223 protein-coding genes, 1 other RNA gene and 1 pseudogene (2 of these 225 running past the window's edge) are annotated in these 228,882 nt (G+C 52.3%); 161 read left to right on the top strand and 64 right to left on the bottom strand.

The window, feature by feature from the left end:
- Both CPA45_RS00250 and tldD read left to right on the top strand, forming a co-directional pair.
- Positions 1-2,502, top strand: the 3' portion of a protein-coding gene (locus CPA45_RS00250) for a YhdP family phospholipid transporter (protein ID WP_096650193.1). Its footprint begins 1,374 nt before the window's first position; only the last 2,502 of its 3,876 coding nucleotides appear in the window; the start codon falls outside the window, past its left edge; its stop codon occupies positions 2,500-2,502.
- On the top strand, positions 2,499-3,953 hold the full coding sequence (gene tldD, locus CPA45_RS00255; protein WP_096649261.1) for a metalloprotease TldD: 1,455 nt from the start codon (positions 2,499-2,501) through the stop codon (positions 3,951-3,953). The genes CPA45_RS00250 and tldD overlap by 4 nt, the downstream gene beginning before the upstream one ends.
- Before the next feature lie 57 nt (positions 3,954-4,010).
- On the opposite strand, the gene yjgA is transcribed toward tldD, so the two are convergent.
- Positions 4,011-4,532, bottom strand: a complete 522-nt coding sequence (gene yjgA, locus CPA45_RS00260) for a ribosome biogenesis factor YjgA (protein WP_096649264.1) — start codon at positions 4,530-4,532, stop codon at positions 4,011-4,013.
- A 94-nt stretch (positions 4,533-4,626) separates the two neighbouring features.
- On the opposite strand from yjgA, the gene pmbA reads away from it, so the two are divergent.
- Positions 4,627-5,967 carry a metalloprotease PmbA gene (pmbA, locus tag CPA45_RS00265; RefSeq protein ID WP_096649267.1) on the top strand — a complete coding sequence of 447 codons (1,341 nt, stop codon included), beginning with the start codon at positions 4,627-4,629 and terminating at the stop codon, positions 5,965-5,967.
- Between the two features lie 100 nt (positions 5,968-6,067).
- On the opposite strand, the gene CPA45_RS00270 is transcribed toward pmbA, so the two are convergent.
- The 10 genes from CPA45_RS00270 to CPA45_RS00315 form a co-directional block, all read right to left on the bottom strand.
- The gene (locus tag CPA45_RS00270) at positions 6,068-6,337 is read right to left on the bottom strand and encodes an HPr family phosphocarrier protein (protein ID WP_078087179.1); all 270 of its coding nucleotides are present in this window, start codon (positions 6,335-6,337) and stop codon (positions 6,068-6,070) included.
- 62 nt (positions 6,338-6,399) lie between these two features.
- Positions 6,400-7,317 (bottom strand): RNase adapter RapZ, encoded by a 918-nt coding sequence (rapZ, locus tag CPA45_RS00275; RefSeq protein WP_096649270.1) that lies wholly within the window; start codon positions 7,315-7,317, stop codon positions 6,400-6,402.
- A gap of 76 nt (positions 7,318-7,393) precedes the next feature.
- On the bottom strand, positions 7,394-7,864 hold the full coding sequence (gene ptsN / locus CPA45_RS00280; protein WP_096649273.1) for a PTS IIA-like nitrogen regulatory protein PtsN: 471 nt from the start codon (positions 7,862-7,864) through the stop codon (positions 7,394-7,396).
- 4 nt (positions 7,865-7,868) lie between these two features.
- Positions 7,869-8,177, bottom strand: coding sequence for a ribosome hibernation-promoting factor, HPF/YfiA family (gene hpf / locus CPA45_RS00285; protein WP_027335376.1), 309 nt, complete (start codon positions 8,175-8,177; stop codon positions 7,869-7,871).
- An 87-nt stretch (positions 8,178-8,264) separates the two neighbouring features.
- Complete coding sequence (locus CPA45_RS00290) at positions 8,265-9,680, bottom strand: RNA polymerase factor sigma-54 (protein WP_096649276.1); 1,416 nt, start codon at positions 9,678-9,680, stop codon at positions 8,265-8,267.
- Positions 9,681-9,785: 105 nt separating this feature from the next.
- Positions 9,786-10,553: an LPS export ABC transporter ATP-binding protein gene (gene lptB, locus CPA45_RS00295; protein WP_096649279.1), complete on the bottom strand. Its 768-nt coding sequence runs from the start codon at positions 10,551-10,553 to the stop codon at positions 9,786-9,788.
- A gap of 10 nt (positions 10,554-10,563) precedes the next feature.
- On the bottom strand, positions 10,564-11,052 hold the full coding sequence (gene lptA, locus CPA45_RS00300) for a lipopolysaccharide transport periplasmic protein LptA (protein WP_096649282.1): 489 nt from the start codon (positions 11,050-11,052) through the stop codon (positions 10,564-10,566).
- Positions 11,053-11,060: 8 nt separating this feature from the next.
- Positions 11,061-11,633, bottom strand: coding sequence for an LPS export ABC transporter periplasmic protein LptC (gene lptC / locus CPA45_RS00305; RefSeq protein WP_096649285.1), 573 nt, complete (start codon positions 11,631-11,633; stop codon positions 11,061-11,063).
- Positions 11,633-12,175, bottom strand: a complete 543-nt coding sequence (locus tag CPA45_RS00310; protein ID WP_096649288.1) for a KdsC family phosphatase — start codon at positions 12,173-12,175, stop codon at positions 11,633-11,635. The genes lptC and CPA45_RS00310 overlap by 1 nt, the downstream gene beginning before the upstream one ends.
- Positions 12,176-12,205: 30 nt before the next feature.
- Positions 12,206-13,192, bottom strand: coding sequence for a KpsF/GutQ family sugar-phosphate isomerase (locus CPA45_RS00315; protein WP_078087187.1), 987 nt, complete (start codon positions 13,190-13,192; stop codon positions 12,206-12,208).
- A gap of 322 nt (positions 13,193-13,514) precedes the next feature.
- Between CPA45_RS00315 and CPA45_RS00320 the strand changes: the two genes are divergently transcribed.
- From CPA45_RS00320 to hisD, 10 genes are all read left to right on the top strand, one after another.
- On the top strand, positions 13,515-14,336 hold the full coding sequence (locus tag CPA45_RS00320) for an ATP-binding cassette domain-containing protein (RefSeq protein WP_096650194.1): 822 nt from the start codon (positions 13,515-13,517) through the stop codon (positions 14,334-14,336).
- Positions 14,337-15,140, top strand: a complete 804-nt coding sequence (gene mlaE / locus CPA45_RS00325; RefSeq protein ID WP_096649291.1) for a lipid asymmetry maintenance ABC transporter permease subunit MlaE — start codon at positions 14,337-14,339, stop codon at positions 15,138-15,140. It begins immediately after the preceding gene.
- A gap of 13 nt (positions 15,141-15,153) precedes the next feature.
- Entirely contained in the window at positions 15,154-15,618 is a 465-nt protein-coding gene (mlaD, locus tag CPA45_RS00330; protein WP_096649294.1) for an outer membrane lipid asymmetry maintenance protein MlaD, read from the top strand.
- Between the two features lie 14 nt (positions 15,619-15,632).
- A complete protein-coding gene (locus CPA45_RS23120) occupies positions 15,633-15,755 on the top strand; it encodes a hypothetical protein (protein WP_279628782.1) in 123 nt (40 codons plus the stop codon).
- A 44-nt stretch (positions 15,756-15,799) separates the two neighbouring features.
- Positions 15,800-16,444 (top strand): MlaC/ttg2D family ABC transporter substrate-binding protein, encoded by a 645-nt coding sequence (locus CPA45_RS00335; protein ID WP_422821997.1) that lies wholly within the window; start codon positions 15,800-15,802, stop codon positions 16,442-16,444.
- Entirely contained in the window at positions 16,441-16,773 is a 333-nt protein-coding gene (locus CPA45_RS00340; RefSeq protein WP_096649298.1) for an STAS domain-containing protein, read from the top strand. Before CPA45_RS00335 ends, CPA45_RS00340 begins: the two co-directional genes overlap by 4 nt.
- Before the next feature lie 94 nt (positions 16,774-16,867).
- The gene (locus CPA45_RS00345; protein ID WP_078087192.1) at positions 16,868-17,119 is read left to right on the top strand and encodes a BolA family protein; all 252 of its coding nucleotides are present in this window, start codon (positions 16,868-16,870) and stop codon (positions 17,117-17,119) included.
- An 11-nt stretch (positions 17,120-17,130) separates the two neighbouring features.
- Positions 17,131-18,393: a UDP-N-acetylglucosamine 1-carboxyvinyltransferase gene (murA, locus tag CPA45_RS00350; protein WP_096649300.1), complete on the top strand. Its 1,263-nt coding sequence runs from the start codon at positions 17,131-17,133 to the stop codon at positions 18,391-18,393.
- Positions 18,394-18,421: 28 nt separating this feature from the next.
- Complete coding sequence (gene hisG / locus CPA45_RS00355; RefSeq protein ID WP_096649302.1) at positions 18,422-19,075, top strand: ATP phosphoribosyltransferase; 654 nt, start codon at positions 18,422-18,424, stop codon at positions 19,073-19,075.
- Positions 19,076-19,088: 13 nt separating this feature from the next.
- A complete protein-coding gene (gene hisD / locus CPA45_RS00360) occupies positions 19,089-20,408 on the top strand; it encodes a histidinol dehydrogenase (protein WP_096649304.1) in 1,320 nt (439 codons plus the stop codon).
- A gap of 61 nt (positions 20,409-20,469) precedes the next feature.
- On the opposite strand, the gene CPA45_RS00365 is transcribed toward hisD, so the two are convergent.
- On the bottom strand, positions 20,470-21,714 hold the full coding sequence (locus CPA45_RS00365; RefSeq protein ID WP_096649307.1) for a S1C family serine protease: 1,245 nt from the start codon (positions 21,712-21,714) through the stop codon (positions 20,470-20,472).
- Positions 21,715-21,852: 138 nt separating this feature from the next.
- On the opposite strand from CPA45_RS00365, the gene CPA45_RS00370 reads away from it, so the two are divergent.
- Positions 21,853-22,614, top strand: a complete 762-nt coding sequence (locus tag CPA45_RS00370; protein ID WP_096649309.1) for a Nif3-like dinuclear metal center hexameric protein — start codon at positions 21,853-21,855, stop codon at positions 22,612-22,614.
- Positions 22,615-22,755: 141 nt separating this feature from the next.
- Here the strand turns inward: CPA45_RS00370 and CPA45_RS00375 are convergent, their stop codons facing one another.
- Complete coding sequence (locus CPA45_RS00375) at positions 22,756-23,199, bottom strand: ZapG family protein (protein WP_096649311.1); 444 nt, start codon at positions 23,197-23,199, stop codon at positions 22,756-22,758.
- 215 nt (positions 23,200-23,414) lie between these two features.
- Here CPA45_RS00375 and zapE point away from each other — a divergent pair, with 215 nt between their 5' ends.
- The 8 genes from zapE to CPA45_RS00415 all read left to right on the top strand — a co-directional run bounded on the left by zapE (position 23,415) and on the right by CPA45_RS00415 (position 29,825).
- Positions 23,415-24,596, top strand: coding sequence for a cell division protein ZapE (gene zapE / locus CPA45_RS00380; RefSeq protein ID WP_096649313.1), 1,182 nt, complete (start codon positions 23,415-23,417; stop codon positions 24,594-24,596).
- A 231-nt stretch (positions 24,597-24,827) separates the two neighbouring features.
- Positions 24,828-25,256, top strand: coding sequence for a 50S ribosomal protein L13 (gene rplM / locus CPA45_RS00385; protein WP_078087200.1), 429 nt, complete (start codon positions 24,828-24,830; stop codon positions 25,254-25,256).
- A 13-nt stretch (positions 25,257-25,269) separates the two neighbouring features.
- Entirely contained in the window at positions 25,270-25,659 is a 390-nt protein-coding gene (gene rpsI, locus CPA45_RS00390) for a 30S ribosomal protein S9 (protein WP_078087201.1), read from the top strand.
- 207 nt (positions 25,660-25,866) lie between these two features.
- Positions 25,867-26,457, top strand: a complete 591-nt coding sequence (gene petA, locus CPA45_RS00395; protein ID WP_096649315.1) for a ubiquinol-cytochrome c reductase iron-sulfur subunit — start codon at positions 25,867-25,869, stop codon at positions 26,455-26,457.
- Entirely contained in the window at positions 26,457-27,716 is a 1,260-nt protein-coding gene (locus CPA45_RS00400; RefSeq protein WP_096649316.1) for a cytochrome b, read from the top strand. The genes petA and CPA45_RS00400 overlap by 1 nt, the downstream gene beginning before the upstream one ends.
- On the top strand, positions 27,716-28,483 hold the full coding sequence (locus CPA45_RS00405; RefSeq protein ID WP_096649318.1) for a cytochrome c1: 768 nt from the start codon (positions 27,716-27,718) through the stop codon (positions 28,481-28,483). The genes CPA45_RS00400 and CPA45_RS00405 overlap by 1 nt, the downstream gene beginning before the upstream one ends.
- 150 nt (positions 28,484-28,633) lie before the next feature.
- Entirely contained in the window at positions 28,634-29,260 is a 627-nt protein-coding gene (sspA, locus tag CPA45_RS00410; protein WP_096649320.1) for a stringent starvation protein SspA, read from the top strand.
- A gap of 61 nt (positions 29,261-29,321) precedes the next feature.
- Positions 29,322-29,825, top strand: coding sequence for a ClpXP protease specificity-enhancing factor (locus CPA45_RS00415; RefSeq protein WP_096649322.1), 504 nt, complete (start codon positions 29,322-29,324; stop codon positions 29,823-29,825).
- Positions 29,826-29,900: 75 nt separating this feature from the next.
- On the opposite strand, the gene CPA45_RS00420 is transcribed toward CPA45_RS00415, so the two are convergent.
- The 4 genes from CPA45_RS00420 to CPA45_RS00435 are packed head-to-tail and all read right to left on the bottom strand — an operon-like array spanning position 29,901 to position 33,011.
- Positions 29,901-30,473 (bottom strand): BON domain-containing protein, encoded by a 573-nt coding sequence (locus CPA45_RS00420; RefSeq protein WP_096649324.1) that lies wholly within the window; start codon positions 30,471-30,473, stop codon positions 29,901-29,903.
- 55 nt (positions 30,474-30,528) lie between these two features.
- Positions 30,529-31,122 carry a phosphoheptose isomerase gene (locus CPA45_RS00425; protein ID WP_096649326.1) on the bottom strand — a complete coding sequence of 198 codons (594 nt, stop codon included), beginning with the start codon at positions 31,120-31,122 and terminating at the stop codon, positions 30,529-30,531.
- A gap of 22 nt (positions 31,123-31,144) precedes the next feature.
- Positions 31,145-31,516 (bottom strand): YraN family protein, encoded by a 372-nt coding sequence (locus CPA45_RS00430; protein WP_096649328.1) that lies wholly within the window; start codon positions 31,514-31,516, stop codon positions 31,145-31,147.
- Complete coding sequence (locus CPA45_RS00435; protein ID WP_096649330.1) at positions 31,506-33,011, bottom strand: penicillin-binding protein activator; 1,506 nt, start codon at positions 33,009-33,011, stop codon at positions 31,506-31,508. Before CPA45_RS00435 ends, CPA45_RS00430 begins: the two co-directional genes overlap by 11 nt.
- Positions 33,012-33,124: 113 nt before the next feature.
- On the opposite strand from CPA45_RS00435, the gene rsmI reads away from it, so the two are divergent.
- From rsmI to lpxC, 17 genes are all read left to right on the top strand, one after another.
- The gene (gene rsmI / locus CPA45_RS00440) at positions 33,125-33,982 is read left to right on the top strand and encodes a 16S rRNA (cytidine(1402)-2'-O)-methyltransferase (RefSeq protein WP_096649332.1); all 858 of its coding nucleotides are present in this window, start codon (positions 33,125-33,127) and stop codon (positions 33,980-33,982) included.
- Between the two features lie 32 nt (positions 33,983-34,014).
- Positions 34,015-34,375, top strand: an RNA gene (rnpB, locus tag CPA45_RS00445) — RNase P RNA component class A.
- A gap of 52 nt (positions 34,376-34,427) precedes the next feature.
- On the top strand, positions 34,428-35,384 hold the full coding sequence (gene rsmH / locus CPA45_RS00450) for a 16S rRNA (cytosine(1402)-N(4))-methyltransferase RsmH (protein WP_165771495.1): 957 nt from the start codon (positions 34,428-34,430) through the stop codon (positions 35,382-35,384).
- A 14-nt stretch (positions 35,385-35,398) separates the two neighbouring features.
- The gene (ftsL, locus tag CPA45_RS00455; RefSeq protein ID WP_096649336.1) at positions 35,399-35,734 is read left to right on the top strand and encodes a cell division protein FtsL; all 336 of its coding nucleotides are present in this window, start codon (positions 35,399-35,401) and stop codon (positions 35,732-35,734) included.
- Positions 35,731-37,437, top strand: a complete 1,707-nt coding sequence (locus CPA45_RS00460) for a peptidoglycan D,D-transpeptidase FtsI family protein (protein WP_096649338.1) — start codon at positions 35,731-35,733, stop codon at positions 37,435-37,437. The genes ftsL and CPA45_RS00460 overlap by 4 nt, the downstream gene beginning before the upstream one ends.
- Before the next feature lie 15 nt (positions 37,438-37,452).
- On the top strand, positions 37,453-38,952 hold the full coding sequence (locus CPA45_RS00465; RefSeq protein WP_096649340.1) for a UDP-N-acetylmuramoyl-L-alanyl-D-glutamate--2,6-diaminopimelate ligase: 1,500 nt from the start codon (positions 37,453-37,455) through the stop codon (positions 38,950-38,952).
- Entirely contained in the window at positions 38,949-40,304 is a 1,356-nt protein-coding gene (locus CPA45_RS00470; protein WP_096649342.1) for a UDP-N-acetylmuramoyl-tripeptide--D-alanyl-D-alanine ligase, read from the top strand. The genes CPA45_RS00465 and CPA45_RS00470 overlap by 4 nt, the downstream gene beginning before the upstream one ends.
- A 9-nt stretch (positions 40,305-40,313) precedes the next feature.
- Positions 40,314-41,396 (top strand): phospho-N-acetylmuramoyl-pentapeptide-transferase, encoded by a 1,083-nt coding sequence (mraY, locus tag CPA45_RS00475; RefSeq protein ID WP_078087217.1) that lies wholly within the window; start codon positions 40,314-40,316, stop codon positions 41,394-41,396.
- 60 nt (positions 41,397-41,456) lie between these two features.
- Positions 41,457-42,836, top strand: coding sequence for a UDP-N-acetylmuramoyl-L-alanine--D-glutamate ligase (murD, locus tag CPA45_RS00480; RefSeq protein ID WP_096649344.1), 1,380 nt, complete (start codon positions 41,457-41,459; stop codon positions 42,834-42,836).
- Positions 42,833-44,014 (top strand): putative lipid II flippase FtsW, encoded by a 1,182-nt coding sequence (ftsW, locus tag CPA45_RS00485; protein WP_096649346.1) that lies wholly within the window; start codon positions 42,833-42,835, stop codon positions 44,012-44,014. Before murD ends, ftsW begins: the two co-directional genes overlap by 4 nt.
- Before the next feature lie 18 nt (positions 44,015-44,032).
- Complete coding sequence (gene murG, locus CPA45_RS00490) at positions 44,033-45,130, top strand: undecaprenyldiphospho-muramoylpentapeptide beta-N-acetylglucosaminyltransferase (RefSeq protein ID WP_244287503.1); 1,098 nt, start codon at positions 44,033-44,035, stop codon at positions 45,128-45,130.
- Between the two features lie 53 nt (positions 45,131-45,183).
- On the top strand, positions 45,184-46,596 hold the full coding sequence (gene murC / locus CPA45_RS00495; protein ID WP_244287513.1) for a UDP-N-acetylmuramate--L-alanine ligase: 1,413 nt from the start codon (positions 45,184-45,186) through the stop codon (positions 46,594-46,596).
- Positions 46,593-47,534, top strand: coding sequence for a D-alanine--D-alanine ligase (locus tag CPA45_RS00500; protein ID WP_096649350.1), 942 nt, complete (start codon positions 46,593-46,595; stop codon positions 47,532-47,534). Before murC ends, CPA45_RS00500 begins: the two co-directional genes overlap by 4 nt.
- A gap of 10 nt (positions 47,535-47,544) precedes the next feature.
- Positions 47,545-48,258: a cell division protein FtsQ/DivIB gene (locus CPA45_RS00505; RefSeq protein ID WP_096649352.1), complete on the top strand. Its 714-nt coding sequence runs from the start codon at positions 47,545-47,547 to the stop codon at positions 48,256-48,258.
- A gap of 314 nt (positions 48,259-48,572) precedes the next feature.
- Positions 48,573-49,862: a cell division protein FtsA gene (ftsA, locus tag CPA45_RS00510; RefSeq protein WP_078087222.1), complete on the top strand. Its 1,290-nt coding sequence runs from the start codon at positions 48,573-48,575 to the stop codon at positions 49,860-49,862.
- Positions 49,863-49,896: 34 nt separating this feature from the next.
- A complete protein-coding gene (gene ftsZ, locus CPA45_RS00515; protein WP_096649354.1) occupies positions 49,897-51,075 on the top strand; it encodes a cell division protein FtsZ in 1,179 nt (392 codons plus the stop codon).
- 157 nt (positions 51,076-51,232) lie between these two features.
- Positions 51,233-52,144 carry a UDP-3-O-acyl-N-acetylglucosamine deacetylase gene (gene lpxC / locus CPA45_RS00520; RefSeq protein ID WP_096649356.1) on the top strand — a complete coding sequence of 304 codons (912 nt, stop codon included), beginning with the start codon at positions 51,233-51,235 and terminating at the stop codon, positions 52,142-52,144.
- 126 nt (positions 52,145-52,270) lie between these two features.
- Here the strand turns inward: lpxC and CPA45_RS00525 are convergent, their stop codons facing one another.
- The gene (locus tag CPA45_RS00525) at positions 52,271-52,744 is read right to left on the bottom strand and encodes a DUF721 domain-containing protein (protein ID WP_096649358.1); all 474 of its coding nucleotides are present in this window, start codon (positions 52,742-52,744) and stop codon (positions 52,271-52,273) included.
- A 123-nt stretch (positions 52,745-52,867) separates the two neighbouring features.
- Between CPA45_RS00525 and CPA45_RS00530 the strand changes: the two genes are divergently transcribed.
- From CPA45_RS00530 to CPA45_RS00545, 4 genes are all read left to right on the top strand, one after another.
- On the top strand, positions 52,868-53,236 hold the full coding sequence (locus CPA45_RS00530; RefSeq protein WP_096649360.1) for a hypothetical protein: 369 nt from the start codon (positions 52,868-52,870) through the stop codon (positions 53,234-53,236).
- A gap of 70 nt (positions 53,237-53,306) precedes the next feature.
- Positions 53,307-56,039, top strand: coding sequence for a preprotein translocase subunit SecA (gene secA / locus CPA45_RS00535; RefSeq protein ID WP_096649362.1), 2,733 nt, complete (start codon positions 53,307-53,309; stop codon positions 56,037-56,039).
- 38 nt (positions 56,040-56,077) lie between these two features.
- Positions 56,078-57,307 (top strand): bifunctional glutamate N-acetyltransferase/amino-acid acetyltransferase ArgJ, encoded by a 1,230-nt coding sequence (gene argJ, locus CPA45_RS00540; RefSeq protein ID WP_096649364.1) that lies wholly within the window; start codon positions 56,078-56,080, stop codon positions 57,305-57,307.
- 79 nt (positions 57,308-57,386) lie between these two features.
- Positions 57,387-58,343: a Nudix family hydrolase gene (locus tag CPA45_RS00545; protein ID WP_244287504.1), complete on the top strand. Its 957-nt coding sequence runs from the start codon at positions 57,387-57,389 to the stop codon at positions 58,341-58,343.
- Positions 58,344-58,432: 89 nt separating this feature from the next.
- Here CPA45_RS00545 and CPA45_RS00550 read toward each other — a convergent pair whose 3' ends face one another.
- Both CPA45_RS00550 and CPA45_RS00555 read right to left on the bottom strand, forming a co-directional pair.
- Positions 58,433-59,335, bottom strand: coding sequence for a carbon-nitrogen hydrolase (locus CPA45_RS00550; protein ID WP_096649368.1), 903 nt, complete (start codon positions 59,333-59,335; stop codon positions 58,433-58,435).
- 9 nt (positions 59,336-59,344) lie between these two features.
- Positions 59,345-60,409 (bottom strand): agmatine deiminase family protein, encoded by a 1,065-nt coding sequence (locus CPA45_RS00555; RefSeq protein ID WP_096649370.1) that lies wholly within the window; start codon positions 60,407-60,409, stop codon positions 59,345-59,347.
- A 205-nt stretch (positions 60,410-60,614) separates the two neighbouring features.
- On the opposite strand from CPA45_RS00555, the gene CPA45_RS00560 reads away from it, so the two are divergent.
- The gene (locus tag CPA45_RS00560; protein WP_096649372.1) at positions 60,615-61,856 is read left to right on the top strand and encodes a lipoprotein-releasing ABC transporter permease subunit; all 1,242 of its coding nucleotides are present in this window, start codon (positions 60,615-60,617) and stop codon (positions 61,854-61,856) included.
- A gap of 10 nt (positions 61,857-61,866) precedes the next feature.
- The gene (locus CPA45_RS00565) at positions 61,867-62,577 is read left to right on the top strand and encodes an ABC transporter ATP-binding protein (protein ID WP_078087233.1); all 711 of its coding nucleotides are present in this window, start codon (positions 61,867-61,869) and stop codon (positions 62,575-62,577) included.
- 58 nt (positions 62,578-62,635) lie between these two features.
- Here the strand turns inward: CPA45_RS00565 and CPA45_RS00570 are convergent, their stop codons facing one another.
- Complete coding sequence (locus CPA45_RS00570) at positions 62,636-63,187, bottom strand: DUF2062 domain-containing protein (RefSeq protein ID WP_096649374.1); 552 nt, start codon at positions 63,185-63,187, stop codon at positions 62,636-62,638.
- A 95-nt stretch (positions 63,188-63,282) separates the two neighbouring features.
- Here CPA45_RS00570 and CPA45_RS00575 point away from each other — a divergent pair, with 95 nt between their 5' ends.
- From CPA45_RS00575 to murB, 7 genes are read left to right on the top strand one after another with little or no spacing between them, the layout of a single operon-like run.
- Positions 63,283-65,550 carry a DNA internalization-related competence protein ComEC/Rec2 gene (locus CPA45_RS00575; protein WP_096649376.1) on the top strand — a complete coding sequence of 756 codons (2,268 nt, stop codon included), beginning with the start codon at positions 63,283-63,285 and terminating at the stop codon, positions 65,548-65,550.
- 56 nt (positions 65,551-65,606) lie between these two features.
- Positions 65,607-67,343 (top strand): lipid A export permease/ATP-binding protein MsbA, encoded by a 1,737-nt coding sequence (msbA, locus tag CPA45_RS00580; protein WP_096649378.1) that lies wholly within the window; start codon positions 65,607-65,609, stop codon positions 67,341-67,343.
- Complete coding sequence (gene lpxK / locus CPA45_RS00585; RefSeq protein ID WP_096649380.1) at positions 67,340-68,401, top strand: tetraacyldisaccharide 4'-kinase; 1,062 nt, start codon at positions 67,340-67,342, stop codon at positions 68,399-68,401. The genes msbA and lpxK overlap by 4 nt, the downstream gene beginning before the upstream one ends.
- Positions 68,394-68,603, top strand: coding sequence for a Trm112 family protein (locus CPA45_RS00590; RefSeq protein WP_078087238.1), 210 nt, complete (start codon positions 68,394-68,396; stop codon positions 68,601-68,603). Before lpxK ends, CPA45_RS00590 begins: the two co-directional genes overlap by 8 nt.
- The gene (kdsB, locus tag CPA45_RS00595) at positions 68,603-69,391 is read left to right on the top strand and encodes a 3-deoxy-manno-octulosonate cytidylyltransferase (protein WP_096649382.1); all 789 of its coding nucleotides are present in this window, start codon (positions 68,603-68,605) and stop codon (positions 69,389-69,391) included. The genes CPA45_RS00590 and kdsB overlap by 1 nt, the downstream gene beginning before the upstream one ends.
- On the top strand, positions 69,388-69,855 hold the full coding sequence (locus tag CPA45_RS00600) for a low molecular weight protein-tyrosine-phosphatase (protein ID WP_096649384.1): 468 nt from the start codon (positions 69,388-69,390) through the stop codon (positions 69,853-69,855). Before kdsB ends, CPA45_RS00600 begins: the two co-directional genes overlap by 4 nt.
- A 4-nt stretch (positions 69,856-69,859) precedes the next feature.
- The gene (gene murB, locus CPA45_RS00605; RefSeq protein WP_096649386.1) at positions 69,860-70,864 is read left to right on the top strand and encodes a UDP-N-acetylmuramate dehydrogenase; all 1,005 of its coding nucleotides are present in this window, start codon (positions 69,860-69,862) and stop codon (positions 70,862-70,864) included.
- A gap of 75 nt (positions 70,865-70,939) precedes the next feature.
- On the opposite strand, the gene rne is transcribed toward murB, so the two are convergent.
- The gene (gene rne / locus CPA45_RS00610) at positions 70,940-74,362 is read right to left on the bottom strand and encodes a ribonuclease E (RefSeq protein ID WP_096649388.1); all 3,423 of its coding nucleotides are present in this window, start codon (positions 74,360-74,362) and stop codon (positions 70,940-70,942) included.
- Between the two features lie 695 nt (positions 74,363-75,057).
- On the opposite strand from rne, the gene CPA45_RS00615 reads away from it, so the two are divergent.
- The 3 genes from CPA45_RS00615 to sppA all read left to right on the top strand — a co-directional run bounded on the left by CPA45_RS00615 (position 75,058) and on the right by sppA (position 77,854).
- Entirely contained in the window at positions 75,058-75,999 is a 942-nt protein-coding gene (locus CPA45_RS00615; protein WP_096649390.1) for an RluA family pseudouridine synthase, read from the top strand.
- A gap of 9 nt (positions 76,000-76,008) precedes the next feature.
- Entirely contained in the window at positions 76,009-76,659 is a 651-nt protein-coding gene (locus CPA45_RS00620; protein WP_096649391.1) for an HAD family hydrolase, read from the top strand.
- A gap of 67 nt (positions 76,660-76,726) precedes the next feature.
- The gene (gene sppA, locus CPA45_RS00625) at positions 76,727-77,854 is read left to right on the top strand and encodes a signal peptide peptidase SppA (RefSeq protein WP_096649392.1); all 1,128 of its coding nucleotides are present in this window, start codon (positions 76,727-76,729) and stop codon (positions 77,852-77,854) included.
- Positions 77,855-77,882: 28 nt separating this feature from the next.
- Here the strand turns inward: sppA and CPA45_RS00630 are convergent, their stop codons facing one another.
- Positions 77,883-78,476 (bottom strand): Maf family protein, encoded by a 594-nt coding sequence (locus tag CPA45_RS00630; protein WP_096650196.1) that lies wholly within the window; start codon positions 78,474-78,476, stop codon positions 77,883-77,885.
- Between the two features lie 181 nt (positions 78,477-78,657).
- Between CPA45_RS00630 and CPA45_RS00635 the strand changes: the two genes are divergently transcribed.
- The 15 genes from CPA45_RS00635 to CPA45_RS00705 all read left to right on the top strand — a co-directional run bounded on the left by CPA45_RS00635 (position 78,658) and on the right by CPA45_RS00705 (position 91,817).
- The gene (locus CPA45_RS00635; RefSeq protein ID WP_096649393.1) at positions 78,658-79,206 is read left to right on the top strand and encodes a YceD family protein; all 549 of its coding nucleotides are present in this window, start codon (positions 78,658-78,660) and stop codon (positions 79,204-79,206) included.
- A gap of 36 nt (positions 79,207-79,242) precedes the next feature.
- Positions 79,243-79,413, top strand: a complete 171-nt coding sequence (gene rpmF, locus CPA45_RS00640) for a 50S ribosomal protein L32 (protein WP_078087247.1) — start codon at positions 79,243-79,245, stop codon at positions 79,411-79,413.
- A gap of 42 nt (positions 79,414-79,455) precedes the next feature.
- On the top strand, positions 79,456-80,475 hold the full coding sequence (plsX, locus tag CPA45_RS00645; protein WP_096649394.1) for a phosphate acyltransferase PlsX: 1,020 nt from the start codon (positions 79,456-79,458) through the stop codon (positions 80,473-80,475).
- Between the two features lie 148 nt (positions 80,476-80,623).
- On the top strand, positions 80,624-81,583 hold the full coding sequence (gene fabD / locus CPA45_RS00650) for an ACP S-malonyltransferase (protein ID WP_096649395.1): 960 nt from the start codon (positions 80,624-80,626) through the stop codon (positions 81,581-81,583).
- Positions 81,584-81,638: 55 nt separating this feature from the next.
- Positions 81,639-82,382: a 3-oxoacyl-ACP reductase FabG gene (fabG, locus tag CPA45_RS00655; protein WP_096649396.1), complete on the top strand. Its 744-nt coding sequence runs from the start codon at positions 81,639-81,641 to the stop codon at positions 82,380-82,382.
- Between the two features lie 124 nt (positions 82,383-82,506).
- Positions 82,507-82,740, top strand: a complete 234-nt coding sequence (gene acpP, locus CPA45_RS00660) for an acyl carrier protein (protein WP_008956801.1) — start codon at positions 82,507-82,509, stop codon at positions 82,738-82,740.
- 194 nt (positions 82,741-82,934) lie between these two features.
- Positions 82,935-84,173 carry a beta-ketoacyl-ACP synthase II gene (gene fabF / locus CPA45_RS00665; RefSeq protein ID WP_096649397.1) on the top strand — a complete coding sequence of 413 codons (1,239 nt, stop codon included), beginning with the start codon at positions 82,935-82,937 and terminating at the stop codon, positions 84,171-84,173.
- Positions 84,174-84,179: 6 nt separating this feature from the next.
- Positions 84,180-84,998, top strand: coding sequence for an aminodeoxychorismate lyase (gene pabC / locus CPA45_RS00670; RefSeq protein ID WP_165771496.1), 819 nt, complete (start codon positions 84,180-84,182; stop codon positions 84,996-84,998).
- 18 nt (positions 84,999-85,016) lie between these two features.
- On the top strand, positions 85,017-86,024 hold the full coding sequence (gene mltG / locus CPA45_RS00675) for an endolytic transglycosylase MltG (RefSeq protein WP_096649398.1): 1,008 nt from the start codon (positions 85,017-85,019) through the stop codon (positions 86,022-86,024).
- 53 nt (positions 86,025-86,077) lie between these two features.
- Positions 86,078-86,731 carry a dTMP kinase gene (tmk, locus tag CPA45_RS00680; protein WP_096649399.1) on the top strand — a complete coding sequence of 218 codons (654 nt, stop codon included), beginning with the start codon at positions 86,078-86,080 and terminating at the stop codon, positions 86,729-86,731.
- Positions 86,722-87,705 carry a DNA polymerase III subunit delta' gene (locus CPA45_RS00685; RefSeq protein WP_096649400.1) on the top strand — a complete coding sequence of 328 codons (984 nt, stop codon included), beginning with the start codon at positions 86,722-86,724 and terminating at the stop codon, positions 87,703-87,705. Before tmk ends, CPA45_RS00685 begins: the two co-directional genes overlap by 10 nt.
- A 26-nt stretch (positions 87,706-87,731) precedes the next feature.
- A complete protein-coding gene (locus CPA45_RS00690) occupies positions 87,732-88,067 on the top strand; it encodes a PilZ domain-containing protein (protein ID WP_096649401.1) in 336 nt (111 codons plus the stop codon).
- A 38-nt stretch (positions 88,068-88,105) separates the two neighbouring features.
- Positions 88,106-88,939 carry a TatD family hydrolase gene (locus CPA45_RS00695; protein WP_096649402.1) on the top strand — a complete coding sequence of 278 codons (834 nt, stop codon included), beginning with the start codon at positions 88,106-88,108 and terminating at the stop codon, positions 88,937-88,939.
- Positions 88,940-88,965: 26 nt separating this feature from the next.
- On the top strand, positions 88,966-89,613 hold the full coding sequence (locus CPA45_RS00700; RefSeq protein WP_096649403.1) for a DUF1285 domain-containing protein: 648 nt from the start codon (positions 88,966-88,968) through the stop codon (positions 89,611-89,613).
- On the top strand, positions 89,610-91,817 hold the full coding sequence (locus CPA45_RS00705; RefSeq protein ID WP_096649404.1) for an ATP-dependent helicase: 2,208 nt from the start codon (positions 89,610-89,612) through the stop codon (positions 91,815-91,817). The genes CPA45_RS00700 and CPA45_RS00705 overlap by 4 nt, the downstream gene beginning before the upstream one ends.
- Positions 91,818-91,904: 87 nt before the next feature.
- Here the strand turns inward: CPA45_RS00705 and CPA45_RS00710 are convergent, their stop codons facing one another.
- Positions 91,905-93,569 (bottom strand): electron transfer flavoprotein-ubiquinone oxidoreductase, encoded by a 1,665-nt coding sequence (locus CPA45_RS00710; protein ID WP_096649405.1) that lies wholly within the window; start codon positions 93,567-93,569, stop codon positions 91,905-91,907.
- Positions 93,570-93,968: 399 nt separating this feature from the next.
- On the opposite strand from CPA45_RS00710, the gene CPA45_RS00715 reads away from it, so the two are divergent.
- From CPA45_RS00715 to CPA45_RS00780, 14 genes are all read left to right on the top strand, one after another.
- Entirely contained in the window at positions 93,969-94,718 is a 750-nt protein-coding gene (locus tag CPA45_RS00715; protein ID WP_096649406.1) for an electron transfer flavoprotein subunit beta/FixA family protein, read from the top strand.
- A gap of 14 nt (positions 94,719-94,732) precedes the next feature.
- Entirely contained in the window at positions 94,733-95,659 is a 927-nt protein-coding gene (locus CPA45_RS00720; RefSeq protein ID WP_096649407.1) for an electron transfer flavoprotein subunit alpha/FixB family protein, read from the top strand.
- A 216-nt stretch (positions 95,660-95,875) separates the two neighbouring features.
- Positions 95,876-96,487 carry a superoxide dismutase gene (locus CPA45_RS00725; RefSeq protein ID WP_096649408.1) on the top strand — a complete coding sequence of 204 codons (612 nt, stop codon included), beginning with the start codon at positions 95,876-95,878 and terminating at the stop codon, positions 96,485-96,487.
- Positions 96,488-96,739: 252 nt separating this feature from the next.
- Complete coding sequence (gene nrdH, locus CPA45_RS00730) at positions 96,740-96,961, top strand: glutaredoxin-like protein NrdH (RefSeq protein ID WP_078087264.1); 222 nt, start codon at positions 96,740-96,742, stop codon at positions 96,959-96,961.
- Positions 96,962-96,970: 9 nt separating this feature from the next.
- On the top strand, positions 96,971-97,405 hold the full coding sequence (gene nrdI / locus CPA45_RS00735) for a class Ib ribonucleoside-diphosphate reductase assembly flavoprotein NrdI (RefSeq protein WP_096649409.1): 435 nt from the start codon (positions 96,971-96,973) through the stop codon (positions 97,403-97,405).
- Positions 97,387-99,570 (top strand): class 1b ribonucleoside-diphosphate reductase subunit alpha, encoded by a 2,184-nt coding sequence (gene nrdE, locus CPA45_RS00740; RefSeq protein WP_096649410.1) that lies wholly within the window; start codon positions 97,387-97,389, stop codon positions 99,568-99,570. The genes nrdI and nrdE overlap by 19 nt, the downstream gene beginning before the upstream one ends.
- Before the next feature lie 30 nt (positions 99,571-99,600).
- Positions 99,601-100,572 (top strand): class 1b ribonucleoside-diphosphate reductase subunit beta, encoded by a 972-nt coding sequence (gene nrdF, locus CPA45_RS00745; protein WP_096649411.1) that lies wholly within the window; start codon positions 99,601-99,603, stop codon positions 100,570-100,572.
- A 94-nt stretch (positions 100,573-100,666) separates the two neighbouring features.
- Positions 100,667-101,074 carry an NUDIX hydrolase gene (locus CPA45_RS00750; RefSeq protein ID WP_096649412.1) on the top strand — a complete coding sequence of 136 codons (408 nt, stop codon included), beginning with the start codon at positions 100,667-100,669 and terminating at the stop codon, positions 101,072-101,074.
- Positions 101,075-101,296: 222 nt separating this feature from the next.
- Complete coding sequence (locus CPA45_RS00755; RefSeq protein ID WP_096649414.1) at positions 101,297-102,079, top strand: DUF3450 family protein; 783 nt, start codon at positions 101,297-101,299, stop codon at positions 102,077-102,079.
- A complete protein-coding gene (locus CPA45_RS00760) occupies positions 102,079-103,461 on the top strand; it encodes a MotA/TolQ/ExbB proton channel family protein (protein ID WP_096649416.1) in 1,383 nt (460 codons plus the stop codon). Before CPA45_RS00755 ends, CPA45_RS00760 begins: the two co-directional genes overlap by 1 nt.
- Position 103,462: 1 nt before the next feature.
- A complete protein-coding gene (locus CPA45_RS00765; protein ID WP_078087271.1) occupies positions 103,463-104,005 on the top strand; it encodes a MotA/TolQ/ExbB proton channel family protein in 543 nt (180 codons plus the stop codon).
- Positions 103,998-104,405, top strand: coding sequence for an ExbD/TolR family protein (locus tag CPA45_RS00770; RefSeq protein ID WP_096649418.1), 408 nt, complete (start codon positions 103,998-104,000; stop codon positions 104,403-104,405). The genes CPA45_RS00765 and CPA45_RS00770 overlap by 8 nt, the downstream gene beginning before the upstream one ends.
- Positions 104,402-105,178, top strand: coding sequence for an energy transducer TonB (locus CPA45_RS00775; RefSeq protein WP_096649420.1), 777 nt, complete (start codon positions 104,402-104,404; stop codon positions 105,176-105,178). The genes CPA45_RS00770 and CPA45_RS00775 overlap by 4 nt, the downstream gene beginning before the upstream one ends.
- Positions 105,179-105,182: 4 nt before the next feature.
- Positions 105,183-106,274 (top strand): hypothetical protein, encoded by a 1,092-nt coding sequence (locus CPA45_RS00780; protein ID WP_096649422.1) that lies wholly within the window; start codon positions 105,183-105,185, stop codon positions 106,272-106,274.
- Positions 106,275-106,342: 68 nt separating this feature from the next.
- On the opposite strand, the gene xthA is transcribed toward CPA45_RS00780, so the two are convergent.
- Together xthA and CPA45_RS00790 are read right to left on the bottom strand one after the other, a co-directional pair.
- On the bottom strand, positions 106,343-107,179 hold the full coding sequence (gene xthA, locus CPA45_RS00785) for an exodeoxyribonuclease III (RefSeq protein ID WP_096649424.1): 837 nt from the start codon (positions 107,177-107,179) through the stop codon (positions 106,343-106,345).
- Positions 107,179-107,427: a hypothetical protein gene (locus CPA45_RS00790; protein WP_096649426.1), complete on the bottom strand. Its 249-nt coding sequence runs from the start codon at positions 107,425-107,427 to the stop codon at positions 107,179-107,181. Before CPA45_RS00790 ends, xthA begins: the two co-directional genes overlap by 1 nt.
- 145 nt (positions 107,428-107,572) lie before the next feature.
- Between CPA45_RS00790 and rhlB the strand changes: the two genes are divergently transcribed.
- The gene (rhlB, locus tag CPA45_RS00795) at positions 107,573-108,847 is read left to right on the top strand and encodes an ATP-dependent RNA helicase RhlB (RefSeq protein ID WP_096649428.1); all 1,275 of its coding nucleotides are present in this window, start codon (positions 107,573-107,575) and stop codon (positions 108,845-108,847) included.
- 5 nt (positions 108,848-108,852) lie between these two features.
- Positions 108,853-110,979 (top strand): ATP-dependent DNA helicase DinG, encoded by a 2,127-nt coding sequence (gene dinG, locus CPA45_RS00800; protein WP_096649430.1) that lies wholly within the window; start codon positions 108,853-108,855, stop codon positions 110,977-110,979.
- A gap of 44 nt (positions 110,980-111,023) precedes the next feature.
- Here the strand turns inward: dinG and CPA45_RS00805 are convergent, their stop codons facing one another.
- Positions 111,024-112,097 carry a 3-deoxy-7-phosphoheptulonate synthase gene (locus CPA45_RS00805; RefSeq protein WP_096649432.1) on the bottom strand — a complete coding sequence of 358 codons (1,074 nt, stop codon included), beginning with the start codon at positions 112,095-112,097 and terminating at the stop codon, positions 111,024-111,026.
- 347 nt (positions 112,098-112,444) lie between these two features.
- Here CPA45_RS00805 and rpoE point away from each other — a divergent pair, with 347 nt between their 5' ends.
- The 12 genes from rpoE to acpS all read left to right on the top strand — a co-directional run bounded on the left by rpoE (position 112,445) and on the right by acpS (position 123,585).
- Positions 112,445-113,044: an RNA polymerase sigma factor RpoE gene (rpoE, locus tag CPA45_RS00810; RefSeq protein ID WP_078087280.1), complete on the top strand. Its 600-nt coding sequence runs from the start codon at positions 112,445-112,447 to the stop codon at positions 113,042-113,044.
- A 298-nt stretch (positions 113,045-113,342) separates the two neighbouring features.
- Positions 113,343-114,074 carry a sigma-E factor negative regulatory protein gene (locus CPA45_RS00815; RefSeq protein WP_096649434.1) on the top strand — a complete coding sequence of 244 codons (732 nt, stop codon included), beginning with the start codon at positions 113,343-113,345 and terminating at the stop codon, positions 114,072-114,074.
- Positions 114,075-114,107: 33 nt separating this feature from the next.
- Entirely contained in the window at positions 114,108-115,082 is a 975-nt protein-coding gene (locus tag CPA45_RS00820; RefSeq protein WP_096649436.1) for a MucB/RseB C-terminal domain-containing protein, read from the top strand.
- A 21-nt stretch (positions 115,083-115,103) separates the two neighbouring features.
- On the top strand, positions 115,104-115,556 hold the full coding sequence (locus CPA45_RS00825; protein ID WP_096649438.1) for a SoxR reducing system RseC family protein: 453 nt from the start codon (positions 115,104-115,106) through the stop codon (positions 115,554-115,556).
- A 66-nt stretch (positions 115,557-115,622) separates the two neighbouring features.
- On the top strand, positions 115,623-117,035 hold the full coding sequence (locus CPA45_RS00830; protein WP_096649440.1) for a DegQ family serine endoprotease: 1,413 nt from the start codon (positions 115,623-115,625) through the stop codon (positions 117,033-117,035).
- Positions 117,036-117,218: 183 nt separating this feature from the next.
- Positions 117,219-119,036: a translation elongation factor 4 gene (gene lepA, locus CPA45_RS00835; protein ID WP_096649442.1), complete on the top strand. Its 1,818-nt coding sequence runs from the start codon at positions 117,219-117,221 to the stop codon at positions 119,034-119,036.
- Between the two features lie 15 nt (positions 119,037-119,051).
- Positions 119,052-119,855: a signal peptidase I gene (gene lepB, locus CPA45_RS00840; protein ID WP_096649444.1), complete on the top strand. Its 804-nt coding sequence runs from the start codon at positions 119,052-119,054 to the stop codon at positions 119,853-119,855.
- A gap of 158 nt (positions 119,856-120,013) precedes the next feature.
- Positions 120,014-120,706, top strand: coding sequence for a ribonuclease III (gene rnc, locus CPA45_RS00845; RefSeq protein WP_078087287.1), 693 nt, complete (start codon positions 120,014-120,016; stop codon positions 120,704-120,706).
- Entirely contained in the window at positions 120,703-121,602 is a 900-nt protein-coding gene (gene era, locus CPA45_RS00850; protein WP_096649446.1) for a GTPase Era, read from the top strand. The genes rnc and era overlap by 4 nt, the downstream gene beginning before the upstream one ends.
- Before the next feature lie 8 nt (positions 121,603-121,610).
- A complete protein-coding gene (gene recO, locus CPA45_RS00855) occupies positions 121,611-122,303 on the top strand; it encodes a DNA repair protein RecO (RefSeq protein WP_096649448.1) in 693 nt (230 codons plus the stop codon).
- 62 nt (positions 122,304-122,365) lie between these two features.
- Positions 122,366-123,184, top strand: coding sequence for a pyridoxine 5'-phosphate synthase (gene pdxJ / locus CPA45_RS00860; RefSeq protein WP_096649450.1), 819 nt, complete (start codon positions 122,366-122,368; stop codon positions 123,182-123,184).
- A 23-nt stretch (positions 123,185-123,207) separates the two neighbouring features.
- Positions 123,208-123,585: a holo-ACP synthase gene (acpS, locus tag CPA45_RS00865; protein ID WP_096649452.1), complete on the top strand. Its 378-nt coding sequence runs from the start codon at positions 123,208-123,210 to the stop codon at positions 123,583-123,585.
- Between the two features lie 3 nt (positions 123,586-123,588).
- Here the strand turns inward: acpS and CPA45_RS00870 are convergent, their stop codons facing one another.
- A complete protein-coding gene (locus CPA45_RS00870; RefSeq protein WP_096649454.1) occupies positions 123,589-126,276 on the bottom strand; it encodes an ATP-binding protein in 2,688 nt (895 codons plus the stop codon).
- Positions 126,277-126,367: 91 nt separating this feature from the next.
- Here CPA45_RS00870 and cysM point away from each other — a divergent pair, with 91 nt between their 5' ends.
- The 8 genes from cysM to CPA45_RS00910 all read left to right on the top strand — a co-directional run bounded on the left by cysM (position 126,368) and on the right by CPA45_RS00910 (position 136,736).
- Positions 126,368-127,264, top strand: coding sequence for a cysteine synthase CysM (cysM, locus tag CPA45_RS00875; RefSeq protein ID WP_096649456.1), 897 nt, complete (start codon positions 126,368-126,370; stop codon positions 127,262-127,264).
- Positions 127,265-128,785: a TRAM domain-containing protein gene (locus tag CPA45_RS00880; RefSeq protein WP_096649458.1), complete on the top strand. Its 1,521-nt coding sequence runs from the start codon at positions 127,265-127,267 to the stop codon at positions 128,783-128,785.
- 70 nt (positions 128,786-128,855) lie between these two features.
- On the top strand, positions 128,856-131,132 hold the full coding sequence (relA, locus tag CPA45_RS00885) for a GTP diphosphokinase (protein ID WP_096649460.1): 2,277 nt from the start codon (positions 128,856-128,858) through the stop codon (positions 131,130-131,132).
- Positions 131,132-131,968, top strand: coding sequence for a nucleoside triphosphate pyrophosphohydrolase (gene mazG, locus CPA45_RS00890; protein WP_096649462.1), 837 nt, complete (start codon positions 131,132-131,134; stop codon positions 131,966-131,968). The genes relA and mazG overlap by 1 nt, the downstream gene beginning before the upstream one ends.
- Positions 131,969-132,004: 36 nt before the next feature.
- Entirely contained in the window at positions 132,005-134,653 is a 2,649-nt protein-coding gene (gene ppc / locus CPA45_RS00895; RefSeq protein WP_096649464.1) for a phosphoenolpyruvate carboxylase, read from the top strand.
- A 74-nt stretch (positions 134,654-134,727) separates the two neighbouring features.
- Positions 134,728-135,273, top strand: coding sequence for a DUF924 family protein (locus tag CPA45_RS00900; RefSeq protein ID WP_096649466.1), 546 nt, complete (start codon positions 134,728-134,730; stop codon positions 135,271-135,273).
- A 36-nt stretch (positions 135,274-135,309) separates the two neighbouring features.
- Positions 135,310-136,371 carry a 23S rRNA pseudouridine(2604) synthase RluF gene (gene rluF / locus CPA45_RS00905; RefSeq protein WP_096649468.1) on the top strand — a complete coding sequence of 354 codons (1,062 nt, stop codon included), beginning with the start codon at positions 135,310-135,312 and terminating at the stop codon, positions 136,369-136,371.
- Positions 136,372-136,451: 80 nt separating this feature from the next.
- The gene (locus tag CPA45_RS00910) at positions 136,452-136,736 is read left to right on the top strand and encodes a DUF1294 domain-containing protein (RefSeq protein ID WP_096649470.1); all 285 of its coding nucleotides are present in this window, start codon (positions 136,452-136,454) and stop codon (positions 136,734-136,736) included.
- A gap of 48 nt (positions 136,737-136,784) precedes the next feature.
- On the opposite strand, the gene CPA45_RS00915 is transcribed toward CPA45_RS00910, so the two are convergent.
- The 3 genes from CPA45_RS00915 to CPA45_RS00925 are packed head-to-tail and all read right to left on the bottom strand — an operon-like array spanning position 136,785 to position 139,152.
- Positions 136,785-137,453, bottom strand: a complete 669-nt coding sequence (locus CPA45_RS00915; RefSeq protein ID WP_096649472.1) for an anthranilate synthase component II — start codon at positions 137,451-137,453, stop codon at positions 136,785-136,787.
- Positions 137,450-138,871 carry an anthranilate synthase component I family protein gene (locus tag CPA45_RS00920; RefSeq protein WP_096649474.1) on the bottom strand — a complete coding sequence of 474 codons (1,422 nt, stop codon included), beginning with the start codon at positions 138,869-138,871 and terminating at the stop codon, positions 137,450-137,452. The genes CPA45_RS00915 and CPA45_RS00920 overlap by 4 nt, the downstream gene beginning before the upstream one ends.
- 2 nt (positions 138,872-138,873) lie before the next feature.
- Positions 138,874-139,152 carry a Trp family transcriptional regulator gene (locus CPA45_RS00925; protein ID WP_078087303.1) on the bottom strand — a complete coding sequence of 93 codons (279 nt, stop codon included), beginning with the start codon at positions 139,150-139,152 and terminating at the stop codon, positions 138,874-138,876.
- Positions 139,153-139,271: 119 nt separating this feature from the next.
- Between CPA45_RS00925 and CPA45_RS00930 the strand changes: the two genes are divergently transcribed.
- Entirely contained in the window at positions 139,272-141,119 is a 1,848-nt protein-coding gene (locus CPA45_RS00930) for a monovalent cation:proton antiporter-2 (CPA2) family protein (protein WP_096649476.1), read from the top strand.
- Between the two features lie 146 nt (positions 141,120-141,265).
- On the opposite strand, the gene CPA45_RS00935 is transcribed toward CPA45_RS00930, so the two are convergent.
- The 9 genes from CPA45_RS00935 to CPA45_RS00975 form a co-directional block, all read right to left on the bottom strand.
- Positions 141,266-141,829 carry a hypothetical protein gene (locus tag CPA45_RS00935; protein ID WP_096649478.1) on the bottom strand — a complete coding sequence of 188 codons (564 nt, stop codon included), beginning with the start codon at positions 141,827-141,829 and terminating at the stop codon, positions 141,266-141,268.
- A 43-nt stretch (positions 141,830-141,872) separates the two neighbouring features.
- Complete coding sequence (locus CPA45_RS00940) at positions 141,873-142,712, bottom strand: class I SAM-dependent methyltransferase (protein WP_096649480.1); 840 nt, start codon at positions 142,710-142,712, stop codon at positions 141,873-141,875.
- Positions 142,713-142,791: 79 nt separating this feature from the next.
- On the bottom strand, positions 142,792-144,489 hold the full coding sequence (locus CPA45_RS00945) for an AMP-binding protein (RefSeq protein ID WP_096649482.1): 1,698 nt from the start codon (positions 144,487-144,489) through the stop codon (positions 142,792-142,794).
- Positions 144,490-144,546: 57 nt separating this feature from the next.
- Entirely contained in the window at positions 144,547-145,455 is a 909-nt protein-coding gene (locus tag CPA45_RS00950) for a hydroxymethylglutaryl-CoA lyase (protein ID WP_096649484.1), read from the bottom strand.
- 12 nt (positions 145,456-145,467) lie between these two features.
- A complete protein-coding gene (locus tag CPA45_RS00955) occupies positions 145,468-147,534 on the bottom strand; it encodes an acetyl/propionyl/methylcrotonyl-CoA carboxylase subunit alpha (RefSeq protein ID WP_096649486.1) in 2,067 nt (688 codons plus the stop codon).
- Entirely contained in the window at positions 147,531-148,364 is an 834-nt protein-coding gene (locus tag CPA45_RS00960; protein ID WP_096649488.1) for an enoyl-CoA hydratase/isomerase family protein, read from the bottom strand. The genes CPA45_RS00955 and CPA45_RS00960 overlap by 4 nt, the downstream gene beginning before the upstream one ends.
- Before the next feature lie 12 nt (positions 148,365-148,376).
- Positions 148,377-149,984, bottom strand: coding sequence for a carboxyl transferase domain-containing protein (locus CPA45_RS00965; RefSeq protein ID WP_096649490.1), 1,608 nt, complete (start codon positions 149,982-149,984; stop codon positions 148,377-148,379).
- A 22-nt stretch (positions 149,985-150,006) separates the two neighbouring features.
- Entirely contained in the window at positions 150,007-151,176 is a 1,170-nt protein-coding gene (locus tag CPA45_RS00970; protein ID WP_096649492.1) for an isovaleryl-CoA dehydrogenase, read from the bottom strand.
- 59 nt (positions 151,177-151,235) lie between these two features.
- On the bottom strand, positions 151,236-151,649 hold the full coding sequence (locus CPA45_RS00975) for a MerR family transcriptional regulator (protein ID WP_078087312.1): 414 nt from the start codon (positions 151,647-151,649) through the stop codon (positions 151,236-151,238).
- Between the two features lie 333 nt (positions 151,650-151,982).
- On the opposite strand from CPA45_RS00975, the gene CPA45_RS00980 reads away from it, so the two are divergent.
- The 9 genes from CPA45_RS00980 to CPA45_RS01025 all read left to right on the top strand — a co-directional run bounded on the left by CPA45_RS00980 (position 151,983) and on the right by CPA45_RS01025 (position 161,327).
- A complete protein-coding gene (locus tag CPA45_RS00980) occupies positions 151,983-152,771 on the top strand; it encodes an ABC transporter ATP-binding protein (protein ID WP_078087313.1) in 789 nt (262 codons plus the stop codon).
- On the top strand, positions 152,768-153,517 hold the full coding sequence (locus tag CPA45_RS00985) for an ABC transporter ATP-binding protein (RefSeq protein WP_096649494.1): 750 nt from the start codon (positions 152,768-152,770) through the stop codon (positions 153,515-153,517). Before CPA45_RS00980 ends, CPA45_RS00985 begins: the two co-directional genes overlap by 4 nt.
- A gap of 183 nt (positions 153,518-153,700) precedes the next feature.
- The gene (locus tag CPA45_RS00990; RefSeq protein ID WP_096649496.1) at positions 153,701-154,924 is read left to right on the top strand and encodes an ABC transporter substrate-binding protein; all 1,224 of its coding nucleotides are present in this window, start codon (positions 153,701-153,703) and stop codon (positions 154,922-154,924) included.
- Positions 154,925-155,109: 185 nt separating this feature from the next.
- A complete protein-coding gene (locus CPA45_RS00995; RefSeq protein WP_078087316.1) occupies positions 155,110-155,997 on the top strand; it encodes a branched-chain amino acid ABC transporter permease in 888 nt (295 codons plus the stop codon).
- Positions 155,998-155,999: 2 nt separating this feature from the next.
- Positions 156,000-156,992, top strand: a complete 993-nt coding sequence (locus CPA45_RS01000; RefSeq protein ID WP_078087317.1) for a branched-chain amino acid ABC transporter permease — start codon at positions 156,000-156,002, stop codon at positions 156,990-156,992.
- 268 nt (positions 156,993-157,260) lie between these two features.
- A complete protein-coding gene (locus tag CPA45_RS01010) occupies positions 157,261-158,415 on the top strand; it encodes an acyl-CoA dehydrogenase family protein (RefSeq protein WP_096649500.1) in 1,155 nt (384 codons plus the stop codon).
- A gap of 44 nt (positions 158,416-158,459) precedes the next feature.
- Complete coding sequence (locus tag CPA45_RS01015; RefSeq protein ID WP_096649502.1) at positions 158,460-159,575, top strand: enoyl-CoA hydratase/isomerase family protein; 1,116 nt, start codon at positions 158,460-158,462, stop codon at positions 159,573-159,575.
- A gap of 53 nt (positions 159,576-159,628) precedes the next feature.
- Positions 159,629-160,537: a 3-hydroxyisobutyrate dehydrogenase gene (gene mmsB, locus CPA45_RS01020; RefSeq protein WP_279628790.1), complete on the top strand. Its 909-nt coding sequence runs from the start codon at positions 159,629-159,631 to the stop codon at positions 160,535-160,537.
- Positions 160,538-160,700: 163 nt separating this feature from the next.
- Positions 160,701-161,327, top strand: a complete 627-nt coding sequence (locus tag CPA45_RS01025; RefSeq protein ID WP_096649506.1) for a glutathione S-transferase family protein — start codon at positions 160,701-160,703, stop codon at positions 161,325-161,327.
- A gap of 235 nt (positions 161,328-161,562) precedes the next feature.
- Here the strand turns inward: CPA45_RS01025 and CPA45_RS01030 are convergent, their stop codons facing one another.
- On the bottom strand, positions 161,563-162,483 hold the full coding sequence (locus CPA45_RS01030) for a ketopantoate reductase family protein (protein WP_096649508.1): 921 nt from the start codon (positions 162,481-162,483) through the stop codon (positions 161,563-161,565).
- Between the two features lie 431 nt (positions 162,484-162,914).
- On the opposite strand from CPA45_RS01030, the gene CPA45_RS01035 reads away from it, so the two are divergent.
- The 6 genes from CPA45_RS01035 to CPA45_RS01065 all read left to right on the top strand — a co-directional run bounded on the left by CPA45_RS01035 (position 162,915) and on the right by CPA45_RS01065 (position 167,864).
- Positions 162,915-163,553 carry a hypothetical protein gene (locus CPA45_RS01035; protein ID WP_096649510.1) on the top strand — a complete coding sequence of 213 codons (639 nt, stop codon included), beginning with the start codon at positions 162,915-162,917 and terminating at the stop codon, positions 163,551-163,553.
- Positions 163,543-164,250, top strand: a complete 708-nt coding sequence (locus CPA45_RS01040; RefSeq protein WP_096649512.1) for a class I SAM-dependent methyltransferase — start codon at positions 163,543-163,545, stop codon at positions 164,248-164,250. The genes CPA45_RS01035 and CPA45_RS01040 overlap by 11 nt, the downstream gene beginning before the upstream one ends.
- Positions 164,251-164,746: 496 nt before the next feature.
- A complete protein-coding gene (locus tag CPA45_RS01050; RefSeq protein ID WP_096649516.1) occupies positions 164,747-164,983 on the top strand; it encodes a transposase in 237 nt (78 codons plus the stop codon).
- 89 nt (positions 164,984-165,072) lie between these two features.
- Entirely contained in the window at positions 165,073-165,285 is a 213-nt protein-coding gene (locus tag CPA45_RS01055) for a hypothetical protein (protein WP_096649519.1), read from the top strand.
- Between the two features lie 180 nt (positions 165,286-165,465).
- The gene (locus CPA45_RS01060) at positions 165,466-166,113 is read left to right on the top strand and encodes a DUF5701 family protein (protein ID WP_096649521.1); all 648 of its coding nucleotides are present in this window, start codon (positions 165,466-165,468) and stop codon (positions 166,111-166,113) included.
- 389 nt (positions 166,114-166,502) lie between these two features.
- Positions 166,503-167,864, top strand: a complete 1,362-nt coding sequence (locus CPA45_RS01065; RefSeq protein ID WP_096649523.1) for a CHAD domain-containing protein — start codon at positions 166,503-166,505, stop codon at positions 167,862-167,864.
- A 133-nt stretch (positions 167,865-167,997) separates the two neighbouring features.
- Here the strand turns inward: CPA45_RS01065 and CPA45_RS01070 are convergent, their stop codons facing one another.
- Entirely contained in the window at positions 167,998-168,519 is a 522-nt protein-coding gene (locus tag CPA45_RS01070) for an NADPH-dependent FMN reductase (RefSeq protein WP_096650198.1), read from the bottom strand.
- A 312-nt stretch (positions 168,520-168,831) separates the two neighbouring features.
- Here CPA45_RS01070 and CPA45_RS01075 point away from each other — a divergent pair, with 312 nt between their 5' ends.
- The 7 genes from CPA45_RS01075 to CPA45_RS01105 all read left to right on the top strand — a co-directional run bounded on the left by CPA45_RS01075 (position 168,832) and on the right by CPA45_RS01105 (position 173,737).
- Positions 168,832-169,221 carry a VOC family protein gene (locus tag CPA45_RS01075; RefSeq protein WP_096649525.1) on the top strand — a complete coding sequence of 130 codons (390 nt, stop codon included), beginning with the start codon at positions 168,832-168,834 and terminating at the stop codon, positions 169,219-169,221.
- 148 nt (positions 169,222-169,369) lie between these two features.
- Complete coding sequence (locus tag CPA45_RS01080) at positions 169,370-170,059, top strand: helix-turn-helix transcriptional regulator (protein ID WP_096649527.1); 690 nt, start codon at positions 169,370-169,372, stop codon at positions 170,057-170,059.
- Positions 170,060-170,120: 61 nt separating this feature from the next.
- The gene (locus CPA45_RS01085; protein ID WP_096649529.1) at positions 170,121-170,441 is read left to right on the top strand and encodes a hypothetical protein; all 321 of its coding nucleotides are present in this window, start codon (positions 170,121-170,123) and stop codon (positions 170,439-170,441) included.
- Positions 170,442-170,531: 90 nt separating this feature from the next.
- A complete protein-coding gene (locus CPA45_RS01090) occupies positions 170,532-171,341 on the top strand; it encodes a helix-turn-helix transcriptional regulator (protein WP_096649531.1) in 810 nt (269 codons plus the stop codon).
- Positions 171,338-172,090 (top strand): SDR family oxidoreductase, encoded by a 753-nt coding sequence (locus CPA45_RS01095; RefSeq protein WP_096649533.1) that lies wholly within the window; start codon positions 171,338-171,340, stop codon positions 172,088-172,090. Before CPA45_RS01090 ends, CPA45_RS01095 begins: the two co-directional genes overlap by 4 nt.
- Before the next feature lie 460 nt (positions 172,091-172,550).
- On the top strand, positions 172,551-173,183 hold the full coding sequence (locus tag CPA45_RS01100) for a hypothetical protein (protein WP_096649535.1): 633 nt from the start codon (positions 172,551-172,553) through the stop codon (positions 173,181-173,183).
- Between the two features lie 38 nt (positions 173,184-173,221).
- Positions 173,222-173,737 carry a GNAT family N-acetyltransferase gene (locus tag CPA45_RS01105; protein WP_096649537.1) on the top strand — a complete coding sequence of 172 codons (516 nt, stop codon included), beginning with the start codon at positions 173,222-173,224 and terminating at the stop codon, positions 173,735-173,737.
- Positions 173,738-174,073: 336 nt separating this feature from the next.
- Here the strand turns inward: CPA45_RS01105 and lhgO are convergent, their stop codons facing one another.
- The gene (gene lhgO, locus CPA45_RS01110) at positions 174,074-175,288 is read right to left on the bottom strand and encodes an L-2-hydroxyglutarate oxidase (RefSeq protein ID WP_096649539.1); all 1,215 of its coding nucleotides are present in this window, start codon (positions 175,286-175,288) and stop codon (positions 174,074-174,076) included.
- An 88-nt stretch (positions 175,289-175,376) separates the two neighbouring features.
- Positions 175,377-176,339, bottom strand: a complete 963-nt coding sequence (gene glaH / locus CPA45_RS01115) for a glutarate dioxygenase GlaH (protein ID WP_096649541.1) — start codon at positions 176,337-176,339, stop codon at positions 175,377-175,379.
- 280 nt (positions 176,340-176,619) lie between these two features.
- Here glaH and CPA45_RS01120 point away from each other — a divergent pair, with 280 nt between their 5' ends.
- The 4 genes from CPA45_RS01120 (at position 176,620) to CPA45_RS23125 (ending at position 179,990) form a co-directional block, all read left to right on the top strand.
- Positions 176,620-177,246, top strand: a complete 627-nt coding sequence (locus CPA45_RS01120; RefSeq protein ID WP_096649543.1) for a LysE family translocator — start codon at positions 176,620-176,622, stop codon at positions 177,244-177,246.
- 611 nt (positions 177,247-177,857) lie between these two features.
- Positions 177,858-178,361: a hypothetical protein gene (locus tag CPA45_RS01125; RefSeq protein WP_096649545.1), complete on the top strand. Its 504-nt coding sequence runs from the start codon at positions 177,858-177,860 to the stop codon at positions 178,359-178,361.
- A 341-nt stretch (positions 178,362-178,702) separates the two neighbouring features.
- Complete coding sequence (locus CPA45_RS01130) at positions 178,703-179,551, top strand: sulfurtransferase (RefSeq protein ID WP_096649547.1); 849 nt, start codon at positions 178,703-178,705, stop codon at positions 179,549-179,551.
- A 304-nt stretch (positions 179,552-179,855) separates the two neighbouring features.
- A complete protein-coding gene (locus tag CPA45_RS23125; protein WP_279628784.1) occupies positions 179,856-179,990 on the top strand; it encodes a hypothetical protein in 135 nt (44 codons plus the stop codon).
- Positions 179,991-180,125: 135 nt separating this feature from the next.
- Here the strand turns inward: CPA45_RS23125 and CPA45_RS01140 are convergent, their stop codons facing one another.
- Positions 180,126-181,007: a helix-turn-helix domain-containing protein gene (locus tag CPA45_RS01140; RefSeq protein WP_096649549.1), complete on the bottom strand. Its 882-nt coding sequence runs from the start codon at positions 181,005-181,007 to the stop codon at positions 180,126-180,128.
- Between the two features lie 168 nt (positions 181,008-181,175).
- On the opposite strand from CPA45_RS01140, the gene CPA45_RS01145 reads away from it, so the two are divergent.
- Positions 181,176-182,081 carry a DMT family transporter gene (locus CPA45_RS01145; protein ID WP_096649551.1) on the top strand — a complete coding sequence of 302 codons (906 nt, stop codon included), beginning with the start codon at positions 181,176-181,178 and terminating at the stop codon, positions 182,079-182,081.
- Between the two features lie 190 nt (positions 182,082-182,271).
- On the opposite strand, the gene CPA45_RS01155 is transcribed toward CPA45_RS01145, so the two are convergent.
- The gene (locus CPA45_RS01155; RefSeq protein WP_096649553.1) at positions 182,272-183,093 is read right to left on the bottom strand and encodes an aldo/keto reductase; all 822 of its coding nucleotides are present in this window, start codon (positions 183,091-183,093) and stop codon (positions 182,272-182,274) included.
- An 89-nt stretch (positions 183,094-183,182) separates the two neighbouring features.
- Here CPA45_RS01155 and CPA45_RS01160 point away from each other — a divergent pair.
- From CPA45_RS01160 to CPA45_RS01225, 14 genes and pseudogenes are all read left to right on the top strand, one after another.
- A pseudogene (locus tag CPA45_RS01160) lies at positions 183,183-183,269 on the top strand (Txe/YoeB family addiction module toxin); the annotation flags it as partial.
- 178 nt (positions 183,270-183,447) lie between these two features.
- Positions 183,448-183,705, top strand: a complete 258-nt coding sequence (locus tag CPA45_RS01165; protein WP_095603088.1) for a type II toxin-antitoxin system Phd/YefM family antitoxin — start codon at positions 183,448-183,450, stop codon at positions 183,703-183,705.
- A complete protein-coding gene (locus tag CPA45_RS01170) occupies positions 183,693-183,995 on the top strand; it encodes a type II toxin-antitoxin system RelE/ParE family toxin (protein ID WP_096649555.1) in 303 nt (100 codons plus the stop codon). Before CPA45_RS01165 ends, CPA45_RS01170 begins: the two co-directional genes overlap by 13 nt.
- A gap of 203 nt (positions 183,996-184,198) precedes the next feature.
- Positions 184,199-184,789: an O-methyltransferase gene (locus CPA45_RS01175; RefSeq protein WP_096649557.1), complete on the top strand. Its 591-nt coding sequence runs from the start codon at positions 184,199-184,201 to the stop codon at positions 184,787-184,789.
- 52 nt (positions 184,790-184,841) lie between these two features.
- The gene (locus CPA45_RS01180; RefSeq protein WP_096649559.1) at positions 184,842-185,231 is read left to right on the top strand and encodes an NUDIX hydrolase; all 390 of its coding nucleotides are present in this window, start codon (positions 184,842-184,844) and stop codon (positions 185,229-185,231) included.
- Between the two features lie 19 nt (positions 185,232-185,250).
- A complete protein-coding gene (locus CPA45_RS01185) occupies positions 185,251-185,748 on the top strand; it encodes an arsinothricin resistance N-acetyltransferase ArsN1 family B (RefSeq protein ID WP_096649561.1) in 498 nt (165 codons plus the stop codon).
- Between the two features lie 330 nt (positions 185,749-186,078).
- Complete coding sequence (locus CPA45_RS01190; RefSeq protein WP_096650199.1) at positions 186,079-186,285, top strand: ParD-like family protein; 207 nt, start codon at positions 186,079-186,081, stop codon at positions 186,283-186,285.
- Positions 186,278-187,066, top strand: a complete 789-nt coding sequence (map, locus tag CPA45_RS01195; RefSeq protein WP_096649563.1) for a type I methionyl aminopeptidase — start codon at positions 186,278-186,280, stop codon at positions 187,064-187,066. The genes CPA45_RS01190 and map overlap by 8 nt, the downstream gene beginning before the upstream one ends.
- Before the next feature lie 299 nt (positions 187,067-187,365).
- Positions 187,366-188,679, top strand: coding sequence for a S8 family serine peptidase (locus tag CPA45_RS01200; protein ID WP_096649565.1), 1,314 nt, complete (start codon positions 187,366-187,368; stop codon positions 188,677-188,679).
- Positions 188,680-188,751: 72 nt separating this feature from the next.
- The gene (locus CPA45_RS01205) at positions 188,752-188,991 is read left to right on the top strand and encodes a hypothetical protein (protein ID WP_096649567.1); all 240 of its coding nucleotides are present in this window, start codon (positions 188,752-188,754) and stop codon (positions 188,989-188,991) included.
- 64 nt (positions 188,992-189,055) lie between these two features.
- Entirely contained in the window at positions 189,056-190,276 is a 1,221-nt protein-coding gene (locus CPA45_RS01210; RefSeq protein WP_244287506.1) for a winged helix-turn-helix domain-containing protein, read from the top strand.
- Between the two features lie 93 nt (positions 190,277-190,369).
- Positions 190,370-190,774, top strand: coding sequence for a DUF2784 domain-containing protein (locus tag CPA45_RS01215; protein ID WP_096649569.1), 405 nt, complete (start codon positions 190,370-190,372; stop codon positions 190,772-190,774).
- A gap of 122 nt (positions 190,775-190,896) precedes the next feature.
- The gene (locus CPA45_RS01220; RefSeq protein WP_096649571.1) at positions 190,897-191,490 is read left to right on the top strand and encodes a LemA family protein; all 594 of its coding nucleotides are present in this window, start codon (positions 190,897-190,899) and stop codon (positions 191,488-191,490) included.
- 24 nt (positions 191,491-191,514) lie between these two features.
- Positions 191,515-193,506, top strand: a complete 1,992-nt coding sequence (locus CPA45_RS01225; protein ID WP_096649573.1) for a M48 family metallopeptidase — start codon at positions 191,515-191,517, stop codon at positions 193,504-193,506.
- Positions 193,507-193,515: 9 nt separating this feature from the next.
- On the opposite strand, the gene CPA45_RS01230 is transcribed toward CPA45_RS01225, so the two are convergent.
- The 4 genes from CPA45_RS01230 to CPA45_RS01245 all read right to left on the bottom strand — a co-directional run bounded on the left by CPA45_RS01230 (position 193,516) and on the right by CPA45_RS01245 (position 197,882).
- On the bottom strand, positions 193,516-194,283 hold the full coding sequence (locus CPA45_RS01230) for an alpha/beta hydrolase (RefSeq protein ID WP_096649575.1): 768 nt from the start codon (positions 194,281-194,283) through the stop codon (positions 193,516-193,518).
- A gap of 15 nt (positions 194,284-194,298) precedes the next feature.
- Positions 194,299-195,528: a kynureninase gene (kynU, locus tag CPA45_RS01235; RefSeq protein ID WP_096649577.1), complete on the bottom strand. Its 1,230-nt coding sequence runs from the start codon at positions 195,526-195,528 to the stop codon at positions 194,299-194,301.
- A 61-nt stretch (positions 195,529-195,589) separates the two neighbouring features.
- Positions 195,590-196,426: a tryptophan 2,3-dioxygenase gene (gene kynA / locus CPA45_RS01240; RefSeq protein WP_096649579.1), complete on the bottom strand. Its 837-nt coding sequence runs from the start codon at positions 196,424-196,426 to the stop codon at positions 195,590-195,592.
- 4 nt (positions 196,427-196,430) lie between these two features.
- Positions 196,431-197,882, bottom strand: coding sequence for a M20 family metallopeptidase (locus tag CPA45_RS01245; RefSeq protein ID WP_096649581.1), 1,452 nt, complete (start codon positions 197,880-197,882; stop codon positions 196,431-196,433).
- Positions 197,883-198,089: 207 nt separating this feature from the next.
- Here CPA45_RS01245 and CPA45_RS01250 point away from each other — a divergent pair, with 207 nt between their 5' ends.
- Complete coding sequence (locus CPA45_RS01250) at positions 198,090-198,992, top strand: LysR family transcriptional regulator (RefSeq protein ID WP_096649583.1); 903 nt, start codon at positions 198,090-198,092, stop codon at positions 198,990-198,992.
- Between the two features lie 116 nt (positions 198,993-199,108).
- Here CPA45_RS01250 and CPA45_RS01255 read toward each other — a convergent pair whose 3' ends face one another.
- Positions 199,109-200,542: a YfcC family protein gene (locus tag CPA45_RS01255; protein ID WP_096649585.1), complete on the bottom strand. Its 1,434-nt coding sequence runs from the start codon at positions 200,540-200,542 to the stop codon at positions 199,109-199,111.
- 484 nt (positions 200,543-201,026) lie between these two features.
- Between CPA45_RS01255 and CPA45_RS01260 the strand changes: the two genes are divergently transcribed.
- Complete coding sequence (locus CPA45_RS01260) at positions 201,027-201,575, top strand: GrpB family protein (protein ID WP_096649587.1); 549 nt, start codon at positions 201,027-201,029, stop codon at positions 201,573-201,575.
- A gap of 33 nt (positions 201,576-201,608) precedes the next feature.
- Here the strand turns inward: CPA45_RS01260 and CPA45_RS01265 are convergent, their stop codons facing one another.
- On the bottom strand, positions 201,609-202,310 hold the full coding sequence (locus CPA45_RS01265) for an FMN-dependent NADH-azoreductase (protein ID WP_096649589.1): 702 nt from the start codon (positions 202,308-202,310) through the stop codon (positions 201,609-201,611).
- Between the two features lie 118 nt (positions 202,311-202,428).
- Between CPA45_RS01265 and CPA45_RS01270 the strand changes: the two genes are divergently transcribed.
- On the top strand, positions 202,429-203,334 hold the full coding sequence (locus CPA45_RS01270; protein ID WP_096649591.1) for a LysR substrate-binding domain-containing protein: 906 nt from the start codon (positions 202,429-202,431) through the stop codon (positions 203,332-203,334).
- Between the two features lie 118 nt (positions 203,335-203,452).
- Here the strand turns inward: CPA45_RS01270 and CPA45_RS01275 are convergent, their stop codons facing one another.
- The 9 genes from CPA45_RS01275 to CPA45_RS01315 form a co-directional block, all read right to left on the bottom strand.
- Positions 203,453-205,369 carry a DNA topoisomerase III gene (locus tag CPA45_RS01275; RefSeq protein WP_096650201.1) on the bottom strand — a complete coding sequence of 639 codons (1,917 nt, stop codon included), beginning with the start codon at positions 205,367-205,369 and terminating at the stop codon, positions 203,453-203,455.
- 128 nt (positions 205,370-205,497) lie between these two features.
- The gene (locus CPA45_RS01280) at positions 205,498-206,538 is read right to left on the bottom strand and encodes a porin (RefSeq protein WP_096649593.1); all 1,041 of its coding nucleotides are present in this window, start codon (positions 206,536-206,538) and stop codon (positions 205,498-205,500) included.
- A gap of 112 nt (positions 206,539-206,650) precedes the next feature.
- A complete protein-coding gene (locus tag CPA45_RS01285) occupies positions 206,651-208,060 on the bottom strand; it encodes a histidine-type phosphatase (RefSeq protein ID WP_096649595.1) in 1,410 nt (469 codons plus the stop codon).
- Between the two features lie 135 nt (positions 208,061-208,195).
- Entirely contained in the window at positions 208,196-209,197 is a 1,002-nt protein-coding gene (locus CPA45_RS01290) for a LacI family DNA-binding transcriptional regulator (RefSeq protein ID WP_096649597.1), read from the bottom strand.
- Entirely contained in the window at positions 209,172-209,792 is a 621-nt protein-coding gene (locus CPA45_RS01295) for a dual specificity protein phosphatase family protein (protein WP_096649599.1), read from the bottom strand. The genes CPA45_RS01290 and CPA45_RS01295 overlap by 26 nt, the downstream gene beginning before the upstream one ends.
- Positions 209,789-210,598, bottom strand: coding sequence for an inositol monophosphatase family protein (locus CPA45_RS01300; RefSeq protein ID WP_096649601.1), 810 nt, complete (start codon positions 210,596-210,598; stop codon positions 209,789-209,791). The genes CPA45_RS01295 and CPA45_RS01300 overlap by 4 nt, the downstream gene beginning before the upstream one ends.
- A 44-nt stretch (positions 210,599-210,642) precedes the next feature.
- Positions 210,643-211,746, bottom strand: a complete 1,104-nt coding sequence (locus CPA45_RS01305) for an ABC transporter substrate-binding protein (RefSeq protein ID WP_096649603.1) — start codon at positions 211,744-211,746, stop codon at positions 210,643-210,645.
- 10 nt (positions 211,747-211,756) lie between these two features.
- Entirely contained in the window at positions 211,757-212,869 is a 1,113-nt protein-coding gene (locus CPA45_RS01310; protein WP_096649605.1) for an ABC transporter ATP-binding protein, read from the bottom strand.
- A 2-nt stretch (positions 212,870-212,871) separates the two neighbouring features.
- Complete coding sequence (locus CPA45_RS01315; protein ID WP_096649607.1) at positions 212,872-214,677, bottom strand: ABC transporter permease; 1,806 nt, start codon at positions 214,675-214,677, stop codon at positions 212,872-212,874.
- 374 nt (positions 214,678-215,051) lie between these two features.
- On the opposite strand from CPA45_RS01315, the gene CPA45_RS01320 reads away from it, so the two are divergent.
- On the top strand, positions 215,052-216,299 hold the full coding sequence (locus CPA45_RS01320) for an ABC1 kinase family protein (protein ID WP_096649609.1): 1,248 nt from the start codon (positions 215,052-215,054) through the stop codon (positions 216,297-216,299).
- A 97-nt stretch (positions 216,300-216,396) separates the two neighbouring features.
- The gene (locus CPA45_RS01325; RefSeq protein ID WP_096649611.1) at positions 216,397-218,217 is read left to right on the top strand and encodes an SEC-C domain-containing protein; all 1,821 of its coding nucleotides are present in this window, start codon (positions 216,397-216,399) and stop codon (positions 218,215-218,217) included.
- Positions 218,218-218,224: 7 nt separating this feature from the next.
- On the opposite strand, the gene CPA45_RS01330 is transcribed toward CPA45_RS01325, so the two are convergent.
- Positions 218,225-219,592, bottom strand: coding sequence for an AmpG family muropeptide MFS transporter (locus CPA45_RS01330; RefSeq protein WP_096649613.1), 1,368 nt, complete (start codon positions 219,590-219,592; stop codon positions 218,225-218,227).
- A 112-nt stretch (positions 219,593-219,704) separates the two neighbouring features.
- Between CPA45_RS01330 and CPA45_RS01335 the strand changes: the two genes are divergently transcribed.
- From CPA45_RS01335 to CPA45_RS01355, 6 genes are all read left to right on the top strand, one after another.
- Complete coding sequence (locus CPA45_RS01335; protein ID WP_096649615.1) at positions 219,705-220,223, top strand: FKBP-type peptidyl-prolyl cis-trans isomerase; 519 nt, start codon at positions 219,705-219,707, stop codon at positions 220,221-220,223.
- A 331-nt stretch (positions 220,224-220,554) separates the two neighbouring features.
- Positions 220,555-220,680, top strand: coding sequence for a cytochrome c oxidase subunit CcoM (ccoM, locus tag CPA45_RS23130; RefSeq protein WP_264177205.1), 126 nt, complete (start codon positions 220,555-220,557; stop codon positions 220,678-220,680).
- A gap of 235 nt (positions 220,681-220,915) precedes the next feature.
- Positions 220,916-221,386: a hypothetical protein gene (locus CPA45_RS23055; protein ID WP_244287507.1), complete on the top strand. Its 471-nt coding sequence runs from the start codon at positions 220,916-220,918 to the stop codon at positions 221,384-221,386.
- Positions 221,387-221,490: 104 nt separating this feature from the next.
- Positions 221,491-222,516, top strand: a complete 1,026-nt coding sequence (locus CPA45_RS01345) for a GGDEF domain-containing protein (RefSeq protein WP_096650203.1) — start codon at positions 221,491-221,493, stop codon at positions 222,514-222,516.
- Between the two features lie 177 nt (positions 222,517-222,693).
- Positions 222,694-223,044, top strand: coding sequence for a hypothetical protein (locus tag CPA45_RS01350; RefSeq protein ID WP_096649617.1), 351 nt, complete (start codon positions 222,694-222,696; stop codon positions 223,042-223,044).
- A 9-nt stretch (positions 223,045-223,053) separates the two neighbouring features.
- Positions 223,054-224,328, top strand: a complete 1,275-nt coding sequence (locus tag CPA45_RS01355) for a PqqD family protein (RefSeq protein WP_244287508.1) — start codon at positions 223,054-223,056, stop codon at positions 224,326-224,328.
- Between the two features lie 124 nt (positions 224,329-224,452).
- On the opposite strand, the gene CPA45_RS01360 is transcribed toward CPA45_RS01355, so the two are convergent.
- Positions 224,453-226,183, bottom strand: coding sequence for a proline--tRNA ligase (locus tag CPA45_RS01360; RefSeq protein ID WP_096649619.1), 1,731 nt, complete (start codon positions 226,181-226,183; stop codon positions 224,453-224,455).
- 267 nt (positions 226,184-226,450) lie between these two features.
- On the opposite strand from CPA45_RS01360, the gene CPA45_RS01365 reads away from it, so the two are divergent.
- A complete protein-coding gene (locus CPA45_RS01365; RefSeq protein ID WP_096649621.1) occupies positions 226,451-226,885 on the top strand; it encodes a hypothetical protein in 435 nt (144 codons plus the stop codon).
- A gap of 82 nt (positions 226,886-226,967) precedes the next feature.
- Here CPA45_RS01365 and CPA45_RS01370 read toward each other — a convergent pair whose 3' ends face one another.
- Positions 226,968-228,188, bottom strand: a complete 1,221-nt coding sequence (locus CPA45_RS01370; RefSeq protein ID WP_096649623.1) for a benzoate/H(+) symporter BenE family transporter — start codon at positions 228,186-228,188, stop codon at positions 226,968-226,970.
- 242 nt (positions 228,189-228,430) lie between these two features.
- Here CPA45_RS01370 and CPA45_RS01375 point away from each other — a divergent pair, with 242 nt between their 5' ends.
- Positions 228,431-228,882, top strand: the 5' portion of a protein-coding gene (locus CPA45_RS01375; RefSeq protein WP_096649625.1) for a helix-turn-helix domain-containing protein. The gene runs 136 nt beyond the window's last position; the window shows 452 of its 588 coding nt (coding positions 1-452); the start codon lies at positions 228,431-228,433; the stop codon falls past the right edge of the window.

Consider the following 228,882-nt stretch of genomic DNA (forward strand, 5'->3'; position numbering starts at 1 on the left):
TTTATTGCCCCTATGCAGCTTCGCCATGCGCAAGGCATGGTGGAGTGGGTCTATGATGGCCCTAATACGATGATTAGTGGTCGTGACCTGACGGTGGAGTGGGATGGCGCAGAGATTAGTGGTGGATTTGGGTTAATAGCGGGTAACCAGCGTGGCCAATTTGGCTTGGATATCGACTTTGCAAATGTGAATGCCTTGGAATACCCGTTATCCCACTGGCTCCCCGTCTACGCGTTTGAACCTGAGCTACGCGAGTGGCTGCTGAATGATGTTGGTGGCTATGTGCCCAGTGGATCACTCCAGCTTAGCTTGCCGCTTACTGCCGAGCAATCAGCCGATCAGTTGTCTGCAACACTTGCTCTATCGGTAACCCAGGGCCACCTCCCCATAGCGCCAGATTGGCCGCATTTGGAGCAAGTAGAAGGGCGGCTAACCTGGAAAGGGCAAGTATTGGAAGCGCAGATTGATCATGCCCAGAGCCTGGGAGTCGAAGTGGCTGAAGGCGAGCTGGTGATGGTCGACGAAAACCTAACACTTTCTGGGCATTTGAATAGTGATGCTGAATCGCTTATTGCTTTTCTTCAGGCTATTCCGGATATGGACATGCCGTTGCTTGATGATGTGCGTGCTGAAGGTGGAATTGAGGGTGATATTGCTTTATCGCTACCGCTAAGCGCTCCGGATGCCTTGCAGCTAGAAATAAATGCCAGTCCGCGATTCTCCAGCGTCGTCTATCAACCATTGGCGCTACCCTTAACTAATGTAAACGGTGCGCTTGTTTGGCGGCAGCATGGAGAAAACTATGCTTTGTCGGGTAATACCAGTGGTCAGTTGCTGGGTGGTCGTATAGCGGCGGATATTAATAGCCAAGAGGATCGGATAGATTTACGCGGGAATGTTGATACCGCAGCGTTGTTTGATTTGGCAGGCATTCCAGCTGAGCAGGCTCGCCAAGTGTTAGAAGGCAGTACTGAGTGGCGGGGGAAGGTGCGCCTTGAGCCAACACCCAGCGTAACCCTTGAAAGCCGTTTGTTAGGGGTGGTCAGTCACTTACCTGCGCCCTTTGCTAAAACTGCCGAGCAGCCCTGGTCATGGCGTTTCGCTGCAGATCTAGAGAGCGGCCGCCTGGAAACCCAGTTAGCTGAACTTATTCATGGGCGTGTACAGCCGTTAGCCGGTGGTGAGCTAGCCGGTGAACTGGCGCTGGGAGGGGCATCGCTGTCGCAGGCCTGGCCACGCCAACTTGGTTTTAGCGTAGCTGCGGAGCTACCCGAAATAGACCCGGTGGTCTGGAAAGACGCGCTTGCGCCGCTAATGCAACGTCAATCATCTTTAGGGGGCGCCTATGATGGGGTTGATACGCCTGTCTCCCTAATGGTAAACACCTCTTGTTTGCGTTACCGTGGCGAGTGCTTTGGTGGGCTCAGCGCTTCAGGAAACATTATTGCTTCAGAAAACGCGGGTGGACAGCAGATAGGCCTCTTGTTAAGTGGTGATTTAGTATCAGGGCGTATTGATTACCGCCCCGGTGACCCCCGGCCCCTGGATATTATGATTACCTCCCTGGCGGTAGACCGGCTGTTGGATATGCCCTCCAAAGAGCATAGTAGTGATGACCCTGCACCTACTTCCTGGGTCGAAGCTGTGGAAACGCGGCACTCGGTGCCTGTGCCTATTCCTTCATGGTTGACCGAGTTACCTAGTGGGCGGCTACGGCTTGCAGAAATTAGCATTGGTGAAGGGCGGTTTGGCCCGCTAACGGCCTATTGGCAAACCGATGACCAGCGTTTTGTGCTTTCACCCGTTGGGTTGACCCTGGGACAGCTATCTGCCCGAGGTGAGCTATTTTGGGAAGGAAATGCGATCAATAGCCAAACCCGTGCCGACATTTCGATCTTGGGGGGCGATGTGGGCACAGCACTGGAGCGGCTTGGACAGCCTATTGCTATGCGCAGTCGCTCAACTGACATAAGTGCTGAACTAGCGTGGCCGGGTGCTCCTTGGCAGTTTGACTTGAGTCGAGCAGGCGGAGAAATTGCTGTTGATATCCGCGATGGCCGCTTTGTGACACTGGAGTCGACGCCGGCACGGTTAGTCGGCCTGCTTAATTTTGACAACATCCTGCGCCGATTACGCTTAGACTTTTCTGATGTGACTGGGCAAGGAACAGCCTTTGATAAGGTATACGGTACCGCAGATGTAGCGGGTGGGCAGTTAATGCTCCGTGGACCATTGCATATTGAAGCGCCGGCCACTTCTCTAACCCTTACGGGTAGTGTCAATCTTGTGCAGCGTGAGCTCGATCAGCGTTTAGGCGTCACACTGCCGGTGAGTCAAAGTTTACCCATCGCGGCCATTGCCGTTGGCGCCCCTATCGTGGGGGGCGCCTTATTCATCGCTGACCGACTGTTTGGCGATGCACTAGATAGAGCGACGACAATTCATTATCGTGTGCGAGGTCCCTGGACTTCGCCGCAGGTTACCTTAGAAGGCCCTCAATGACCGCACATAAAAGCGATTTAGATACCGCTGTTTCCATTCTGTTAACGCCAAGTGGTCTTGACCTGGATGCGCTGGACACGGGGCTTGGTTATGCCATGGGGGTAGGCATTGACTATGCCGATCTTTACTTCCAGCGTACTTGGCAAGAGGGCTGGGTACTTGAAGATGGCGAAGTAAAAGAAGCCAGTTACAACATCGACGGTGGAGTTGGTGTTCGTTCTTTGGCAGGCGAAAAAACCGGCTTTGCCTACTCAAACCAGATCACTGCTGATGCATTGGTTGATACTGGCCGTACAGCGGCTGGTATTGTACGTAGCGGTAAGCAACTGACGGGGCAAGCGGTAAGGCCCATTTCTGTAGCACCCTTTTACGCAGGCCTTGACCCTTTAGCGGGGCTCACCGCAGAAGATAAAGTAGCTCTACTAAAAGAGGCTGATCGCGTGGCGCGCGCGGCTGACCCATGCATTAGCCAGGTGAGCGTCTCTTTGTCTGGTACCTACGAGGTAGTGCTCGTGCGTGCCAGCGATGGCACCTTAGCCGCCGATATTCGCCCTTTAGTACGTTTTAACGTGAGCGTTATTGCACTTAAAAATGGTCGACGTGAGCGTGGTAGCGCAGGCGGTGGTGGGCGTTACTCCATGGCAAGGTTAAGGGACGAGGGCGTTGCCGTACGTTACGCCAAAGAGGCAGTCCGTCAGGCGCTGGTAAATCTAGATGCGGTGGATGCACCTGCCGGACAAATGCCGGTAGTGTTGGGTGCAGGTTGGCCAGGTATTTTGCTGCACGAAGCTGTTGGCCATGGACTGGAAGGCGATTTTAACCGTAAGGGTAGCTCTGCCTTTGCTGGGCGGATGGGCCAGCGTGTAGCGGCAAAAGGCGTGACCATTGTGGATGATGCCACGTTGTTAGATGGTCGTGGCTCGCTCAGCGTTGATGATGAAGGAACGCTAGGACAAAATACGCCGCTCATCGAAGACGGCATTTTAACCGGCTATATGCAAGACAAGCTCAATGCTCGGCTAATGAATATGGCCCCCACGGGTAACGCGCGACGAGAATCGTTTGCGCACTTGCCTATGCCGAGAATGACTAATACCGTCATGCTTGCCGGCCAAGACGAGCCTAGCGACATCATTAAAAGTGTTAAGCGCGGTCTCTATGCAGTGAGCTTTGGCGGTGGGCAGGTGGATATTACTTCTGGCAAGTTTGTCTTTTCAGCCAGTGAAGCGTATCTCATCGAAGATGGCAAGATCACTGCGCCTGTCAAAGGGGCCACCTTGATTGGCAATGGGCCAGAGGCAATGGGCCGCGTGTCTATGATTGGTCACGATATGGAAATGGACACAGGTATTGGGGTATGTGGTAAAGAGGGGCAGGGCGTGCCTGTAGGAGTGGGTCAGCCCACTTTGAAGCTAGATGAGCTGACCGTGGGAGGCACCCAGTCGTCTTAGCCTGAACTTACTTAGACTTGAACTTAGAAGGTTCAGGAGCTTAGAGGATCTAGAGGCTTAGAGAGCCAATGTCTCGCGCAGGTGCTTAAACAGTTTGCGCGAGCTGGTTGGAGGCTTTCCTTGCTCGCGCTCTTTTCGTGCATTACGCACTAGCTGGCGCAGTGTTTGGCGGTCGCCATTGGGGTATTCCGCCAGAAACAGGTCAACACCATCATCGCCTTCGTCAATTAAGCGGTCACGCCACTTCTCTAGGCGATGAAAAGCATGGTCACGTTGCTCTTTTTCCTGCTCAATGCCATCAAATACCCCTTGAATGGCGACGAGGTCCTCTTTGCGAATTAGTTTCCCTACGTACTGCATGTGGCGGCGGCGCCCTTCATGGGAGCGGATGCGGGAGGTCTCCTCAATGGCACGCAGCATGTCATCAGAAAGAGGAAAGCGAGCCAGTTCCGCAGGCTTCATGGCAATAAGGGTCTCACCAAGCGCCTGTAGTGCATGCATTTCTCGCTTGAGCTGAGATTTGCTTGGACGCTCTTCCTGTTCATCAATATCGAAGGGTTCGGGGCGTTGCTTAGGCATACTAGAGCTCACTGATCAGATTCGTTTGCAGCATTATATCAGCTGTGACAACAACATTGATTCGCCAATGCAATTCTGGCGAAAAGGAGGCCATATGGCACAGGCATTTGACGCAACCTCACAGCAGGCACTGTTAACCACCCGCGCTGAAGAAGCGCTGGCACTTGCTAAGCAGCTCGGTGCAGATGCAGCTGAGGTTGGCGCCAGCGTTGACCAGGGGATTGGTATCAGCGTGCGCTTGGGGGAAGTGGAAACGGTCGAGCTGTCTAGAGACCAGGGAATTGCCGTTACGCTGTATGTAGGCCAGCGCAAAGGGAGTGCTTCTTCCTCTGATGCGAGTAGCGCCTCTATCAAAGCGACGGTGGAAAAAGCCCTGGCGATTGCCCGCTATACGGGAGAAGACCCAGCCGCTGGCTTGGCGGACGCCGCTCTAATGGCAACCCATTTGCCAGACTTGCAAGTGCACTATCCCTGGCCGCTGAACACCGATGAGGCGATTGCGCTTGCGCTTAGCTGCGAACAGGCTGGTCGTGACGTGGTGGGTATTCATCAATCTGAAGGGGCGTCACTGTCAAGTGGCGAGGGTGTGCGTGTATATGCCAACAGCCATGGTTTTCTGGGCACCCAAAAGGGCAGTAGCCACTCACTCTCCTGCATGCTAATCGCACAAGATGAAAATGGTATGCAGCGGGACTACGATTATACGTCGGCGCGAAACCCGATCGAGCTGCGCGATCCTGGAAGTGTCGGACGAGAGGCGGCTGCCCGAACGCTAAGGCGTTTAGGTGCGAAGCGCCCCCCAACAGGGACTTTTCCGGTACTCTTTGACCCGACGCTCGCCAGTGGATTAATCGGCCACCTAATGAGCGCGTTAGCAGGTGGTGCTCTTTATCGTCAGGCCTCTTTTTTGTGCGACCGATTAGGTACGCCACTGTTTCCCAGCTGGTTTAGTTTAGAAGAGCGGCCCATGGAAGTGGGAGCTACTGCGAGTTCACCCTTTGATGGTGAGGGCGTGCAAACACGGGATAATCGTTTTGTCGATCAAGGCAGTATCGCAAGCTATATGCTCTCTTCCTATAGCGCTCGCCGCCTAGGTATGCAAACTACCGGTAATGCTGGTGGCGCGCGTAACATTCGGCTAATAAGCCCTCAGACTTCCCGAAATGCGCTATTGAAAGAGATGGGTACTGGCATCTGGGTCACAGAACTAATGGGGCAGGGTGTCAATGGTGTTACAGGTGACTACTCAAGGGGAGCTGCGGGGTTCTGGGTCGAAAATGGTGAAGTGCAATACCCCATTGAAGAGTTCACCATTGCTGGGAATTTAACCACGATGTTCGCGGGTTTGGTCGGCATTGCTGATGACATTGACACCCGCGGTAGCATTCATACCGGCAGTTGGCTCATCGATGCCATGACTGTGGCCGGCAGTTAAGAGCTAGTCGCAGGTCTAGGTGTCTGTCGCCGGTCTAAGTAATAAAGCAGCTCATAGCAGAAGGTTAATCGTCACTGTTAAAGAAGAGCAATGCTAGCAGCTATTGCTCTTCATCAAACCGTGCATCGAACAGGTTTTGAATCGCTTCTAGGGCTTGTTCGGCATCATCGCCTTCTGCAACAACCTTTAATACAGTACCGCAGGGCGCCGCTAGCATCAGCAGAGACATGATATTGGCAGCGTCGGCTATTTGCTGCTGCTTATGAACATAGATGTTGGCCGAAAATTGTTGCCCGCATTTGACTAACTTTGTAGCCGCACGCGCGTGTAAGCCACGCTGATTGGTGAGAGTTAAGGTTCTTTCTGGCACCCTGGTTCCTTTTTGCCGAGTGGTGTCGTCTATGATGGGTAGGTACGTTTTAGGCGTTATGCCTACTCAGGTTTGACTGATGTTGAGGATAGTGGTTGTGTTTGTCGTTCACTGAGGGAGTATTGAAGCCCTAGCTCACGGTGGCGTAGCTGCACTTCCCCGGTATGTTTTATAAGCTGCTGCGCCAGCTGTTCAGCCATGTAAACAGAACGGTGCTGGCCGCCGGTGCAGCCAATGGCGATTGTCATATAGCTTCTTTGGCTGTTTTGGTAAGCAGGTAACCATTTCTCCAGCCAGCCGTAGATGTCGCTGCGCATGGTGTCTACGATCGGGTAGCTGCTGAGAAAAGCCACAATATTGGCATCTCTTCCGTTATACGGACGCAACGTTGGATCCCAGTAAGGATTCGGTAAGCAGCGCACATCAAATACAATGTCGGCATCCATCGGTACGCCGCGCTTATAGCCAAATGACTCCAGCGTGAGGGTCAATTGATCGCTACGTTGGTGAGCAACTTGATCGGTAATGCGTCGGCGCAAGTCGTGTACGGAAAGCCGTGATGTATCAATCATTAAATCGGCAAGTTCACGTATCGCAAGCAGCGTTTCTTCTTCTTTATCAATTGCTTCTTCTAAGGTCATATCACTATCACGAGTTAACGGGTGTCGGCGCCGTGTAGCAGAGTAGCGTTCTAACAGAATCCGCGCATCGGTGGTCAGGTAAATTACCTGAAAGAGGATATGACGCTGTTTGAGCTCTTCAAGCAGTGTGGGTAGCTGTTCAAGAGCCGCTGGTAAATTGCGGGCATCGATGCTTACTGCAAGGTGGGTGCGCCCACCTTGCTCACGTAGTTCATCCACCAGGGAGCCAAGCAGCATGGCGGGTAAGTTGTCGATGGCGTAGTAGCCAAGATCTTCTAACGCTTGTAAGGCGATAGATTTACCGGACCCTGAACGGCCGCTAATGATCACCAGTTGCATAGAGTTTCTCTTGGCCTGCCAAGGCATAAGTAAAAGCTAAAGAAGAATTGCAGTGAGATATGTTGCGACAGATAACTTAAGGTGCTGATTTTTCGCGAATCTTAGAGGTTATTAGCTCTAGTAATTCACGCTGACTAGCGCTTTTACGCAGTTGCTGTCGTGTCTCTGCCTCACTCATAATGGTGGCAACCTGTCCAAGTAGTGCTAAGTGAGTGTCGTCAGCCTCTTCTGGTACCAACAAAACAAACACAAGATCTACCGGGTCGCCATCTATGGCATCAAAATCAACCGGCTCGGCAAGCTTTAAAAAACCTGCGATAGGTGCACTACAGTGAGGGCTGCGCGCATGAGGAATAGCAACACCATTGCCGATTCCTGTGCTTCCCAAGCGTTCGCGACCAATCAGACGGCTAAAAACTTCCTGGCTATCCAGGCTGGGCGTGTTTTGAGCAATAAAGGTGCTGAAAAACTCCAGCACCCTTTTTTTGCTGCCCCCGGGAACGTCGTATAACACGCGTTCCGGGGGGAGTATGGTTTCCAACGTCATTGAATTAACGCACGCCAGCGCCTTGGGCGCGAGCTTGTGCTTTTTCCTTGTGCTTAACGAGTTGACGGTCGATTTTGTCTGCTAATGCATCAATGGCAGCATACATATCGTTATCTAGTGCTTCGGCATGAAGGTCAGCCCCTGCCGCATGCAGAGTGCAGGCGGCTTGTTGGCGCTCTTTTTCAACAGATAAGGTCACTTGGACTGTCGTAATGTTGTCGTAGTGACGCTCAACGCGTTCTAGCTTCTCATTAACATAGTCACGCAAGGCGTCAGTCAGTTCTACATGATGACCAGTGATGTTTACTTGCATTGACGTGCTCCTTATCCATGGGACTGTACTTCGATTGTAACCCTTTTTACGCTGTTGCAAAGCCCTGTGGCGGTGTTTCCTTTGTAACTAGCGTAAACGACGCCGCTCACTAGAGGAGGGAATGCCCATTGACTCCCGGTATTTGGCTACTGTGCGCCTTGCAACGTTGATCCCGCCTTCCTCCAAGAGAGTGACTAATCGGCTGTCGGACAAGGGTTTGCCGGGAGGTTCTTCTTGAATTAGTTTTTTCAGTCGGGCGCGGATAGCCGTGCTTGAGTGGCTGTCACCGCCATCTTGGCCGCTTACCTGGCTGGAGAAAAAATATTTAAGTTCAAAGACACCGCGGGGTGTATGAATGTACTTCTGGGTGGTGACGCGTGAAATAGTTGACTCATGCATTTCAACGGCTTCGGCGATATCGGCCAAAATCAACGGCTTCATGGCTTCTTCGCCGTGTTCTAGAAAGCCTATTTGACGGGCAATAATTTCACGGCCAACGCGCAGTAAGGTGTCATTGCGACTTGAAAGGCTCTTAATCAACCAGCGGGCTTCCTGAAGATGCTCTTTCAAAAATTGATTATCCTGGCTCTTATCCGCACGCTTTATGAGGCTTGCATAGTCAGGTTGAATCCGCAGCCGCGGCAGTGCCTCTGGATTGAGTTCAAGGTGCCAACCTTCATTGTCATGTCGGACAACTAGGTCAGGGGTAATGTAGCTATCGTCGGTAACCCCATAAGCGCTGCCGGGGCGTGGGTCTAAGCTGCGTATTAAGCGAATGACATCATCGAGCTGCTCTTCATTAAGGCTTAGCCGCCGCTTTAGAAGGCGCATGTCGTCTTTGCCAAGTGCTTCAAGAAATTGGCGCACTAGCCGCTTTGCAGGCATCAGGAGCGGGGTGTCTTCAGGGAGTGTGGCGAGCTGGAGCATTAGACACTCTCGCAAATCCCGGGCGAAGACACCGGTTGGTTCAAACTGTTGCAGGCGTAAAAGGGTGTTCTCCACTTCACGCTGGCTCAGGCCATCCAGGCCTTGGGCCTTTAAACCCTCACGGATATCGTTAAGCGGTTGGGTAAGGTAACCATTGGCATCGAGGGCGTCGATCAGGCTTTCGGCAATGGCGTGTTCACGCAGGGAAAAGTCGGTCATTGCAAGTTGCCAAAGCAGGTGTCCATGTAGGCTCTGTCCTGCTGCTTGGCGCTCAAAATCCGGACCTTCACTGCTGCCAGCTGAACTGCCCATATCCTGGTAGGTGTCTGACCAATCGCAATCAACAGAAAGCTCGTTGGGGATGCTTTCAGACCATTCCGCTTCCGGTGTCTCGCTGACCGCCTGTTCACCGAACTCATCTTCCTGTTCCAGCATCGGGTTAGCATCGAGTGCTTGCTGAATTTCTTGACGCAGGTCGAGTGTGGAGAGCTGTAGCAGTGCAATCGCCTGCTGCAGCTGAGGTGTCATGGTCAGCTGGGTGCCGATACGCAGTTGAAGAGAAGCTTTCATGACCATCTGAGAACCACTCGTTAATCAGAAAGCTCCACCCTAGTGCGAGTTATGTCTGGGTGCAAGTGCAATAAGCATGCCACCAGAAGTAAATAGCGTGTGAGTGCTTGTTTATAAGCGGAAATCAGCCCCAAGATAAACTTCTCGGACCCGCTGGTTATCGAGAATCGACTGTGGGTCGCCGCTAGCAATGATTTGTCCATCGCCAACGATATAAGCGATATCGCAGATGTCCAATGTGTCGCGCACATTATGATCGGTGATGAGCACACCGATATGGCGCTGTTTGAGCGCGCGGATGATTGTTTTAATATCGCCAACCGAGATAGGGTCTACACCTGCAAATGGCTCATCTAGCAAGATAAACGCTGGCTCTGTTGCCAGTGAGCGAGCAATTTCCACACGTCTGCGCTCTCCACCGGAGAGGCTCATGCCTAAGTTGTCACGGATATGGGTAATATGAAAGTCTTCAAGTAGCGACTCAAGGTGCTGCTCACGCGCACTCCGATCAAGCTCTTTACGTGTTTCCAGTATTGCCATTATGTTATCGGCTACTGAAAGTTTACGAAAAATAGAGGCTTCTTGAGGCAGATAGCCAATGCCCGCAATAGCTCTCTCGTGCATGGGTGCGCGGGTTAAGTCCCGGTCATCAATGGATACTTTGCCAGCATCAGATTTAACAAGCCCAACGATCATATAAAAAGAGGTGGTTTTACCTGCACCATTAGGGCCGAGTAATCCTACAACGCTACCTTGGGTAATTTCTAAGCTAATATCTTTGACCACCCGGCGCCGCTTGTAGCTTTTGGCCAAGTGGTTAGCGTATAGCGTTTTAAGTGGAGCGGCATCATTTGTTGCTGTGCTGTGAGGGGTTGTCACAAAGAGCTCCCTATTGCGCGGGCTGTAGGGTCATGCGAATACGCTGTGGCTCGCTTCCACTGACGTCAGAGCGCGCTTGCACGATCTCTCGGTCAATGAAGTACTCTAAGCGTCCTCCCTGGAAGCGGTCGCCACGCTGGGAGAGCTCTGCTTGGTCAATGAGCTCAATCCGCCGTTCAGATACGTGATAGATGATTCGTCGTGCCCAGCCTTCCATCATATCCTCGCCTTCTAGCTGGTTGCGCAGGTAGGCGCGCTCCCCTGTTGCGGTAGCTCGTGAAAGCTCTCCGGCATCATTGCGCTGGATTTCAATGCGTTCACCACGCAACTGCATGTTGCCCTGACGAATATTTACATTGCCGGTATACACGGCTGTACCTGCGCGCTGATCAAGGTCTAAACGATCAGCTTCAACTTCTACAGGGGCTTGCGTCGTTTGGGCAGCCGCTGAGAGAGGCACTGCTAGAGCCAACAGCGCGGTGCAGAGAAATGCTTTCATGGCGACTCCTAAGGCGTTTGAGTGGCGGGTGGGTGTATGCCGCGCACATTATCGGTTAAGCGCACCTGGCTATCATCAAGCCATACATCCATACGGGAAGCGCTCATCTGTTGTGGTGGCTGCTGAAACAGTGCTGGTGCCTCACTCCAGGCGTGGCGCACTAAGCCGTCATAGTGTAATAGCTCTGTATCTAACTGCCAGCCTTCGTCTGGTGCAAGCAATCTTGCTGAGCCGCTGAGTGTCAGTGCCTGAGTCTCGGTGTTTAGCATTCCTTGGTTGGCGGTTGCTAGCCACTGTCGCTGTTCACTATCAAATAGCGTTGCTCGAGGCGAAGTAACTTCTGTCATCGCCCTCTGAGGGGTATGCACCAAATAGGGGGCGGTTAGAGATTGTTTGATAGCGCCGGTTTCACCAAATAAAGTTATTTCGGCATTCTCTAGCACATGTCCTGGCTCTTGGGCTTGAGCTACAGGGTCTGGGGCGATCTCCTTGGGGCCGCGTGGGTCTATCCACACCAGCAGAGCGCCCAGGCTAACAACAAGCCCTATAAGCCAGATACGTTGCCTTACCCACCTAAACATCACGAGTGCCTGTGTAGGTACGTATCTAAGACGGCGTCCCAATGGCCCTGAGACATGAGCAGTGTGTCGCAAATTTCACGCACCGCGCCGTGACCACCAAGGCGGTCTGTGATCCAGTCTGCATGGGTATGCATGTAATCAGGCGCGTTGGGTACGGTAATGCCTACCCCTGAGCGTTTGATAGGGGCTAAGTCAGGAAGATCGTCACCGCAGTAGGCGACTTGCTCTAACGTAATGCCGAGGCGCTGGCAAAGTGCTTTCAGCGTGGCGAGTTTGTCCTCACAACCTTGATAGACATGAGTAATGCCTAGTGAGGCTGCACGCTGGCTCACCATGGTCGAGTCTCTGCCAGTAATTAATGCAACATGGATGCCGACTCGTTTTAATAGTTTTAGGCCATGCCCGTCCTGGGTATGAAATGCCTTAATCTCTATGCCGTCGGCTTGGAAGTAGAGGCGCCCATCGGTCAGGATACCATCTACATCAAGGGCTAAGAGGCGTACACGGCGAATACGGTCGAGTAGAGCATCAGGTAGGGCCATAAAGCCTCCAGTGTGTTAGGGGAGTACTATTCAGATAACGCCGCTGACTAAAAGGTCATGCATGTGCAAGGCGCCAATTGGACGTTGCTGCTCATCAACAACGGCGAGAGCGGTAATGCGACTATCTTCCATGATGCGAACAGCTTCTGCGGCCAATACCTCTGGCCCAATACGTTTGCCGGGCCGAGTCATTACATCATCTACACGCACTTCGCGTAGATCATGAAACTGGTCTAAGGTGCGGCGTAGATCGCCATCGGTATACACGCCTGCTAAACGCCCCTCACTATCGACGACACAGGTGAAACCCAGCCCTTGCCGAGTAATTTCCAATAGTGCATCCCTCAGCGGGCTGCCCAGTGCTACTTGGGGTAGGCGAGTGCCTTCATGCATCAAGTCTTTAACTCGTAGCAGTAAGCGTTTTCCTAAGCTGCCACCAGGATGAGATAGCGCAAAATCTTCCGCTGTAAAGCCTCGTGCTTCTAGTAACGCGACAGCGAGCGCATCGCCTAGTGCCAGGGCAGCAGTGGTTGAACTGGTCGGGGCAAGGTCAAGGGGGCAAGCTTCTCGCTCGACGCCGCTGTCAAGGTGGGCGTCTGCATGCTTCGCTAGTGTTGAACCGGGGCGGCCAGTCATGCTTACCAAGGGGGTGCCGAGCCTTTTAAGTAGCGGAAGAAGCGCTGTGACTTCTGCGGTTTCACCGGAGTTGGATAGTGCTAATACCACATCCGCACGGGTGATCATGCCAAGGTCACCATGGCTGGCTTCTCCAGGGTGAACAAAGAAGGCCGGCGTTCCTGTGCTGGCAAGTGTGGCAGCCAGCTTACCAGCAATATGGCCGGATTTTCCCATGCCGGTAACAACTACCCGGCCCTGGCAGGCAAGAATTAATTGACAGGCATGATCAAAACTCTCGTCAAGTTTTCCCTGCAAGCCTCCGATAGCAGCTTGCTCTATTTGCAGGGTGCGCAGCGCACTTTCACGCAGCTGGCTGGGTGTAGAAGTTGGCTGACGCATGATTTTCTCGTTCTCATTAGCGGACAAAGTGAATAAGTAAGAATAACATCTCGTTGCGCTTTGTTGGTAAAGGTTGGTAAAGCGTTTGCTGGTAAATCGCCTCAAAATCCGAGAGTGCTAGTGTTGCGCATAGTGGCGACCATCATTGATGCTGCTGTTACTACATAGCTGTTACTACAAGTAGTGTTAGGATACGATGTTCGATAATATTTATAAAACACTGTTTTTTTAACGATGAATTCCAATTGATTTCAACTGCGTAGTGAGCGTTGGTGGTGTGTACGCGTGCTTCTGCGAGATGACGATGAAGGTCAACCAGCCTATGACAGATGTTCCCTTCATAGAAATTGAAGACTTGCACTTCTCTAGGGGAGAGCACGATATTTTTCGCGGTGTCAACATGACGATCCCTCGCGGAAAAGTGACGGCTATTATGGGGCCCAGTGGCACCGGCAAGACAACACTGCTTAAGCTAATAGGCGGCCAGTTGACGCCAGACCGAGGCAGGGTGCTGATTGATGGGCTGGATGTGCACCGCTTGTCGCGTAAGGCGCTGTTTGCGCTACGTAAGCGGATGGGCATGCTGTTTCAGAGTGGCGCGCTGTTTTCTGATCTGGATGTGTTTGAAAATGTCGCATTTCCGTTGCGAGTTCACACGGACTTGCCGGACGCCATGATTCGAGACTTGGTGTTGTTAAAACTACAGGCTGTGGGGTTGCGCGGTGCCCGTACCCTAACGCCAGCTGAGCTTTCCGGGGGGATGGCACGGCGAGTGGCGCTGGCGCGGGCGGTGGCGCTGGATCCTGAGCTAATTCTCTATGATGAGCCGTTTGTAGGGCAGGATCCCATCTCCATGGGGGTATTGGTACAGCTAATTAAGCGGCTAAATCAGGCGTTATCACTAACCTCTGTGGTGGTCTCCCATGATATTAAAGAGACGCTGAGCATTGCAGACCACCTGTATCTGATTGCCGATGGGCAGGTGGTTGCCCACGGTACGCCACAGACGCTTGACGCTAACCAAGACCCTCGGGTGAGTCAGTTTATTCATGGTGAGCCAGACGGTCCGGTGCCATTTCATTATCCCGCTGAAAGTTTCTACCGCGATATTCTCGGGCACGCTTCGGTAACGAGGGCAGGATAAATGCAGTCAAAACTCAAGCAAGGCGCCGCTTATATCACTCGCCTAGGTCGCCAGGGGTGCGAGGCTATGGAGGCGCTAGGGCGGGCAGGCGTTTTTTTAGCACAGTCCGCTGTTGGTATTCCCTCTAAAGAGGGATGGGCCCTGTGGTTAAAACAGCTGCATTTTGTGGGTGTGCTTTCCCTCGCTATCGTATTGGTATCTGGCTTATTCATTGGCATGGTGCTGGCGTTACAGGGTTATACCATCTTGGTCGATTTTGGTGCTGAACAGGCCTTAGGCCAGATGGTAGCGCTCTCTTTGTTACGTGAGTTGGCGCCGGTGGTAGCAGCGTTGCTTTTTGCGGGGCGTGCAGGGTCTGCATTAACAGCTGAAATAGGGCTAATGAAGGCGACAGAGCAGCTGACCAGTATGGAAATGATTGGCGTTGACCCGTTACGTCGAGTGGTGGCGCCGCGCCTATGGGCGGGGTTTGTAGCGCTGCCTATCCTTACGGTTGGGTTTAGCGTTGTGGGCATCTGGGGTGGCTATTTAGTCGGGGTTGAGTGGCTTGGGGTTTTTGAGGGCTCTTACTGGGGCAATATGCAGTCCAGTGTGTCATTTATAAACGACGTTGGTAACGGCATGATTAAAAGCTTGGTATTTGCCGTGGTTGTTACCTGGATCGCGGTATTCCAAGGCTATGACCTTGTGCCTACCTCTGAAGGCATTTCACGTGCCACCACACGCACCGTTGTGTATTCCTCGCTAGCCGTTCTGGGGCTTGATTTTGTACTAACCGCCGTCATGTTTGGCGGCCTTTCATAGGTGGAGCAGTTTCATGAAACGCACTAAAACTATGGAGTTTGGCGTTGGCCTATTTATGCTGGCGGGTATCTTGGGACTCGTGTTCCTTGGTATGCGGGTTAGTGGTCTCACACTTTCAACACCGTCTGATACATTTCGGCTTGAGGCTAATTTTTCCAATATAGGTGGTTTAAAACCACGTGCACGAGTCACGATGGCCGGGGTTACTGTGGGGCGTGTAGAGGCGATAGAGCTGGACACCGAGTGGTATGATGCTCGCGTTATATTAAGCCTAAATAGTGAATTGGAAGGGCAACTATCTCGAGATACAACAGCTGCTATTCTGACAGCAGGTCTGCTTGGGGAGCAGTATATAGGGCTAAGCGTAGGGGGGGATCCTGATGTGCTGCACGACGGAGACATTATACGTGATACCCAGTCTGCCTTGGTATTAGAAGAACTAATCCAGCAATTTGTATCCAATATGGTGAGTAGCTAGCTAGGCGAGCTAACGTGGTGATGAGCACAGTGCTGGCGAGAATGGTAGTGGCCAGCGCCTCAAGCATGGCTCGGGATATAGCTCTGATTGATACGGCTCTGATTGATACGGCTCTGATTGATACGGCTCTGATTTAAGTACTCAGAACGATGAGGTAAAGATTATGCAGAAGTTACATAAAATGCCGGCCCGCTGGCTGTATGCGTTAGTGATGGCAGTCACCATGGGAGTGATGTCACTCACTGCTCAGGCTCAGAGTCAGACTCCTGAGGCGCTAGTGCGTGAAAATGTCAGCTCTTTCATGGCACAGCTTAAAGGGAGAGAGGATTACTATGCTCAAAACCTTGATGAGCTGAAAGTATTGGTTAACGAGAATCTTGAGGAAGTGGCGGACTTTCGTTATATAGGCGCCAGCGTAATGGGCAGCTATTTCCGTAATGCGACGCCTGAGCAGCGTAGCCGATTTGCCAATGTGTTTCGGCAAACGCTCATTGATACCTACACCCGTGGGCTAGTGACCTTCGATTATGATGAGCTGCGTGTGTTGGATAACCAGCGCGGACAGCGTCACGAGGATCAGGCCAGTGTCGATATGGAAGTTGTCGCGAATAACGGCCAGGTTTACCCTGTGAGCTACAGCCTTAGGCTCTCCGATGGTGAGTGGCGCGTGGTGAATGTGATTGTTAATGGCATTAACCTGGGTTTAACGTTCCGCAACCAGTTTGATCAGGCCATGAGGGAAAATAACCGCGACTACGATGCGGTGATCCGTGGTTGGTCCCCTGAGATTGGCGTTGAAGAATTGGAGCAGGGGGGCGATGCGTGACGCTGCTGTTGTCACGTCCCAGTGTTTCGCTTGATGCGCAGGGGCATACGCTAAAAGTAAGTGGAGATGTAGATGTAAACGCAGCGGCCGAGTTGGCCGCTGTGGGCATGAAATGGCTAAAAGGCAGTGGCTTGAATGAAGCGGCATTCGATTTTTCAGGCGTTGCCGTGGCTAGTAGTGTTGCTATAAGCGTCCTCTTTGAGTGGATGCGTACCTGTAATAGCCAGCAAATCGCCATAGAATCCATTCTGCTATCGGCACCGCTAAATCGGCTCGCTTCCTTGGCTGAGCTGGATGAGCTAATTGCGCACCCAGGTGAGGTGTTCTAAGCGTGTAGACCAACATCGCCAAGCGTGCTGCTTTTCTTTATCATGTTCGCCTATTTTCAATTATCCAAATGGCCCCCAAGGAGTTTCCTGTCTCATGCAACCCAATGAAGTAAAAGCACTGCTTGTATCCCGCATCGAAGGATGTGACTTTCATATCCAGGGGGAAGGCTGTAATTTTCAGGTGATTGCGGTTGGCGAAGCCTTTGATGGTCTCTCTCCTGTTAAGCGTCAGCAGCTTGTTTATGCAGCGTTGAGCGATGAGATCGCTTCCGGCGCGCTTCACGCTATTAGCATCAAAACGTTTACTCCGGCGCAGTGGCAAACTGCTCCGGAGAACGCCCAGTAACGGGCGGACTTATGGATAAATTAATTATTACCGGAAACGGATCGGTTGATGGTGAAGTGTGGGCCAGTGGCGCTAAAAATGCAGCGCTACCCATTTTATGCGCTAGTTTGCTAGCTGATGGCCCTGTGGTCATTGGTAATTTGCCCCATTTGCAGGATATTACGACGACCCTTGAGCTACTTGGCCGAATGGGTGTTGAGCCGGTGATGGGAGAGAAGTTAAGTATTCAGCTAGATGGCTCTCAAGTGACCCAGTGTCATGCGCCGTATGAGCTGGTCAAGAAGATGCGGGCATCTATTTTGGTGCTTGGCCCTTTGCTTGCGCATTTCGGCAAGGCTGATGTGTCGCTGCCAGGTGGCTGTGCCATTGGTTCTCGCCCGGTTGATTTGCATATCCGAGGCTTGGAAGCGATGGGTGCGGATATTCATGTCGAAAGCGGTTACATTCGAGCTAGGGTAGATGGGCGCTTAAAGGGTGCCACTATCTATTTCGATACGGTGACGGTGACGGGTACTGAAAACCTGCTAATGGCAGCAACCCTTGCTGATGGTACAACCATTCTTGAAAATGCGGCTCGCGAACCAGAAGTGGTTGACCTTGCTGAATGCTTGATCAAGATGGGGGCAAACATCCGTGGGCATGGTACTGACACAATCATTATCGAAGGTGTTGAATCGTTGCACGGTTGCGAGCATGACGTTATGCCCGATCGTATCGAGACCGGCACGTTTTTAGTGGCGGCCGCTATGACGGGTGGCCGAGTCAAAGTAAAGCGTACCCGGGCTGATATCTTAGAGGCTGTACTCGCTAAGTTGGAAGAGGCTGGTGCTGAGATTACCACTGGAGATGACTGGATTGCCTTGGATATGCACGGCAAACGGCCTACAGCGGTTAATATTCGTACGGCACCTTACCCAGCTTTCCCAACTGATATGCAGGCTCAGTTTGTTGCCATGAACGCGGTAGCTGAAGGCGACTCGCGGGTAGTGGAAACAATCTTCGAAAACCGCTTTATGCACGTGCAAGAGCTTAATCGCATGGGAGCCAATATTGTCCTTGAAGGCAATGCGGCTCTAATTAAGGGTGTCGACAAGCTTTCGGGTGCTCCGGTCATGGCGACGGACCTTCGGGCCTCTGCATCGTTAGTGATTGCGGCGATGATGGCGGAAGGTGAGACGCTTGTTGACCGTATCTATCACATTGACCGTGGTTACGAGTGCATCGAAGAGAAACTGCAGCTGCTGGGTGCAAAAATTCGCCGTATTCCTGGCTAAGCCATGCTATTAACCATTGGCCGATACAATGAGTAAGCAACTGATTTTAGCCCTCTCCAAAGGGCGTATTTTGGATGAAACATTACCGCTTTTGGCGGATGCAGGTATTACCCCCGTAGAGGATTTGAGCAAAAGCCGTAAGTTGTTGTTCGATACTAACCTGCCTGATGTAAAGCTAGTGATAATCCGCGCGACCGATGTGCCTACCTATGTTCAATTAGGTGCAGCGGACTTGGGGGTTGCGGGTAAGGATGTGCTGCTTGAGCATGGCGCAGAAGGGCTGTATGAGCCTTTAGACCTTGAAATTGCTCGCTGTAAGCTGATGACCGCAGGTGTGACAGGGCTGCTTCCTGCTCATGCTCGCCGTCGGGTTGCTACCAAGTTCGTTAACGTGGCGCGTCGCTATTACGCGGAACAGGGCATACAGGCGGAAGTCATCAAGCTTTACGGTGCGATGGAATTGGCCCCGCTAATGAATCTGGCTGATGAAATTGTTGATATCGTTGATACGGGGAATACCCTGCGTGCTAACGGCATGGAACCCCGTGAGCTGATCGCTCATATCAGCACGCGTCTAGTGGTGAATAAAGCGGCCATGACCATGAAACATGACCGTATTAAGCCATTGCTGGCCCGTTTGGATAGTGCCGTTAAGCAGCGTCAGACACAGCCGACTGAATGATACGAGGTTTGCCATGAGCGATAAGTCCATAGCCACGATAGCTAGACTCTCAACGGCGGATGCGGCGTTTCATCAGCGCCTTGATGCGTTGTTGGACTGGGAAGGCGTGTCTGATAAATCAGTGCAGGCGCGGGTCGATGACATACTTGCCGATGTCAAACAGCGTGGTGATGCTGCTGTTATTGAGGCGACGAATCGCTTTGATCGTATGGACGTTACCCATATGGATCAGTTGCGCCTTTCTGCTCAGCAACTTCAGGCGGCATTTGATGGTCTTCCTGATCATCAGCGAGAAGCGTTAGCTGTTGCTTCTGAACGTATCAAGCATTACCACGAGCGCCAAAAGCCCAGCTCCTGGCAGTATGAGGAGGCTGATGGCACGGTTCTAGGCCAAAAGGTGACCCCCCTTGACCGTGCTGGTATTTATGTGCCTGGTGGAAAGGCAGCTTACCCTTCATCGGTGTTGATGAATGCGATTCCTGCTCATGTTGCTGGAGTGCGTGAAATCGTTATGGTGGTGCCTACGCCGGACGGGGTGGTCAATAACCTTGTGCTGGCGGCGGCCCATTTGGCGGGTGTCGACCATGTGTTTACCATTGGCGGTGCCCAGGCGATAGCTGCGCTTGCTTATGGTACTCAAAGTGTGCCGCGCGTTGATAAAATAGTAGGCCCTGGCAATATTTATGTAGCAACAGCAAAGCGGGCGGTATTTGGTCAAGTCGGTATCGATATGATTGCTGGGCCATCAGAAATTATGGTGGTTTCTGATGGTAAGACCGATCCGGACTGGTTGGCAATGGATCTGTTTTCCCAAGCGGAGCATGATGAAGATGCTCAGGCAATCTTGGTTAGTTGGGATGCTGAACACCTTGATGCCGTTGAGTCTGCTATTGATCGGTTACTGCCGACACTTGAGCGTGAAGCGATTGCCCACGCTTCGCTTAGTCGCCGTGGGGCGCTGATCCTTTGTAAGGATCAGGCTGAGGCAATTGAGCTGGTTAACCGGGTTGCTCCTGAGCATCTTGAGCTGTCGGTGGCGACGCCGGAGACATGGCTTGATGAGATCCGCCATGCTGGCGCTATCTTTATGGGGCGCCATACCTCGGAGGCGCTGGGCGACTACTGTGCAGGCCCTAACCACGTACTGCCTACCTCAGGCACTGCACGGTTTTCATCGCCGCTGGGAGTGTATGATTTTCAAAAGCGCTCTTCGATCATTCACTGCTCAGCAGAAGGGGCATCTGAACTGGGTAAAGTCGCTTCAGTGCTGGCGAGAGGCGAATCGCTGACTGCTCATGCGCGGTCAGCAGAGTATCGGATAAATCCCGAATAGTGATGTGTATGAGTTGTCCTAGTGACTGCTGAACAACCGTTGTAATGGCGTCAGAGTGGGCTCAAGAGCCGCTCTGACGCTCGCTTAATGTTGCGCTATCAGGCACTGGCCGTTCGCCCACCTCTAGCGTCATTTCCATACGCTCCCCGCTACGCACAATGGTCAGTGGTAACGAAGTCCCTGGTGGAATTGAGGCGATTTCACTCATGGTTGCACGTGCATCCAAAATTGCTTGCCCATCGATTGACAGTAATACGTCGCCAGGCTGTAAGCCTGCCTCGTCGGCCGGCCCTTCACTGACGACCCCAGCCACTATGACTCCCTGGGGGGTACGCAAACCAAAGGATGCCGCAAGCTCGCGTGAAAGAGCCTGAGCTTCAATGCCCAGCCAGCCACGAATAACCCTTCCTTGAGTAACTAGCTCGTTAAGAATGCTATGGGCAAGATTGGCAGGAATTGCAAAGCCTATACCCTGAGATCCTCCGGAGCGTGAAAATATAGCGGTATTAATGCCTACTAATGCGCCATCGGGGTTCACTAGTGCGCCCCCAGAATTGCCAGGATTGATAGCGGCGTCTGTTTGAATAAAGTCCTCATAAGCATTAAGTCCTAGATGGCTGCGGCCGGTGGCACTAATAATCCCCATGGTGACGGTTTGCCCGACGCCAAAGGGGTTGCCGATGGCTAATGCAACATCACCTACAGCTACATCTTCAGAGTTGGTTAGCTCAATAACGGGTAGGTTGTCTAGGTTAATACGCAGTACGGCGAGGTCGCTTTCTGGGTCGGTGCCGACGACTTCAGCAAGAGTTTCTCGGCCGTCACGTAGGGCAACTTGTATCTGGTCTGCGCCACTGATGACGTGATGGTTGGTTAATACGTAGCCGTCCTGGCTTACGATAACGCCAGAGCCGAGGCTGGAGAGCATACGTTGATGAGTAGTGGCATCATCACCGCTGAAAAATTGCTGAAAGAACGGGTCTGACATTAATGGGTGCTGGTCACGCGCAACAATACGCGATGAATATATGTTAACCACTGCTGGTGCGGCTTGGTTAACGGCGCTTGAGTAGCTTGTTGGCCCTTGGTTGCGAGATAGCGGCGCGGCCTGACGAATCTCGGGGGGAGGCCGGTTTGTCAGTAGCTCATTACTGGTGGTTACCAGTGATGGAGAGGTTTCGGCCCCAGGCGGGGTCTGCTGTTGAAAAGGGTTGGGCAGTTTTTCTGGAAAGGCGAGAAGTGCCAGGGCAGCAATTAATAGCCCGGTTAAAATTGGCCATAAATAAGGCAGCACAAAACGATGCATGCGTAAATTCCTCAGCGGGTGGCGGTCTCAACAGTCGCGAGGTTCGCGCAAGCGCGAAGCGAGCTTTACAATGCTCTTATGGTAACACTTTATCGCTTCGTGCCTTAGGGTCGCTAATAAAACAGTTAAGGAATCAGAGTGATTTGTCGAGATCAAATAGTCGCCGCATGCGACCATCAACTGCGCGTTTCGCAATTTAAAGATTTTACCGTTAATGGCCTCCAGGTTCAGGGGCGAGACACGGTCAGGCGCGTTATGTCTGGTGTTACGGCGTGCCAGTCGCTTCTCGATGAGGCTGTGGCTTGGGAAGCGGATTTATTGCTGGTGCACCATGGCTACTTCTGGAAGAACGAGCCGGTCGCCATTACTGGTATGAAGTATAGGCGCATTAAAACGCTGTTAGATAACGAGATTAATCTATTGGCATACCATCTGCCTCTCGATGCTCATGCTGAGCTGGGTAATAACGCCGAGTTGGCTAGGCGCTTAGGCTGGAAAGTAGAGGGTTGCCTTGATGGCGAGTTGGGTGAGGGCTTGTTGTGGTCGGGACGGTTGAGTGAGCCGCAGTCTATTGATGTGTTGGCCCAGCAAATGGCTGCAGTGCTCCAGCGTACACCTCTTGTTGTGGAGGCTCCTAGTGTCGGCATGGTAGACCGAATCGCATGGTGTACAGGGGGCGCGCAGGACATGATCACGGCGGCTTTTGAGGCAGGGGCGCAGGCATTCGTGTCGGGTGAAATATCCGAGCGCACTACCCATTTGGCCCGAGAAATGGGAATTCACTATATCGCCGCTGGCCACCATGCAACTGAGCGCTACGGCGTGCAGGCATTAGGCGAGTGGTTGGCGAGTGAGTATGGAGTCGAGCACCGCTTTGTGGATATTGATAACCCTGCATAACGCTTTATGGCTCATGTTTCATAACCTGTTTTAGCGAGGCGCTTTTTAGCGGGCTTGGTTCTTTAGGTGGCGGCATCACTGCATTGATGCCGCCACTGTGGGGCGTGAAATTAATTATAGCAGTGGATTAACGTGGTTTTCTTAATAGCGGGGTGGCTGTGAGGTTGCGGTCTCTTGCTCTTTGGTGCTCTCTTTTAGGCCGAAGTCTTCAGAAAGTGTGCCGCTTTTGCCGTCCGCATAGTCTCTAGGTGTGTCGAGCGTCTCATCAGTATCAGTAAGGCTCATTGATGGCGCGCCTGTGGTGGCGGGTTTGCTCAGCTTCCATTGAGCCGCGCCGTCGTCAAGTTGCTGCTCTAGTAGATCAGCTTCTATGCGAATGTTTTCAAGACGCTGGCGGACATCCGAGCTGATACTGCCCATGGCTTTTTTAAGTTCGGCGATAGAGTGCTCACGCTCTAATAGTGCTTGCCGAAGGGCGGCGCTTTCCCGCTGGCCTTTGCTGAGCAGGCGGTAGCACGCCAAGCCAGCAACAAAGCCGATGATAATGCCAATAATTGCGAAGGTGAATGGCGAGCTTGCTTCCACGGTGTTCTCCCTGAAACTTGAGGCGCTCCGACTGGGCTGTTGCCTATAGTGCGCCAACGAAACAAAGCCCATTATAGGCGTCTGCGGGCCGGTTAGGTCAATCTGCTCATGCGCTTAGCTACTGAGAAGCGTATAATTAGCCTCTTTTCGTGAGGCGGACCATGTGGTTATTGCAGGCTACATGGGCTGTGTTTAACGCTGAGGGAGGCAATTAGATGCCATCATTATCTGCACAACTGGTGTCGGATCAGGCTCAGCGGCTTACGCCGATGGAGCGTTATCGCAATGACTTAAACCGCGACGACTTCCAGTATGATCCAGCTCAAGAGGCGGCTGTAAAGCACCTTCAGCGGCTTTACGATGAGCTAGTAGCTTCACCAACAGCAGTGCCTAAAGCTGTGGTGGCCAGTAAAGGCCTTAAAGCTAAAGTGGCCGGCCTAATGGGTAAGAAGAAATCCCCAGGTAAGCTGTCATTGCCGCCGGTGCGTGGCCTCTATTTTTGGGGAGGGGTAGGGCGCGGAAAAACATATTTAGTGGATACATTTTACGAAGCGCTGCCCTTTCCTGAGAAAATGCGAACTCACTTTCATCGCTTTATGCAGCGTGTCCATAATGAATTAACTCACTATAAGGGAGAAAAGAATCCATTAACCCTTATTGCAGGAAAGTTTGCCACTGAGGCCCGAGTGATCTGCTTTGATGAGTTTTTCGTCAAGGATATTACCGATGCAATGATCTTGGCTAATTTGCTTGAGGCTCTGTTTGAGCGTGGTGTTGTGCTGGTGGCCACTTCTAACATTGTACCGGACGAGCTGTACAAAGATGGCTTGCAGCGTGCACGGTTTATTCCCGCCATCGACCTTGTAAACCAGCATTGTGAAGTGGTTAACGTAGACTCGGGGGTAGATTACCGTTTGCGTGCTCTTGAGCGGGCTGAGATTTTTCATGCGCCTCTTGATGGTGTGGCAGAGCGGGAGCTAGCACGTAGCTTCCGTGAGATCGCTGGGCAGCCTGGTGAGGATGGTGCGCCGTTAGAAGTTAATCATCGTGTCTTAAAAACGCGTCGGTTGCATGATGACGTTGCGTGGTTTGAGTTTACTGAGCTCTGTGACGGGCCGCGTAGCCAAAACGACTATATTGAGCTTGCCCGAGAGTTTCATACGGTTTTGGTGTCAAATGTGACGCAGATGAGCGCCAAAACGGATGACCAGGCACGGCGCTTTATTAATATGGTCGATGAGTTCTACGACCGTGGCGTAAAGTTGTTGATGTCAGCCGAAGTGCCAGTGGAGTTACTTTATACTGACGGAAAGTTAACGTTTGAATTTCAGCGTACGCTGTCACGTCTGCAAGAGATGCAGTCCCACGAATATCTTGCTCTGCCTCACAAGCCTTAGGGGGTAGGGGCTGTTGATGTCCCGCCATGAGCTGCATTGCTGTGTGATCTGGGGTGTCGCTAATTAGTAGTGATAAAAATAGCGTTGGTACTTAACTTGCCAGAAGCCTTGCTGTAGAATGCCGCCTCGCTACATGTTGCTTGCTAGGCATGCAACCAAAAAGAATAGGGATGGTGCTTCACCGTGCAACGGTGTAAGTCACCCAATACATTTAATCTGGTGATTTCATCCATGAAGACGTTCAGTGCTAAGCCGCAGTCCGTCCAGCGCGACTGGTATGTAGTCGACGCTACGGACAAAACGCTCGGTCGTCTGGCAACCGAGATTGCTCGCCGCCTACGTGGCAAGCATAAGCCCGAATTTACCCCTCACGTTGATACTGGCGATTACATTGTTGTAATCAACGCAGAGAAAGTTCATGTGACCGGCAATAAGGCGAAGGCTAAAACCTATTATCGCCACACTGGTTACCCGGGCGGCCTGCGTTCCATGACTTTTGACAAGATGCTTGATCACGCTCCTGAGCGTATTATCGAGTTTGCTGTTAAAGGCATGCTGCCGAAAGGCCCGCTAGGTCGTGCCATGTACTCCAAGTTAAAAGTGTACGCCGGTGCCGAGCATCCGCATGCTGCCCAACAGCCGCTTGAACTGAACATCTGAGGAAATCTTCGCCATGACACAGCAGTATTACGGTACCGGGCGCCGCAAGACTTCCACCGCTCGCGTGTTTATGAAACCGGGCTCTGGCAAAATTACTGTCAACAGCCAGGATCTTGATCTCTACTTCGGCCGTGTTACAGGTCGTATGGTTGTGCGCCAGCCACTAGAGTTGACCGAAACACTTAACCAGTTTGATATCATGGTTACGGTGGCCGGTGGTGGTAACTCCTCCCAGGCAGGTGCTATCCGTCACGGTATCACTCGTGCACTTATGAACTACAATGAAGACCTGCGTCCCACGTTGCGTGCTGCTGGCTACGTAACCCGTGACGCGCGTCAAGTCGAGCGTAAGAAAGTCGGCCTGCGTAAAGCACGTCGTCGTCCGCAGTTCTCTAAGCGTTAATTTACGCTATGCGGCAAAAGCGCCCGGGTCGTCGACCTGGGCGTTTTTTATTGAAAAATCAAAAAATTATAATGCTCCTACCACCATGGTCACGGGTGGTTGTTCTTGTGTCGAGCGCTTTGTTTTTTTAACATAGAGCGTATTTGATATTCGTCGTCGCAAGACGCCTTTGCGACGGAACGGGTAAGCTGATGGGAGAAACCAGAAATGGCAGATAACGGCGTAAACAAAGGTCGGCGCCGTTTCCTCGTGGGCGCCACCTCCGTTGTGGGGGCGGTGGGCGCTGTCGGGGTTGCGGTTCCCTTTGTGGCTTCATGGCAGCCTAGTGCCAGAGCGTTGGCGGCCGGTGCGCCGGTTCGAGCTAATTTTTCTAAGCTCGAACCGGGGCAGCGTGTCACCATCGAGTGGCGTGGTCGTCCGGTGTGGATTATCAACCGAACGCCTGAAATGAATGAGCGTACTGAAAATCTTGATCCAAATCGTCTTGCCGATCCGGATTCAAGTGAGCAGCAGCAGCCGAGCTACATCACGGGCCCGCTGCGATCTATACGTCCTGAGGTGGGTGTAATCGTGGGTGTATGTACCCACTTGGGTTGCTCTCCGCTATATCGTCCGGAGCCTGAGGCAGCGGTAACGGATGACTGGCCTGGTGGTTTCTTCTGTCCATGCCACGGATCATATTTCGATCTGGCTGGTCGTGTGTTCCGCAATGTACCTGCGCCTACCAATCTTGAGGTGCCTCCCTATCGTTTTGAGGGTGAGGACATCATAGTGGGTGAAGATGAGGAGGCTGCCTAATGGGTAATCCAAATAAAGCTAAAGCTGAAAGCGGCATCATGCGCTGGATTGATGACCGCTTCCCAGCAACCCAGATGATGCAGGAGCACCTGACTCAATATTACGCCCCGAAGAACTTCAACTTCTTCTACATATTTGGCGTGCTGGCACTTTTGGTCTTGGTGAACCAGATTTTGACGGGCGTATGGCTGACCATGAGCTATAACCCGTCAGCGGAAGGTGCTTTCCGCTCTGTTGAATACATTATGCGGGATGTTGAGTACGGTTGGCTCATTCGCTATATGCATTCAACGGGTGCTTCCGCCTTCTTTGTCGTCATTTATCTGCATATGTTCCGCGCTTTGATGTATGGATCATACAAAGCCCCGCGCGAGTTGGTGTGGATCTTTGGTATGGCTATTTATCTGCTGCTCATGGCGGAAGCCTTCATGGGCTACCTGCTACCGTGGGGTCAGATGTCATACTGGGGGGCGCAGGTTATTATTTCCTTGTTTGCCACTATTCCTGGTATTGGTCCTGATCTTGCTCAGTGGATTCGTGGTGACTTCCTGATTTCAGGCATTACCCTCAATCGCTTCTTTGCGCTGCACGTAGTGGCATTGCCCATCGTTATTCTAGCGCTGGTTGTGCTGCACATTATTGCGCTGCATGAGGTTGGCTCGAACAATCCAGACGGTATCGAGATCAAAGAGAAGAAAGATGAGGCGGGCAAGCCGCTTGATGGCATCCCTTTCCATCCTTACTACACGGTAAAAGACCTCGTCGGTATTGCGGTGTTCTTGTTTGTGTTTGCTGTGGTGTTGTTCTACTTCCCGGAAGGGGGTGGTTACTTCCTGGAGCGGCCTAACTTTGAGCCTGCTAACCCGATGGTGACGCCTGATCACATTGCGCCGGTATGGTACTTCACGCCGTTCTACGCCATCTTGCGAGCGATCACCTTTGACTTCCTGGGTCTGCGTGCCGAGTTCCTGGGTGTACTGGCAATGGGGGGCGCGATCGCGATTCTATTTGTGTTGCCATGGCTTGACCGAAGCGCTGTTAAGTCCATGCGATACAAAGGTTGGTTGTCACGCATTGCGCTGGTGATTTTCTCAATCAGTTTCGTTATTTTAGGGATTTTAGGTGCGATTCCTGCAACGCCAATGCGTACGCTGGTTGCGCAGATCTGCACGCTGCTCTACTTCGCTTTCTTCATCCTAATGCCCGTCTACACGAGCATTGAGAAGACTAAACCCGTTCCGGAAAGGGTGACTGGCTAATGAAAAAGCAACTGTTCGCACTGCTATTCGCGCTGGTGCCTTTTATGGCTATCGCGGCGCCAGGGCCAGACGTGCCTCATTCAATGACGCCTGACTTGCAGGATAAAGAGTCGCTACAGCGTGGTATGCAGCTGTACGTGAACTACTGCATGGGTTGTCACTCCCTTGAGCATCAACGCTTTGCACGGGCGGCTGCAGACTTCGATATGCCTCAAGATTTGGTCGAAGAGAATTTGATCTTTTCTTCCTCGCTTGCGTATAACGACTTGATGCAGATTTCTATGCAGCGCGAAGATGGTGACAACTGGTTTGGTGCAGCTGCGCCTGATCTCTCTCTGCATGGTCGCCTGCGTGGTACTGATTGGATTTACTCCTACCTACTGGGTTTCTATCGTGATCCTAGTCGTCCTACTGGTGTAAACAACACTGTGTATGAGCTGGTGGCGATGCCAAATGTTCTAGAGCCGCTGCAGGGTGTGCAGGAAATGGTGTGTTCTGAAACAGACCAGCCTGTACATGGTCAATCCCCAGACCCGCTATCAGGTAAATATCAGTCCTGCGACGTGCTGCAGGTAACTCAGCCTGGCTCTATGGAGCCTGCTGAGTTTGAGGAAGCGGTTTATGATTTAACCAACTTCCTTGCTTATGTTGGTGAGCCTTCTAAGCTTCAGGCTCAAGCATTGGCGCCTAAGGTTCTGATTTTTATCTTTATTTTTGGTGTTATTGCCTACTTGTTGAAGCGTGAATACTGGCGGGATATTCACTAATCAATAGTTGTTGATTGGCAAGCTAGGCGCACGGCGAAAGCCGTGCGCCTTTTGTGTGTCTGTTCAATTGTTGTGCGAAGCAGGCTGCCTTCCCATAAGGTGGTGCTGGCGTGTTATTATTAGAGATTGTTTTGATGCGAGGATGCTTTCATGGGTGTTGTGGCCAAGCGGTCGTCAATGATCTTTTACTCAGGTGGTGATGATCATTTTAGTCATCGTGTGCGCATTGTTCTGGCTGAGAAGGGGGTGGCTGTCGATATTGTTGAAGTTGTCGACGAGCAGCCTCCAGAAGAGTTAGCAGACCTCAACCCGTACAACAGTGTGCCTACACTGTTAGACCGTGATTTAGTGCTCTATGAGTCAAAAGTCATGATGGAGTACTTGGATGAGCGCTTCCCGCATCCACCGCTGCTGCCTGTTTATCCCGTGGCGCGTGCTCAAAGCCGTCTCTGGATGCATCGCATCGAGCGTGAGTGGTGCCCAATGCTTGAGCAGATCCGCAGTGGTGGGAAAAAAGAAGCTGACAAGGCGCGCAAAGAGCTGCGCGAAAGCTTGATTGGTATCTCGCCGATTTTTGAAGATATGCCTTACTTCATGAGCGAAGAGTTTACCCTGGTAGATTGCTGCTTAGCGCCTATTTTATGGAGGTTGCCTGAGTTAAATATCGAGTTGCCTGAAAAACAGGTAAAGCCGCTTTTAAGCTATATGTCGCGGGTATTCGAGCGTGAGGCGTTTAAGGCATCTTTAAGTGAGCGTGAAAAAGAGATGCGCGCTTGAATTCATATGGTCCCTTCGCTTTGCTAGTGAGGGACCTTACTTGTTAGGAGGAGGGGGTCTTATGAAGTCGAGTCGTCCCTATCTCGCCCGTGCCCTCTATGAGTGGTTGTTGGATAACGAACTTACGCCTTACTTGGTTGTTGATGCGACACAGCCAGGCGTGGAGATTCCGCGTCAGTTTGTCCAGAATGGCCAGATAGTACTGAATGTGGCCCCAACAGCTGTGCGTGATTTGTTTATGGAGAATCAGGCGATTGGCTTTAGCGCACGTTTTGGTGGGCAGCCAATGCAAGTGATGATTCCTACGCCGGCATTAATCGCTATTTATGCGCGTGAAAACGGTGCCGGAATGGTATTTGGGCATGAGCCTGAGCTTGGTTCTGCAGGATTTGATGATGAAGAGCCTGATGACGCAGAGCTTGGCGAGAGTGCTTCAGGGGAAGTAGTTGAGGCTTCCAAGCCTGAACTGACTGTCGCTGAACCTTCTACTGCGAAAGAGGGTGATCACTCTGAATCAGATCAAAAGAAGCCAAAGAGAAAGCCAACGCTTCGTGTAGTGAAGTAAGCTTTTTGTTAGAAGCTTGGTGGCAAAAGCCTCACACATCTGTGTGAGGCTTTTTTAATGCATAAGCTGCTAGCATCAGTCTATGTAGTCGAATACTTTTACAATTCGCTGAATTCCGCCAACTGCGGAGGCTGCATTAACAATCCGGTCTGCTTCTTCGCGAGTTACCATGCCCATTAAGTAAACGCTGGCATTCTCAGTCGTTACTTTCAGCTTGGATGAATCGATGCGGTCATTGGTCGCTAAGTGGCTAATGACATTGGTGGTTATCCATGTGTCGGTCAGGCGCTGGCTGGCAGGGAGGCGTGCGGCAATCGCCAGCTCGTTGTGGACTTCGTTTACGCCGCGTAGTGAGCTGGCAACGTCTCCTGCTTTTGAGCGTAGCTCTTCACTGGGTACTTGGCCTACTAGTAATAAGGCGCCATTGTAGCTATGCGCACGAATGCGTGCATCACCAAGCCGTGCATCGGCGCGGGCAAGGGCGCGCTCAGCTTCACGCTCGATAGTTGCATCTACGGCTTCGACATCATTGCTGCGCTGGCCATAGTTTGAGGGGTTTGATGCCGTGTTGTTAGCACAGCCACTTAACAATATTGCGCTACATACAGCGGCAAGAATGACTTTGCGAGAAGAGCAGCCCAAGGCCATAGTGATGACTCCTTTAAATAGTAAAAGATAAGCTTTGAATAAACACTAGAGTTGTTTAATCAGTGCCACCAAATAGCTGTTCATCGATTAAATCACATAAGCAATGAATAACCAGTAAATGAACTTCTTGGATGCGTGCAGTTGAGGTGGCAGGAACTCGGATTTCACAGTCGTCCTGCCCTAAAAGCGAAGCCATGTCGCCGCCATCGCGCCCAGTGAGTGCGACAACTGTCATGTCTCGATCATGGGCTGCCTGGATGGCCTGAACCACATTGCCTGAGTTGCCGCTAGTTGATATTGCTAGCAGCACGTCGCCAGGTTGTCCGAGCGCCCTAATTTGTTTTGAAAAAACTTCGTTATAGCTGTAGTCGTTAGCAATCGAGGTAAGTGTGGATGTGTCAGTTGTTAGGGCTAGTGCAGGTAGGCTTGGGCGCTCGCGCTCAAAGCGGTTAAGGAGTTCCGCTGAGAAATGTTGGCTGTCTCCTGCGCTTCCGCCATTGCCGCAAGCCAGGATTTTTCCTTCATTTACTAAGCACTGCACCATCATTTGGCTAGCCACTTCGATAAAAGGTGGTAGTACCTCGCTGGCATAGGTTTTGGTGTCAATGCTGGCATTAAAATGATTGAGAATGCGGGATTGAAAGTCCATTAGGGCTTCCTAGTCAAAAGAGTCAATACGCATCGAAGGCTGCTTTTTCCCACTGAAATACGAGTGAGGGTGGCGTGCCTGTGATCGCTAGAATATCAAAGCGGCAGGGGCTGGAGATAGCATGCCGGGCTATGTATAGTTTGGCTGCGCGGATTAGGCGATACTGCTTTTGTGCAGTGACTGTTTCCAATGGATGACCATAGCGTGTTGTGGTGCGGTGTTTGACCTCTACAAAGACCAGAATATCCTGATCAGTCATGACAAGGTCTAGTTCGCCCCCTTTAACATGATGGTTGCTGGTTACCAGTCTCAAGCCCTGCTGCTGCAGCCATTGAGCAGCAAGCTGCTCAATGGCTGCGCCGCGATGTCTGGCAGTTCGGGCGTTATTGGTCATTTCCAAACAAGCCAGGAATCAGAATTGGTGAGGGTGTGCCGTTCTGAAATCTCGCCCAGGGCAGTTCGCGATATATGCGGCCATCATTAGCGATGTATAGAGTGCCAGTGCTGCCGCTCATACCTTCCAGTGTGGAAAGGTCGGACATGCGTGTGGCGATCTCAAGGGCATCGACTCCCATTGCCATTAACCGAAACATGGAGGCGTCTGATTCATCACGAAGGCGCTGGTAGGTGCCGTAAAAGGGTAGAACTTCCTCACCGCCTACTGCTGCGTCAGGAATTTGCCAGGGAATATCCATAAACATTACATCATTAAGATCTTGATCTAGGCGTATTTGGCGGCGCCCTTCATGTAGATGTGATGTGGCATAAACTGGCAAATTTTGTGCGTAGTAATAATCCATTGTGGGTGGAACTTGGCGTGCATAGTCGGGGAGCGCTAAAAGAAAGAGGGCGTCAATGTTGCCAAGACGTGCGCGCTCACCACTTACATTGAGCGCGGTTTGTACGGCATTCGACACCGAACTGCTTGGGTTGTAGCGTACTGCGTTGGTTACCTCACCCCCTTGGCGCTGGAACTCATTCCAGAAGGCCTCGCCTACGCGGCGGCCCCAGTCGTTGTCGGGCACCATGACTGCCATTTGGCGGTGACCATCCTGGTGGGCGCGGCGAGCTGCTTGGCGAGCTTCATCTTCTGCGGATAAGCCGTATTGAAGTAGTCGAGAAGCTCGGCTGCGTTCGCTGTTGCCATAATTAAGCGCTAACGTAGGCAGTGGTACGCTGTCTCGCTGTTCTAATGCGGTGACTTGGCTTTTATCTAGGGGGCCTATCAACAGCTGTGCATTCATCTGCTCGGCACGGCTATAAATCTCATCGAGTGAGTATTGCGATGCATCTAAAAAGCTGAGCTGTACGTTTCCACCACGAATTTCATTATGGCTACGCATGGCCGAAGCAATAGTGTTGGCTACGCTGCTCAATGGGCCTGACTCAGGGAGGGCGACAGCAATACGTTGAATGTTGGCGCCTTCGAGCCCGGGTATTGTAGCAATCCCTTCCCCTGGCTGATCCAGAGCTTCTCTTGCCCATTGGCGGCGCTCAGCAAGCGTTTCCTGCTGGCTGGCTTGCATCGGCAGCTCATCGTCAAGCACTTGGGTTGCACGTAGAACGGCGCGGGGGTTGTTTAGGGCGCGTGCAAGTTCAGAGTAAAGCATTGCCCAGCGCACACGATCAGTTTCGGAGAGTAGGCCTTCGTCAATTGAGTCGGCTGCTTCAAAGGCGTTTTCACGCTGCCCTTGCTGGGCAAGAATATTAGCCGCCTCTAATCTCGTCTTTGCCGCTTGCTCAGGGGCCTGTTGTTCAGCTTGGCTTAGTAAGCGGTTGGCATCCTGGTCTGGCACGCGGTCAACCACACTTGGGGGTTGCATGGCGCACCCTGTGACGAGAAGCGCCACAAAGGCAGTGGCAAGTAAACCACGTAGTGACTGTTTCATGTATCCTTCCTTAGTTTCCATTTGCGCTGCCGCTGCTTGGCGAGCAGATAAATGAGTCGTTGCAACAGCATAACGCACTGGCAGGGCAAGCCATTAACAAATCGGGAGTCACAATGACACACCAACATCCGGGTACATTGTACGTGGTTGCTACCCCAATTGGGAATTTGGAAGACTTAACGCCACGTGCTGCCCGGGTTTTAGCGCAGGTATCGCGGATTGCAGCTGAGGATACGCGCCACAGTGGCCGCTTATTGGCCCATCTGGGAATTAATAAGCCGATGCTTTCGCTGCATGATCATAATGAGGCGCGCCGAGTAGATACGCTGGATGCCTATCTTGAGGCGGGCGAAGATCTGGCCTTGATCAGCGATGCAGGCACGCCACTAATCAGTGATCCTGGTTTTGTATTGGTCAGAGAGTTGCGTGCACGAGGGCGTAAAATAGTGCCCTTGCCAGGTGCTTGTGCGCTGATTACTGCGCTCTCTGGCGCTGGGTTGCCAACAGACCGCTTTACCTTTGGAGGCTTTTTACCTGCAAAATCTGGCGCGCGTCGCCAAGCGTTGGAGCAGTGGGAGGCACGTGAAGAAACACTTGTGTTCTATGAGTCCCCTCACCGTATTTTGCACACTCTGGAGGCGCTGCGGGAACAGGTGCCGAAGAGAAATGTAGTGCTGGCTCGGGAGTTAACCAAGACATTCGAGACATTCCTGCATGGCTCTCCGGATGAATTAATCAACTGTTTGACCAATGATGTGAATCAGGCGAGGGGCGAGTTTGTGGTGATTATTTCTGGTGCGCCTGCTGTTGTGCAGGAAGATCATCAGTCTATTCATGCAGACGAATTGTTGAAATCCTTGCTGGCAGAAGGGGTAGGCGTCAAGCAAGGGGCGGCTGTTGCGGCCAGAATGTTAGGTGGAAGAAAGCAGGAATGGTATGCAAGATTGCAAGCAATTAAAGGTGAGCATTGAGGCAAACGCAGGGCGCTGGTATGCTTGCCGCCGGAGTTGGCCAGACAGTCGCCGCTAATATGCCAGTAATGGCTGCTTAGGGGAGGAAAGTCCGGGCTCCATAGGGCAGAGTGCCAGGTAACTCCTGGGCGGCGTAAGCCGACGGAAAGTGCAGCAGAGAGTAGACCGCCTAAGCCTTTCGGGGCCGGTAAGGGTGAAAGGGTGCGGTAAGAGCGCACCGCGCGCCTGGTAACAGTGCGTGGCAAGGTAAACCCCACTCGGAGCAAGACCAAATAGGGACCCAATGGCGTGGCCCGCGCTGGGTCCGGGTAGGTTGCTTGAGCGCTGTGGTGACGCAGCGCCTAGAGGAATGACTGTCCACGACAGAACCCGGCTTATCGGCCGACTCCCCATTTCCATGAAGGGTGTGCTCAGCACGCCCTCCCAAATTTTGTGTGAGAGTAAAATGCCTTCTGCTGACGCTGACCAGGTCGCTTCCCACTTTCGCCATACCAGCGTTTTATTGGAGGGAGCGGTAGATGCGCTAGTGCATGATCCCGATGGTACTTACCTGGATGGTACTTTCGGCCGTGGGGGGCACTCCCGACTTATCCTTTCGCGTTTAGGTGAGCAAGGCCGCTTGATGGCCATGGACCGAGACCCTCAAGCCATCGCTGCAGCAGCTGAGATTGAGGATGCGCGCTTTCAAATTACCCAGCGTGAGTTCGCACATTTAGCTGAGTATGCCAAGGAGCATGGGCTTTATGGCAAACTTTCAGGTGTGCTATTAGATATTGGAGTGTCGTCTCCCCAGCTGGATGATCCTGAGCGTGGCTTTAGTTTTATGCGTAACGGGCCTCTGGATATGCGAATGGACCCTACACAGGGTGAGAGCGCAGCTGAGTTTTTAGCGCGTGCGCGTGAGGCAGATATTGCCAATGTGTTTAAAACATTTGGCGAGGAGCGCTATGCAAAGCGCTTGGCCCGTGCGGTCGTTACTCGGCGAGCTGAAAAACCGTTTACCCACACTGTGGACTTGGCTGAGGTGCTTAAGGCGGCTCATCCAGCATGGGAGAAAGGGAGGCATCCAGCCACCAAAGCTTTTCAAGGGCTACGCATTTACCTTAATGGCGAATTAGAGCAGCTTGATGCTGCTTTAGAGGCGGCTCTTGAAGCGCTAGCTCCAGGTGGACATCTGGTAGTGATAAGCTTTCACTCCCTGGAGGATCGTCGCGTAAAGCGCTTTATCCGCCATCATGTGCGGGGAGATACTCACTTGCCCCGTGGTGTGCCTATTCGAGATGATCAGTTGAATCGTCGTCTTGAAGCACTGGGTAAAGGAATGCGGCCAAGTGACGACGAGGTGGATGTTAACCCTCGAGCACGTAGTGCTGTGATGCGAGCCGCCCGCAAACGAATGTGATCACGGATGCAATCATGAGTATGGATCGGATTGAACGTTGGGTCGCGATATTACGTACTGAGTGGCCATTTAGGCTGCGTATACGTTTGTGGCCGCTAGTCATTAGCGTTTTATTCTTGCTCTGCATGGTGACGGGCCTGGCTGTTGTAACTACCACGCATATGACCAGAATGCAGTTTGCTCAGCTACAGCAGCTAGAGCAGGAAAAAAATCAGCTGCAAACCGAGTGGGGACAGCTGTTGCTGGAAGAGGGCGCTTGGTCAACCCCGGCGCGGATCGAACAAATTGCCACGGAACGGCTGGATATGCGTATTCCTGATGTGAATGATGTCGAGGTCATTCGGCCATGAGTCAGCAGCGACGGGGTGGAATGTCCCGGCAACTGCCAGTTGCGCCTCCGCTAGCAGGTGGGCGTTTTCTATTTATCTTGATTCTCGTGATCCTGGCATCGAGCATTTTGATAGGGCGAATTACGCTCCTGCAAGTAATTGATCGCCCTTTTCTTCAGAGTCAGGGGGATGCGCGAACCCTGCGTCACGAAGCAATCCCTGCGCACCGGGGCATGATTACTGACCGTAATGGTGAACCCCTGGCAATATCGACGCCTGTCGTCACTCTTTGGGCAAACCCCCAGGAGTTGCCCAATGATGGTATCCAGCGCTTTATGTTGGCCCAGGCATTAGGCATGACGATTGATGATTTTGAGTCCCGGATAGCGCGCTTCAGCAGTCGGGAGTTTATGTATTTGCGCCGCCAGATGACACCAGAGGCGGCGCAGCGCATTCTTGATCTGCGTACCCCAGGCGTTTATCCCCAGCGGGAGTACAAGCGTTACTATCCCGCTGGTGAAGTAGCCGCCCAGTTGCTGGGCGTGACGAATGTCGATGATGTTGGTCAAGAAGGCTTGGAGCTTGCATACCAGCCCTATTTGGCAGGGCACCCAGGTCAGCGTCGAGTTATTAAAGACCGCCGTGGGCGGCTAGTGCGTGAGCTTGGGGTGATTCGTGATGCCCAGCCTGGTGGTGAATTAACACTCGCTATTGATCAGCGCATTCAATATATGGCGTATCGAGAGCTGCGGGCTGCAGTGGCTGAACATGAGGCGGATGGTGGCTCACTGGTGATGCTCGATGCGCGTACCGGTGAAGTGTTGGCGATGGCCAATTTGCCCTCCTATAACCCTAATAATCGTGCTGGGTTAGATCCCCGTGGGTTGCGTAACCAAGCGTTGGTTGATGTATTTGAACCAGGCTCAGTTATGAAACCTCTAGCAATGGCTGCGATTCTTGAAAGTGGGGTTGTTGATCGGGATGTCGTGGTAGATACCTCGCCAGGTTGGATGCGGGTCGACCAGTTTACTATTCGTGATTTTCGTAATTACGGCGCGCTTGATTTAGCTGGTATTTTGGAGAAGTCGTCCAATATCGGGATGTCTCGGTTGGCGCTACGGCTAAGCGATACCGCTATCTGGGAAAAGTATAATCAGTTGGGGCTGGGGTATAGCCCGGGCACTGGTTTTCCTGGTGAGTCAGCGGGTAGTTTGCCAGCGCCGGTACGCTGGTCGCGTAGTGAGCGAGCGGCGCTGTCATATGGCTACGGGCTTTCAGTATCTGCACTGCAGCTAGCCAGTGCTTATACAGCGTTGGCTAACGGCGGTGAGCGCTTGCCTCCCTCTCTGTTAAGGCTGTCAGAGCCGCCTCAGGGAATTCCTGCGATCTCTCCAAGTGTCGCCAATGATCTTTTAGATGTTTTGGAAACCTCCGTTGGGGCCTACTCGGGCGGTCGTCGTGCGCGCGTTGAGGGGTATCGCGTAGGGGGTAAGACTGGCACCGTGCGTAAAACTGGCCAGCAGGGTTATATGGCTGATGCCTACCGCAGTGTTTTTGCAGGTATAGCGCCGATTTCAGATCCACGTATTGTTACTGTTGTCATGATTGATCACCCAAAGGCAGGCCAGTTTTATGGTGGGGCAGTGGCTGCACCCGTGTTTTCAAGCGTGACAGGCAATGCATTACGGTTGCTAGATGTGCCGCCGGACCATGGGGTCGATTAGCGTGAAGGAGATTGCATGACGTTGCACCCTAGCAGTTTGTTACAAGCGTTAAAGCAAGTATGGCCAAATGCTTTATTACCTGATGAATTACTTGGTTTGCCTGCTGAGCTTCGCTTAATAACTGATACCCGCAAGTTACGCGTTGGCGATGTGTTTATTGCTGTGCCGGGTAGTCAGCAGGATGGGCGGGCGTTTATTGAGCGTGCGTTAGAGTTGGGTGCTTCTTTCATATTGGCACATACCAAGCAGAGTAAGGCCACATTGGAAGGGCAGGTGCTCTATTTGCCGCACCTGTCCTTGCGCCTTGGCGAGCTAGGAAGGGCGCTATTTGATGTTCCTAATGATTTGCAAGTGATCGCAGTTACCGGGACCAACGGCAAAAGCTCAGTGACTCACTATATTGCTGCTTTGAGTGAGTTGCTAGGCACGCCTGCTGGGGTCGTGGGTACTTTAGGTACAGGCCGCCCGGGGCAGTTGTTAGATAGTGGCCTCACTACTCCAGGGCCGCTAGCACTTCAGCAAACCTTGGGAGATTTGGCTCGTCAGGGGGTAAAGCGTGTTGCTCTTGAGGCATCCTCTCACGCCTTGGATCAGCACCGATTAGAAGCTGTTGACGTTAACGTTGGTGTTTTTACCAATTTAAGCCGTGACCATCTGGATTATCACGGCAGTATGGCGGCTTATGCTGCTGCTAAGGCTAAGCTCTTTCGCCGCGCTGAGCTAACGCATGCGGTAGTGAATGCAGACGACCCATTAGCACGCTTAATGTTGGCTGGTTGCGACAGCAAGGTTCGGGTGCTTGCTACTGGTTGTGACGATGCTGTGACGCTACGCGTACTTGACTGGCATCCCCACAAGGAGGGCCAGCAGGCACTTATTGCTACGCCTGAGGGCGAAAAAGCGCTCGATCTAAGTCTGATGGGGCGCTTTAACTTAGATAACGTATTGCTGGCGATAACGGTGCTTTATGGAGTGGGAGAAACGCTCGATCGCCTGTTTGATGCAGCATCGGCGCTCAAGCCGGTGCCTGGGCGTATGGCGCTTTATCGTGCAGCTAGTGGGCCTAGTGTAGTGGTCGATTATGCCCACACACCGGATGCTCTGGATAATGCGCTAGGCGCACTTAAGGCGCACTTAGGTAGTAGCGAAGGTAAGTTGTGGTGCCTTTTTGGCTGTGGTGGCGAGCGCGATACGGGGAAGCGAGCGGAGATGGCCGCGGTAGCCGAACGTTTGGCGGACCATGTGGTGATTACGGATGATAATCCCCGCTTTGAGTCTGCCGAGCAGATACGCAAGGAGATTATTGCTGGCCTCTCACCGGATACCCCCTTTATGGAGCTGGGTGATCGCCGTCAAGCTATTGCCTATGTAGTTCAGCAAGCAGGCCAGAATGATGTCGTGCTGGTGGCAGGGAAAGGGCACGAAGCTTACCAAGAAATAGCAGGTGTCCGTCATGCCTATCAAGATGATGAACAGGTTGTAAAAGCCTTGGCGCTAAAGGATTCAGGACAATGAGTTGGACGCTTGGGGAGGTCGCTGCTGCGCTTAATCTCCTGCCTCCGGCACTACCTGAACTGCCGCTAACGGCGGTAGTGACTGATACTCGCAAGATTGTGCCGGGTTGCCTGTTTGTTGCGCTCAAAGGGCCGCGCTTTGATGGCCATGACTTTCTTGAAAAAGCGCGAGAACTGGGTGCCAGTGCAGCGCTGGTGGAGCAGTCGAACGACAGCGCTTTGCCGCAGCTGGTATGTGCTGATACCCGCTTAGGGCTGGGGCTGCTGGCAAAGGAGTGGCGCTATCGTCATAAGCTACCTATCGTTGCGGTAACCGGTAATAGTGGTAAAACCACAGTCAAAGAGATAACGGCTGCCCTGTTAGCTCCACTGGGTGATGTGCTGGCGACAGAGGGTAACTTGAATAACGACTTCGGTGTGCCGCTTACCCTGCTACGGCTTACCGAGTGCCATCAGGCGGCGGTTGTGGAGCTTGGGGCAAACCATCTAGGTGAAATTGCTTGGACCAGCCAGTTAACGTCTCCTGATGTTGCCATTATTACTAATGTGACCGGTGCCCATGTGGGTGAGTTTGGGGGTATGGGGCAGATCGCCCAGGCTAAAAGCGAAATTCTATCAGGCTTAAGTGCCAGCGGCGTAGCTGTGCTGAATAGAGAAGACCGTTATTTTGCTTTTTGGTCAGCCTGCGCTGCACCGCGCCGGATAGTCAGCTATGGCTGGGATAACCAGTCAGATGTCTATGCAGCAGCCCTTTCCTGTGATCAACAGGGGCGGTATGCTTTTACGCTGGTCTATCAGGGGCGGGCGCTTGGTGATGTTCGCCTTCCGCTTATCGGTAAGCACAATGTTAGTAATGCTTTAGCTGCTGCTGCAGCGGCCTTGGTGGTTGGGGTGGCGCCCGAACGAGTAGTGGCAGGTCTGTCGCTTTTGCCGAGCTTGCCAGGGCGTTTAAGTAGCGTGCCGGGGATACGCAATGCCACGCTGCTGGATGATACCTACAACGCGAACCCCGGTGCGATGAAGGCCGCCTTAGAAACCCTAGCAAATTTTCCCGCTCCGCGTTGGTGCGCTCTTGGTGCAATGGGGGAGTTGGGGCAGGAGTCTGAAACACTGCATGCTGAGATTGGCCGCTTTGCTGCCTCGCTTGGTATCGATACACTGCTGACTTTCGGTGATGCCGCGCGTTCAGCCAGTGAAGCCTTTGGTCGCGGGCAGCACTTTGACGACCACGAGACGCTTGTGCGTCATATCATTAATACGTTGCCGCCTGACACCACACTGCTGGTGAAGGGGTCGCGTAGTGCAGGCATGGAGCATGTCATCGCCGCGCTACGTTCGGATGAAATAAGGTAAACGCCGTTCATGTTACTTCACCTGGCGAATTTTTTAGCCCAATATCAATCGGCCTTTCAGGTTTTCAATTATCTCACGTTGCGCGTTATTTTAGCGGCTTTAACGGCACTAATGCTTTGTCTATGGCTAGGGCCGTGGGTGATTCGTCGGCTGGTTGAAGGTCAAATTGGTCAAGCCGTCCGCGACGATGGTCCCCAGTCACATCTTTCCAAAGCGGGTACGCCAACGATGGGCGGCGCCATGATTTTGCTGGCGATCGCAATCAGTACCCTGGCGTGGGGTGATTTAACCAATCATTACGTCTGGATAGTGCTAGCCGTGACTCTCGGTTTTGGTGCTATTGGCTGGGTAGATGACTACCGAAAAGTGGTTGAGAAAAACCCAAGAGGCTTGCCTGCACGCTGGAAGTATTTTTGGCAGTCGGTAGTAGGTTTAGGGGCTGCGATAGTGCTGTACGTAACGGCCTCCACGCCTGTTGAGACGAGCCTGTTAGTACCGCTATTTAAAGATGTTGCACTCCCTCTAGGTGTGTTCTACATCGTGCTAACGTATTTTGTGATTGTGGGTAGCTCTAATGCGGTTAACTTAACCGATGGGCTTGATGGGCTTGCCATTATGCCGACTGTATTGGTGGCCATGGGATTATCTGTGTTTGCTTATGCAAGTGGCAACGCGGTATTTGCTAACTATCTACACATCCCCTTTATTAATGGAACCGGTGAGCTGGCGATATTTTGCGCCACCATTGCGGGTGCGGGACTAGGTTTTTTGTGGTTTAACACTTACCCAGCCCAAGTCTTTATGGGTGATGTTGGGGCGCTTGCGCTTGGTGCTGCGTTAGGTGTGGTTGCAGTGATTGTCCGGCAGGAAATTGTCCTGTTTATTATGGGGGGGATTTTCGTGCTTGAAACGGTGTCGGTCATTCTCCAGGTAGGCTCTTACAAAATGACAGGGCGGCGTATTTTTCGTATGGCTCCCTTGCATCACCATTACGAGCTTAAAGGGTGGCCGGAACCGCGGGTTATTGTGCGTTTTTGGATTATCACTGTTGTGCTGGTACTACTAGGCCTAGCCACGCTCAAAGTTCGTTAATTAGCCGAGTGTTAGCGACGCAGCGCCGCCACTGCCGTGACGCATAAAGGAGCCAGAACAATGGTGCAAGTACCACAGGGAATGACCGTCGTGGTTGGCCTGGGAATATCGGGGCAGGCAATTTGTCGCCATTTATCGCGCAACAATATCCCCTTTATGGTGGCTGATACGCGCGAGACGCCTCCAGGCCTAGAGGCTTTTCACGTGGCTCACCCTACTGTCACTGTTCACTGTGGCCCTTTAGCCACCCTCGATTTCACTTACGCCCATGAGGTGGTAATAAGCCCTGGTGTTGATCCCTGCTCACCTGGGCTTAATGGGCTTTTGTCCCGCCGTAATGAAGTAACTGGAGAACCAGTGCTCATCGGCGAAATTGCTCTGTTTGTCAGGGCTGTTAACGCTCCTATTGCAGCCATTACTGGCTCTAACGCGAAATCGACGGTCACTACTCTGCTTGGGGAAATGGCGGCTGCCTCAGGGGTTTACGCAGCAGTTGGTGGTAATTTAGGCACTCCCGCTTTGGATCTGTTGGCGCAGCACCCGAATGCAGATCTCTATATTCTAGAGCTCTCCAGCTTTCAGCTGGAAACTACACCCTATTTAGGTGCTGCTTCGGTAGCGTTTTTAAATCTTTGTGAGGATCACCTGGATCGTCACGGTGACATAGCAGGTTATCAGGCAGCTAAGCAGCGTATCTTTCTAGGTGCTCAGCACGCTATCGTGAATGCCGATGACCGGCTCACCTGGCCCATAGACACAGTGCCCGCGCTTGAACACTTCACCCAAGCCCAGCCCATGGGTGAGGAGTGGGGGCTGGTTAACACCGGTGGAGAAGTGCTCCTCGTTCATGGCAGTGACCCCTGGGTGAGTGCTAAAGAGCTTGCAATGGCAGGTCAGCATAATTATGCAAATGCCCTGGCAGCATTAGCGATGGGAAGAGCGCTTGGCTTTTCCAAGCAATCAATGTGTGAAGCGCTTTGTGCGTTTAAAGGGTTGGCGCACCGCAGTGAGGTTGTTGCTCAGATTAACGGGGTGACATGGGTGAATGATTCAAAAGGCACTAACGTAGGTGCAACCCTTGCCGCCATTAACGGCATCAGCGCCACGCTTACTGGAAAGCTCATTTTGTTGGCAGGTGGGGTCGGTAAAGGCGCCGATTTTACACCGCTGGCAGCGCCGTTAGCAGAGTGTGCCAGAGGAGTATTGCTATTCGGAGCAGATGCACCGCGCTTGTCAGCGGCACTGTCTCCATCGAACCAGGTTCACCACGTGGAAGATTTGTATCAGGCACTGGCCGTTGCTTGGCAAATGGCAGAGCCGGGAGATTGCGTGCTTCTTTCCCCAGCTTGCGCGAGTCTTGATCAGTTTGCGAACTACCAGGCCAGGGGGGAAGCGTTTAGGGAATGGGTGGTCAATAAGCAGGCTGGAGTTAACCTATGAGTCGTTTCGAACGTCTGCGTGAAGCGTTAACAACGCGGCACTTGCCCTGTGATATCTGGCTGATTGTATCGGTAGTGGCGCTCGCGGGTTTAGGCTGGGTCATGGTCAGCTCTGCCTCTATAGGTTTGCTTGAGAATAGCTATTACTACTCTCGACAGCATGGGGTTTTTTTGGTGATGGCTATCCTGGCATGCCTGTTTATGCTTTGTGTGTCGCTTGAGGTCTGGCGCCAAAACGCGGCGCTGATTTTGTTATTCAGTATTTTTATGCTCGTTATGGTGCTTATCATCGGCCAAGAGATAAACGGGAGTAGGCGCTGGATTGCATTGCCCGGTCCTTTACCAAGTCTGCAGGTCTCCGAGTTTGCCAAGCTTGGTTTGATCTTTTATATGGCGGCCTTCATGTCGCGCTTTGCTTATGATCTTCGACGTCGAGCCTTTAGCATGTGGCGCCCATTAGCGGTGTTGGCGGTCCCTGCTGGCCTGCTGTTTTTGGCGCCTGACTTTGGTGGAATGGTAGTCTACTCCGTCTGTGTGATAGGCATGCTGATGATGAGTGGCGCCTCACTCACGCTGTTATTTGGCAGTGGCGGTGTGCTGGCATCAGGTGCTGTGATGATGGTGGTGATGGAGCCTTATCGTTTGGCCCGCTGGACGAGCTTTTTAGATCCATGGGCCGACCAGTTTGCCACTGGCTATCAGTTAACCCAGGCACTTATTGCGTTTGGCCGTGGGCATGTGACAGGCACAGGGCTGGGCAATAGTGTGCAAAAGCTGCACTATCTGCCGGAGGCGCATACTGACTTTATCTTTGCAGTGGTTGCAGAGGAACTCGGGATGGTCGGCGCTATTATTGTTGTGCTGTTATTTACGATTTTCATCGCCCGGGCTATGTGGATTGCTCGTCGTGCTGAACTATCAGGACATATGTTTGGTGCGTATGTTAGCTACGGCATTGGCTTTATTATCGCGGCACAAGCCTTTATTAATATGGCGGTTAGTGCCGGATTACTGCCCACTAAAGGCTTAACACTGCCGCTGATTAGCTATGGTGGTTCTAGCTTGCTAGTTACCGGCATGATGGTAGGGCTGCTGCTGCGTGTCGATGCAGAGACACGTCACCGGCCACGTCGCACGCCAACACCCTACAAGCCTCGTCATGAGCCGCGGTTATCGTAATTACTCAAGGAGTCGTTTGTGACAACGCACGCACGTCGGCGCATTTTAATTATGGCCGGAGGGACGGGGGGGCATGTAATACCCGCACTCTCATTGGCGCGCGCTTTACAAGCGCATGATGTCGATATTGAGTGGCTAGGCAGCCCCCGTGGGATTGAGAATCGCTTGGTACCTGAGGCAGGTATTCGGCTGCATACCATTGCTATTAGCGGGTTGCGCGGCAATGGGGCTGGTGGATGGTTCAAAGCACCGCTTAACCTTAGCCGCGCTGTATTGCAGGCACGTCAAATTATTCGCTCGTTTAAACCTCACGTAGTGGTGGGGCTGGGTGGTTTTGCAAGTGGCCCTGGTGGTCTTGCTGCATGGTTGTCTCGCGTACCGCTGGTGATTCATGAGCAAAATGCTGTGGCTGGTTTAACGAATCGAGTGCTTTCTCGCTTAGCTACCCATACCTATGCGGCTTTCTATGAAGCATTTGGCTCCAGGGGTGAGGTGATTGGTAACCCGGTGCGAGATGACATTGCCGCATTGGGAGAGCAGGCTCGTGATACTGCTACGATGAGCGCACGACCGCTGCGATTACTTGTAGTCGGAGGCTCCTTAGGTGCTGTGGCGCTCAACGAGCGTTTGCCGCCGGCGTTAGCCGCATTAGCTCCAGAGCAGCGGCCTGAAGTGCGTCACCAAGCGGGTAAGGAGCGCGATGAGTCGACGGCAGCACTGTATGCTGAACATGCTATTCCAGCCGAAGTAAGTTCATTTATTGACGATATGGCTGCTGCCTATGAGTGGGCTGACCTTGTGGTTTGCCGGGCTGGCGCACTTACAGTGGCAGAACTTGCTGCGGCAGCTAAGCCTGCGTTGCTGGTACCGTTTCCTTTTGCTGTTGATGACCACCAGCGAGCAAATGCAGAGGTTCTGGTGAAGGCAGGGGCTGCTGTGTGTGTGGTGCAGTCTGAGCTTACCCCAGAGCGCTTAACTCACTATTTAAATGAATTATTAGCCCCAGAGAGGCTAGCAGATATGGCCTCTAAAGCGCGTCAAGCTGCCTATTTGGATGCCACGCAGCGTTTAACGGATGGCTGTTTAGGGTTAATAAAGAAAGGAGAATCTGCGTGACCGATTTAGTCAATAATGCGTCTTTACAAGATGTGCGCCCAAGCGGCCCAGGCATGCGCCGTATTAAGCGTTTGCATTTTGTGGGCATCGGTGGCGCAGGCATGTGTGGTATTGCGGAAGTGTTGGCTAATCAAGGCTATAGCGTCAGTGGCAGTGACATGAAAGCGTCAACTGTATTGGAGCGTTTGCGTCAGTGTGGTGTGAGTATTGCCATTGGGCATGCTGAAGATAATGTTAAAGGTGCAGATGTGGTCGTGGTGTCTAGCGCGATAGACGAAACTAACCCTGAAATACGTTGGGCACATGAGCACCGTGTGCCCGTGGTTCGTCGAGCAGAAATGTTGGCTGAACTGATGCGTTTTCGTCATGGTATTGCAGTGGCGGGCACCCACGGGAAAACCACCACAACAAGCCTCACTGCTACGTTATTAGCAGAAGGTGGTTTGGATCCTACCTTCGTTATCGGGGGGAAGCTAACCAGTGCGGGGGCTAATGCGCGCCTGGGTGAGGGTAATTACTTGGTGGCCGAGGCCGATGAGTCGGATGCGTCTTTTTTGCATCTGCAGCCGATGGTCTCGATTGTTACCAATATTGACGCTGACCATATGGCTACCTATGGCGGTGACTTCGAGCGGCTGAAAAATACCTTCATTGAGTTTTTGCACAATTTGCCATTTTATGGCTTAGCCGTTCTGTGTATCGATGACCCCCATGTTCGTGGGTTATGTGAGCGGGTGAAGCGCCAATTTGTGACCTACGGTTTTGATGCGGATGCAGATTACCGCATTACCGATTTCAACCAGCAGGCAGGTGAGGTGTCTTTCACCGCCCTAAGGCCTGGGAGTGCAGCACCATTAGCCGTTCGTTTAGCAATGCCAGGACGGCATAACGCGCTCAATGCTATGGCCGCTATTGTAGTGGCAACCGATGCTGGGGTTAGCGATGAGGCGATCCTACGTGGTTTGGTTAGCTTTGCCGGTGTAGGTAGACGCTTCCAGGTTCATGGTCATTTCCAGGTACCCGAAGCCAGCGGCAGTATCATGTTGGTTGACGACTATGGTCACCACCCCCGTGAAGTGGATATGGTCATTCAAGCCGTGCGTGCAGGTTGGCCAGAGCGGCGTTTGGTTATGTTGTATCAGCCACACCGTTACAGCCGAACACGTGATCTTTATGAAGATTTTGTCAAAGTGTTGTCGCAAGTAGATACGCTTATATTGCTTGATGTATACAGCGCTGGAGAGGCAGTCATTCCTGGCGCTGAAGGGCGTACTCTGGCGGGGTCCATTCGTCAGCGTGGTGAAGTCGATCCGATTTTTGTAGAGCATAAACAGGAGCTGCCAGCGCTGTTGGGCAATGTGCTGCGTCCAGGCGATATTTTAATTACTCAAGGTGCGGGCGATGTGGGCGGAATATCGCTACGTTTAGCGCAGGCCAAACTGGTATTGGACGAGGTTGAGCTATGAGCACTGAAGTATCTCAAACGGATCGCTTAGCGCGAGTAGTGGTTGTCTACGGAGGTACCTCTGCTGAGCGAGAGGTATCGTTAAAGAGTGGTGCTGCCATTTTGGAGGCCTTGCAGCGTCAAGGCATTCAAGCAAGTGGCTATGATTTACGCGACAACGGTTTGACCGGGCTGGAGCAGTTGGCGCCAACAGTTGTATTTGTTGCCCTGCATGGTCGAGGCGGAGAGGATGGTACTCTGCAAGGGGGCTTGGAGCTGCTAAACATACCTTACACGGGTAGTGGTGTCTTAGCCTCAGCGTTAGGCATGGATAAACAGCGCACCAAGCAAATATGGCAAGCCGTTGGTTTGCCCACACCTGAAAGCATCATGCTAACTGCTGAGTCGGAATGGGAGAGTGTTGTTTCCCAGCTAGGATTGCCCATGATGGTCAAGCCAGTGCATGAAGGCTCTACGCTAGGTATTAGTATCGTTAAAAGCCAGCAAGCACTGGAAGCTGCTTACCATGAAGCGGCAAAGTATGACGCGCGAGTAATGGCTGAGCGGTTTGTTGTTGGGGAAGAGTACACGGTCGCATTGCTGAACGGCGAGGCTTTGCCCGCTATTCGTGTTGAAGTGCCGGGAGGCTTTTACGATTACGAAGCTAAGTACATCGCTAATACGACGCAGTACCACCTTCCCTGTGGTTTAGAGGCGCATGATGAGCAGGCTTTAGCGACGCTTTGCAAACAGGCGTTTGCTGCCGTAGGCGGAGAAGGGTGGGGGCGTATTGATGTAATGCGTGATGCTGATGGAAAGTTCTGGCTGATTGAGGTCAATACGGTTCCTGGAATGACTGACCACAGTTTGGTGCCGCAGGCGGCTGCCCATGCGGGCATTGGTTTTGATCAACTTGTCTTGCAGATACTGCAAACGGCAGGCAAGCAGAGCTCATTATGAAGAGTGCCTTATGAAAAGGCGTAATGCGTGGTTAGGTATCATTCTGCTAGGACTATTGTTAGGTGCTGGTGGTCGCGCCCTGTGGTTATGGTTGGATCGGCCCATCGAGCGGGTCTCAATCCGTGGGGAGTGGGACTACGTAAGTGCCGATTATCTGCGCACTCAGCTAGCGCCGCTTGTCGTGGAAGCGGCATGGTTGTCTGTTGATTTAGGAGAGCTCCGCAACCGAGCGCTGGATATTGGCTGGCTGAATGAGGTTCGCATTTCGCGGGAATGGCCCAATGCGTTGGTGTTTGAACTTGTTGAGCAAGTACCTGTGGCTCGTTGGAATGATGATTTTCTGCTTAATTCTCAAGGGGAGCCATTTGCTTTTGCTCCTTTGTCAGCGCCGTCAGGACTTCCCGATTTGGCCGGGCCTGCTGGCAGTAGTGAAGAGGTGCTGGACTTTTATCATCGCTTGAGTCCTCATTTTGCCAATCTATCTCTGTCGCTTTCTCAACTTCGTTTAGAGCCTCGGGGAGCTTGGCGGCTGCAGTTAAATAACGGTGCCTGGGTAATGTTAGGCCGTCGCCAACATGAAGTGCGTTTGGCTCGTTTATCGGCATCTTGGCAGCGTGAGTTATCTCAGCTTGGTGAGCATATTCGTTATATTGACTTGCGTTACCCCAATGGAGTTGCCGTAGCTTGGCATGGGGAGAGCGATTTCGATGATAGTGAAGAGTAAATAATGCTTACAATGTGCAAAAACTGGGTAAATGTAAGTGGTTGCCAACGCTGAAAACCCTATCAATGGGGTTTAAATTGCTCTCTAAGCCTATTATCGTGAGTGCGGACTAGTCGTATTACGCCTATTGTTTCTATACTATGTATCTATCGATAACTTTATGGGTTTTATTTACTCCATCAAGACTTGAGCTATATTTTATCGATAATTGTTAATTTTGTTTTGGTTGACGTTTGTTTGAGCTTCTTACTACGCCAACGTTATCCATCACTATGACGACTTTTAAAAATGACGATAAGGAGATTTTCCGACTCATGGCAGGCTCACCCAACGCATCCAATATGGTTGTCGGGCTGGACATTGGAACGTCCAAGGTCGTCGCGATAGTCGGTCAACCCACCGATGATGGCGGGATCGAAATTGCGGGAATCGGTTCTCACCCATCCCGTGGAATGAAGCGCGGCGTAGTGATTAATATCGAATCAACCGTCCAGTCTATTCAGCGGGCCGTTGAAGAAGCCGAATTGATGGCTGGTTGCGATATTCACTCTGTTTATGTTGGCGTCGCTGGTAGCCATATTAGTTCAATGAACTCTGATGGTGTGGTGGCTATAAAAGAGCGTGAAGTAACACCATCAGATATTGACCGTGTGATTGATTCAGCACGCGCCAGAGCTATCTCAGAAGGGCAGCGAGTGCTGCATGTGCTGCCCCAAGAGTTTTCAATAGACGCCCAGGGGGGGATTCGTGAACCGCTTGGTATGTCAGGTGTACGCCTAGAGGCGCAGGTTCACCTTGTTACCGCAGCATTAAATGCGGTGCAGAATATTGAAAAATGCGTTCGCCGCTGTGGATTAGACGTTGATGCCATTATTTTGGAGCAGTTGGCGTCTAGCATGGCGGTACTGACAGAAGATGAGCGCGAGCTGGGTGTCTGCATGGTGGATATCGGCGGCGGTACAACAGATATGGCGATTTTTACCGAAGGGGCTATTCGCCATACAGCGGTTATTCCGATTGCTGGCGACCAGGTGACCAATGATATTGCTATGGCGTTACGTACGCCGACGCAGCATGCTGAAGAGATTAAGGTCAAATACGCCTGCGCACTGACTCATCTCGCCGCAAGTGATGAGATGATCAAAGTACCCAGCGTCGGGGATCGACCTGCTAGGGATCTATCGCGTCAGGCATTAGCCGAAGTGGTAGAACCACGTTACGAAGAGCTCTTTACGCTGGTTAGGGATGAGTTGCGTCGCAGTGGCTATGAGGACATGGTTGCTGCTGGTGTTGTGTTGACGGGTGGCACCTCGCGTATGGAAGGTGTTAGTGAGCTGGCAGAAGAGATTTTTCATATGCCTGTTCGCATTGCCTGTCCGCAAAACGTTAGAGGGCTGGCAGATGTAGTACGTAATCCTATTTATGCAACGGGTGTTGGCTTGCTGCATTATGCCTTGCAGGAAATGCGCCATGGTCAAGGCCTGGAAAGCCACGGGGGAGTAGTTGCTGCCCACAAAGGTCGCAACGAGCTTGCCCGGCGTGAGAGCAAGGAAAGCCATTCAGCGCTGGCGAAAATCAAAGGCTGGTTCAAAGGAAATTTCTGACAGGGCCGCAAGCGCGGTTCAGGAGACGGGGCTTATGTTCGAATTGGTAGATAACGCACCCTCGAGCAGTGCGGTCATCAAAGTAGTCGGTGTAGGCGGCGGCGGCGGTAATGCGGTCAACCACATGGTCGAAAGCAATATTGAAGGCGTAGAGTTTATTTGCGCCAACACCGACGCCCAGGCGCTTAAGCGCGTATCCGCTAAAACTGTTTTGCAGTTAGGCAGCGAAATTACCAAAGGGTTAGGGGCAGGAGCCAATCCTGAGGTAGGGCGCCAGGCGGCCATGGAAGATCGCGACCGTATCGCTGAGCTGCTAAATGGCGCTGATATGGTGTTTATCACTGCAGGGATGGGCGGCGGTACAGGAACCGGGGGTGCACCGGTCGTTGCTCAGGTCGCCAAAGAGTTGGGTATTTTAACGGTGGCTGTAGTGACTCGCCCCTTCCCTTTTGAAGGTCCAAAGCGTATGCGCGCTGCAGAAGAGGGCATGAAAGAGCTCTCTGAGCACGTCGACTCGCTTATCACTATTCCGAATGAAAAGCTTCTGTCGGTGCTTGGTAAAAATGCCACTCTGCTCACCGCATTCAGCGCCGCTAATGATGTGTTGTTGGGGGCGGTTCAAGGTATTGCAGAGCTCATTACTAGTCCCGGTATCATTAACGTCGATTTTGCTGACGTACGAACTGTTATGTCCGAAATGGGCATGGCAATGATGGGGACTGGCGGTGCAACGGGTGAAAACCGTGCTCGTGAGGCTGCTGAAAAGGCTATTCGTAGCCCGTTGCTAGAGGATATCGATCTTCATGGTGCTCGCGGTATTCTGGTGAATATTACTGCTGGCCCAGACTTGTCGATTGGTGAATTCAACGATGTCGGGGCTACTGTTCAAGAGTTTGCTTCTCAAGAAGCAACAATTGTTGTAGGTACCTCGATCGACATGGAAATGTCTGATGAGCTGCGTGTAACGGTTGTTGCTGCTGGCCTTGATGGCAGTAAAGCGAAGGCGGCTGCCCGTGAGCCTGCCCGTCGTTCAGTTGCTGAATCTTCCTCAGATTATCGGAAGCTGCAGCAACCAACTGTCATGCGTCAGCAGGCGACAGCGCGTTCTGAAGCACCCGAGCCAGCCGCTAAGCCGCGTCCAGAGAAGCGTCGCGCCTCAGAGGCTGACGACTATCTTGATATCCCCGCTTTTTTACGCCGCCAAGCTGATTAAACGGCGCTATCTGCCTCATTGAGACAGCAAACGAGAGTTTTATTGGTTAAAGCGCTCGTTTGCTGTTAAAGTGAACACTGTTTGATAACTTTCTTTCCTGCGCTATCCGCAAGCTGTACAGCTGGTAGCCCCCGTCCTTAGAGTTCGACCACTGCCCATGATCAAACAACGCACACTACAAAACGTCATTCGCGCCACTGGAGTGGGTCTGCATTCCGGTAAAAAAGTCCACTTGGCTTTGCGTCCGGCGCCGGCAAACACCGGAATTGTGTTCGTTAGAACCGACTTGGATCCGGTGGTACATGTTCCAGCTCGTGCTGAATTAGTTGAAGATACGATGCTCTGCACTGCGCTTTCTAGCGAAGGTGTCAAAGTGGCAACTGTTGAACACTTAATGGCTGCCTTTGCAGGGTTGGGGATTGATAACGCTTATGTTGACGTCAGTGCAGCAGAAGTGCCGATTATGGATGGCAGCGCTAGCCCCTTTGTATTCTTAATTCAGTCAGCGGGTATTCTTGAGCAAGATGCACCTAAGAAATTTATCCGCATCAAGCGTCGCGTCGCGGTTAGCGATGGTGACAAAGAGGCTGTCTTTCTGCCGCATCAGGGGTTTAAAGTTTCGTTTGCGATCGACTTTGATCACCCGGTGTTTGAGCAGCAGAAACAGACTGCGCTAATCGATTTTTCGACCACATCCTTTGTAAAGGAAGTCTCTAGGGCGCGTACCTTTGGCTTTATGCGTGACCTAGAGTTTCTGCGCTCTAATAATCTAGCGCTTGGTGGCAGTCTTGATAATGCCATCGTGGTAGATGACTACCGGGTCGTCAATGAAGGTGGTTTGCGCTATGACGATGAGTTCGTCAAACATAAGGTACTTGATGCGATTGGTGATCTTTATCAATTGGGATGCAGCCTGATAGGCGAGTTCCGTGGTGTAAAATCAGGTCACGCACTTAACAACCGGTTGTGTCGTGAGCTAATGGCCCAGCCAGATGCATATGAGATTGTGACATTCGAAGAAGATAAAGCCATTGCACCTATCTCTTATGCTGCACCTGCCATGGCATAATCTATAGGGAGTGAGTGGCCTATAGGAATGATCTATAGGTATCATCGCCTAGTTGAAAAAAACGTTTTGACCCCCAGTTTATAAAGCACCGCTTAAGCGGTGCTTTATGCTATTAGGGACACCACTTTAATTCTCAGTTTTAGAGTGGTGGGGGGCGTGGGATGCCAAGCGCTCCAGAGCTTTTTTTAGTGCTGGGTTGTCAGTGTCTTTGGCACATTCAGCCAGTGTTTTTCCAGCGTCATCGGATAGCGTTCGTGTATAGCGCTTAGGGCTTTCAACTGGTCGCACAGGGCGGACTTTTAGTGTAAAGGCACTAACGCTTTCAAATCCTGGCAACTGATGAAGCAGGGTAAGTAGGCGCTGCTGTTCGTAGCGTAACCAGGTTAGCCAGCTGGCTTGGCTGCTGATAAGTGTTAGCCGCCCATCACGGAATCCACCCACGAAAATGTGCTCGCGCATTTCTTCTGGTAGGTGGGCACGTAGGTGCCGCTGTGCTTGGTCAATTAAGCGAGACTGGCGCATCAATTGTCCAACATCGCCAGACTTAGACAGCAGTTGGGCGATGGGCTGTGCGTGAGATCGCTTAACCTTTATACTCATACGCTTAATTTCCGATATCTCTTAATACAAACCTTTGGCGGCCCAGAGTGGGCGACCACCGATAGTCTACTTGGTCGAGCGCCAATCAGAAGAGCCTAACACGCTCAGGAGCCAGCCCACAGCATGTCGTCAACGCCAGATGTTTTAACCGCTTCGCCACGGCGTCAGCGCCGTCATGGCCTAGCGCGTTGGTGGCTTGCTGGGCTTCTGGTAAGTTGTTTATTGCCCGCTAGTTTACACTCATCAGATGCGTTTCGCGGTAGTGATCGTGGTGTCAGTATTTGTTTTTGGGTGCCTGCTATCTTGCGTGCGCAGTCTCAGTGGATTGCCAAAAAACGTCGTGCGCTACGTTACTTGGTCCGCCCTCTGAGACGCCGGCTTATGCTTCGGCCCTCTCATGTTCGTTTATTGCCTCTGGTTAAGCGTCGTCTTGTGGCTGCACGAGATGTGCTGACTCAGCGTGGACCGCCTGTTTTGGCCCTCCAGCAGTAGAACCAATTTATTTGCCTTATATAAAAAAGGGTGTCCCAGCATAGGGCACCCATGATGATTTGGAAAATTCATGATTAATAATCTGTTACGTAAAGTTGTTGGCTCTAAGAACGATCGCGAAGTAAAGCGCATGCAGAAAAATGTGCTCAATATCACTAAATTAGAGCCGGAGCTGGAAGGGTTAAGTGACGCGGAGTTACAGGGCAAAACAGCGCTGCTGCGTCAGCGGCTAAGTGACGGTGAGGCACTGGATAGCCTGCTTCCTGAAGCATTTGCCGTAGTACGCGAAGCTAGTAAGCGCGTTATGGGTATGCGCCACTTTGATGTGCAAATGGTCGGTGGTATGACGCTGCACCGGGGCCGCATTGCAGAAATGAAAACCGGTGAGGGTAAAACGCTAGTTGCAACGTTGGCGGTCTACCTGAATGCCCTGCCTGGCAAGGGTGTCCATGTTGTTACTGTGAACGATTACCTAGCACGCCGCGACGCCGAGTGGATGCGCCCGCTCTATGAATTTTTGGGTTTATCCATAGGAGTAATTTTTGCTGGTCAAAGTGGCGAAGAGAAGCGCCATGCTTACCAGTGTGATATCACCTACGGTACCAACAATGAGTTCGGTTTTGACTACCTGCGCGATAATATGGCGTTCTCGCTTGAAGAGAAAGTGCAACGTGGTCTGCATTACGCCATTGTCGATGAAGTAGACTCTATTCTCATCGACGAAGCTCGGACGCCGCTAATTATTTCTGGCGCGGTCGACGAAAATACTGACCTCTATGGTGTGGTGAATCGCCTTGCCCAACAGCTGGAAAAAGGTGAGGTATCCGAAGATGAAGACGCTGCAATAACTGGCGACTTCTTGCTAGATGAGAAGCAAAAACAGGTAGAACTCACCGAGCAAGGACATAATAAAGTAGAAGAGTTAATGCGTGCCGAAGGGCTGCTTGGCGAAGGGGATTCGCTCTACGCGGCGCAAAACCTCAACCTTTTGCAGCATATGCACTCTGCGCTGCGTGCCCGCCACCTTTATCATCCCGATGTTGACTATATCGTCGCTGACAACCAAGTGGTTATCGTAGATGAGCATACAGGGCGAACAATGCCCGGGCGCCGCTGGTCTGAGGGGCTTCATCAGGCTGTTGAAGCTAAAGAGGGTGTGACTGTTCAGCGTGAGAGTCAAACACTGGCCTCCACTACTTTCCAGAACTACTTCCGGCTTTATGAAAAATTGGCGGGTATGACGGGCACAGCCGATACCGAAGCCTTTGAATTCCGCCAGATCTATGGCCTAGACGTGATAGTGATTCCTACTAACCGCGTGTTAGCCCGTAAAGATCTTAATGATTTGGTCTTCCTCAGTGCAGAAGAGAAGTACGAGGCGATCATTAAAGATGTTAAGGCCGAAACCGAAGCCGGCCGACCCGTGCTGGTAGGTACTGCTTCGATTGAAACCTCAGAGTATCTTGCCCGCTTAATGCGTGAGGCTGGGCTGAAGTTTAATGTCTTGAATGCTAAACAGCACCAGAGCGAGGCGGAGATTATCGCTCAGGCAGGGCGCCCAGGGGCGATTACCATTGCTACCAATATGGCCGGTCGTGGTACCGATATTATGTTGGGGGGGAACTGGGAAGCGGAAGCAGCAAAGCTGCAAAGCCCTACCCAGGAACAAATTGATGCCCTTAAAGCCGAGTGGCAACAGCGCCACGATGGCGTCTTGCAAGCAGGCGGCTTGCACGTCATAGGTTCAGAGCGTCATGAATCACGACGTATTGATAACCAGCTGCGTGGCCGTGCTGGGCGTCAGGGTGACCCAGGTTCAACCCGCTTCTTCCTCTCCTTGGAAGATAGTTTGATGCGCCTGTTTGGCTCTGACCGGGTTAAGCGCTTAATGCAGGCGCTTGGGTTAGAGCGTGGTGAAGCCATAGAGCATAAGATGGTTTCTAACGCCGTTGAGCGTGCGCAGAAGAAAGTCGAAGGGCGTAACTTCGATGTGCGTAAGCAACTACTTGAATACGATGATGTGGCCAACGACCAGCGCCGGGTTATTTATGAGCAGCGCAATGAGATTTTGGCCTCTGAAGATATCTCTGAAGCAGTCCTGGGCATTCGTGAAGAGGTCATGGAAGACGCTATCAGTGACTTCGTACCACCGCAAAGCTTGGTGGAGCAGTGGGACCTGCCAGGTTTGGAAGCGCACCTGAAAACTGAGTTTAATTTAGATGCGCCGGTTGTACAGTGGTCTTCAGAAGATGAGCGGTTTAGTGAAGAGAAGCTTCGTGAGCGCCTTCAAGCAATGCACCGCGAAGCTTACGAGGCTAAGGTCGAGGCGGCTGGCGCTGCACTGATCCGTCGTTTTGAGAAGCAGGTAATGTTGCAGGTGTTGGATACCCGCTGGAAAGAGCATCTACAGTCGATGGATCATCTGCGTCGCGGTATCCATCTGCGCGGTTACGCCCAGAAGAACCCCAAGCAGGAGTACAAGCGTGAATCCTTTGAGCTGTTCCAGCACCTGTTAACCAATATAAAAGCAGACGTCACGCGTATTCTTAGCCATGTTCAGGTACGCCAGCCCGAAGAGGTTGATGCACTTGAGCAGCAGCGCCGCGAAGAGCTGGCTCGGGAAAAGGCCTCCGCAGCTAGCCGCCATGACGAGCCAGCTGAGCAAAGTAATGAGCGTACCCAGGAGCTGCCCGGGGCTGACGGTCGCCCGCTACGTCGGGAAGGACCTAAAGTGGGCCGCAACGATCCTTGTAGCTGCGGTTCAGGCAAAAAATATAAGCAGTGCTGCGGTAAGTTAAGCTAATCGCTCAGCTCCCTTGAGCTAACGTGAAGGAGAAAAATATGGCGGTGGGAAACGTTCCCTTTCCTGAGCTGCCCCCTGTAGAGGGGGTACGCCTAGGCACTGCAATGGCAGGTATTAAGAAACCCGACCGCCGTGACACGGTGGTGATTGAGCTGCCTGATACCGCGACTGTTGCTGGGGTTTTTACCCAGAATGCTTTCTGTGCAGCACCTGTAGCAGTGGCTAAAGCGCACATGGAGCGCTGCTTGAGTGAGAACTTAGTGCCTCGCTATTGGCTAATCAATACCGGTAATGCCAATGCGGGCACAGGCGAAGCTGGCATGCGAGATGCGTTGGCCAGCTGTGCCGCATTAGCTTCACATATGGGTGTGGCGGAAAGCCAGGTGCTGCCTTTCTCGACGGGAGTGATTGGTGAGCCGTTACCCATGGAGCGCTTATTGGCGGGTTTGCCCAAGGCCGTTAGCTCGCTTGCTGATTCCAGCCAAGCTTGGCAGCATGCAGGAGAAGGGATCCTAACTACGGACACCCGTGCTAAAGGTGCTACGGTGACTGTGGCTATTGGTGATCAACAAGTCACGATTAATGGTATTACCAAGGGCTCAGGCATGATTAAGCCCAATATGGCCACCATGTTGGGTTTTGTCGTGACCGATGCAGCAGTAGAGCAGTCGCTTCTCGAAACTTTACTGCGAGAAACGGTCGATCGTTCGTTTAACTGTATTACTGTCGATAGTGATACGTCGACTAACGATGCCTGCATGTTAGCGGCGACGGGTAGCGGTGCGCGCATCGAGAGTGCTGAGCAGGTTGCGGTATTTCGTAATGCACTACAGCGAGTGATGACTGAGCTTGCCCAGGCGATTATTCGCGACGGGGAAGGGGCGACAAAGTTTATTACGCTGCAGGTTAATGATGCAGCTACCCGCCAAGAGGCGTTAGGTGTGGCATTTACAGTGGCACACTCGCCGCTGGTGAAAACTGCACTGTATGCCTCCGACGCCAATTGGGGGCGGATCTTGGCTGCGGTGGGGCGTGCACCCGTCGAAGCATTTGATGTCAACCGAGTCGTCATTGACCTGGGAGATGTGCGGTTGGTTGAGAATGGTGGTCGTGCCGCCAGCTACACAGAGGCAGCGGGTAGTGCTGTGATGGCGCAGGAAGAAATTACTATTCGGATCAACTTAGGGCGCGGTGAAGAGAGTGCCACTGTATGGACCTCGGATCTCTCCCATGAGTATGTGACCATCAACGCAGATTACCGCAGCTAGTCTCAGCAGTAATAGTGCTAATGCAGCGATACAGCGCCGCCTCTGAACCGGTGGCGCGCACAAAGTGGATAAAGACGTAATGAGTGTAATGGTAAAACGACGTGTTCATGTCGCGGCGGCTGCAATGATCAGCGCCGATCAAAAGCAAGTGCTAATTGCGCGTCGGCCTTCAAACGTCGATCACGGCGGTCTCTGGGAGTTTCCCGGTGGCAAGCTAGCCCCCTACGAAACGGGGCTGGAAGGGCTTAAGCGTGAACTGCACGAAGAGTTGGGTGTTGAAATTGTACGCGCTCGGCCGCTGATTCGCGTTCACCACGAATATCCCGACAAGCATATCCTACTGGATGTTTGGCAGGTGCAGGAGTTTGCTGGAGAGCCGTTTGGGCGTGAAGGGCAGGCGGTACGCTGGGTGCCCATGGAGGAGCTGGCTAACTATCCCTTCCCTGCGGCCAATCTGCCGATTTTGCGTGCGGTAATGCTACCCACTGATTACCTGATTACTGGTGAAGAGGCGGATGAAGAGCGCTTCGAGGCGCTTTTAGAGCGGGCTCTGCGTGAGGATGGAGTGCGGCTTGTGCAGCTGCGTGCCAAAGGGCTGGATAAATCAGCTTACTTATCCCGGGCTGAACGAGCTCTAGCGCTATGCCGTCAGCACGGTGCGCGCTTGCTGCTGAATGCTGAGCCAGCGTTACTGGATGAAATAGATGCTGATGGTATTCACCTAACCAGTGAGCGTTTAATGAATCTGGATCGCCGCCCTATAGCTGAGAACAAATGGCTGTCTGCATCGACCCACGATCAGGCACAGCTCTCAAAAGCGGCAGTGCTGGGCTGCGATTTCGTAACTCTTTCACCGCTGCGCACTACGCCGTCGCATCCCGAAGTGGCACCCTTGGGATGGCATGATTTCCAACAGTTGGTAGAGCGTGCCGGGATGCCTGTGTTTGCACTGGGGGGAATGACACGCTTTGATGCCAACCATGCCCGTGCTGTAGGTGCGCAAGGTATTGCCTCGATTCGTGATTTTTGGAAATAAGCCTGCTACTTGGCCTGCGTAGCTAAACAAAGCGCCTGCTTCGTTTCCGGAGCAGGCGCTTTTTTTGAAGGTGGGTTGTACCCGTTTTATTAATCGCGGTAGCGGCGGGTTAAATCACCGTAGGCATCTACTCGGCGGTCACGTAGGTAGGGCCAAATGCGGCGGGTATTTTCGCTGCGAGCCATATCGATGTTGACCACCAGTTGCTGCGACGCTTCACCCGCGTGGGCTAGCAGCTCGCCCTGGGGGCCACATACAAAGCTGCCACCCCAAAACGCAATGCCATCTCCAACACCTGACTGGTCTGCTTCAAAGCCCACCCGATTAGCAACTAATACCGGCAATCCATTAGCGACTCCGTGAGCTCTCTGGATAATCGTCCAGGCATCTTTCTGACGGACTTTTTCTGCGTCGTCATCGTTAGGGTCCCAGCCAATGGCGGTGGGGTAGAGCAACAGGTCCGCGCCAGCCAGCGCCATTAGGCGCGCGGCTTCTGGGTACCATTGATCCCAGCAAACTAAAATGCCTAGCCGACCAACCGAGGTATCGATGGGGGTAAAGCCATCGCCGCGAACATCGTCTACATCGCCTGGGGTGAAATAGAATTTTTCATAAAATGCTGGGTCATCGGGTATATGCATCTTACGATACTGGCCAACGCGGCCCTGGGCGCGGTCATATACCACTGCTGTATTGTGGTAAAGCCCAGCTGCCCGTTTCTCAAATAGTGAACCCACTAGCACGATGTCCAGCTCTCTGGCCAGCTCTGCCAGATATTGGCCAGTAGGCCCATCCAGTGGCTCGGCTAGGTCAAATAGTGCCGGGTCTTCGTATTGGCAAAAATAGTGGGTAGCGTGAAGCTCTTGTAACAGTACTAGCTTGGCACCTTGCTTAACGGCATCACGGATGCCCGCTTCGCTGGCGGCTAGGCTGCGTGCTTTATCAGGCCACGCTTGCTGTTGTACGACACCAACAGTCAGTGTGTGCGTCATGATGGCTCCTTACGATTCAATGAGGGTAGGAGTAAGGGTGCCTTTCGGCAGTTGCATGGTTAAACAGTGTAGGCTGCCATGCTGGCGAATTACGCTTACGCACTCAATTGGTATCAGCGTGTGCTCAGGAAAGGCCTGAGCTAGAGCCTGCAGTGCGACCATGTCGGCGGGATCACCGTAAGTGGGTACCAATACAGCCTGATTAATGATTAAAAAGTTGGCGTAGGTGGCGGGTAAGCGATGGCCGTCATCTGGGTCAAAGCATGCTTGTGGCCAGGGCAAAGGAATAAGCCGGTAGGGTTCTCCGTCACGTTGACGAAATGCCTTCAACTCCTGTTCCATTGCCTTGAGTGCAGCGTAGTGTGAGTCGTTGGGGTTGTCACATGTCACGTAAGCAATGGTGGATGGGTCACAGAAGCGCGCTAGTGTATCAATGTGGCTATCTGTGTCATCGCCCTCTAGGTGCCCATTAGCCAGCCATAGCACGCGATCTACACCAAAATCCTTGGCCAGTATTGTTTCAATATCATCACGTGAATGCGCAGGGTTTCGGTTTGGGTTAAGCAGGCAAGCTTCGGTGGTTAGTAGCGTGCCTGCACCATCCGTTTCAATACCACCACCTTCAAGGATCAACTCTCGTGACGCAACTGGACAAGCCCACACGCCAGCGTCTGCTAGCCACTGGGTCAGCTGATTATCGCGCTCTGCAGGGAATTTTCCACCCCAGCCAGTAAAGGTGTAGTCCAACAGCAGTGGTTGATTTTTTTCATCCACCACGGTAATTGGGCCGTGGTCCCGCGCCCAGGTGTCATCGGTGGGTGCGACAATAAGCAGCAGTTGGTGCTTGTTAATGCCATAGGCAGCAAATGTGGCTGCTAGGCGGTCACGTGTTGAGTCGTCGGGAACACTGATTAGCACACGCTGGTAGCGCACGGTAGCGATTACAATGCGCTCAAGTGTTGCTTCAATTCGTGATAATAAAGGCGCCCAATCGCCGTCTGGGCGGGGCCAGGTAAGCTGTAGGCCATCTTGAGGGTGCCATTCCGGCAGCAGGCGATGAGTCTTGGTAGCCAACGTCGCAGATGCTCTTAAAAGAAGTAAAAAGACTTACCCTAAGGGCAAGAGGAACCGGCGCAATGTAGGGGCTTACCCCGAAACATGCAAGCCTTACCTTACCGTATGGAACGGCTTTGCCTGATACCGCTCTAACGCTGCGTTTGCACATGCAGCCCTGCTAAAAAAACCGTACCATGGGCGCTTATTACTAAGGAATGCTGCCATGCTTGATCGTTTGCCTTTTCTGGTGGGGCTGCGCTACGTGCGCGCTAAACGCCGGAACCATTTTATTTCGTTCATATCCCTAACCTCAATGCTGGGACTCATGCTTGGTGTGGCGGTACTTATTCTGGTGCTGTCGGTCATGAACGGCTTTGATCATGAGTTGCGAACGCGCATTTTGGGGATGGTGCCCCACACCAAAATTGAGGCGCAGGAAGGTCTAGTGGAGTGGGAGGCGCTTGCTGAGAGATTAATCGAGCGTGAGCGGGTAATCGGTGTGGCCCCCTTCGTTGAGCAGCAGGGTATGTTTTCTGCCGGGGGGCGTAATCAAGGCGCCATGGTGAACGGTATCCATCCTGATTGGGAGGGGCAGGTATCAATCATTGGTCAGCATATGCGTCAAGGCGAGCTGGCTGATCTGGTGCCCGGTGAGTGGAACGTGGTGTTGGGCTCAATGCTGGCGCGGCGTTTAGGCGTTGGTGTTGGTGATCGGGTTACGCTGTTAGTGCCTGAGGCATCGATTACACCAGCGGGAGTTTTTCCACGCTTGAAACGCTTTACGGTCAGTGGGATTTTTAGCGTTGGCGCTGATTTAGATGCCAATCTTGCGTATGCCAATATTTATGACATGCAGACCCTGGCGCGTTTGGGTGACTCGATCGGGGGGCTGCGTCTTGAGCTTGATGATCTGTTCCTCGCTGGTAGTGAGACCCAGGCGATAGTGAATGAACTAGGGGCGGGGTATCGCGGTACTGATTGGACGTTCTCCCATGGTAGCCTGTTTCAGGCGATCCAGATGGAAAAGCGTATGATTGCGCTGCTGCTCACTGTGATTATCGCCGTTGCTGCGTTTAATATTGTATCCACGCTTGTCATGGTGGTGACCGATAAGCGGGCGGATATAGCGATTTTGCGCACGATCGGTGCGACACCTCGCTCGATTATGGGCATTTTTATTGTTCAAGGTTTGGCGATCGGCTTGATTGGGATTGCGGTGGGCGTTGCGGTGGGTGTGTTACTGGCCCTGACGATCTCAGATTTAATTGGCTGGTTTGAAAGTGCGCTGGGTATCAAGTTCTTAGATGCTGGTGTTTACTTTATCAGTGACTTGCCTTCTCGCTTACAGTGGGCAGATGTTCGGAATATCGTATTGGCTGCATTTGGCCTGACGTTCCTTTCAACACTCTATCCTGCTTGGCGGGCTGCGCGCGTTCAGCCTGCGGACGTATTGCGCTATGAATAAGGATGCTTTGATGACCTCACCGACACCGCAGCCAGGGGCGATTATGTTGCAGTGCCAAGGTTTAACACGAGTCTACAGCGAGGGTCCCCAGGACCTTACTGTGCTTGACCAGCTTGATTTACAGGTGCGAGCGGGCGAGCGGGTCGCTATTGTGGGCAGTTCGGGTTCAGGGAAGACAACCCTGCTAAACTTGCTTGGTGGCCTTGACCGTCCAAGTGAAGGCAGCGTGGTAATTGCTGGTGAGCCGCTTTCAGGTCTCAATGAGGCTGCACTGGGCAAGTTTCGTAACCGCTATATTGGTTTTGTCTACCAGTTTCACCACCTGTTGGCCGAGTTTAGCGCGGTTGAAAACGCCGCGCTGCCGCTGATTATCCGCGGTCAGTCCAAAAAAGTGGCAGAGCAGCGGGCCATGCAGCTGCTGGAGCGGGTAGGTATGAAGGCTAGGGCCGACCATAAGCCAGGGGAGCTTTCTGGCGGTGAGCGCCAGCGGGTAGCTATTGCCCGGGCGCTGGTGACTGACCCAAGCCTTGTTTTAATGGATGAGCCTACTGGTAATCTTGATCAAACGACTGCAAGCACGATTTTGGCGCTAATGGATGAGCTTGCCAAAGAGAGCGCTTGCGCCTTTGTCATTGTGACCCACGACGTGGCGCTTGCGGCTCATCAAGATCGTGTTTTGAAGCTTGATGGTGGTCGGTTGGTGGAGCAGGCCGACGATTAAGCCGCGCACCATTGAGTCTTAAAGCTAATCTGTTAAAAGCTAATCTGAGACTTAAAAGCTAATCGTCAAATTCTGACTCAATACGAGCCCGACGCCGCCGCCTATCTAGGCGGCGGCGTTTCCAGTTATGGGAAACATGCCAGCGCCAAATCAAGCGAATGCTAATGTTGGCGATAACCGCCAGTACAACAGCCGTTAGCAATGAGCCAACCATTAAAGGCGGCATAATGTCGTGCATCTGCTCGGCAATCCAGCGGGTAGAGATACGTGATGGTGCCTCACGCACGGGGGCACCTAATATGAATGTGCCTACGCGGTAGTTAAAATAGAATATCAACGGCATGGTAAGTGGGTTGGTGATCCACACCAATCCAACGGAGAGTGCTAAGTTGCAGCGGCTAAGGCGTGCGCCCAAAGCTGCCACCACCATTTGAAATGGGATAGGCAGCATGGCGCAAAAAAGCCCCACGCTAAATGCATTGGCAACGCTTCGTCGAGTTAAAAGCCATAACCCAGGGTCGGCGATTAGTGGCGCTATAAAACGTAACGATCGCTGGCGTCTTAGCGTGTCTGGTTTAGGCATGTAGCGCTGCAGGAAACGGCGCGGCATCTCATGTACTCTTGCGATTGATGCGGCCTATTATCCATATAGCGAAGTGCTTCGGCTATGCCAAGGCGTTAATGATCTAGCACCAAGGAGAGGTGATGCGGTTAGGCGTTGCGGTACCCGCTGCTTTTGCAACTCTTGGCGGTGTTCTGTTAGCGGGGTGGAGTGGCCTAGAAAGGTATCAGTCCCCGCTTCTGGCGATCCTCGCGATAGCTTCCCTTTGGCTGGCTTTTCTGCGACCTAAGCTATTGATATGGTTTTTAATTAGCGGCTTGGCATTTATTAGTGTGCAGCAGGAGTGGGGGCGCCGTTTGCCTGCAGGGCTAAGCGGAGAGGATGTCTCTATACAAGCGCGCATAGTGAGCGTTCAGGATGAAATTGGCTCACGGCGTTTATTGCTAGCGGTAGAGAAGTGTCAGGCGCCAGATCGCCTTCCAAGCTGTACGGCACTACGTAATGTGCGCGTTAGTGCTTACGGCGAACACGCCTTTCAAGCTGGTGAACGCTGGCAAATGACATTGCGGCTACGTCCACCCAGGGGGTTTGCTAACCCCAATGCGTTTAATTTTGAGCAGTGGCTGTGGCGAGAAGGTATTCATGCCACGGGCTATATGCGTCAGGAGCCAGCCCCAGAACGAGTCGCCGCCGCAGCCTTTAGCCCTCGTCAAAAGGCGCTCGACCTATTATTGCGTCAGCCGCTTGAATTACGCACCCAGCGGTGGCTGGCAGCGCTTACCTTGGGGGATAGCGGTCAGCTAACACAAGAGGATTGGGCGCTTCTAAATGCAACGGGCACTACCCATCTGGTGGTTATTTCTGGTTTGCATGTGGGCTTAGTGGCGTCGTTTACACTGTTATTGGCTCGCTTGGTGGCACGGCTAATATCGCCTACCAACTGGCGGCTGCGTGCGTGGCCTTGGTGGTTGGCTGGGGTTGCAGCAGTAGGCTATGCCACATTGGCGGGGCTTGCGCCGCCAGCGATGCGTGCCATGGTGATGACGCTGCTGGGATTATGGGTGCTCAGTGGGCGTCACTCGCCAGGTGCATGGCAGGCGTGGTGGTTGGCGCTGGCGCTGATTCTAATAGTTGATCCGTTATCTTTCTGGCGTCCTGGCTTATGGCTATCGTTTGTGGCTGTCGGCTGGTTAATTATTATCTGGCAGGGAAGGCAGCGCCCCACTGGAGCAAAAGGGTGGTGCTGGGCGCTATTACGCTCACAGTTATTGTTAGCGCCGTTAATGGCCGCAGCGGTGCTGTTGGCATTTGGGCGTATTGCGCCAGCCGCTCCCCTGATTAACTTGGTTGCTGTGCCCTGGGTTAGCTCGGTGATGGTGCCCAGTGCGTTACTAGGGTGGCTGCTTTCGCCACTGCCGGGTTTAGGGTTATTAATGTGGTGGGGGTTTGAACAGGCGCTCGCTGTTTTCCATCAACTGCTGGTGATGGCGGTGCGATATGCGCCACTTTGGGAGCCTGCGTCAGCACTCGTTTACCCGCTTGCGGGTGTCCTGTTACTACTCGCATTATGCTGGGGTTTACCCAGTGTTCCTCAATGGCTGCGCATTGGCGTAATGCTGCTTGCCGTTAGCTTGCCCTGGGCGCCACAGAAACAAACGCTGCCCGTCGGAGTATTGCAGGTGACTGTCTATGATGTGGGGCAGGGGCAGTTGATTGAATTGCGTAGCGCCACTCATCGCATGCTTTACGATACAGGGCCGCGCTTTCGCAGCGGCTTTATGCCGCTGCAAACGCTTTGGCCACCGGGACAGCAGTTTGATCAGGTAATGGTCAGTCATGCTGATATGGATCATGCAGGTGGAGTACACAGCCTGTTACAAGACCATGTGGTGAGCCAGTGGGTTGCACCACAAGGAGAAGTGTTGCCGGTTAATGCCCTTGCTTGTGTGCGTGGCCAGCAGTGGCAGCGAGATGGTATTACCTATCGCGTGCTTTGGCCGCCAGCGGGTGAAAATACACTATCTGCCAATGATCGCTCGTGTGTCTTGGAAGTCAGTATAGGAGAGCAGCGCCTGTTAATTACAGGCGATGTAGGGCGTGATATCGAACGGCGCTTTGTAGCTGATTTGACGCCCCCCGTCAGTGTACTGGTTGCAGGGCATCATGGCAGTCATACCAGTTCAGGCGTGCAGTTTGTGCGCATAAGCCGTCCGCTACATGTGATATTCAGTGCTGGGCGAGATAATGCGTTTAATCATCCTGTGGATGATGTAGTGCGCCGGTTCCGCCAACAAGAGAGCTGCCTATGGAATACCGCCCATGATGGAGCACTTAGCTTTACGCTGCAGGCGACCCAGCCTGTAGAGGTTATTCCCTGGCGAACAAAGCCAGGTGTGCGTAAGCGGTGTTGATGCGCCTCGCCATAAGGTAGAATTCTGCGCACTGCACACTTTTGCCAGGAGCGCGTGTGACTGATTCAGGTTGGGTTCTCTATAAACGGTTATTAAGCTACGTTAAACCTCATTGGCGCGCATTTGCGCTAGCGATTGTAGGTTTTGTGATTTATGCCGCTTCAAGTACTGCGCTAGCAGAGATGATGAAGCGCTTGATTGACGGTATTCAGCACCCTGATGCGGCCTTCAGGCTTTTTCTGCCGCTATTCGTCATACTGATGTTTGCCTCGCGTGGCGTGGGCACTTTTCTGAGCACTTACTTTATGGCGTATGTGGGTAGGTACGTCGTTCATACGCTGCGCTGCAATGTGTTCAATCACTTGCTGCATTTGCCAGGGCGCTTTTTTGATCATCACTCAAGTGGTCATTTGGTTTCCCGTGTTACTTACCATGTAGAGCAAGTTGCGGGTGCCGCGACGAATGCAGTAACTATTATTCTTCGCGAAGGTTTGTTCGTAGTAGGTCTGATTGGTTACCTGTTCTGGACGAACTGGATGCTAACGCTACTGTTTTTGGGGGTCACTCCCCTTATTGCTGCGGTAGTCAGCTATGTTAGCAAGCGCTTTAGGCGCATTTCTAAGCGCATCCAGCACTCCATGGGGGATGTCACCCATGTGGCTTCTGAGGCACTGTCGGGGTATCGCGTGGTGCGGACTCATGGCGCTGAGCCCTATGAGAAGCAACGCTTTGAAAAGGTCAGTGAAGAGAATCGCCGACAAAGTATGAAAGAGGCGATGACCCGTGCTGTCAGTTCACCCGTTATCTTGATGCTAGTGGCCATTTCTATGGCGCTGCTAGTGTGGCTAGCTATGGCACCCGCACTGATGGCGGACATGACGCCCGGCGAGTTTGTCGCTTTTATCACTGCTGCAGCACTGATGATTAAACCCGTGCGTCAGCTCACCGAAGTTAACGGTGAGATCCAAAAAGGCATTGCCGCAGCATCTGAGTTATTTGGCCTACTGGATTTAGCGCCGGAGCAAGATGAGGGTAAGAGAATCCCTCAGCAGTTAACTGGTGAAGTGGTGATCGATAACGTCAGCTTCCGCTACGCTGACGAACAGCCCAATGTGCTGCATAGTATTAATCTCAAAGTAGCCCCGGGAGAGTTAGTGGCGATAGTAGGGCGTTCCGGTAGTGGTAAATCGACGCTAGTAAGCTTACTGCCGCGCTTTTATCACCCAAGCGAAGGGCGCATTTTAATTGATGGTGTTGATGCTAATGAGTACGCCTTAGGGCCTCTTCGGCAACATATTGCCTTAGTGTCTCAGCAAGTGACCCTGTTTAACGCGAGCATTGCCGACAATATTGCTTACGGGGTCCCTAATCCTGACCCAGCAGCGGTTGAAGCAGCGGCGCAAGCGGCTTATGCCAGTGAGTTTATTGAAAAACTACCCCAAGGCTACGCCACAGAAGTGGGTGAAAACGGTGTCATGCTTTCTGGTGGGCAGCGCCAGCGTTTAGCCATCGCCCGGGCGATTTTTAAAGACGCGCCTATCCTTATTTTGGATGAAGCAACTTCAGCTCTGGACACTGAGTCGGAACGTTACATCCAGAAAGCCCTAGAGCGGGTGTGCGAAGGGCGCACAACGCTGGTGATCGCCCACCGTCTCTCTACCATTGAGCGTGCTGATCGCATCCTGGTAATGGATCAGGGACGAATTATTGAGGAGGGGACCCATCAGGCATTGTTGGAGGCTGGGGGGGCGTATTCAGCGCTGTATCAGCTACAGTTTCAGGAGAGTGAATGAGCCTGGCGCAGCGCTGGCTAAAAGCCGCTTATGGTTCAAGTCCGTGGCTTGCACCACTCTACCCACTTGGTAGCTTATACCGTTATCTTATGGTGCGCCGTGAAGCCAGCTACCATAATGAACATAAGGATGGTGGCCAGAAAGATAGTGGAAAGAGAGGTGGTGGAAAGAACAAGGTTTGGCAGGCGCCTGTACCCGTTATTGTGGTGGGCAATATCACCTTGGGGGGGACAGGGAAGTCACCTTTGGTGGCATGGCTTGCACGCTGGCTGGTTAGTCAGGGCTGGTCACCTGGGATTGTTACCCGAGGCTATGGGGGCAAGGCTGAACATTACCCTTTACTAGTAACATCTGAGACACAGCCTTCGCATAGCGGTGATGAACCATTGATGCTAGCCCAGCAAACAGGCTTACCCGTTGTTGCTGACCCCCAGCGCGCTCGGGGCGGGAAAGCGCTAGTTGAGATGGGCTGCGATATATTGCTCAGTGACGATGGCTTGCAACACCTAGCATTAGGTCGTGATATTGAGCTTGTCGTGGTGGATGGGGAGAGGGGCTTGGGGAACGGACGCTGCCTGCCCGCAGGGCCGCTGCGTGAGTCCCCAAGCCGTTTGGAGCGAGTGGATGCGGTGATTGTGAATGGCAAGCTAGCCCATCCGCTGCCAATTCGTACAATCCCGATGCAACTGGCAGCTAGGCGCTGGCGACGCTTAAGAGATGGCCAGTACCGAACGTTGGCCCCGCTGCCGTTTAGCCTGCCTGTACATGCCGTTGCAGGGATTGGCAATCCTGAGAGATTTTTTAACACCCTATACAGCTTGGGTGTCACTGGGGACATGCACCCGTTGGAGGATCATCAGCGTTTTAATGCCGATGCACTTGAGTTTGGCGACCAGCGCCCCGTCGTAATGACCGCTAAGGATGCGGTCAAATGCCAAGCAATAGCGCCGCCCGATAGCTGGGTTTTAGAGGTGGAAGCTGAACTTCCGCTACAGTTTGAACACTGGCTGGCAGCCAAGCTGTCAGCGCTTTCCGAAAGGGGATGCACCAATGGATAAGGAACTGCTGGCGATGCTGGTTTGCCCGCTCTGTAACGGTAAACTTAAGTATGATCGCGAGGCCCAAGAGTTGCTCTGCTACTATGATGGCCTTGCTTATCCCATTCAGGATGGGATTCCGGTCATGTTGCCGGAAGAGGCGCGGGTTATGGATGCCGATGAAAAACTAAATACCTCCCCAGGCCGAACAGGGGAAGCATAATGGCCTCCCTAGCGCCAGATTTTGTCGCCGTTGTGCCTGCTCGATATGGTTCGACTCGGTTGCCTGGTAAGCCACTACTGGATATTGCTGGCGAGCCCATGGTTGCTCATGTATGGCGGCGTGCCTGCCAAAGCCATGCTAGCCGTGTAGTGGTTGCTACGGATGATGAGCGTATCCGTGATGCTATGGCATCTTACGGCGCAGAAGTAGTGATGACTCGGGCTGACCATCCATCAGGTACGGATCGGTTGGCAGAAGTAGCCGAGCAGCTAGCCCTTGATGGTGATGAGTTAGTGGTTAATGTTCAAGGCGATGAACCGCTTATTCCTCCTGCATTGATTAACCAAGTGGCGCTGCGTTTGGCAGACGACCCAGAGGCGGCCATTGCAACGCTTGCCGAGCCAATTAGCGATGTAGACACCCTGTTTAACCCTAATGTGGTAAAAGTGGTTCGTTCACTTCAGGGGAGGGCGCTCTATTTTTCTCGTGCCCCAATTCCATGGGATCGCGAGCACTTCCAGGCTCAGCCTGCGCTGCTTGAGACTGATGCATGGCTGCGCCATATCGGTATTTATGCTTACCGGGCGAGCTTCTTAACGGCATACCGTGAGCTTCCCTCCTCCAGCCTGGAGCAACTTGAGCAGTTAGAACAGCTGCGCGCGCTGCAGCATGGCTATGCTATCCAGGTTGCACTCGCCAGCGCTATTAACCCCCCTGGCGTCGATACTGCTGAAGATCTTGCTAGAGTTAGAGCATTGTTAGCGCAGCAGGGTGAGGGGAAAATATGAAACGTGTACTGTTTGTGTGTTTGGGTAATATATGCCGCTCACCCACGGCCGAGGGTGTTTTTCAGCACGCCCTAGATGAAGCCGGGCTGCATGGTCTAGTGGGTGTCGATTCTTGTGGCGTGAGTGATTGGCATGTCGGCAAAGCGCCGGATGAGCGTGCCCAGCAGGCGGCTAAGCGTCGTGGGGTTGATATCAGCCATCTACGTGCCCGCCAATTGACTGCTAGTGATTTTCTGGACTTCGACTATGTGCTGGCAATGGACCGCGCCAATCTTCAAGCAATGCGAGCGCTTCAGCCTGAGGAGAGTCGTGCGCATGTGGGGCTCTTCTTAGCCTTTGCAGGCAGCCCTGATGCCGAAGTGCCAGACCCTTACTATGGTGGTGACGAGGGTTTTGAAAACGTCCTGGATATGGTCGAGGCTGCTTCGGCAGGTCTGATTTCCGAGCTGAAGGGCGAGCGATAGAGGTATGGTGGATATTCAACAACGTGTGGATTTAACTGCCGCCAATACGCTGCGCCTACCATGTCATGCCGAACGACTTGCGGTCCCTCGAACGCTAGGCGACTTACAGACAGTATTGCGCCTAGCCGTCAGTCAGAGATGGCCAATAACACTATTGGGAGGGGGGAGTAACGTGCTGCTGCCGCCTCTCTTGGATGGCATTGTTGTTCGCCCCGCACTTCAGCAGTGGTGGTTGGAAAGCCAAGGTGATGAAGTGCTGGTCTATGTAGGCGCTGGCGTCAATTGGCATTCGTTGGTGATGGCGTTGGCGGCGCAAGGGCTCTGGGGAATTGAAAATTTAGCACTTATTCCTGGGCACTGTGGTGCGGCACCGGTGCAGAATATTGGGGCATATGGCGTTGAGCTAAAAGATGTCCTGCAGGGTGTGCAAGTGGTAGACGTCGCTTCTGGTAACCTGTATTGGCTTAATACAGCAGAGTGCGAGTTTGGCTACCGTGATAGTGTTTTTAAAAATGCGTTGGCGGGTAAGGTGGTGATTACACAGCTGGCGCTGCGTCTTTCAAGGCGGCCTGCTCCTAAGCTGCATTACGGCGATTTAGCATTACGTCTGCCCGTATTGCCAAGCCCTCTAGCTGTCGCCGAGGCAGTGTGCGAAATTCGTCAGGCAAAACTTCCAGACCCTGAAGTGCTGGCAAATGCAGGCAGTTTTTTTAAAAATCCGCTAGTTAGCCAGGCTCATACTGAACGTTTACTTCAACAATACCCCGCTATGCCCCACTTTCCCCAGCCCGGTGGGTGGAGCAAGCTGGCTGCAGGGTGGTTAATTGATCAGTGTGGCTTAAAAGGGATGCGCGAAGGGGCATTTGGTGTCCATGCGCATCAAGCCTTGGTATTGGTGCATTTTGGTGGTGGCGACCGCGCCGGATTGATGGCCCTTGCTGACTGTATTGTTCAAACAGTGAGGGCGCATTTTGGTGTTGAGCTTGAATCGGAGCCCCGCATGATATAGATCTGAAAAATATAGGTCTGAAAAAAGATGTAAAAAAACCCCGCCGGAGCGGGGTTTTTTTACGGCGCTAACCATTTACTCTTGGCTAGCGTTCTGCGCTTCTTGCTGCTTACGCAGCTCGCGTGGGTCGTTGTGCGCACGGCTGCGGCGTCGACGGCTTGGTTTAGGCGCTTCTTCTTTGGGGGCTTCTTCCTTTGCTGCTTCAGGCTCTTTGGAAGCTGCGGTGGACGGTGCCTCTGTGGTCAATGGCTGAGCAGTCTCATCTACTGAGGTGCTTTCTTGGGCCTCGCTGTTTGCCTCTGGTGTTGCTTTAGGCGAACTGTTGATAAGCGGCTCAGCAGTCGGTTCAGCGCTTTGCTCGGGACTGTGCTCGGTTAGGGATGGTGCTGCATTAACTTGTGCTTTCTCCCTATCTGGTGAAGCTGTAGCTGCCGGTGTTTCGGGAGTAGATGCTACGGTTACTGGTGCATCCTCCGTAGAGCTCTCTGAAGGAGTGGCTTTAGCTGCTACTTCCACAGGCTCTGCGTTGGCTACAGGCTTCGCATCGGCGACGTGCTCTTCCACTGATACTGCTTCAGAAGCAGGAGCGTCAGCAGCAGGGATTGCCTCTTTGGGCACTTCAACAGGCTGTTCCTCTTGCGCATCACTAGGTGCTTCGGTAGGTGCTGCTAAAGTGTCGGTCAGCAGAGGCTGCCTCACTGGCTCGCTGGTTGCGCGCTGATGCGTTTCAGGTTGCGCGTGCGCTTCAGCTGGATGGAGCGTTGCTTGGCGACCATCGTCTGTCGAGTCTACTTGCACTGGCTGCTCTGCTTGGGGCTGGCGACGCTGGTGCGTTGCTTTGCGTGCCTTGTCTGCTGAAGCTGCTGGCTGCTCCGCGGTTGTCTCACCACTACTTGGTGCGATTGGCGCTTGGGTGGCCTGAGCCTCTTGAGTGTCTAACGGGGTATCGGTTAGCACTAGGGGCGTTGCTGGCGTCACAGGAGCTGTTTGCTGGCTCTCAGTGCTTGGCGCAGCCGGTGCGTTCACACCTTCGGCCTCATCAGTTGTATTAACAACTTCTGATTGCAGTTTTAGCTGTTCCGCTTCGGACTGAGGGTTTATTGCCTGTTTGCGTGAGCGGTTGCGCGGGTTATTACGTGTCCGTTTCGGCTTGCCGTCATCCTGGGCGGGAGCTGATTGCCTACCTTCTTGCTTGGCTTCATTGCCCCCATTAGCGTCCCCATTAGTGCTACGTAACTCATCGCCTTTGGCTTTTTCATCGCGCAGCCTGTTGTCCCGTGATCTGTTGTCACGGGGCTTGTCACGGTGGCGGTTATCAGGCTGAGCTGAAGCATTAGCAGCATCGTTTTGTGCAGTGCTATTAGGTGTCGGTTCTTTCAGGTTCTGGCGGTTGTTCTTGCTGCCACTATCCTGGGTCTTAGCCTCTTCCTGTTGCGGGTGGCGACGACGATTGCGGGTACGGCTAGGGCCGCTACGCTTGTCGTTGACATCATCGCCAGCAGTAGTGCTGCGGGATTGATTGTTGGCGCGCTGTTCGTTTCTCCCAGTGTTCTCCTGGTTGTCACGAGCGTCGCTGTCACGAGCATTTTTGTCACGGACATTGTTGTCACGAACATTGTTATCACGAGTACTGCTTTCGCGGGCTTGCTTGGACCTGTTGTCAGTGTTGCGGGTGCTTTTTTGTGCGTTACGCTCGGCCGATGACTTGCGCTGGGTGGGCGACTCTGTAGCCGGTGGCTGAGTGCTACTGTCTTCGCCGCCCAACAACTTGGCGAAACCACGAATGAAGCGGCCAATCACACTAGGCTGCTCATCAGCAGCGGGAGCGGGAGCGGGAGCTGGTGCTGCTGCTTGTGTAGGCGCTTCTTCTGTCTGTAGAGAAACCGGTGCAGGGGCGTTATGGGTTACGCTCTTCACGGCAGCTTCAGCCCGCTGGGTTGGCGGCGTAAAACTTGGAGCGGGTTCTTTGCCTACTTCAGTATCTGTTGAGATCTCAAAGCTGGAAAGCGTATGGCTGTCATCTTCGTCTAAGTGGTCATCCCGAAGCCGCTGAACATCGTAATGGGGCGTGTCCATATCCGGATTCGGCAGCAGTACCACCCGCACACCCTGGCGAGATTCTATGTCGGCTAATACGCTGCGCTTTTCATTCAGCAGGTAAGTCGCCACTGGCACTGGAAGAATGGCGCGGATCTGCGCGCTGCGCTCTTTCATCGCCTCTTCTTCGATAAGGCGCATAATGGATAGCGACAGCGAGCGAACGTCGCGTATTGTGCCTTGGCCGTTACAGCGTGGGCATACGACGCCGCTGGTTTCACCCAATGAGGGGCGCAGGCGCTGGCGCGACATCTCCATTAAGCCAAAGCGCGATATGCGGCCAATTTGAACGCGTGCGCGATCAAGCTTCAGCGCATCGCGCATGCGGTTTTCGACTTCCCGCTGGTTGCGTGCAGGACCCATATCAATAAAGTCGATGACCACTAGGCCGCCAATATCCCGCAGGCGCAACTGGCGGGCAATCTCGTCAGCGGCTTCGGAATTGGTTTGCAAAGCGGTTTCTTCGATATCGCTGCCGCGTGTGGCGCGAGCAGAGTTGATGTCGATGGACACCAGAGCTTCAGTGTGGTCAATAACAATTGAACCGCCGGAGGGCAGCTTAACTTCGCGCTGATAGGCGGTTTCGATCTGAGACTCAATCTGAAAACGTGAAAACAGCGGTACCTCATCAACGTAAAGCTTAATTTTCTGCTGATAAGAGGGCATTACCTGACGGATGAATCCGAGGGCTTCCGCGTGAATCTCGGGGCTGTCGATCAGTACTTCGCCAATATCCTGGCGTAGGTAGTCGCGCATGGCACGAATGATGACATTGGATTCACGGTAAATCAGGAACGGAGCGGGGCGTTTGCCTGCTTCAGTGGTGATTGACTCCCAAACTTGTACCAGGTAGTCCAGGTCCCACTGTAGCTCCTCCGAGCTGCGGCCAATACCCGCTGTGCGCACAATCAGACCCATCTTATCGGGCACTGTTAGCTGGCCCATGGCGTCTTTTAATTGGCTGCGGTCATCACCCTCAATGCGGCGTGAAATGCCACCCGCGCGAGGATTGTTGGGCATAAGGACCAAAAAGCGGCCCGCTAAGCTGATGAACGTTGTGAGGGCTGCGCCTTTGTTGCCGCGCTCCTCTTTGTCCACCTGGACAATGACCTCTTGACCCTCTTTGAGTACTTCTTTAATGCTGGGGCGGCCAGAGACGTCTTTAATAAAGTATTCGCGAGAGATCTCTTTCAGCGGCAAAAAGCCGTGGCGTTCAGCGCCAAAATCGACAAAGGCGGCTTCAAGAGAGGGCTCGACGCGGGTTATTTTGCCACGATAAATATTGGCTTTTTTCTGTTCACGGGCGCCTGATTCGATATCTAAATCGTACAGGCGTTGTCCATCTACCAGTGCAACCCGCAGCTCTTCTGGCTGGGTTGCGTTAATCAGCATCCGTTTCATAGTGTCTCGCATAGCATTGCTTGCCGACGAACCGTCTAGGCTTGGCGTAGACGAATCGCTGGGTGCTGCGTGCTTGTGCTCGGCGCATGGCTATGCTGACGCATTAAACCGGGAAGGCAGCATTGCCGACCCGGTTGAAAGGGCGTTGAGTACGTGGCGGAGGCAAGACATGTTTCGGTGGCTGTCACGTCCATCCGGCCCTGCTGACACCGCCAACACCTGGCATTCATCGATTCGTCAACGCCGGCTGTCAGCACAGCGTTGATCATTGCGCTCCGAGAAGCGCCCTTTTATGACGTGTAGGGCGTTGCAGGGAGCGTTACGTTTGTTTAAACAAGCCTGCCATTGCGGGCGAGGCTTAAGCGTATCTGCCGCAAAAACTACGGGCGACAGAGTGACTGTTTTTCAGTACGTTTTTTCAGCATGTGCTTTCAATACGTTAGGAGGTGGGTAATGCGTACACTAACCAAACACCTCGTGCTCTGACCTGCGTGTTAGTCGGGCAGGTGCTTGGTAAATCGTGGAAGTCGGCTTGTAATAATACAGTTATCTACAAGTTGTCCACGCTAAACCGATGAGCGTTTTGGAATATAACAGTAAAGACAACTACCAGCAATTGACGCAATGCCCATTGGTCTACGTTAGAATGCCGTTTTTAGCCTGACGTTAGAAAAACATACCAGGAGTGCGCGGCAATGGCCGAAGGGCGCGAAGTACAGTGGGTGGAAATCGCCCCGGAGCAGGCGGGTCAGCGAATCGATAATTTTTTGATGACGCGATTGAAAGGAGCACCACGGGCACTGATCTATCGTATCGTGCGTAAAGGTGAGGTAAGGGTTAATAAAAAGCGCGTCAAGGTGGATTACCGCTTGCAGGCAGGTGATCTGGTACGTGTGCCCCCTCTGCGCCTAGCCCCACGAGAAGCAGTGAAAGAGGTGAGCGATAATTTGCGCGACCTGCTTATTGGTAGCGTGATTATGGAAGGCCCTGATTGGATGGTGCTCAATAAACCTTCAGGTTTAGCAGTGCATGGCGGCAGTGGCGTTAAAATTGGCCTGATCGAAGCGCTTCGACAAGTTCGTGATGACCTGACCTTCTTGGAGCTGGTGCACCGTTTAGATCGCGATACGTCTGGGTGCCTGCTGTTGGCTAAATCCCGGGATGCGCTAGTGACGCTGAATGAGTCACTAAAGAAACATGCAATGGACAAGCGCTATCTGGCGCTGGTGAGTGGGCGCTGGCCGGCCCGTAAGACCTATGTTGGTGCTCGGTTAGACCGCTTTGATGCCGGTAATGGTGAGCGTCGGGTGCGAGTCGATCCGAATGGTAAAGTGTCTCGTACCCTGTTCTCTGTCGTCGAGACGTTTGAAAAGGCCACCCTTGTCGAAGCTGAGCCTGTGACGGGGCGTACGCATCAAATTCGTGTGCATGCTGCGCACGCAGGCCATGCGCTGCTAGGCGACGATAAATATTCAACCCGCGAAAGTGCGCACATGACCCAGCAACTGAAAGTGGATCGGCTCTTTCTGCATGCGCGTGCTTTAACCTTTCCTGAGCCAGGTAATGGCCGGCCTGTGACGGTAAAGGCGCCACTGCCGGAAGCGCTAGAAGCCGTGCTGCAGCGGGCTCGCCGATAAGGAGCCACGATGCGCTACGAGCTGATTGTTTTTGATTGGGATGGCACCTTGATGAATTCGGTGCCGAAAATTGTCGCCTGCATGCAGGCGGCTGCTTTAGATGCGGAGTGGGGAGCGCTTAGTGTCAGCGCGATTGAGGATATTGTTGGTTTGGGGCTCCCCGAGGCGATTGTTAAGCTTTGCCCTGGTATCCAGCCGGTTCAAGCGGAGCTGCTGCGCCAGCGCTATGCCCATCATTTTGTGTATTCAGACACTACCCCGATGCCATTTTTTGAAGGAGTCGAGGCTCAGTTGGTGCGTTTGCGGCAGCGTGAGCAGCAACGGTTAGCTGTTGCCACGGGGAAGAGTCGTCGCGGGCTTGATCGTGTTTTTGCCGAGACCGGTAGTGGTGAGTGGTTTCACGCTAGCCGAACGGCGGATGAAACACGCTCGAAGCCTCACCCGCAAATGCTCAGCGAGTTGTTGGAGGAGTTGGCGATACCCGTGGAGCGGGCGGTGATGGTAGGGGATAGCGAATACGATATGGAAATGGCCAGGGCGATTGGTATGGACCGTGTGGCAGTGACCTATGGTGTTCACACGCCATCCCGCCTAGCAGTAAGCCAGCCCCGTTGGGTAGCGCATACCACGAGTGAACTTTTTGACTGGTTATACGGTTAACCTCGCTCTGTCGCAGTTAAGGTTGGTTGGCGGGAGATGTTTATGAAAATGTTTATGAGAGATGCTTATGAGCGATGAGCAGCGGCGTGACGGCGAATCGCCAGAGATGAAAGGTGAGCAGCCCGAGGAAGTGAAGGATCGGTGGACGCAAGGGCCTGATGTCTCGCAGCACGTTAATGATAGCGCTGTTTCAGCAGGAGGTGTTGGCAATAGTGTTGGCGATGATGCTGAGACACTACGCGAGCGTCAGCGGTTGGCGCAGTTAGAAATGATGGACCGGTGGATTGGTGGTGTGTTAACTGAGCAGCGCCGAACGCGTCGCTGGAAGCTATTTTTCCGCCTAATGCTCCTCACTATTGTGCTTGTATCGTTAACTACCACGGTTTATCAGGTGTGGTGGGCAGAGTCCGTGGCCACTGTGCCAACGCAGCCCCATTTAGGGCTGGTGGAAGTGCACGGTGTTATTGCCAGCGATGCGCCTGCAAATGCAGAGCGTATTATTCGTGGGTTGAATCGTGCCTGGTCATCCGATAATGCTGCTGCGGTGGTGCTGCATATTGATAGCCCCGGTGGGAGTCCTGTGCAGTCTCAGCGTATTTATGCAGAAATTATGCGACTGCGTGAGCAGGGTAATAAGCCTATTTATGCGGTGATTGAAGACATTGGTGCCAGTGGCGCTTACTACATCGCCTCTGCCGCTGATGAAATTATGGCTTCGCCTGCCAGCTTAGTGGGATCTATTGGCGTGATATATGCGGGCTTTGGTTTCCAGGAGGCAATCAATAAGCTTGGTGTTGAGCGGCGGGTAGTCACGGCGGGTGAGAATAAGGCGTTTCTTGACCCCTTTCAGCCTCTGGATGAGAACGTAGAGGAGTTTTGGCAGAGTGTGCTTAACCAAACGCATACGCAGTTTATCAATGATGTGCGTGCTGGGCGCGGCGATCGGTTAGCTGATAGCCCTGAGGTGTTTTCAGGGTTGGTGTGGAGCGGAGAGCAAGCGCTGGCGCTTGGGTTAGTGGATGAGTTAGCCAGCTTAGAGCAGTTAGCGCGTGCCGAGGTGGGAGGAGCTCGATGGGAAGACTATACGCCGCGCCTTGATCCCTTTGAGCGGCTAACACGCCGCTTCACTCAAGCAGCAGCAGAGGTGCTGGGTGTGTCATCATCTAGCTCTCCGCTGCGCTTCGAGTCGCCCTAGTGCTGGGCGCCCTAACTGCTATTATTGGTTAAGCTTCGCCAAGGGGGTTCATGCCTGCTTGGCGAAGCATGTCGCATAGCGCTATCAGTGGAAGGCCGATCAGTGCATTGGGATCTCGGCCTTCTAACTTTTCAAATAGCGTAATACCGAGCCCTTCCACACGAAAACTGCCTGCACTATCCAGCGGCTGTTCTAGTGCTACGTAGCGCTCAATCTCCTGTTGGCTCAGGGTGCGGAATACCACATCAAAATGTTCAATGTGCACTTGGTGGCGCTGATGGCGTGTGTCAAGTAGCGCTAATCCAGTTAAGAAGGTGACGCGTTGGCCTGAAAAGCGCGAAAGATTAGCGCAGGCACGTTCTGCTGTATGCGGCTTGCCGAGAATGTCTCCTTCAAATAGTGCGATTTGATCCGAACCAATAATACAGTGGTGGGGAAAGTGGGCCGCGACAGCATTGGCTTTGCTCAGTGCTAGGCGATGCACCAGGGCACTTGGCGACTCACCCGGCTGGGGTGTTTCATCGATATCTGGTGAGCAGCACTGGTAGGGTAGTTGGAGTCTATCTAATAGGGCTCGACGAAAGCGTGAGCTAGAGGCGAGCACTAATGATGCATTATCCACTTGTGGCACTTCGGCCTCCTTGGTAAAGAATTTATCGTCTTTTTGCGTGGGTAGAAGTGTAGCGAAACCGAAAGAGCGTGCCTATTTGCACTGCTTGTTGCACTGCCTGAGGAGAGAAACTATCAAGAAATGCGCCGACAGCTTTGACAGCAGAGGGGGGAGTGCCTATCATTGCGCGCCTATGTTGACCTCACAAATCCCCAGCCGGGTTGAGCCTTATAAGCTCGCAGCCCGCCGCGAACGACTCGAAGGCACAGTGGCACTTGATAAGCTGCCACGTCTTGCTGAAGAAGCAGGAGACCAAACTGGCGACTGTCATGTCGTGCTTGAGTTTGGTATTGATGCCCAGGGTCGTCGTGAAATTCGTGGCCAATTGCAAGCGACCCTAGCGTTGCCTTGTCGTCGCTGTTTGGTGCCGCTAAGTCAAGATGTGTCGAGTGAATTCCTACTTGGAATGGTCTCGGACGAAGCCTTGGCTGCCGAGTTACCTGCCAGCCATGAGCCGGTACTGGTGGAAAATGAGCAGCTGGACTTGCTGGCGGTAGTAGAGGATGAGCTTATTCTCAGCTTGCCGCAGGTGGTCTATCACGATGAGGCCGAATGCCATGTCTCGGCGGAGCAGTTGGTTAGCAAGACCGAAGGCGCGACGGCAGAGTCCACATCAACTACGAACCCTTTCGCGGTGCTGAATGCGTTGAAAAGCAGCGGCGCTCTGAAAGGCAAGAAGTAAGCATCACTTACCCTACATACCTTGGAGTAAACACCCATGGCAGTTCAAAAGAACCGTAAAACTCGTTCTAAGCGCGGCATGCGTCGTAGTCACGATGCGCTGAGCGGCCCGACTCTGTCTCAAGATCAAGAGACAGGCACTACTCACCTGCGCCACCACGTTTCTTCGGATGGTTTCTACCGTGGTCGTAAGGTGGTTGAGGTTTAAGCCTTAACGCTTACATGAAGGGCGAAACAGAGTGGGTGCTGCGTGCGCCTAGCGATTGATGTAATGGGGGGTGACCAAGGCCCCCGTGCCATTGTCGAAGGCTCCGCCAGGGCGGTCATAGAGCGCCCTGATCTAACGCTAACGCTGTTTGGCCCGTATCAGCAGATTCATGCTGAGATTATGCGCTTGCCGCGGCCTTTGGCTGCGGCAATGTCACGTTTAGTGGCAAGCGATGCGCCAGATGTTGTCTCTTCGGAGGCAACCGCTTCTTGGGCGTTGCGGCGTGGGCGGTCCACAAGTATGGCGCGAATGCTGCAAAGCCTTGCGCGGGGTGAAGCCTCGGCGGGGGTGAGCGCGGGGAATACGGGGGCGTTGGTTGCCCTTGCTCGGCGCGAGTTGGGCATGCTTTATGGTATCTCCAGGCCAGCGATCAGTACCGCTATTCCGGCTCGAGGAGGGCGTCGTTGTTATTTGCTCGACTTGGGGGCAAATGTAGACTCTCCAGCCCATCGGCTGTTTGATTTTGCCATGATGGGGTCGGCCATGGCGCAGTGCATTGATGGTGTTAAACGCCCTAGGGTTGCATTGCTAAATGTAGGCTCTGAAGCGACGAAGGGCAGTGCTAATGTACGTGAGGCGGACCGTCTGTTACGAGGCTGTGTTGGTGATCTAGGGTTCGCGTATCATGGGTTTGCAGAAGGTGGTGATATTTTTCAGGGTGAGCTGGACGTGGTGGTCTGCGACGGCTTCGTGGGTAATGTTACCCTGAAGGCAAGTGAAGGTTTGACCCGTATGTTGGTAGAGCGTGTTCAAATGGGCTTTGAGTCAAGTCTAAGTGGACGTTTAGCAAGCCTACTGGCCAAACCTGTGCTTAAACGCCTTAAACAGGAATTAGACCCGGTGCGCTATAATGGCGCTAGCTTATTAGGGTTAAAAGGAATTGTAGTTAAAAGCCACGGCAGTACCCGTGCGGATGGTTTCTACTATGCTATCCAGCGCGCATTACAAGAAGTGGAGCATAATCTACCTGAGCGTATTGGGGAGCGCTTGCTGCGGCCTTGATGCACTGGAGATATGAGATAACAAACTGCAGATATTTTTTGCGGGTTATCGGTGGTAGCAGGATGTGCCAGTATCGCCGTAAGGCGGGACCAATAACTACGCTTTTCGCTCAAATGAGCAAATGCCTACAAGAGCAAAGGTGAACGACATGTCTCAACCCCTTGCCCTCATTTTTCCCGGGCAAGGCTCTCAGCAGCTTGGAATGCTGCGAGAGCTGGCCGAGCGCTACAGTGTGGTGGGAACGACATTTGAGGAAGCGTCAGAAGCTCTGGGCTATGACTTATGGAAAGTCGTCCAGGAAGGCCCTGAGGAGGCACTTAACGCGACAGCATGCACACAGCCCGCATTGCTTTCGTCCAGTATTGCTATTTGGCGGATTTGGCAAGAGTTAGAGGGGCCTCGTCCGCATGTTATGGCAGGCCATAGTTTGGGTGAATATAGCGCTATGGTTTGTGCTGGCGTGATGGGCTTTGCTGAGGGTGTGAAATTAGTGCGCCTACGCGGTGAGGCAATGCAGCAGGCTGTGCCTGCCGGGGAAGGTGGCATGGCTGCTATTCTTGGGTTGGACGATAGCGCAGTAGAAGCTGCCTGCGCCAGCGCTGCTCAAGGCGAAGTGGTTTCGGCTGTAAACTACAATTCGCCAGGCCAAGTGGTGATCGCTGGCGGTAAAGGTGCTGTTGAGCGTGCTATTTTGGCTTGCCAGGAAGCTGGTGCCAAGCGTGCAATGGCGTTGCCGGTTTCGGTTCCTTCTCACTGTGCGTTGATGCGACCCGCTGCAGAGCGTCTTGAGCAAGCAATGCAGGATATTGAACTGCGTGCCCCTCGCTACACTGTCATTCAGAATGTTGATGCGCAAGCACATGCCGATATTGAAACGTTGCGCACCCGTCTCATTGAGCAGCTTTATCAGCCGGTTCGCTGGTCATCTTGTGTTGAGGCGATGGTTGAGCAAGGTGTTAATGTATTTGTTGAGTGTGGTCCTGGTAAGGTGCTCACTGGATTAAATAAGCGCATTGTGCGGAGTGCGAAAGGCTTGGCAGTCAACGATCCTGATAGCTTGGATGCAGCGCTTGAATTAGCCCGTGAAACGTTGGCTGACGGCGTGTGATATGCGGCAGTTTTTCGCTATCCTTGCTTATTCACATGGTTAAAGGCAGAACGTTATGACGCAAGAACGTAGAGTCGCGTTAATCACCGGCGCCAGTCGAGGCATTGGGCGTGCTATTGCTCATGAGCTTGGGCGTCAGGGGCGCATCGTGGTGGGTACCGCGACTAGTGAATCGGGTGCGGAAAAAATTGATGCTGACTTGAAAGAGCATGGCATTGAAGGCGCTGGTATGTGCCTTAATGTCACTGATCAGGCAAGCATTGATTGTGTGCTTAAAGCGATTGGTGAGCGCTTCGGCGCGCCTACTATTCTCGTTAACAATGCCGGTATTACTCGCGATAACCTACTCATGCGCATGAAAGAGGATGAGTGGGATTCCGTGATGGATACTAATCTCAAATCTGTCTATCGCGTTAGCAAAGCATGTTTGCGCGGTATGACAAAAGCACGTTTTGGGCGTATCGTGTCGATTAGTTCAGTCGTGGCCACCATGGGTAATTTAGGCCAGACTAACTACGCTGCAGCGAAAGCAGGTATGGAAGGCTTTAGTCGAGCGCTGGCGAGGGAGGTGGCATCGCGAGCAATTACGGTTAATGCCGTCGCGCCTGGCTTCATTGCCACCGACATGACAGAAGCGCTACCTGAAGCGCAGCACGAAATGCTACTAAAGCAGATTCCCCTGGCGCGTCTTGGTGGGCCTGAGGAAATTGCAGCCGCAGTCGGCTTTTTGACAAGTGATGTGGCGGGTTATATTACTGGTGAAACGCTGCACGTTAATGGCGGCATGAATATGCGTTGATGGCCTTGAGCTTGGCGGTTGCGTCGGCTCAAGGGCGTCTATAAACTACACCGCAGCTTTTGGCTTGCGGTTTCCAAATAGCTGGTTATTGATAACGGCTAATGTGAACGACTGGAGTACGTTGATGAGTACTATTGAAGAGCGCGTGAAGAAAGTTGTGGCAGAGCGCCTGAACGTTAAAGAAGAAGATATCCAGAATAGCTCTTCTTTTACTGAAGATTTAGGTGCTGACTCACTTGATACCGTTGAGTTGGTAATGGCTTTAGAAGAGGAATTTGATACTGAAATTCCTGACGAAGAAGCTGAGAAAATTACTACGGTTCAAGAAGCTATCGACTACGTAAACGCCCATCAGTAAGGGTTAAGTCGACGCATTGAGTGAGGGTGGATTGCTATCGCCCGTATTAAAAAAAGCCGTCCTAACACAGGGCGGCTTTTTTGCTTTGCGGTCACACTGAATATAACGTTCAATCTCCGTTATACTAGTCACCAAATTTCTGCAGCAATTGACCCAGATGGGTCGTGTCACCATGGATGCCTGGAGGAAAGCTGATGGCGCGTAGAAGGGTAGTGGTAACTGGGTTAGGCCTGGTGACCCCGGTGGGCAATAACGTACATGAGTCGTGGGCGAATATTGTCGCGGGTAAAAGCGGCGTAGCGCCGATTGAGCACTTTGACACCAGTGGCTTCAATACGCGTTTTGGTGGTTCGGTAAAGAATTTTGATATTAGCCCTTACCTGAACCCCAAAGACGCTCGCAAAATGGATTTGTTTATCCAGTATGGTATGGCCGCCGGAGCCCAGGCGATCCAAGATTCAGGGCTTGAATGCACTGAAGAAAATGCAGAGCGTATTGGTGTGGCGATTGGTTCTGGAATCGGGGGCCTGCCGATGATTGAACACAATCACAATGCGCTAAACAAAGGTGGTGCGCGTCGCGTCTCACCGTTTTTCGTGCCAGGATCTATCATCAATATGATCTCGGGCAACATGGCGATTCAGCATGGCTTTAAAGGCCCAAACATCGCTATTACCACCGCTTGTACCTCTGGTACTCATAATATCGGATACAGTGCCCGTACGATTGCCTACGGCGATGCTGATGTGATGATTTGTGGTGGAGCTGAGATGGCCACGACGCCGCTAGGCTTGGGTGGATTCTCGGCTGCCAGAGCACTTTCAACCCGCAATGATAACCCCGAGGCCGCCAGCCGCCCTTGGGATGCTGATCGAGACGGCTTCGTACTGTCAGATGGTGCGGGAGTTCTCGTGCTTGAAGAATTCGAGCATGCCAAGGCGCGTGGTGCGAATATTTACGCGGAGTTGGCAGGTTTTGGGATGAGTGATGACGCCTATCACATGACGGCGCCGCCTGAAGATGGACGTGGCGCTGCGCTCTCAATGAGTAACGCTATCAAAGATGCCCAAATGGTGCCGTCTGAAGTGCACTACATCAATGCGCACGGCACCTCTACTGCAGCGGGTGATTTGGCAGAAAGCCGTGCCGTTGAACACGTTCTAGGCAGTGCTGCCCAGCAGGTAGCAGTCAGCTCTACGAAATCTATGATTGGCCACCTATTGGGAGCCGCAGGGGCAGTCGAGGCTATTTTTAGTATTTTGGCTATTCGCGATCAGATAGCTCCGCCTACTATCAACCTTGATAACCCTCAAGAGGGCTGTAATCTCGATTATGTGCCGCATACTGCTCGGGAAATGCGTATTGATGTAGCGCTATCCAATTCGTTTGGTTTTGGTGGCACCAACGGCTCGTTGCTGTTCAAAAAGGTGTAATGGGGTATGCCTATGCCCCAGGTGCCATTTGACGACCGCGGGCTAGCGTATGGTGACGGGATATTTGAAACAGTGCTAATGCGTGCTGGTAAGCCGGTGCTCTGGCCATATCACTATGCGCGCTTGGCGCGAGGTTGCGCGCGTTTAAATATCCCGTTGCCCTCACATGAGCAGCTCCAAGAGGCGTGGCAGGACAAACCTACTTCCGAGCTGGAAGTGCTGAAGCTGATCCTAACTCGAGGGAGCGGTGGCCGCGGTTACGCATTGCCTGATGTAGTGGCACCCCGGTTGCTTAGCCGCCGTACGCCTTTTGTGGTTGCCCCTGAGCGCTGGCAGCAAGGCGTTAGTGTACGCATCTGCCAGTTGCGTCTTGGCTATCAGCCCTTGTTGGCGGGCATTAAACACCTCAACCGCTTAGAAAACGTACTAGCGCGCCAAGAGTGGCAAGATAGTGCGATTGCTGAAGGCTTGCTGGCCGACGCCGATGGGAACGTGATAGAAGCCACTAGCATGAATGTTTTTTGGCAACAGGCGGGGGAACTGTTTACTCCCTGTCTAGCGCGATGCGGCGTGGCGGGCACTCTGCGTGCAGCCCTCTTAGACCAAGGTGTGGTGCGCGAAACCACTCTACCGCTAAACGCGTTGTCGAATGTTGAGCGTTTGTGGGTGGGCAACTCCGTACAAGGTATCTGGCCAGTAAGTGTGCTAATTAATGAATCGGGCAGTGTGCTCCAGTCTTGGCCGCAGGCTACCCATGATCCGTTGCAAACGATAGGACATCGCTTGCTTGGCTATTTATCCTCGCCCAGTCAGGCAGGAACTTAAAAGAGTTGTTGAGGTGTCATGGTGAAACGGTTACTAGCCGCAGTAGGAATGATGGTGGTACTTGGTGCAGTTGTTGTGGCAGGTGGGTACGCCTATTGGCAAAGCCGTTTAGAAGCCCCGCTGGCGCTTGAAGAGCCCACGCTTTACCAAGTGCCTGCGGGTGCTGGTTTTAACCAAGTGGTTGTTCAGTTGGAAGAGCGGGGAATTATTAGTGATGCGTGGGCTTTTCAGTTGATGGCGCGTATGGAGCCTGAGCGAGTGCCGCGGCTACGGGTGGGGGAGTATCAACTAATGCCCGGAATGAGTGGCCTAGAGATGGTTGCTCTATTGGGCAGCAACAACGTGGTAACGTATCCGCTTACCATTCCTGAGGGTTGGACATTTCGCCAGATGCGCGAATTACTCAGTGTGGCGCCTAAACTAGATCAGCTTACGGCCGAGTTAAGTGATGAAGAAGTTATGTCGCTACTGGGGCGTGAAGGTACATTTCCTGAGGGGTGGTTTTTCCCCGACACCTATCGCTACCATCTAGGAATGAGCGATGTCGATATTTTGCGCCAGTCTCTCGTCCGTATGGAGCGTATCTTGGAGGAGGTATGGGAAGGGCGTGATGATGATCTCACCATTGATACGCCTTATGAGGCGCTTATTATGGCGTCGCTGATAGAGCGTGAAACAGGTGCCCCTGAGGAGCGGCGTGAAATCGCAGGCGTATTTAAGCGTCGTATGGAGCAAGGCATGCGGCTGCAGACTGACCCAACGGTCATCTATGGGATGGGGGAGCGCTACGACGGCCGAATTACTCGGGCTGACTTACGCGAAGCCACCCCTTATAACACTTATGTAATTAATGGAATGCCGCCAACGCCGATTGCCATGCCGGGGCGTGCTTCATTGGAAGCAGCGGTCAGCCCTTTACCAGGTGACACACTCTACTTTGTCTCCCGGGGGGATGGCACGCATCACTTCTCGCGTACATTGCGGGAGCATAATAACGCTGTTAATCGTTATATCCGTAACCGTTAATGTAACGTTTTTACTGAATATTTCATGCTGTATACCGTTAGTAAGGGGCTTTAATGAGCAAGCGCGGACGCTTCATCACGTTAGAGGGCGGTGAAGGGGTGGGGAAGTCTACCAATGTGGCGTTTGTAGAGGCTTGGCTTAAGCAGCAAGGGGTTGAGGTGATACTGACCCGAGAGCCAGGAGGGACACCAAGGGCTGAGGCGATTCGTGCACTGCTGCTTGACCCTTCTCAAACAGAGCCGCTTGATTGCGACGCGGAGTTGCTATTGATGTTTGCTGCCCGAGCCCAGCATCTGGCACAAAAAATTGTGCCAGCGCTTGAGCGAGGTGCATGGGTAGTGTGCGACCGCTTTACTGACGCAACATTTGCCTATCAGGGTGGTGGCCGTGGCATTGATCCTGCGCGGATTGCCCAGCTTGAGCAATTTGTGCAAAAGGGGCTGACGCCAGATCTAACGCTGTTGTTGGATATGTCCCCAGTCGCTGCAAGGGCGCGTTTAGAAGGGCGGCTGCGTGATCAGCAAACCCAGCGAGACCGTTTTGAACAAGAGCAAGACGACTTTTTTCAAGCGGTGCGACAAGCATACCTGAGTCGTGCAGCAGCAGCGCCAGAACGATTTGCACTGATAAACGCTGAGCAGTCCCTTAAAGATGTGCAGGCGACATTGGCAAATACGCTGGAAGAGCGGATAGCGCTATGGCGCTAACAGAAGCGTTGCCTTGGCACAGTGCCACCTGGCGGCAGTTGGTACGTTTGGCGAATGAAGGGCGCATGCCCCATGCGCTGCTGATCAGTGGTGCCCATGGGGTTGGTAAACAGCAACTGGCAGATGCGCTAGTTGCCAGAACGCTATGTGCAAAGCCTGCAGATCAAGCCTGTGGTCATTGTCATAGCTGTGCCATGCTCGCTTCGGGCTATCACCCCGACTTATTGCGTATCTCTCCTGAGGAGGGGAAGCGTCAAATTCGCATTGATCCGATACGTGAGGTTAATCGTTTCGTATCACAAACTGCCCAGCAGGGTGGGTATCGGGTCATTGTGGTTTCACCTGCAGAAGCGATGAATACCGCAGCGGCGAATGCGTTGTTAAAAAGCCTTGAGGAGCCAGGCGATAAAACGTTATTTATTCTGCTGGCAGATGTGCCTTCTCGGACGCTGCCGACCATTCGCTCTCGCTGTCAGCAGTGGCCGCTTGCAAGCGTTTCTTTTGAGGCTTGTCGAGGCTGGCTAACCGAAAAGCTGGGCAGTGATGAAGCATATTTTTGGTGGCAGGTATCGGGTGGCCTGCCGCTGCTGGCAGTGGAGCTGGCAACACCCGATGAGCGCGCACTACGCCATCAAATCCACGATTGCTTTGAACAACTGGTACGAGGAGCGGAGCCCGTTTCAGAAGCTGCCAGGCTTGATCGCCAAGCGATAGATGCCATCTTGTGGTACGGTATTGCGTGGCTTGAGGACCTGATTCGTCTGGGATTGTCGGGAGACACAAGCGCACTTCACAACCCAGATTTAGAGCCGCTGTATCGTCAGGCAGTTAAAAATGCCCGTGCTCAGGATTGGTTTCGGCTATTGGATTACGCTCGAGAGCAGCGTCGTCTACTTGCCATCGGTGCTAACCCCAATCCGCAGCTGGTGTTGGAGGCGTGGTTGGTACGCTGGTCTGCACTGCTACGCTCGTAATCAATTAGCCGCTGGGTGAGGTCGCGATGGCTGCTCAAAAAATTCTCTCTTTAGCGTTGCCTGATGTGCCGACATTGTTATCAGCTTATATGCCTTTCCTTGATAGAGGTGGCATTTTCGTTCCTACCAAAACCCCGTATGCCCTTGGCCAAGAAGCCTTCTTATTACTGACCCTGCCTGGGGAAAGTGAGCGGCTTTCAGTGACGGGGACGGTGGTTTGGGTGTCACCAGAAGGCGTTAGTGGGCGTCGAATGCCGGGCATAGGTGTTCACTTTAGCCAACAGGATTATTCAGTGCGTGATCGTATTGAAACATTACTAGCAGGCCAGTTGGATAAAGCACCCCCTTCGTTCACCCTGTAATTTACTAAGCACTACTTTTTTATTTAAGGCGAGCTTGCATGTTTGTTGACTCACACTGTCACCTGGACCGCTTATCTGAGCATACCCATGGCGGGGATGTTGCGGCTACCCTTGCAGCGGCTCGTGCTGCCAATGTCAGCCAGTTTCTTGCCATTGCGGTGACGTTGGAGGATGTGCCCGGCTTAGCCGCTATGGCGAAAGCTCATCAGGATGTCGCCATCTCTGCTGGCTTGCATCCCCTGCACACCGCGACTAATGAGCCAAGCGTTAACGATATTGTTGAAATTGCTGACCAATATGGTGCGGTGGCGATAGGCGAAACAGGGCTTGATTACCACTATCAAGATAGTGTGCCGATTGATACGCAGCATGAGCGCTTTACGCGTCATCTGTTGGCGGCCCGCGAGCTGGAATTGCCAGTGATTGTCCACACTCGTGAGGCTAAGCAAGAAACCCTTAGCCTGTTGCGCAAATACGCTGACCCTAAGGTGGGGGGCGTATTGCACTGCTTTACGGAAGATATAGAAATGGCGCGTGAGGCGGTACGCTTAGGCTTTTATATCTCGTTATCTGGAATTATCACTTTCCGTAATGCTGAATCTCTTCGAGAGTTAGCGCGGCAACTACCACTAGATCGTCTGTTAATCGAGACTGATAGCCCTTATTTGGCGCCAGTTCCATATCGCGGTAAGCCAAACGAACCGGCTTGGGTCGTTCAAGTTGCAGAGTGTATTGCGCAAGCGCGGGGCGTCAGCGTAGATGAAGTGGCCATGCAAACAACGGCGAATTTTTATCATTTGTTCCGCGCCGCTGTGCCGGATGCGCCAGAGAGTGTTAAGCAAGCGTTAGCGCAATCTGGGCTGTTGGTATAACTTGACGACATACTGAGGGGCGGATAATGAATATTGATCGGTTGCTACAGCATCAGCAAGGCTCGGCCTCTATTCCGCCCGTAGATAAGTGGCAGCCAGCGCTATCTGGCGATATTGATATCTTAATTCAGGCCGATGGCGTCTGGCTGCATCAAGGGCAACCCTTTGGCCGCGCCGCAATCCCGCGGTTATTGGCAAGCCTGCTGCGGCACGATGACGATGGTTACTGCCTGGTAACGCCTGTGGAGCGTTGGCGGCTAAACGTTGAAGATCGTCCGTTTATCGCAGTAGAAGCTGATTTTCATAGCGATGCCTGGTGGTTTACCACTCAGTTTGATGATGTGGTACGGCTAGATGAGCAGCATCCCATGGTGCTCACGGCAACCGTTGGTGGTGAAAGGCTGCCTGAGGTTGCTGTGCGTTTTGGTCTGGGGGCCCGTCTACACCGTAATGTTTATTACCGCTTAGTCGAGCAAGCCATTCCCCACGATATTGAAGGGGGTGGTTCCCAGTTACGACTCTACAGCGCTGGGAGCTGGCATTTGCTGGGTGAGCTAAGTGCTGATGATGGCGCGAGTGTTGACGATGACTTAAGTGCCGGCGATGCAGGAAATACCGACGCTATAGTAAGTACTGATGGTATAGCAGATGGTATGGATAGTGAGGCGCCGTGAAGTTAACAGCTGAACAGCAAGCGGTGGTTGCCCACAGCAAAGGGCACGCCAGGGTTGCCGCTGTTGCAGGGGCGGGTAAAACCACCACAATGGCAGCCCGTGTGCTGCATTTGTTGGCCAACGCCGTACCCCCAAAGCGTATTCTGGTACTGATGTTCAACCGTTCTGCCCGAGACGACTTTCAACGTCGCCTTGCGAGTATGGCCCCAGCGGGGCAAGTATTACCAGATGTTCGTACTTTCCACTCCTTAGGTCATCGGCTTACTCAGAGTTTGTGTCGCTGGGGGGCGTTGGCACCCCGTCGGCTGCTTTCGGCAGAGTGGCAGCTAGAGCGGCTGCTGCGCCAAGCAAGCCTAAATGTGCTTAATGACGCAGTAGAGCGCCGCGATGCGGCGCTAGAGGGTGATCGCCTGGAGGCCCTTGCTCACTTTTGCGGCTTGGTCAAGGCGGAGATGCAGTCAGCTAATGAGCTTTACGAGCGCCTTAGCTACGAGCCGGATACTGACTATTTTCCAGCGGCATTTGATGAGGTTGAGCGGTTGCTTCAAGCTGAGGGGGTGATGACCTATGCTGACCTGCTATACCGGCCGCTTCAGGCGCTCGAGGCGGATAGCGCTTTGCGCCGCCGGGTGGAGGGTTTTCTTGATCATGTGATTATTGATGAGTACCAGGATATTAATACTGCCCAGCAGCGCTTGTTGGCCGTATTAGCAGGGCAAAGTGCTGATGTAATGGCTGTCGGTGACGCCAATCAGTGTATTTATGAGTGGCGTGGCGCCCGCCCTGATACCATGCTGGAAAACTTTACCGCTACCTTTGGTCAAGCTACCGATTACCCGCTATCGACCACTTTCCGGCATGGTCATGCGCTGGCACTAACTGCCAATCACGCGATTATGTCTAATCAGCGTCGCCCTGATCAGCTTTGTCTGGCGGACGTAAATAACCCAGAAACGCGCATATCGGTTGGGCAGGGTAACAGGCTGCTGCTGGATGCTTTGATGGACTGGCGGGCTCAGGGGCGTGCGCTGAGTGATGCTAGCCTGTTGGTGCGTAGCTGGGCTCTCTCGGTACCCTTCCAGCTAGTCTTGTTGCAGGCTGGTATTCCATTTCGTTTGCTGCGGGAAGATCGTTTTGTGTTTCGGCTGCCGTTGGTGCAAGCGTTAGCGGGCTATTTAAAGCTATCTCGCCGCCCGGGGTTGCTGCATGACCCCGAGCAGCTGTTGCTGTTGCTTTCGCAGCCAACGCCGTTTGTCGCCCGTGAGCGGTTGCAGCAACTCGCCTATCAGCTTGCTCGTGACCAGCGTTGGCCAGAGCGCCATGAGCCTGTACTTGCAGCACTCAAACCACTTCAGCGCCGTACATTAAAGAAACGCTGGATGCTTCTGAGTGAGCTTCCCAAGCTTAGCGCATGGCCCCCTGCTAGGCTGCTTAGCCATGTGGTAGAAACAATTGATGCGGAAAAAACCCTTAAGCGTGCGGCTGCAAGGCGGGATAAAGGTGAGGAAGATGTGCGCTTGCTAGATGTGTTGATTGAGCAGGCCGAGAATGTGCAAGACCCTGATGCGTTTATTGAACTGCTAGAGCGGCCGGTGGAAAACCAGGCGGGTGGCATACTGATTAGTACGGTACATGGCGCCAAAGGGCTTGAGTGGCCGCTAGTAGCGGTGGCTGGTGTCAATGAGGAGGACTTCCCTCACTACAGTCGAGATAACCCGCTTAACGATGAGCGCTTAGAAGAGGAGCGGCGGCTTTTCTATGTGGCAATAACCCGTGCTCAGGAGCAGTTGCTAATACTCCATGATGGTGGTGCTCACCGGCCCAGCCGATTTATTGCTGAAAGTGCCTGGCAGGATGGTATGCGAGTGGCTGGCTGTTTGGCGGCGGCTCTGCCACCAGAGGCGGCATTACAGGTCTCCTCACCTAGTTTAGTTAAGCGCTATTTAGCGCGCCTAGGCAGAGAAGATATTGAGTTGGCGGCCCCTCAAGTCCACGAGGCGCGTGCCGACTATCAAGCGGAAATGCATTATTACCCAGGCCAGCGTCTACTGCATGCGGTATTTGGTGAGGGCGAAGTGGCGGCAGTGGAGGGTAATCCCTCGGACCCGGTTATTGATGTACGCTTTGCCCAGGCTGGCCGACGTCGGCTGATTGCTAGGCGGGCCCCCATTGAGTGCTTAGAGCCACCGGCACAGCCAGCATAACTGGCCGTGCCGTCTTACTGTCTATCGTACCGTCTTCTCACGTATGGCTATCCTTGCCTACTATGCTTACTTACTGTCCAGTCAGCCTTACATGTTAGGGTAGTTCGGGCCGCCACCACCTTCCGGGGCTACCCAGGTGATGTTTTGGGAGGGGTCTTTGATATCACAGGTTTTGCAGTGCACGCAGTTCTGGAAGTTGATCTGGAAGTGCGGCTCACCCTGTGCATCCTCTACCACCTCATAAACGCCTGCTGGGCAGTATCGCTGGGCGGGTTCGGCATATTTGGGTAAGTTTTCCCGAATCGGTAGTTCTGGGTCAGCTAAGCGCAGGTGGCAAGGCTGATCTTCCTCATGGTTGGTATTGGAAAGAAACACGGACGTTAGTTTATCGAACGAGAGTTTACCGTCGGGCTTCGGATAATTGATTTTTTCGAACTCGGAGGCTGCTTTTAGCGCGCCATAGTCGGTGTCGGTGTCGTGAACATTGGGTAGCTTATTGCCCAGTAACTGATTCACGAAATTGTAGGCACCACCACCCAACGTGCCATATTTATGCATGGCTGGGCTAAAACTCGCAGTCTCTTTTAGCTCTTTATAGGCCCAGCTGGCTTCCCACATAGTGGTGAAACTGTTCAGCTCTTGTGCGCCTTCATCGCCGCCTTTAATAGCCTCGAATACGCTCTCGGCTGCCACCATGCCTGATTTCATGGCTGTATGCAGGCCCTTGATTTTGGCAGAGTTCAGTGTACCTGCATCGCAACCAATCAGCAGGCCCCCTGGGAACGTCATTTTGGGTAAGCTGTTCAAACCGCCTTTAGTCAATGCGCGTGCACCGTAGGCTACCCGTTTGCCACCTTGGAGATACTGGCTAAGCACCGGGTGATGCTTCATACGCTGAAATTCATCGAAGGGGGAGAGCCAGGGGTTTTGATAGCCAAGGTCCATAATAAGGCCGACCACGACCTGATGGTTTTCCGCGTGATAGAGAAACCAGCCGCCATGGGTGTTTTTGCCCAGTGGCCAGCCGGAGCCGTGGAGCACAAGCCCAGGTTCGTGCTGTTCAGCAGGTATGTCCCACAGCTCCTTAAGACCGATACCGTAATGCTGTGGGTCGCGATCTGCATCCAGTGAGAACTCTTTGATCAAGCGCTTGCCTAGATGGCCTCGGGCGCCTTCAGCAAACAGTGTATATTTTGCGCGTAGCTCCATACCTGGCATATGGCCATCTTTAGCAGTGCCATCGGCGCCAATACCCATGTCACCGATCAAGATGCCACGTACGGCATTATCTTCAATAATCACGTCCTGAGCAGCAAAGCCGGGAAAGATTTCAACCCCCAGCGATTCGGCTTGCTCACCTAGCCAGCGGCATAGGTTACCTGCACTGATGACGTAGTTGGTTAGCTCCCCACCAGTATTGTGCATACTTTTAGGTACGAGTATGTTGGGAATTTTTTGTGCTTTTTCAGCGTCTTTTAACAGATAAACATCGTCACGGATAGCCGGGGTGTTGAGCGGTGCGCCACGCTCTTTCCAGTCCGGGAACAGTTCAGCTAAGGCTCGCGGCTCAAAAACGGCACCTGAAAGAATATGGGCGCCAACTTCAGAACCTTTCTCTACGACACAAACTGTCAGCTCTTGCTGTGCCTCGTTAGCTTGCTGCATCAGACGGCAGGCAGCAGATAGCCCAGAGGGGCCTGCGCCAACGATTACTACATCGAAATCCATAACATCGCGTTCAACGTTTTCCACTTGGTTTCTCCTTATTCTGTTAAGTGCCATCTGTTACAGAAGCTAACCTACGGGAGTAAGCTTATAAAAGATTGGCCTTAATTTAAAACGGTCGTTTGCTTCTGATTATGCCCCATGATATGCATAATACCCCTGTCAGGTCACCTCTACGATGTCAAAAGCAGCATTTATCAAGTGAGCGTAAACCCAACTACGACCAAGGCCTTAGACGTTGAGTATTGTTGCTTGCAGGTAGATTGTGGCAAATTGGTCTGGTTTTTCATTTGCAGACCTATCAAACGCTTGAATGAATTTTTTAAGCGGTGATTATTATTCTGTGCCGCTCCTATTTTTCATCGGCACCTTGCAAAGGTGTCTGGTCAGGTTAACGGCTTTCACTAAAAGCCAAGCGAGGAAACTATGAAAGTACTCGTCGCGGTTAAACGCGTCATCGACTACAACGTCAAAATCCGTGTCAAAGCGGACAACTCTGACGTCGACCTCACTAACGTCAAAATGGCCATGAACCCCTTCTGTGAGATTGCCGTAGAAGAAGCGGTACGCCTTAAAGAAAAGGGCGTTGCCACGGAAGTGGTTGCCGTGACGGTAGGGCCGAAAGCCGCCCAAGAGCAGCTGCGCACCGCGCTGGCACTGGGTGCGGATCGCGCCATTCATATCGAAACCGACGAGCGGGTTGAGTCGTTAGCTGTCGCCAAATTACTGGCCAAGGTCGTTGAGGAAGAGCAGCCTGGACTAGTGGTGCTTGGCAAGCAGGCTATCGACACGGATAACAACCAAACCGGGCAAATGCTTGCTGCGCTATCTGGCTTGCCGCAGGGTACATTCGCCTCAGAGGTTGTCGTCGATGGCGATAAGGTTAACGTAACGAGAGAAATTGACGGCGGTCTACAAACCATCACGCTTTCATTGCCGGCTATCATTACTGCCGACTTGCGCCTAAACGAGCCGCGCTATGCCAAGCTGCCAGACATCATGAAGGCTAAGAAAAAGCCGCTAGATGTTAAAACCCCTGGCGACTACGGCGTTGAAGTGGCCTCCAAGGTTAGTCTGCTGAAAGTAGAATCTCCGGCAGAGCGCCAAGGTGGCGTCAAAGTAGCCTCGGTAGATGAGCTGATCGACAAACTGAAAAACGAAGCCAAAGTGCTTTAAGAGGAGCGGATCGCATGAGCATTCTGGTACTTGCCGACCTACATGAAGGCCAGCTAGGGGGCGCGACTGCCCACGTCGTTGCCGCAGCGAACGCTATCGGTGGTGATGTCCACGTTCTCGTCGCCGGGGAGGGTGTTCAGGCCGCAGCCGACGCCGCAGCCAAGCTCGACGGTGTGAGTAAAGTACGCATCGCGGATAACGCCGTTTACGCCCATCAGCTTGCTGAGCCAATGGGTGCGCTGCTAGTTGAGTTGTCTGGTGACTACACACACGTACTGGCCAGTGCCTCCACTACTGGTAAAAACGTGTTGCCGCGTTTGGCTGCCTTGAAAGATGTCAGCCAGCTATCTGATGTAATTGCCGTGGAGAGCGCCGATACCTTTAAGCGCCCAATCTACGCCGGCAATGCCATTGCCACGGTAAAAAGTGATGACGCGCTGAAAGTTATTACTGTACGCACCACTGGCTTCGATGCGGTAGAAAGCAACGGCAATGCCGCAGTTGAATCAGTGAGTGTGGTGGTTGAAAATGGCCAGTCTAGCTTTGTTAAGCAGGAGTTGGCGCAGTCAGATCGCCCTGAGCTTGGCGGTGCCAAAGTAGTAGTGTCCGGTGGTCGCGGTATGGGTAACGGCGAGAACTTTAAGTTGCTTGATGGCATCGCCGATAAATTGGGCGCTGCTATTGGCGCCTCGCGGGCTGCAGTTGATGCAGGCTTTGTACCTAACGACATGCAGGTAGGTCAAACCGGTAAAATCGTAGCGCCAGAACTCTATATTGCCGTGGGGATCTCAGGTGCTATTCAGCACTTGGCCGGTATGAAGGATTCTAAGGTGATCGTTGCGATCAACAAGGATGAAGAAGCTCCGATCTTCCAGGTGGCAGATTATGGTTTGGTAGGCGATCTCTTTGAGATTCTGCCGGAACTTGAAAGTAAGCTATAAGCTAATGAATCTTAGGTAGCCAGGAAGCCGGCTTCTTTTGAAGTCGGCTTTTTTATTGGCGATGGATTAGATAAACTGATAATAGTTGACTAAGGTACTGGGGAATAAAAGTTCACTGCGCATGGCAATTAAAATTGCTGTGCTGGTTGAAAAGGGTGGAGCAAGACCACACTTAGTGAGATGAACGCAACAAAAGCCACTTAAGGAGAAGTTAGCATGGCACATACACTTCCTGAACTGCCCTACGCCTATGACGCGCTTGAGCCGAATATCGATGCGATGACAATGGAGATTCACCACTCTCGTCATCACCAAACTTACGTTAATAATTTGAATGCAGCGCTTGAAGGCACTGGCCTGGAAGACGTTGCTATTGAAGAGCTCGTTGCTAACCTAGACCGTGTTCCTGAAGAAAAACGTCAAGCCGTAATTAACAATGGCGGTGGTCATGCTAACCACTCCATGTTCTGGCAAATGATGTCGCCCAATGGCGGTGGCCAGCCTCAGGGTGATGTTGCAAAAGCCATTGATGCTGAGCTTGGTGGTTTAGAAGCGTTCAAAGACGCTTTCCAAAAAGCTGCTGTTGGTCGTTTTGGTAGTGGCTGGGCATGGCTTTCCGTTACCCCTGAGAAGAAATTGGTAGTAGAAAATACTCTGAACCAAGACAGCCCGCTAATGCATGGCAATACGCCGTTGCTAGGTCTGGATGTGTGGGAGCATGCTTACTACCTGAAGTACCAAAATAAGCGTCCTGACTATATTGCTGCATTCTTCAATGTAGTGAACTGGGAAGATGTAGAGCGTCGCTATCAGGCTGCGATTGCTTAAATTGTGATACTGCATGGCAAGTGGTTCTAGCCGCTTGCAGCGTTGAAAAACCGCCTCCTACTGGAGGCGGTTTTTGTATTTATGGGTATGAAGCTGGGTATTGGCTGTCAATAACCTGTGGATGAAAAATACCATATATGCTTGAATTGATTTTTCTGTGGTCTATATATAGTATGCCTTGTATCTTTTAAGGCGGGCGAGCACTAGATATGCCCTACCTGAAAAACAGCGCTATGAAAAGGAGAAATAGCCATGGGAATTCAAATTTATAGCAAGCCAGCCTGTGTTCAGTGTACTGCCACCTACCGCGCATTAGATAAGCAGGGGATTGAGTACACCGTTATCGATATTACGGCTGAAGCTGGCGCTCAGCAGAAAGTAGAAGCACTTGGGTACCGCCAACTACCCGTTGTCGTTGCTGGTGAAGACCACTGGTCCGGTTTTCGCCCTGATCGCATTCAAGCGCTGGCGTAATTTGCCACCATGCAAACCGTTAATGTGGAAGCTGGGCGTGCTGGCGCGCTGGTCTACTTTTCCACTAAGTCAGGCAATACCCACCGTTTTGTGCAAAAGCTTGGCTTTAGCGCCCAGCGGTTGCCGATAAATCGTGAAGATCCAACCCCGCGTGTAGAGCAGCCTTACATATTGGTTACCCCCACCTATGGTGGCGGCTATACCGAAGGAGCTGTGCCGGGGCAAGTGATCCGCTTTTTAAACGATGAGCACAATCGACACCTCTTGCGAGGTGTTATTGCTGCTGGAAACACTAATTTCGGTGAAGCCTACGGGTTGGCAGGGCGCATTATTGCGCAAAAATGCCAGGTGCCGTTGCTGTATCGGTTTGAACTATTTGGCACGGATGATGATGTCGCCAATGTCCGCAAAGGAGTAGAAGAGTTTTGGAAACGACTAACGTAGCCCAAAAAAATGTTGTTGAAGCAAAACGGCCTGCTGCGGGGGCTGGTGAGACGCGTACGCTGGATTATCATGCGCTAAATGCGATGCTGAATCTGTACGGTGCCAACGGCAAACTACAGCTGGATAAGGACCGTGAAGCGGCTCGCCAGTATTTTCTGCAGCACGTTAACCAAAACACGGTTTTTTTCCACTCTCTGGAAGAAAAGCTCGACTACCTGGTCGAGGAAGGTTATTACGAAGCGGAAGTGCTTGGTCAGTATAGTTTTGCCTTTGTCAAAGCATTGTTTGAACAGGCTTATGCTTACAAATTCCGCTTTTCTAGCTTTCTAGGTGCCTTCAAGTACTACACCAGCTACACGCTGAAAACCTTTGACGGTAAGCGTTACTTAGAGCGCTACGAAGACCGCGTGTGCATGGTAGCGCTCACCTTGGCGCGAGGGGATGAGGCGCTGGCCAAGTCACTGGTCGATGAAGTGATTAGTGGTCGTTTTCAGCCGGCTACGCCAACTTTCCTGAACTGTGGTAAACAGCAGCGCGGCGAGTTGGTGTCCTGCTTCTTGCTGCGTATTGAAGACAATATGGAGTCGATTGGCCGCTCGATTAATTCGGCGCTGCAGCTTTCTAAGCGTGGCGGTGGTGTTGCTTTCCTGCTTACTAATATACGTGAGTCCGGAGCGCCGATTAAACGTATTGAGAACCAGTCGTCGGGCATTATCCCGATTATGAAACTGCTGGAGGATGCGTTCTCTTACGCTAACCAGCTGGGCGCACGCCAGGGTGCGGGTGCGGTTTACTTAAACGCCCACCATCCTGATATTCTGCGCTTTTTAGATACCAAGCGTGAAAATGCCGATGAAAAAATCCGCATTAAAACGCTCTCGCTGGGCGTGACGATTCCAGACATTACCTTTGAACTCGCCAAGCGCAACGACGATATGTACCTATTCTCGCCCTACGATGTAGAGCGGGTTTACGGTGTCCCGTTTGGTGATATTAGTGTTACCGAGAAATACCATGAGATGGTTGCCGATGCGCGCATTCGCAAACACAAAATCAATGCTCGTGCGTTCTTCCAAACCCTAGCCGAGCTGCAGTTTGAATCTGGCTATCCGTATATTATGTTCGAAGATACGGTAAACCGTGCTAACCCGATTGCTGGCCGTATCAATATGAGCAACTTGTGCTCAGAGATTCTGCAGGTCAATACACCTACTGAGTACGACGACGATCTGGGCTATCGTCAGATTGGTCAGGATATCTCCTGTAATCTTGGCTCAATGAATATTGCCAAGGTAATGGATTCAGGTGATATCGGTACCAGCGTGGAAATTGCTATTCGCGGTCTGACGGCTGTTTCAGAGATGAGCAACCTACGTAGTGTGCCTTCTATTGCGGAAGGTAATGCCAAGTCTCGTGCAATCGGCCTAGGGCAGATGAACCTGCATGGTTTCTTGGCTCGCGAGCATATTTATTATGGCTCAGAAGAGGGTTTGGACTTTACCAACCTCTACTTCTACTGCGTCGCATTCCATGCCATTCGTGCCTCTAACCAGCTGGCGATTGAGAATGGCGAGTCGTTTGAGGGGTTTGCAGACTCTACTTATGCCTCAGGTGCCTTCTTTGATAAGTACACCGACCAGGCGTGGCTGCCACGCACTGAGAAGGTGCGTGGGCTATTCGAGCGAAGCGGTATAGCGCTGCCTACCCAAGAAGATTGGCAAGCGCTGAAGGCCTCAGTGATGGCGCATGGTTTGTTTAACCGAAACCTTCAGGCGGTACCGCCGACGGGTTCTATTTCGTATATCAATCATTCAACGTCCAGCATTCATCCGGTGGCTGCGAAGATTGAGATCCGTAAAGAAGGCAAGCTTGGGCGTGTTTATTACCCTGCACCTTTCTTGAATGAGGCGAACTTCGATTATTTCCAGGATGCCTACGAAATTGGTCCTGAGAAAATAATTGATACCTATGCAGAAGCATCCAAGCACGTTGACCAAGGGCTTTCGTTGACACTGTTTTTCCCGGACACGGCGACTACACGGGATATCAACAAAGCGCAAATTTACGCTTGGCGTAAGGGCATTAAGACGCTTTATTACATCCGTCTGCGCCAAAGTGCGCTTGAGGGCACCGAAGTAGAAGGCTGTGTCTCCTGCACACTGTAAGTGCGTAACGATTTTTAAGAGAGCAATCTGATGACCATTATGCAACGCTTATCACGGGTCGATGCGATCAACTGGAACCGGCTGCAAGACGACAAGGATCTTGAAGTATGGAACCGCTTGACCAGTAATTTTTGGCTGCCAGAAAAAGTGCCGCTCTCCAACGATATTCAGTCGTGGAACACGCTAACCCAGCAGGAGAAGCAGCTGACAATCCGCGTGTTTACCGGCTTAACATTGCTGGATACGATTCAAAGTAGCGTGGGCGCCCCGGTGTTGATGGAGGATGCACGTACACCCCATGAGGAGGCGGTATACACTAATATCGCTTTTATGGAGTCTGTGCATGCACGCTCTTATAGCTCTATTTTTTCGACATTATGCGCCACGCGTGATGTGGATGATGCCTTCCGTTGGAGCGAGGAGAACCCGACGCTGCAGTTGAAATCGGAGCTAATACTCAAGCGCTACCGCTCAGATGACCCGTTGATGCGTAAGGTAGCCAGCGTTTTCCTTGAGTCGTTTTTGTTCTACTCGGGCTTCTACCTGCCGATGTACTGGTCCAGCCACGCCAAGCTGACGAATACGGCGGATCTGATTCGTTTGATCATTCGTGATGAAGCTGTACATGGCTATTACATTGGCTACAAGTTTCAGCAGGCGTTGGCAGAAGCTACGCCAGCGCGCCAGCAAGAAGTGAAAGACTACGCTTACGAGCTGCTGCTGGAGCTTTACGACAACGAAGTGCGCTACACCGAGTCACTCTACGATGAGGTAGGCCTAACTGAGGACGTGAAGAAGTTTCTGCACTACAACGCTAACAAAGCGTTGATGAATCTAGGTTTTGAGCCGCTGTTCCCTAGCAGCGTGACCGATGTTGATCCAACCATCATGGCGGCGCTTTCACCTAGTGCGGATGAGAACCACGACTTCTTCTCAGGCTCTGGATCTTCTTACGTGATCGGCAAAGCGGTCGCCACCGAAGATGACGATTGGGCATTTTAAGTTCGATTTAGGTTTATAGCTAAATAGCGTGTCGAGTGTCCTGGGTGTGCGAGCACTATAGACATGATGGGCTTCTATAGAGGGGAGAGGGGCGTTGCCGAGCGAGACCAGTAGCGCGTTAAGTGTTCTGAAAGTAGCGGCTGCGGTGGTAAGTGATCCAGCAGGGCGCCTGCTCTTGGTGCGTAAGCGGAACACGCGTTTCTTTATGCAGCCAGGTGGGAAAATTGAGCCAGGTGAAACGGCTCTACTAGCCTTATGCCGAGAGTTGAAAGAGGAGATTGGCCTGTGTGTCGACATGGAGCAGCTCCGTCCTCTTGGGCTGCGGCGAGCGGTGGCTGCTAATGAGCCTGATACGATCGTTGAGGCGCATCTGTTTGGTGTCGTGATTGATGAGCCCATTCATGCTGGAGCAGAGATTGCTGAGGCGGTCTGGGTGACTCACGAGGCCGCGCTAGAGCTGCCTCTAGCTCCCCTAACTCAAAACTATGTAGTGGCTGTTTAGCGCTAATTATTCTTACTAGTAACTCTTGAGGACGCCGGCAGGCGTCCTTTTTTATGCCTCGATAAAAGTATGGCTCTATTGAATGCTAATGATAAATATTGTCATTTATTCTATTAGTGGTAGGCTATGCAGTGCTTAAACTTAACGCAAATCGTTCTTATACCTAATGACTTTCTAGTGGGCCGTATAGCGCGGGCCGCTAATTAGTAACGGAGACGTAACGTGCTGAAAAGGCCTTTCTTTGCCCTAGGTGGGTGCTGGCTTGCAGGGGTGTTTGTCAGTGCTTCGCTGATGGCAAGCGATGAAACCGTCGAGCAGGCCTCCCAGAGTGTCGAGGCCCAGCAAGTCCAGTCGGCTATCCAGCAACAAATAGACGCCGCCGATGAAGAGACTCGCGCGGCTTTGGAGGAGCTTCGCCGCCTAGAGCGAGAAACTCGCCAAATGGAAACTGCTAATGCAGCACTAAGTGGGCGGCTGGCTAGCGATGCTGAACGCCAGCAGCGGTTGAGTAGGGCGCTGGATACGCTAAACGAAACCCGTGCAGCGCTGCCGTTAATTGAGCAGGACATGACCCAGCAGTTAATCAACTGGATTGAAAATGATGTGCCATTTCTACGTGAAGAGCGGCTGGCAAGGGTGAAAACAGCGCAAGCTGATTCAGGCACAGAGAGCGTCGAACGGATTGTCGGTCTTCTTGAGGCATGGCGAGTAGAGCTAGATTACGGGCGTAATATAGATACTTGGCGTGGTCGGCTAAAGCTTGCGGACACTCCTCTCCGTGAGGTGGAATATCTGCGCATTGGTCGGATTGGATTTTATTACCTTACGCCAGATGGTCGTGAGGGAGGTGTCTGGAACACCGATAACGGTGAGTGGCAAGCGCTAGATGAAAGCGCCCGCCGAGAAGTGCGTAATGGATTGCGCATTGCTGATGATCAGCGCACTCCTGGTTTATTACGTTTACCGCTTTCAATTACCGCTGCTGCGCATCAGGGAGGTCAGTAATGATTGGGTTGTCACGGCCTTCACCAAAGGTGTTTGCAACATCACTGACGTTAATTCTCAGTTTGTTCGCTGGCACCGCGCAGGCACAGCAAAGCACAAATGTTGATTCGACAAATATCAGCTCATTAAGAGATGCGCGCCAAGCTGCGGAAGCTCGCGATCAAGAGCGGCTGCAATCTTTTCTCAGCGACCAGCAGGCGTTGGAAGAGGCGCTAGAGGAAGCGCGAGGAGCCCATCAAGCCGCCGAAGAGCAGCGTGATGTCCTGCAGGCCCTACAGGAGGAGCAGGCGCAGACGGCAAGTGAACTTAATGAACGTCAGGCGGAGCAGGGTGAGGCGCTCACTGCACTGTTAGCCAGCCTTGGTCAGCATAGTAGTGAGGTGCGCAACGCCTTGGGCGGTGAAAGCTGGCTAACCATTGGCGATGATGCGCTTCCGCCACGCTTGAGCGAGGTAGAGGTACTTGAGCGCCAGCACATAGAGGCGGTAGTTGATAGTCTTGCGACGCTAACAGCGCAAACAGGACGTGCTGAAAGGCTTACCCTGCCGGTGGCAGATTCAAGTGGTGCGATCGAGACACGAGACGTAGTGCGCTTGGGCGACTTTGCTGCTTTTACCGATTCAGCTCTGCTGCGCAAAGGTGGTGAGGAGGATGAGTTAGCTGAGATCCCCCGCACACCCCGTGAGATTGGTGCCGTTCTGGCGGCTTACCATCAAGGTGAGAGTCGTGTGTTTACTATTGATCCTACCCAAGGTGCTGTGCTGCGGGCTCTGGCTCAGCAACCTAGTCTTTGGGAGCGTTTCCAGCAAGGTGGTTATGTTGGCTACGTAGTCGTTGTGCTGGGGGCATTTGGCCTGTTGGTCGCACTGGCTCAGTACACCTATCTATTGTTGGTTAGCAGCCGGGTTGGGCGTCAGCGTAAGTCGCCAGACGAGCTGCGTGGAGACAACCCCTTAGGTCGGGTGTTGCAGCGTTTCCAGGATATGGATAAGCATCAAACACCGGAAGCGTTGGAGGCGCGGCTGGATGAAGCGGTGTTGGCAGAGCTTCCACGCATTGAACGTGGCCAGCCCATCGTAAAACTGCTGGCAGCCATTGCGCCCCTGTTAGGGCTATTGGGCACGGTTACCGGCATGATCGTTACTTTCCAAGCTATTACTGTATTCGGCACTGGCGACCCACAGCTAATGGCTGGCGGGATTAGTCAGGCATTGGTAACGACTGTATTAGGGCTGGTAACCGCCGTGCCGCTGCTGTTTGCTCAAACGGCGCTGTCCAGCCGCAGCCGTTATCTCACCCAAGTGATTGAGGGCGAAGCGAGCGCGACATTGGCGGATCACCTTGAAGCCCAGTCCAGCTCCCATGCCCAGGCGGTGAGCTAAGATGTTCACGCTGCCCCTTTGGCTTGAGCCTGTAGAGCGGCTGGTCGATGCCGGTGGCGCGGTGCTGGTGGTGCTCGCCTTTGTCGCTGTGCTGGTGTTTGGTATGGCCATAGAGCGTTGGTGGTATTACCGCATTACCTGGCGTATCGCGCGGCGTAAATTGATTCGCCGGTGGGCGGCGCGTAGCGATCATCGCAGTTGGAGTGCACGCACGCTTCGCCATGTGTGGACAGATGCTCTGGTCGCTAGGCTGCGTCGCCCGCTGCCCTGGTTAAAGTTATTGGTAGCGCTTTGTCCGCTGCTGGGACTGCTGGGCACCGTTACCGGGATGATTGCAGTGTTCGATAGCCTTTCATTGAGTGATACCCACCAAGCCAGAGCCATGGCGGATGGTGTGGCGCGAGCCACGTTGCCCACCCTGACAGGTATGGCGATTGCGGTAGTAGGGTTACTGTTTATTAGTCGTTTAGAGCACGTGATTCGTCGCGAAGACCAGCGGCTGCATGACCGCTTAGCACGTGCCTTGGAGGAGAATGATGCGTAGACGCCGTTCTGTAGATGCCACGGCTGATAGCAATGAGGTCAACTTAACGCCGATGCTGGATGTGGTATTTATCATGCTGATTTTCTTTATCGTCACGACAAGTTTTATTAAAGAGAGCGGTATTGAGATTGAGCGCCCTGAATCAAGTGCGGCAAGCCCTAGACCCGATGCGCAGGTGCTGGTGGCGGTAACGCCTGAAGGTGCGGTGTGGGTGGATGGCAAGCCAGTTGATGTTCATCGAATTGGTCAGGAAGTAGCTGGCATGTTGACGGAAGATGGGTCAGTGGTCATCCAGGCCGATCGGGAGTCGACGACTGGGTTGCTAATTGAAGTAATGGATCGTTTAAAACAGGCTGGTGTTGATCAAGTGGCTGTGGCTGCGAGTCGGAGCGCCCCATGATTCGTCATGCGCTTTCATTGTCAGGCGGCGTAATATTGGCTATCGGGCTATTTTGGCTGTTAGCGTTATTGGTAACGCCGCCCGAGCGTAGGCTGGAAACGCCGGAAATGATGTTATCAATGAGTATGGTGGAGGTGCCAGAGGTAGCGCCAGAGCAAGAGACGCCCCCACCTCAGCCCGCAGAAGCTGCACCTGCCGCTGCGCCACCCCCTATGCCCATGCCGGAGCCGCCCCCGATAGCGGATAGCGCTATACCACTACCGGAAGTTGAGTTGCCTGACGAGCCTGTTGAACCGCTGGAGCTAGATAGCGAGCTGCCTGAGCTGACCGAAGTGACACCTGAGCCAACTCCGCCGTCACCAACACCACGGCCGCAGCCTGCGCCTGAACCACAAGTGCAGCCTGAGCCGTCACCGACGCAGGCATCGGCAACCCCCGATCCTGTGCCTTCAACGGCTGAACGTGAAGCAGCTCCTAGAGCTGAGCCAGCGCCCTCTAATGAGCCGGTTAATGTAGGGCAGGTAGCGCCTACAAACCGCGTTAACCCTACTTATCCCTCCCGAGCGCAGCGCCGGGGGATGGAGGGGTTTGTCGAAGTGGCATTTGTTATTCGTCGCGATGGCAGCGTCGACAGCAGCTCAATCCAAGTTACCAATGCGCAGCCCCGTCAAGTGTTTGAAAGCGCCGCTCGTGAAGCGATTGCTCGCTGGCAGTTCGAGCCAAGCCAGCAGCTGCGGCGTGCCACGCAGCGTATTGAATTTCAGCTGAGGTAGTTATATGCAGCGTTTGGCTGGAGTAATACTGTTTAGTCTCTGGGCTTCTTTTGTTCACGCAAGTGAGCCGTTGCCGGGGGACATTATTCAAGACCTTAATGCCTTGCAGCAGCAGCTTGCTGACGCTAGTGAGAGTGGAGATGGCTCTCAGGAGGCATTAGAACGCCTTATCACTCGGGCCACTGGGCAGGCTGCACGATTGCAAGGTGGTAATCGCTCTGATCAGTGGGCGAGTGCGCTCTACTCTCAGCTTGCTGCTGGCGCTATGGCTCGCCAGGGACGGCAAGAGGAGGCCGCACAGCAGTTGGCTAATGCACGTGAGCGTAGTGGTGTGCCCGCAAGCCAGCGGGCTAGGTGGCTACGCGAAGAGGCTGGGCTTCGGCGGGCTGCTGGGCAGCGTGAAGAGGCCATTGTGCTATATGAACAGTGGCTGGATAGCCGTACAGATGCCCAGGTGAGTTGGCAGCTAGTGCGCCTGTTGGCACAAGAGGAGCGCTGGGATGCTGCTGCTGAGCATTTGACTCCTCTGCTTGAGCAGAGTGGGGCCTTGGATGAAGCACAGCAGTCGTTGATGCTTGCTGTATTGCGCAATGCTGAGCAGAGTGACCTCGCGTTGGGCTGGTTGCTTGAGGGCCTGAACAGCCAAAGCCCTCCTGAGGAGTGGCGTCAAGCGGCTGGGCTTGCCCAGCAGGCAGGCCAAAAAGGCATCGCTGCTGGCGTGTGGGAAATGGCTTGGCAGCTAGGCAAGTTTAACCAGCCAGAAGAGCGGCTGTTGCTAATCCGGCTTCATTTGGCTGGCGGCACGCCAGCACGAGCAGCGGAGCACTTGCAAGAGGCGCTGCGTGACGAGACCCTTCCCCGCGATGAACAAATGCTAAGGCTGCTGGCCGCTGCGTGGCAGCAGGCCAAACATGTTCAAAATGCCTTAGAGGCTTGGGAGAGTCTTGCAGAATATACCCAGGCAGCGAAGGACTGGAGGGAGTTGGGTCAGCTAGCCTACGCCTGGGGCGACGAGGCGCTGGCAAAGCACGCCTTTTCACAAGCGTTGGCTCTTGGTGATGATGAAGTAGAGCCTTGGCTGGTTAGCCTTCAGTAACCTGAAAATACCATGAGACCGCCTGCAATTATTGTGACAGGCGGGCTGTGCGCGGTTATCGGCGACGATTATTGGTCATGACATTTTAGCATCAGTGAAAACTTACTCCAGATTGGTGCGTGATCTGAAGGTCGCTCCATGCCGCGCAGCTGGTAATCGATGCCGGCACTGGTAACGCACTCTGCAAGTGGTTTTGTCACTAGGATGTAATCAATGCGCAGCCCGCGTTTTGGTTCGCGATCAAAGCCTTTGGAGCGGTAATCAAACCAGCTAAACCAAGCATCGTTTTCGGGGTAGCAAAGTCGGTAGCTGTCACTTAGTCCCCAGGCTTTAATGTCGTCAAGCCATTCACGTTCTATGGGTTGGAAGCTGGCTTTGCCTTCACGGAGCCAGCGTTTCCGACTGGCCTCGCCGATGCCAATATCCTGGTCTTCGGGTGAAATATTGAAATCACCCATTATTGCAAGACGCTCGTCAGGGTGGTGCCGCTCGTTAAGCAAGCGGGACAGTTGCTGATAAAAACGCTCTTTATGGGGAAACTTAGTAGGGTGGGCGATATTTTCTCCCTGAGGGAAATAGCCGTTCCATACGGTTACCGGTTGGCCGTCGTCCGCAAGCAGCCGCACGCCAATCAAGCGTCGCTGGGCATCTTCTTCATCATCGGGAAAGCCATAATAAACGTCTTGAGGCTTTTGGCGGCAGAGTAAAGCAACCCCATAATGACCTTTTTGGCCGTAGTAGAATACGTGGTAACCCATAGCCTCTACATCGGCTAGGGGAAACTCGCTGTCCTGTACTTTGGTTTCCTGAAGTCCAATGACATCTGGCTGTTGGGTGTCAATCAGCGCTTTAAGCTGATGCAAGCGTGCCCGGATACCATTGATATTGAATGAGACTAAGTGCATTAAGTGTTCTCTCCAGAAGGATTATCCGCCTCTTTATCTGAATGAATCGAAATCGTTTGCCCATCTTGTTGGCGTGCCAGTTTTCGTACCGCCTGAAGCTTGCGTTGCTGCTGCTTTTTAGCCACAAAGCGCCGTGAAGAGGTAACTTGGTCTGGGTTTTCGTGGCGCCATTTTTTATAATCTTTACGGCGCCCAGTGCGGATGGTTACTTTATCCGCTATCGAACGGGTCTTTTTCTTACGCGTCATATCGCGCTCCTTGGGTTAACTTATGCCTCATTCTAACAGGCAAGCATACTCCTTCGACAGCAGAGCGCGCTCTTATCGCCAAGCCCTGGTACAATGCGCTCTTCGTGATGCCTAACATCCACAGCAATGGACAGATACACAGCCTATGAGCGAGTCGGAACAGACCACAGCATCGGCCCAGAACCGCAAGCCTAAACGTCGCCGTCGGAAACCGCGTCGCCGTCAGTCGAACTGGGATCTTCGTCAGTTTCAGGTGCCAGCCGTGGCCGGCAAGTGGCGCTTTCATGACTTTGATCTGCCGCTGCCTTTAATGCGCGCTATTCACGCCCAAGGGTTTGAGTACTGTACGCCTATTCAAGCAGAGGCCCTTCGACAAACGCTGCTAGGTGGCGATATTGTAGGCAAGGCGCAAACCGGAACGGGCAAAACAGCCGCATTTTTAATTTCGGTCCTGGCCTACTTTTTAGAAGAGCCAACCCCGGATGGACAAAAATCAGGTGCTCCTCGTGCACTGATTATTGCACCTACCCGTGAGTTAGCGTTGCAGATCGAAAAAGATGCTAAAGCCCTAGCCCGTTTTACCCAGTTGAATGTCGCCAGCGTTGTCGGCGGTATGGATTACCAGAAACAGCGCGAAAGTCTGGGTAATAAGATCGATATCTTAGTAGCCACACCTGGCCGCCTGTTGGATTTTCACCAGAAACGCGATATCGACCTTTCAGAAGTGGAAGTGTTGGTGCTTGACGAGGCGGACCGCATGCTTTCCATGGGGTTTATTCCCGATGTGAAACGTATTATCCGCTATACGCCGAAAAAAGAAGAGCGCCAGACTTTCCTCTTCTCGGCGACCTTCACTGACGATATTTTGAGTTTGGCGAGCCAATGGACGCTTGACCCTGCGCACGTTGAAATTGAAGTTACCGTTGAGAATCAGGCGGATATCGACCAGCGTGTTTACTTGGTGTCAGATGATGACAAGCAGCGTCTGCTAGTTAATCTGCTTGAGCAGGAGAGCTTCGAGCGGGTCATGGTGTTTGGTAACCGCCGTGATCTCGTGCGTAAGCTTGACGACCTGCTTAAGAAAGCGGGCGTTAGCGTTGCTATGTTGTCGGGCGATGTGCCGCAGAACCAGCGTATCAAAACCCTTGAACGCTTCCGCGAGGGAGAGATTCAAGTGCTGGTGGCTACTGATGTGGCAGGGCGCGGGATTCATATTGAAGACGTCAGTCACGTGATTAACTACACTCTGCCAGAAGATCCAGAAGACTACGTCCACCGTATTGGCCGCACCGGCCGTGCTGGGGCGAAAGGCGTTTCGATTAGCTTTGTAGGTGAAGAGGATGCTTTCTCTCTGCCTGAGATTGAACGCTACATCAATGGCAAGCTGCCCTGCGAACACCCTCCAGAAGGCATGCTGTAACACGCATGTTGGATAACGGCTTAAAAAGCGATATTCAACAAGCCTACCGTAGCGTGGTGGAAAAGCTTGAGCTGACCCCACGCTACGGGCAGCGGCTAATGATCGCAGAGATTGCCAGAACGCTCGGAGGAATTGAGCAAGACAGCGATGGCAAACGCACCAATGACAGTCATGTGTGTGTGTTGGAGGCGGGAACCGGAACCGGTAAAACGCTTGCCTATTTAATCGCCGCACTGCCTATTGCCAAGGCGCAGGGTAAGCGCCTCATCGTATCGACGGCAACAGTGGCACTTCAAGAGCAGGTGCTTAATCAGGATCTGCCATCACTTGCTAGCCACAGTGGTATTGCGTTCCGCTATGCCCTTGCTAAAGGGCGCGGTAGATATGTATGTGTGGCGCGACTTGATCAAGCACTGGAAGGTAGCGAACCCAACCCAACTCTCTCACTGTTTGAGCAGTCTCTACAGGCGGAAAGCAGCGACTTTACCGTGCTGGCGACCGATATGGTTGAATCTTACGGTAAGGGGGATTGGGAAGGGGACCGCGACAATTGGCCGCACTCAATCGACGATGCTCACTGGCGACGTTTGACGGTTGACCACCGCCAATGTACCGGCCGGCGTTGTGGGCATTTTGGTGCTTGTGCGTTTTTTCGCTCCAGGCGTGAGCTCGAAAATGCCGATGTTATCGTTGCTAACCACGATCTGGTGTTAGCCGACTTAGCGCTTGGCGGCGGGGCTATTTTACCCGACCCTGCTGACTGCATTTTTGTATTTGACGAAGGGCATCATCTGCCTGATAAAGCGCTTTCTCACTTTGCCCATCGTTTTGCGGTGCATGGTTGTTTGCGATGGTTAAAAACCCTTAAAAGTAGTCTAACTGACCTCCATCAGGGGCTGGCGGTGCAGCCGACGGTGGCGCGCCTGCTGACCAGCTTGCCTGAGCTGATGCATAGCTTGGAACCAGCGCTGGGTGATGTATTCAGCATGGGGCACCAATTGGCAGGGCGGGCCAATGGTTTAGGTGATGAGGAAGTCCTGCATCAGTTCCGCTTTGAAAAAGGTCAGGTTCCTACTGAGTTGCGCGACCAGGCGCAGCAACTGTTAGTGATGTTCGCAACACTATCGCGCTGTTTAGAAAGTATTAGCGATATTCTCAGGGAAAGTCTCGACCCGGATAAGCAAACCGGCTTGGATCGGGAACAGGCTGAAACATGGTTGCCGCTGGTTGCGCTGCTTCACGGGCGTGCCCTGGAGGCCCATGCGCTATGGCAAGCCTTTAGCGAACAGGACGCGGCCAATGCGCCGCCTAGTGCCCGCTGGCTTAGTCTGAGTCGGGTCGCGGGTGAACCGGAAATTGAGTTTTCGGCAAGTCCTGTTTCGGCTGCCCATACCCTGGCCAAGCACTTATGGGGGCGTTGCCACGGAGCGGTGGTTACTTCAGCCACCCTTACTGCGCTAGGGCGTTTTGAGCGTATTCAGGAGCGAGCAGGGCTAGCCAACCGTTACCGTTATCAAGCATTGCCGAGCCCATTTGATTACGCTAATGCGGTTCTTCGCGTGCCTGCCGAAGCTACCGACCCAGGCGACCGTGATGCCCATGAAAGTGCGATCGTGCGCTTTGTTGAGCAGCTGGGCGACAAGGAGGCGGTGTTGGTGCTGTTCTCTTCGCGGGCCCAGCTTCGGGCGGTGGAAAAAGCCCTGGCGGTTGGTGCCAAAGGGCGGGTGTTGGCGCAAGATGCGCTACCCAAGCGTGAACTGATAGAGCGGCACCGTGGGGCCGTAGATAAAGGCAAAGGCAGTATTATATTTGGTTTAGCGAGTTTCGCGGAAGGTATTGACCTGCCCGGTGACTACCTTACTCATGTGGTCATTACACGGCTACCGTTTGCGGTGCCAGATGACCCGGTAGGGGCGACGTTGGCTGAATGGATTGAGAGTCAGGGCGGCAACCCGTTCATGCGGATTAGCGTGCCGGATGCATCGATAAAGCTCGTGCAGGCCTGCGGGAGGCTGATTCGCAAGGAAAGTGATCGGGGAGTAATTACGTTACTGGATCGGCGCGTAATTACTCGCCGCTACGGCCAGGCGTTATTAGATGCCTTGCCGCCGTTCAAGCGAGAAATCTTGTAGAAAAACGCCCCGCTGGCGGGGCGTTGATATGCTCAAAAGAGTGCTTAAGCGATGCGTTTAGTAAGTGCGGATGCTAGTTTTTCGTTCATGCGGGTGAACGTCTCTACGGTGGTCTCCCAGTCGATACAGGCATCGGTGATCGAAACGCCGTACTGAAGCTCGCTTAGATCTGCTGGCACTTTTTGATTGCCCCAGCCAATGTTGGATTCGATCATCAGGCCGATAATAGAAGTGTTGCCTTCTAAAATCTGGTTGGTGACGTTTTCAAGCACTAGTGGCTGAAGGGCTGCGTCTTTATTTGAGTTAGCATGGGAGCAGTCGATCATTATGTTGGCAGAAAGGTTGGCTTTTTTAAGCTCTTTTTCGGCCAATGCGACGCTGACGCTATCGTAATTGGGCTTGCCGTTGCCGCCGCGCAGTACCACGTGGCCGTATGCATTGCCGCGGGTACGAATGATGGCTACCTGGCCTGATTGGTTAATGCCCAAGAAATTATGCGGGTGAGCCACCGATTCTAAGGCATTAATTGCAACATCCAGGCTGCCGTCGGTACCATTTTTGAAACCCACTGGGCCGGAGAGGCCTGAGGCCATTTCGCGGTGGGTTTGCGACTCGGTGGTGCGCGCGCCAACGGCTGACCAGCTGATGCAATCTTGTAGGTACTGAGGGGAGATTGGGTCGAGCGCTTCGGTGGCCAGTGGCAGGCCCATTTCCGCCAGGTCTACTAGCAGCTTGCGAGCAATGTGTAGGCCTTCATCAATTTCGAAAGAGTCGTTTAAGTGCGGGTCATTAATTAGGCCTTTCCAGCCGACGGTGGTGCGGGGCTTTTCAAAATAGACGCGCATGACAATGTAGAGACTGTCGCTTACCTGATCGGCGAGCTTGCGCAACCGGCGAGCATAATCCAGCGCGGCATCTACGTCATGAATTGAGCATGGTCCTACCACGACAAGAAGACGGTGGTCTTTTCCATCCAGGATATCCTGGATGGTTTTACGTCCTTCAATAACCGAGCGCTCGGCAGTTTCGGTCAGGGGGATAGCGCCTTTTAGTGCTTCTGGGGTGGTGAGAACATCTTGGGCGAGAACGTTAAGGTTACTAACTTGCTGATCAGACATCTTGCTACCTGTGTGCGCTGTGGGCTAAAAGTGGCCTCTACTATGGCGTGTCAGGGGAGTAAAAATCAATTATTACGGAACTTGAAGAGGGTGAAAGGTGTCAGCCTCAAGATTTTGTGAAAGGGGGCTAAGCGCTTGATGCGCTGAGCAGAACGCGTAACACTAAGCGCCATAGAATATGCTTGTTATAAATAGCAGAGGGCGTAGATTTGCCATCTGATGTCACCATTACTACTAACCAATGCCCAAGGGACGCTATGCTGCTTGCTGTTAATGCCCATGTTGAAGGGCAAAAAAGACCCCAGGCTCGATGCGATGCACGTCGTGCAAGCGGGAGGAGCGTGTGAATGGGCACTCGTGAGACAGATCAGCAACTTGTTGAGCGTGCTCAAAAAGGCGATACCCGCGCTTTCGATTTGCTGGTAAAAAAATACCAGCACAAAATTATTGGTTTGATAGGCCGTTACGTACATGATCACTCCGAGGTGCAGGACGTAGCACAGGAGGCGTTCATTAAAGCCTATCGGGCGCTGGGCAAATTTCGTGCTGAAAGTGCGTTTTATACCTGGATGTATCGAATTGCGATCAATACGGCAAAAAACCACCTCGTTTCAAGAGGGCGGCGACCACCGGGTAGTGACCTGGATATTGTCGATGCTGAAATTATTGATCAAAGTGGCCGTCTAGCAGATGCCGAGTCGCCTGAAGCGGCAATTGCACGGGATCAGCTTGAGGCCGCTGTCTATGAGGCCATTGAAAGATTGCCGGAAGATTTGCGTACCGCCATCACGCTACGCGAGCTTGATGGCCTTGCCTATGAGGATATTGCTCAGGTGATGCAGTGCCCGGTAGGCACTGTGCGTTCGCGTATTTTTCGTGCTCGTGAAGCGGTTGATGAACATATTCGACCATTGGTTACTACTGCGCGTAACAGCCGGGATGAATAACTGAGAACGCTATCTGCTGAGTGACGGGTTGGCTGGTCGAGCTGGTGGTCCGTGACCCTTGGCAAATAATGATATTACTTGTTTGTCACAATAAATTACGTTTTTACTTTTTTTATGAACTGTCTGGCAAGAGAAGCGTCATAAGCCCTGAGCAGCTCAATGGATAATCTGCTTCTTCTTAAGCGAGCTGCGAAAGAGATGCAAAATAGGGTCTTGGCCTGTGGAGTTGCTGTGGTGACACGCACTTCTAGCAGTGTTACCACAGGGCTTCTTCTAACACAGTGTGAGGGTGTGAAGTATGAGTCAAAACACACGGGAGTCGCTTTCTGCGCTAATGGATGGCGAAAGCGATGAGCTTGAATTGCGCCGAGTGTTGAAGTCGCTGCCTAACGATACTGATGCGGCAGAGACATGGAGGCGTTACCACTTAGCGCGCAGCATGATGCAGCGTGAGCGCGATGTGGACGTGAGTGTTGATCTCTCTGCAGGTATTATGGCGCGTTTGCGTGATGAGCCTGCTCCATCATTACTTGACGAGCCAAAAGCCGCCCCTTCTCGAGTAAACAATGTTTCATTTGCGCGAGGCGCAGGTGTCGCAGCAGCTGTATCGTTAATGGTTATCACGGGTGTGCAGTTCTTTGGTGGTAGTGATTCTGGCGCGATTCAGGGATCAGGAGATTTAGTAGCAGCGCCCTCGGGTGGTGCTCAGGTGCAGCCTGTTAACTTGGCTTCTACCCAGTCTGCTGCCATGGCACCGTCAGATATACCTATGTTTGAGCCAACGCCGTTCCGCATTAATGGACAGGGTGGTAATGGCGGGTTAATGAATGTCAGCGAGGCTGGTTTTTCTGCGCCTTCAGTACCACAAGGTGTGATGGCTCAACCGGGTACTTCTATTGACATAGAGCAAATTCAGTTATTGCGATCCTACCTAGAGCAGCACGCTCAAGGTGCGGCAAGCGGTAATGCTGATAGCTGGATGCCACTTATGCGCTCATCATCCGTTATAGAACCACTTGGGCAGCGTTAGATGCAGATTGCTAGGTAAGGGTGTGTGACGGCTATGAGTGTGTCGGAATGTAAAACCCCTTGGGGGAGAGCGCTTGCACTTAGCTTTTGTGTAGTAAGTGCAAGCCAGTTCTCACTTCAAGTCGAAGCCAGTAGCAGTGATGCGATTCCCAGTTTTTCAGGCGCATGCTCAGATCTAGTTTCCCAGGATGCCCCTGAAGATGTTGAGCAGTGGCTTGAGCGAAGCATCTATGCAAGCCACTGTTATACCTTCCAGGCCAGAGCCGTTTCGATTGATACGTTGGGTGTGCGTACGTTAGCGCTGTCTCACCGTATTCACGAAGGTGTTCGCCAGCAAGTGGTTCAGCATCTTGATGGTCCTTCCGTCAGTGTTGAGCGCCGCTCTCAAGCGGGTCAATTGGCTTGGTTTGAGTCTAGTGCTGATTCATCTCCTTCTAGCCCTGATAAGTGGATAAGCCATGTTGCTCGTTTCTATGATATTGCGCTAGAAGACGAAGCCAGAGTGGCTGGTCGTCCGGCTGTGCAGCTTAGTTTTGTGCCCCATGATGAGCAGCGCTACCACCACGAGTGGTGGATTGATAAAGAGACAGGCTTGTTATTGAAGCACGTACTAAGTGATCCCCAGGATAGGGTGCTTGAAACGTTTCAGATGACGCAGCTTCAGTCTCCAGAGCCTTATGGGGGTAAAATAAGCGCAGAAATCCCCTATTCACTACCTGAGCCCGAGTGGCAGGTGGCTTGGCTGCCGGATGGGTTTATCGATCAGCCTGTCGAAAGTAGTGACGGCGGCGTTGAACAGCGCTTTTTTAGCGATGGTCTGGCCTCCGTGAGCATTTTTGCCACTCCTGTTGTACACACTTCTCTTGAACCAGGTCTTCACCAGATTGGCATATCATCGGCTGCTATTGAGTTTGTAACGGTTGGTGATCAGCGCTGGCAATTGATAGGTATAGGTGAGCTTCCTTCCTCTCAGCTGCTTAGAATTGTGCAGTCTGTCGAGTTCAAGTGAGTCTTTTTTGACGGTCACTCCATGGTTGATGATACTTGCACTTCGTTGCTGCGAGCTGGCACTGTTGTCGGGCATGATCCAAGCCAAGGCATCACTATCGATGTCTCTGTCTCCGTAGCATGTGAGCAGTGCGCTAAAGGACGTGGTTGTGGGATGGGATTAATAGCCCGTCGCCAACAGCAGTATGTCGTGCTGAAGCCTGACTGTTCGCCAGAGCATTATCAGCAACGCTACCCTTTGGGTACTTCCGTTACCTTTACCGTTTCACGAGCCGACCTCACTGCTATCGCACTGTTGGTTTATACAATGCCACTGTTGTTCGCATTGATACTGTCAGGCGTTGCTGTTTGGCTGGGTGCAGTAGAGTGGCAAAGTGCGGCTATTTTTTTTGGGGCGTTGATGTGTGGTGTCATTGCCCTTAAATATGGTCTGCGAGGGCGTACGGAACACTTTCGCCCGCGGTTGGTCAGTTAGTTATCCCGTAGCTCACTATGAGTTACATTCCTTTCGTTTGGTGTTTGCTTGACTAGGAGCTGTTGCATGAAGCGCTTGGTTCTTTCCCCTATGCTGTGGCTATGTTTTGTTGCGCTATTTATGATGGGCCAAAATGCCCATGCGCAAAGCCTGCCGGACTTCACCGAGCTGGTTGAGAATGCTGCCCCTGGTGTTGTCAATATTTCTACTAGCCGAACAGTCCAGCGCAGTAGCGGCCCCAGTGCTCATGGGTTCGGTGGACAGGAAATACCTGAAATATTTCGCCACTTCTTTGGTGATAGCTTCCCAATGCCGCCGGGAGGGGGGCAAGGCCGTAGTGAGGAGCGCCAATCGCTCGGGTCTGGTTTTGTGATTAGTGCCGATGGCTATGTGCTTACCAATGCACACGTAGTGCAAGATGCTGATGAAATACTGGTACGCCTAAATGATCGCCGTGAGCTGTCTGCCGAACTGATAGGCAGTGATGCCCAGACGGATGTTGCGTTACTTAAAATTGAAGCTAATGACTTACCGGTCCTAAATTTAGGCAACTCAGATGAGCTTAAAGTGGGTGAGTGGGTTGCTGCAATTGGATCCCCTTTTGGTTTCGACCATTCAGTGACAGCCGGTATTGTTAGTGCTATTAACCGTACGCTTCCGCGTGATGCTTACGTACCCTTTATTCAGACTGATGTTGCCATTAACCCTGGTAACTCAGGAGGCCCACTGTTTAATCTTCAGGGTGAAGTGGTTGGTATCAATTCACAAATATTTACCCGCAGTGGCGGCTTTATGGGGCTTTCCTTTGCTATTCCCATTAATGTGGCGATGGATGTAGCTGACCAGCTGAGAGAAGATGGTCAAGTTAGCCGCGGGTGGCTGGGGGTGATGATTCAGCCAGTTTCTCGTGACCTTGCAGAGTCCTTTGGTATGGATGACGCTATCGGTGCGTTGATTGCAGATCTTGACCCTGAAGGGCCTGCTGCCCAAGGGGGCCTGCAGGCGGGTGATGTTATTATAGAAGTGAATGGTGATGAAGTTGATCGCTCCAGCACTTTGCCGCGCTTGATTGGGCGCGCTGCGCCAGGTAGCGAAGTAGAGCTGACCTTAATGCGTGACGGTGAGCAGGTGACTGAAATGGTTGAGCTTGGTAGCTGGCCAGATGCCGAAGGAGTGCAAAGCGCCTCAGGTAGCAACAACCAGACACGCCTTGGTGTGGCAGTGGCAGAAATCGATGAGGCCACTCGGGAGCGTTTAAATATTAGTGGCGGTGTCGAAGTGCGCCAAGTGGAGCCCGATAGTGTCGCGTCTCAGGCTGGCCTGCGTCCTGGGGATGTGCTTGTAAGTATTGACCATCGCAGTGTATCTTCTGCCGATGAGCTGCTGCGCATCGTTGAAGGACTGCCTAATGACCGTGCCATTCCGCTCCGTTTGTACCGCGATGGCCGTTCGCTATTTGTGGCCCTTCGCTTAGAGTAAGCAATTTAATATCTTTCCAGTCCGGCGCTTCTCGCCGGACTGCTGTTCCTATCCCGCGCATATCGCTACAATAGCGCCTATCTTTTGACGAACTTAGACAATGCTGTGGTGCGGCACCCTTCTGGCTCAGGGGCTGGTGCTGACTAACCACTGCTTGCGCACCAATAAGGCAGAACACATTCGATGTCTCATGACGTATCCAGCGGAAAGCTCAAGCATATACGCAATTTCTCCATTATTGCCCACATTGACCACGGTAAATCGACGCTCTCTGATCGTTTGATTCAAACCTGTGGTGGCTTGACCTCGCGCGAGCTAAAGGAGCAGGTGCTCGACTCCATGGATATTGAGCGCGAGCGTGGCATCACTATCAAGGCTCAGTCGGTAACCCTCGATTACACCGCGCAAGATGGCGAGGTGTATCAGCTCAACTTCATCGACACCCCAGGCCATGTGGACTTCTCTTACGAGGTATCCCGCTCGCTTTATGCCTGTGAGGGTGCATTGTTAGTTGTGGATGCTGCCCAAGGTGTCGAGGCTCAATCCGTAGCCAACTGTTACACCGCTATTGAGCAGGGCCTAGAAGTACTGCCAGTATTGAATAAAATCGATCTGCCTCAGGCAGACCCTGATCGGGTCGCTCAGGAGGTCGAAGAAATTATTGGCCTAGACGCCACTGATGCTTGCCAGGTATCGGCGAAAAGTGGGATTGGAATAGATGCCCTGCTGGAACGATTGGTACGTGATATTCCGCCTCCCAAAGGTGATCCTGATGCGCCGTTGCAAGCGTTGATTATCGACTCCTGGTTTGATAACTACCTGGGCGTTGTCTCTCTGGTACGGCTGTTTGACGGCACCCTGCGCAAAGGCGAAAAAATTCGCATTAAGTCAACGGGCAGGGATTGGAGCGCTACTGAAGTGGGGATTTTTACGCCGCTGCGTAAAGAGACCAATATTCTGCGTGCAGGAGAAGTAGGGTTTATCGTCGCAGGTATTAAAGAGATTCATGGTGCGCCAGTGGGCGATACCATTACTCATACTAAAACTCCAGATGTACCTCGTCTGCCAGGCTTCCAGAAAGTAAAACCTCAGGTATACGCGGGCATGTTCCCCGTTAGTGCCGATGATTATGAAGACTTTCGCGATGCGCTTGAAAAGCTGGCACTAAACGACGCCTCTCTAGAGTATGAGCCAGAAAACTCCGATGCCCTTGGCTTTGGTTTCCGGGTCGGTTTTCTTGGCACCCTGCACATGGAAATCATACAAGAGCGCCTTGAACGCGAGTATGATCTCGACCTGCTCACCACCGCGCCAACCGTAGTTTATGAGCTTGCCATGAAAAATGGCGATGTGAAGTACGTTTCCAACCCCTCCAAACTGCCGGATATGGCGGATGTGGACGAAATGCGTGAGCCTATCGTCCGCGCGAGCATTCTGGTTCCCCAGGAGTATGTGGGTAACGTTATCGCTGAATGCGAGCAGCGCCGTGGCACTCAGTTGGATATGCAGTTCCTGGGTAATCAAATCCAACTGACTTACGAACTGCCTATGTCGGAAGTAGTGATGGATTTCTTCGATCGCTTAAAGTCCATCTCCCGGGGCTATGCGTCTTTGGAGTACAACTTCGAGCGCTTTGAGGCGGCTAAGTTGGTGCGCCTGGATGTGCTAATTAACGGTGATAAGGTCGATGCGCTGGCAGTCATCATTCATCGTGATCATGCACATAACCGTGGCCGCCTACTGGTCGAAAAGATGAAAGAGCTGATTCCGCGTCAGATGTTTGATGTAGCCATCCAGGCGGCAATTGGTGGTCAGGTAGTAGCACGCTCAACAGTGAAAGCGCTTCGCAAAAATGTTACCGCCAAATGTTATGGCGGTGATGTGAGCCGTAAAAAGAAACTGCTTGAGAAACAGAAAGCCGGTAAGAAACGGATGAAACAGGTGGGGCGTGTTGAAATTCCCCAGGATGCCTTCCTTGCTGTGCTCAAGGTTAACGACTAGGGATACTCACCCCCCATGGACTTTTCATTATTACTGGTACTTGCTGTTGCTATATCTGGAGCCATCTATTTACTGGATGTGCTTTGGCTTCGCCCTAAACGACGTGAAAGAGTTGCCACCGCTGAAGCGGCAACCGCGGAAGGCTTGGATGCATCCACACGAGAAACGCTTTTAAAAGAGCCATGGCCGGTCGACTACTCGCGCTCGTTTTTCCCCGTGCTGCTAGTGGTTTTGGTGGTTCGCAGTTTTATCATTGAGCCGTTTCAGATCCCCTCGGGCTCTATGAAGCCGACTCTTGAAGTGGGTGATTTTATTCTTGTGAATAAATTCGCTTACGGATTGCGGTTACCCGTGGTGCATAATCGCTTCCTCGAAGTGGATGACCCTGAGCGAGGCGATGTCATGGTATTTCGCTTTCCTGATGAGCCGTCAGTCAACTTCATCAAGCGGGTAGTGGGGGTGCCTGGTGACCGCGTGCGTTATGAAGGCAAACAGCTATATATTAACGGCGAACCGGTTGCTAAAACGTTAATTGAGGAGCGTCCTGAACTCTCTCCTCAGCAGCTATTGTTAGAAGAGCGCCTAGGTAGCGTTAGCCACTATATTTACAACAACCCCCGCGAGCCTGGTCCGCAAATGCGCGAAATCGTGGTGCCAGAAGGCCACTACTTCACGATGGGAGACAATCGTGACCACTCCAACGACAGTCGCTTCTGGGGCTTTGTACCAGAAGAAAACATCGTTGGACGCGCCTTTGCGGTATGGATGCACTGGGATGGCGGGTTACCCAGCTTTACCAGCGTACGTCGTATTGAATAAAGTTGTTTATATTGGAAGCTATTTGTATTTTCGGTTACTTATACTTAGGCTGCTTGTATTAAAGCCGGTTATGTTGAAAACCGATTATTTTGAAAACCAATGATTTTGAAAACCAATAGTGTGGTTATCTTAGTTAACGTCAATGACGTAGGAGCGCTGTGAGTAATTCCTTAACCGCTTTTTGCCGACGAATCGGCCATACCTTTGGCGACGATTCGCTTTTGGAACTGGCTATGACCCACCGTAGTTACGGTGGGCGTAACAATGAGCGCCTGGAATTTCTAGGCGACTCTATTGTCAATTTTGTCATTGCTGAAGCGCTGTTCCACCGGTTTCCCCAGGCGAGAGAGGGGCAACTGTCCCGTTTGCGAGCTCGTTTAGTGAAGGGGCAAACGCTAGCGGAGCTGGCACGTGAGATGTCGTTTGGTGAGTGTTTACGGCTAGGCTCAGGTGAAATGAAAAGCGGTGGGCATCGCCGAGAGTCGATTTTGGCAGATGCTGTTGAGGCCGTCATTGGGGCGATTTATCTCGATGCTGGCATGGATGCAGTGCGTGAACGTGTGCTGGCTTGGTACGCTGAACGACTTGAGAGTATTTCGTTGCAAGACACCCAGAAAGACCCGAAAACACGCTTACAAGAATTTTTGCAGTCGCGCCAATCGGCGTTGCCGCGCTATGAAGTGGTCTCAGTAAAGGGGGAGGCGCATGCCCAGACCTTTACCGTGGAGTGCTACATTGATCTACTAAGCGAGCATACCACTGGTAAAGGTCCTAGCCGTCGCCATGCTGAACAGCAGGCAGCTGAAGAAGCCCTTTCCTACCTTGAAAAACATCCTGGAGACAAATCATGAGCCAAACCTGCGGATTCGTGGCCATCGTTGGTCGGCCCAACGTAGGCAAATCAACCCTCATGAATCGAATTCTAGGGCAGAAAATCTCTATCACCTCCCGGCGGCCGCAAACCACGCGCCATCAGGTGATGGGGATTAAGACGGTTGATGAGACCCAGTTTATTTACGTTGATACGCCGGGCATGCACATCATGTCCAAAGACCGTAATAAGGCTATTAATCGCTTTATGAACCAGGCGGCCACCCAGGCGCTGCGAGATGTCGATTGCGTTGTATTTATCATCGACCGTACTCGCTGGACCGATGAAGATCAAGCGGTCTTAAAGCGTCTGGAGCATGTGAAAGCGCCGGTTATTTTGGCGGTTAATAAAGTTGATCGCCTTAATGATAAAAGTGATCTGTTGCCCTGGTTGGCCGAGGTGGGTGCGCGTCGTGAGTTTGCGGCTGTAGTGCCTATTTCTGCCAAGCATGGCACCCAGGTAGATACGCTTGAAGAAGAGGTCGCTAAGCACCTGCCAGAAAGTATCCACTTTTTCCCAGAAGACCAAATCACCGACAAGAGCTTGCGCTTTATGGCGGCTGAGTTGGTGCGTGAAAAGGTCATGCGCCAGTTGGGAGATGAGCTGCCGTATCAAATGACCGTGGAAATTGAAGAGTTTCGCGAGACTGAGCGAGTGACCCACATTAGCGCACTGATTCTCGTTGAGCGTCAGGGGCAGAAAGTAATTCTGATCGGTGAAAATGGCGACCGAATCAAGAGTATTGGTCGTGAGGCGCGTTTAGATATGGAGCGGGCACTGGGCACGAAAGTAATGCTTAACCTGTGGGTGAAAGTAAAGCGTGGCTGGTCGGATGATGAGCGGGCACTGAAAAGTTTGGGCTACGATCTCGATTGAGCACTGCGATGTCGGCAGAGCCTGCATTTTTATTGCATCGTAGGTCTTACCGTGAGACCAGTGCGTTGGTGGATCTATTAACACTCCATCACGGACGTATTCGAGCGGTTGCGCACGGTGGTCAACGGCCTGGCTCCAAATCTCGTCAGCGGTTGCAGCCGTTCACTCCACTATTTGTATCTTGGCGGGGTGAGCGAGAGCTTAAACGGCTAACCATGATGGAGTCTCGGGGGCAAACAGCGCTATTGGCAGGAGAGGGGCTACTTTGTGGTCTTTACGCCAATGAGATCGCCACTCGACTATTGCCCCTGGAACTTGCTGCCCAAGATGTTTTTGCGTTTTACAGCGCATTACTTGAGGCGTTGCCAATACCTGTTGAGCGTGGTTTGGCGCTACGGCGTTTTGAGTGGGCGCTTTTGGAAGTATTAGAAGCTACCCCCCGCTTTTGCACCCCAGAAGGTAGACCTCTAGACCCTCAAGCACGCTACCGCTTCGATGCGATTAGCCGCGCCTTTCTGCCCTCTGAGCAGGGGATTGAAGGGCGCACTTTACGCTATATTGAGCAAGGTGACTGGGAGTCTATGAGCTTAGCAAACGCGCTCAAAGGCGTCATGCGTGCATCGCTTGCGCCTCATTTAGGGACAACGGCGCTGCGCTCCCGAGAGCTAATGCTCGACTTAGCGCGTCGTCGACAGCGTTAAATAGTACGTTTTTCGGCAATACTCTTAACAGTTACTCTGCTGTTTATTATTGGAGACACGTTATGCATCCCCCGCGAATTTTATTAGGCGTTAACATTGATCATATTGCGACGTTACGCCAAGCGCGCGGCACTCGCTACCCAGACCCGGTTCAAGCGGCATTATTAGCCGAAGAGGCTGGGGCTGACGGTATTACGGTGCATTTACGTGAAGATCGTCGCCATATTCAGCCTAGGGATGTTCGTTTATTGGCCGAAGTGCTCAATACGCGAATGAACTTAGAGATGGCAGTGACCGAAGAGATGCTGGCGCTGGCCGAAGAAGTGCGCCCAGCGCATGTGTGCTTAGTGCCAGAAAAGCGTGAAGAGCTGACTACCGAAGGTGGTTTGGACGTGGTGGGTGGCTTTGATCAAATTGCTAGCGCTTGTCAGCGACTTAATGCAATAGGTTGCGATGTTTCGCTATTTATTGATCCAGATGAAGCTCAGGTTGACGCCGCGAAGCGAGCAGGGGCGCCGACTATCGAACTGCACACTGGTGCCTACGCCGAAGCGAAGCCTGGTAGTGAGGAAGCTAATGCAGAATATAACCGATTGAGTGCAGCTGCCGTGCAGGCGGTTTCTTTAGGGTTAGTAGTTAATGCAGGACATGGTTTGCACTATCACAATGTAGAAGCCATTGCTGCACTACCCGGTGTTAACGAACTGAACATTGGTCATGCCATTATTGCTAGAGCGCTATTTGTGGGGCTAAAAGAGGCCGTGCAAGAGATGAAAAGGCTGATCATTGCAGGTCAGGAGGCAGGCTTGATGGCGGCGTTAGATGCCCATGAACACGAACATGGAGATGAGCACCAACACAATGGCTGCTGTGGGCATTAGCCGATGACCGTGAGTGTTAAGCGATGATTGTGGGTATTGGTTCTGATATTGCACGGGTTGAGCGCTTCGCACGTGCTGTCCAACGCCACGGGCCTCGTTTTGCTGCGCGTATTTTAGGGCCGCAAGAGCAAGCGATATGGTGTCAGAAAGGCGAGTCGGTGGCCTATTTGGCTAAGCGTTTCGCCGCCAAAGAGGCCTTTGTTAAGGCTCTTGGGCTTGGTCTACGTAGTGGCATGCAGTGGGGTGATATACAAGTCGTTAATGATCAGTTGGGTAAACCAAGCCTAGCGCTAAGCGGTGAGGCATTGCGCTTGTTTCAGGCAAGCGGTGCCTCGACGACTCATGTGACGCTTAGCGATGAGGCGGATTATGCCATCGCGTTTGTTATTTTGGAGCGCTGAGGGTCATAGCGTATTTCGTTGTGACTGCAAGCGCCCCATTGCTTCATATAAATCATTAAGTAAGTCCTCTGCATGGCGCAAACCGCTTGTGCGTAGACGTGTTTCCAGAGTTTCAACAAGCAAGGCCAGCTCAGGGGCGCCACAGTAACGGCTGGCGCCGTTCAAGCTATGCACCGAGTCCAGTAATGCCGTTAAATCCTGCTCAGCATGGGCGCCACGCATTTCCCGCTCGCTTTCCGCTAGGCTGTCGATGAGGCGCTTTAATTGCTCTCTTGCCAGATGCTCTTTTCCTCCAGCCAAACGTGTGCCCAGCACCAAGTCGATAACCTGCAGTTTGCCTGGTGGTGCGGTCGGCGCTGGAGGTAAAGGTTTTGTATTAATAGGTGTCTGCTTGATGAGTGGGCTTGTGCCAAGGTAACGTTGCAAGAGCTGCTGTAGCTGCGCTTCATCAATTGGTTTTATCAGTACATCGTCAAGGCCTTCTGCCAGCCATTGCTGTCGTTCGCTGCTTAGGGCATGCGCCGTGACAGCAACAATCGGGCAGCGTGCCCAGCTGTTATTTATACGACGAAGTGCCTTGGTGGTTTGAACGCCATTCATCCCCGGCATGCGAATATCCATGAGCACTAGGTCAGCTTGACACTGGCGAGCATACTCAATTGCCTCTTGGCCGCTGGCGGCGAGGGCAATAGTGATCTGCTCATTTTCAAGCATCGCCTTTAAAAGCTCACGGTTAGGTGAGTTGTCATCCACAATGAGAATGGTCAGCACAGATGAGGGTGAGGGGTGTTCTGGCGCATGGGCGGGCAGTGTTTGGCGAGGTTGTAATAACTGCTTGAGAGTGGTGACTAACTGGGCACGGGTAAATGGTTTGCAAAGCATTTCACCGCCGTGGGGTAGCGGCCAATGAGGTAAATCTAGGCTGGTGGTATTAGCTAATATCAAGGTAGGACAAGGCGCTTGTTCAATGATTGACTGCCAGTAAATCTTACGGTCACCGATAAAATCCTCGCTCTCTAATCCCAGAATTAGTAACTCCTCGGCTTCTGCTTCTGTGAAGGTAACCGGCACGGCTCCCCAGCGCCCCAGAAGGTGCTCAAGTACGTGTCGAGTAGGTTGATGAGGCTCATGGATACGAACGGTTGGGCCGTCTAACGTGATTTCTGGTAGTCGTTCATCGGCCAGGTGTGCCAGCAGGGGGAGTGTAAAGGAGAATGTAGCGCCGCAATTAAGTTCACTGCTGACGCTGATCTCCCCACCCATACGTTCAATCAATTGTCGGCAAATGGTTAAGCCAAGGCCGCTGCCGCCAAATTGGCGCGAATGGCTAGGCTCGGCCTGGGAAAATGCGTTAAACAACTGCTGTTGCTGCTCCTCGCTTAAGCCTATGCCCGTGTCACTAACACTGATATGCAGTACTACGTGCTGACCTTCCTGATTGTCCAACATTGCGCGGACAATCACCTCTCCCTTAGCGGTGAACTTGAGGGCATTGCTAATTAGATTGCTAAGTACCTGATGGATACGAAGAGGGTCGCCGCAAAGAGGCGTAGGCACGTCATCATAAACCATGGCGACCAAGTGAAGCCGTTTACGCTGGGCTTCAGGTGCGTGAAGGCCGACGACTTCATCGACTAGCGCTACCATATCGATTTCCACCTCTTCAAGGGTGAGTCTGTCAGCCTCAAGTTTCGAGAAATCAAGCACATCGTTAACCAGCATGAGCAGGTTATCGCATGCTCGGTGGACGTGTTCTAGCCACTCCTGTTGTCGGGCATCCAGAGTGGAACGCCCTAATAAGCGGCAAAAGCCAATAATGCCATTAAGCGGTGTGCGAATTTCATGGCTCATATTAGCCAAAAATTCTGATTTTACGGCGTTAGCACGCAGTGCACTCCGGTGTGCAAGGTCCAGCTTGATATTCTGTTCTTCAATTGTCTCCATGGATTCTTGAAGTTCGCTGGTGGCTTGCTCAATTTGGTTCTGTAAGTCGCGTTGAGCCTGCTGGAAGTGCTCTGCTAGGCTATTAATGTGCATGGCGAGTTGCTGAAGTTCGTTCGGCTTTGCTGCAGTTAAAAAGAGTCGATAATCGCCACGGGATAGACGATAAAGCGCCTGGTTAGCCTCCTCGATTGGGCGGGTAACGTAACGACTAATCGCGTAGGCGAGCAAGAACAGTAGCAGCCCTAGCAACATGCCGCCCAAACTTAAGCTGGCGATCTGCTTGTAGTGCTCTAGTGTGAGTGTTCGAGAATCTATTTCGGCTTCCAGCCAGCCGTTGCCCTCACGGCTTGTGCTGTGGCTGGACAGCGTTGTTAAAGGAGCTTGCAGGCGCCATACATCCTCTTCTTTGGTTACTGATATGGTATCCGGCGCATGTAAGCGAGGGGGAGGTGTCATAGAGCGTCCCAGCACTAAAAGGCGATTACCCTGCTCATCGAATAGCGTCACCGAGCTTAAGCCGCGGTGCTCTAGGAGCTGCCGGGCAATATCTTCAAGTCGCTGTAAGTCGCCATCCGCCATGGCATCACCCAGGCTAGGGGCAATGAGCTCCCCGGCGCTGATAAGGCGTTCTTTGAGTACCTCACGGCCAGTCATATCACTTTGTGTCACCAATAAGATGGCCATCAAGGCATAGACCAGTAGCGGGAATCCTAGTAACGCAAACAGCAAGCGCGTGTTTAAAGACATAAGAGAAGCTCGTTGATTCAATGAGGTTGCCTGTCCACTCACCGGCAGCACCGATATAATGCAGCATAACGGTTACCATAAGGAACGTACGATGAATTATCCCACGTTAGAAGATGTGGTTGGCAACACGCCCTTGGTACGCTTAAAGCGAATTACCGCTGGCCGCAACAATACGCTACTTGCCAAGCTAGAAGGGAATAACCCCGCTGGGTCGGTCAAGGATCGACCCGCACTCTCTATGCTGGGTGAGGCAGAGGCCCGTGGAGAAATCGCGCCGGGCGATACTTTAATCGAAGCTACGTCTGGTAATACAGGGATCGCGCTGGCGATGGCCGCCGCTATAAAAGGCTACAACATGGTGCTGGTCATGCCTGAGAGTGCCTCTGCTGAGCGGAAGCAAGCAATGGCCGCATATGGCGCGACGCTTATTTCCGCCAGCAAGGAAGGGGGTATGGAGGAAGCGCGTGATATCGCTGATGCGATGATCGCCAGGGGGGAGGGTAAGCCGTTAAACCAGTTTGCCAACCCGGATAACCCTCTAGCGCACTACCGTACAACTGGGCCTGAGGTTTGGCGTCAAACCGGCGGAGAAGTGACACATTTTGTAAGCTCTATGGGAACCACTGGCACCATTATGGGTGTTTCTCGTTACCTCAAAGAGCAGAATGAGGCGGTTCAAATCGTTGGCTTGCAACCCGCTGATGGTGCCAGCATTCCAGGCATTCGGCGTTGGCCTCAGGAGTATCTACCGGCCATTTTTGAGGCGCCGCGGGTGGATGTTACGCTGGATATAGGGCAGCAGGAAGCAGAGATTCATATGCGCCGCTTAGCCAGGGAAGAGGGCATTTTGGCCGGGGTTTCGTCTGGTGGAAGTTTGGCGGGGGCGCTACGTATCGCTGAGCAAACGGAGAATGCGGTCATCGTGTTTATCGTCTGTGATCGTGGTGATCGCTACCTCTCAACAGGCCTATTTGCCCCGGAGATTTAAATGGCTATGTTGGGTAAGCGGCGGCCCCCCCGCCCTGCGTCCGGGAACTCTGGATTGGCGCGTACACCTAGTGGTAAGACGCAGCAGCCGAAGAGTGCCACTAACAGGGATGCAACGCATGCTTCCGCGCCATTGGTCATTGAGCGTTTAGCTCATGATGGGCGCGGTGTGGCGCATAACGCGGCGGGTAAAACGGTATTTGTTAGCCAAGCGCTGCCCGGTGAGCATGTAGAGGTTGGAGTCCACGTAACACGAAAACGTTTTGATGAAGCGCATACCAAAGCGTTGCTAACCTCCTCGTCGGTACGGGTAGCCCCGCCATGTCTTCATTTCGGCCAATGCGGTGGCTGCGATCTTCAGCATCTTGAGATTGGCGCCCAGCGTGCTCACAAACGCGATGTAGTGAGTGAGCTAATGGCACGCCAGGGCATTGAATTGGGCGCGATTACGGCTCTTAATGGCAGTCGTGAAAGCTATCGTCGTCGTGCGCGGTTAGGGGTTAAAGTCGATGGCAATGGCAAGGTGCTGCTAGGGTTTCGTGCTTCTCACAGCCATCGTTTAGTAGACATCCAGCAGTGTTATGTATTAGTGCCGGAGTTGCAGGCGCTTATGGCCCCTTTAAAGCAGCTATTAACGAGCCTGGAAGCGCCACGGCAGGTTGGCCATATTGAGCTTATCGCGACAGCAGAGACTGTGGTGGTACTCGTTCGTCAGTTAAAGGAGCACGTCCAGGATAGCGCACGTTGGCAGGCCTTTGCTAAGCAGCAGCACGTCAGTTTAGGGGCGTGGTTAGGGCGTGAATCCCCAGTGCTGCACTGGTATGGTGCGGCGCCGCAGTTGATGGAAACGCTAACGTTCGCCGCGCTTGGTATTGAACCAATAGGCATTGAACAAATAGGTAGTGAGCAAATCGGTAGTGAGCAAAATAGGGCGCAGGAAGCACATGTTATGGCGGCTGGCTCTCATAAGGAGGCAGCCATAGCATTACAGTTTTCGCCTGGAGATTTTTTGCAGGTAAACGCTGAGGTCAACCAAAAAATGGTGGCTCAGGTGGTAGCATGGTTATCGCCCAGGCATGGGCAGCCATTGATGGATTTGTTCGCAGGGATTGGCAATTTTAGCCTGCCGTTAGCAGCGGCTGGTGCAAAAGTGCATGCTGTAGAGGGCAATCCAGCAATGGTTGAACGTATTGTGGCTAATGCTAGCCTTAACCAGCTTGACGTAAGTGCCCAGCAGGCGAATTTAAGCGATGCCAAGGTGGTCCAAGAGCTGCTAAGCAGCCAGCAGATAGACGCGTTGGTGCTGGACCCTCCACGCAGTGGGGCAGAAGCTATCTGCCAAGCCTTGGGGCGTCACAGGATTGCTAAAGTCGCCTATATTTCCTGTGATCCAGCAACACTTGCCCGAGATGCGGCACACCTTGTGCATGCGGGGTACTGCATCAAGCAAGTAGCAGTGGCGGATATGTTCCTGCACACTGCCCACATGGAAACGCTGATGCTGTTTGAATACGCGGGCTAGTTTGCCCATTGCATCAAGCCTCGATGACGTTTGCGTAGAGGTCGTCGCCCAGAAAGGATGAGTCATTGTCATGGTGAAAGTGCGTGAAGACCAGCCGCTAACAGAAAGCGGTAAGGTGGACATACAACAATGGTTAACGCGCCTTCAAGAGGATGTGCGCCTACCTGAACCTGAACGGTTACTGCAAGCGTGCTCGCTTGCCGATCAACTGGAGCAAGATGCGCCAAATTCTCACCGAGTATGGCTCTCTCCAGGTTCAAGTTTCCGCATGGGGCTTGAAATGGCAGACATTCTTGCCGAACTCAAGCTGGACCAGCCCACCCTTGAGGCCGCCGTGCTCTATCGCTCAGTACGCGAAGGTTTGCTGAGTCTTGAGGCAGTAACCAAGCGCTTTGGTGATGAGGTCGCTACGCTCATTGATGGCGTTTTACAGATGGCCGCCATTAGTTACCCACTGGCACCAAACCACGGCATGAGCCAGCATAATCAGCAGGAAAACCTGCGCAAAATGCTGGTGAATATGGTGGGGGACGTACGCGTTGCGTTAATTAAAATTGCTGAGCGCACCTGCGCTCTACGCCAAGTAAAAGATGCCCCCCGAGAAAAGTGCCTGCAAGTGGCCCGTGAAGTCGCTGATATCTATGCACCACTTGCCCACCGCTTAGGTATTGGCCAAATCAAATGGGAGCTTGAAGACCTCTCATTCCGTTATCTGCATGAAGATGACTATAAAGCGATTGCCAAGTTGCTGGCCGAAAAACGTTTGGATCGAGACCGCTATATCCATGACGTTGTGGAAACGCTAAAAAGCTTGATGGAAGCTCAAAACATTCTGCGTTATGACGTGAGCGGCCGGGCCAAGCATATTTACTCCATTTGGCGCAAAATGAAGCGCAAACGGATTGATTTCTCTCAAGTGCATGATGTGCGTGCGGTGCGCATTCTGGTGCCGGAAGTGACCGACTGCTATACCGTGTTAGGGATAGTCCACTCGCGCTGGCACCATGTGCCCAACGAGTTTGATGACTACATCGCCAACCCTAAGAAAAATGGCTACCAGTCGCTGCATACCGCAGTGATGGGTCCGGAAAATAAGGTATTGGAGATTCAAATCCGTACCTTTGCCATGCACGACGAAGCAGAACTGGGTGTTTGTGCCCACTGGCGCTACAAGGGTCACGATACCAACGCTAAAAGCCGTAGCTATGAAGAGAAAATTGCATGGCTACGTCAAGTGCTGGAGTGGCAAGACGAAGTGGGTGGCTTTGGGGACCTGCGCGAAGGGCTTTCAAGTGATGTCGCCCCTGATCGCATCTACGTGTTTACGCCGGATGGCCACGTGATCGACTTACCGCGTATTGCGACACCGATTGATTTCGCCTACCGGGTACATACCGAGATTGGACATCGCTGCCGTGGCGCCAAAATTAATGGCCGTATTGTACCGCTTACTTACAAACTGAAGACTGGCCAGCAGATCGAGATACTGACTGCTACGAAAGGCGGCCCCAGCCGCGATTGGCTCAACCCTAGCTTGGGTTATGTGCGGACTTCCCGCGCCCGGGCCAAAATTCAAGCGTGGTTTAAATACCAAGCCAGAGATCAGAACCTGGATGAAGGACGTACTCTATTTGAGCGGGAAATGCGCCGCTTGGATGTTGAAGGGTTAGATCTTGCTCAACTGGCCAAGGCCGTTAATTACCAAAATGCTGACGATATGTATGCGGCACTTGGTGCTGGCGATCTGCGAATTGGTCAGGTACTTCACCAGGCTCAGCAACTATTTGGTGAGACCGATGATCAAGAGCAGCTCGATCGTCTGCTGGCCAAGCCGCGTCGTCAACCAAGCAAAGCAACCCAAAGTGATATTACAGTGCTTGGCGTTGGTAACCTGAAAACCAGCATGGCCAACTGCTGTCGCCCGGTGCCGGGTGAGCCCATCGTCGGGTTTATTACCCAGGGGCGGGGAGTCACGGTGCACCGCCAGGACTGCACCAACATTCTCCAATTGCGCATGGAAGAGCCTCAGCGCATTATCGAGGTGGAGTGGGGGGAGCGCGCTCACACCCGCTATCCGGTCACTATCGAGATTCAAGCCTGGGACCGCTCAGGCCTGCTGCGCGATGTTACAGGGTTGCTAGGCAATGAGAAGGTCAACGTACTGGCTGTGAATACCCTCACCGATACCGATGAAGGTATTGCACGGCTGCGCATTACCCTGGAAGTGGATGGTTTAGAGTCCTTGGGGCGGTTATTCTCGCGTATTCAGCAGTTGCCAAATGTGACTGAGGTGCGTCGCTTGCGTAATGCAGACCCAACCAAAAGCGCCCGCAAAGGAGGGGCTTAATGCGCCATAGCCTGGATGACTTACTCACCTTAATGGCAGTGCTGCGTGATACTGAGCAGGGCTGCCCGTGGGATATTAAACAGAGCTGGGACAGCATTGTGCCCCACACGATAGAAGAGGCCTATGAGGTGGCCGATGCCATTGAGCGGCGCGCTTTCGATGAGCTACCCGGCGAGTTAGGTGATCTGCTCTTTCAAGTGGTCTACTACGCTCAATTCGGCGCGGAGGAGCAGCGCTTCGACTTTAACGATATTGTCGATACGCTTACCGCCAAGATGCTGCGCCGTCATCCCCATGTCTTTCCCGATGGCACATTAGATTCGCGGCGTCCGCCCGGCATTAGTGCCAAAGATGTTCAAACCCAGCAGGTTAATACTCGTTGGGAGTCGCTAAAGGCCGATGAGCGCGCCGAACGGGCACAGCGTGCACCATCGATATTAGACGATGTGCCACGCACGCTGCCCGCGCTTAGCCGGGCGGCTAAGTTGTCTAAGCGAGTGGCCCGGGTCGGCTTTGATTGGCCGGATGCCGCTGGTGTACTGGCTAAGATCCATGAAGAGCTGGGTGAAGTTGAAGAAGCCCTTGCCGCTGGCGATCTTCAGCACGCCCAAGAAGAAGTCGGCGACCTGCTATTTGCGGTCACCAATTTAGCACGCACATTAGGGGCTGACCCTGAACAGTGCTTGCGTACGACTAATAGTAAATTTGAGCGCCGCTTTCGCTACGTTGAGCATGCGCTTGCCACGGCCGAGCGCCCTTTAAATGAGGCCTCGCTGGATGAGATGGAAAGCCACTGGCAAGCCGCTAAAGCCCAAGAACAACATATAACTTCTTAATATACATCAACGCGACCCCGCAAGGAGGCCATGCCAATGAGTCACGACCTACACGAATCGCTGCGCGATAATGTGCGCATCCTGGGCGATAGCCTAGGGCGTACTATCGCTGACGATTTAGGCCAGTCTTTTGTTGATAAGATCGAAACCATTCGTGCCCATGCCAAGCGGGGGCGACAGGGTGATTCACTGCAGCAGCGCCAGTTGATTGAGTATTTACGCCAGCTCCCCGAGCGAGATCTGTTGCCCGTCACCCGCGCGTTCAACCAGTTCTTAAACCTTGCCAATATTGCCGAGCAGCACTATCGGGCGCGCTTTCGCCGAGTGGAAGATTACAAGCCGGGTTCGCAGCCGGTGCTGGGAGAGCTGCTACGCCGTGCTCAGCAGGCCGGTAACTCGCCCCGCAAGCTGGTAGAAACCTTAGCCAACATGCGTGTTGAGCTGGTACTGACTGCACACCCAACCGAAGTTATTCGCCGCACGCTGATTCAGAAGTATGACGCCATTGATGAGTGCCTAACCGCTATCGAAAGCTCTGAAGATTATCCTGAGCGCGGCGCACGTGCCCAGGGAAGACTGGAAGAGCTAATTAGCCAAGCCTGGCACACTGATGAAATTCGCCACGAGCGGCCAACGCCAGTGGACGAAGCGAAATGGGGCTTTGCGGTTATTGAAAACTCGCTGTGGCAAGCGGTACCTGATTTCCACCGGGATTTGGATTGCTTGCTGCTGGATACTGCCGGTGAGCGCCTACCTCTCGATGCAGCGCCTATTCGCTACGCTTCATGGATGGGTGGTGACCGGGATGGCAATCCCAATGTAACCGCAAAAGTCACCCAGGAAGTGCTGCTGTTAGGCCGTTGGATGGCGGCTGATCTTTATCTGCGGGACCTGGAACAACTAAAAACTGAGCTTTCCATGTGGAAGGCCAATAGCGCTTTACGCGCCGAAGTAGGGGATGTTGCTGAACCCTACCGCGAGTTACTGAAGCGCCTCTTGACCAAGATGGAAGCCACGCGTGATTGGGCAAAAGCTGCGCTGGATGGGCGCAATTTTGATGGTGGCCCGATTATTGAGACCCGCGATCAGCTCTATGCACCGTTGCTGGCGTGCTATCGCTCACTGTGCGATGTAGGGCTAGACACCATCGCCAACGGTGCGCTGCTGGATACACTGCGCCGAGTGGCCGTATTTGGTGTCACGCTAACTAAGCTGGATCTACGCCAAGAGGCCAGTCGCCACGCCCAAGTGATGGAAGAGCTTACCCACTCTCTGGGGCTTGGCCACTACCAGGAGTGGAGTGAGACTCAGCGCCAGGAGTTCCTGCTGTCGGAGCTGGAGTCACGCCGCCCGCTGATTCCACGTCGCTGGGAGTGCTCGGCAGAGTCCCGCGAAGTGCTTGATACCTTCAAGGTGATTGCTCAAGAGCACGCAGAGGCACTGGGTACCTACATAATATCGATGGCCGGCCAGCCGTCAGATGTGCTAACGGTTGCGCTTCTAATGAAAGAAGTGGGTGGGCAAGTCACGCTGCCTATCGCGCCGCTGTTTGAAACCCTGAATGACCTTGACCATGCAGGGGGGGTGATTGATCAGTTGCTGGCGCTGCCGGGCTACCGTGCGCTAACCAACGACCGCCAAGAAGTTATGATTGGCTATTCAGACTCTGCTAAAGATGCCGGTCAGTTAGCCGCCGCCTGGGCGCAATACCGCGCCCAAGAAGCACTAGTTAACGTGTGTGACAAGCACGGCGTTGACTTAACACTGTTCCATGGTCGTGGTGGTACCGTTGGTCGTGGCGGCGGCCCGGCCCACGCGGCGATTCTTTCTCAACCCCCCGGTTCTGTAAACGGCAGTCTTCGGGTGACTGAACAGGGTGAGATGATACGCTTTAAGTTCGGTCAGCCGGATATTGCCCTGCGCTCTATGGAAATTTATGCCTGCGCCGTACTGGAAGCGACGCTGCTGCCGCCGCCGGCACCTGAGCCACATTGGCGCGAAGAAATGGATCAGCTCGCGAAGGTTGGGCACGCGGCATATGTAGGTGTGGTGCGAGAAGACCCGGACTTTGTGCCGTATTTCCGTGCAGTTACACCCGAAGGAGCATTAGGCAGGTTGCCGCTTGGCTCACGGCCCACCAAGCGCCGTCAGGATGGTGGTGTGGAAACCTTGCGCGCCATTCCATGGATCTTTGCCTGGACACAAATTCGCTTAATGCTGCCCGCTTGGTTAGGTAGTGGCGAGGCCTTTTCGCAGCGCTTGGAACAGCCTGGTGGTCGGGAAGTGTTGCAAGAAATGCGTAGCCAGTGGCCATTCTTTGGCACTTATCTCGACATGCTTGAGATGCTGCTAGCCAAGGCGGACGTGGCCATCGCGGCGTATTATGAGCACCGTCTGGTGGATGAACCCTCACTTAAAGAGTTGGGCAAAAAGCTGCGCGAGCGCTTTGAGCGGCTTGAAAATGTGGTGCTGGATATCCTGCAGCAAGAGAAACTGCTCGAGAACACGCCACTGATTCGCCAGGCAATCGATGTGCGTAACCCCTATATAGATCCGCTACACGGTTTACAGGCAGAGCTTTTACAGCGTAACCGCGATGCTGATGGGGCGATTAGTGCCGATTTGTCGAGGGCGCTAATGGTCACCATGGCGGGTATTGCGGCAGGTCTACGTAATACTGGCTAATCGGGCCTGACCCACCAGCGCCGCTAGCAAAAGTGGCGGCGCTGTTAAGACCTTACAAGTAAGGAGGGGAAACAATGACAATGGATGCTCAGTCGGTACTCACATTCTGGTTTAATGAGTTGACACCAGCGCAGTGGTTTAAAAAAGATACCGCGCTAGATCAGCAAATTGCCCAGCGGTTTAGTCAGTTGCTGAAGAGTGCCGCTGCCTGTGAATGTTACGAGTGGCGAGGCACTGCGCAGGGTCGGTTGGCTGAAATTATCGTACTGGATCAGTTCTCACGAAACATTTACCGGGACGACCCGCGCTCCTTCGCAAATGATGCGTTAGCCTTGGCGCTTGCTCAGGAGGCGGTAGCCGCTGGAGCAGATGCAGAGCTGGCCATTGACCAGCGGGTGTTCCTCTATATGCCCTATATGCATAGTGAGTCTGCTGCTATTCATGAGTTGGCAATGCAGCTATTTGACCAGCCGGGGTTAGAGAATAATCTTGATTTTGAAGTCCGTCACAAGGCGATTATTGATCGTTTTGGGCGTTATCCGCACCGTAATGCGCTGCTGGGACGGGCTTCTAGTGACGAAGAGCTGGCTTTTTTACAGCAACCTGGCTCCTCTTTTTAAACCTTTATTTACCCTCTTTTAGCCATATGGCGTTTTATGTCATTACGAAAATCTACCCGTATCAATAAGTACATTAGTGAAAGTGGAATGTGCTCTCGCCGTGAAGCTGACCGTTTTGTAGAGCAGGGCAACGTGTGGATTAATGGTCGCCGTGCCACTACTGGTGATCAGGTAGTGGCGGGGGACCTGGTTAAGGTCAATGGCCAGGAAATTGAACCTCAGGAAGAGGAAGACTTGGTGCTTATCGCGCTGAATAAGCCGGTGGGCATTGTGAGTACCACGGAGTCCAGTGAAAAAGATAATATTGTCGAATTCGTTAAGCACGGCACACGTATCTTTCCCATTGGCCGACTCGATAAAGACTCCGAAGGGCTGATTTTTTTAACCAATAACGGTGATTTGGTTAATAAGATTCTGCGCGCTAATAACAATCACGAAAAAGAGTATCTGGTGACGGTGAACAAACCGATCACCGATGAATTTGTCAACGGCATGCAAAGTGGCGTACCGATTCTTGGACAAGTGACAAAGCGCTGTAAGGTACAAAAAGAGTCCACCTTCGTATTCACTATTACCCTGGTTCAGGGGCTAAATCGTCAAATCCGCCGTATGTGCGAATACTTCGGCTATGAGGTCACCCAGCTTATTCGTACTCGTATTATGAATGTGGCGTTAAAAGGTTTAGCCCTGGGCGACTGGCGTGATCTCACACCCAAAGAGATCAATACCATTATCGCTTTAACTGAAAGCTCAGAAGCAGCTCCCGAGAAGGCTAAACCCGCAAGGCCTAATTATAATTCGCGTTCAAACACTGGAAAGCCAGGTAAATCGGCAGCTAAAACTCATCATAAGCCAGCTAAACCTGGCGCTAAAGCCGCTGGAGAAAAGCCCGTTTCCAAGGGAAAGAGAGTTGCCAGTGGGAAAGTCCGCACAGGACCGAATGCCAAAGCTGATGCTAGTGGCAAGCCTAATCTCAAGGCCAAAGCCGCTGGAAAGCCCAATGTAAAAGGCAAAGCTAGCGCTAAAACCGTGGGTAAAGGCCGTGTTGGTCGTGGCAAGCCTGTGGCTGGTGGTAAGCCTTCACAGCGGCGCAAGTAGCCGTTGCTTCGGTTCTTCACCGCCGCTGCCTGTGGAGTTAATGCTGCTTGTTTCGTCTACCACCTGTTCCGAGCGACTCGATGCTGATTCTAATAGCCGCTTTTTATGTTGTTGTCAGCGTTGCTGCTTATATCACTTACGCTGTCGATAAAAAGGCGGCTATTAGAAAGCGCCGGCGTGTGAGCGAGAAATCACTGCACCTGCTCTCTTTAGCCGGGGGGTGGCCTGGAGCCTGGCTGGCACAACAACACTTACGGCATAAAACCCAAAAAACACCCTTCCGGCTGGTTTACTGGCTCACGGTAGCGCTAAATTTAGCGATTTTGTGGGGAGTGGTGTCTCTCTTTGATAGCTTTAGCCGTTAGCTGTTTAGCGGGCGGGTATAAATTCTGAAAAACCGACTGATCATGGTTTCATGCGTTAGGCGCAAACAGAAAGTTAGCTATCAGCTCTTTGCCGCCTTCAGTGGCAAACGATTCCGGGTGGAATTGAATGCCATGAATGGGGTACTCCCGATGTTTAACACCCATTAGTTCAAACTCTGCCAGTGCTGGCCAGCGGCTGCGCTGCTCGAAATTGTCAGCTTCCAGGGCACCTACCGCTGCGGTCACTTCCAGGCACTCGGGTAGGGTAGCTGCATCGGCAATCAGCGAGTGGTAGCGCATTACCTCGAGTTGGTCGGGCACGCCGTTAAACACCGATGCGTTATTGTGGTTGATTGGACTGATCTTGCCATGCATGGGTAGTGGCGCTTTCACCACCTTGCCGCCGAAGACGTGCACAATGCCCTGCATGCCCAAGCAAACCCCCAGCAATGGGGTGGTTTTGCCGAGTTTTTCGATGACTTCAGCGCAAACACCGAAGTAGCGTGGGTCATCCGGCGAGCCTGGACCAGGAGAGATAATGATTCGGTCAGGGGCTATTGCCTCTATCGCTTTAAAATCCACCTGATCGTTGCGCTTAACAATAATTTCAAAGTGGGGCAGAGCGCCGCGATTCTTCTCCGTGGTTAAAATCTCACCGATAAACTGGTAGAGGTTATAGGTGAAAGAGTCGTAATTATCGATGATAAGTACCTTCATGCTTGGCTCTCCATGTCCGTCTCCATAAAGGGGGCTAAGGCTTTGCGAGTACCGGCAAATTTGCGGCGAATCTCTTCATACTCATCAGCAGCGTTACTATCGAACACGTTACCACCACAGGTTTGTACGTAAGCATGCTCGCCGTTCACGAATACTGTACGAATCGGTATTGCAAAGGTGCAGTCGCCGTTAAAGGAGAACTGGCCCACCGCGCCTCCGTAGGGGCCTCGTCCGTCGATTTCCAGATCGTCGATAATTTTCATTGCTTCGATTTTTGGCGCGCCTGTTAATGTTCCCGCCGGAAAGTTGCTGGCCAGGGCGCTAAACATATCCTCACCCTCGGCAATAATGCCGACGATTTCACTAGAAATATGTTGAACATGACTAAAGCGCTTAATATCCATCAGGCTGCGCACTTTAACCGTCCCAAATTGCGCCACGCGGCCAATATCGTTGCGATGCAGATCCACAATCATATTGTGTTCAGCGATCTCTTTGGGGTCGTTCAGCAACGCGCGTGCCAGTTGGGTATCTTCTTGTGGCGTCTGGCCCCGGGTGGTGGTGCCTGCCAGCGGGAAGGTTTCCATCTCGCCCTGGCGTAGCCGGAACAGCAGCTCGGGGCTGGCACCGATTAGTTTCTGCTCACCAAATTTGACGTAGTACATCTGCGGCGAGGGGTTAATGGTGCGCATCTGGTCATACAGTGCCAGCGTATCGCCTTTAATACTAAAGCGCTTTTTGAAACCAACCTCACACTGGAATACCTTGCCATCGACAATATCCTGCTTCACCTTGGCCACCGCTTCGGCGTGCTCTGCCTGGCTCATGGTATCGCCGAGAGCGGTGATATGCAGCGGGCCTGCTGGCTCATCCTCTGCATCGATCAGCGTTTGCAGAAATTCATAGCGGCTATTGTCGTAGTAGAAGTAGGTAACTTCCCCTGTCATCTTGTCGAGAATCAAGCCGTCTTTATAAAGCCCAAACCTGAAAGTGTCGAAGTCATCACTGGTTTTTAGCGTTAGTGACGGCTCAAAATAGTGCATGGCATCATAGCCAAGATAACCACTTAGCCCGCCAGCATATTTACGGGAAATGATATTTTGCGGGATTAGGCTGCGCAGCAGCTCGTAAGGGTTATCGCTTGGGTAGTGGCTGGCATTGCCATCACGGTCTTCAATCGTCAGCGTATTGCCGTTAGCGTACAGCGTGTACTCGGGATCAAAGCCAATGATCGAGTGGCGCGCTATATGGCTATCTTCACCCAGGGACTCCAGCATGTAGCAAGTATCAAACTGGCGTTCAATTTTCTGGAATAGTGCGAAGAAATCGCAGTCGGCGGCCAGCGTAACGTAGTGAGGCTTGCGTGGCAGCGTAAAGGGCTGCGGGCCTGCCGTGGCAGGCGTAGTGGTCGTCGTCATGATTAATCGGTCCGTGAAGAGGGTGACGATACTGAAGTGGGTAACGTAGTTAAGGCACGTGAACCTCGAGATACCGTAGCAATACCAACGCCCAGAGTTTCGGCAATTTTGCGGTGGGGAACACCTTCGCGCAGTAGTTTAAAAATTTGTAGGCGTTTGCTTATTTCTTGGTACTCTGCTGGGGTTAACAGGCTGGCTAACGCTTCGTTCATCGCCTCTGGTGAGTCGAGGGCAAGCAAATAGTCCACTAAATCAGCCTGATGAACATCATCTAATGACATGGGTTGAAGTCACTTTATTGCCACCGAAGTAAGGTAATAAATATATTGTACTAGCGTACTAGTACAATATCTTATTGCACAGTGAAGTCAAGCCGTTCGCATCAAGTTGAGGAAATCCGATGACTGGCTACTTTATTCAAGCGTTTATTTACCTCATTGCTGCGGTGATTGCCGTTCCCCTGGCTAAGCGTTTTGGGCTTGGCTCTGTATTGGGGTACTTGGTGGCAGGGGTAGCGATTGGTCCTGTGCTGGGGCTGGTCGGACAAGAGACGACGACTATCCAGCACTTTGCTGAATTTGGCGTTGTGATGATGCTGTTTTTAGTCGGCATGGAGCTTGACCCAAAAGGCTTATGGGCCATGCGGGTGCGTTTGTTGGGGCTGGGTGGTTTGCAGGTGCTGATCACTGCTGCTGCGGGTACTGCCATTGGCTGGTGGCTGGGACTTGTGTGGCAAACGGCCTTAGCCATAGGGCTGATTTTTGCCCTTTCTTCCACTGCGATAGTGCTGCAAACCCTGAACGAAAAAGGGCTCACGAAAACAGAAGGGGGACGCAGTGCATTTTCGGTGCTGCTATTTCAGGATATAGCGGTCATTCCCATGTTGGCGCTGATTCCATTACTGGCGTTGCCCGAGCTGATGGGTGAAGGCGGCAGTTATGCTGAGCACGGAAGCCTAAGTCTTGTAGCAGATATGTCTCCATGGCTTCACGGTTTGGTAGTTGTGGGAGCCATTGGACTCGTGATTATTGGTGGGTATTACCTCGGGCCTTTACTGTTTCGCTATGTGGTTTCTTCAGGCTTGAGAGAAGTGTTTACTGCCGCTGCTTTAATGCTGGTGATTGGCATCTCGGCACTAATGGGGATTGTCAATTTGTCCCCCGCTCTGGGCGCCTTCTTGGCGGGTGTTGTACTGGCTAATAGTGAATTCAAGCACGAAATTGAAGCCAATATTGAGCCGTTCAAGGGGCTCCTGTTGGGTTTGTTTTTTATTACGGTAGGGGCAGGGATAAATTTTCAGGTGTTGGCGGCGCAGTGGCCTACTGTGTTGGCGCTTGGGCTAGCGGTCATTATTGTAAAAGGAGCCGTCTTGTTTGGGTTGGCATTACTGTTTCGGGTTCGCAGCAGTAATGGCTGGCTGTTTACATTAAGCCTTGCCCAGGCGGGTGAATTTGGGTTTGTGTTGTTAACTTACAGTGTACAAAGCAATGTTATTCCGGTTGATGTATCGCAAGTGCTTTCGCTGGTTGTTGCTTTCTCAATGTTTGTAACACCGCTGTTGTTTATTGCTTATGACCGCTTGGTACTGCCGCGCTACCAAACAGTTAAAAACGATCAGCGCAATGCCGATACCATTGAAGAACAAGCACCGATTATCGTTGCTGGTGTTGGCCGCTTTGGTCAGGTTGTTTGTCGTCTGCTACGGGCACACAACATCCCTACTGTGGCTCTGGATCTAGAGCTTGAGCAAGTTGAACTGCTGCGTCATATTCAGATTAAAAGCTATTTTGGAGATGCCAGCCGCTCAGACCTTTTGCAAACTGCTGGCATTTCACAAGCGCGTCTAGTGGTTATTGCTATCGATGACCGCGAGCGTGCCGTAGGCATGGTCAAGTACATTAAAAAGTACTATCCCAATGTCAGGGTGTTGGCGCGAGCGTTTGATCGTGGCCATGGATATCAGCTTCGCGAAGCAGGTGCCGACGATGTGACGAGGGAGGTTTATCACTCTGCGTTGGAACTAGGTGGTTGTGCATTAACAGCCATGGGAGTGCATCCCTTACGCGCAAAGCAGATGATTGAATCTTTTGAGCAGCATGAAAAAGACCATGAGGATGAGCTGTTTGAAGCCTGGAAAGAGATAGAAGAGGGCATTAGCTTTAGCCCGCGTTATGGCGAACTCTTTATGAAGCTGGAGGAAGCGCTGAGTACGCCAATACAGCCAGAAAGGAGCGACCCAAAAGAGTGAGCGATCACAAACAAATGTGACCCACAATGCAACAGCCGCGCGAGGCCGAAAGGAGAGGTGTTGGGCGGCTAAGTTAAAGTAAAAGTACTGGTGAGAGTAAAGTCTTGGTGAGATTAAAGTCTTGGTGAGAGTAAAGTCTTGTGAGGTTAAAACGGCAGGTGTAGTGAGGCGCTGAGTATATTGAGATGGTTTAGGGTGGGGGCGTCAAGACGCTCGTACTCTAAACGGCTGACCACTCGGTTGACGGTCATGGTGGCGCCAAATCCTTGCAGTAGCGCAGTGCCACCGTCGGTGGCGAGGAGTTGGTCAGCTTCACCACGCCACTCGGTCAGGCCAGATTTTGCGTAAACACTAAATGCTCCCACGCGCACGCCAGCGACAATGGCTCCACTTAGGGTAAGGGTATCCATTATTAAGGGGGAAACACCGGTAGTAATAGGCACTTCTTCGCTTTCGCGGTAGGCAATTTCTGCACCTATATCTAGCCGCGGTAGCCGTTCAGGACTGAAACCAGCGGTTAAGCGAAAGCCGGTGGTGTAGTTATCCAAGCTATTTAAATCGCTTCCTTCCAGTACAACGCCATTTTCCAGCCGAATGAGTTCGCTATCAGCGTACGCGTAGGCGATAACAGGAGCATCGTCTGCGTAACTCATCAAAGGGAGGGCAGGGCCGACAACGCTACAGAGTAGGATGCTTGCCAAGCGATTCATTGGCGTTCCTCTATCCTTTATTATGGAGGTCAATCTACTTAGATTAGCAACGGGCGCTGATTTCCACCACGTTAATTGCACGAATCGATAAATTTTCTAGCAAATTTTTACCCATTTGCAAAAAGCGTTCGCCAAATACCCACTGTGGTGAGAGCACGGCGGTATGTGATGCTTGCTCTTTTTGGCGCTGACGTTGGCGCCACTCCAGCGCGGTGCTACTCCAGTCTTCGCTATGCAGAATCTGAAAGCCGCTTGCCTCTAGTAGCTGCGTTAGCTCTGTCAGCGTGAGCAGATGCGAGTGCTCCTGCGTCGCAGCCCAGGGAACAGGAAAGCGTAGCTCGGTAATGTTTTCACCGCTTACCACTTCGTGCATCACCAGCCTGCCTCCAGGGCGAAGCACCCGGCGGCATTGCGCAATCACCTGGTTGGGATCCGGCATGTTCATGAGGCTGTGTTGAAACAGTACGGCATCAAAGGTGTTTTCGGCAAAGGGGAGTGCGCTGGCATTGCCAGTAATATAGCGAAGCGCTGCACCGTTTTTGTCAAGGGTGTGGGGTTCTAAGGTAAGTTGGCTCAGCGTTTGGTTAAGGGCATTAAAGCGGTGGGTAATATCCAGTCCGGTAATCTGCAACCCCAGGGCTGCCCCTTGGCGCATTAAGCCGCCTAGCCCCGAGCCAATATCCAGTACCTTTGGGTGCTTTTGGGGATCAAGTAAGTTCAGCAGTTTTTTTGAGGCGGCTATACCGCCGATATGCAACTGGTCTAACGGGGCAAGCTGATGAAGAGTGGGGCCGTTGGGATAGTGGGTGCGAACTTGAGTAAGAATTGCATCATCGCGCAGCCCTTGATGATAATGCTCGGTTAACCGCTGGTGATCGGGCATGTCAGTGTCTCGGTATCCTAACAAATAACAACGCCGACCACCGGGTCGGCGTTGACGATGGGGCGGTTACTCGTCTAACTTACTCGTCTAACCCTAATTCCTGGATAGAGATTTCGCGCATTTTAAATTTCTGGATTTTGCCCGTCACGGTCATTGGGAATTCATCAACGAATTTGAAGTAGCGTGGAATCTTAAAGTGAGTGATTTTGCCCTTGCAGTAGTCGCGTAGCTCTTCGCCGGTTATTTCGCCTGCGCTGCTATTGAGCTTCACCCAGGCTATTAACTCTTCGCCGTACTTCTTATCCGGTACGCCGGTTACCTGTACTTCTGAAATAGCGGGATGGGCGTATAAAAACTCTTCAATCTCTTTGGGGTACACATTCTCCCCACCGCGAATGACCATATCTTTGATACGGCCAACGATTTGGATGTAGCCCTCATCGTCCATGGTCGCCAGGTCACCGGTATGCATCCAGCCTGAATCATCGATCGCTTCTTCAGTGGCTTTTTCGTTTTTCCAGTACTTAAGCATCACGCTATAACCGCGGGTGCATAGCTCGCCAATCTCGCCACGGGGAAGGATATCACCGTTGCCAGGGTCGACAATTTTACTCTCCAAGTGGGGCTGGGTGCGGCCCACTGTGGAAACGCGCTTTTCGATGCTGTCATTGGCGCCTGTTTGGGTTGAAACAGGGCTTGTTTCTGTCATGCCGTAGGCAATCTGCACGCCCTTCATGTTCATCTTATTAATCACTTGCTTCATGATTTCCGCAGGACAGATAGAGCCCGCCATAATACCGGTGCGCAGCGTGGAAAAATCGGTGCTGGCGAAGTCTGGATGCTCAAGTTCAGCGATAAACATGGTCGGCACGCCATACAGTGCAGTGGCTTTTTGTTCATGCACCGCTTTTAGCACTTTACCGGGGTCGAAGCCCTCATCGGGATAGATCATCGTTGCGCCGTGGGTCATGCAGCCCAGGTTGCCCATTACCATGCCAAAGCAGTGGTAGAGGGGGACGGGAATCACCAGGCGGTCTTCGCTGGTAAAGCCCATACTTTCGGCAACGAAAAAACCGTTATTGAGAATATTATGATGAGAAAGTGTGGCGCCTTTTGGAAAGCCCGTGGTGCCGGAGGTGTACTGAATATTAATGGGGTCATCGAACTGTAGTGTGGCTTGCAGGTCATCCACATCGGTTTGACTGACCTTATTGGCTTCATTGATAAAATCAGCCCAGCGCCACATGCCGTTATGTTTGTCGGTGCTTAAGTTAATCACACACTCTAGGTCAGGCAGCTTTTCTGATGTTAGTTGGCCTTCGGTGCAGTGGTTCAGCTCGGGGGCTAGCTCAAACAGCATGGCAGTGTAGTCTGAGCTTTTGAACTGATTGGCCGTAATCAGGAAGCGGGCACCGGATTGATTGAGCGCGTAATCAAGTTCGTGGGTGCGGTAGGACGGGTTAATGTTGACCAGAATGGCACCAATTTTGGCAGTGGCAAACTGGGTTAGGGTCCATTCACTGCAGTTAGGCGCCCAGATGCCTACACGGTCACCTTTTTTAACACCTATCGCCAGCAGTGCGCGGGCACAGCGGTTAACTTCTTCTTGAAGCTGGCGATAGTTCCAGTGAATGTTCTGGTGCAGGGAGATTAGCGCGTCATTATCGGGATACTGGGCAACAATCTGGTCGAGTTTATCGCCAATGGTCATACCCAGTAATGGTTTATCTGCCGTGCTGCTGGTGTAACTGGGTAGGATGGGTGCAGGTGATGCCATGATATGTCTCTCCGATATTTTTTTTGTCTAAACGGGAAGTCAGGCGATATTTAATTATTATTGGTTGCCAGCGCCTTTTGCTAGGGCGACTTTTGAGCTTGGCCTGCGGCCTAACTTGTTGGTAATCCAGTAGCCAGTGTCTATGACCGCTTGTAGGTCGATGCCAGTGTGAATTCCTAAGCCTTCTATCAAGTAGAGCACGTCTTCGGTAGCCACATTGCCGGAAGCACCTTTGGCATAGGGGCAGCCACCAAGGCCCGCTGTTGCCGCATCAATCACACTCACTCCTTCTTCCAGTACGGCATAGAGATTCGCCAACGCCATGCCGTAGGTATCGTGGAAGTGAGCAGCTAAATACTCAATGGGCACTTGCTGGCGGGTCGCTTCAATCATGCGCTTAGCGGCTAATGGCGTGCCTACACCAATGGTGTCGCCAAGCGATATCTCATAGCAGCCCATCTCGAAAAGAGCATTGGCTACCTCGGCGACTTTAGCGGGGGAGATATCACCTTCATAAGGGCAGCCCAGCACACAGGAGACGTAGCCGCGTACTCTCACGCCAGCCTCATTAGCCCGCTCAAGCACTGGTTCAAAGCGCTTAAGAGATTCGGCGATCGAACAGTTTATGTTCTTTTGTGAGAATGCCTCAGAGGCTGCGCCAAACACCGCGACCTCTTCAACACCTGCTGCCAGTGCGCCCTCTAACCCCTTTAGATTGGGCGTGAGCGCCGAGTAGACGACGCCGGGTTGACGAGTAATGCCGTTCATGACGTCAGTGGCATCGCCCATTTGCGGTACCCATTTAGGCGAAACAAAGCTAGCCGCCTCAATATGAGTAAGGCCAGCCTTGGCTAGCCGTTCGATAAGCTCGATTTTGGTGGTAGTGGGCACCAACGTGCCCGGTTCGTTTTGTAGGCCGTCGCGCGGGGCCATCTCAAATAGCTTGATAGAGGTTGGCAGTGCCATTGGTTGGCTCTCCTATTCGCTGGGGGCAAAGTCGAGCAGCACATCACCCTGGCTGACGGTATCGCCTGCCTGGAAATGGAAGGCATCGACGCTGCCATCGGCTGGCGCAGTCATGGTGTGTTCCATCTTCATGGCTTCCATGACCATTAGCGGCATACCTTTCTCAACGGCTGCCCCTGACGCTACAAGAAGGGCGACAACCGTGCCGTTCATGGGGGCTGTCAGGGTGGATTCTGTCTCATGGTGACCATGGTCGATGGCATCAATTCGTCGCCAGAACAGGCGGGTTTCACCACTTGGTTCAGCCATTACCACAATATGTCCGTCCCGGCGGGCCTGCAGGCGGCGTCGGTGGCCATTTAGCGTCACTGCAACGGCATCGCCAGTGAGTGGCTGTAGGCTGGCGGTTAGCGTTTTATCACCGATAGTGAGGTTCCATAGCGACTCGCCACTTTCACGTTTGCCTTCAACAATGACCACTGCCTCATCGTTATCGGATGCTTGGGCAGGCCCTTGAGAAAATCCAGGGTCGCTCAATGCTATACGGATAGTATGGGGTGCATTCAAGCGGAAGCCATCGTGACGATCCCAGGGTGAATCGCTTTCGCACTCTTGGGCTAGCTGGTTTAGTCCAATCAACGCAGCGCTGGCGTATGCTTCGGTGGAGTAGCTGCGCGGTGCAAACAGTGCGGCTTCGTTGCGTTCGATAAAGCGCGTGTCCAGCTCAACGTTTTTGAAGCCAGGGTGGTTGGCAAGGCGCTGGAGGAACGCTCGGTTAGTTACCACGCCCTGTACATCCAGCGCAGCCAAGGCTCGGTTGAGCGTGGCTAGCGCGGCATCACGGTCAGCACCGTGCACAATCAGTTTGGCAAGCATGGGGTCGTAGTGCATCGAGACCACATCGCCACTCTCCACGCCGCTATCTAAGCGAACCTGGTCGGCACTTAATCCTGCGCCTTCTAAATCCAGTGCGAAGCGAGTGAGTAGACCGGTAGCAGGCAGAAAGTCCTGATCCGGGTCTTCGGCATAAATACGCGCCTCGAAGCTGTGTCCGGTAATGGTCAGCTCATCTTGAGTGCAAGGGAGCTTTTCGCCCATGGCAACACGTAGCTGCCACTCGACCAAATCCTGACCGGTGATCATCTCCGTCACCGGGTGCTCAACCTGTAGACGGGTATTCATTTCCATAAAGTAGAATGAGCCATCGGCGTCTAGTAGAAACTCGACGGTACCAGCACCTACATAACCGATTTCCTGAGCGGCACGCACGGCGGCATCACCCATGGCGCTACGCAGCTCCGCCGTCATGCCCGGTGCGGGGGCTTCTTCGATTACCTTTTGGTGGCGTCGCTGCACACTACAGTCGCGTTCGAACAGGTAAACGCCGTTACCGTGACGGTCGCAGAATACCTGGACTTCCACATGTCGGGGTTGTACCAGGTACTTCTCGATCAGCATTCGGTCATCACCGAAAGCGGCCTTGGACTCGCGTCGGCAACCGTCTAGGGCTGCCTTGAACCCTTCACCACTTTCCACCACGCGCATGCCTTTACCACCGCCGCCTGCACTGGCTTTGAGCATCACTGGGTAGCCGATCTTGTCAGACTCGGCACGCAACAGAGCGTCGTCTTGGTCATCGCCATGGTAGCCAGGCACGAGTGGAACACCTGCGTTGGCCATACGCGCTTTCGCTGCGGATTTATCGCCCATAGCAGCAATCGCAGAGGCGGGCGGGCCGACAAACGTAATACCTGCTTGCTCAAGGGCTTTTACGAAGCCACCATTTTCTGAGAGAAATCCATAACCAGGGTGAATAGCCCCGGTGCCAGTGCGTTTGGCGGCATCAATTACTGCTTCAATATTAAGGTAACTTTCGCGGGCGGCGGCGGGGCCTAAACGTACTGCTTCATCGGCTTCACGCACGTGGCGGGCAGAGGCATCGGCATCCGAATAGATAGCGACGGTTTTCAGTCCCATACGGCGGGCGGTGCGCATTACACGGCAAGCAATTTCGCCTCGGTTGGCCACTAGCAGCGTGTCGAATTTATGTATTTCAGGCCTGTTTTCGTCAAGCGTCATGAGCGTGGCTCCGCGGCGTTGTTATGTTCTTGAGAATTTGAAGGTTGCGTCCAGACAGGGCGGCGCTTTTCAAAAAAGCTGGATAATCCTTCTTGGCCCTCTGGGCTAACCCGCAGCTCGGCAATTACCTGGCAGGTATGCTCTCGAGTGGCATCGCTGTCTGGTGCTTGGGCCACACGTGCTAAAAGCGCCTTGGTTGCTCGTTGGGCCTGGGGAGAACCAGCGAGCAGGGTATCCAGCATGGCATCTATCGCGTTATCAAGGGCCTCGTGATCTACCACTTGATGGGCTAAACCGAGTGCCAGCGCGGTTTGGGCATCGATCACTTCTGCCGTTAGTGCATAGCGGCGCATCTGGCGTTCGCCAAGTGCACGCTGAACGTAAGGGCTGATCACTGCGGGCGACAGGCCGACTTTGACTTCCGAGAGGCAGAACTTGGCTTTATCCGATGCCACCACCAAGTCGCAGCAGGCAGCCAGGCCCACCGCACCGCCAAAGGCAGCGCCTTGAACACGGCAAACCGTGGGGCAGGGTAGGGAGTCAAGCCCATACATCAGCGCAGCTAGCTTGCGGGAGTCGGCAAGGTTGTCTTCCAGGTCATAATCGACCATGCGCTTCATCCAGTTCAGGTCAGCTCCTGCGGAGAAGCTTTTGCCTTCCGAGCCCAGTACTACCACCCGCACATCACCGGACTTGGCCAGTTGATGCAGCCTATCTAGATGGCTATTTAGCTCGGCGATCAGACTGTCATCAAAGGCGTTATGCACCTCTGGGCGGTTAAGCGTTAAGCGGGCGATTCCGTCTTCAATCAATAACGTTGAGTAAGCCATCGTCTTCGCCCCTTACATCCGGAACACGCCGAAGCGTGTCTCTTCAACTTCCGCGTTCATGGCAGCTGCAAGGGAAAGCCCAAGTACATCACGGGTTTGCAGCGGATCGATAACACCGTCGTCCCACAAGCGGGCGCTGGCGTAGTAGGGATGGCCTTGATGCTCGTACTGGTCGCGGGTGGGTTGTTTGAAAGCTTCTTCTTCCTCCTTGCCCCATTCGCGGCCTTCGCGTTCGTGTTGCTCGCGCTTTACCTGTGAAAGTACGCCCGCTGCCTGCTCGCCGCCCATCACCGAAATACGTGCGTTAGGCCACATAAACAGCAGGTTAGGGTCATAGGCGCGACCACACATACCATAGTTGCCCGCACCGAAGCTGCCGCCAATTAACACGGTGTATTTGGGGACTTTGGCGCAGGCCACCGCAGTAACAAGTTTGGCACCATGCTTGGCGATCCCTTCGTGCTCGTACTTGGAGCCGACCATAAAGCCGGTAATATTCTGTAGGAAGACCAGCGGAATCTTGCGCTGGGCACATAGCTCGATAAAGTGCGCGCCTTTTACGGCACTTTCAGAGAACAGCACGCCGTTGTTGGCCACAATCCCTACGGGGTGGCCGTGGATATGGGCAAAGCCAGTGACCAAAGTATCGCCGTAGTAGCGTTTGAATTCGTCAAAGTCTGAGCTATCAACAATTCGACCAATGACTTCACGCACGTCGTAAGGTTTTTTCAGGTCGGTGCCGACAATGCCATACAGCTCAGTAGGATCAAGCTTAGGTGGTTTGGGCGCTTGCATGGCCAATTTGCCACGCTTTTGCCAGTTCAGTCGTGACACACAGGCACGGGCCAACTGTAGTGCGTGGGCATCATTTTCAGCGTAGTGGTCGGCCACACCACTTATTTTAGCGTGAACATCGGCACCGCCTAGATCTTCCGCACTGATGCTTTCACCGGTAGCTGCTTTTACCAGTGGCGGTCCGCCTAAGAAAATTGTGCCTTGCTCTTTTACGATGATCGATTCGTCCGCCATGGCGGGCACATAAGCGCCACCAGCGGTACAGGAGCCCATGACGACGGCAATTTGCGGAATACCTTCGGCGGACATAGTGGCTTGGTTGTAGAAAATGCGACCGAAGTGGTCGCGGTCAGGAAACACTTCATCTTGGCGGGGCAAGAAGGCACCGCCAGAGTCCACGAGATAAATACACGGCAGGCGATGTTTACGAGCAATTTCCTGGGCGCGCAGGTGTTTTTTAACCGTTAGCGGAAAATAAGTGCCGCCTTTTACCGTGGCATCGTTGGCGACAATCACGCATTCAACGCCCGATACCCGGCCAATACCCGTCACCACACCTGCAGCAGGTACGTCGCTGTCGTAAACGTGGTGGGCTGCCAGCGCGGAAAACTCTAAAAATGGCGAGCCTTCATCGATCAAGTGGTCAATTCGGTCGCGGACAAAAAGTTTGCCACGGCTTTCATGGCGTTCTCGGGCTTTAGCGCCGCCACCCTGGGCGACGGCCGCAGTGAGTTGGCGTAGTTTAGTAACCTCCCCAAGCATTGACGATTCATTCGCCTGGAAGACATCACTGCGTGGATTGATCTGAGTGGAAATAGTGCTCATAGCGCGCCCCTACGGAATTTCATTAAAGAGTTTCGTTGAAGAGTTCGCGACCAATTAGCATACGGCGAATTTCGCTGGTACCCGCGCCAATTTCATAGAGCTTCGCATCGCGTAGTAGGCGACCGGTGGGGTACTCATTGATATAGCCATTGCCGCCCAGTAACTGAATGGAATCCAGTGCCACTTGAGTGGCTTTTTCGGCACAGTAGAGGATCACGCCAGCAGCGTCTTTGCGGGACGTTTGGCCACGGTCGCAGGCGCCGGCAACGGCGTATAAATAGGCGCGGCAAGCGTTCAGAGTGGTGTACATATCGGCTACTTTGCCCTGCACCAGCTGGAACTCGCCAATCGATTGATTGAACTGCTTACGTTCGTGGATATAGGGCATCACCACATCCATGGCAGCCTGCATAATGCCAATCGGGCCTGCGGCGAGCACGGTGCGCTCGTAGTCCAGCCCGCTCATCAGTACGCGTACACCTTTGCCTACGTCTCCCAACACGTTTTCGGCAGGTACTTTGCAGTCTTGGAATACCAGCTCGCAGGTGTTGGAGCCACGCATGCCCAGCTTGTCGAGTTTCTGGGCGGTAGAAAAGCCTGGCATGCCTTTCTCGATAATGAAGGCGGTGATGCCTTTAGAGCCCGCATCGGGGTCAGTTTTAGCGTAAACCACCAGCACGTCAGCATCAGGGCCGTTGGTGATCCACATTTTGTTGCCGTTAAGAATGTAGTGATCGCCGTCCTGTTTGGCGCGTAACTGCATAGAGACGACATCGGAACCCGCGCCAGGCTCGGACATCGCAAGCGCGCCCACATGGTCGCCGCTAATCAATTTGGGCAGGTATTTGGCTTTCTGTTCGGCGGACGCATTAATCTTGAGCTGGTTAACGCACAGGTTAGAGTGGGCGCCGTAGGAGAGTGCTACCGAAGCACTGGCCCGAGAGATCTCCTCCATAGCGATACAGTGGGCGAGGTAGCCCATCCCGCTGCCACCATCCTCTTCAGATACCGTAATACCCAACAGGCCCATATCGCCAAACTTCTTCCATAGATCGTTCGGAAATTCGTTGTTGCGGTCAATTTCGGCGGCGCGGGGGGCAATCTCGCTAGCGGCAAAGGCATTGACCTGTTCGCGCAGCATGTTCAGTTCGTCGTCCAGGCCAAAGTTAAGTTCTGAATAGTGTGAAAACATGGTCAATTACCTTGTCATTGTTAAAGGGACTAGTCGTCGTTAAAGAGACTGGCCGTTATTCAAAGAGGGCTTTTCGTTGTTAACGGAGGTTTTTCGTTAAGTTCTTCAAGGGCTTGGCGGCAGCGAATCTCAGCACTCTCAAGCTCTAGCTGCACAATAGCGATATCTTTCATTTGCTGTTCTAAGGCGGCTTTGCGTTCGCTGATCTTGCTTAGCATTAGGTGCAGCTGCTTTTCACTGCCACTACGGGTCTCATCCCACAGTTCAAACAGTTCACGTATCTCTGCCAGAGAAAACCCCAACCGCTTACCGCGTAGTGTGAGCTTTAGTCGTACACGATCTTTACTGCTGTAAATACGTGTTTGGCCCCGACGAGAGGGGTGTAGTAGCTCCTGGTCTTCATAAAACCGAATGCTGCGAGTGGTTACGTCAAACTCACTGGCCAGTTCACTGATCGAGTAGGTTTTGCTCATGATCGTTATTCTCGTCGATAGGGGAATGTCCCTATGGAACACTGACCATGAGGCTAAAACAAGTTTACGTTAACGTAAAGATGATATTGCTGTGGTTTGATATGCGTATTTTTATTGTAAGCTGTTGATAAATAATTATAAGAAATGATTTTAAAAGATTTTATGAAGGTTGCGTAGACCAAAGTTGTAATTGTAATACCCCTCAAGTGATTGCTAGTTTGCACCTACACCTTACGTTCAGGTAAAGATGTGTCGCCGGCTAACGATTTTCCGCTCCAGAGTAAACTGGCTGGTGCAAAGTCAGCACAATAACAACAAGAGGCTTACCACTTCATGCGTGCAGACGATGTAGTTAATGGGCCAGTGCTCGAAACGCGAGGGCTGACCAAAGAGTTCCGCGGCTTTACCGCCGTTGATAATGTGAATCTTCAGGTACAAGAGGGTCATATTCATGCGCTAATCGGGCCAAACGGCGCCGGTAAAACAACGGTGTTCAATCTACTTACCAAATTTCTACCCCCTACCCGCGGTGAAATCTTATATCGCGGCCAACCTATCACTAGTAAAAAATCTAATGAAATCGCCCAGCTTGGGTTAGTGCGCTCTTTCCAAATTTCGGCGGTGTTTGCCCACATGACAGCGCTGGAAAATGTCCGCGTGGCGCTACAGCGTCAATTGGGGACATCCTTTCATTTTTGGAAGTCGGAGAAGTCGCTTGATCATCTCAATGATCGAGCAATGGAGTTGCTGAATGAGGTAGGCCTAAAAGAGTATGCCGACACCTTAACCGTAGAAATGCCCTATGGCCGCAAGCGCGCCCTGGAAGTGGCGACTACTTTGGCACTTGACCCCACCATGATGCTGCTGGATGAACCCACCCAGGGCATGGGCGCGGAAGATGTTGATCGCATCGTAGCGCTGATTAAACGCGTCTCAAAAGGGCGCACAGTATTAATGGTTGAGCATAACCTGAGTGTGGTGAGCCGCCTTTGCGACCGAATTACCGTGTTGGCGCGTGGAGCAGTGTTAGCGGAGGGCGATTACGAAAACGTTTCCCGCAACCCGCTGGTACGAGAAGCCTATATGGGTAGTGAAGCCGCTGAAGAGGAGGCTGCCGTATGAATACCGCTGAAGCCTATGAGGCGAATGAAGCAACCGATACCCACTCTTTAGAAATGCTGCGTGTTCAGGATCTGCATGCCTTCTACGGTGAATCGCATATTCTGCATGGCGTTAACTTCAATGTTAAGCGGGGGGAGTTGGTCACTCTGTTAGGCCGCAACGGTGCTGGGCGCAGTACCACGCTAAAGTCGATTATGAATATGGTGGGGCGGCGTACGGGCTCAATCGTGATTAACGGTAACGAAACCCTACACATGAAGCCGCACCATATCCCTCGCTTGGGTATCGGTTATTGCCCAGAAGAGCGCGGTATTTTTGCCAGCCTCGATGTTCACGAAAACCTGCTGTTACCGCCAACGGTTCGCTCTGGGGGGATGAGCCTGGACGAGATTTACGGGATGTTCCCTAATCTTTACGAGCGTCGTAAAAGTCAGGGCACGCGCCTTTCCGGCGGTGAGCAGCAGATGTTGGCCATGGCGCGTATTTTGCGCACCGGTGCCAGGCTGTTACTGCTTGATGAGATTACCGAAGGGCTAGCGCCGGTTATTGTGCAGAAATTAGCCGAGGTGCTGGTTCAGCTAAAAGAGCGCGGCATGACCATTGTGCTGGTAGAGCAGAACTTCCGTTTTGCAGCCCCTTTGGCCGACCGCCACTTTGTCATGGACCATGGTCAGATAGTAGAAGAGATCAGCGCAGCACAGCTGCCTTCACGCCGCGAACACCTTAATACCATGCTGGGGGTATAGCGCCGACCTCAACTGAAAATAACAGACACAATCAACGCTGCTCCTTTGCTCCTAACCACGACACTTTAAAGTAATTCTTGAAAACAAGTCTTGAAAACAAGTTTTTAAAACAAGCTTTTAAAACAACGCTGCACTAATACGTCGCATCACAAAAACAAAGGCCTTCAGGGCCAGGAGACGAACATGACCTTTATCAAAAAAACACTGGCTACCAGTATCGCTGTTGCCGCTGCCTCTAGCATAGCTATCTCAACCGCTCAGGCTGAGATCAGTAATGGGGAAGTGCGGATTGGCTATTTAGCGGATATGTCAGGCACTTACCGTGATCTTGCTGGTCCGGGTGGCCAAAAAGCGCTAGAAATGGCAGTGGCAGATTTTGGCGGCAGCGTAAACGGTGCACCCATCGTCGTGTTTAGTGCCGATGACCGCAATAGTGCCGACGTAGGTGCTAACACCGTGCGCGAGTGGATTGATCAGCGCAACGTGGACATGGTGGCAGGGCTGGTAGCCTCCTCAGTTACCATTGCGGTGACCAGGGTGCTTGAGGAAAACAATGGGCTAGGTATCGTTTCCGGCTCTGCGGCGTCCAGTATTACCAATGAGCACTGTACCCCCAATCATATTCACTGGGTGTATGACACCTATCCGCTCGCCAATGGTACGGCGCAGGCTGTTGTGGAGCAGGGTGGAGATAGCTGGTTCCTCCTTACTGCCGATTACGCTTTCGGTCACGCTCTGGAAGGCGATGTACGGCGTGTAGTAGAAGAGAGCGGCGGTGAGGTAGTCGGTGGTGTTCGTCATCCATTCCCCACCAGCGATTTCTCTTCTTATATTCTTCAGGCGCAAGGTTCTGGCGCCAAAATCGTGGGCCTAGCTAATGCTGGTGCCGATACTGTCAACGCCATCACCACAGCCAGCCAGTTTGGCCTTACTCAAAGTGGCCAGCAGTTAGCGGGCCTACTGATCTTCTTGAACGATGTTCATGCGTTAGGTTTGGATGCCACCCAAGGACTGCTGCTAACCACCGGTTGGTACTGGGATATGGATGAAGAAGCCCGTGAGTGGTCCGAGCGCTACTACGCCGAAATGGGTCGTATGCCCACTATGGTTCAGGCCGGTGTTTACTCAAGCACCATGCACTATCTGAAAGCGGTGGAAGCGGCTGGCACCGATGACCCAGAAACAGTGCGTGCGCAAATGGCTGAGATGCCCGTTGAGGACTTCTTTGCCCGTAACGGCAGGATTCGTGAAGATGGTCGTATGATTCACGATATGTACCTTGCCCAGGTGAAAACACCTGAAGAGTCCACTGGTGAGTGGGATCTGTACGAAATCCTCAGCACTATCCCCGCCGAAGACGCCTACCGTCCGCTTTCTGACAGCCAATGCAAGCTGGTTCAAAACTAACGCTGTTTCACAACGAGCGTTGGTTCAGAGCCAAAGCAGGCTGAAAAGCAAGTTAGAAAGCATCAGGCCTATGGCGACGCACAAGGTGTAGCAATGAACAGCAACCTTGGAGCGTTATTACAAAAGCAATATCCAGGTGCGGCAGCAGGTGCTGCCGCACGCTTGGCGGCGAGGAGAGTCATACCATGACGATGATATTCGGCGTGCCACTGGCCGTGTTCATGGGCCAGCTAACGCTTGGGCTCGTGAACGGTGCCTTTTATGCACTGCTTAGTTTGGGCCTGGCGGTCATCTTCGGCCTACTGAAGATCGTCAACTTTGCCCACGGGGCGCAATACATGCTGGGAGCCTTCGCCGCGCTGTTAGGCTTTCGCTACTTGGGCATTAATTACTGGCTAGCGCTCATTTTAGTGCCGCTGGTGGTTGGTGGTTTCGGCATGCTGATGGAGCGCTTCTTGTTACGTCGAATTGCCCATTTGGACCACCTTTACGGGCTGCTATTAACCTTTGGGCTGGCGCTGATTTTTGAAGGGACGCTGGTCAACTTTTTTGGGGTTTCCGGCGCACGCTACACCACCCCGGAGGCGCTACAGGGGGGTATGAACCTTGGGTTTATGTTCCTGCCTACTTATCGTGCCTGGGTGCTGGTGGCGGCATTAACGATGTGTCTATTCACCTGGTTTATGATTGAGCGCACTCGTTTGGGCGCCTACCTGAGGGCTGGTACTGAGAATTCCCAGCTCATGCAGGCGTTCGGTGTGAACGTGCCACTGTTAATCACATTAACCTATGGGTTTGGCGTGGCGCTTGCCGCCTTTGCCGGTGTTCTTGCGGCACCGCTATATCCTGTATCACCAACTATGGGGTCAAGTCTGCTAATCGTGGTGTTTGCAGTGGTCGTCATTGGCGGAATGGGCTCGATTCTGGGGGCGATTCTCACTGGCCTGGGTATGGGGGTTATTGAAGGGCTAACGAAGGTGTATTACCCGGAAGCCTCCAATACCGTGATCTTCCTGGTGATGATATTGGTGCTCATGTTACGCCCCGCAGGGCTGTTCGGTAAGGAGGCATGACCATGGCAGATTCTCAAGCAATCAAGGCACCATCCGCAGTAAGAGAGCGTCAAAAAAGGGCCGATATGCGTCGCAATCTATTCTATATAGCGCTTATCGCGATTGGGCTGGTTGCGCCCTTTGTGGCCTATCCCGTGTTCTTAATGAAGATCCTCTGCTTTGCGCTATTTGCCTGCGCTTTTAATCTACTGCTTGGCTATGCTGGCCTGCTCTCTTTTGGACATGCGGCGTTCTTGGCCACTGGGGGGTATGTGACTGGCTACTTGCTGGCAAGTTACCCAGGCCTTACACCCGAGTTGGGAATTATAGGCGGTACCCTGTTGGCAACACTGCTGGGGTTCTTGTTTGGTGTGCTCTCTATCCGCCGCCAGGGTATCTACTTTGCCATGGTAACGCTGGCGCTGGCGCAGCTTGTCTACTTCATGTTTGTGCAAGCGCCGTTTACCGGTGGTGAGGATGGCTTGCACGGCGTGCCTCGTGGTGAGCTGTTTGGGTTTATCAGTCTGCGCAGTAACTTAGCCATGTACTACTTCGTGTTCGCAATCTTCTTATTCGGCTTTGCGCTTATTCAGCGTACCGTGCATTCGCCCTTTGGGCAGGTGCTTAAAGCAATTCGCGAAAACGAGCCCCGTGCCATTTCTCTGGGCTATAACGTTGATGCCTACAAACTGCTGGCTTTTGTGCTTTCAGCGGCACTGGCAGGGCTGGCGGGTTCTACCAAAACCGTGGTGTTCCAGCTGGCCTCGTTAACCGATGCCCATTGGCATATGTCGGGTGAAGTGATCCTGATGACGCTGCTGGGTGGGGTAGGTACTTTACTCGGCCCGCTGATGGGGGCTGGCATTGTGGTTAGCCTGCAGCACGTTTTGGCGCAGTCACCATTAGGCAACTGGGTAAACGTCATCTTAGGGATCATCTTTGTAGTCTGCGTACTTAGCTTCCGCAGTGGCATTGTGGGTGAGCTGGGCAAGATGTATCGCAAAAACTTTAAATAATGGCTTGAATCGGGTCTGTCCGTTGGGTGCCTCAGGGCACCTTTTTTTTGCCAAAAAACGCATCTACGCCACAGTATCTACGCCAAAGGTCGTGGGGGGTAAGCGGTTGCGTAGGTTAGGGTAAGAATATAAGTTAACGTAAACGTCAACATTGCCAGTGGCGACACCCGTCAATAACGATAATCGCCAATAACGAAAAATAGTAACGCGTTCACTGTTCAACATAATTGAAAATAGTTGCACTGCCACGCTTACGCGGAGAAACGTCATGAATTTTGAGCTAAACGAAGACCAGGTTGCCTTTGCTGATATGGCACGGGCATTTGCCCAGAATGAGCTTGAGCCCCATGCCGCCCAGTGGGATGCCGAAGCTTTCTTTCCGGTAGATGTGATTCGCAAAGCGGGTGAGTTGGGCTTTTGTTCGCTCTACGCGTCCGAAAGCGTTGGTGGGCTAGGTCTTTCCCGGTTAGACGCCAGCATCATTTTCGAGCAGCTCTCCATGGGTTGTACCTCAACCACGGCTTACCTCACGATTCATAATATGGTGACCTGGATGCTGGCAGATTTCGGCACGCCAGCAGCGGTAGCACAGTGGGGTGAAAAGCTGGCGACTGGCGAGCTACTCGGTTCCTACTGCTTAACCGAGCCCAATGCAGGCTCTGATGCGGCATCGCTTAAAACCACCGCCAAACGCGATGGTGACGCCTATGTGCTGAACGGCAGTAAAATGTTTATTTCCGGTGCAGGTAGTACCGATTTTCTAGTCGTAATGGCGCGCACCGGTGGTGAAGGCCCTGGCGGTGTTTCCGCTTTTGCCGTCGACGCTAAAGCAAGCGGCATTAGCTATGGCCGCAAAGAGGACAAAATGGGCTGGAATAGCCAGCCTACCCGCATGATCACCTTTGAAGATGTACGCGTGCCCGCTGATCATCTATTGGGCAACGAAGGCGACGGTTTTAAAATTGCCATGAAGGGGTTGGATGGTGGCCGCATCAATATCGCCACGTGTTCAATCGGTACCGCCCAGCAGGCAATTAATAAAGCCCGCGAGTACATGCTAGAGCGTAAACAGTTCGGCAAGCGTTTAGCAGACTTTCAAGCGTTGCAGTTCCGCTTGGCTGATATGGTCACTGAACTTGTTGCTGCTCGCCAGTTGGTGCGCATGGCGGCCGCTAAGCTGGATTTAGGCCACCCAGATGCCACCGCTTATTGTGCCATGGCCAAGCGCTTTGCTACCGATGTAGGCTTTAAGGTCTGCGATGAAGCGCTTCAGCTATATGGTGGTAACGGCTATATCAAGGAGTACCCCATGGAGCGCTATGTGCGTGACACCCGGGTACACCGCATTCTGGAAGGTACCAATGAAATTATGCGGCTGATTATTTCTCGCCGCATACTGGCCAGTGGTGCCGCCGAGCTATAGTTAGACAGCCAGACACAAGACCAGCCAACCAAAAGGATAATGGAATGAGTTGCGTACTGTTTGCTGAACACACCACCCAAGATGGCCATGTGGTTGCAGAGATTACCCTCAATGCCGAGCGCTCGCTTAATGCGCTAACGCTGGAAATGATCGAAGCAATATTGCCACGGCTTCAAGCCTGGCAAGCTGATGCGCGGGTAGTCGCGATACTGCTGGATAGCGCTGGCGAAAAAGCGTTTTGCGCTGGAGGTGATGTGGTCAACCTCTATAAAGCCATTACGGGCGATGGAGACCCAGACTTTCCCCAGCGTTTTTTTGATACGGAGTATCGCCTCGACTACCTGCTGCACACCTATCCCAAACCGGTTATTTGTTGGGGCAGTGGCATTGTAATGGGCGGTGGTATGGGGTTGCTGAGTGGCAGTAGCCATCGTGTGGTGACTGAAACTTCCCGTCTTGCCATGCCGGAAGTAACGATTGGCCTATACCCGGATGTGGGAGCAAGCTGGTTTCTAAACCGGCTGCCTAACGGTACAGGACGCTTTTTAGCGATGACGGGTGGCCAAATTAACGCACTAGATGCAGTACATCTAGGCCTGGCTGACCGTGCTATAGCAAGCCACCAGCGGGATGTGCTGGCGCAGAAGCTGCTAGAAGCGACCTGGGGGGAAGGTAAGCATACTGACGCTCATGGCGTGGTTAACGGCGTGCTACGCGAGTTAGAGCAGGCCTCTCAAAATGCCTTTGCCGAACTTGAATCACCTGTGTACAAATCCACCGCGTTGATCCGTGAACTCATGGACCATGACACTGTTGAGCAAATAGTAGCGTCGATTCTAGCGGTAAAAACTGATGATAAGTGGTTTAACCGAGCGCAAAAAACGTTAGCCCACGGCAGCCCGGTATCGGTCAAGCTAATTGATGAGCAGCTAAAGCGCGCCAAGCACATGTCGCTTGCGGAGGTGTTTCAGTCGGAACTGGCGCTTTCAGTACAGTGCTGTCGCCATCGGGAATTCCCGGAAGGTGTACGTGCACTATTGGTAGATAAAGATGGCCTGCCCGCGTGGACGTACCCCGATGTTGCTTCGGTCAAACCATCTTTTATTGATGAGCTGCTAGCCTCTCCGTGGGAGAAGAGCCCCCTCGCAGATCTTCACTGACACCATTTCCAAAACACGCTAATTCTTAAACACACTCATTCTTCAACACACTAATAAGGACAACAAAGATGACTACTGTTGCGTTTATCGGTTTAGGCAATATGGGCGGCCCAATGGCAGCCAACTTGGCAAAAGCGGGTTTTAATGTACGTGCGTTCGATCTTTCAGAGCAAGCACTTGAAACCGCAAAATCGCAAGGCTGCGAAGTAGCAGTGTCAGCCAAGGCCGCCGCTACTGATGCAGACTTTATTATTTCCATGCTGCCTGCGGGCAAGCATGTGCGGGGGCTCTATGTAGACGGCGATGAGCCACTATTCAGTGTGATTAAACAGAGCGCATTGGTGATTGACTGCTCAACGATCGATGCTGATACCGCACGTAGCGTAGCTGCTGCCGGTGCGGAAAAAGGGGTTGGCTTTGTTGATGCTCCGGTATCCGGCGGGGTGGGCGGTGCCCAAGCAGGTACGCTGACTTTCATCGTGGGTGGCAGCGCTGCACAGTTTGAACAGGCTCAACCCGTGCTGGAAGTGATGGGTAAAAATATCTTCCATGCTGGTGACCATGGTGCCGGGCAGGTAGCCAAAGTATGCAACAACATGCTGTTGTCTATTTTGATGGCGGGCACCTGTGAAGCGATCAATATGGGCGTGAAAAACGGCCTGGACCCAGCGGTGCTTTCCGAAATCATGAAACAAAGCTCTGGCGGTAACTGGGCACTGAACGTTTACAACCCTTACCCTGGCGTGATGGAAAATGCCCCCGCCTCGAAAGGCTACCAGGGCGGCTTCCAGGTGGATCTTATGATCAAAGACCTGGGCCTTGCCATGGATGTTAGCCAACAGAGCGCTTCGCCTGTCCCCATGGGATCTGCTGCCCGCTCGCTGTTTACCCTGCACAAGGCGAGCGGCAACGGCAAGCTCGACTTCTCCAGCCTGCTACAGCTTTATCAGGATAAAGAGTGAGGGGAGGAGAAAAGAGAAAAAAGTGGCGTAGCGCGTGGTAACGAGTAGCGAGCACAGCGAGAAACGAGGCTCCTGCAGTAGGGCGGCTTTGCCGCCCCTTGCCACTGGTCTCTAGGCCGGGCAAACTCAATTTCCTTCACTAATACTCAAAAAAGGGATTTCCATGATTACGCTTTGGGGCCGTAACAACTCTACTAACGTCAAAAAAGTCCGCTGGGTACTGGAAACACTGGAACTGCCTTACGAGCAGATTCTGGCAGGGCGGGAGCATGGCGTTAATAATACTCCCGAATACCTTGCCATGAACCCCAACGGTCTGGTGCCGGTGTTACGCGACGATTCCACCAATAGCGTACTCTGGGAGTCCAACACCATTATGCGGTACCTGGCTGCTCAGTATGGCCAGGACAAGCTTTGGATTGAAGAGCCTGCCAAGCGTGCCCAGATGGAAAAGTGGATGGATTGGGCGAATGGCACCTTTTCACCGCTTCACCGGCCAATTTTACTGGGCTATGTCAGAACCCCTGCAGAACAGCGTGACATGGCTAGTTTAGAAACGACGATTGCCGCCTGTGAAAAATTGTTCGAGCAGATGGACAACGCGCTCGCCGAACAGACATGGTTCTCAGGCGATGCTTTCGGCCTGGGTGATGTCGCCATTGCCCCGTTCGTTTATAACCTACGTAACAGTGGCCTTAACTGGCAGACCCGGCCCCACTTAGCACGCTGGGCCGAGCAACTTACCGAGCTGCCCGCTTATCGCAAGGTCGTGATGATTCCCGTCTCATAAACCACACGTGAAAGGGCGGCGAAGCCGCCCCAAGCGCTGGCTAAAAACTTGCCTCCAACACCGCCAGCCCATTATCCAACTCCTGCAATACCTTACTCACCAACCCATGGCGCGGGGTGCTCTCGTTCAGTAATCGCCTTCGGTAATGCACACTTGTAGCGCGTGGTAACGAGTAGCGAGCGCAGCGAGAAACGAGGCACCCGCGGGAGGATGGCGAAGCTGCCTCAGGAGATGGCTAACAACCTGCCTCCAACACCGCCAACTCATCATCCAACTCCTGCAATACCTTACTCACCAACCCATACCGCTGGGCACTTTCAATCAATGGCCCCAAAATTGCCCCACGTTCGGTGAGGCGTTTGGCCTCTACGTCCTGCAACATCGACGCCTTATTGTTGGCGGTATTTTTCACCACTTGCCATACCAGCGCTAACCACGCGTTTTCACCTTCTCCACCGTTCGGAGACTGAATACCCTCGGCGTACATAATCGCCGCGACTTCCTTAACAACCGCTTCTACATGGCCTGAATAAGCCTCTCCGCGTAATTCCCCATTGCGCACGCCATGTATCGCCACCAGCGGGTTAATTGCTGCATTCACTGCCAGCTTTTGCCACAGACGCTGGCGAATATCACTCACGGCCGTCGCAGCAAGCCCAGCCTGGGTTAAGGCCTGCGCCAATGCTTCTGCTAAATCGCTATGCTGGTTATGCAAATCACCAACATAAGTATGCCCACGCCCTGCATGTACCACACCAGCATCGCCAACCAAATACGCACCCTCCGTTGTGGTGGCGCATAGCACCGGCCCCGGCCACGCCTGGGTAATCCGCGGCTGAGCCAAAAAGCCGTTTTGCCACAGTACCAGTGGGGTAGTGGGTGGAATAGTCTCAGCAATGCCAGCCAGCGCCGACTCAGCTGCCATCGCTTTAGTGGTGATATGAACAAAAGCGGGTGGCTCATGCGTGCCAGAACCCAGTTGGGCAACCGTAAGTACCTTTAATTGCTGCACCCGCTGCTCGCCTTCTAGAGTAGTAAGAGCCTGCTGCTCAGGCAAACTACGGCGGCCAACTAACGCGGTGGCCGCTATAGGAGCAAGCGAGTGCGCAAGCAAGCGGCCAATGGCGCCAGGGCCAAGAATCCAATGGGTAGTCATGATCAAGTACGTACTCGGAAGCGGCAATGCCGCCAAGCTTACCGTGTTCGGCATAAGGAAATGAAGGGAGGGAAAACAATGACAAGAAGGGCGGCTAATGGCTAATGACGGCATCAAACATAATCTGCTAGCGTTAAGACTAAGCATATTTTGAAAAAAAGTGCATGGAGTGAGAGAAAGTAAGTGTAGATGACTGCTGGGGAGGCATCTAACGGGGGGCTGATTTCGACCCTGAGCGGCCAGCTGGTTCAACAGTGTTATGCAGCCTATTTATACTTAATTTATTTTAATTTCAACTAGATAGGTCGTGAATGAAAGGCGATATAACCTGAATTAATGCTCCGTCGGGTTCATTCAGGTTATGTAGAGGGGCGTATAATCACTGTTAGAGCTCACGAAGTTTCGTATGTCAGCGTCATTAAAGGACAGAAATGCAAAACCTTGTAAAACACACGCTTTATCTATTTCTTTGGATTACTGGTCTCACTGCTGCTATGGCGCTCGCAGGAATGGGCTATGCATGGTTTTTCTCAGAGGCCAAAGAGCTTCCTCATTTGGAGTGGCTAATTGGTTCTGTAATAATAGAGGTGGTTGTAGTAATTCTTATGCTTGCAAAAAAGGGGATGAAGTATCTGCCTGACACGCAAACGGATAAAGAACCAAAGGATACACTTAAGTTTATGGAGAAATTTATCTCTATGGGAACAAGTGCGACGGTAGTGAGTAACAGAGTTTCGTGGCTTGTTGGTGACGATAAATTGATATCTATTCTTCAATCCAAAATTGAGAGCGGTACTCGCATTGAAATTATTACGCCAAGTGCAGTTCCAGAGGTGCTCAGAGAAAAGCTGAAAGGCGCATCTTTCATTATTACGAAAGAACAAGTTTCTCCTGAAGCAAGATTTACATTAGTGAATGGCGACCGTAGCGGTGCTGAAAAGCTTGCCATAGCACGAGGCGTTCACCCTGATCATGAGATAACAATTTTCGACAATAATTCTGGACCTCAAATAATTGCAATGGCGAAGGACATAATTAGAAAATCTAAGGAGCTGTCTAATGCCGCATAGATGGTGCAATTCAGCACAAATACGTCGAGAGCAAATTGAGTCAGGGACAGACTTAACATTCAATGAAGTATTCAAGCCCCTTATAGTAAGCCGCATTAGGGGACTTAGGCCTAGTCGAGTTCTGGAAGTCGGTGCTGGAACTGGCCACATTTCCATTGAACTATTTAAATTGGGTTTTTCGGTCACGGCAATAGAACCTTCTTTAGGTATGTATTTGGTCGCCCAAGATGTTTTGTCTTCAACCGACGTAAAATTAGTAAACTGCACATCGTTCGAGTTAGAGCAAGATACGATTTACGAGGTCGCTTTCTCTCACCTTGTTGCACACGTTGTTGATGATCTTTCTGCATTTTTTAGATCGATCGGACAGCACATCGAGAAGAACGGGCACTTTATTTTCTCAATCCCACATCCCTGCTTTTATAATGACTACAAGCGTTTTTTCGGAGATGAATATAATTACATGGTAACAATGACAAAAAACGTGTCATTTACCATCACAAAAGATTCACAAAATACAATAAGTGGAGTTCCGTATCACCACAGGCCATTGTCAGAATACTTTAATAAACTGGTTGAGTCCGGTTTCGCTATCGACGGCTTTGATGAAACTTACCCAGATGAACATATTCAAGAAAAATATGGAGCCAAATGGGAAACCCCACGATATTGTATGTTTACATGCAAAAAGCTCTAACAAACGCATGTTGTCGGATTGGTTTTCCGCTGCGCTCCAAACCAACCGCAAATGCGGGCGTTAAATCTGAAGGAGGAACGTGTGATGGAAGTTGTATATAGCTCGAGTTCAAAGGAAGAGAAGGTCTACACAACCGTTACCTTGCACGAGGACGTCGATATGCATGGTGGTAACGTAGAAGTTGGTTGTTGGGTGCCAAATTCGGACTCTAGAGCAGAGTGCGCGGAAAATACCAAAAGTGAAGCGATTAGGCTGTTGAAGCTTGCCTTGGCCGAACTAGAGTCCTAATTTTTGAGGTGGCCAAGCTTTCAATGAACGCTAGCTAACGGGTCGCTTCGTGATTTAACCAAGCGGTCAACCGGACGCCAAAAGTGTCCGCTTTTGGTTCCCTCCGCTGGCGCTCCGGCGCCAGCTACCTCAGCGTTGAGCCTGTATAAAAACCCCTCTGACACCTAAGTTTTGGTAGGATCGAGGAAACAAATGAGGAGTGGTCAGCATGCCGCGCTTCAAGGCTTATAACTACGATCAGAACGCCATGGTGGTGATCAACTACCAAGATCAGCTCCAACCAGGCACCTTTGAACACGCTGTGCATTACCTGATCGAGCATAAACTCGACTTGTCCGTTTTCCATCCCCAGTACCGCAACGATGCGACCGGACGGCTGGCCTACGATCCGGCCATCCTGTTGAAGATCACCCTGTTTGCTTACTCAAAAGGCATCACCTACTAGAGCACTACGCGCGTGATAAAGCCGAGACGGAAGCTGATCTGGGTAGGGATATCCGACGGGACAAGACGATCCTCTCGCTAGATGCCGCCATGAACAAAGTGGATCGTTTCCTAAAGACGCACAGCCCAAGGATGGGCCGGGGGAAGCGAATCAAGGAAGTGAAGAGCAATCTGACCGATAACGAAAGTGCCAAGAAGGCAGGTTTTTTGCTCCTGCAAAACCTGCATTCCCCACATTCCTGTGGGTCAATGACAAGCAAGGACACGATCCAGGGTTATAACGGCGTCGCCACGGTGGATTAAAAAGCACCAGATCGTCATTGACGCTCAGGCCTTCGGCGAAGGCGTGGAGGTGACTCTAAAACGGTTTTTTCTACAGCCTCGTTAGGCCGCCGCTGCGCGGTTCCGCTGAACTTGGGTGTTAGGCATCAAAAGTAGTCCAATGCCAGAGCATAAGATTCAACGAAAAATAAAGGAGCTTCAATGTTGAGCGATCCCGTCGCAGAATTTGATAGGCAAGTAGATGTGTTATTCCAGCGGATAAGGAATAACGTATTTAAATATGACCTTTCCAAATTTCAGCAACAGACTGCTGAGCTGCGGCCAAGAATTTGCGACCTTGATACTGCTCAGGATGTGAGAGAAGGGAATATCCCTGTAGTTATCGTTTTCAGAATACAGGTTGCTTCCTATGATAATTTATTGTGTCAGCTACATCACAAGGGTCGCGAAGGTTATATTGAGATGACGCCAAAAACCCCTGAGAGTTTTGTGGATATTGACTCACTTGCCGTCTCGGAAGCTGATATCTATGCGCTGTGGGATGTCGATACAGGGGGATCAATGCTTAATATCAGTCCTAGTGACAGTGTCGATATGCTCGAGAGCAAGGGACGAACGCCATTAACAATGTATGAAGGCGTGCAGTGCGTATTGGCAATCCCTGAGATTTTGACTGACAAGCAACGATTCAATGCAATCCAGATGCCTGGTTCACGTATCGGCGGCGATCAGCGAGTGCCCTCCATCTGGATCAGCAAGGGAGCGCCACGCCTGGGTTGGTGCTGGTTTGGTAACATTCATACTTGGTTAGCGACTGCATCATGCAAGTCAAGGGTTCAAGGGGGTTGAACGTTTTGTGGTCATCAGGGCTTTTTTATCGCAGCTATTGGCAAGAGTTGAGCTTTGAACTCGGACGTCAACAGATGCCTAACAACTTGCTGCACACGGATAAATTACTCACTGCGCTCGCAATTGACCGGTGAGCAAGGCGTTATATCAGAGACGCCTAAAAGGCAGCTTTTTGACTGATAGCAGCCAGCTCCCTGACTCCTAATATGAGGTCACAGTTAACCATAGCTATTCCGCCTCCATCACTTCCACGATCTACTCAATCCAGGTTGCAGCGTTGGTCGAGTCGCAGCGTGTGCCAGGTGGCGAGTGCTTGGCGGCCAGCATGCTCGCTAGGTTATGCAGGTGTACTAAACTTTCCATAACGTCGTTGAGTTGGAGTGAGCCCCATGCGGCACCTATACGTGATGCGGCACGCCAAAGCCAAACAGCCTAGCGGCGATATGACTGATCACCAGCGGCCATTGCGAAAGTGGGGGAAGCGTCAGGCGGGGGCTATGGCGCGAGTGCTGCAGGGTTGGCATGCATTGGAAGGCGAGATTTACGTCAGCACGGCGGCGCGCACGCGGGAGACGTTTGATGCAGTGGTGGCGCAATTGCCTAAACGTACGCTGGCTGATCAGGTGCACTTTGAGGAAGCTTTGTACATCTTCGATGGTGATGCACTGTTGGAGTGGCTGAAAGCGCTACCTGATAAGGCCGAGAGGGTGCTGATAATCGGCCATAATCCGGCCCTGTCTGACTTGGCCCGCTGGCTAAATAAGGAGGCACCGTATTCGCTGCCGACCGGTAGCGTGCTGCATTTCACCATGCCTGATACTTCCTGGTCCGCCATGGAGCGGGGCTGTGCCGAGTTGGTGGGGAGCCTTGTACCAGAGGAGGCCAGCTATCCACTTTTCAAACGCTTTGCACCTACGCCACCCGAATATCAAGAAGACATGGCGAGACGTATTGGTGACATGTTGGAGTACCAGTGTCGAATGGTCAGAGCTCTAGAGCCTGGGGTAATCGCGGGCTTTGATGTTGAGTTTCTGCATCAGTATCGGGTTAACCTGCGCCGTAGCCGGGCAGTGGGCGAATCCTTGCTTTCTGTTGCTAAGGTATCTGGCCTGAAAAAGATGCTTAAGCGCCTCAAGCACCTCGGGCAGGCCACCAGCGATCTCCGCGACCTTGATGTGTTTCTGAAATACCAGAGCACGTCTCCGCCACCACTCTCAGCACGTGCCCACCAGGGCTTAAAGCAATGGTTACAGGGTTGTCAGCAGGCGCAGTACCAAGCACTTTGTCAGCAGTTAAGCACACCGGAGTATACCGAGCAGTTGCAGAGCTGGCAGACGTTTATCGCTTCCGATGAATTTAAAGAAGCGCTCTCTACAATCACACCAAAGCGCATCAACAAGGTGCTGGATAAGCGCATCTTCCACCAGAATGAAGATCTGGCCGCACTCTCGTTAGACTCCCCTGACACTGCCTTGCATAAACTTCGCAAGCACGTAAAGCGTATCCGTTATCTGGCGGATCTGAACCCAAATACGCCAATGACTTTTCTATCTACATTGAAGCACCGCCAGAGCCTGCTTGGGGAGTATCAAGATTTGTGCACTCGACAAACCTGGCTTGAAGCCTTTATTGAAAGCCTTGATAGTGACGCAGAGCAGAAGCGAGAGTGCAGCTCTTGGTACGCTTCGTTAGAAGTATCGAAGCAAACGCTACACAAGGAAGTCTTAGGCTTGGCACCCCTGGCAAGCTAAAGTATGCCGTCATACCCTTTAAAAGGGCGCAAAGGGTTCGACAACATACTCTCGCGTCAGAACAGGGATATGACAAGTTTCTATAGCACTTGTGATGAATCTCTACAGGAGGTTTCCTTCCAAATATATGAAGTTAAAGATTACTTATCACAGCAGATAAGTTTCGGTTAAATTCCTCATTAGTAACGACACCCTGATCTAAGTCAAAATTGTCGAAAAAGCTTGGTAATGAAAGAGCACCTACTACTTTTGCTGAAAAATAGGGAGCTGATTCTTGTGCGGAAGCTAACACACTTTGTGCTCCCCCTTGGCCCGGAGAGGTAGATAGCATAAGAACGGGCTTGTTTTGAAATACTTTCATATCTATTCGTGATACCCAGTCAAATAGGTTTTTATAGGCTGAAGTATAAGAGCCGTTGTGCTCTGCGAATGACATTACAACGATATCTGTATCACCGATAGCGTTATAGAAATCATGCGCTAACTCAGGAATGCCGAACTCTTTTTCTCTTTCCACACTGAATATTGGCATTTCAAAGTCGTTAATGTCGATTAACGAGATATCTGAGTCGTTGATTTTCTGTGCAGCATAAAAAGCCAGCTTTTTGTTAATGGAACTTCTACTATTGCTTGTGCCAAATGCAAGTGCTTTCATTTTAATGTCCTCGTGGTTAATCTCATGTTGCATGGTTGGTTAGAGCGGGAATAGGCAAAGGTCTTTTCACCAGTGATGAGCTTGAGGTGGTTTTGATGTACGTCTATTCTGAGACCTCAACTTAAGTTGAGGTCAAGGGGGTGGGAAACAAATTCACTCCTAAATGGATATCGATAGGTACGTGAAGTGAAAGGGCGGGGCTATCAGTATCAGCCTTGCCTTCCTATGAAAGGAAAGGATTGATAAAGAATCAGAGCAACGCACCTAACAATGCGGGTGTTAGGCAGAAGATCGATAGGAGGATGTTTTCTGATGATTGCTTATACGATGGTGGGCACAGAAGACCTAGAAAAGGCTCTGGCGTTCTATGAGCCACTTTTTGCAGAGATGAATTTTGAAGTATGTTGGAAAGATGAGTCGTGTTTTTCATACGGGAAAACTCAAGACCTAAGCTTCCCAAGATTTATTGTTGGGTATCCTTTTGACGGAGGTCCGCCGAGCGTTGGGAATGGTGTCATGACGGCCTTCCAGTTCTGCGATCCGAAAGTTGTTGACCGGCTCTATGAAATCGCTATGAGTTGTGGTGGTAATTCGGAAGGTGAGCCTGGCTATAGGCCTCAGTATGCGGAGGGGTTTTACGCAGCCTATGTTCGTGACCCCGATGGAAACAAGCTGGCATTCGTTGTGTATCCGCAAGAGTAGCAAAGTGTATAACCAAGCCATTACATTCGCTGCTTACGGTCGCAGGGTATTCGTTCCTTGCGTCGTTGATAGTAGGCGTTAATTTGTAGGGTTGGAAAGGCCTGGGGTGGAAAGGTCAGGGGGAAAGGTCAGGGGGAAAGGGTAGAGCATGCGGAAATCAGACAGGCTTTTTCAGTTAACTAATATTCTGCGTAGGCATCAGCCGATTACTGCAAAGCAGTTAGCTGAGAAGTTGATGGTGTCTGAAAGAACCATCTATCGTTATATCGATGATTTGTCGATAGCTGGAATACCTGTTTACGGGGAACCTGGCGTTGGGTACCGCTTGTCAGAGGGATTTGAGCTGCCACCTTTGCAATTGTCGCCGGGTGAATTAGAAGCTCTTATCACGGGAGTAAGCTTAACTGCCTCTTTAACTGGAAAGGAGTTGGCTGGCTCAGCGCATTCATTGCTTTCCAAAATCGAAGCTGCGTTACCGAATGAAGTAAGGTTGATTTCCAGCAAAGATAGAGTGGTCCGGGTGCCAGCAAGCCATCGTGAATCTGAAGTTTATCAGCTGTGGGGTCGCATTCATGCTGCGATAGAGGCAAAGCGCTGGCTGAATATCGGTTATAACTCGCTTTCAGAGGTTGTGACCGCCAGAACCATCTTTCCCTTAGGGCTATTTTATTGGGGAGGAAAATGGACGCTGGGCTGTTGGTGCGAGCTTCGCGGCGACTACAGAGACTTTAGAGTGGACCGTATAACCCGATTAGAGCTAAGTGAGCATGCCGATGATTTGCCTGGGCACGTTTCTTTGGCTGCATACATTGAGCTCAAAAGTAAGCAAGCCTACTGACACAGTGGTGTCAGTAGCAACGCCTTAGAGTTGGTATTCAACCAAGACCTGAGGCACTGAGATGATTAGTAATAACAACCTGGATAGCATTGGTGGTATGGAGTTTGCGACCTTCAAACTTAAAGAAGGCGTGACAGAAGCTAAGCTAGTAGAGCTATCTACTCAATTAGAGGCAGAGTTTCTGAGCCAACAAGAGGAGCTGGCTCTCCATTTTCTGGTCCGTGGCGCAGATGGCGTCTATGCCAATGTGGCTATCGCCAGTTCGCAAGAAAAAGCGGAGGAGTACTGCCAGCAATGGCTAAGTAATAGAGTTGCACTAGAATATTTAGAACTTCTTGAGCAAGAAACGGTGAACATGACGTTCTGGACCAGAATTAGCTAAAAGCCCAACAATAGGCGGTAGAAGTGGCTAGAAATTGGTTTTTTTACAGCCTAGTGGTTGTTCGCCCTCCAGATCGGATATGGCACATAAATGAAACTTCAACTTCCGGCCACCGCACTCTCTCCCTATGTCAGCCATTACTGGTTATCACGTAATAATAGGGATACTGAGCATCTTGTTCTTCCGGATGGCTGTGTTGACGTCGTATACGGTGTGGGCGGTGTCACGTTTGGTCTGGCTTATGGCGTTGCAACGCGCAAATCCTTCTGTGCGATGACTCCTGACTTTCACTATCTCGGTATTTGCTTTCGGCCGGGGCAGAGCCGCCATTTTTTGAAGTTCGCACAGAACCACCTCACTGATAGCAGCCTGTCAATCACTGGGCTGGCTGGGTTAAGTCCTGAGTCCTTCGCTGATGAGATTGCATCTGGTGAAGCCTTCCAGCGCCTGGATAAGGCACTGCTTGATTGGGTGGCACGCCAACCGATGGAGTCAAGTGCGGTAGACGTTGCACTTGCCACCATCGACAGGTGCATCGGCTACGTCAGTATCGAAAACGTGGCATCGCAAGTGGGTGTGAGTCGGCGCCAGTTAGAAAGATACTTCCTGAGAGACGTAGGAATCTCCCCCAAGAACTATGCCCGCATACGGCGCTGGCAGTATACGTTTGGCTTATTGCGCTCTAGGAGGAGCATGGCGCTCGCTGATATTGCGCAGGTCGCCGGCTATGCTGATCAGAGTCATATGAGCCGGGACTTCCGGTATTTTTTTGGACAGTCCCCAGGCTCTGTTGCAGTTGACGCATTTGTTCAAGAGCAAGTGGCATCTTCCTATTATGCTGCCCTTGAAAGACTTCACAGGCATACGACTTCACAGGCATACATAGGAGATTTGATATGAAGCGCTTCGAGAATAAGAACGTTGTCGTGATTGGTGGAACACACGGGATGGGCTTGGCAACCGTGAAGGCACTAATTGATGGCGGGGCGCACGTTTGCCTTACAGGCAACAACCAAGAGAATGTCGATCGCGCCAAGGCCGATCTTGGGGCAGGTGTGGCAGTCATCCGTTCGGATGCATCCAGCTTGTCTGATATAGATACCTTAAGAGAAACGGTCAGCGATGTGTTTGGTACTATTGATGCCTTGCTCGTATTCGCAGCTGTTGCCGAATTTGAGCCTTTCGAGTGTGTGAGTGAGGCAAGTTTTGATCGGCAGTTTGCACTGAACACCAAAGGCGCTTTCTTTGTTGCACAACAGCTTGCTCCTCTCATAAAAGATGGCGGTTCAATAACCTTTACAACGGTTACGCCAGCGACTGGTTCTCCACAAATGTCAGTCTACATGGGGACCAAAGCAGCGGTACGGGCTTTTACTCAAGCTTTCGCAGCAGCGTTACTCGCGCGCAGAATCAGGGTAAACGCATTAGCACCTGGCTTTATTGATACACCGTCGCTAGGCCTCGCTAGCCTCACTCCGGAGGCTCGGCAAGCGGTTTATGATATCGGCAACCAAGTAACACCGATGAAACGCCATGGAACTGTCGCAGAGATTGCCAGTGGAGCACTCTTCTTGGCATTCGACGCGACATTTTCCACAGGGATTGAATTGCCTCTCGACGGGGGATTGTCGACGGTAGAGTGTCCCTAGATTCAGTGCTTTGAATCTAGGGGGTATATCCTCCCCTGCAGAGCATCCGGCCGGCACTGCCATATGGTGTTGGCTGGAGGCTGGTCGTTACAAACACACGTCAAGCATCCGGCGCTGAGTAATCTACTAGCGCCTACAAATCCAATATATTGGCACCTGTCTAGCGTGTGTTCACTGCCGAGAAAAGAGAGCGAGGTGGAATACCGCAAGATACACGGCTAACTTCTAGTGACGGTACGAATACTTATCTGCTAGCGTTAAGGCTAAGCAGAGTTGGTAAATGTTAGTGAGTTTTGCCACTGCTGAAAAAGCATGCAAGCACGGACGCTTATGGAAGCGCAGTGGTAACGGGGTGTGAGGTGGGCATTCGCGGATCTCGGTGCATAGCTTTCTCTGGCGGAACGGTAAGGCCTAGTTTCAAGTGTTCGGTACCAGTCCCTAAATACAGAGGTGCTTTTTTATGATCAGAACGATAATGGTTGAACTATCTACCATCGAAGCAGCGGCTTATCGCCAGAAACTGCGTAATGGCAATTCTGGAATCGTGATCATGCGTTATGACACCGACCAGCCCGGCATCGCAACAGTCAACCGCAAGTCAGGTGAGCCTGACCCTTCGCACAATACCAATCTAGAACAGTTCCCCCTTGAAGCCTTTAAAGAGGTCATGGAACTAACGTACGGCATGCCTTATTCGCGGCGCGGAAAAGTTAAGCTTAGTGGCGAAAGAGAGGACGCCAGCGCCCAGGAAGAGACAGCCGAGGAGTTGGCAACTATCGATAGTGCTGAGTATGAAGCGATCGTCAACGCTTATACCAACCGTAAAGGCGAGCTTTCATACGAACTGTTGAACAAGGACTTTATTCAGTTTGCCAAATCGAGCACGGTTATCTCAGACATGGTGGCCAACCATGCCTCAGAGAAGGAGATCCGCAACCACGTGGTCAAAGTAAAACTCGAAAGTCTCACCGGGAATCGCGAGTTGACCGTTGCGCAAACCCAGCGAATTATCGAGATGCTTGATGAAGTCAGCCCAAGGCACGTTTTCAAGGAACTGAATGACGAAATCAGGAAAATGCTCAGTCGTCGCTAGAGCAGCCAACCAATTGAAACTGGGCGCTATGCTCTGACATGAATGAACTCGAAATCAGCATATTAACCCCGAAAGATTGGGAACGTTATAAATGCGTGAGGTTAGAGTCTCTCAACGACTCCCCTGACTCATTTGGCTCAACTTTCGGGGAGGAAGCGGCGTTGTCGGATTCTGAATGGCAATCACGCTTGGATCTTAAATCGCGGGGGCTGGATGCGTTGCCATTAATCGCAGAGATAAATGGTCAGGCAGTTGGCCTTGCTTGGGGGGTGATACATGCACCAGATAGGGAAGTCGTCCACATCTATCAAATGTGGGTGTCACCCGCATCGAGAGGCAAAGGTATAGCACAGGCTCTTCTGAGTGAAATTAAAGCGTGGGCGTTAGGCAGCGGGTGTAATCTTTTGGCCCTTGCCGTCACCACAAGCAATGCAGCGGCAGTTCGCTTGTATCGGTCGTCTGGGTTCATAACTACAGGCCAGCCTACACCGCTACGAAGTGATTCACTTCTTATGCTGCAACCCATGGTGATGACGTTGCACAGTGGCGAATAAAGCACTTCTCTCAACACTTTTTTAGACGAGAAAGTGTGCTCGAAACCGGTCTCTTATCGCTGTTAAATACTGTCTGGGCGAAAGTTGTGTTATCCCCTGGTTTTACTTTTGATAATTTAACAAAACTATGTTCGTCAGCGCACAGTGAGTATGTGTTTTAAGGTCCATCCTGAGGTTAAGCGAGACAAGGGAAGTGTCTAAATAAGGATGTTGCGCTATGCGCTGCCAGGAAGGCAGCGCCACTAAGATCCCTTTCATTCGGTGTCACAAGGCGTGCGGCATAGTTCGCTGCCACCGGTTAGGCACTTAAGATAACGCTGAGTACACCACGCGACCCTAGATCACCACTGCGCTGGTTGGTGCAACCTGTTGCTTAACTTTCTTCACGATATACGCCCCAATGGGTATGGCGGAGGTAGCCGCAGGCGATGGTGCGTTGCACACATTAACCGTGCGTGGGGTATTGACGAACAGGAAGTCGTCGACCAGTTTGCCATCGTTGGATACCGCCTGGGCGCGCACGCCGGCGGGGTAGGGCTCAAGGTCAGCGAGTGTTAAGCTCGGGCAGTACTTACGTACCTGCTGAAGATAGCCTTTTTTGTAGAGTGAGTTCTTAAACTCAGTCAGCCCTGGGCGCAGGTTGTCTTTAAGCACCTGGCGGATACCACGGTGGCGTAACATGGCGAGGGTATCTGATAGCGACACGTCGGTTTTCCGGTAGCCTTCACGCTTCCAGGCCAGTACCGCATTGGGGCCGACCGTCACGCTGCCGTCGATCATGCGCGTCAGGTGCACACCAAGAAACGGCATCGAAGGGTCAGGAATTGGGTAGATCAGATGGTTGACGATGTGATTGTGCTGCGCGGGTAGACGGAAGTACTCGCCACGGAACGGGCAAATAGTGAAGTCCGGTTCGATCCCCAGCATGCGCACGACTCGGTCTGCCATTAGCCCTGAGCAGGAGATCATAAAGCGGGTAGAAAAATCTCCCTGGCTGGTGGACACCACCACTTCATTAGTACGCTCGCTTAAGCCGATTACTGATGTAGCATAGCGGATCTTGCCGCCAGCAGCTTCGAACTCGCGCCCCATGGCGGCAGCCACTTCAGCATAGTTAACGATACCGCTTGAGGGAACAAAGATGCCACCTACACCTGTGATATTAGGCTCGCGCTCTTGCAACTCCTCCGCCGTTAGCCAATCGCGCTCCAAGCCATTGGCCTCGGTGCGTTCCCATAGTGCCTGCATGCGTTGAAGCTCAAGGTCGTTGGTGGCAACTAGTAGTTTTCCACACTCGTCGTAGGCAATGCTATGTTCGTCACAAAACGCCTTGGTGGCGAGGTTGCCCTCTAGACAGAAGCGCGCTTTTAAGCTGCCTGGCGTGTAGTAAACCCCTGCGTGAATCACGCCACTGTTGTGGCCTGTTTGATGGCGGGCAGGGCCATCCTCTTTCTCGACCAGCAGCATCTTTTTATCAGGGTAAGCCCGAATAAGCTGCATGGCAGTCGACAGCCCAAGAATGCCGCCTCCGATAATAATGTAGTCGTACATAGGCGTCTCGGTAGTCAAGGGTAAAGGCCACCGTTATGGCGGTGGCCGACTTCTTTTGGGTGGCTGTTATACTGGTTTTGGGTGATGGCTATACTTGGCGTGGTTGGCGCAGTGTCTTGGCATGAGTGAAGTAACCACGTTGGCGCATCAACTCACGACGCAGGTCGGGGTGTGGCGTGAAGCGATCACGCCCATGCAGCCAAAAGTGATTGTTAATGAGCAGGAAGCTGCCGGTAGATACCGGAACCGATAGCTGATGCTTACTGCCTTCCAGCGAATCAGAAAGATTGGCTAGCCAGTTACCTTCCTCGAAGTTCTTCGGCTGCACGAACTGGTCGATGTAAGACATGATCGGGCGACCCTCGGTATCCACATCGAACACGGGGTGGTAGATGTCGCGATCAACATTCTTGCTCGGCGGCGCGGTCCAGCGCATGTCACGACGCGCCAGTGGGTGAGGGTAGAACGTGTCTAGCCCTTCCCAGTCATCAAGGTGCAGCAGTAGCGAGTTGCCACCTTGCATGTTTTGCTCGTCGACTTTCATCATCAACACGTAGTCGGTGTCCTGCTCCACGAACGTACCGTCGTTATGCAGCTCCATCACGCGGTGCGGCTGACGTAGGTAGCTGTCTGAGTTATCGACGTTCTTCACTACAAAACGCGCATAGTACTGGCCGCTCATGGCGTCGTAATTGGAGCGCCCCATCAGGTGAGCCACCGCCGTGGCGAATATCACCATGTTGTCTGCCTGATCAACCTGATCCAACCCCTCAGGCGTGACCAAAAACGCCCCCGTATCCCGATCCACCATGGTATCGATCAACACCGGCTGTAAGGTGTTCTTGCATAGGTCGTCAAGAATCTTGGCCACCAGGAAACGTAGGAAAGACTTATATTCCAGTGCTTGAACCGGCCATTCCGACACGGCGTCAAGAAACGCTTGCACTGTCTCCTTTGGGAAGCTCAGTTGCAGTAAACGGTCCGACTGCGGCGAGCGGCCAAGGGTGAAACCATGATGCTGCTGTGCGGGGATAGTGGCTGGAGCGTTCATTGGACACCTCTCTGAAGCAAAAGAATTTAAAAAGAACCTGCGTCAAAATATCTACATTTTTTAATTTCGTCAAAGTTTTATATTAATTTTATTAAAAATAAATATTAAAGATATTTTTATGGTAATGCTTATTGTATTTAAATTATTGATATTTAAAGTAAATGTTGGAATTTTGTTTGCAAGTAACGCTTAGGTGGGAGAGTTGTTGCTATCAAAGTCTTAGGCGTGGCAGCATTTGAGGTGTCTAGCCCTGATGCTTACAACCTCTAAGGTGCTGCCCATGTCTATCGAAATTTGGTTTGCTTTTGCCCTTGCATCCGTGGCCTTGCTCGCTATTCCTGGGCCGACGATTTTGACGGTTGTCAGCTACTCCATCGCCCAAGGCCGGCGGGCTAATATTCCACTTGTCGCAGCGGTTGCTCTAGGCGATTCAACAGCGCTGGTCTTTTCATTGCTGGGTTTGGGGGCTGTTTTGGCAGCCTCCGCTTTTTGGTTCACCGTTATCAAGTGGATCGGCGGTTTATACCTGCTCTATATAGGCATAAAGCTGTTACGCGCTGGTATTTCATCGGTTCAGCCGGTAACGCCGGCCGTATCAGGTTCGCGCTGGAAGCTGTTCACCAATACCTATCTGGTAACGGCACTCAACCCAAAGGGCATCATCTTTTTCGTCGCCTTTTTGCCGCAATTTGTTAGCCCTGGCGCTAATGCGGGGCAGCAGTTGTGGATTTTGGCAGTCACCTTTGTGGCGTTAGCGACACTCAATGCCACGCTTTACGCGGTGTTTGCCTCATCAGTGCGCAAGATGCTTGCCTCACGCCGCGCCCAGCGCCGTTTCAATATTGTCGGCGGAACATTGCTTTCTTCAGCAGGCGTGTGGGCACTGCTGGCCAAACGACCTGCATAATAAGCGGCCTGTGTAATAGGCGGTTGGTGATTTTAGACTGTCAGGAAACCGACGGAATTAACCATGATCAGGGATGCCGTTTTCACAATAAGTGGCGGCATCATGCTCCTGTCCATGGTGAAACCAGAGCTAGGCGACTAATTTTCTAATGACGGCAGCAATCATTATCTGCTAGCTTTTAGGCTAATTATATTTTGATAATTGCAGGTTGTTGAATAAACGTAAGCGGAGTCGGTTACTGCGATCAGACACCCTTGCTGGAAGTCCGTTTTCCAAAGCAGACGTTCTCTGAAACCCTAATTTTCGGGAGCTTTTAGCTGACACTGCGCGTTTTTCTGGTGACGGTTGTAATATGAGTGCGCATATTTCTGGGAAAGTATTCTGTAAGTTTTGGTAAAACAATAGTTTATGAAAAGGCGTTGTATGCTTATGTGCCATTTTAAAAAAATGATCATAAAGTTAGCGCGCATGCGCATTTTTCTAACGAGCCTTACGAGAAAAAATAGTATTCAACCCTTTTCTATCAGTAATTTAGGTACCTGTTGGCAAGGTACGGCTTTCCAGAAAAACGCGCATGCGCATGAATAAAACTGTTATACCCTAGGAGTAAAATGGACATTCAGAGTATCGCTCTAGGATTTTTAAGCGGAGTTCTTTTGGCTCTGATTGGAGGCTTGATTAATCATAAAATCAAGACAAAGTCAGAAGAACAGAAGGCAATCGAAAAAGCAGAATATGAGCTTTTCCTAAAGCTAAATGACTTATATCAATGGTACTTCTGGCTTGCTACTAATGAACTTCATAAAAAAGAAACAGATGATGAAATTATCACAACTATTCATAAAATAGCTGTCGATATAGGGCAAGAACTTCATAAAAACGAAGATAGTGAATTCACCGAGCAACTGCTTCGTATCCTCTATGACGAAAGTTATGAAACCTATACTCAGCGCTGGAAAGAGATGAGTTCACTCTCAGAAGTAATGGGCAAAAAAGTTACGCCAAAACATCATAAATATTTAAAGCAGTTAAATGACTCAAATTTAACGTATATGGCAAAATCAGGTTTCACACCTAAAGCGCCAGGAACATCTCGTTTCCGGCTACGGGTATAACAAGAAATTCCAGGTGACGCCTACGGCGCACCTGAATTTGGCGTTAGGGTGCTGCAATATCCTCAGGTGAGGAGGGTTTCGGCTGCGAGGTAAGTGGTCCCGAAGTGATATCAGGCCTGATTGCGAGGTTTGGCGCGGATGCTGAAATCCTCGCCTGCGTCGGCTATTAGTGGAGAAAAAGGCGATATGAATGCGGCTCCCGCAACCGATGCAATCGGCACGCCCAGCGCTCTGTAGTTCTTCGGTTAGCATGCTGCGGATGACGCGGTCCGCGTCAACTTGCTGGTCGAGCCCGTCCGCGATCGTGTACTGTTACATATCGACCTAGACCGGAGAACACCATGCCTTCCCCCCTCGTGACCACCGACTGGCTGCAGGAGAATCTGGATAACGAACATTTGGTACTTATCGACGCTAGCATGGCCAATGTCGTTGGCAAGGAGCCGATCATTTATGACCGTCCGATGTTGATCCCGGGAAGTTTCCGAATAGACCTCGAAGGAACGCTTTGCGATACCGGAGCTTCCCAAGCCCACGCCTTCCCGACGGAAGAGCAGTTCACGGTGGAGATCCGTAGATTGGGCATCGAGCCCGAGAGCCTCGTGGTGTTGTACGACGATCAGGGTATCTACTCGTCGCCACGCGCCTGGTGGATTCTGCGGGCTATGGGCCTCAAACAGGTGTTTGTTCTGGATGGCGGCCTGCCGCAGTGGTTGGCCGAAGGTCGGGACACCGTTTCTGCTTCGGTGTCAGATGCGGCCAAGCATGGCAGCGTGGTTGGCAAGCTCGACGACACCCTGGTTCGAGATTCTGCCTACGTTTTCCAGCACATGGAGGACGAGCAAGTAACGGTCATCGATGCGCGATCACAGGCTCGTTTCCTGGCGCTAGCGCCAGAACCCAGGCCTGGTGTGCGCGGTGGCCACATCCCCAATTCCCTCAACCTGCCGTTTACAGAGGTGCTGGAGGGCTATCGGTTCAAGCCAGCCAGCCAGCTGGCGTCAACGTTTGCCCACCTCGCTCCCTCCCTTCAGCCCAGCAACGGACACCAACTGGTGTTTTCCTGTGGCTCCGGCATCACCGCCTGCATCATCTTATTGGCGGCCGAGCTGGCCGGGTATACTCAGTTATCACTGTACGACGGTTCGTGGGCCGATTGGGGCGGCAGTGAGTCGTTGCCGGTAGCATAGCGGATATCATCTCGCTACGAGATGAACTGGCAGTTCCTAACAACCGCAGGCACGGCGACGGCTTTTCTAATGCGGCTTCGCCTCCATTCCAAAGCCGCGCATGCTGCGGGCGTTACATAAGCCTACGCTGAATGCCCGCTTCTGGCCGCTTTCAGACCTTCGATCCATCTGGCGAAGTTCATGATGTGCGTGAAGCTGAAAACGTTACGTTTCTAAGCTAGGTGGGCATGACGTTTTACCACCTTCTGGGGCTGAATCAGTCGGCTCTTGTTTTAAAGCTGTTTAGATTGCTAAGGGGGGCAGTGTGGTCGAATCATTACGCGAGTTGTTAACCGAGTTAGAGCAATTTGGCCAAGAAAACGATGCTGCCATTGCTGATCGTCCGCGTCGTATGTTGAATATAGCTCGTGGTACGGGGGAGTTAGTTAACAAGATATAACAAGTCGCAGCAGTTCGCGTCCGGTGGCTGCCCTCTCCTTGGCTTCTTCGTCGCCACTCCATAGGGCGAAACCCCGGAACATGATAAGGACTAGGCCCAGAGCGGGGCGGGTAGCAGGCAGTCTTCGTAAGAATCCTAGCTACGTTGTTGCGTCCGATACTCAGTAGGACTGACACCTGTCTCTGCGCGAAAACGGTTGCTGAAATGACTGCTGGAGCCAAAACCGCAGCGTAGTGCGATCTCGGTCATATTAAGTAATGTCTCCGTCAGCAAGTATTGCGCCCGGATAAGACGACGGTGCAGCACATAGCGATGTGGTGGGTAACCAGTGGCTTGTTTGAACATGCGGGCGAAATGGTAGTCACTTAAGCCAGTGATACCCGCCATGCATGCCAGCGTAAGGGGTTGGTTCAGGTGATGCTCAATGAACTCCACCACTCGTTTTAATTGCCACGCAGGTAGTCCACCGGTTGGGCGCAGAGTTGGCAGTCGGCGCTGGCTATAGTGGCGTAGGGTGTGTATCAATGCCATTTGGGTGGCGGAATCCAGCGCTAATTGATCCAGCGGGTCTTGCCAGTTGCTCTGACCAAGGGTGGTGCAAAACAGCTGAGTGAGCAGCGCATCCTGGGCGAAGTCGATTTCGTCCAGTTGCACGCTTCGGCCATCTTTATCCCATACCTGTTCGATCAACTGACTCAGGTGAGTGTCGCTGAAATAGAAATGCAGTAGTGAGATAGGCCCATGCACGTCCCAACTGGTGATTAGGTTGGCGGGCATTAAACACACGCTATTGCTGGTCTCGCTGGCAATGGTTTGTGATCCCTGCCTGCGTAGGGAGTTCTCCGCGCCGTTCAGATAAACGCTCAGAGTGTGGTGGTTTGAGTGAATTTTCTCAATACGGTCTTCTTGGTTACTCCAACGGGCCAGCGCCATGCCATTTTTTAGCTGGGTGCTATTCACTAGACGCGCCTGCGTCTGTTTCATCCTGGGATAGTGGCTCAAAGTGTCGGTGAACATGGGCGGCTCCTGGGAACTGCGTTAACAGTACTCAGACTCAGCACGAAACTCAATTCAGCGAACCATTCAACCGCAAGAATAGACAAACTGGCGCAAACGCAGGCAAGTCAGCCAGCCGGGGTGAGCCGATACTATGGCCGACACTAACCACTCTGGGAATGACAAGCTATGAATAGCCTTCTGTATATCTCAACAGTTCTTATCTGGGGCTCGACCTGGCTGGCTATCGCTTGGCAAGTGGGCGAGGTGGCGGTGCCGGTCTCGGTATTCTATCGTTTTCTCATCGCCGCGCTGGTGCTGTTGGCCGGGCTTACATTGTTGCGCCGACGCCAGGCTCTGCATGCCAGGGATCATCTTTTCTGCCTGTTGCAGGGGGGCTGTGTCTTTGGTTTGAATTTCTACTGCTTCTATACCGCTGCGGGTTATCTGCCCAGCGGCCTAATTGCCATCCTGTTTTCTATGTCGATACTGTTTAATGCGGCCAATGGCTACCTGTTCTTTCGCACACCGGTTCCTCGGGTATTTTACCTGGCTTTGGCCCTTGGTCTGCCGGGCATGGCGCTGATTTTCTGGCAGGATCTGGTCACAGTTGAGGCTACGTGGGAACTGCTGGGCGCCATTGGCTTGGCGTTGTTGGGTACCTACGGGTTTTCGCTGGGTAACATGGTGTCGGTCAGGCACCAGCGATGCGGTCTGCAAATCAACACCACCAACGCCTTTGCCATGCTGTATGGAGGGATGTTGATGGGGTTGATTGCCTGGGCTCAGGGAGCCAGTTTCAGCCTGCCAGCGGAACCGAGATATCTAGGTGCCCTGGTTTATTTGGCGGTAATAGGATCGGTGGGAGGCTTTGGTGCCTACTTTATGCTGGTCGGCCGTATTGGTGCCGGTAAGGCGGCTTATGCGACGGTATTGTTTCCTTTGGTTGCGCTGGCGCTGTCAACGGTGTTCGAGGGTTACCAGTGGCATGCGGATGCACTTATAGGGTTAGCAATGATTGTGAGTGGCAACCTGCTGATGTTTAATGCCCATCGTTTGGTTTGGCGGTGGTTGGAGGCGCCGAGCCATACATGAGCGATGAGTCGATCAGGCCACCGCCATGCTCGAAGAATGCCTTAACTACTTCGGTACGCGCATCGAGCAGTTCAGGGTCGTTGCCAACAGTATGAACAGCAGGTGGGCGAGAAAGCTGATCTAGGCATTGGGTTTTGGGGCGGGCAATGATATGACATCGCTCCAGTGCTGGGCCGTTAATGGCTCGGATTCACACCATCTGCAAAGGCTGCTTGCGCGTTGGCGGAGGATAGGCGGCATCGATCTGGGCCAGGTCATCGTCGTCGAGTCTGACGTTATCAGCATCAAAGTTCTGCTTTAGGTGATCCAGATTCACAGCCTTAGGAATTGCAATCACACCGGGGTGGCGCAGTGCCCAGGCGAGGGCGACTTGCGCGGTGGTGGCGCTGTGTTTGTCGGCGATGCGTTGCAGGGCGGCATCATGCAGTAGCGCGCCGCCTTGCCCGATCGGGCAGTAGGCCATGAGCGGCATGTTTTGTTGTGCTTGCCATGGCAGCAGGTCGTGTTCAATCCCCCTTGCTTCGGGGTTGTAGAGCACCTGGTTGGTGGCGCAAGCTGGCGCGTCGAGCTCAGCTAAGTCGTCAATGTCGAAGTTCGATACACCCCAGCGTAGAACCTTGCCCTGCTCGCGCAGCCGCTCAAAAGCTTCCACTGTTTCGCTCAGCGGGTATTGGCCGCGCCAGTGCAGCAGGTATAGATCAATAGTGTCGGTGCCCAACCGCCGCAGGCTGCGCTCGCAGGCGGCTTGAACACCTTTGGTGCTGGCGTTGTGCGGGTAGACCTTGCTGACCAGATACACCTTGTCGCGCCGGTCACGGATCGCTTGGCCAACGATCTCTTCAGCACCGCCCTCGGCATACATCTCTGCGGTATCGATCAGCGTCATGCCCAGATCCAGGCCTTCACGCAGCGCCCTGATCTCAGCCTGCCGTTGCCCTGCATTCTCGCCCATATGCCAGGTGCCCTGGCCGATACGGGGTACGCTTTCTCCGCCTAGCTCTATTGTCTGCATATCGCTATCTCCTACTGTATCTCTGTGGTACTGCTCTGACTATCCGCCGCCATCGTAGTTCATGAACCAAAACAAGCACCTTGAGCAATCGAAAGCCTCCACCATGTGAAAAGCTCATCGGTGATCATGCAGGCGCTTATTTACGTCAGATTAATATCCAGCATAGCTTGGTCTAGCAAGTGCTTGAAGAAGAGCGGGTGGTTAAGGTTCTTCGGCTCTGGAGTCACTACGAATAGTGCATAAACTGCCGCTGTTAGTAGGCAATTTGTCGTTAACAGGTGATCATCAGCGGTGATTGCTCCACTTGGAAAGTGATACTATAGTGCCACTATTAGTCTGGCTCAGAGTGTGCCCATGAAAGTTGAACTTGTTACAAACCTTAAGCGCCAAGCCACAAAAATCTTGGCAGACCTGCATCTTTCGAAAGAGCCGGTACTGATCACTGAACATGGCAAGCCATCCGCATACCTTGTCGATGTGCAAGATTACGAGTTTATGCAGCGCCGACTAGAGCTGCTTGAGGGGCTTTCGCGGGGAGAGCGCGCTGTACTTGAGGGAAGAACGTACAGCCAAAGTGAGGCCAGGGAGAAGATGAGTAAATGGCTGAAGTAATTTGGACAGAGCCTGCCCTTCAAGAACTGGATGCCATCGCTGAGTACATTGCTCTGGATAATCCTGTTGCCGCAAGTCATCTGGTCAAAGACGTTTTTGATAAGACCGAGCATTTGGAAAATTTCCCCCGATCCGGACGGGTTCCTCCTGAGCTCCCCCATTCGGTATACAGGGAGATAGTGGTTCCACCATGTCGCATTTTTTATCGTGAGGATGAGAAACAGGTTCTGGTCCTTTATGTTATGCGAGAGGAGCGGCAGCTTCGTGCGTACATGCTTGGGAACAGCTAACCAGGGGCGTTACTAGAATACCGTTGTCTTCGCTGCGTCAACGTCACTGATGAGCTTTCGATCAATCTGGTGAAGTTCATTATGTGCGTTAAGCTGAAAACGTTAAGTTTCTAAGTTAGGTGGGCATGACGTTTTACCACCTTCTGAGGCTGAATCAGTCGGCTCTTATTTTAACGCTGTTTAGATTGCTAAGGGGGGTAAGTGTGGTCGAATCATTACGCGAGTTGCTAACTGAGTTAGAGCAATTTGGCCAGGAAAACGATGCGGCTATTTCTGATCGCCTACGGCGTATGCTGAATATTACCCGTGATACGGGGGAGTTTCTTTCAGTACTGACTCAAGCCACGAATGCCAAACGGGTGCTGGAAATTGGCACCTCGAATGGCTATTCCACGTTGTGGTTTGCCCAGGCAGCACAGAAGATTGCCGGGCACGTCACGACAGTAGAGCTTTCCGAACACAAGTTCGATATGGCGGCCAAGAATTTTGAGCGCTCGGGTCTCTCTGACTACATTACCCCGCTGCAATGTGACGCTGGCGAGCTACTGGAAAGCGTGGATGATTCTTCATTCGACTTGCTCTTTCTCGACTCTAACCGCTCGGAGTATTTGCAGTGGTGGCCAAATATCAAACGAGTTCTGCGAGAGGGGGGGCTTCTTGTGGTGGATAACGCTACTTCCCATGCAGACGAAATGGCGGCTTTTATAGAACTGGTATCGGCAGACTCTGGTTTCACCACGTGTACCGTACCAGTTGGCAAGGGGGAATTTCTGGCAACGCGCTGTGGTGGTTAAAGGCAGCCCTTATCACGGCTTGGCTAAGCCTAGATGATCATGAGAGAACACTATGTTTCCTGTATCAATAAAAGGTGTTTTGGTCTTACCGTCTGACGAGGTAGTGCTGGCGCTCAATGATCGCAATGAGTGGGAACTGCCCGGTGGGCGTATTGAGATTGGAGAGAGTTCTACCGATTGCCTGGTTAGGGAGTTTAAGGAAGAACTGGGTATCGAGGTTGAGGCAGTCAACCTTGTCGATACTTACCTATTTGAGGTGATACCGGATAAATATGTGTTCATCGTCACTTATAGCTGTCGCTTGATTGGGCAATTTACTCCTGTAGTGAGTCACGAGCATCACAAGATTGAAACGTTCCCAATCGATGATTTACCGAATAATTTGCCCATAGGCTATGCGAAGTCTATTCAAAAATCGTTTTCTATGAACTTAAGTTGTTGATGCTTAAATGGAGTTGGCAATGATCAGAGAGGCTGTAGGAGGTGATTCGCTAGCAATTGCAGAGATCTATAACCACTACATTGAAAATACCGCTACTTCCTTTGAAGAAAAGCCAGTATCGGGTACCGACATCCAGGGCAGGATAGAAAGTGTGCAGGGAGTAGGCTTACCCTGGATAGTCGCAGTGGAAGACGGTGCTGTGGTGGGCTATGCCTACGCTACCAAATGGAAGGAAAGGAGTGCCTATCGATTTGCAGTTGAAGTCAGCGTCTATCTATCCAACCACATACAAGGCCGAGGCTTGGGCACAACGTTGTACGAAACCATTTTCTCTAAGCTCAAAGAAGCCGGGATTCAAACGGTGATTGGCGGCATAACACTTCCAAACCCAGCAAGTGTTGCACTGCACGAAAAAATGGGTATGAAAAAAGTGGCCCATTTTGAAAAGGTAGGATTTAAGTTCGATCACTGGCATGACGTTGGCTACTGGCAGCTAAACTGGAATATCTGGACGTAACTCATACGCGCTATCCCACCTTGCTGCGCATCGATTGAAACGATATCCCCACTCATTAGATGGGGATGTCGACAATGGTATCTAGCACTGCGACATACAGATCCCGCGTTGAGGCTAACGCGCCCCCATGAACCCTACGCCTTTCCTTGGTCAGCCTGAAACGAGCGGGTAGCCGCCGGGCATGACACAGATGCACAGCGTGCATTGGTTCGTCATTCAATATTGTCGATTTTTAACTAGCCATTTTCTGATCGACTTGTTGCTCAACTTTACACGATATATGATTCGTATATGATATATATGCATTTCGTTTATTTTGTAGGGGGCGCTATGGGTATCGTGAAAATTAATGACCAGCTACACGAAGACATTCGCAAGGCTAGCTCGGTGATGGTGCGCTCTATCAATGCACAGGCGGAGTACTGGATAAAAGTAGGCATGCTAGCTGAGGCGAATCCGAGCATGACTTTCTCTGAGATTATGCGTGAGCAAATGAAACAAGCCGATGTCGATTTAAGGAAGGTGATCGGTGGATAACGTAGTGCTCAAAAGTGCGGAGGAGTTGGCCTTAATGCGTGAAGCCGGGCGGCTGCTCGCAATGGTTTTCAGTTATCTTGATAAGCAAATTGGGCCCGGCGTATCCACTATGGATATTAATAATTGGGTCGAGCGTTATATTGTGGATGATTTGCAGGCTCGCCCAGCCAGCAAAGGGCAATATGGTTATCAGTATGTGCTCAATGCATCAGTCAATCATGTGGTATGTCATGGCATGCCATCTGAACAGCAAACGCTTAAATCAGGCGATATCGTTAATGTTGATATTACCTTAGAGAAAAACGGCTTTATTGCCGATTCTAGCAAGATGTACCTAATCGGAGAGGTAAAGCCCTATGCAAAGCGGCTGGTAGACAAAACCTACGAGGCGTTGTGGCAGGGAATACAAGCGGTTAAGCCAGGAGCGACGTTAGGTGATGTTGGTTATGTGATTCAGCAATATGCCGAAAAGCACGGCTACTCTGTTGTCCGTGAGTATTGTGGCCATGGGATTGGCCGGGAAATGCATGAAGAGCCGGAAGTGTTGCACTACGGTAAGCCGGGGAAAGGGTTGGTATTGAAAGAGGGCATGGTGTTCACCATCGAACCCATGGTCAACCAGGGCAAGGCCAAAATTAAAACGAAAAAAGATGGCTGGACCGTTGTCACAAGTGATAAGAAATTGTCTGCACAATGGGAACATACGGTAGCAGTGACTGCGAGCGGCGTAGAAGTTCTTACACTTCGCGATGATGAGCGTATGCAACCTGAATTTAACTAAGTAACCTCTGAATTAACTATTGCGTTGATTACTTCAGGCGGCTTGTCTGTTCATAAGTCGTGGCATTTTTTTGCTTATATCTCTAGTGGTTTCCAATCCAGCTGGCGAAGTTTGTTATGTGGGTTAAGCTGAAATCGTTAAGTTTCTAAATTAGGTGGAGATGAGGTTTTACGAGCTACCATCTTTCGAGGCCGACCTATCGGCTCGGATTGGCCGCCTGGCGCAGGCTGTTTTTGTACAACGCTTTGCCGTCGCATGCGACCAACATCTTCATAGAGCCAAGCGAAAAGGAACCTACGATGGCGACAAAACCTAAAGGTAATGGCGGCGGGAAATCTACGGGGCGTGAGTCACTCAACTCTGTGTCGTGCGGGGCCGAACAGCTGTTATTAGCGGCATTGGAACGGGGTAGCCACTGCCTTGAGACAGGTCGTTTTCTCATCAGTTACCGAGACGGGATGTTAGAGGAGGGTATCAAAACACTCAAAGACCGAAAATTTCGCGTTGCCGATGCCCGTGACTTTGCAGATCAAGCAGTTAGCTTGGAAGATACCGGTGATGCTGAAGTAATGGTGTTTCCTGAGATCGGCGTCGCGCTTGTGGGCGGCGATGCCCTACAGCAGCATGGGATGAGCGTGAATGATGCTGTTTTAACGGAAGGCCCGATAGAAATTATCGAGCCTGAATATTTTGCCTTCTCGGAAAACTCGGAGTATCTGCGCGGCTTTTTGCGGGCAGCGAGCACCATTGCCCATGATCTTGGTGTTGATCGTGGTATGGGGGAAGCCGAAGAAAATCTTGATGATGAAGTGCTCGGGGCGACCTGGGGATTAGCCAAATGCAGGGTTCCGCAAAGTAGCTGGAGTGGCGCTGGTATTAAGGTCGCCGTGCTAGATACGGGAATGGATTGTGGGCACCCAGACTTTGCCGACAGGCCATTCGACAGCCGCTCATTCGTAGGGCAGCCGGTTCAAGATATCAATGGGCACGGAACTCATTGTATTGGCACAGCTTGTGGGCCCAGAGCTTCCTCAGGTAGCACCCCAGGTTATGGTGTCGCTTTCGATGCGCGGGTTTTCGTAGGCAAGGTGCTGACTAACTCAGGCAGCAGCACAGGCGCAGGGGTGCTAGCAGGAATGAATTGGGCGATTGCCAATCGGTGCGAGGTTATCTCGATGTCGCTTGGGAGCCAGAGCCCAGCGCAGGCAGCCTACACCCATGCGGGCGCGGCGGCTCTTCGTAACGAATGCCTTATTATCGCCGCCGCTGGTAATGCTTCGATGAAAACGGGAGCGCCTGCCAATTCGCCAACGATTATGTCTGTTGCGTCGCTGGACCCGAACTTAAAGCCATCAAGCTTTTCGAACTTTGGTAAGGTCGAAATTGCGGCACCGGGGCGTGATGTGTTTTCGTCCTGGCCTCGGCCGGTTAACTTTAAAACGATTAGCGGTACCAGTATGGCAACACCACACGTTGCTGGCTGCGCGGCGCTTTGGGCCCAGTCCGACTCCTCACTGCGCGGAATGAATCTCTGGCGGCGACTGCTGGCTTCAGCACGGCAATTGCCATTTCCCGACGCCCGCGTAGGGGCTGGGTTGGTGCAAGCGCCCTAAGCTGAGCTGATTATCCTTGGGTAGCGGCGATACGTGGCACTGCTCAAGGTATTAATGTTGGGGATAGGATCGATGCAGAAAATAGAGCTCTGGATAGTGACGATTTCAAGCGATCAATCGATCAAGGAAATAGCCACACGCCTTAGTGCAGAAGGTTTAACCATTAGGGATGTACTTGAGGAAATTGGCTGTATTACGGGGGCAGCAGATACTGCCACAGCGGATCGGCTAAAGAACATTGAAGGCGTGGTGGATATTGCGCCGGATATGCAGATTGAAGTGGGGCCGCCAGGCTCCGAAGAGACTTGGTAGGCCTGCTCGCTACGATGCTCTGCGATGGTTAATGTTTAGTAATGTGATGGGCGTTGAGGCAAGTATGACGATGATTGAAATTGAACGCCCGAAAGAGCTAGCGCGCTTACGTCGCCTTGCTCTGGCTGCACAAGGGTTACTGCAAGCTCAGCCTTTCGGGCGCGGCTTAGCCGGAGCTCGTGAAGCGATTAATCACCTGGGCTATGTCCAGATCGACACCATCTCAGTGGTCGAGCGAGCCCATCATCATGTTGTTCACTCCCGTGTGCCTGGGTTCAAGCCAGACATGATCAACCAGTTGTTGATCGATAAAGACATCTTTGAATATTGGGCGCATGCGGCGGCTTTTTTGCCCATCGCTGATTTTCGTTTTTCCTTACCGTACAAACATGCACTCAAAAGTGGTCAAACGCATTGGTTCAAAAACCCTGATAAGAAGTTTATGGGTGAGCTGTTGGCTCGCATAGAGTCAGATGGCCCGCTGCGCTCCCGAGATCTGGAGACCACTACCACAAAACGTTCAGGTTGGTGGGACTGGAAGCCTGCCAAAAAGGCGCTGGAGCAGTTGTATATGCAGGGTGACCTCATGGTCCGCGACCGCGAAGGTTTCCAAAAAACATATGACTTAACCGAGCGTGTATTGCCATCGCACGTAAATTTAAAGATGCCCTCTATGGAGGAGTTTGCGACGCACATTATAGACCAGCAGTTACGCTGCCATGGGCTTGCCTCGCTTAAAGGATTTACCTATCAGCGTCGCAACTCTGAATTACGCAACACTGTGAAAACTCTGGTGAACGAAAGGTTGGCACAGGGGGATCTGGAAAGGGTAAAGGTGAGAAGTGGAGAGGTCTTTATCGTGGAAACAGGCGCGCTTGAGCGCCCACTGCCGCGGTTGAGGAACCACATGCTGATTCTTTCGCCGTTCGATAACAGTGTCATTCAACGGGAACGGCTCAATGCACTATTTCAATACGAATATCAGTTGGAATGTTATGTACCTGAAGCCAAGCGTCAGTATGGCTATTTTTGCTTACCGCTAGTTTATCGCGATGCATTTATTGGGCGCATGGATTGTAAAGCCCATCGAAAAACCAGGCAGCTAGAGATCAAGTTTTTACATTTTGAACCACACACGTTTGATGAGGGTCTAGTCGTTACCGCTTTTGTAGAAGCCATCAGACAGTTTTGTCATTTTCAACAGTGTGATTCAGTGTCTTTGACTAACGTTCATCCAGAGCACCTCTCCCAGCGTTTGCGCAGCGCGCTAACAGCTCTAGGATGAGACCAAGCAGAGATACAGGGAAGCGGCTAATGTCTAATAAGTCACTGCTAAGGCAAGACTTTTCCGTGGAGCTACGACATTAGGTAAATAGATATGTCTCAACAGTCGCTGCTTATATTGCTGGCAGATGCCATCTTGGTCATCCATGTGCTGTTCGTGGCCTTTGTAGTGCTTGGTTTGTTGGCCGTTTATGCGGGCTATTTTTTTAACTGGCACTGGGTACGTAACCGAGTATTTCGCATCATTCATCTATGTGCCATTGGCTATGTGGTGGTGCAGTCCTGGTTAGGCATGGTTTGCCCTTTAACCATCTGGGAAATGGCGCTGCGGGCTGAGGCTGGGGTAGATACCTATTCAGGCGCCTTTATTCAGTATTGGCTGCATAGTCTGCTGTATTTTACTGCGCCAGAGTGGGTGTTTATGCTGGTTTATACGGCGTTCGGTAGCTTGGTTTTAGCAAGCTGGTTTGTTGTACGGCCTAATGCACGCCTTTGTTAATACGTATTAACGCTAAGCTGCTAGTCTGTTTACACCGCCCAGTCTCAGTGTTCCAGACGAACTATTCCAGACGAACTACTCCAGTCCAACTACTCCGGCTCAACTACTAAGGAAAAATCATAATGCTGACTTTTATCATCACTGCAGCGATCATCGCTATTATCGTGTTTTATGTCATCTCTATTTATAACCGCCTTGTCGCGTTACGAAATCGCTTCGGGAATGCCTTTGCACAGATTGAAGTGCAGCTGAAGCGACGGCACGATCTTATTCCTAATTTAGTAGAAACAGCCAAGGGTTATCTCAACCATGAGAGGGAGACGCTGCAATCGGTGACTGAAGCACGTAATACCGCTGTGGCGGGGTTGAAAGCAGCCGCTGAAAACCCTGGCAGCGCTAAGGCAATTGCTGATTTAGGCAGTGCCGAAGGGGCGCTCACTCAGGCAATGGGGCGGCTCAATGTGGTCATGGAAGCCTATCCGGATCTGAAAGCCTCTCAAAACATGCAGCAGCTGTCAGAAGAGCTCACCAGCACTGAAAACAAGGTAGCCTTTGCGCGGCAGTCATTTAACGATGCGGTGATGCACTACAACACCTACCGCCAGAGTTTCCCTCCGGTAGCGGTGGCTGGCATGTTTGGCCATGGTCAAGATGCTTCCCTGTTAGAGTTTGAAGACAGTGCCCAGATCCAAGTGGCGCCTAAGGTGTCGTTCTAAGTAACAACCCAAGGAAAGCGAGACATGGATTTTTTCACGGCTCAGGATCAAGCCCGGCGCAAAACCGGGCGACTGGTTGTCTTGCTGGTGTTGGCAGTGCTGGCCCTGATTGTGGTGACAACGTTAGCCGTCGCCGTTGCGCTTTATCTAATGGGGGGGCAATCCTCAGCGCAAGCGGATCTTTCTGCTCAAGGAATGCTGTCCGCATTATCGGTTGAGCTGGTGGCCGGTGTGGCTGTTGCGGTGTTGGCCGTTGTGGTGTTGGGCGGTCTTTTCAAACGAAGCCAGCTAAGGCGTGGTGGCCGCGCAGTGGCTGAGGCGCTAGGCGGCCGCGAGATCAATCTTAATACTCGCGATGCTGATGAGCGTCGCATTCTCAACGTGGTTGAAGAGATGGCTATTGCCTCTGGTACGTCCGTGCCCTCTGTTTACGTATTAGAGGAGGAGAGCATCAACGCCTTTGCTGCAGGCTACCAAACCAATGATGCCGTGATTGGTATTACCCGTGGCACCATCCGTAACCTTAATAGGGATGAGCTGCAGGGCGTTGTAGCCCATGAGTTTAGCCATATTCTACATGGTGACATGCGGCTGAATATGCGCTTGATTAGCATATTGCACGGCATTCTAATTATTGGCTTTTTGGGCAGCATGCTACTGCGTAGTATGCGTTTTCGGCGGGTCGGTGGTGGTGGCAAGCGCGATAACTCAGGCGCCGTTGTTTTAGCCTTGGGGGCAGCGCTGATGGTGATCGGCTACGCCGGCACCTTCTTTGGTAATTTGATCAAGTCGGCGGTCAGTCGACAGCGCGAATATCTGGCGGATGCATCAGCGGTGCAATATACCCGTAACCCCCAGGGAATTGGCAATGCGCTAGTTAAAATCGGCGCGAACAGTCAGGGCTCTTACCTGCAAGCGACCCAAACGGCTGAATTTAGCCACCTGTTTTTTAGCCAGGGTATGCGAGTAGGCTTTAGCCAAATGATGGCGACTCACCCGCCGTTAAAAGACCGCATCAAGCGTGTTATGCCGGGGTGGGATGGTAGCTTCGAGGTCACTTCACCCACGCCGCATGCTGAAAATGACGCACCAGAGTCAGCAGAAAATGAGCGCCCTGAAGCGGGGCTAAGAATGGGGGTAGGAGTGGGGCCGTTAACGGGCACAGGCGTAGGAACGCTGACGGCGGTGTTAACCGCCGCCTCTGTTCAAACGGCTATCGGTTCCATGGGCCAGCCTGACCAGCGTCACCTTGCCCAGGCCAGGGCAACGCTAGACGCGTTACCTGAGAGGATTAGAACTGCCGCTCATGAGCCCTATGCCGCCCGGGCGTTAATGCACGCGCTATTGCTTAGCCAGGATCAAACAATGCGCCAGCATCAACTAAAGGTATTACAGCAAGTTGCGATACCCGATGTTTACCAAGCGCTGATGGAGTATGGCCCTGACGTATTGAAGCTGGACATAGCGCTACGCCTGCCGCTTATTGAGCTGGCGCTGCCCGCATTACGCTCGCTTTCAATGCAGCAGGCCCAGCACTTTCGCCTATGCATGGAACGGCTGATTGAAGCAGATGGCGAGGTTAGCCTGTTTGAGTGGACGCTGTATCAGCTGCTGCTCAACAACCTGAGCGAACAGAGCAGCGGGCCTGCCAACCTTAAGTTAAATGACCTGCAGCGGGAATGCCAAATGCTGCTGGCGGTACTTGCCGCCGCTGGTCAGGATGACGCTGATGAAATAAGCGCTGCTCTCAACGCCGCTGAAAGCGAGCTGCCGTTTAGATTAACAGCCACTGACGATGTCAGCGATATGCGCGGGCTAAGTTTGGCGGTTGAGCGTTTACGGCGCTTAAAGCCTTTGCACAAGCCTGCGCTACTGCAAGCGATGGCGCGCTGTATTGAGCACAGCGGGCGTATTCTACCTGCCGAAGCCGAGCTGTTCCGAGCAATGGCTGATATCCTCGATTGCCCAATGCCACCGCTGTTATTTGATAAACCATTAGATGTTAATGAAGCTTAGTTGGCCTCGTTATCGCTCAATATACTCCAGCACATCAAAGTGATCACAGCCGGGTAAATCCAATAGCTCTACTTGAACATTGGCAGTGCGTAGCGCCGTTACAAAATCATGCCCCTGCTGGCGAAACGTGGGTGGATCTTGTTCGGCAATCACTACTTGGCAAGGGGGAAGTGCATTCAAGTCAGCAAACTGAGGGCTTAATGCTCGTGCCTGGGCTTGGTCCAAGCCCAGGGGATTGTTTACATAGGTACCTACGAGCGGGATTAGGTCATAAACGCCGCTAATCAATAGCAGTTTATCAATGGGGCGCTGGCCACTCGCCGCGACCCAGTACGCCAACTGCGCGCCAGCGCTATGGCCACCCAGTGTGATTGATTCCACCCCGCCTTTATTGGTGAGTGCGTTATAGACTGCTTCTAGCCCCTGAGTGCATTGCTTAATCATGGTGGTGATAGAGGTTTGTGGTGCCAGACCATAGCCTAGGGAGGTAAAGGCGATTCCCTTGGCCAAGTAACGCTCGGCGAGAAAATCGGTGGCCGTGTTATCCAGCTCCTGCCAGTAGCCACCATGGATAAACACCATGAGCGGCCACGGGCCATCGCCTTCGGGCACAAACACGTGTTGGCAGGTCGCCGGGTCATCGCCAACATTCAGTGTCATTGGTTGATAGCGTTCTACTAGGTCGTGCCCAAAGGCTGCTTGGCGCACCAGTGTCGCTTCGAAGTCCCGAGCAAAATGGCTGGGGGAGTAGGCGAGATCCAGGGGCGTTTGTGTCATCGTGTTTGCTCTTGGTTAGGTAACCGCGCCGCGTACGTGGAATTTAGGGCTTCGGTACTCGCCGCTTTCGATGACCTCGCGGAAGTGCTGCGCGGCCTGCCACACATCCTCGAAACTCAGATACAGCGGAGTAAAGCCAAAGCGCATTAATCCGGGTTCCCGGTAGTCGCCGATAACGTTACGGGCAATCAGTGCCTGAACAATGGCATAGCCGTTTTGGGTATCCACCAGCGATACTTGGCTACCACGTTGGTTGGCTATTGGCGTTATATCTTCAATACCGTGGGCAGTGAAAATATCGGCTAAGCACTCACGGAACAGATCACTCATCGCCAGGCTTTTGGCGCGTAAAGCCTGCATATCCACCTCGTTCCACATGACAAGCGACGCTTCTAATGCCGCGTAGGTAAGCGCTGAGTGCGTGCCGGTGCGAAAGCGTGAAATATCACTAGCGGGGGTATAGTCGGCTTCGAATGCGAAAGGGGCTGCGTGGCCGTGCCAGCCTGAAAGGGGTTGCCAACCGCCGCCTTGGCAATTGCCATGTACGTATAAGAAAGCGGGCGCGCCGGGGCCACCATTAAGGTATTTATAGGTGCAACCCACTGCGTAGCGTACACCGCTACCGTTAAGGTCTATCGGTAGTGCGCCCGCCGAGTGGGCGAGATCCCAGATGACTTCCGCGCCATGGTCATGAACTAGTTGAGTGGTAGCGGCCATATCGCGCAATTTACCGGTGCGGTAGTTCACCTGGCTAAGCACGACGACAGCAACGCCTTCCAGGTGCTCAGCTAAGTCGCCTCCTTCGGGTAAAAATCGGTGCTCCGAGCCACTTACCCGGCAATAGCCTTGGGCGATATACCCATCGGTAGGGAAGTTGCCTCCTTCGCTAAGTACTGTACGTCGGCCTCCCGTATCCTGACCAAGGACATACCCTAGCAATTTGAATATATTCAGGGTGATATTATCGGTAACGCTAACTTCACCTTTTTTTGCACCAAGGATGGGCGCAAGAAGGTTACCAAGGCGTTCGGGAGCATCGAACCAGCCCTGGTTCCAACCCTTGATCAGTTCATCCCGCCACTGATCTAGGGTGTCATCCACTGCCTGCTTGGCTGCTCTCGGTTGGGCTCCTAGAGAGTTGCCATCAAGATAGAGGATGCCTTCAGGCAGGGCGAAATGTTGCTTGAAATTGGCTAGGGGGTCCTTTTGGTCCCATTCACGAACACTATCCAGGCTTACACTCATATCGACACTCCAAAAAATCCGAACCAGTTTATCAAGGTGACAAGCGACGCTGTGCTGGCGTTTAAATCGAGGTTCTGGCGCTCCACAACTCAGGAAAGAACTGTAGATCTAGCGCCTTAACCAGGTAGTTCACGCCGGATGTTCCGCCTGTGCCACGTCGGTAACCAATGATACGTTCGACGGTCTTCATATGATTGAATCGCCAACGCTGGAAGTTGAACTCGACATCGACCAGTTTTTCAGCGAGTTCGTATAAATCCCAGTGTTTCTCGCTGTTTTGATAAATTTCTGTCCAGGCTGCCTCTACCTCATGGCAGGCGACGTAGGGGATGCTCCAATCCCTTTGGGTCTTGTCTTCAGGAATCGCGAAGCCACGACGTTTAAGTAGTTGAAGAACAATATCGTAAAGGCTGGGTGAGTTGAGCGCTTCGGTAAGTTTTTGGTAGTGCGTTGGTTTTGAGCGGTGCGCTTCGATCAACTTGGCGTTCTTATTACCCAGTAAAAACTCAATTTCACGATATTGATAGGACTGGAAACCTGAGCTTTGCCCTAGGCTATCGCGGAAGCTGGCGTAGTCAGCCGGTGTCATGGTGACCAACACTTCCCAGGCTTTGATCATCTGCTCTTGAATTCTGGAAACCCTAGAGAGCATTTTGAATGCCGGGCTGAGGTTATCATTTGCGATATGCCTAGCCGCTCCATGCGCTTCATGCAGGCATAGTTTGATCCATAGTTCGGATACCTGATGTATGACAATAAACAGCAGTTCATCGTGTTGATCAGAGGCTGGATTCTGGCAGGCTAGTAAGGGTTCCAAGTCCAGGTATTGGCCGTAACTGATATCCTGGTCCCAGTGGATGTCTTCGTTATCAACGCTGTTATTGTGATGAGTTGTCATTATCTTATGTTTCCTCTTCCACGGTATGGTGAGTACCAGGTGTCGCTTTTTTCAATGCTTGGCTTTGAGGTTCTCCCAGATCCCAGAAGATGCCAGCGGCTAATATCAGGCCTTGTTCCACAATGGTTTCGAGTAGATGCTCATCCGGCGCGTGTTGGTTGCAGGAGGGGTACGAGTGGGGCAGCCATACAGTGGGTAGCTTCAGCACGTCCGAAAAGCAGTGATTAGGAATTGTGCCACCCAGATTGGGTAAAATATATGCGGCCTCTCCCAGGCTGTTTTCTGCTGATTTAGCCACAAAGCTTACCCAGGGGTGGCTGGGATCAAGCCGGGTAGCCGCGTAGCCACCAGTGTGTTGAATGGTGACGGCCTCAAACCCATGGGCGTCCAGATGTTGGCGAAGGCGGCTTTCGATGGATTGCCATTCAGTGCCTTTGACAAAGCGCAACTGCACGATTGCTTCAGCGCTTTCAGGGATCGCCCCAACTGGTTTATCGGTTCGCCCAGCGCTGAAGCCAACAATTTCAAGTGTGTTGGCACCATACAGACGCTCGCCATCGGTTAGCTCTGCTTCTCCCCAGGCAGCGTTGATCGAAGGATCGGTATCTCCACCGCCTACTGGCAGTGTACGCACAAGCTGGGCAACGTCCTCTGGGATGGCAGGTGCTTTAAGGAAAGCGACCAGAATCTTACCGCGGGGAGAGAGCAGTGACGCCATGGCGTTACATAGCACAGTGGCAGGGTTGGTGATGACTCCCCCCCAATTGCCTGCATGGCGACCGCCGTTCCCGGTGGTGACGGAGAGCTTTAATTGCACAACACCGCGTGATCCTAAAAACAGCGTAGGCATGTCGTGGCGAATTCTGGGGCCATCTGAGGCTAGGAAAAGATCAGCGTCAAGCGCTTCACGATAGAGACGACAGGCGTCTTCCAGCCCTGGGGAGCCTATCTCCTCGCTCATTTCAAACAGTATTTTAACGTTGTATCCTAACCGCCCTTGGCGTGCATCAATAACCGCTTCAAGTGCTGCCAAATTAACACTGTGCTGTCCTTTGTTATCGGCAGTGCCACGGCCATAGACCCGTCCCTCGCGAAATGTCAGTGTCCAGGGGTCGATATCTTCAGACCACTTCTCCTCTTGCCCCTCAGTGACATCGCCATGGCCATAAAGCAGCAGAGTGGGAAGCGCGAGGTCCTCAATTCGTTTTCCAATTAATAAGGGAGGATGCCCAGCTTTGGGATTTTCGATCACTTGGCAGCTAAAACCCAACTTGGCCAGCGTCGGCGTTATCTCATCGGTTAAGTAGTGGCGGAGAATCTCGCTGCAGGAGGGGTCTTGGCTGATGGTGCGGCTGGCGACTCTTCTAGCCAGGGAGTCGTAGAAGTGGCCGCTCGTCAGTGTACGGCCTGCTAAATGGAGAGCCAGCTCCCGTCCTGCAAGATGCGTTTGAGTCATTGTGTGACCTTATCAGTGACCTTTGTAACTTAGTAGAGATGCTGTGGCGTTATTAAGGGTAGTTAAAGGCAGAGTAGACCTTGCCTAGGTTTGCAACAATCATTAATATCTCAAAGTATCTTTCTAATCATTAGAAGTCTTGTGACTGTAGAAGCGCGATTTCTCAGTGTTTTTTCCAGACGTTTTTGAGCAACGCAGGGTGCCGTGATGCAGGAGCTGAATCTACGTTACTTTCAAAGTGTTGCTAAAACGGGCTCGTTATCGGCGGCGGCGGAAGATCTGCATGTCGCCGTTTCGGCGGTCAGCCGTCAGATCACTAACTTGGAACAGCGGCTGAGTATCAAGCTGTTTAATCGTCAGCCTCGCGGGATGCAGTTAACCGAAGCAGGCCAGCTTCTTCAGGCCTACGCGTTGCGTAATCAGCTAGAAGTCAGCAGCGTGATTGCAGAAATGCAGAACGTGATGACGCGTCAGCAGCAAAGAATCACCGTGGCCTGCCCAGATGGTATGGCTTGGCACTTTCTGCCTAGCGTCATCTCAAGCTTTATCACCCAATACCCGGAGACGCGATTCAACCTTCATGTTGTGGAGTCCACCCGAGCATCGGAGCTGGTGAAAGAGGGGGAGGTGGATATAGCACTTACGTTTAGCCTCTCGCCGGACATCGGCGTTAAGGTTATTTCAAGCCACAATGCAGCGATTAGCGCGTTGATGTCCAAAGAGCATCCACTGGCACATAAAGACGTACTGTATGTAAAGGACTTAAGTCACTATCCGCTGACCATGTCGTTAAACGGATCAACCATGCGCTACTTGTTTGATGTGGCGTGCAGTTTATCCGGTATCCAAGTACTACCTAGCTTTTCGTGTGACTCGCTGGGGGCGACCTACACCATGGTTAGCGAGCACCCCAATATGATTGGGCTTTGCAGTGCCGCTGCGGTAAGCGGTAAAACTGACAAGGAGGGGTTAGTGCTTAAACCGCTGCAGGAACCACAGTTGTCGCTGCGCAGCCTGCAAGTACAAGTGATGGCTGACCGCCACTTACCCGCCAATATTGAGGCATTTCTTGCCTTTTTGGAGGAACGGCTGGCAGCAGTTTGCCGATAAACATGCGTTTTCTAGCACCCTTATACGCGGCAAAATGCCTGAACGATGTTAATTGCCCAGGCATTTTTGTGGTGTCACTCCTAACTGGCGATTGTTAACCTAGGTCTCGTCGAGGGCTAGAATGGCCCGTAATTGATGGCGACGGCAATAGCGACAAATACTCCCCCCACCACTACCCAAATCATCACCAGCGGTAGTGCGAACTTAAACCACTCCACATAAGAGATGCGGGCTATGGCTAAGCAGGCCATCAGTGTGCCCGAAAGCGGCGTAATAATATTTGTTACCGCATCACCCAGCTTAAAGGTGATAAAGGTGGATTGACGCGTCACCTCAAGCATATCGCCGATGGGGATCATGATGGGCATCACAATGGCCGCTTGGCCGGTGCCGGAGGTAATAAGTCCGTTAAACGCTAGGTTAAACAGGTACAAGAGCTCCATAGCCATGATTTTCCCATGTCCATCCAGGGTGCTAGCAACGCTATGTACAATGGTGTCAATAAGCTGAGCTTGTCTAAGCAGCACAATCACGGCGGCGGCTACCCCCACCACTAGCGCTCCATACATTACCTCGCTTGCGCCCCCTATCAGTCTTTTTACAAAATCGTTGGGGGTGATGCGACAGATGATGGCCGTGGCAACACCAAGCATAAGAAACGTTGCAGAGAGCTCGGTGATACCCCAGTTAAAATTAAAACCACCGTAGAGGAAAAAACCAATCGAGGCGGCAAACAGTGCCAATACCAGTTTGTGCGGAACAGTGAAGATCGGGAGTTCTTCAGCGTGTTGATTAGCCTCGCGCCCTATAAAGGCTTCTTGTTCCATGATGCTATTCGAGGGGTTGGCTTTTACTTTCGCGGCGTAACGGCAGATATAAGCAGTTGTAATGGCTAGGAAGGTAACGAAAATAACGCTGCGATATACAAAGCCTGAAAATAGGGGAAGCTCGGCAAGTGTCTGGCCGGTTACCGTTACCACGGGGTCGAATACGCCCCCTGCGAAGCCTGCATAGGCGCCCAGAAAAATCATCGCCATGCCGACAATGGGGTCTAGGTTCAGTGAGCGGGCCAGGAAAAGCCCAATAGGGATAAACGCGATGGCCAAGTTCGGTGCAATGCCCACCGATGAAAGGACTGCAAAGGTCGCGCAGAACACCAGAATAAGGATATTCTGCCTTCCCTTGGCAAGGCTGATAAGCCGGTGTATGCCAGAGCTGATTGCCCCGGTGGACTCAATGACCTTGAGTACACCGCCTACCACCAGAATCAAGAAAATAATGGTGGATGCACCCACTAATCCCTTATGAATAGCGGTGAATATGTCCATCACTCCCAGGGGGGCTGCACTGATATAGCGGAAGCTGTCGGTGTCCACTAGAGTGAGCCCGTTATTCACTACTCTCTCATAGCTACCGGCGGGGATAATATACGAAGCCAGAACGATTAGAATCATAAACCCGAACAGAATGACAAACACATCCGGCATGGGGAGTTTTTTCCGGACTCCATCAGAGGGGGCTTTCTCTTTTATATTTGCCTTGATAGACATTGTTATCTCCGCATTAGGGGGGCGCTATTTATTTAAATTTATAAGGATTTTTATACATCATTACTGATAACGGTTGGCCATACGCAGCAGTAGCCTGTAAAGCTGTGCTGTATAAGGGCTCAACTGAATGAAGAAGGGCGCGGGTCTCACCTGGTGATATCTTGCTACATAAGCATTGCTATTGTTGTTTGAAGCCAAGCTAGCAAGGAAGGTGTCTGAGAACAATTGTGGATTTATCAAACGTATTTTCTGATTTTGGCAATTGATAGCGCTAACCAATCCCCTTAGTGAGGCAGCAGGCGCATATTTTGCTACAGCATCACCAATGCGTCGTTGAGCTATGTTTACCACTTAAACCATGCTCGAGTGTAAGGGCGAATTTGGCGACTCTGGTTGAGGTTGAGCCACTACCCTACGGGTTCACGGTGCTGCTCATAATGGTAAATAAAAGTGTATGTTTTGGCGTTGAGGGAGTTGCTAAGAGATGGATGAAACGGAGTCCTTAAACCGAGCGATTAATGAAGAAGTGGCGCTCTTTCCTTACGATACTGCTTGGCCTGCGCAGTTTGAGAAAGAGCGTGACCGACTTATAGAGCTATTTCCGACTACATTTTTAGCGATCGAGCATATAGGCAGTACGGCTGTGCCAGGGTTATCGGCCAAGCCGATAATCGATATCCTGGCGGGTGTAGATTCAATGTCCCAAGCTGATGCTTTAATGGAGCCACTGTGCCGTTCGAAATATGCAACATCCATGGAATACAACGCCTCGTTAGTGGGGCGGCGCTGGCTGATGCGCTGGGCTGACGGGCGTAGGACACATCATTTGCACCTGATGGTATATGGCAGCCCGGAATGGAATCTGCGCTTGGCATTTCGTAATCGCCTTCGCGAAAGTGCTGAGCTAGCGCAGCAGTATGAGATGAATAAACGACTGTGGGCGTCAGAGTTTAAAAAAGATCGAGAGGCCTATACGGCTGCGAAGGGTAGTTTTATTCAACAAGCATTGAACAAGGCCGGCCCCTCAATCTAGCTAATGAGATAAGTGTTGGTTGTTCACATAGCGTTAGACTGGCTCCGGTGTCGGTACTACCCCGAGCGCTACTTGTAATTCATCAACCAGCGCTTCAATTTTGTGTAGCGCCTCTGCAACAGAAGCGGCCAGTAGCTCGCCGCCAACTTCCTGGCCTTCGATAGCGATGTAGTGGAGGCGGGTAATGCCGATAAACTCAAGTGCTGTGGCCAAGTTTGGTTCCAGGTGGTTCATGTGGGCCATTTCCCCACCGGGGTTAAAGCCTACTCCACCCCTCGCGGTAAGGATGACGGCATGCCTTGGCCGATCAGAGAGCTTCGGAATGTAAGGGTCGACTGGGTTGCTCTCATCAATATCCACTGTTCGGCCAGCGCGCACTATCTGGTCGACCCACGCCTTGAGGTGAGCTGGCATGCCGAAGTTATAAAGCGGTGTGCCTATTACCAGCACATCAGCAGCAATTAACTCATCTACCAGTTGATCGCTTTCTACTAGCGTCTCCTGCATCCAGGGTTCACGACGCTCTTCGGGCGTAAACGCAGATGCAATCCAGTCGTGGTTAATAAAAGAGGGTGGGTTCTGGCCTATATCTCGATAGGTGACGCTGTCCTTGGAGCTACGGGAGCGCCACTGGCGGACAAACTGTTGAGTAAGGTTACGGCTATGTGAGCCATGATTATCAGTGCCGGCAAGGCCAGGGCGAGCGCTGGCATCGATATGCAGGATATGTGGCATGACTAAGCTCCTTTCTGAGTTAAATTCATCTATGATTAACAACGCACTCAGACTATGTTCTAGCTATTCAGGCGACAAACGATCATTTCTTCCAGTTATAGATGAGTAAAACTCACTCATGAGCCATCGCAGATTACCCTCACTGTCGGCGCTTCGAGCTTTCGAGGCTGCTGCCCGTCACGAAAGTGCCAAGCAGGCCGCGCAGGAGCTATCCGTTACTGCCACAGCGATCAGCCATCAAGTCCGGGGACTGGAAGAGGCGCTGGGTATTACCCTTTTTCTACGTAAGCCCCGGCAACTGGAACTGACTCCCCAGGGCCGTGAATTACAGCAAGTGTTGGAAACTGCCTTCGACAGCATCAGTCAGGCAGTCGAACGTATGAGTGCTGCGCCTACTCGTCAGTCGGTGACGCTCTCCACTACACCTGCCATAGCGGCGCGCTGGTTGCTGCCCTGGGTATGTATGCTGCGTGACTCCCATCCAGGTATTGACCTGCGCATTCACGCTACGCATGAGCCGGTAGCACTGGATGGTGTAACAGCAGACCTGGCCATTCGCTATGGGGACGGTCACTGGCCAGGTCTAGTGGCGGAGAAACTATTGGATAACACCTTTATTCCGACTTGTAGTCCGCGCCTTGGCCTGCACGATATAGCGCAGCTGCCTTTGCACCCGTTGATTCACTTCCGTCCTCAAGGAGCGGTGTCTGCGCCACTAAATTGGAGCATCTGGCAGAAACATGCGCAGGTTCCTGGGCTGGACGTGAATGCCGGGCTGGTGTTTTCCGACGAGACACACGCTATTTCGGCCGCTATCGGTGAGCAGGGTGTTGCGTTGATGAGCCGCCAGTTGATTGAGGACGAGTTGATGGAAGGGCGGTTGGTACAGCCATTTGGGCCGGAACTGACAGGCAAGTCTTTCTTTCTGGTGTATCCAGAAAGTCGCCAGCATGACCCGAGCATTATCGCTATCCGGGACTGGGTAAGAGTAGTGCCGGGTGGGCTGTGTACGTTATCACGTTGATAAGTTGAATATCGATTTATACCGTTATCTTAAGTGGTGTGTAGCACGCGAAATCTAGTGCCTGTTAACTATTCAAATTCAAAGCAGAGGTTAGCCCGGCGCACGGATTATATGACCTTCAACTCGTTTTTCTCTTCCCAGTGGTACTTTTTCTTTTCCCATAGCTCTTTCTAGTTTTGGTTACACGCTTTGCAGGGCCACCGGCTTCGCCTTGAGCGGTTTGTAAGCTGTAACGCAGCTTCCCGGCATCGCTATGGGTAAGCAGGTCACGTAAGTCTTCCAGTAACGCCTGTTGGAAGGCATTGGGGTCATCCTGCTGTTCAGAAATCGCCCTCAGGCGCTGCTCCCATAAGGCGGTGCGCTCGGGCGTGCTGACGGCCCTGGGTAGGGCGGCAATGAGTGCACAGCCTAGCTTGGTGGCGCGTAGGGCTTTTTGCTGGCGCACCAGATAGCCACGCTGCACCAGGGTTTCAATGATGCCTGCACGGGTAGCTTCGGTACCTAGGCCGTCAGTGTCGCGCAGGGTACGGCGGACGGCGGAGTCATCCACATAGCGACCAATATTCATCATCGCCTTGATCAGGCTGGCATCGGTGAAGGGCTCCGGCGGGCGGGTTTCCTTCTCTTCAACGCCTGCGCCTAACGCTTGGCAGGGTTCACCTTGGGTCAGTGGCGGTAATGGGGGCGTGTCGTCGCGGGTAGTGAATAGCGGTTTCCAGCCGTGATCAAGAATGCTCTGGCCGCGGGCGCGAAAGGCTTCATCCAGCAAGGTGAACTCTGCTTTTACCTCAAACGTACGCAGCGGGCGGTAGAACTGTGCCATGACGTTGCGCACCACCAGCCGAAATACATGCCCTTCGGTGGCAGAGAGTTGGCTGAAGTCTGCGGGCTTTCCGGTAGGTGCTAGGGCATGGTGCGCGCCCACTTGCTTGTCGTTCCAGGCCTTGGAGCGCAATGTAAAATCCGCCCCGTTTAGCCACTGGCGTAATGTGTCGTCGTTTTGGCAGGCGCTGCTCAGGCTGCGTTGAGCAAGCGCTAGGTGCTCTTGTGGTAGGTAGCGGCAGTCGGAGCGGGGGTAAGTAATCAGCTTGTGCTGCTCGTAAAGTCGCTGGCAAATATCCAGCACCATCTGTGCGGAAAGGCCGTGGCGCCGGGCGGCATCTACTTGTAAGGCGGAAAGCGAGTAGGGCAGTGGTGGTGCCTGACGCTTTTCCTGTTGATCAAGCGTGGTCAAGGTGCCGCTTGCGCCGGGCAGCCTTGCTGCTAACGCATCAGCAGGGGTGCGATCTATGAGGCGCCCTTGGTCATCCAGTGGCTGGTGTTCTTTTGGCGCCCACCATGCACGCAGTTGCCCTTGGGCTACCTGTAAATCTACCCATAGCGGGTAGAACGGGTGGGGTTTGAAATCGCGAATGGCGTTGTCGCGACGCACAATCAAACCCAGTACCGGGGTTTGCACACGACCTACGGAGAGCACTCCATCGTGCCCGGCTTGGCGGCCGGTGAGCGTCCAGGCGCGGGTTAAGTTAATGCCATATAACCAGTCAGCACGGGAGCGAGCTTGAGCCGCTTGAAATAGCGGCTGAAACTCTGCATTAGATCGCAGGCTAGCGAGCGCACGGCTGACCGCCGGACGGTTAAGATCGCTAATCAGTAGTCGCTGCACTGGACCGCGGTACTTTAAGTGCTCAATCACTTCCTGAACCAACAGCTGGCCTTCGCGATCCGGGTCGCCTGCGTGTACCACGCTGGTCGCTTGTTTGATCAGTTTACGTATTACCGCTAGCTGGCCACGGGCTTTGGGGCGGGGCATGAGTTTCCACTGCTGCGGCACAATAGGAAGCCTGTCCAAGCGCCACTGTTTATCGGCTGGATCGTAGGCCTCTGGAGCAGCTTGTTCCAATAAATGACCAAGGCACCAGGTCACCGTAGTGTCACCGCACACAATCGCGCCCTCTTGGCGTTTGGCACTGCTGGGTAGTGCCTCAGCAATGGCGCGGGCAAGGCTGGGTTTTTCGGCGATAATCAAGCGCATGCGAAGCTGGGCCTTAAGGTCTATTTGAGATGCGCCTATGGTAACAGAGACAGATAAAGCGTTTGAGTCTGGGGTTGTGATAACAGGTGTAGGCGACTGCGTCATGCAGTCGCCTGATCATGGCACTGTTAAAATTTAAGCTCCACTCCGATACCGTAAAGATCATCGCGAGACCGGTTGTCTAGCTTAATTCGATCAATATTGTATTCAGCATATATTTTGGCTCTGGGCATCAGTTGATATGAAACGCCGAAAACGTATTCATCTACTCGAGTTCCTTCTGAGGCTAAGTTATCTTCACCTTTTTCTTTGTTATAGCCAGCCATCACTAAGAACTCACCTAGTTGATAGGCACTGGCCAATTCATAGAAAGTTGATGAAAACTCCTCATTGTTACCTGCCTGCATGGATTTATGGCCACCAATAGCACCTAAGTAGAGCGAGTTGTGTTGGTAGCCAACACCGACCCCCCAGCTGGTTAGGTCGCCCAGTAAAGGTGTGGTGCCCTGAAAACTCTGTCGCTCGTAGGCCGTAACAAGGTCCACCCCCATATCGGCACGGTAGCGAGCAGAAAAGCTATATTGGTAGTCTCGATGTCCACTCTCGGTTTCACGAGGACGTCGTTCGTCTTCAAACACATAGCTTGCGCGAAGGTCCCATCTGTCATAATTGAGGCCTAACGTGAGCTGGTCATCTTTTTTGCTTTCAAAAGACTTGATACCGTTAATTCTATTCCCATTGGCTGCAGAGCCAAAAAGCTCGAAAATATCAGTGACATCGACAAGTTGGCTAGTTGGGCTTTTGGTTCTTCCAATCGCCATTTCAAGTTGATCGCGATAGCTAAATCCTAGCCATGCATAGCGTACGTCTAGGCTATCAGTTTTAGCGTCGTTTTCATCTTCAGCGTTAAATTGCCATTCTAATTTTCCTAGTAAATCAACGTCTTCTGATAAATGGTATCTAAACCAAGTGCCCAGACGTGCTGTGCCATCACCACCAAAATTTAAGCGTTGTGCTTTGTCCTGTTTGTCATATTTTAACGCACCAGCTTCATATTGAACTTTGCCGGTAATGTCCACTCTGCCGTCGTCTCCATTATAAATAGTTGCTGCATTCGCTGTTTGGATAGCTAGCGTAGATATAGCGATAATGGCTAATGTTTTTTCCATTTTTATGTCACTCGTTTAAATTTAGACAATAAGGGGCTATTCCCTTAATAAAGTATTAAGGGAGTAGTGAATGCTTTTTACGCTTTTTGAATTAGGTGCTAATGCTTGCTTGTTAGAATTTTTCTATTAGTAGCTCAATGTTGTTTTCTAATGTGCTGTCTAAATCGACACCACTGTTGTGAAGTTTTTCTGTGAAGTGATTTTTTACATCTTCCCATGCGTAGTAGGGATAGTTGTCTGTGGGAATGGGGAAAGCAATTTCCTGTTCATTGCGAAGCATCTTTATAAGATGGTTTTCATCTCTTTTATAAAGAACCCACTGAATGTTAGCTCCCATTGGTGTTATTTCAGCTCCTTTCCATAGTGCTGCGACATTGGCCGGATTGTCGCTGCTCTTATTCGCACCTGCTATATCTAGGTAAGCGGAGAGTGGAATAATGGTTTCCGCATGCGCGAATCGGAAGATTCCACTTATATCACCCGTTTTTAGCGCATTGTCGGTGGAAACCAGCAATTCTTTGACTAGTGGGGCTATAATTTCTTGAGGGGCGTCAGTGCTTGTTAGCGAAGGTCCCTTAGAATAATAGGTTTCGAGGATGTCTAGATTCTCATACCAAGCTAATTGTTCTTCAGTGAAGTATTTTCCGAAGTCGAAAGTTCCTTCATTTTTCAAATTAGAAGAGATTATGTATAACTGATAAAGGTTGTTGACTGCATCCTCAGGGCTATTCAGCTTGACCCTGCCTTTATCATCCTCAAATTCTAGTTCACCATTAGAAAGGGTGGTGTAAAGTTCTTCATCAATGATTTGGGTTAAAATTTCTCTTGCAAAAACAGGGTTTTTTGGCTGTTCCTCCAAATATTTTCCTAAAATGTTTGTCCATTCACCCTCATCTTTATAATCTTGATAGCGAGTCGCTAGGTCATAAGGCCTCAAGTAAGGGTCACTTCCTTTTTCATAATGCTGGGAAATGATGGGAGGTGTGTGCTCACCTAGAACTAAACGAAGCCCTTCAAGAAAATGGTCACGACTTTGAGGAGCCCTGTCTTTATACGTGGCGTATGCAAGAACTGTCCGTTCGCTGTCAAAAATTTCACCGAACTGCTCACCTACTCTTTGGCCTATTCCTTTCAGCTCATCTGCACCAGATATGGAAAGTTCTCCATAAAGGCCACTCTCTACCTCCATAAAGCGCCTTAATTGTTGTTGCAACGCTTGGCCTTCTTCTGTTAGCTGCTCCTCTTGTTCCGCCAGTTCCAATAATTCACTTAGCGTCTTGTCATACTTAGCGCTTGAGAGATGCCGTGAACCATGGCGACCTACGTAGTTAATAAAAACTGGCTGATAACCCTCAGGTGCCGGCGTATAGCTGACCGGTACATAGGGGTAGGGAGTCTTGGTGCTTAGGTGAGAGTCCTCGTTGTCACTTGGAGTGTTATCCGCAACAGCGTAATTAAATAGTAGCAAAGTGGCTGCTGTAAGCGCTGTAGCACGTAAAGAGTATGAAGCATTATCTTTCATGATTTACCGTTTCCTTTGTTAATGATTGAGATGTTTAGCTAAGCAGCATGCTTGCTTTTAGGCACAAGGGCACCCCTTCGCCCTAAGTTGAGGCGAATAAAAATTAACGTTTAATGTTATTTTTTGACTCTGCTTTTATCCGGGACGAATGGTATTGCGCCACACTGGTTGGGCTGGGAACTGAATGACTTGGCTGGTGGTACTTTCATCATCCAACTGTCTTGCTATGCAAGCTGCTATTTCTTCGACAGGGTGATGAAACGTTGTTAAGGCGTAGCTATCCCAGCTGGCTTGTTCAATGTTATCGAAGCCCATAACACACAGATCGTGAGGAATGTTGAGATTGAACGCTTGGCGGGCAGTATCCAGAAAACCACAAGCCATCAAGTCAGTAGTGCAGAACACAGCATCGGGGCGTTGCGAACGGGCCAGTAACTGTCGCGCGGCTTCCTGTCCTGTAGTGTATTGGGTGGGGCCTGTCCGCATCACTGTGAGCGGAAGCCCAGCCTCGTTGACTGCTCGGCTAAACGCTTGCTCGCGAGCAACTAAGCTAGGCGTGCCAGCGGTAGAGGTAACCAAACCAAAAGAACGGCAGCCCGCTCGATAAAAAAGCTCAAAGGCTTCTTTCATCGCGGTGTCATGGTCAAGCGTAATGTGGATTGGACCATTAAATTCCTGACCACGGTTCACAAGGGCAACACGTAGACCGCTTTGAATACACGTTTGGACTAATGATTCTGCGGGTGTGCCTGACAACACGACAATGGCACTAGCCCTGTACTGTAATGCCTGGTGCAGAGCGCTTTCCACTGCCTCCGCTTCGCCTGATGTGTTAATCAGCATAACGGCGCGGCCTAAAGCTTGAATGTGACGACTGACGGCTTCCAACAGGCTAGACAAGAAGGGTGATGAAAGATGATCACCTACTAAGCACACTGGACGTGAACGCTCCTGTGACAAGCCTCTGGCTAAATGATTGACGTGGTAGTTAAGTTCTTTTGCTGCAGCAAGCACTTTTTGGCGTGTCTCTTCGGAAACGCTGGCTCCGTCGGTAAAGGTGCGTGAGACGGCAGAACGGGAAACCCCCGCCAAGCGTGCCACCTCTTCAGCACTAGCAAACCTGCGTGAGTTGCTCATCAGGCTCTCCTAATAATAGCTTTACCTGCCTCGCTGCAACGCGAGCTGCATCAAATAGCTCTGGCTTCGGCGTTTCAAACCATTCATCAGGGTGTAGTTGGCGCTCCTTGCGTACATGAGCCAGTGCGCTTTCAATAGTGGGATAGCGGTTGGGCAGTTCTAAGTGTAGGAAAAGCGACACTAAAGTAACTGAGCGGCTGCGCCCACCTCGGCAGTGAACCAGTACATTACCTCTGGCTTGGTGTGGGTAAGACGGTTTATCAGGCATCACTTGATCAAGTGCTGCCCGCAGGATGAAATAGGCTGCTAGCATTTGCTCATAAGGATTCCCGGGGCCATCAATCATCCCAATTTTGTAATAACGAAATATACCGGGACCATGGATAAGCCCTCCTGGCGTTGGAGCTAAGTTTCCATCAACCAGGTTTATATCTAGATTGACCGCACAGTTCACAATGGTCGTAATACCATGTTCGAGCAGTAGCTCTGGGCTACTGGCCGCTTGGCTGTCCCCGATGTATAGCGTTACTCCCCGGCCGGGTAGGTCCTGTTCAATCTGACTTAAAGGAGGGCGTGGATAATAGGCTTTGTTCATATGGTTTCAAGCTCTTCTAAGTGGCTGCAATGAGTAAGTGAATCGACAATACCTGGCGTTGCCGCCAGTACGGCGCCGCCTTGGTTTAACGTATTGGGTAAAGAAAGATAGGGCCGGGTAACGCCTCCGGCTTCACCGACTAATAAAAGGCCGGCTAAACTATCCCATGGGTGCATATGATGCTCGATATAGCCATCTATGCGGCCTTCGGCCACCCAGGCTAATGCGAGCGCTCCGGACGCCCCTCTGCGTATGTTGGCACCATGGGAAAGCAGGGCGGCTTGAGCGTCCAGGTAGCGTTGAACAGGCACTCGGGGGGACCAGCCCATCTCAATAGTGGAGGCATTGAAATTACTGGTGGCTGCTACATGTATTAGTCGGTCATTTTTGTAAGCACCGTTACTACGTTGTGAAAAATACAACTCATTTGTACAAGGGTTAAAAATAGCGCCTATTTGGGTTTTTCCTCGATCGATAAAAGCAATACAAACGCAAAAATGTGGGATGCCGCGAGCAAAGTTTGCGGTGCCATCGATAGGGTCTACAACCCAGGTATTATTACCAGTGAAATGCCCTCCGGCTTCCTCGCCTAAGAAAGCATCTTGCGGAAAGTAGTGCTGTATCTCTTTATGAATCTCCTGCTCTATGAAAGTGTCCGCCTCGGTTAAAAAATCCTGATGGCCTTTAAGCGTATAAAGGCCCGGTTGGCGGTTCTCAAAAAGGTGCTGTGCCTTAATACCAGCGCGTTGAATGATATCTTTAAGGAATTCAGCGCGAGCTTGCAGCTCATGAGTCAGAATTGACATATGCATCCTTTGTTATCGTTTACTTTAGTATCTTTATTCCTCTATTAACGGCGGTAATTCAGCATCCAAAGGTCCTGCCAGTCTTGACGATTTTCCCAGTCACTAATAGCTGTGCTTGGGGAGTAATCAAACAGCTGTGTTTTAAGCGCATTAATGCCTGAAGGCTCATCTGCGGGTAGCGATATATCCGAGTGAGTAGAGATTTTTCCGTCTTGCGTCTGAGGTGCGATGCCTTCTTCCGTTAACAGGTAGTGTAGGAAGAGCTTAGCGGCATTAGGGCTTTGGGTGCCGCTGGCGATAAGGCCAATAGAGGGGTATGTCCAGCCAACCCATGGCATTAGGTTTTCGCAAATACCAAGCTTCATTCCATTCGCATTATCACGAAACTTGGCCGTGCTGGTTAGACCGAGGAAGCTATCCTGCTGGTCGGGAGAGGCAACGGCTTCGGCAGCGTTGGAATCAGAGTCTGTTAATAGCGGTGCATTTGCAGCTAGCGCTTTTACCCAGGCGGCTGTAGCGCTCTCTTCGGTGTCGGCCATCGGATAGCCATAGTGTGCTTCATAAGCTAGTGCCATCGCCTCATCGCCATGTTCGGCCATTTGGTTAAACCAATCCACGTAGGAGGGCTTGCCCAGCGGGTCTTGCAACGCCACTTTGCGCTCCCATTCAGGCTCCGTTAATTCCCAAATATTATCGATAGGGCAGCTTTCATGTAGCGCTGTGTTGTACGTCCATACATTAGGCGCCATCACGATGGCTAATGGTTTTCGGTAGCGTTCATCAACTGAGTCAGCTAAATCCATAGGAAACCAGTTAGTGGCAAAGCCGGTATCAAGTAGCTGTGCCACCGCGGCGGGTGCATCTGCCAAAATAGCCACATCAGTTTGAATGTTATTGGCTTGAGCCTCCCGGATAATCCTTTCCAGCGTATGAGGGGCTTTTGATTTTACCCCTGTTGCTTGAACGCCATACCTAGCGGAAAAATTAGCTGCCTGTTCGATTATCTTACCCGTCGAGTCGTACACTGTAATGGCGGGTTCCTGTTGAGCTGCTGAAATCAAGCCGTCAAGTGTTGCTTGCTCATTAGCCCAGCTTGACGATGTTGAGGCCAAGCTAATGGCAATGGCGATTAGTGATAAATGGCGCATAAATAATCCTTTAAATGGCTTGCATATAGCGTGAGGTGGAAGCTTGGCTGAGTGTGATATCCATCGGAGCGGTTCGGGCGCTTTCCTGGCGGTTGCCATCAGCGCTGAAGGCGTGCAGCTGTTGCGGGTCGATCTGGCAGTAAGTAGATTCACCCACTTTTACTAGCGGCCTAATTTGCGTGGATAGCTGCAGGCATTGGCCTTCTAGCTCAACATCCAGCACCCAACTACCCCCTGTCGGGATAATGCCTAGTACTTTTGCTGGTAGGGTGTGAGGTGTAGCCGTCTGTGTGAGATGAATATCTTCAGGTCGGATACCTAGCATGTTTGTCCCGGGATGACAGTTGAGATGCTTCCCAAGCACAGAATCCGCTGATATTTGGTTGATCGGTGGATTGCCAATAAATTCGGCTACAAAACGATTGGCTGGACGGGCATAGATATCATCGGGGCTGCCTACCTGCTGCAATTGGCCCTTACTCATTACGGCGATAGTGGTTGCTAAGGTCATTGCCTCCCATTGATCGTGGGTAACGAACAAGATGGTGGTATTGAATTCTTGATGAAGACGCTTGAGTTCTGCCCTCATTTCCAAACGTAGTGAGGCATCAAGGTTCGAAAGCGGTTCGTCCAGTAGCAGCACTTTCGGCTTTAGTACCATCATACGAGCCAGGGCAACCCGTTGCTGTTGTCCGCCTGAAAGCTGGGAGGGGTAGCGCTTGGCGTAGCCAGCAATGCCTAACTTCTCCATCACTTCGCCAGCAAGGGATCGCCGCTCTCGCTCAGGTAACTTGCGAAGGCGCAGTCCAAAGTCGATGTTCTGCTCAACCGTCATATGTGGCCAAAGTGCATAGCTTTGAAAAACCAGTCCAAGCTCACGTTTCTCTGGGGCAACAAAGCAGCCGCTATCTGGGGAGTCAACCAGTTGATCGCCAATAAACATACGACCATGGCTTAGGTGCTCAAGACCTGCGATCATGCGCAAAATCGTCGTTTTACCGCACCCTGACGGGCCCAACAGGCACATGAAGTCGCCGCTGCGGATATGCAGATCAATATTTTTTACTGCTGTTGATTGGCGGCTATAGTGCTTGGAAATAGCTTCTAACGTTATGGTGGGCATCGTTAACTCTCCAGGCCTTGGGCAAGGCCCGTTTTGGTTAGTTTTTGGGTCAGAATCGTGCCGCCCCAGGCAAGCAAGGCAATCATAAGTACAACGGCGTTGGCGGCTTGGGTGTAGTTGTAATCAACGAGTCTTAGAGAGTAAGTGGTCAGCACTTCGGTAGCGGGTACCGCTAAGATGATGAATAAGCTGACGCCCTTAATACCTGAGATGAATGGCAAAACGATACCGACCACCAGCGCCCCTTTTTGAATTGGTACGATGATGCTAACCATGCGTCTCCACCAAGTGGCGCCCGCAATCTGCGCGGCTTCTTCAGGCTCTTTGCCTAATTGCGTCATGGCTGAGATGCCGGCCCGAGAGGCAAATGGCATCTGGTCGGCAATCAACGCGAGCATCAGGATAAGTGATGTTCCGTAAAGCGCTGGAACGGGACCGCGTTGTACGGCAAAGAGAGAAAGTATTGCCGCGGCAAAGGCAATGCCAGGCACTAAATATGGCATAAACGTTAGCTGACGCAGACAGGCCGCTAGCCAGCGCCACGGAGTGCGCGTGACGACGTAGCCCACTAACAAGCCAAGCAGGCCTGCACAGATAGAGGCCGTGCCTACAATGCGCAGGCTATTCCAGGTGGCTGACCAAAACTCGGGGGTAAAAAGAATGCCGTTTTTTAGGGCGATGGTAGTTAGGTTTGTGCCAATCCAGTAATCCAAGGTGAAGTTGTCTAACCGAAATCGGCCGGGAGTGTGCATAACTGTCGATAAAAAGAGCGTTAAGAGTGGCAGTGCGACGCTGACTAAGAACAAAGCAGTTGCTAATAGCGTGGCAGGTAGGCGCCAAACACCTAGTGGGCGGCGGCGATCCATGGCGCCTTTTCCGCCGAGTGTTACAAAACGGCGTGCTTCTCTCATTAGGTACAGGTCGATGGTTAGCGTAATGCAGCCCAAGACCATAATGGCACCCGCTAAAACTGACGCGACCCCCGTTTGTCGCGATGAAATGGCTCTGAATAAAGATGTGGAAAGCGTATCGTACTGTACCGGTAGGCCCAGTATGTAAGGCACGGCAAACTCACCTAGTGCATCGGCAAGGATCAGCACCATGGCCGACATAAGAGCAGGTCGCATAAGTGGCAAAACAATACGAAAAGCAACGGTGGCGCGGCCGGCACCCAGGATGCGGGCGGAATCTTCCAGTTGGCAATCTAGGCGACGGAGTGCGTTGCCAAAAAGCAGTATGACGAGTGGAATATAATGTAGCGCCATGATGATGACCATGGGTACAGGGCCGTACGCCAGCCAATCGGGAGAAGAGTAGCCCATTGACTCCAACCAGCCCGGTTGGCCACCCATCGAGCGATTTTTGAATAACGTGGTCCAGGCGAGAGCAAAGGTCCATGTTGGCAGCATAAAAGGCACAATAAGAGCGGTTGCGAACCAGCCTCTGCCCCATAGGTTAGTGCGGCTTAATAGCCAAGCCATAACGCCACCAACTACCATTGCAATGCTCATGGCGGCTAGTGCCACACTAAGCGTATTCAGTAAAGGTTGCCAAAATAGTCGCTGAGAAATTGGTGAGGAAAATACGCGCTGAAAATAGTAAAGCGTAAAGCTACCCTGATCCGTACCGATACGGTGTGAGTCGCCGAAATTTACCTTGACGGAATCTAGTAGAATAGAAATAACCGGTGCCAGAATGAGGTAGCTGAAGGTTACTAATAACACTAGGCCAATCAGCGTCGCAGGCTCTCTTAGACTGAGTTGTAGCTCCCTCTTGCAGGGAAGTGCTGCCTTGGTCCACCCAATCATTGGTTTTTCCTTGTTAGCGCTATTGAATAGCCGAAAGGCTTCGACCAGATTTGACTAGGTATTCTAGAGAGTGAAGATGACAAAATGTTTACATTTGCACGTATGTGCAAAGCTATTTGTTTTTCATTTTTTATTTTATAAACATGCACTTGAATAATTTTTTGTTATTTTTTAATAAATATTTAACAATGTATTTTTGCACTTAATTGCATACGCTGAATTCCATGTTTTTTTGTATCAAAATTAATTTCCTGTTGATGTTGTCCCATTCATGTAGCCGCACCGATGTAGGCTACGTCAGTTAGCTATCAGATAGTTTCTTGCTCTGATGCCTAAGCCTAGTGAGTGATTGTAATTTCGAAGGAGCATCGTTAATGCGTGAACGCGGTAGAACACGACGTTTACTAGGATTGGGTGCCCGCACTGGTGGCGCCTTGCTGAAAACTCGTTTAGGCGGTCAAGCCGATTGGGGCGGGTTGGGGGAGGCACTTTTTGAAGGGCTTTCCGAGTTGAAGGGCCCCGCGATGAAGCTGGCACAGATTATGTCTCAGTGGGATGACTTACTGCCTCCAGAATTAGCTAACGAGCTAGCTCGCCTGCAGCGCCAAGCAACACCTATGCCCTGGCCGCGCATTCGTGAGGCATTAGTGCTGCAGTATGGCGATCTTGATCGGCACTTTAGCAGCATAGAAGAAAGCCCCTTTGCCAGCGCTTCCATGGGGCAAGTGCATAAAGCGGTGACCTTAGCCGGGGAAACCGTGGTACTAAAAGTACAGTACCCTGGGCTAGCCGATGTTTTGGAAAGTGACTTAAAGCAAGTGAAGAGGATCATGAGCCTGGGTCGTTGGTTCAAGGTGCCCCAGGCGCGGTTGGATACGCTGTTTGACGAGTTGGCGGACGGGCTGCGAGAAGAGCTTGATTACCACGCCGAAGCTAACGCGCTGGCCCGTTATCGCGAGCGTTACCGGGACAACCCGCAGTTGGTAATCCCAGAGCCACTGCTTGAGCTGTCCGGTCGGCATGTTCTCGCCATGCGTTATGTGGGTGGTACGCCTCTGCGCGATTTAGAGGGCACTGACGATGCCACCCGTCAAAAAATTGCAGTGGCATTGGCCGACTGGATTACCGAAGAGTTGTTTACTTACCGCGAACTCCACGCAGACCCTCACGCGGGTAACTTTGCCTGCGATGAGCAAGGGCGCCTGGTTATTTACGATTTAGGTGCCGTTATTCCCGTGCCGGAAGCACGGCTAAAAGCCATGATGCAGCTATTAGATGCCACATTGGCCCAAGATCCCATGGCTATGGACGATGCACTTATGAAAATGGGTGGCCGCCAAGGGCAGGGAGCGCCTTTGGCGCTTTATAAAGAGTCCGCCGAGTGTATCGCACCGCTGTTTGCCCCTGGCGAGCAAGATTTCAGTGACGTGCGTGTGCACCGGCGTCTACGGGAGCTAACTCCCAAAGTATGGGCCGCTATGGACCGTCTGCAGCCACCCGCCGATACGCTACTACTTTCGCGCGCGCTAAACGGCCACTACTGGAATTTGGTGCGGCTTAAGGCGCGGCTAGATATGTACGACCGCACTCAACCGCTACTTGCCTGGGCCCGCACTGCCTAAGCGATTGCCGCTGTGGGAGCATCGTCTGTCATGCTAGACTATTGCGCTTTTAAATTGGTTATAAAGATTAATAGTCTTAAAGACAGTGGAGACGGCAATGCTGGCGGTATGGGTCGATCAACTGCTGGGATTTGCCTCTGGGGCACTCTCGGCAATCAGGCAGCAGGAACACTACCCCGATTTTATGACGTGGGTACGTGACAAAGGAGCGGATGCATTTAATGGGAATGTAGCGACTGCTCAAGCGTTAGCGCCCATTCTATGGTCACAAACGCCGTTAGAGCGACTGGGTTTTGCCTGCGAGCCGTTGGCCACTCCAGGCCGCAACGAACCCTGCTGGTGTGACTCCGGGCGTAAGTATAAGCAGTGCTGCTACCGTGTAGATTTCCCAACGGATATTCCTGAGCAAATGATGTGGATGCTGTCACTGCGGGAATGGAAAGGGGCAACGTTAAAAGCGGCACTAGAGAGCCAAAAGGCACCTCCTCAAGCGCTGCTTGAAGCAGGGCTAATTGCTGCTGAAAGCGGTCAAACCGGCCGCTCGATGCAAATTCTTGAGTCGCTATTTGATGGTAGCGATTGGTCAAGGCTACCGGAGCAAGCTGAGCCGGCCTTTGAGATTTTGCTGGATATCTATCAAGAGCGGGGCTTTACCCGTAAACGCGCCGACCTGCTTGATGAGGTACTAGAGCGTGGGCCGCTATTTTTGCGCGGTGTAGCGCTAGAGCGCCTTTGCTTGATGCACCTAGATAATGATGACTTGGATAGCGCCCGTGCTGCCTTTGTAAAAGCCCAGCAAGCGCTGCCAGATTCGCCGACGTTGGCGTACATTGAAGCCATGCTACTACTCCATGAAGGTCATGAAGAAGAGGCCAAAGAGCGTGCTAACTTCTGGTATCGCCGCTTAGTTCGTCAGGGCGATCTTGATGAAGAGCAGCTTGAATTCCTTGCCGCGCTGGCAGAAAACCCCGGTGCGACGCTTGCTGATCAACTGCTCAGTGCTGAAGAGGATATGGCAACACCGCTGGTGTCGTTGCAGGCACTTCTGGCTGCGCTGCCCACTGCGCCTAAGCTCGCCATTCATCAAGATGCTGAGTCCGGTAGGCTTCATTACACTACTACCGCTCGGGAAGAGACGCTATTTGCCGCTTGGCATGAGCAGTTCCAAGTGTTGGTGGACGAAGAGGTAGCGTTAGGGTTTCGCGATGACCCCTGGGGCAATGCCATCGAATGGATGTCGGCGCTTTGCGCTCACCCTGAATGGCTGGATGCTCCTCAAGTTGTTCAAGACGTGACGCTCGCGCTCACCAGCCGCTTCGGGAGCTTGCCGTGGATGGCTCCAAGCCTGCTGGAGCCGTTGTCACTGCGCCTTTCACGTTGGTTGGAACAGGCCCGCGCCGCAGGCGATGGCAACTTGTGCTGGGACGATGCGGATAATGCCATGTTATTACGCACTGGCTTAGCACTAGTCGTTGGTATGGAGCGTGGTGCGCGCCAACAATCTCGTGAGCTAGCCGAAGAGCTGTTGGCGATAGATCAGGAAGATAGCCTTGGCTTAAAAGAGCTAGTGCTTGACCAGTTGCTGCGTGATGACCGTAATGAAGAAGCGATGGCGCTTACTGATGAGCCGCATAAAGATGACGGCTCGCTTGTGCTGGGGCTGCTGATGGGTCGTACGCTAGCGCTGTATCGCCTTGAAAAGCTTGATGCCGCTGAGGCAGCGCTAAATGAAGTCATCGCTCATAATCGCTATGCCTTGGAACTGATTTGTGCTGAAAGTCCCAGGCCCTCTATGCCTCACGCGGATGGCCAGGTAGATCCTGGCTCCCGGGCAGAAGCGTGGCAGTACCGCACACTGATGCGTGACCAGTGGCGTACCACCCCGGGAGCACTGGAGTGGCTCAATAACCACCGCTAATAGCCAGCTAGCCTGCTTTGATGATGGGGGCAGGCACTAGCTGTTTGTCTCGGCTTATCCAGATTGCCAAAGCAATCGCGGGTAAGCCGAGTAGCGTGGCAACCACGAAAAAAGTAGCGTACCCCTGGGCAGTGACTACCAATCCGCCAAACCCACTGAGGAACTTGCCGGGGAGCGTCATGAGCGAGGAGAATAGCGCGTATTGGGTGGCCGTATAGGCTCGTGATGTTAGGCTAGAAAGAAACGCAATAAACACCGCGCTGGCTAAGCCGTTGGCTAAATTGTCACCCACAATAGCCATTACCAGCATGGGAAGTTGTTGGCCTGCGAGCGCCAGCGCTGCAAAGAGCAGGTTAGTCAGCGTAGCGGCTGCCGCGCCGAAGATTAGCAGTGGCCCAATACCGTAGCGAGCCACCAATAGCCCACCAAGAATACCGCCGGTAATGCTCATCGCAATGCCAAAGATGTTAGTCACGTTGGCGATGGTTGCCAGCGAAAAGCCTAAATCGATATACAGCGGGTTGGCCATGGAGGCCATGGCCAAATCGCTAATTCGAAACACCGCAATAAATAATAGAACACCTAGTGCTTTTACCCCGTAACGCCGGAAAAAATCGGTAAACGGGCACACGATCGCGCCTATGGCCCATGCGCCGAACCGGCGTAGTGCCTTTGGTTTACCACGGCTAGCACGGATAAAGGCGCGCACTTTTGGCTCATGAATAAGCTGGATAGAGAGTGAGGCGCGTTTTGGCTCTGGGCGAATGAGTACGGTGATCACCCCAATACCCACCAGTGCTGCCATGCTTAGGTAAGCCACGTTCCAGGAAACCGCAGAGGCCACATAGAGCGCTCCAGCCCCTGCGGCGAGAAGACCGGCTCGGTAGCCAATAATATAGGTGGAGGCCATGGCGGCTTGCATGTCGTCGTCAGCGGACTCGATGCGGTAGGCATCGATAGCAATATCCTGCGTTGCTGAGCCAAATGCCACCAATAGTGCAAAGGCTGCTACCCAACCTAAGTTACCTACCGGGCTTAGCCCCGCTAAGCCGATAAGCCCGGCGGCAATCATGCCCTGGGCCAGCAGCATCCAGCCGCGACGCTGGCCGAAGGTGCGGGTCAGTAGCGGTAGGGCTAAGCGGTCAACAATCGGTGCCCAAAAAAACTTGATTGAGTAGAGCATGCCAATCCAGGCAAAAAAGCCGATGGCGGCTACTTCAACACCGTCGCTGCGTAGCCACGCTGAAAGTGTTGAGAACACGAGCAGAAAAGGCAGACCAGCAGAAAACCCCAAAAACAGCATGGTAATGACAGGCGCACGCAGGTAAATAGCAAGCGCAGCAAGCCAACTGCGCTGGGGCGTGAGGGTGGGCATGTTACATAAACTCCAAGAAAAGATGGGGCAAAGGCCCGCTATAAAACAGTCAGTGATAAACTAGGCCAAACATCCATGATAACGCCGACAGCTTACCGGAGAGGAGTTTTCCATGTCGATTACGGCCCATCAGGTGGTGACCTTACACTATGTACTAAGCGATGTTCTCAACGATGGCGGTACTCAGGTACTAGATGACTCCATGGCTCGCAATAAACCGCTGGAGTACTTGCACGGTCACGATAATATTTTACCCGGTTTAGAGCGTGCATTAGAGGGTAAAGTGGTAGGAACAGAGCTTCGAGTGACGCTATCTCCCGCTGAAGCTTACGGGCTGCGTAATGAAGACTTGGTACAAGAGGTTAGCCGGTCCTCTTTTGGCAGTGCTGAGCTTGCACCAGGTAGCCGTTTTCAAACCGAGGGGGAGGCTGGCCCACAGATTGTTACTGTGCTCAGCATTGATGGCGACAAAGTCACGGTGGATACCAACCACCCCTTAGCTGGTAATACCCTGCGCTATCAAGTGACGATCCTGGACGTGCGGGATGCTACCCGTGCGGAATTAGCCAAGGGTCACCCGCTTCCTCCGGGCACTGAACACAGCAAAGTGGAAGACCGTAAAGTTCTCTAACTAAAGCTCCCTAATTAAGGTTAGGGTTTATGCTAAGTTGCTGTAACAAGCGCTTCAAACAATCGATTCAAACCACTGATTCAAACAAATGCATCAAATGAGCATTTAAAATAAGTGATCTAACGCTGAAAATAACTAAGTGTCTTCCGTTGAAAGGCTGGTATTTAAAAGTGACCAGCCTTTGAAAACTTCATTTAAACCCGAAAAAAGTGATGTGTATCAAGTTTTGCACCAGTCACGTTTTGGCCATTTGTAAAGCTTGACTCAGGTCAGTTTCCTCTGCCGTAAACCCAGTACGATGGGACCATACATCACGGCAGGAGGGGACACCATGTACTGGGATGATACTGTTATTTTCGGCTTAGCCACTGTCGCGTTAGTGATCGTTTTTATGATCGGCTGGGTGGGTTTTGTCATCCGTGACCATCTACGTAAAGATGAGCGGAAGAAGCCTTAACTCAAACGATTTTTACCATCGTCAGGGGAGGGGGCTTACATTCTATGTAAGCTTCCTGTTGCCGGCCCATTTGGGCCGGCTTTTTTGTGTCGTTTTTTTGAGTTGTTTCTTTTGAACTGTTTTTTTGAGTTGTGTTAATTGTCGTTGAAGAGCAATAACGGACATGCTCTGGTAAAGTGCCGCTATCAAAATTTGGTCCTACTATAACGAGCTTAAATACAGGGAGTTATCTTACATGAATGTTGCAAAGATCAGCGCAGCATGCTGGTTGATATTGATCGTTAGTTGGCTACCAATAGCTGCTTATGCTCAAGATCTAACAATCATTGACGGTGAAAAGAGCCAGCAGCTGGTTTTATCTGATGTAAAACAACAGGCTGATAATACCGTTACCCTTTTTGATCCCTATCAGGGGCGCGAAGTTGAAGTGCGTGGTATTGAGTTTCGCCGTTTTCTTGTTGAACAGTTTGGTGAGGTACCGCCCGCGTTACACTTCACCACTTGGGATGACTATAACGTGACACTAAGTGGTTGGGAGGACCCCAATTGGTTAATGGTAGTGGAGGAGGATGGAGAGCCTCTGACACTGCGTTCACGCGGCCCGCTGCGTTTGGTGGAACGAGATATTGGCACACGGGATATCGCAAAACTTCGCGAATTTAATGACTGGATTTGGATGATTCGTAGCATTGAGGCCCAGTGGTGAAGGAAAGTGAGTCCCTTGAGCCGCCTGTTTTTTGGGGTAAACGAAAAGGGCGGCACCGCTACCTAACCTGGCTTTCGTTGAGTCTTTCGAGCTTTTTAGCGCTGATGATGCTGATTACTTATGAGTCGCGCTGGGTGTACCCCGAGATTCAGGGCTATTTTAGCCAAACCGGTAATTTAACTGGCCAGCAGCTAGCCACTCGATCGCGGAGCTATGTGCAGCGTGCTCAGGAAAAGCTGCTAGTTGCCTCTATGCCTGCTGATATTAGCCACATTCGTCATCATCTTGAATTAGCCTATGGACTGCTCGATGTTGATATCTATAAGCAGCATTATGCATGTACCACACCTAGTTTGGCGCTGGTGGATGAACTGACCGACCTGATTGAACAGCAACATATTGCCCCGCTTGATGCTGCTCACTCACTCTTTATTGTTGTTGAATGTTTAACCGACATTGAAATGAGCCAGCTAGATCGCCGTGGTGAGGCGATTAATACCTTTGCGACAAGTACCCGCCGTCATAGTCAGATGCTTACATACTCAAGCATGGTGATTTTTGTGATGGGGCTGCTGTTTTGGGGTATGCATGAACGTCAGCTACGTCGAACAGAGCGTGCCACCAATGAGACGCTTGCTTGGATGAAACGCGCCATGCGCGACCCGCTTACGGGTATTGGTAACCGCAGTGCGCTCCAACAAGATGTGCTAGCAAGAGCAGGCGAGCCCCTTGGGTTGATCCTTGTGGATATTGACTTCTTTAAGCAGTACAACGACTCATTAGGACACCCTGAAGGCGATCAATTGTTGCGCCGCTTGGCGAGCCTGCTAGAAGAACAGCTAGGCGAAGGGGCCAAGCTATACCGCCTGGGAGGAGACGAATTTGCCGCATTGATAAGCTGCCCTGATGATCAAGCGTTATTTAACGCTTGTGATCAGTTGATCGCTACTCTTCGTCGCTCTGGCTTTAAGCATCCGGCGCACCCTGGTAATCAGCACGTTACTTTAAGTGTGGGGGCGGTACGCTTCGTAGCTATGGAGGTAACGTTTGCACACGCCTATGATGCTGCCGATAAAGCACTTTATCGAGTAAAAATCGCTGGGCGTGATGGTTTTGAAGTGGCCTTATAATTGCTGTCGTCTGCAGCTGGTTGTAGATAGATTTACGAAGAGTAAGTATGCGCTGTTAAAAAAGCAAATAATGGGGAAGCGTTCTCATCAGCATGGCTTCTGAAGAGCTGGTTGGCTAAAGTGACTGTTATCAAACAGTGTTCTTTAATTTCTGCCAGCAATTTAAGGAGAAGTCAGATGAGCCAAGACAAACTTGACAAGGTGCTAAAGCAGCGACGTTCGCGGCGCCAAGTGCTGGCTAGTATAGGACTTGGTGCTGCCGCGCTCTACGTTGCTCCCACGATGCTCTCTATGGGTCAAGCAGAAGCTCGTGGGCACCGTCGCTCTCGACCCAGCCGTTCACGGCCCAGTTATTCTAGACCCAGTTATTCCAGACCTAGCTATTCAAGGCCGCGCTATACCCGTTCCCACTACTCCCGTGACTACCACCATCGGCATGGCAAGCGCTATTCGCGCCCTCAGCGTTCTCGTTGGGAGCGTGACGGTGTGATCGAGATTCGCTTAAGCCGCTTATTGCCTCGTTGGTAGGAGGTAGCAGTGAGAAAAATAGCAGTGAGTAAAATAGCGGTGAGTAAACAACTCCCTTTCGCTGATTACGCCCTGGAAAATCTCGGCCCCTGCTTACGCTTGGTTGATGCCGAGCAGCTGCTACCCACCCTGCATCAGGCAATGCCAGGTTGGCCCTTTGTACCTTGTGAAAACCAAGAAGTTGCGCCTGAAATAAGCGTTTGGCGCCACCCCGATGGGTTTTGGCAGGAGGCGCCAGCGCTACCTGAGGGGATGCTGCTCGATACACCTACAGGAACTGCTTGTAGCGTGATTGCTGATGTGGCTGGTGCCTATCTCCATAAGCATCCTGAGTTGGTTGGGCTGCACTGTGGCTCAGTGGAGATCAATGGCCAATTAGTCATCTTTCCTGATGCTCACCGGGCGGGTAAGAGCACGTTAACGGCAGCATTTGCAGCGGCTGGCTATCGTGTATTTGGTGACGATGTGCTGGCTGTGACCCATAGCGGGCAAGGTATAGCGCTAGGTATTGCTCCTCGACTACGTTTACCGCTACCAACGCAGCTTGCCCCTAAGTTTCAAGACTTTGTTGCCTCTCACCTTGGGCCACATGACCACCGCTATGGCTATTTAGCATTAAATGAGCAGCAGCTGGCGAGCCACGGCACGCAGTGCCCGATAGGAGGCATACTGCTGTTTGACCGCGATGAAACACTTACCGATCCTCAGCTAACAGCGTTGCAGCCAGGTGAGGGGTTGTGGCAGCTATTGCAGCAAAATTTTGCTGAACACGAATCGGATCAAGCGCTGATTCAGCGGTTTTTACCCATGCTGCAGGGAGTGCCCTGTTTTTTACTGCGCTACCGGGAGGCCTATGAGGCTGCCCTGTGGGTTGGTAGACAGTGGGTTGGTAGACAGCGGTTTGATATAGCGAGGGGCGATCAGCAGAGGAGCCGTAATGGTAGCCCTCGTATTGAAAAACCATACGTAGCGCTTTGTGCGAAGCGCCAGTTATCGCTTGATGCTGTGGCTCAGCAATGGGTAGCCAGCGCTGCTGCCCATGAGTTTCCACTTGGGGATGAGTTATTCATCATTGCCAAGGAGGGCGGCACTATTCATCGACTTAATATGACCGGTCGGGCTGTGTGGGCACTGCTTAAGCATGAACCGATAGCTCAGGAAGAGATTAGCGAAACGCTGTTAACGTTTTTTGAGGGAGTAGATCAGCAGCGGGTGCAGCAAGATGTTGGCTATTTGTTGGGACAGCTAGCAAGCGAAGGGTTGATTCAGCCAGTCGATCCTTAATGCCTGTGCTCACATTGTGCTGAGCGCTGGCGAGGCGGTTGGTGCATCCGCCTGCCAGTGCCCATCCTATCAACCGTTGAAAACGGCGTGTTGCCGCGTTCAACGGTGAAACATGTAATAGCTATTATGCGTTGCTGAGCCCGGCCTGCTCCCGCAGAAAGTCAACGACCTGTTCGGCGGGAATCATCGTTGCCTCGCTATCACGGCGGCCTTTGTACTCCAGTTCACCGTTATCAAGACCCCGGTCACCAATCACTAGGCGATGGGGTACACCCATCAGCTCTAGATCGGCAAACTTAACCCCAGGGCGGGTATCCCGGTCGTCCAGTAGCACGTCTAAGCCCGCCGCGGTGAGTGCTTGGTAGAGACGTTCAGACTCTTCGCGGACGCGCTGAGATTTGTGAGCGTTCATGGGCACTAACGCAACTTGGAACGGTGCAATGGCATTTGGCCAGATAATCCCGGATTCATCGTGGTTCTGCTCAATGGCAGCGGCGACCACGCGGGTCACACCAATGCCGTAGCAGCCCATCCACGGATGGCTGGTTTTACCGTTATCGCCCAGTACGTTTGCATTCATGGCCTGGGAGTACTTTTGACCCAGCTGGAAGACGTGGCCCACTTCAATACCGCGCTTGATAGAGAGCGTACCTTTACCATCTGGCGAGGGGTCGCCTTCTACGACGTTACGAAGATCAGCAACTTGGGGTAGAGCGGTATCACGCTCCCAGTTAATGCCGAAGTAGTGCTTGCCATCTACGTTAGCGCCCGCGCCAAAGTCACTCATGAGTGCAACACTGCGGTCGATAATGACTGGGATATCAAGCCCAACTGGGCCAAGCGAGCCAGGCCCTGCGCCAACGGCTGCGCGAATCTCTTCTTCGCTGGCCATGGTTAGCGGAGTTTTTATCTGGGGTAGGTTTTCCGCTTTGACTTCGTTAAGTGCGTGATCGCCACGTACCAGCAGTGCGATCAATCCACCTTCGGCGGCGTGCACCATCAATGTTTTAACGGTTTTTTCAATCGGTAGCTTGAATTGCTCTACCAGCGCGGCAATGGTCTTTGCATCAGGCGTGTCGACGAGGCGCATCTCTTCGCTGGGGGCGGCACGCTCTGGGTTGCTGCCCAGGGGCGCAGGTAGCGCTTCGGCTTTTTCAATATTGGCGGCGTAGTCGGATTCGTTAGAGAACGCGATATCGTCCTCGCCTGAGTCGGCCAGTACGTGGAATTCGTGGGAGCCGGTGCCGCCAATCGAGCCGTTATCGGCGATGACGGGGCGGAAGTCGAGCCCTAAGCGGGTAAAGATACGTGTGTAGGCATCGTACATGCCTTGGTAGGTTTCTTTGAGGGAGTCTTCGTCCAGGTGGAACGAATAGGCGTCCTTCATGATGAATTCCCGCGAGCGCATCACACCAAAGCGTGGGCGGATCTCATCGCGGAATTTGGTCTGGATCTGGTAGAAGTTAACCGGTAGCTGCTTGTAGCTGGAGATCTCTTTGCGTACCAGGTCGGTGATCACCTCCTCATGAGTCGGGCCAACGCAGTAATCCCGGTCGTGGCGGTCTTTTAAGCGCAAAAGTTCGGGGCCGTACTGTTCCCAACGGCCAGACTCTTGCCACAGGTCGGCAGGCTGCACGGCGGGCATCAACACCTCTTGGGCACCGGCGCGGTTCATCTCTTCGCGCACAATAGCCTCTACCTTGCGCAGGGTACGCAGGCCAAGGGGCAACCATGTATACAGACCTGAAGTAAGACGGCGGATCATCCCGGCGCGCAGCATTAACTGGTGGCTGATGACTTCAGCGTCGGCCGGGGTTTCTTTTAATGTCGCAATCAATAATTGGCTGGCGCGCATGGGCGTGAGCATTCCTTGGTTGTAGGGGTGACGCTGGTTCGTTGAGTCGTCATTAACGCTGACGTCGGCACTTTTGTGTGCGTTGAAAGCGGCATTGTACGGTGAAGCGGTTAAAGCGGCAAAATCCTGTGCTAATTTGCTTAGCTGCGCCTAGTTTGAACTGTGTTAAACTTGGTCCAATTTTGTCGCTCGATAGTGCCTGTTAATTCAAATTCTATGTGGCATTGCCATCGGCTATCGATACTTTTGAACAGTGAGGGAACCTTCATGCAGCAAGCATTACGCCGTTGGCTAGCGGGGGCCGTTGTAGGTGTCTCTATCGTAGCACTGAGTGGGTGTGGAACGCTTTTTTATCCTGAGCGTAAAGGGCAATTAAGTGGTGATGTGGACCCCGTGGTGGCCATTGCTAACAGCGTTGGGTTGCTGTTCTTTATCGTACCGGGCGTGATTGCCTACGCAGTAGATTTCTCCAATGGCACGATTTATCTGCCTAGTAACAGCAGTGCATCGGTAGATATCCATCGTCTGGATGACTCCATGGATGTAGCAGCGTTAGAAAAACTGCTGTCGGATAAGGCTGGTCAGCCTATTAGCTTGGAGAATGAGCTGATAATGATTGAAGAGGTGGATAGCCTGGATGAAGCGCTCGCTATGGTGCGAATGTCAGGTGTATTGGATGAAGAACGTCTAGCAACTATGTAACCAAATACGCCCATTATGTAATGTAACCAAACACGCCCTGAACCGCTCATGAGCGATTCAGGGCGTGTTCGTATAAAGCTTATCAGCCCATGTGACGCTTGAGGGTCGTAAGTTTTAGAACAGTTAAGCCCGCAATTAGCCCCCAAAAAGCCCCGCCAATTCCAAGCAGCGTAATACCCGACCCCGTCAACAAAAAGGTGACGATAGCAGCATCTCGTTGCTCACTCTTTTCAAAGGCTCCCGCCAACCCACCGCTTAATGTGCTGAGTAGTGCAATACCTGCCAGCGCTATCACTAGCACGCTAGGGAGTGCATTAAAAATGCCGGTTACCGTTGCTCCGAATATACCCATTATGATGTAAAGCACTCCTGCGGCAACCCCGGCCGTATAGCGGCGGCGCGGGTCGGCGTGTGCATCTGGGCCCATACAAACGGCTGCGCTGATAGCGGCCATATTCAACGCATAGCCGCCAAAAGGGGCTAGCAATAGCGTTGCGCCGCCAGTCCAGCTAATTAATGGTGAACTGTTAGGTCGGTAGCCGGCTGCTCTTAACACTGCCATAGCAGGTAGATTCTGGGTGGCCATGGTAATCACAAATAGCGGTATACCTACGCCTAGTAGCGAAGCGAAGGTAAAAACAGGAGCGGTAAACACCGGTGTTGTGGGCGTAAGAGGAACGTCCTGCAAAGAGATTTGTCCTTGAAACATAGCAATTAACACCCCTGTTAGCAGTACGCTGGGTACGGCTAGGGTTGGCCAAAGGCGGCGGCCAGCTACCCAAGCGGCTAGCATGGCTAGTGGGAGTAGCCATTGGTGTTCCATCACGTTGAATAGCTCTAAACCAAAGCGCAGCAGAATGCCTGCCAGCATGGCGGAGGCTATAGCGCTCGGAATGTGCCGCATTAAGCGTTCAAAAAGCCCAGTTACACCACAAAGCGTGATGAGCAGAGCGGAAAATAGAAACGCGCCAATGGCCTCTTCAATGGGCACGCCGGGTAGGCTGGTGGCTAGAAAGGCAGCCCCAGGCGTCGACCAAGCGGTGAGCAGCGGCATACGGTAGCGTAGCGAAAGTCCCAATGATGTAAGGCCCATACCAATGCCTAGCGCCCAAAGCCAGGAGCTGATTTGTGCGGCGCTAGCCCCTGCTGATGCCGCTGCTTGGAAGATAATTGCGGCCGAGCTGGTATAACCAATCACTACCGCCACAAAGCCAGCCGTTACGGTTGAGAGGCTAACATCGCGCCAGAACGAGCTTTTGGTTGCCGTTATGGCGGTAGCTTTGGTGGTATGTGATGCTTCCATGGAGATCTTCTCTTGCGCTTATGAGTGTGCGCTATAGCGCACAAAGTGCAAGACTACCATTGTGCGTCATAGCGCACAATGGTGGAGATGAAACAGTACCGGATATGAAACAATGCTCGAGGTAAAAGCAATGCTCGAGGTAAAACTGTGCTCAAGGTAAAACTGTGCTCAAGGTAAAACTGGCGGTGTTGCATGGGTGGGGGAGTCGGTAAACTACTCCAACCTTATTAAAGGAGATCCGAATGGCGAGCGAGCCGCATACCATTGCTGAACATATCGCGGGTACTGTTAAACAGATACGTAAAGAGCGCGGCTGGAGTCTGGATCGTACTGCGATGGAAACCGGTGTCAGTAAAGCCATGCTAGGGCAAATTGAGCGAGGCGAATCCAGCCCGACGGTATCCACCCTCTGGAAAATTGCCAGCGGCTTTAAAGTATCGTTCTCTACGCTATTTGACAGCGATAAACCCGCTTTAGGGGAGCTACATCGCGATGGATGGGAGTCTGTTTGGGGCGAGGACAGTACCGGCATGCAGGCGCGGCTACTGTTCCCTTATGACCCGTTGTTGGGCTTTGAAATGTTTATGATTGAGTTGGCGCCGGGGGCGATGAGTGAGTCATCGGCCCACGCTAGCGGTGTGGTTGAGCATATCGTAGTAGTTGAAGGGGAGATGGAGCTGCGCATTGATGAGCG

Source organism: Vreelandella nigrificans, assembly GCF_002374315.1.
Lineage (GTDB): Bacteria > Pseudomonadota > Gammaproteobacteria > Pseudomonadales > Halomonadaceae > Vreelandella > Vreelandella nigrificans.

Bases quoted from the DNA above. Each gene is read 5' to 3' on its own strand.
- tldD (WP_096649261.1), top strand. From the start codon at position 2,499: ATGACCGCACATAAAAGCGATTTAGATACCGCTGTTTCCATTCTGTTA.
- yjgA (WP_096649264.1), bottom strand. From the start codon at position 4,532: ATGCCTAAGCAACGCCCCGAACCCTTCGATATTGATGAACAGGAAGAG.
- pmbA (WP_096649267.1), top strand. From the start codon at position 4,627: ATGGCACAGGCATTTGACGCAACCTCACAGCAGGCACTGTTAACCACC.
- rapZ (WP_096649270.1), bottom strand. From the start codon at position 7,317: ATGCAACTGGTGATCATTAGCGGCCGTTCAGGGTCCGGTAAATCTATC.
- ptsN (WP_096649273.1), bottom strand. From the start codon at position 7,864: ATGACGTTGGAAACCATACTCCCCCCGGAACGCGTGTTATACGACGTT.
- hpf (WP_027335376.1), bottom strand. From the start codon at position 8,177: ATGCAAGTAAACATCACTGGTCATCATGTAGAACTGACTGACGCCTTG.
- CPA45_RS00290 (WP_096649276.1), bottom strand. From the start codon at position 9,680: ATGGTCATGAAAGCTTCTCTTCAACTGCGTATCGGCACCCAGCTGACC.
- lptA (WP_096649282.1), bottom strand. From the start codon at position 11,052: ATGAAAGCATTTCTCTGCACCGCGCTGTTGGCTCTAGCAGTGCCTCTC.
- lptC (WP_096649285.1), bottom strand. From the start codon at position 11,633: ATGTTTAGGTGGGTAAGGCAACGTATCTGGCTTATAGGGCTTGTTGTT.
- CPA45_RS00310 (WP_096649288.1), bottom strand. From the start codon at position 12,175: ATGGCCCTACCTGATGCTCTACTCGACCGTATTCGCCGTGTACGCCTC.
- CPA45_RS00315 (WP_078087187.1), bottom strand. From the start codon at position 13,192: ATGCGTCAGCCAACTTCTACACCCAGCCAGCTGCGTGAAAGTGCGCTG.
- CPA45_RS00320 (WP_096650194.1), top strand. From the start codon at position 13,515: ATGACAGATGTTCCCTTCATAGAAATTGAAGACTTGCACTTCTCTAGG.
- mlaE (WP_096649291.1), top strand. From the start codon at position 14,337: ATGCAGTCAAAACTCAAGCAAGGCGCCGCTTATATCACTCGCCTAGGT.
- mlaD (WP_096649294.1), top strand. From the start codon at position 15,154: ATGAAACGCACTAAAACTATGGAGTTTGGCGTTGGCCTATTTATGCTG.
- CPA45_RS00335 (WP_422821997.1), top strand. From the start codon at position 15,800: ATGCCGGCCCGCTGGCTGTATGCGTTAGTGATGGCAGTCACCATGGGA.
- CPA45_RS00345 (WP_078087192.1), top strand. From the start codon at position 16,868: ATGCAACCCAATGAAGTAAAAGCACTGCTTGTATCCCGCATCGAAGGA.
- murA (WP_096649300.1), top strand. From the start codon at position 17,131: ATGGATAAATTAATTATTACCGGAAACGGATCGGTTGATGGTGAAGTG.
- hisG (WP_096649302.1), top strand. From the start codon at position 18,422: ATGAGTAAGCAACTGATTTTAGCCCTCTCCAAAGGGCGTATTTTGGAT.
- hisD (WP_096649304.1), top strand. From the start codon at position 19,089: ATGAGCGATAAGTCCATAGCCACGATAGCTAGACTCTCAACGGCGGAT.
- CPA45_RS00365 (WP_096649307.1), bottom strand. From the start codon at position 21,714: ATGCATCGTTTTGTGCTGCCTTATTTATGGCCAATTTTAACCGGGCTA.
- zapE (WP_096649313.1), top strand. From the start codon at position 23,415: ATGCCATCATTATCTGCACAACTGGTGTCGGATCAGGCTCAGCGGCTT.
- rplM (WP_078087200.1), top strand. From the start codon at position 24,828: ATGAAGACGTTCAGTGCTAAGCCGCAGTCCGTCCAGCGCGACTGGTAT.
- rpsI (WP_078087201.1), top strand. From the start codon at position 25,270: ATGACACAGCAGTATTACGGTACCGGGCGCCGCAAGACTTCCACCGCT.
- petA (WP_096649315.1), top strand. From the start codon at position 25,867: ATGGCAGATAACGGCGTAAACAAAGGTCGGCGCCGTTTCCTCGTGGGC.
- CPA45_RS00400 (WP_096649316.1), top strand. From the start codon at position 26,457: ATGGGTAATCCAAATAAAGCTAAAGCTGAAAGCGGCATCATGCGCTGG.
- CPA45_RS00405 (WP_096649318.1), top strand. From the start codon at position 27,716: ATGAAAAAGCAACTGTTCGCACTGCTATTCGCGCTGGTGCCTTTTATG.
- sspA (WP_096649320.1), top strand. From the start codon at position 28,634: ATGGGTGTTGTGGCCAAGCGGTCGTCAATGATCTTTTACTCAGGTGGT.
- CPA45_RS00415 (WP_096649322.1), top strand. From the start codon at position 29,322: ATGAAGTCGAGTCGTCCCTATCTCGCCCGTGCCCTCTATGAGTGGTTG.
- CPA45_RS00420 (WP_096649324.1), bottom strand. From the start codon at position 30,473: ATGGCCTTGGGCTGCTCTTCTCGCAAAGTCATTCTTGCCGCTGTATGT.
- CPA45_RS00425 (WP_096649326.1), bottom strand. From the start codon at position 31,122: ATGGACTTTCAATCCCGCATTCTCAATCATTTTAATGCCAGCATTGAC.
- CPA45_RS00430 (WP_096649328.1), bottom strand. From the start codon at position 31,516: ATGACCAATAACGCCCGAACTGCCAGACATCGCGGCGCAGCCATTGAG.
- CPA45_RS00435 (WP_096649330.1), bottom strand. From the start codon at position 33,011: ATGAAACAGTCACTACGTGGTTTACTTGCCACTGCCTTTGTGGCGCTT.
- rsmI (WP_096649332.1), top strand. From the start codon at position 33,125: ATGACACACCAACATCCGGGTACATTGTACGTGGTTGCTACCCCAATT.
- rsmH (WP_165771495.1), top strand. From the start codon at position 34,428: ATGCCTTCTGCTGACGCTGACCAGGTCGCTTCCCACTTTCGCCATACC.
- ftsL (WP_096649336.1), top strand. From the start codon at position 35,399: ATGAGTATGGATCGGATTGAACGTTGGGTCGCGATATTACGTACTGAG.
- CPA45_RS00460 (WP_096649338.1), top strand. From the start codon at position 35,731: ATGAGTCAGCAGCGACGGGGTGGAATGTCCCGGCAACTGCCAGTTGCG.
- CPA45_RS00465 (WP_096649340.1), top strand. From the start codon at position 37,453: ATGACGTTGCACCCTAGCAGTTTGTTACAAGCGTTAAAGCAAGTATGG.
- CPA45_RS00470 (WP_096649342.1), top strand. From the start codon at position 38,949: ATGAGTTGGACGCTTGGGGAGGTCGCTGCTGCGCTTAATCTCCTGCCT.
- mraY (WP_078087217.1), top strand. From the start codon at position 40,314: ATGTTACTTCACCTGGCGAATTTTTTAGCCCAATATCAATCGGCCTTT.
- murD (WP_096649344.1), top strand. From the start codon at position 41,457: ATGGTGCAAGTACCACAGGGAATGACCGTCGTGGTTGGCCTGGGAATA.
- ftsW (WP_096649346.1), top strand. From the start codon at position 42,833: ATGAGTCGTTTCGAACGTCTGCGTGAAGCGTTAACAACGCGGCACTTG.
- murC (WP_244287513.1), top strand. From the start codon at position 45,184: ATGCGCCGTATTAAGCGTTTGCATTTTGTGGGCATCGGTGGCGCAGGC.
- CPA45_RS00500 (WP_096649350.1), top strand. From the start codon at position 46,593: ATGAGCACTGAAGTATCTCAAACGGATCGCTTAGCGCGAGTAGTGGTT.
- CPA45_RS00505 (WP_096649352.1), top strand. From the start codon at position 47,545: ATGAAAAGGCGTAATGCGTGGTTAGGTATCATTCTGCTAGGACTATTG.
- ftsA (WP_078087222.1), top strand. From the start codon at position 48,573: ATGGCAGGCTCACCCAACGCATCCAATATGGTTGTCGGGCTGGACATT.
- ftsZ (WP_096649354.1), top strand. From the start codon at position 49,897: ATGTTCGAATTGGTAGATAACGCACCCTCGAGCAGTGCGGTCATCAAA.
- lpxC (WP_096649356.1), top strand. From the start codon at position 51,233: ATGATCAAACAACGCACACTACAAAACGTCATTCGCGCCACTGGAGTG.
- CPA45_RS00525 (WP_096649358.1), bottom strand. From the start codon at position 52,744: ATGAGTATAAAGGTTAAGCGATCTCACGCACAGCCCATCGCCCAACTG.
- CPA45_RS00530 (WP_096649360.1), top strand. From the start codon at position 52,868: ATGTCGTCAACGCCAGATGTTTTAACCGCTTCGCCACGGCGTCAGCGC.
- secA (WP_096649362.1), top strand. From the start codon at position 53,307: ATGATTAATAATCTGTTACGTAAAGTTGTTGGCTCTAAGAACGATCGC.
- argJ (WP_096649364.1), top strand. From the start codon at position 56,078: ATGGCGGTGGGAAACGTTCCCTTTCCTGAGCTGCCCCCTGTAGAGGGG.
- CPA45_RS00545 (WP_244287504.1), top strand. From the start codon at position 57,387: ATGAGTGTAATGGTAAAACGACGTGTTCATGTCGCGGCGGCTGCAATG.
- CPA45_RS00550 (WP_096649368.1), bottom strand. From the start codon at position 59,335: ATGACGCACACACTGACTGTTGGTGTCGTACAACAGCAAGCGTGGCCT.
- CPA45_RS00560 (WP_096649372.1), top strand. From the start codon at position 60,615: ATGCTTGATCGTTTGCCTTTTCTGGTGGGGCTGCGCTACGTGCGCGCT.
- CPA45_RS00565 (WP_078087233.1), top strand. From the start codon at position 61,867: ATGACCTCACCGACACCGCAGCCAGGGGCGATTATGTTGCAGTGCCAA.
- CPA45_RS00570 (WP_096649374.1), bottom strand. From the start codon at position 63,187: ATGCCGCGCCGTTTCCTGCAGCGCTACATGCCTAAACCAGACACGCTA.
- CPA45_RS00575 (WP_096649376.1), top strand. From the start codon at position 63,283: ATGCGGTTAGGCGTTGCGGTACCCGCTGCTTTTGCAACTCTTGGCGGT.
- lpxK (WP_096649380.1), top strand. From the start codon at position 67,340: ATGAGCCTGGCGCAGCGCTGGCTAAAAGCCGCTTATGGTTCAAGTCCG.
- CPA45_RS00590 (WP_078087238.1), top strand. From the start codon at position 68,394: ATGGATAAGGAACTGCTGGCGATGCTGGTTTGCCCGCTCTGTAACGGT.
- kdsB (WP_096649382.1), top strand. From the start codon at position 68,603: ATGGCCTCCCTAGCGCCAGATTTTGTCGCCGTTGTGCCTGCTCGATAT.
- CPA45_RS00600 (WP_096649384.1), top strand. From the start codon at position 69,388: ATGAAACGTGTACTGTTTGTGTGTTTGGGTAATATATGCCGCTCACCC.
- murB (WP_096649386.1), top strand. From the start codon at position 69,860: ATGGTGGATATTCAACAACGTGTGGATTTAACTGCCGCCAATACGCTG.
- rne (WP_096649388.1), bottom strand. From the start codon at position 74,362: ATGAAACGGATGCTGATTAACGCAACCCAGCCAGAAGAGCTGCGGGTT.
- CPA45_RS00615 (WP_096649390.1), top strand. From the start codon at position 75,058: ATGGCCGAAGGGCGCGAAGTACAGTGGGTGGAAATCGCCCCGGAGCAG.
- CPA45_RS00620 (WP_096649391.1), top strand. From the start codon at position 76,009: ATGCGCTACGAGCTGATTGTTTTTGATTGGGATGGCACCTTGATGAAT.
- sppA (WP_096649392.1), top strand. From the start codon at position 76,727: ATGAGCGATGAGCAGCGGCGTGACGGCGAATCGCCAGAGATGAAAGGT.
- CPA45_RS00635 (WP_096649393.1), top strand. From the start codon at position 78,658: ATGTTGACCTCACAAATCCCCAGCCGGGTTGAGCCTTATAAGCTCGCA.
- rpmF (WP_078087247.1), top strand. From the start codon at position 79,243: ATGGCAGTTCAAAAGAACCGTAAAACTCGTTCTAAGCGCGGCATGCGT.
- fabD (WP_096649395.1), top strand. From the start codon at position 80,624: ATGTCTCAACCCCTTGCCCTCATTTTTCCCGGGCAAGGCTCTCAGCAG.
- fabG (WP_096649396.1), top strand. From the start codon at position 81,639: ATGACGCAAGAACGTAGAGTCGCGTTAATCACCGGCGCCAGTCGAGGC.
- acpP (WP_008956801.1), top strand. From the start codon at position 82,507: ATGAGTACTATTGAAGAGCGCGTGAAGAAAGTTGTGGCAGAGCGCCTG.
- fabF (WP_096649397.1), top strand. From the start codon at position 82,935: ATGGCGCGTAGAAGGGTAGTGGTAACTGGGTTAGGCCTGGTGACCCCG.
- pabC (WP_165771496.1), top strand. From the start codon at position 84,180: ATGCCTATGCCCCAGGTGCCATTTGACGACCGCGGGCTAGCGTATGGT.
- mltG (WP_096649398.1), top strand. From the start codon at position 85,017: ATGGTGAAACGGTTACTAGCCGCAGTAGGAATGATGGTGGTACTTGGT.
- tmk (WP_096649399.1), top strand. From the start codon at position 86,078: ATGAGCAAGCGCGGACGCTTCATCACGTTAGAGGGCGGTGAAGGGGTG.
- CPA45_RS00685 (WP_096649400.1), top strand. From the start codon at position 86,722: ATGGCGCTAACAGAAGCGTTGCCTTGGCACAGTGCCACCTGGCGGCAG.
- CPA45_RS00690 (WP_096649401.1), top strand. From the start codon at position 87,732: ATGGCTGCTCAAAAAATTCTCTCTTTAGCGTTGCCTGATGTGCCGACA.
- CPA45_RS00695 (WP_096649402.1), top strand. From the start codon at position 88,106: ATGTTTGTTGACTCACACTGTCACCTGGACCGCTTATCTGAGCATACC.
- CPA45_RS00700 (WP_096649403.1), top strand. From the start codon at position 88,966: ATGAATATTGATCGGTTGCTACAGCATCAGCAAGGCTCGGCCTCTATT.
- CPA45_RS00715 (WP_096649406.1), top strand. From the start codon at position 93,969: ATGAAAGTACTCGTCGCGGTTAAACGCGTCATCGACTACAACGTCAAA.
- CPA45_RS00720 (WP_096649407.1), top strand. From the start codon at position 94,733: ATGAGCATTCTGGTACTTGCCGACCTACATGAAGGCCAGCTAGGGGGC.
- CPA45_RS00725 (WP_096649408.1), top strand. From the start codon at position 95,876: ATGGCACATACACTTCCTGAACTGCCCTACGCCTATGACGCGCTTGAG.
- nrdH (WP_078087264.1), top strand. From the start codon at position 96,740: ATGGGAATTCAAATTTATAGCAAGCCAGCCTGTGTTCAGTGTACTGCC.
- nrdI (WP_096649409.1), top strand. From the start codon at position 96,971: ATGCAAACCGTTAATGTGGAAGCTGGGCGTGCTGGCGCGCTGGTCTAC.
- nrdF (WP_096649411.1), top strand. From the start codon at position 99,601: ATGACCATTATGCAACGCTTATCACGGGTCGATGCGATCAACTGGAAC.
- CPA45_RS00760 (WP_096649416.1), top strand. From the start codon at position 102,079: ATGATTGGGTTGTCACGGCCTTCACCAAAGGTGTTTGCAACATCACTG.
- CPA45_RS00765 (WP_078087271.1), top strand. From the start codon at position 103,463: ATGTTCACGCTGCCCCTTTGGCTTGAGCCTGTAGAGCGGCTGGTCGAT.
- CPA45_RS00770 (WP_096649418.1), top strand. From the start codon at position 103,998: ATGCGTAGACGCCGTTCTGTAGATGCCACGGCTGATAGCAATGAGGTC.
- CPA45_RS00775 (WP_096649420.1), top strand. From the start codon at position 104,402: ATGATTCGTCATGCGCTTTCATTGTCAGGCGGCGTAATATTGGCTATC.
- CPA45_RS00780 (WP_096649422.1), top strand. From the start codon at position 105,183: ATGCAGCGTTTGGCTGGAGTAATACTGTTTAGTCTCTGGGCTTCTTTT.
- xthA (WP_096649424.1), bottom strand. From the start codon at position 107,179: ATGCACTTAGTCTCATTCAATATCAATGGTATCCGGGCACGCTTGCAT.
- CPA45_RS00790 (WP_096649426.1), bottom strand. From the start codon at position 107,427: ATGACGCGTAAGAAAAAGACCCGTTCGATAGCGGATAAAGTAACCATC.
- rhlB (WP_096649428.1), top strand. From the start codon at position 107,573: ATGAGCGAGTCGGAACAGACCACAGCATCGGCCCAGAACCGCAAGCCT.
- dinG (WP_096649430.1), top strand. From the start codon at position 108,853: ATGTTGGATAACGGCTTAAAAAGCGATATTCAACAAGCCTACCGTAGC.
- CPA45_RS00805 (WP_096649432.1), bottom strand. From the start codon at position 112,097: ATGTCTGATCAGCAAGTTAGTAACCTTAACGTTCTCGCCCAAGATGTT.
- rpoE (WP_078087280.1), top strand. From the start codon at position 112,445: ATGGGCACTCGTGAGACAGATCAGCAACTTGTTGAGCGTGCTCAAAAA.
- CPA45_RS00815 (WP_096649434.1), top strand. From the start codon at position 113,343: ATGAGTCAAAACACACGGGAGTCGCTTTCTGCGCTAATGGATGGCGAA.
- CPA45_RS00820 (WP_096649436.1), top strand. From the start codon at position 114,108: ATGAGTGTGTCGGAATGTAAAACCCCTTGGGGGAGAGCGCTTGCACTT.
- CPA45_RS00825 (WP_096649438.1), top strand. From the start codon at position 115,104: ATGGTTGATGATACTTGCACTTCGTTGCTGCGAGCTGGCACTGTTGTC.
- CPA45_RS00830 (WP_096649440.1), top strand. From the start codon at position 115,623: ATGAAGCGCTTGGTTCTTTCCCCTATGCTGTGGCTATGTTTTGTTGCG.
- lepA (WP_096649442.1), top strand. From the start codon at position 117,219: ATGTCTCATGACGTATCCAGCGGAAAGCTCAAGCATATACGCAATTTC.
- lepB (WP_096649444.1), top strand. From the start codon at position 119,052: ATGGACTTTTCATTATTACTGGTACTTGCTGTTGCTATATCTGGAGCC.
- era (WP_096649446.1), top strand. From the start codon at position 120,703: ATGAGCCAAACCTGCGGATTCGTGGCCATCGTTGGTCGGCCCAACGTA.
- recO (WP_096649448.1), top strand. From the start codon at position 121,611: ATGTCGGCAGAGCCTGCATTTTTATTGCATCGTAGGTCTTACCGTGAG.
- pdxJ (WP_096649450.1), top strand. From the start codon at position 122,366: ATGCATCCCCCGCGAATTTTATTAGGCGTTAACATTGATCATATTGCG.
- acpS (WP_096649452.1), top strand. From the start codon at position 123,208: ATGATTGTGGGTATTGGTTCTGATATTGCACGGGTTGAGCGCTTCGCA.
- CPA45_RS00870 (WP_096649454.1), bottom strand. From the start codon at position 126,276: ATGTCTTTAAACACGCGCTTGCTGTTTGCGTTACTAGGATTCCCGCTA.
- cysM (WP_096649456.1), top strand. From the start codon at position 126,368: ATGAATTATCCCACGTTAGAAGATGTGGTTGGCAACACGCCCTTGGTA.
- CPA45_RS00880 (WP_096649458.1), top strand. From the start codon at position 127,265: ATGGCTATGTTGGGTAAGCGGCGGCCCCCCCGCCCTGCGTCCGGGAAC.
- relA (WP_096649460.1), top strand. From the start codon at position 128,856: ATGGTGAAAGTGCGTGAAGACCAGCCGCTAACAGAAAGCGGTAAGGTG.
- mazG (WP_096649462.1), top strand. From the start codon at position 131,132: ATGCGCCATAGCCTGGATGACTTACTCACCTTAATGGCAGTGCTGCGT.
- ppc (WP_096649464.1), top strand. From the start codon at position 132,005: ATGAGTCACGACCTACACGAATCGCTGCGCGATAATGTGCGCATCCTG.
- CPA45_RS00900 (WP_096649466.1), top strand. From the start codon at position 134,728: ATGACAATGGATGCTCAGTCGGTACTCACATTCTGGTTTAATGAGTTG.
- rluF (WP_096649468.1), top strand. From the start codon at position 135,310: ATGTCATTACGAAAATCTACCCGTATCAATAAGTACATTAGTGAAAGT.
- CPA45_RS00910 (WP_096649470.1), top strand. From the start codon at position 136,452: ATGCTGATTCTAATAGCCGCTTTTTATGTTGTTGTCAGCGTTGCTGCT.
- CPA45_RS00915 (WP_096649472.1), bottom strand. From the start codon at position 137,453: ATGAAGGTACTTATCATCGATAATTACGACTCTTTCACCTATAACCTC.
- CPA45_RS00920 (WP_096649474.1), bottom strand. From the start codon at position 138,871: ATGACGACGACCACTACGCCTGCCACGGCAGGCCCGCAGCCCTTTACG.
- CPA45_RS00925 (WP_078087303.1), bottom strand. From the start codon at position 139,152: ATGTCATTAGATGATGTTCATCAGGCTGATTTAGTGGACTATTTGCTT.
- CPA45_RS00930 (WP_096649476.1), top strand. From the start codon at position 139,272: ATGACTGGCTACTTTATTCAAGCGTTTATTTACCTCATTGCTGCGGTG.
- CPA45_RS00935 (WP_096649478.1), bottom strand. From the start codon at position 141,829: ATGAATCGCTTGGCAAGCATCCTACTCTGTAGCGTTGTCGGCCCTGCC.
- CPA45_RS00940 (WP_096649480.1), bottom strand. From the start codon at position 142,712: ATGCCCGATCACCAGCGGTTAACCGAGCATTATCATCAAGGGCTGCGC.
- CPA45_RS00945 (WP_096649482.1), bottom strand. From the start codon at position 144,489: ATGGCATCACCTGCACCCATCCTACCCAGTTACACCAGCAGCACGGCA.
- CPA45_RS00950 (WP_096649484.1), bottom strand. From the start codon at position 145,455: ATGGCACTGCCAACCTCTATCAAGCTATTTGAGATGGCCCCGCGCGAC.
- CPA45_RS00955 (WP_096649486.1), bottom strand. From the start codon at position 147,534: ATGACGCTTGACGAAAACAGGCCTGAAATACATAAATTCGACACGCTG.
- CPA45_RS00960 (WP_096649488.1), bottom strand. From the start codon at position 148,364: ATGGCTTACTCAACGTTATTGATTGAAGACGGAATCGCCCGCTTAACG.
- CPA45_RS00965 (WP_096649490.1), bottom strand. From the start codon at position 149,984: ATGAGCACTATTTCCACTCAGATCAATCCACGCAGTGATGTCTTCCAG.
- CPA45_RS00970 (WP_096649492.1), bottom strand. From the start codon at position 151,176: ATGTTTTCACACTATTCAGAACTTAACTTTGGCCTGGACGACGAACTG.
- CPA45_RS00975 (WP_078087312.1), bottom strand. From the start codon at position 151,649: ATGAGCAAAACCTACTCGATCAGTGAACTGGCCAGTGAGTTTGACGTA.
- CPA45_RS00980 (WP_078087313.1), top strand. From the start codon at position 151,983: ATGCGTGCAGACGATGTAGTTAATGGGCCAGTGCTCGAAACGCGAGGG.
- CPA45_RS00985 (WP_096649494.1), top strand. From the start codon at position 152,768: ATGAATACCGCTGAAGCCTATGAGGCGAATGAAGCAACCGATACCCAC.
- CPA45_RS00990 (WP_096649496.1), top strand. From the start codon at position 153,701: ATGACCTTTATCAAAAAAACACTGGCTACCAGTATCGCTGTTGCCGCT.
- CPA45_RS00995 (WP_078087316.1), top strand. From the start codon at position 155,110: ATGACGATGATATTCGGCGTGCCACTGGCCGTGTTCATGGGCCAGCTA.
- CPA45_RS01000 (WP_078087317.1), top strand. From the start codon at position 156,000: ATGGCAGATTCTCAAGCAATCAAGGCACCATCCGCAGTAAGAGAGCGT.
- CPA45_RS01010 (WP_096649500.1), top strand. From the start codon at position 157,261: ATGAATTTTGAGCTAAACGAAGACCAGGTTGCCTTTGCTGATATGGCA.
- CPA45_RS01015 (WP_096649502.1), top strand. From the start codon at position 158,460: ATGAGTTGCGTACTGTTTGCTGAACACACCACCCAAGATGGCCATGTG.
- CPA45_RS01025 (WP_096649506.1), top strand. From the start codon at position 160,701: ATGATTACGCTTTGGGGCCGTAACAACTCTACTAACGTCAAAAAAGTC.
- CPA45_RS01030 (WP_096649508.1), bottom strand. From the start codon at position 162,483: ATGACTACCCATTGGATTCTTGGCCCTGGCGCCATTGGCCGCTTGCTT.
- CPA45_RS01035 (WP_096649510.1), top strand. From the start codon at position 162,915: ATGCAAAACCTTGTAAAACACACGCTTTATCTATTTCTTTGGATTACT.
- CPA45_RS01040 (WP_096649512.1), top strand. From the start codon at position 163,543: ATGCCGCATAGATGGTGCAATTCAGCACAAATACGTCGAGAGCAAATT.
- CPA45_RS01050 (WP_096649516.1), top strand. From the start codon at position 164,747: ATGCCGCGCTTCAAGGCTTATAACTACGATCAGAACGCCATGGTGGTG.
- CPA45_RS01055 (WP_096649519.1), top strand. From the start codon at position 165,073: ATGAACAAAGTGGATCGTTTCCTAAAGACGCACAGCCCAAGGATGGGC.
- CPA45_RS01060 (WP_096649521.1), top strand. From the start codon at position 165,466: ATGTTGAGCGATCCCGTCGCAGAATTTGATAGGCAAGTAGATGTGTTA.
- CPA45_RS01065 (WP_096649523.1), top strand. From the start codon at position 166,503: ATGCGGCACCTATACGTGATGCGGCACGCCAAAGCCAAACAGCCTAGC.
- CPA45_RS01070 (WP_096650198.1), bottom strand. From the start codon at position 168,519: ATGAAAGCACTTGCATTTGGCACAAGCAATAGTAGAAGTTCCATTAAC.
- CPA45_RS01075 (WP_096649525.1), top strand. From the start codon at position 168,832: ATGATTGCTTATACGATGGTGGGCACAGAAGACCTAGAAAAGGCTCTG.
- CPA45_RS01080 (WP_096649527.1), top strand. From the start codon at position 169,370: ATGCGGAAATCAGACAGGCTTTTTCAGTTAACTAATATTCTGCGTAGG.
- CPA45_RS01085 (WP_096649529.1), top strand. From the start codon at position 170,121: ATGATTAGTAATAACAACCTGGATAGCATTGGTGGTATGGAGTTTGCG.
- CPA45_RS01090 (WP_096649531.1), top strand. From the start codon at position 170,532: ATGAAACTTCAACTTCCGGCCACCGCACTCTCTCCCTATGTCAGCCAT.
- CPA45_RS01095 (WP_096649533.1), top strand. From the start codon at position 171,338: ATGAAGCGCTTCGAGAATAAGAACGTTGTCGTGATTGGTGGAACACAC.
- CPA45_RS01100 (WP_096649535.1), top strand. From the start codon at position 172,551: ATGATCAGAACGATAATGGTTGAACTATCTACCATCGAAGCAGCGGCT.
- CPA45_RS01105 (WP_096649537.1), top strand. From the start codon at position 173,222: ATGAATGAACTCGAAATCAGCATATTAACCCCGAAAGATTGGGAACGT.
- lhgO (WP_096649539.1), bottom strand. From the start codon at position 175,288: ATGTACGACTACATTATTATCGGAGGCGGCATTCTTGGGCTGTCGACT.
- glaH (WP_096649541.1), bottom strand. From the start codon at position 176,339: ATGAACGCTCCAGCCACTATCCCCGCACAGCAGCATCATGGTTTCACC.
- CPA45_RS01120 (WP_096649543.1), top strand. From the start codon at position 176,620: ATGTCTATCGAAATTTGGTTTGCTTTTGCCCTTGCATCCGTGGCCTTG.
- CPA45_RS01125 (WP_096649545.1), top strand. From the start codon at position 177,858: ATGGACATTCAGAGTATCGCTCTAGGATTTTTAAGCGGAGTTCTTTTG.
- CPA45_RS01130 (WP_096649547.1), top strand. From the start codon at position 178,703: ATGCCTTCCCCCCTCGTGACCACCGACTGGCTGCAGGAGAATCTGGAT.
- CPA45_RS01140 (WP_096649549.1), bottom strand. From the start codon at position 181,007: ATGTTCACCGACACTTTGAGCCACTATCCCAGGATGAAACAGACGCAG.
- CPA45_RS01145 (WP_096649551.1), top strand. From the start codon at position 181,176: ATGAATAGCCTTCTGTATATCTCAACAGTTCTTATCTGGGGCTCGACC.
- CPA45_RS01155 (WP_096649553.1), bottom strand. From the start codon at position 183,093: ATGCAGACAATAGAGCTAGGCGGAGAAAGCGTACCCCGTATCGGCCAG.
- CPA45_RS01165 (WP_095603088.1), top strand. From the start codon at position 183,448: ATGAAAGTTGAACTTGTTACAAACCTTAAGCGCCAAGCCACAAAAATC.
- CPA45_RS01170 (WP_096649555.1), top strand. From the start codon at position 183,693: ATGGCTGAAGTAATTTGGACAGAGCCTGCCCTTCAAGAACTGGATGCC.
- CPA45_RS01180 (WP_096649559.1), top strand. From the start codon at position 184,842: ATGTTTCCTGTATCAATAAAAGGTGTTTTGGTCTTACCGTCTGACGAG.
- CPA45_RS01185 (WP_096649561.1), top strand. From the start codon at position 185,251: ATGATCAGAGAGGCTGTAGGAGGTGATTCGCTAGCAATTGCAGAGATC.
- CPA45_RS01190 (WP_096650199.1), top strand. From the start codon at position 186,079: ATGGGTATCGTGAAAATTAATGACCAGCTACACGAAGACATTCGCAAG.
- CPA45_RS01200 (WP_096649565.1), top strand. From the start codon at position 187,366: ATGGCGACAAAACCTAAAGGTAATGGCGGCGGGAAATCTACGGGGCGT.
- CPA45_RS01205 (WP_096649567.1), top strand. From the start codon at position 188,752: ATGCAGAAAATAGAGCTCTGGATAGTGACGATTTCAAGCGATCAATCG.
- CPA45_RS01210 (WP_244287506.1), top strand. From the start codon at position 189,056: ATGACGATGATTGAAATTGAACGCCCGAAAGAGCTAGCGCGCTTACGT.
- CPA45_RS01215 (WP_096649569.1), top strand. From the start codon at position 190,370: ATGTCTCAACAGTCGCTGCTTATATTGCTGGCAGATGCCATCTTGGTC.
- CPA45_RS01220 (WP_096649571.1), top strand. From the start codon at position 190,897: ATGCTGACTTTTATCATCACTGCAGCGATCATCGCTATTATCGTGTTT.
- CPA45_RS01225 (WP_096649573.1), top strand. From the start codon at position 191,515: ATGGATTTTTTCACGGCTCAGGATCAAGCCCGGCGCAAAACCGGGCGA.
- CPA45_RS01230 (WP_096649575.1), bottom strand. From the start codon at position 194,283: ATGACACAAACGCCCCTGGATCTCGCCTACTCCCCCAGCCATTTTGCT.
- kynU (WP_096649577.1), bottom strand. From the start codon at position 195,528: ATGAGTGTAAGCCTGGATAGTGTTCGTGAATGGGACCAAAAGGACCCC.
- kynA (WP_096649579.1), bottom strand. From the start codon at position 196,426: ATGACAACTCATCACAATAACAGCGTTGATAACGAAGACATCCACTGG.
- CPA45_RS01245 (WP_096649581.1), bottom strand. From the start codon at position 197,882: ATGACTCAAACGCATCTTGCAGGACGGGAGCTGGCTCTCCATTTAGCA.
- CPA45_RS01250 (WP_096649583.1), top strand. From the start codon at position 198,090: ATGCAGGAGCTGAATCTACGTTACTTTCAAAGTGTTGCTAAAACGGGC.
- CPA45_RS01255 (WP_096649585.1), bottom strand. From the start codon at position 200,542: ATGTCTATCAAGGCAAATATAAAAGAGAAAGCCCCCTCTGATGGAGTC.
- CPA45_RS01260 (WP_096649587.1), top strand. From the start codon at position 201,027: ATGGATGAAACGGAGTCCTTAAACCGAGCGATTAATGAAGAAGTGGCG.
- CPA45_RS01265 (WP_096649589.1), bottom strand. From the start codon at position 202,310: ATGCCACATATCCTGCATATCGATGCCAGCGCTCGCCCTGGCCTTGCC.
- CPA45_RS01270 (WP_096649591.1), top strand. From the start codon at position 202,429: ATGAGCCATCGCAGATTACCCTCACTGTCGGCGCTTCGAGCTTTCGAG.
- CPA45_RS01275 (WP_096650201.1), bottom strand. From the start codon at position 205,369: ATGCGCTTGATTATCGCCGAAAAACCCAGCCTTGCCCGCGCCATTGCT.
- CPA45_RS01280 (WP_096649593.1), bottom strand. From the start codon at position 206,538: ATGGAAAAAACATTAGCCATTATCGCTATATCTACGCTAGCTATCCAA.
- CPA45_RS01285 (WP_096649595.1), bottom strand. From the start codon at position 208,060: ATGAAAGATAATGCTTCATACTCTTTACGTGCTACAGCGCTTACAGCA.
- CPA45_RS01290 (WP_096649597.1), bottom strand. From the start codon at position 209,197: ATGAGCAACTCACGCAGGTTTGCTAGTGCTGAAGAGGTGGCACGCTTG.
- CPA45_RS01295 (WP_096649599.1), bottom strand. From the start codon at position 209,792: ATGAACAAAGCCTATTATCCACGCCCTCCTTTAAGTCAGATTGAACAG.
- CPA45_RS01300 (WP_096649601.1), bottom strand. From the start codon at position 210,598: ATGTCAATTCTGACTCATGAGCTGCAAGCTCGCGCTGAATTCCTTAAA.
- CPA45_RS01305 (WP_096649603.1), bottom strand. From the start codon at position 211,746: ATGCGCCATTTATCACTAATCGCCATTGCCATTAGCTTGGCCTCAACA.
- CPA45_RS01310 (WP_096649605.1), bottom strand. From the start codon at position 212,869: ATGCCCACCATAACGTTAGAAGCTATTTCCAAGCACTATAGCCGCCAA.
- CPA45_RS01315 (WP_096649607.1), bottom strand. From the start codon at position 214,677: ATGATTGGGTGGACCAAGGCAGCACTTCCCTGCAAGAGGGAGCTACAA.
- CPA45_RS01320 (WP_096649609.1), top strand. From the start codon at position 215,052: ATGCGTGAACGCGGTAGAACACGACGTTTACTAGGATTGGGTGCCCGC.
- CPA45_RS01325 (WP_096649611.1), top strand. From the start codon at position 216,397: ATGCTGGCGGTATGGGTCGATCAACTGCTGGGATTTGCCTCTGGGGCA.
- CPA45_RS01330 (WP_096649613.1), bottom strand. From the start codon at position 219,592: ATGCCCACCCTCACGCCCCAGCGCAGTTGGCTTGCTGCGCTTGCTATT.
- CPA45_RS01335 (WP_096649615.1), top strand. From the start codon at position 219,705: ATGTCGATTACGGCCCATCAGGTGGTGACCTTACACTATGTACTAAGC.
- ccoM (WP_264177205.1), top strand. From the start codon at position 220,555: ATGTACTGGGATGATACTGTTATTTTCGGCTTAGCCACTGTCGCGTTA.
- CPA45_RS23055 (WP_244287507.1), top strand. From the start codon at position 220,916: ATGAATGTTGCAAAGATCAGCGCAGCATGCTGGTTGATATTGATCGTT.
- CPA45_RS01345 (WP_096650203.1), top strand. From the start codon at position 221,491: ATGATGCTGATTACTTATGAGTCGCGCTGGGTGTACCCCGAGATTCAG.
- CPA45_RS01350 (WP_096649617.1), top strand. From the start codon at position 222,694: ATGAGCCAAGACAAACTTGACAAGGTGCTAAAGCAGCGACGTTCGCGG.
- CPA45_RS01360 (WP_096649619.1), bottom strand. From the start codon at position 226,183: ATGCGCGCCAGCCAATTATTGATTGCGACATTAAAAGAAACCCCGGCC.
- CPA45_RS01365 (WP_096649621.1), top strand. From the start codon at position 226,451: ATGCAGCAAGCATTACGCCGTTGGCTAGCGGGGGCCGTTGTAGGTGTC.
- CPA45_RS01370 (WP_096649623.1), bottom strand. From the start codon at position 228,188: ATGGAAGCATCACATACCACCAAAGCTACCGCCATAACGGCAACCAAA.